Annotated in this window: 243 protein-coding genes and 3 pseudogenes (1 of these 246 running past the window's edge); 101 read left to right on the top strand and 145 right to left on the bottom strand. The window is 71.7% G+C overall.

All coding sequences use genetic code 11. The features are described from left to right. On the bottom strand, positions 1-365 hold the beginning of the coding sequence (gene mobF / locus QQZ14_RS21475; RefSeq protein WP_284536462.1) for a MobF family relaxase. Its footprint begins 5,536 nt before the window's first position; 365 of the gene's 5,901 nt are visible here — the first part of the coding sequence; the start codon lies at positions 363-365; its stop codon lies beyond the left edge, outside the window. A 299-nt stretch (positions 366-664) separates the two neighbouring features. On the opposite strand from mobF, the gene QQZ14_RS21470 reads away from it, so the two are divergent. Both QQZ14_RS21470 and QQZ14_RS21465 read left to right on the top strand, forming a co-directional pair. After that, on the top strand, positions 665-961 hold the full coding sequence (locus tag QQZ14_RS21470; RefSeq protein WP_284536461.1) for a hypothetical protein: 297 nt from the start codon (positions 665-667) through the stop codon (positions 959-961). Between the two features lie 149 nt (positions 962-1,110). Further along, positions 1,111-2,276: pseudogene (locus QQZ14_RS21465) on the top strand (IS3 family transposase). A gap of 441 nt (positions 2,277-2,717) precedes the next feature. Here QQZ14_RS21465 and QQZ14_RS21460 read toward each other — a convergent pair. Then, positions 2,718-3,533, bottom strand: a complete 816-nt coding sequence (locus QQZ14_RS21460; RefSeq protein ID WP_284536460.1) for a prolipoprotein diacylglyceryl transferase — start codon at positions 3,531-3,533, stop codon at positions 2,718-2,720. A 606-nt stretch (positions 3,534-4,139) separates the two neighbouring features. Continuing rightward, complete coding sequence (locus tag QQZ14_RS21455) at positions 4,140-4,889, bottom strand: DUF305 domain-containing protein (RefSeq protein ID WP_342395250.1); 750 nt, start codon at positions 4,887-4,889, stop codon at positions 4,140-4,142. Between QQZ14_RS21455 and QQZ14_RS21450 the strand changes: the two are divergent. From QQZ14_RS21450 to QQZ14_RS21440, 3 genes and pseudogenes are all read left to right on the top strand, one after another. Then, positions 4,839-5,264 (top strand): annotated as a pseudogene (locus tag QQZ14_RS21450) (thiamine pyrophosphate-dependent enzyme); the annotation flags it as partial. The gene QQZ14_RS21455 and the pseudogene QQZ14_RS21450 overlap by 51 nt on opposite strands. Positions 5,265-5,878: 614 nt before the next feature. After that, complete coding sequence (locus QQZ14_RS21445; protein WP_446740511.1) at positions 5,879-6,274, top strand: BlaI/MecI/CopY family transcriptional regulator; 396 nt, start codon at positions 5,879-5,881, stop codon at positions 6,272-6,274. Continuing rightward, positions 6,271-7,215, top strand: a complete 945-nt coding sequence (locus QQZ14_RS21440; protein WP_284536458.1) for a M56 family metallopeptidase — start codon at positions 6,271-6,273, stop codon at positions 7,213-7,215. The genes QQZ14_RS21445 and QQZ14_RS21440 overlap by 4 nt, the downstream gene beginning before the upstream one ends. Here QQZ14_RS21440 and lnt read toward each other — a convergent pair. Together lnt and QQZ14_RS25455 are read right to left on the bottom strand one after the other, a co-directional pair. Then, complete coding sequence (gene lnt, locus QQZ14_RS21435) at positions 7,123-8,703, bottom strand: apolipoprotein N-acyltransferase (RefSeq protein WP_284536457.1); 1,581 nt, start codon at positions 8,701-8,703, stop codon at positions 7,123-7,125. The genes QQZ14_RS21440 and lnt overlap by 93 nt on opposite strands. 479 nt (positions 8,704-9,182) lie before the next feature. After that, complete coding sequence (locus QQZ14_RS25455) at positions 9,183-9,458, bottom strand: DUF2752 domain-containing protein (RefSeq protein WP_446740514.1); 276 nt, start codon at positions 9,456-9,458, stop codon at positions 9,183-9,185. A 658-nt stretch (positions 9,459-10,116) separates the two neighbouring features. On the opposite strand from QQZ14_RS25455, the pseudogene QQZ14_RS21430 reads away from it, so the two are divergent. The 3 genes and pseudogenes from QQZ14_RS21430 (at position 10,117) to QQZ14_RS21420 (ending at position 13,311) form a co-directional block, all read left to right on the top strand. After that, a pseudogene (locus QQZ14_RS21430) lies at positions 10,117-11,307 on the top strand (IS3 family transposase). 346 nt (positions 11,308-11,653) lie between these two features. Then, a complete protein-coding gene (locus QQZ14_RS21425) occupies positions 11,654-12,082 on the top strand; it encodes a hypothetical protein (RefSeq protein WP_284536456.1) in 429 nt (142 codons plus the stop codon). Next, positions 12,079-13,311 carry a hypothetical protein gene (locus QQZ14_RS21420; protein ID WP_284536455.1) on the top strand — a complete coding sequence of 411 codons (1,233 nt, stop codon included), beginning with the start codon at positions 12,079-12,081 and terminating at the stop codon, positions 13,309-13,311. Before QQZ14_RS21425 ends, QQZ14_RS21420 begins: the two co-directional genes overlap by 4 nt. A 43-nt stretch (positions 13,312-13,354) precedes the next feature. On the opposite strand, the gene QQZ14_RS21415 is transcribed toward QQZ14_RS21420, so the two are convergent. Continuing rightward, the gene (locus QQZ14_RS21415; protein ID WP_284536454.1) at positions 13,355-14,380 is read right to left on the bottom strand and encodes a hypothetical protein; all 1,026 of its coding nucleotides are present in this window, start codon (positions 14,378-14,380) and stop codon (positions 13,355-13,357) included. A 128-nt stretch (positions 14,381-14,508) separates the two neighbouring features. Between QQZ14_RS21415 and QQZ14_RS21410 the strand changes: the two genes are divergently transcribed. Beyond that, entirely contained in the window at positions 14,509-15,387 is an 879-nt protein-coding gene (locus QQZ14_RS21410; protein WP_284536453.1) for a DUF4062 domain-containing protein, read from the top strand. A 465-nt stretch (positions 15,388-15,852) separates the two neighbouring features. On the opposite strand, the gene QQZ14_RS21405 is transcribed toward QQZ14_RS21410, so the two are convergent. From QQZ14_RS21405 to QQZ14_RS21355, 11 genes are all read right to left on the bottom strand, one after another. Continuing rightward, positions 15,853-17,076, bottom strand: coding sequence for a YVTN family beta-propeller repeat protein (locus QQZ14_RS21405; protein WP_284536451.1), 1,224 nt, complete (start codon positions 17,074-17,076; stop codon positions 15,853-15,855). A gap of 406 nt (positions 17,077-17,482) precedes the next feature. Further along, a complete protein-coding gene (locus QQZ14_RS21400) occupies positions 17,483-18,427 on the bottom strand; it encodes an ATP-binding cassette domain-containing protein (RefSeq protein ID WP_284536450.1) in 945 nt (314 codons plus the stop codon). Next, on the bottom strand, positions 18,424-19,521 hold the full coding sequence (locus tag QQZ14_RS21395) for an ABC transporter permease (protein WP_284536449.1): 1,098 nt from the start codon (positions 19,519-19,521) through the stop codon (positions 18,424-18,426). The genes QQZ14_RS21400 and QQZ14_RS21395 overlap by 4 nt, the downstream gene beginning before the upstream one ends. 71 nt (positions 19,522-19,592) lie before the next feature. Then, positions 19,593-20,714: an ABC transporter permease gene (locus QQZ14_RS21390; protein WP_284536448.1), complete on the bottom strand. Its 1,122-nt coding sequence runs from the start codon at positions 20,712-20,714 to the stop codon at positions 19,593-19,595. Between the two features lie 41 nt (positions 20,715-20,755). Further along, positions 20,756-21,070: a hypothetical protein gene (locus tag QQZ14_RS21385; RefSeq protein WP_284536447.1), complete on the bottom strand. Its 315-nt coding sequence runs from the start codon at positions 21,068-21,070 to the stop codon at positions 20,756-20,758. Then, positions 21,067-21,312: a YgaP-like transmembrane domain gene (locus tag QQZ14_RS21380; protein WP_030485949.1), complete on the bottom strand. Its 246-nt coding sequence runs from the start codon at positions 21,310-21,312 to the stop codon at positions 21,067-21,069. Before QQZ14_RS21380 ends, QQZ14_RS21385 begins: the two co-directional genes overlap by 4 nt. 167 nt (positions 21,313-21,479) lie before the next feature. Then, a complete protein-coding gene (locus QQZ14_RS21375) occupies positions 21,480-22,124 on the bottom strand; it encodes an ATP/GTP-binding protein (protein WP_284536446.1) in 645 nt (214 codons plus the stop codon). 11 nt (positions 22,125-22,135) lie between these two features. Beyond that, positions 22,136-22,780, bottom strand: a complete 645-nt coding sequence (locus QQZ14_RS21370) for a hypothetical protein (RefSeq protein WP_284536445.1) — start codon at positions 22,778-22,780, stop codon at positions 22,136-22,138. A 42-nt stretch (positions 22,781-22,822) separates the two neighbouring features. Further along, positions 22,823-23,281 carry a hypothetical protein gene (locus QQZ14_RS21365; RefSeq protein ID WP_121258940.1) on the bottom strand — a complete coding sequence of 153 codons (459 nt, stop codon included), beginning with the start codon at positions 23,279-23,281 and terminating at the stop codon, positions 22,823-22,825. Between the two features lie 2 nt (positions 23,282-23,283). Beyond that, on the bottom strand, positions 23,284-24,822 hold the full coding sequence (locus tag QQZ14_RS21360; protein ID WP_284536444.1) for a multicopper oxidase family protein: 1,539 nt from the start codon (positions 24,820-24,822) through the stop codon (positions 23,284-23,286). A gap of 63 nt (positions 24,823-24,885) precedes the next feature. Further along, a complete protein-coding gene (locus QQZ14_RS21355; RefSeq protein ID WP_206051916.1) occupies positions 24,886-25,131 on the bottom strand; it encodes an SHOCT domain-containing protein in 246 nt (81 codons plus the stop codon). 237 nt (positions 25,132-25,368) lie between these two features. Here QQZ14_RS21355 and QQZ14_RS21350 point away from each other — a divergent pair, with 237 nt between their 5' ends. From QQZ14_RS21350 to QQZ14_RS21310, 9 genes are all read left to right on the top strand, one after another. Continuing rightward, on the top strand, positions 25,369-26,052 hold the full coding sequence (locus tag QQZ14_RS21350; RefSeq protein WP_284536443.1) for a response regulator transcription factor: 684 nt from the start codon (positions 25,369-25,371) through the stop codon (positions 26,050-26,052). After that, positions 26,049-27,173, top strand: coding sequence for a sensor histidine kinase (locus QQZ14_RS21345; protein ID WP_284536442.1), 1,125 nt, complete (start codon positions 26,049-26,051; stop codon positions 27,171-27,173). The genes QQZ14_RS21350 and QQZ14_RS21345 overlap by 4 nt, the downstream gene beginning before the upstream one ends. A 131-nt stretch (positions 27,174-27,304) precedes the next feature. Next, on the top strand, positions 27,305-27,631 hold the full coding sequence (locus QQZ14_RS21340; RefSeq protein ID WP_121258938.1) for a glutaredoxin: 327 nt from the start codon (positions 27,305-27,307) through the stop codon (positions 27,629-27,631). Then, the gene (locus tag QQZ14_RS21335; RefSeq protein ID WP_284536440.1) at positions 27,624-28,568 is read left to right on the top strand and encodes a cytochrome c biogenesis CcdA family protein; all 945 of its coding nucleotides are present in this window, start codon (positions 27,624-27,626) and stop codon (positions 28,566-28,568) included. Before QQZ14_RS21340 ends, QQZ14_RS21335 begins: the two co-directional genes overlap by 8 nt. A 22-nt stretch (positions 28,569-28,590) precedes the next feature. Then, positions 28,591-29,214, top strand: a complete 624-nt coding sequence (locus QQZ14_RS21330) for a peroxiredoxin family protein (protein WP_284536439.1) — start codon at positions 28,591-28,593, stop codon at positions 29,212-29,214. A 135-nt stretch (positions 29,215-29,349) separates the two neighbouring features. Beyond that, the gene (locus QQZ14_RS21325) at positions 29,350-29,634 is read left to right on the top strand and encodes a metal-sensitive transcriptional regulator (RefSeq protein ID WP_135268761.1); all 285 of its coding nucleotides are present in this window, start codon (positions 29,350-29,352) and stop codon (positions 29,632-29,634) included. Positions 29,635-29,825: 191 nt separating this feature from the next. Further along, on the top strand, positions 29,826-30,041 hold the full coding sequence (locus QQZ14_RS21320; protein ID WP_030485937.1) for a heavy-metal-associated domain-containing protein: 216 nt from the start codon (positions 29,826-29,828) through the stop codon (positions 30,039-30,041). Positions 30,042-30,094: 53 nt separating this feature from the next. Beyond that, a complete protein-coding gene (locus QQZ14_RS21315) occupies positions 30,095-32,440 on the top strand; it encodes a heavy metal translocating P-type ATPase (protein WP_284536437.1) in 2,346 nt (781 codons plus the stop codon). Beyond that, on the top strand, positions 32,437-34,920 hold the full coding sequence (locus QQZ14_RS21310) for a heavy metal translocating P-type ATPase (protein WP_284536436.1): 2,484 nt from the start codon (positions 32,437-32,439) through the stop codon (positions 34,918-34,920). Before QQZ14_RS21315 ends, QQZ14_RS21310 begins: the two co-directional genes overlap by 4 nt. Before the next feature lie 56 nt (positions 34,921-34,976). Here QQZ14_RS21310 and QQZ14_RS21305 read toward each other — a convergent pair whose 3' ends face one another. The 8 genes from QQZ14_RS21305 to QQZ14_RS21270 all read right to left on the bottom strand — a co-directional run bounded on the left by QQZ14_RS21305 (position 34,977) and on the right by QQZ14_RS21270 (position 42,018). Continuing rightward, positions 34,977-35,711 (bottom strand): DUF305 domain-containing protein, encoded by a 735-nt coding sequence (locus tag QQZ14_RS21305; RefSeq protein ID WP_284536435.1) that lies wholly within the window; start codon positions 35,709-35,711, stop codon positions 34,977-34,979. A gap of 72 nt (positions 35,712-35,783) precedes the next feature. Then, a complete protein-coding gene (locus QQZ14_RS21300; RefSeq protein WP_284536434.1) occupies positions 35,784-36,191 on the bottom strand; it encodes a four-helix bundle copper-binding protein in 408 nt (135 codons plus the stop codon). A gap of 630 nt (positions 36,192-36,821) precedes the next feature. After that, positions 36,822-37,532, bottom strand: a complete 711-nt coding sequence (locus QQZ14_RS21295; protein ID WP_284536433.1) for a DUF3152 domain-containing protein — start codon at positions 37,530-37,532, stop codon at positions 36,822-36,824. Between the two features lie 121 nt (positions 37,533-37,653). Beyond that, complete coding sequence (locus tag QQZ14_RS21290) at positions 37,654-38,493, bottom strand: F510_1955 family glycosylhydrolase (protein WP_284536432.1); 840 nt, start codon at positions 38,491-38,493, stop codon at positions 37,654-37,656. A 72-nt stretch (positions 38,494-38,565) separates the two neighbouring features. Further along, positions 38,566-39,132: a DUF305 domain-containing protein gene (locus tag QQZ14_RS21285; protein WP_284536431.1), complete on the bottom strand. Its 567-nt coding sequence runs from the start codon at positions 39,130-39,132 to the stop codon at positions 38,566-38,568. A gap of 84 nt (positions 39,133-39,216) precedes the next feature. Next, positions 39,217-39,861, bottom strand: coding sequence for a hypothetical protein (locus QQZ14_RS21280; RefSeq protein ID WP_284536430.1), 645 nt, complete (start codon positions 39,859-39,861; stop codon positions 39,217-39,219). Between the two features lie 214 nt (positions 39,862-40,075). Further along, a complete protein-coding gene (locus tag QQZ14_RS21275; RefSeq protein ID WP_224280310.1) occupies positions 40,076-41,428 on the bottom strand; it encodes a dihydrolipoyl dehydrogenase family protein in 1,353 nt (450 codons plus the stop codon). Positions 41,429-41,718: 290 nt separating this feature from the next. After that, a complete protein-coding gene (locus QQZ14_RS21270) occupies positions 41,719-42,018 on the bottom strand; it encodes a DF family (seleno)protein (RefSeq protein ID WP_224280311.1) in 300 nt (99 codons plus the stop codon). A 54-nt stretch (positions 42,019-42,072) separates the two neighbouring features. Here QQZ14_RS21270 and QQZ14_RS21265 point away from each other — a divergent pair, with 54 nt between their 5' ends. The 8 genes from QQZ14_RS21265 to QQZ14_RS21230 all read left to right on the top strand — a co-directional run bounded on the left by QQZ14_RS21265 (position 42,073) and on the right by QQZ14_RS21230 (position 47,758). Next, positions 42,073-42,474 (top strand): MerR family DNA-binding transcriptional regulator, encoded by a 402-nt coding sequence (locus QQZ14_RS21265; RefSeq protein ID WP_224280312.1) that lies wholly within the window; start codon positions 42,073-42,075, stop codon positions 42,472-42,474. 638 nt (positions 42,475-43,112) lie between these two features. Then, positions 43,113-43,340 carry a tyrosine-type recombinase/integrase gene (locus QQZ14_RS21260; RefSeq protein WP_284536429.1) on the top strand — a complete coding sequence of 76 codons (228 nt, stop codon included), beginning with the start codon at positions 43,113-43,115 and terminating at the stop codon, positions 43,338-43,340. Between the two features lie 73 nt (positions 43,341-43,413). Further along, a complete protein-coding gene (locus QQZ14_RS21255) occupies positions 43,414-43,869 on the top strand; it encodes a helix-turn-helix domain-containing protein (protein WP_284536428.1) in 456 nt (151 codons plus the stop codon). 1 nt (position 43,870) lies between these two features. Continuing rightward, positions 43,871-44,422, top strand: coding sequence for a PIN domain-containing protein (locus QQZ14_RS21250; protein WP_284536427.1), 552 nt, complete (start codon positions 43,871-43,873; stop codon positions 44,420-44,422). A 156-nt stretch (positions 44,423-44,578) separates the two neighbouring features. Further along, positions 44,579-45,346, top strand: a complete 768-nt coding sequence (locus QQZ14_RS21245) for a hypothetical protein (protein WP_284536426.1) — start codon at positions 44,579-44,581, stop codon at positions 45,344-45,346. Positions 45,347-45,459: 113 nt separating this feature from the next. Next, entirely contained in the window at positions 45,460-45,849 is a 390-nt protein-coding gene (locus QQZ14_RS21240) for a hypothetical protein (RefSeq protein WP_284536425.1), read from the top strand. A gap of 23 nt (positions 45,850-45,872) precedes the next feature. Beyond that, on the top strand, positions 45,873-46,442 hold the full coding sequence (locus QQZ14_RS21235; protein ID WP_284536424.1) for a dihydrofolate reductase family protein: 570 nt from the start codon (positions 45,873-45,875) through the stop codon (positions 46,440-46,442). A 371-nt stretch (positions 46,443-46,813) separates the two neighbouring features. Beyond that, entirely contained in the window at positions 46,814-47,758 is a 945-nt protein-coding gene (locus QQZ14_RS21230; RefSeq protein WP_284536423.1) for a hypothetical protein, read from the top strand. 213 nt (positions 47,759-47,971) lie between these two features. Here the strand turns inward: QQZ14_RS21230 and QQZ14_RS21225 are convergent, their stop codons facing one another. Both QQZ14_RS21225 and QQZ14_RS21220 read right to left on the bottom strand, forming a co-directional pair. Beyond that, entirely contained in the window at positions 47,972-48,619 is a 648-nt protein-coding gene (locus QQZ14_RS21225; RefSeq protein WP_284536422.1) for a response regulator, read from the bottom strand. Continuing rightward, complete coding sequence (locus QQZ14_RS21220; protein WP_284536421.1) at positions 48,616-49,755, bottom strand: sensor histidine kinase; 1,140 nt, start codon at positions 49,753-49,755, stop codon at positions 48,616-48,618. The genes QQZ14_RS21225 and QQZ14_RS21220 overlap by 4 nt, the downstream gene beginning before the upstream one ends. Positions 49,756-49,930: 175 nt before the next feature. On the opposite strand from QQZ14_RS21220, the gene QQZ14_RS21215 reads away from it, so the two are divergent. Beyond that, positions 49,931-52,153 carry an MMPL family transporter gene (locus QQZ14_RS21215; protein ID WP_284536420.1) on the top strand — a complete coding sequence of 741 codons (2,223 nt, stop codon included), beginning with the start codon at positions 49,931-49,933 and terminating at the stop codon, positions 52,151-52,153. 36 nt (positions 52,154-52,189) lie between these two features. Here QQZ14_RS21215 and QQZ14_RS21210 read toward each other — a convergent pair whose 3' ends face one another. Further along, on the bottom strand, positions 52,190-53,053 hold the full coding sequence (locus QQZ14_RS21210; protein WP_284536419.1) for an alpha/beta fold hydrolase: 864 nt from the start codon (positions 53,051-53,053) through the stop codon (positions 52,190-52,192). Positions 53,054-53,221: 168 nt separating this feature from the next. On the opposite strand from QQZ14_RS21210, the gene QQZ14_RS21205 reads away from it, so the two are divergent. Beyond that, positions 53,222-53,953, top strand: coding sequence for a hypothetical protein (locus QQZ14_RS21205; RefSeq protein WP_284536418.1), 732 nt, complete (start codon positions 53,222-53,224; stop codon positions 53,951-53,953). A gap of 74 nt (positions 53,954-54,027) precedes the next feature. On the opposite strand, the gene QQZ14_RS21200 is transcribed toward QQZ14_RS21205, so the two are convergent. Continuing rightward, entirely contained in the window at positions 54,028-54,471 is a 444-nt protein-coding gene (locus QQZ14_RS21200; protein WP_284536417.1) for a MarR family winged helix-turn-helix transcriptional regulator, read from the bottom strand. 115 nt (positions 54,472-54,586) lie between these two features. Here QQZ14_RS21200 and QQZ14_RS21195 point away from each other — a divergent pair, with 115 nt between their 5' ends. Together QQZ14_RS21195 and QQZ14_RS21190 are read left to right on the top strand one after the other, a co-directional pair. Further along, positions 54,587-54,772: a DUF6767 domain-containing protein gene (locus QQZ14_RS21195; protein WP_284536416.1), complete on the top strand. Its 186-nt coding sequence runs from the start codon at positions 54,587-54,589 to the stop codon at positions 54,770-54,772. Between the two features lie 160 nt (positions 54,773-54,932). Beyond that, complete coding sequence (locus QQZ14_RS21190; RefSeq protein WP_284536415.1) at positions 54,933-55,856, top strand: F510_1955 family glycosylhydrolase; 924 nt, start codon at positions 54,933-54,935, stop codon at positions 55,854-55,856. Positions 55,857-55,863: 7 nt separating this feature from the next. On the opposite strand, the gene QQZ14_RS21185 is transcribed toward QQZ14_RS21190, so the two are convergent. After that, complete coding sequence (locus tag QQZ14_RS21185; protein ID WP_284536414.1) at positions 55,864-56,574, bottom strand: ABC transporter ATP-binding protein; 711 nt, start codon at positions 56,572-56,574, stop codon at positions 55,864-55,866. After that, complete coding sequence (locus QQZ14_RS21180) at positions 56,571-57,635, bottom strand: ABC transporter permease (protein WP_284536413.1); 1,065 nt, start codon at positions 57,633-57,635, stop codon at positions 56,571-56,573. Before QQZ14_RS21180 ends, QQZ14_RS21185 begins: the two co-directional genes overlap by 4 nt. A 191-nt stretch (positions 57,636-57,826) precedes the next feature. Here QQZ14_RS21180 and QQZ14_RS21175 point away from each other — a divergent pair, with 191 nt between their 5' ends. Together QQZ14_RS21175 and QQZ14_RS21170 are read left to right on the top strand one after the other, a co-directional pair. Continuing rightward, complete coding sequence (locus QQZ14_RS21175) at positions 57,827-59,017, top strand: sensor histidine kinase (protein ID WP_284536412.1); 1,191 nt, start codon at positions 57,827-57,829, stop codon at positions 59,015-59,017. Beyond that, positions 59,014-59,643: a response regulator gene (locus tag QQZ14_RS21170; protein WP_284536411.1), complete on the top strand. Its 630-nt coding sequence runs from the start codon at positions 59,014-59,016 to the stop codon at positions 59,641-59,643. The genes QQZ14_RS21175 and QQZ14_RS21170 overlap by 4 nt, the downstream gene beginning before the upstream one ends. Here QQZ14_RS21170 and QQZ14_RS21165 read toward each other — a convergent pair. Beyond that, positions 59,627-60,652 carry a GlxA family transcriptional regulator gene (locus QQZ14_RS21165; protein ID WP_284536410.1) on the bottom strand — a complete coding sequence of 342 codons (1,026 nt, stop codon included), beginning with the start codon at positions 60,650-60,652 and terminating at the stop codon, positions 59,627-59,629. The genes QQZ14_RS21170 and QQZ14_RS21165 overlap by 17 nt on opposite strands. A 124-nt stretch (positions 60,653-60,776) precedes the next feature. Here QQZ14_RS21165 and QQZ14_RS21160 point away from each other — a divergent pair, with 124 nt between their 5' ends. The 8 genes from QQZ14_RS21160 to QQZ14_RS21125 all read left to right on the top strand — a co-directional run bounded on the left by QQZ14_RS21160 (position 60,777) and on the right by QQZ14_RS21125 (position 67,015). After that, complete coding sequence (locus QQZ14_RS21160; RefSeq protein ID WP_284536409.1) at positions 60,777-61,238, top strand: hypothetical protein; 462 nt, start codon at positions 60,777-60,779, stop codon at positions 61,236-61,238. 10 nt (positions 61,239-61,248) lie between these two features. Next, a complete protein-coding gene (locus tag QQZ14_RS21155; RefSeq protein WP_284536408.1) occupies positions 61,249-61,713 on the top strand; it encodes a nitroreductase/quinone reductase family protein in 465 nt (154 codons plus the stop codon). Positions 61,714-61,798: 85 nt separating this feature from the next. Further along, positions 61,799-63,253 carry an MFS transporter gene (locus QQZ14_RS21150; protein WP_284536407.1) on the top strand — a complete coding sequence of 485 codons (1,455 nt, stop codon included), beginning with the start codon at positions 61,799-61,801 and terminating at the stop codon, positions 63,251-63,253. Further along, positions 63,250-63,663: a VOC family protein gene (locus QQZ14_RS21145; RefSeq protein ID WP_284536406.1), complete on the top strand. Its 414-nt coding sequence runs from the start codon at positions 63,250-63,252 to the stop codon at positions 63,661-63,663. The genes QQZ14_RS21150 and QQZ14_RS21145 overlap by 4 nt, the downstream gene beginning before the upstream one ends. Then, entirely contained in the window at positions 63,660-64,157 is a 498-nt protein-coding gene (locus QQZ14_RS21140; protein WP_284536405.1) for a cupin domain-containing protein, read from the top strand. The genes QQZ14_RS21145 and QQZ14_RS21140 overlap by 4 nt, the downstream gene beginning before the upstream one ends. Positions 64,158-64,197: 40 nt before the next feature. Further along, positions 64,198-64,584, top strand: a complete 387-nt coding sequence (locus QQZ14_RS21135) for a hypothetical protein (protein ID WP_284536404.1) — start codon at positions 64,198-64,200, stop codon at positions 64,582-64,584. A 25-nt stretch (positions 64,585-64,609) separates the two neighbouring features. Continuing rightward, positions 64,610-65,263, top strand: a complete 654-nt coding sequence (locus tag QQZ14_RS21130) for a TetR/AcrR family transcriptional regulator (RefSeq protein WP_284536403.1) — start codon at positions 64,610-64,612, stop codon at positions 65,261-65,263. A 42-nt stretch (positions 65,264-65,305) separates the two neighbouring features. Further along, a complete protein-coding gene (locus QQZ14_RS21125; protein WP_284536402.1) occupies positions 65,306-67,015 on the top strand; it encodes a phytoene desaturase family protein in 1,710 nt (569 codons plus the stop codon). Positions 67,016-67,018: 3 nt separating this feature from the next. Here the strand turns inward: QQZ14_RS21125 and QQZ14_RS21120 are convergent, their stop codons facing one another. Together QQZ14_RS21120 and QQZ14_RS21115 are read right to left on the bottom strand one after the other, a co-directional pair. After that, positions 67,019-68,173 carry a luciferase domain-containing protein gene (locus QQZ14_RS21120; protein ID WP_284536400.1) on the bottom strand — a complete coding sequence of 385 codons (1,155 nt, stop codon included), beginning with the start codon at positions 68,171-68,173 and terminating at the stop codon, positions 67,019-67,021. A gap of 38 nt (positions 68,174-68,211) precedes the next feature. Then, on the bottom strand, positions 68,212-68,787 hold the full coding sequence (locus QQZ14_RS21115) for an NADPH-dependent F420 reductase (protein WP_284536399.1): 576 nt from the start codon (positions 68,785-68,787) through the stop codon (positions 68,212-68,214). 105 nt (positions 68,788-68,892) lie between these two features. Between QQZ14_RS21115 and QQZ14_RS21110 the strand changes: the two genes are divergently transcribed. After that, positions 68,893-69,387 (top strand): MarR family winged helix-turn-helix transcriptional regulator, encoded by a 495-nt coding sequence (locus QQZ14_RS21110; protein ID WP_284536398.1) that lies wholly within the window; start codon positions 68,893-68,895, stop codon positions 69,385-69,387. A gap of 6 nt (positions 69,388-69,393) precedes the next feature. On the opposite strand, the gene QQZ14_RS21105 is transcribed toward QQZ14_RS21110, so the two are convergent. Continuing rightward, complete coding sequence (locus QQZ14_RS21105) at positions 69,394-69,846, bottom strand: hypothetical protein (RefSeq protein ID WP_284536397.1); 453 nt, start codon at positions 69,844-69,846, stop codon at positions 69,394-69,396. Further along, positions 69,843-70,709, bottom strand: a complete 867-nt coding sequence (locus QQZ14_RS21100; RefSeq protein WP_284536395.1) for an alpha/beta fold hydrolase — start codon at positions 70,707-70,709, stop codon at positions 69,843-69,845. The genes QQZ14_RS21105 and QQZ14_RS21100 overlap by 4 nt, the downstream gene beginning before the upstream one ends. 186 nt (positions 70,710-70,895) lie before the next feature. Here QQZ14_RS21100 and QQZ14_RS21095 point away from each other — a divergent pair, with 186 nt between their 5' ends. The 4 genes from QQZ14_RS21095 to QQZ14_RS21080 all read left to right on the top strand — a co-directional run bounded on the left by QQZ14_RS21095 (position 70,896) and on the right by QQZ14_RS21080 (position 74,209). Next, positions 70,896-71,258 (top strand): YciI family protein, encoded by a 363-nt coding sequence (locus QQZ14_RS21095; RefSeq protein ID WP_284536394.1) that lies wholly within the window; start codon positions 70,896-70,898, stop codon positions 71,256-71,258. A gap of 75 nt (positions 71,259-71,333) precedes the next feature. Then, positions 71,334-72,074: an SDR family oxidoreductase gene (locus QQZ14_RS21090; RefSeq protein ID WP_284536393.1), complete on the top strand. Its 741-nt coding sequence runs from the start codon at positions 71,334-71,336 to the stop codon at positions 72,072-72,074. Positions 72,075-72,118: 44 nt separating this feature from the next. Further along, the gene (locus QQZ14_RS21085) at positions 72,119-73,765 is read left to right on the top strand and encodes a GMC family oxidoreductase (protein ID WP_284536392.1); all 1,647 of its coding nucleotides are present in this window, start codon (positions 72,119-72,121) and stop codon (positions 73,763-73,765) included. A gap of 288 nt (positions 73,766-74,053) precedes the next feature. Continuing rightward, a complete protein-coding gene (locus tag QQZ14_RS21080; protein ID WP_284536391.1) occupies positions 74,054-74,209 on the top strand; it encodes a hypothetical protein in 156 nt (51 codons plus the stop codon). On the opposite strand, the gene QQZ14_RS21075 is transcribed toward QQZ14_RS21080, so the two are convergent. Both QQZ14_RS21075 and QQZ14_RS21070 read right to left on the bottom strand, forming a co-directional pair. Then, entirely contained in the window at positions 74,210-74,878 is a 669-nt protein-coding gene (locus QQZ14_RS21075) for a response regulator transcription factor (protein WP_284536390.1), read from the bottom strand. It abuts the gene before it with no gap. An 89-nt stretch (positions 74,879-74,967) separates the two neighbouring features. Continuing rightward, positions 74,968-75,507 carry a hypothetical protein gene (locus QQZ14_RS21070; RefSeq protein ID WP_284536389.1) on the bottom strand — a complete coding sequence of 180 codons (540 nt, stop codon included), beginning with the start codon at positions 75,505-75,507 and terminating at the stop codon, positions 74,968-74,970. Between the two features lie 187 nt (positions 75,508-75,694). Between QQZ14_RS21070 and QQZ14_RS21065 the strand changes: the two genes are divergently transcribed. The 13 genes from QQZ14_RS21065 to xdhC all read left to right on the top strand — a co-directional run bounded on the left by QQZ14_RS21065 (position 75,695) and on the right by xdhC (position 94,220). Beyond that, entirely contained in the window at positions 75,695-77,065 is a 1,371-nt protein-coding gene (locus QQZ14_RS21065) for an 8-oxoguanine deaminase (RefSeq protein WP_284536388.1), read from the top strand. Between the two features lie 26 nt (positions 77,066-77,091). Further along, entirely contained in the window at positions 77,092-78,600 is a 1,509-nt protein-coding gene (locus tag QQZ14_RS21060) for a pyridoxal-5'-phosphate-dependent protein subunit beta (protein ID WP_284536387.1), read from the top strand. Continuing rightward, the gene (locus QQZ14_RS21055) at positions 78,597-79,997 is read left to right on the top strand and encodes a pyridoxal-phosphate dependent enzyme (protein WP_284536386.1); all 1,401 of its coding nucleotides are present in this window, start codon (positions 78,597-78,599) and stop codon (positions 79,995-79,997) included. The genes QQZ14_RS21060 and QQZ14_RS21055 overlap by 4 nt, the downstream gene beginning before the upstream one ends. A 30-nt stretch (positions 79,998-80,027) precedes the next feature. After that, positions 80,028-81,395, top strand: a complete 1,368-nt coding sequence (locus QQZ14_RS21050; RefSeq protein WP_284536385.1) for an amidohydrolase family protein — start codon at positions 80,028-80,030, stop codon at positions 81,393-81,395. After that, positions 81,392-82,381, top strand: coding sequence for an LLM class flavin-dependent oxidoreductase (locus QQZ14_RS21045; protein WP_284536384.1), 990 nt, complete (start codon positions 81,392-81,394; stop codon positions 82,379-82,381). Before QQZ14_RS21050 ends, QQZ14_RS21045 begins: the two co-directional genes overlap by 4 nt. Before the next feature lie 180 nt (positions 82,382-82,561). After that, a complete protein-coding gene (gene pyrB, locus QQZ14_RS21040) occupies positions 82,562-83,515 on the top strand; it encodes an aspartate carbamoyltransferase (protein ID WP_284536383.1) in 954 nt (317 codons plus the stop codon). Positions 83,516-83,531: 16 nt separating this feature from the next. Beyond that, the gene (locus tag QQZ14_RS21035; RefSeq protein ID WP_284536382.1) at positions 83,532-84,509 is read left to right on the top strand and encodes an ornithine carbamoyltransferase; all 978 of its coding nucleotides are present in this window, start codon (positions 83,532-83,534) and stop codon (positions 84,507-84,509) included. Between the two features lie 22 nt (positions 84,510-84,531). Further along, positions 84,532-85,257, top strand: coding sequence for an FAD binding domain-containing protein (locus QQZ14_RS21030; RefSeq protein ID WP_284536381.1), 726 nt, complete (start codon positions 84,532-84,534; stop codon positions 85,255-85,257). Next, positions 85,254-88,181, top strand: a complete 2,928-nt coding sequence (locus QQZ14_RS21025; protein WP_284536380.1) for a molybdopterin-dependent oxidoreductase — start codon at positions 85,254-85,256, stop codon at positions 88,179-88,181. The genes QQZ14_RS21030 and QQZ14_RS21025 overlap by 4 nt, the downstream gene beginning before the upstream one ends. Positions 88,182-88,187: 6 nt before the next feature. After that, positions 88,188-89,597, top strand: a complete 1,410-nt coding sequence (gene hydA, locus QQZ14_RS21020; RefSeq protein ID WP_284536379.1) for a dihydropyrimidinase — start codon at positions 88,188-88,190, stop codon at positions 89,595-89,597. A gap of 36 nt (positions 89,598-89,633) precedes the next feature. Beyond that, entirely contained in the window at positions 89,634-91,079 is a 1,446-nt protein-coding gene (locus tag QQZ14_RS21015; RefSeq protein ID WP_284536378.1) for a xanthine dehydrogenase small subunit, read from the top strand. Next, on the top strand, positions 91,076-93,379 hold the full coding sequence (gene xdhB, locus QQZ14_RS21010) for a xanthine dehydrogenase molybdopterin binding subunit (RefSeq protein ID WP_284536377.1): 2,304 nt from the start codon (positions 91,076-91,078) through the stop codon (positions 93,377-93,379). The genes QQZ14_RS21015 and xdhB overlap by 4 nt, the downstream gene beginning before the upstream one ends. A 1-nt stretch (position 93,380) precedes the next feature. Beyond that, a complete protein-coding gene (xdhC, locus tag QQZ14_RS21005) occupies positions 93,381-94,220 on the top strand; it encodes a xanthine dehydrogenase accessory protein XdhC (RefSeq protein ID WP_284536376.1) in 840 nt (279 codons plus the stop codon). 3 nt (positions 94,221-94,223) lie between these two features. Here xdhC and QQZ14_RS21000 read toward each other — a convergent pair whose 3' ends face one another. Genes QQZ14_RS21000 through QQZ14_RS20990 form a run of 3 tightly spaced genes read right to left on the bottom strand, consistent with a single transcriptional unit; the run spans position 94,224 to position 98,544 of the window. Then, positions 94,224-97,241, bottom strand: coding sequence for an SEC-C domain-containing protein (locus QQZ14_RS21000; protein ID WP_284536375.1), 3,018 nt, complete (start codon positions 97,239-97,241; stop codon positions 94,224-94,226). Between the two features lie 48 nt (positions 97,242-97,289). Further along, positions 97,290-97,967, bottom strand: coding sequence for a TetR/AcrR family transcriptional regulator (locus QQZ14_RS20995; protein ID WP_284536374.1), 678 nt, complete (start codon positions 97,965-97,967; stop codon positions 97,290-97,292). Continuing rightward, positions 97,960-98,544 (bottom strand): TetR/AcrR family transcriptional regulator, encoded by a 585-nt coding sequence (locus QQZ14_RS20990; RefSeq protein ID WP_284536373.1) that lies wholly within the window; start codon positions 98,542-98,544, stop codon positions 97,960-97,962. The genes QQZ14_RS20995 and QQZ14_RS20990 overlap by 8 nt, the downstream gene beginning before the upstream one ends. A 126-nt stretch (positions 98,545-98,670) precedes the next feature. On the opposite strand from QQZ14_RS20990, the gene QQZ14_RS20985 reads away from it, so the two are divergent. The 4 genes from QQZ14_RS20985 (at position 98,671) to QQZ14_RS20970 (ending at position 105,674) form a co-directional block, all read left to right on the top strand. Then, positions 98,671-100,860, top strand: a complete 2,190-nt coding sequence (locus QQZ14_RS20985) for an MMPL family transporter (RefSeq protein WP_284536372.1) — start codon at positions 98,671-98,673, stop codon at positions 100,858-100,860. 84 nt (positions 100,861-100,944) lie between these two features. After that, a complete protein-coding gene (locus QQZ14_RS20980; protein ID WP_284536371.1) occupies positions 100,945-102,033 on the top strand; it encodes an SDR family oxidoreductase in 1,089 nt (362 codons plus the stop codon). Between the two features lie 12 nt (positions 102,034-102,045). After that, positions 102,046-104,130 carry a dehydrogenase gene (locus tag QQZ14_RS20975; RefSeq protein ID WP_284536370.1) on the top strand — a complete coding sequence of 695 codons (2,085 nt, stop codon included), beginning with the start codon at positions 102,046-102,048 and terminating at the stop codon, positions 104,128-104,130. Between the two features lie 98 nt (positions 104,131-104,228). Then, positions 104,229-105,674 (top strand): WS/DGAT domain-containing protein, encoded by a 1,446-nt coding sequence (locus tag QQZ14_RS20970; protein WP_284536369.1) that lies wholly within the window; start codon positions 104,229-104,231, stop codon positions 105,672-105,674. A 9-nt stretch (positions 105,675-105,683) separates the two neighbouring features. Here QQZ14_RS20970 and QQZ14_RS20965 read toward each other — a convergent pair whose 3' ends face one another. From QQZ14_RS20965 to QQZ14_RS20940, 6 genes are all read right to left on the bottom strand, one after another. After that, the gene (locus tag QQZ14_RS20965) at positions 105,684-107,888 is read right to left on the bottom strand and encodes a hybrid sensor histidine kinase/response regulator (protein WP_284536368.1); all 2,205 of its coding nucleotides are present in this window, start codon (positions 107,886-107,888) and stop codon (positions 105,684-105,686) included. After that, a complete protein-coding gene (locus QQZ14_RS20960; RefSeq protein ID WP_284536366.1) occupies positions 107,885-108,250 on the bottom strand; it encodes an STAS/SEC14 domain-containing protein in 366 nt (121 codons plus the stop codon). The genes QQZ14_RS20965 and QQZ14_RS20960 overlap by 4 nt, the downstream gene beginning before the upstream one ends. Positions 108,251-108,347: 97 nt before the next feature. Beyond that, positions 108,348-109,682, bottom strand: coding sequence for an FtsX-like permease family protein (locus tag QQZ14_RS20955; protein ID WP_284536365.1), 1,335 nt, complete (start codon positions 109,680-109,682; stop codon positions 108,348-108,350). Next, entirely contained in the window at positions 109,679-110,371 is a 693-nt protein-coding gene (locus QQZ14_RS20950; protein ID WP_284536364.1) for an ABC transporter ATP-binding protein, read from the bottom strand. Before QQZ14_RS20950 ends, QQZ14_RS20955 begins: the two co-directional genes overlap by 4 nt. Beyond that, the gene (locus tag QQZ14_RS20945; protein ID WP_284536363.1) at positions 110,368-110,889 is read right to left on the bottom strand and encodes a PadR family transcriptional regulator; all 522 of its coding nucleotides are present in this window, start codon (positions 110,887-110,889) and stop codon (positions 110,368-110,370) included. The genes QQZ14_RS20950 and QQZ14_RS20945 overlap by 4 nt, the downstream gene beginning before the upstream one ends. A gap of 105 nt (positions 110,890-110,994) precedes the next feature. Next, positions 110,995-111,237: a YgaP family membrane protein gene (locus QQZ14_RS20940; protein WP_284536362.1), complete on the bottom strand. Its 243-nt coding sequence runs from the start codon at positions 111,235-111,237 to the stop codon at positions 110,995-110,997. A gap of 144 nt (positions 111,238-111,381) precedes the next feature. Here QQZ14_RS20940 and QQZ14_RS20935 point away from each other — a divergent pair, with 144 nt between their 5' ends. Further along, positions 111,382-112,602: an NAD(P)/FAD-dependent oxidoreductase gene (locus tag QQZ14_RS20935; RefSeq protein WP_284536361.1), complete on the top strand. Its 1,221-nt coding sequence runs from the start codon at positions 111,382-111,384 to the stop codon at positions 112,600-112,602. A gap of 45 nt (positions 112,603-112,647) precedes the next feature. Here the strand turns inward: QQZ14_RS20935 and QQZ14_RS20930 are convergent, their stop codons facing one another. After that, entirely contained in the window at positions 112,648-113,463 is an 816-nt protein-coding gene (locus QQZ14_RS20930; protein ID WP_284536359.1) for a YwiC-like family protein, read from the bottom strand. Between the two features lie 270 nt (positions 113,464-113,733). On the opposite strand from QQZ14_RS20930, the gene QQZ14_RS20925 reads away from it, so the two are divergent. The 3 genes from QQZ14_RS20925 (at position 113,734) to QQZ14_RS20915 (ending at position 117,175) form a co-directional block, all read left to right on the top strand. Beyond that, positions 113,734-115,887, top strand: coding sequence for a DEAD/DEAH box helicase (locus QQZ14_RS20925; protein WP_284536357.1), 2,154 nt, complete (start codon positions 113,734-113,736; stop codon positions 115,885-115,887). Between the two features lie 62 nt (positions 115,888-115,949). After that, entirely contained in the window at positions 115,950-116,474 is a 525-nt protein-coding gene (locus tag QQZ14_RS20920; RefSeq protein ID WP_284536355.1) for a sigma-70 family RNA polymerase sigma factor, read from the top strand. Continuing rightward, the gene (locus tag QQZ14_RS20915) at positions 116,471-117,175 is read left to right on the top strand and encodes an anti-sigma factor family protein (protein WP_284536354.1); all 705 of its coding nucleotides are present in this window, start codon (positions 116,471-116,473) and stop codon (positions 117,173-117,175) included. Before QQZ14_RS20920 ends, QQZ14_RS20915 begins: the two co-directional genes overlap by 4 nt. On the opposite strand, the gene QQZ14_RS20910 is transcribed toward QQZ14_RS20915, so the two are convergent. Further along, on the bottom strand, positions 117,165-119,222 hold the full coding sequence (locus tag QQZ14_RS20910; protein ID WP_284536353.1) for a CDP-alcohol phosphatidyltransferase family protein: 2,058 nt from the start codon (positions 119,220-119,222) through the stop codon (positions 117,165-117,167). The genes QQZ14_RS20915 and QQZ14_RS20910 overlap by 11 nt on opposite strands. Before the next feature lie 21 nt (positions 119,223-119,243). Here QQZ14_RS20910 and QQZ14_RS20905 point away from each other — a divergent pair, with 21 nt between their 5' ends. From QQZ14_RS20905 to QQZ14_RS20870, 8 genes are read left to right on the top strand one after another with little or no spacing between them, the layout of a single operon-like run. Continuing rightward, the gene (locus QQZ14_RS20905; protein ID WP_284536352.1) at positions 119,244-120,290 is read left to right on the top strand and encodes a zinc-dependent alcohol dehydrogenase; all 1,047 of its coding nucleotides are present in this window, start codon (positions 119,244-119,246) and stop codon (positions 120,288-120,290) included. Beyond that, entirely contained in the window at positions 120,278-120,661 is a 384-nt protein-coding gene (locus QQZ14_RS20900) for a 6-pyruvoyl trahydropterin synthase family protein (RefSeq protein ID WP_284536351.1), read from the top strand. Before QQZ14_RS20905 ends, QQZ14_RS20900 begins: the two co-directional genes overlap by 13 nt. After that, positions 120,658-121,578, top strand: coding sequence for a glycosyltransferase family 4 protein (locus tag QQZ14_RS20895; protein ID WP_284536350.1), 921 nt, complete (start codon positions 120,658-120,660; stop codon positions 121,576-121,578). The genes QQZ14_RS20900 and QQZ14_RS20895 overlap by 4 nt, the downstream gene beginning before the upstream one ends. Then, the gene (locus QQZ14_RS20890; RefSeq protein ID WP_284536349.1) at positions 121,575-122,357 is read left to right on the top strand and encodes a lysylphosphatidylglycerol synthase domain-containing protein; all 783 of its coding nucleotides are present in this window, start codon (positions 121,575-121,577) and stop codon (positions 122,355-122,357) included. Before QQZ14_RS20895 ends, QQZ14_RS20890 begins: the two co-directional genes overlap by 4 nt. After that, entirely contained in the window at positions 122,350-123,045 is a 696-nt protein-coding gene (locus tag QQZ14_RS20885) for a RibD family protein (RefSeq protein WP_284536348.1), read from the top strand. Before QQZ14_RS20890 ends, QQZ14_RS20885 begins: the two co-directional genes overlap by 8 nt. Beyond that, positions 123,042-123,644 carry a GTP cyclohydrolase II gene (locus QQZ14_RS20880; protein ID WP_284536347.1) on the top strand — a complete coding sequence of 201 codons (603 nt, stop codon included), beginning with the start codon at positions 123,042-123,044 and terminating at the stop codon, positions 123,642-123,644. The genes QQZ14_RS20885 and QQZ14_RS20880 overlap by 4 nt, the downstream gene beginning before the upstream one ends. Positions 123,645-123,690: 46 nt before the next feature. Then, on the top strand, positions 123,691-124,266 hold the full coding sequence (locus QQZ14_RS20875; protein ID WP_284536346.1) for a GNAT family N-acetyltransferase: 576 nt from the start codon (positions 123,691-123,693) through the stop codon (positions 124,264-124,266). Positions 124,267-124,296: 30 nt separating this feature from the next. Continuing rightward, entirely contained in the window at positions 124,297-124,707 is a 411-nt protein-coding gene (locus QQZ14_RS20870) for a hypothetical protein (protein WP_284536345.1), read from the top strand. Positions 124,708-124,929: 222 nt separating this feature from the next. Here QQZ14_RS20870 and QQZ14_RS20865 read toward each other — a convergent pair whose 3' ends face one another. Next, entirely contained in the window at positions 124,930-126,180 is a 1,251-nt protein-coding gene (locus QQZ14_RS20865; RefSeq protein WP_284536344.1) for an HNH endonuclease signature motif containing protein, read from the bottom strand. 514 nt (positions 126,181-126,694) lie between these two features. Between QQZ14_RS20865 and QQZ14_RS20860 the strand changes: the two genes are divergently transcribed. Further along, positions 126,695-128,206 (top strand): LLM class flavin-dependent oxidoreductase, encoded by a 1,512-nt coding sequence (locus tag QQZ14_RS20860; RefSeq protein WP_284536343.1) that lies wholly within the window; start codon positions 126,695-126,697, stop codon positions 128,204-128,206. 4 nt (positions 128,207-128,210) lie between these two features. Here the strand turns inward: QQZ14_RS20860 and QQZ14_RS20855 are convergent, their stop codons facing one another. After that, the gene (locus QQZ14_RS20855) at positions 128,211-128,993 is read right to left on the bottom strand and encodes a ceramidase domain-containing protein (RefSeq protein ID WP_284536342.1); all 783 of its coding nucleotides are present in this window, start codon (positions 128,991-128,993) and stop codon (positions 128,211-128,213) included. Between the two features lie 17 nt (positions 128,994-129,010). On the opposite strand from QQZ14_RS20855, the gene pdxR reads away from it, so the two are divergent. Beyond that, positions 129,011-130,420, top strand: coding sequence for a MocR-like pyridoxine biosynthesis transcription factor PdxR (gene pdxR, locus QQZ14_RS20850; protein ID WP_284536341.1), 1,410 nt, complete (start codon positions 129,011-129,013; stop codon positions 130,418-130,420). Here the strand turns inward: pdxR and QQZ14_RS20845 are convergent. Both QQZ14_RS20845 and QQZ14_RS20840 read right to left on the bottom strand, forming a co-directional pair. Beyond that, entirely contained in the window at positions 130,383-131,723 is a 1,341-nt protein-coding gene (locus QQZ14_RS20845; protein ID WP_284536340.1) for an APC family permease, read from the bottom strand. The two genes, pdxR and QQZ14_RS20845, sit on opposite strands and share 38 nt — an antisense overlap. 87 nt (positions 131,724-131,810) lie before the next feature. Continuing rightward, positions 131,811-133,385: an MXAN_6640 family putative metalloprotease gene (locus tag QQZ14_RS20840; protein WP_284536339.1), complete on the bottom strand. Its 1,575-nt coding sequence runs from the start codon at positions 133,383-133,385 to the stop codon at positions 131,811-131,813. A gap of 192 nt (positions 133,386-133,577) precedes the next feature. Between QQZ14_RS20840 and QQZ14_RS20835 the strand changes: the two genes are divergently transcribed. Together QQZ14_RS20835 and QQZ14_RS20830 are read left to right on the top strand one after the other, a co-directional pair. Continuing rightward, positions 133,578-134,861, top strand: coding sequence for a DUF445 domain-containing protein (locus tag QQZ14_RS20835; protein WP_284536338.1), 1,284 nt, complete (start codon positions 133,578-133,580; stop codon positions 134,859-134,861). A gap of 4 nt (positions 134,862-134,865) precedes the next feature. After that, a complete protein-coding gene (locus QQZ14_RS20830; protein WP_284536337.1) occupies positions 134,866-135,111 on the top strand; it encodes an RNA-binding S4 domain-containing protein in 246 nt (81 codons plus the stop codon). A gap of 43 nt (positions 135,112-135,154) precedes the next feature. Here QQZ14_RS20830 and QQZ14_RS20825 read toward each other — a convergent pair whose 3' ends face one another. After that, positions 135,155-135,523 carry an FKBP-type peptidyl-prolyl cis-trans isomerase gene (locus QQZ14_RS20825; protein ID WP_284536336.1) on the bottom strand — a complete coding sequence of 123 codons (369 nt, stop codon included), beginning with the start codon at positions 135,521-135,523 and terminating at the stop codon, positions 135,155-135,157. Positions 135,524-135,566: 43 nt separating this feature from the next. Between QQZ14_RS20825 and QQZ14_RS20820 the strand changes: the two genes are divergently transcribed. Then, entirely contained in the window at positions 135,567-136,607 is a 1,041-nt protein-coding gene (locus tag QQZ14_RS20820; RefSeq protein ID WP_284536335.1) for a PP2C family protein-serine/threonine phosphatase, read from the top strand. A gap of 17 nt (positions 136,608-136,624) precedes the next feature. Here the strand turns inward: QQZ14_RS20820 and QQZ14_RS20815 are convergent, their stop codons facing one another. Further along, positions 136,625-137,056: a CBS domain-containing protein gene (locus QQZ14_RS20815; protein WP_284536334.1), complete on the bottom strand. Its 432-nt coding sequence runs from the start codon at positions 137,054-137,056 to the stop codon at positions 136,625-136,627. Positions 137,057-137,164: 108 nt separating this feature from the next. Next, complete coding sequence (locus QQZ14_RS20810; protein WP_284536333.1) at positions 137,165-138,034, bottom strand: inositol monophosphatase family protein; 870 nt, start codon at positions 138,032-138,034, stop codon at positions 137,165-137,167. Positions 138,035-138,072: 38 nt separating this feature from the next. Between QQZ14_RS20810 and QQZ14_RS20805 the strand changes: the two genes are divergently transcribed. Continuing rightward, the gene (locus QQZ14_RS20805) at positions 138,073-138,531 is read left to right on the top strand and encodes a DUF2231 domain-containing protein (RefSeq protein ID WP_284536332.1); all 459 of its coding nucleotides are present in this window, start codon (positions 138,073-138,075) and stop codon (positions 138,529-138,531) included. A gap of 86 nt (positions 138,532-138,617) precedes the next feature. Here QQZ14_RS20805 and rsgA read toward each other — a convergent pair whose 3' ends face one another. Genes rsgA through QQZ14_RS20785 form a run of 4 tightly spaced genes read right to left on the bottom strand, consistent with a single transcriptional unit; the run spans position 138,618 to position 142,894 of the window. Beyond that, the gene (gene rsgA, locus QQZ14_RS20800; protein ID WP_284536331.1) at positions 138,618-139,619 is read right to left on the bottom strand and encodes a ribosome small subunit-dependent GTPase A; all 1,002 of its coding nucleotides are present in this window, start codon (positions 139,617-139,619) and stop codon (positions 138,618-138,620) included. Between the two features lie 19 nt (positions 139,620-139,638). Next, positions 139,639-140,922, bottom strand: coding sequence for a 3-phosphoshikimate 1-carboxyvinyltransferase (gene aroA / locus QQZ14_RS20795; RefSeq protein WP_284536330.1), 1,284 nt, complete (start codon positions 140,920-140,922; stop codon positions 139,639-139,641). 25 nt (positions 140,923-140,947) lie between these two features. Next, a complete protein-coding gene (locus QQZ14_RS20790; RefSeq protein WP_284536329.1) occupies positions 140,948-141,472 on the bottom strand; it encodes a DoxX family protein in 525 nt (174 codons plus the stop codon). Between the two features lie 51 nt (positions 141,473-141,523). Then, positions 141,524-142,894, bottom strand: coding sequence for a sigma-70 family RNA polymerase sigma factor (locus QQZ14_RS20785; protein ID WP_284536328.1), 1,371 nt, complete (start codon positions 142,892-142,894; stop codon positions 141,524-141,526). Between the two features lie 137 nt (positions 142,895-143,031). Between QQZ14_RS20785 and QQZ14_RS20780 the strand changes: the two genes are divergently transcribed. From QQZ14_RS20780 to rsrA, 5 genes are all read left to right on the top strand, one after another. Next, on the top strand, positions 143,032-143,781 hold the full coding sequence (locus QQZ14_RS20780; RefSeq protein WP_284536327.1) for a hypothetical protein: 750 nt from the start codon (positions 143,032-143,034) through the stop codon (positions 143,779-143,781). Between the two features lie 46 nt (positions 143,782-143,827). Beyond that, entirely contained in the window at positions 143,828-144,643 is an 816-nt protein-coding gene (locus QQZ14_RS20775; RefSeq protein WP_284536326.1) for an SOS response-associated peptidase, read from the top strand. Next, complete coding sequence (locus tag QQZ14_RS20770) at positions 144,640-145,314, top strand: alpha/beta hydrolase family protein (protein ID WP_284536325.1); 675 nt, start codon at positions 144,640-144,642, stop codon at positions 145,312-145,314. The genes QQZ14_RS20775 and QQZ14_RS20770 overlap by 4 nt, the downstream gene beginning before the upstream one ends. 62 nt (positions 145,315-145,376) lie before the next feature. After that, positions 145,377-146,051, top strand: coding sequence for a sigma-70 family RNA polymerase sigma factor (locus QQZ14_RS20765; protein WP_284536324.1), 675 nt, complete (start codon positions 145,377-145,379; stop codon positions 146,049-146,051). Then, positions 146,051-146,326, top strand: coding sequence for a mycothiol system anti-sigma-R factor (gene rsrA, locus QQZ14_RS20760; RefSeq protein WP_284536323.1), 276 nt, complete (start codon positions 146,051-146,053; stop codon positions 146,324-146,326). Before QQZ14_RS20765 ends, rsrA begins: the two co-directional genes overlap by 1 nt. Positions 146,327-146,391: 65 nt before the next feature. On the opposite strand, the gene QQZ14_RS25450 is transcribed toward rsrA, so the two are convergent. The 4 genes from QQZ14_RS25450 to QQZ14_RS20745 all read right to left on the bottom strand — a co-directional run bounded on the left by QQZ14_RS25450 (position 146,392) and on the right by QQZ14_RS20745 (position 149,235). Continuing rightward, complete coding sequence (locus tag QQZ14_RS25450; protein ID WP_371863162.1) at positions 146,392-146,466, bottom strand: 50S ribosomal protein bL37; 75 nt, start codon at positions 146,464-146,466, stop codon at positions 146,392-146,394. 186 nt (positions 146,467-146,652) lie between these two features. Next, a complete protein-coding gene (locus QQZ14_RS20755) occupies positions 146,653-147,033 on the bottom strand; it encodes a thioesterase family protein (protein ID WP_284536322.1) in 381 nt (126 codons plus the stop codon). Continuing rightward, on the bottom strand, positions 147,033-147,527 hold the full coding sequence (locus QQZ14_RS20750) for a GNAT family N-acetyltransferase (RefSeq protein ID WP_284536321.1): 495 nt from the start codon (positions 147,525-147,527) through the stop codon (positions 147,033-147,035). Before QQZ14_RS20750 ends, QQZ14_RS20755 begins: the two co-directional genes overlap by 1 nt. Then, entirely contained in the window at positions 147,520-149,235 is a 1,716-nt protein-coding gene (locus tag QQZ14_RS20745; protein WP_284536320.1) for an acetolactate synthase, read from the bottom strand. The genes QQZ14_RS20750 and QQZ14_RS20745 overlap by 8 nt, the downstream gene beginning before the upstream one ends. Positions 149,236-149,325: 90 nt before the next feature. Here QQZ14_RS20745 and QQZ14_RS20740 point away from each other — a divergent pair, with 90 nt between their 5' ends. Genes QQZ14_RS20740 through QQZ14_RS20730 form a run of 3 tightly spaced genes read left to right on the top strand, consistent with a single transcriptional unit; the run spans position 149,326 to position 150,702 of the window. Then, positions 149,326-150,099: a tyrosine-type recombinase/integrase gene (locus tag QQZ14_RS20740; protein ID WP_284536319.1), complete on the top strand. Its 774-nt coding sequence runs from the start codon at positions 149,326-149,328 to the stop codon at positions 150,097-150,099. Between the two features lie 8 nt (positions 150,100-150,107). Beyond that, positions 150,108-150,431: a hypothetical protein gene (locus tag QQZ14_RS20735; RefSeq protein WP_284536317.1), complete on the top strand. Its 324-nt coding sequence runs from the start codon at positions 150,108-150,110 to the stop codon at positions 150,429-150,431. Positions 150,432-150,468: 37 nt separating this feature from the next. Further along, a complete protein-coding gene (locus QQZ14_RS20730; RefSeq protein ID WP_284536316.1) occupies positions 150,469-150,702 on the top strand; it encodes a hypothetical protein in 234 nt (77 codons plus the stop codon). Here QQZ14_RS20730 and QQZ14_RS20725 read toward each other — a convergent pair. Both QQZ14_RS20725 and QQZ14_RS20720 read right to left on the bottom strand, forming a co-directional pair. After that, positions 150,693-150,824: a hypothetical protein gene (locus QQZ14_RS20725; RefSeq protein WP_284536315.1), complete on the bottom strand. Its 132-nt coding sequence runs from the start codon at positions 150,822-150,824 to the stop codon at positions 150,693-150,695. The two genes, QQZ14_RS20730 and QQZ14_RS20725, sit on opposite strands and share 10 nt — an antisense overlap. Positions 150,825-150,831: 7 nt before the next feature. Continuing rightward, complete coding sequence (locus QQZ14_RS20720) at positions 150,832-151,731, bottom strand: tyrosine-type recombinase/integrase (RefSeq protein ID WP_284536314.1); 900 nt, start codon at positions 151,729-151,731, stop codon at positions 150,832-150,834. 239 nt (positions 151,732-151,970) lie between these two features. On the opposite strand from QQZ14_RS20720, the gene QQZ14_RS20715 reads away from it, so the two are divergent. Then, complete coding sequence (locus QQZ14_RS20715; protein WP_284536313.1) at positions 151,971-152,852, top strand: Stf0 family sulfotransferase; 882 nt, start codon at positions 151,971-151,973, stop codon at positions 152,850-152,852. Here QQZ14_RS20715 and QQZ14_RS20710 read toward each other — a convergent pair. The 68 genes from QQZ14_RS20710 to QQZ14_RS20375 form a co-directional block, all read right to left on the bottom strand. After that, positions 152,849-154,843, bottom strand: coding sequence for a right-handed parallel beta-helix repeat-containing protein (locus QQZ14_RS20710; RefSeq protein ID WP_284536312.1), 1,995 nt, complete (start codon positions 154,841-154,843; stop codon positions 152,849-152,851). The genes QQZ14_RS20715 and QQZ14_RS20710 overlap by 4 nt on opposite strands. A gap of 10 nt (positions 154,844-154,853) precedes the next feature. After that, the gene (locus QQZ14_RS20705) at positions 154,854-155,090 is read right to left on the bottom strand and encodes a hypothetical protein (RefSeq protein ID WP_284536311.1); all 237 of its coding nucleotides are present in this window, start codon (positions 155,088-155,090) and stop codon (positions 154,854-154,856) included. Between the two features lie 123 nt (positions 155,091-155,213). Continuing rightward, the gene (locus tag QQZ14_RS20700) at positions 155,214-155,435 is read right to left on the bottom strand and encodes a holin (protein ID WP_284536309.1); all 222 of its coding nucleotides are present in this window, start codon (positions 155,433-155,435) and stop codon (positions 155,214-155,216) included. After that, positions 155,435-156,199: a hypothetical protein gene (locus QQZ14_RS20695; RefSeq protein WP_284536308.1), complete on the bottom strand. Its 765-nt coding sequence runs from the start codon at positions 156,197-156,199 to the stop codon at positions 155,435-155,437. Before QQZ14_RS20695 ends, QQZ14_RS20700 begins: the two co-directional genes overlap by 1 nt. Before the next feature lie 3 nt (positions 156,200-156,202). Further along, positions 156,203-156,973, bottom strand: a complete 771-nt coding sequence (locus QQZ14_RS20690; RefSeq protein ID WP_284536307.1) for a peptidoglycan recognition protein family protein — start codon at positions 156,971-156,973, stop codon at positions 156,203-156,205. Then, on the bottom strand, positions 156,973-157,320 hold the full coding sequence (locus QQZ14_RS20685) for a hypothetical protein (RefSeq protein ID WP_284536306.1): 348 nt from the start codon (positions 157,318-157,320) through the stop codon (positions 156,973-156,975). The genes QQZ14_RS20690 and QQZ14_RS20685 overlap by 1 nt, the downstream gene beginning before the upstream one ends. 134 nt (positions 157,321-157,454) lie before the next feature. Beyond that, positions 157,455-158,129 (bottom strand): hypothetical protein, encoded by a 675-nt coding sequence (locus QQZ14_RS20680; protein ID WP_284536305.1) that lies wholly within the window; start codon positions 158,127-158,129, stop codon positions 157,455-157,457. An 8-nt stretch (positions 158,130-158,137) separates the two neighbouring features. Further along, a complete protein-coding gene (locus QQZ14_RS20675) occupies positions 158,138-158,494 on the bottom strand; it encodes a hypothetical protein (protein ID WP_284536304.1) in 357 nt (118 codons plus the stop codon). 146 nt (positions 158,495-158,640) lie between these two features. Next, positions 158,641-160,437, bottom strand: coding sequence for a Kelch repeat-containing protein (locus QQZ14_RS20670; RefSeq protein ID WP_284536303.1), 1,797 nt, complete (start codon positions 160,435-160,437; stop codon positions 158,641-158,643). A gap of 1 nt (position 160,438) precedes the next feature. Beyond that, positions 160,439-160,744, bottom strand: coding sequence for a hypothetical protein (locus QQZ14_RS20665; protein WP_284536302.1), 306 nt, complete (start codon positions 160,742-160,744; stop codon positions 160,439-160,441). 19 nt (positions 160,745-160,763) lie between these two features. Continuing rightward, positions 160,764-160,934, bottom strand: a complete 171-nt coding sequence (locus tag QQZ14_RS20660; protein ID WP_284536301.1) for a hypothetical protein — start codon at positions 160,932-160,934, stop codon at positions 160,764-160,766. 40 nt (positions 160,935-160,974) lie between these two features. Then, on the bottom strand, positions 160,975-162,540 hold the full coding sequence (locus QQZ14_RS20655; protein WP_284536300.1) for a hypothetical protein: 1,566 nt from the start codon (positions 162,538-162,540) through the stop codon (positions 160,975-160,977). A gap of 4 nt (positions 162,541-162,544) precedes the next feature. Further along, positions 162,545-162,976 (bottom strand): hypothetical protein, encoded by a 432-nt coding sequence (locus QQZ14_RS20650; RefSeq protein WP_284536299.1) that lies wholly within the window; start codon positions 162,974-162,976, stop codon positions 162,545-162,547. Between the two features lie 4 nt (positions 162,977-162,980). Then, positions 162,981-167,165, bottom strand: coding sequence for a phage tail tape measure protein (locus QQZ14_RS20645; RefSeq protein ID WP_284536298.1), 4,185 nt, complete (start codon positions 167,163-167,165; stop codon positions 162,981-162,983). 69 nt (positions 167,166-167,234) lie between these two features. Then, complete coding sequence (locus QQZ14_RS20640; protein WP_284536297.1) at positions 167,235-167,585, bottom strand: hypothetical protein; 351 nt, start codon at positions 167,583-167,585, stop codon at positions 167,235-167,237. Positions 167,586-167,653: 68 nt separating this feature from the next. Beyond that, on the bottom strand, positions 167,654-168,346 hold the full coding sequence (locus QQZ14_RS20635) for a hypothetical protein (protein WP_284536296.1): 693 nt from the start codon (positions 168,344-168,346) through the stop codon (positions 167,654-167,656). A gap of 118 nt (positions 168,347-168,464) precedes the next feature. Further along, on the bottom strand, positions 168,465-168,977 hold the full coding sequence (locus QQZ14_RS20630) for a phage tail tube protein (protein ID WP_284536295.1): 513 nt from the start codon (positions 168,975-168,977) through the stop codon (positions 168,465-168,467). A 6-nt stretch (positions 168,978-168,983) separates the two neighbouring features. Further along, positions 168,984-169,253, bottom strand: a complete 270-nt coding sequence (locus QQZ14_RS20625; protein WP_284536294.1) for a hypothetical protein — start codon at positions 169,251-169,253, stop codon at positions 168,984-168,986. A 47-nt stretch (positions 169,254-169,300) separates the two neighbouring features. Further along, the gene (locus tag QQZ14_RS20620) at positions 169,301-169,792 is read right to left on the bottom strand and encodes a hypothetical protein (RefSeq protein ID WP_284536293.1); all 492 of its coding nucleotides are present in this window, start codon (positions 169,790-169,792) and stop codon (positions 169,301-169,303) included. Continuing rightward, on the bottom strand, positions 169,792-170,139 hold the full coding sequence (locus QQZ14_RS20615) for an HK97-gp10 family putative phage morphogenesis protein (protein WP_284536292.1): 348 nt from the start codon (positions 170,137-170,139) through the stop codon (positions 169,792-169,794). Before QQZ14_RS20615 ends, QQZ14_RS20620 begins: the two co-directional genes overlap by 1 nt. A gap of 32 nt (positions 170,140-170,171) precedes the next feature. After that, complete coding sequence (locus QQZ14_RS20610) at positions 170,172-170,606, bottom strand: DUF6093 family protein (RefSeq protein WP_284536291.1); 435 nt, start codon at positions 170,604-170,606, stop codon at positions 170,172-170,174. 6 nt (positions 170,607-170,612) lie between these two features. Then, a complete protein-coding gene (locus tag QQZ14_RS20605) occupies positions 170,613-170,945 on the bottom strand; it encodes a hypothetical protein (protein WP_284536290.1) in 333 nt (110 codons plus the stop codon). 36 nt (positions 170,946-170,981) lie between these two features. After that, positions 170,982-171,383: a hypothetical protein gene (locus QQZ14_RS20600; RefSeq protein ID WP_284536289.1), complete on the bottom strand. Its 402-nt coding sequence runs from the start codon at positions 171,381-171,383 to the stop codon at positions 170,982-170,984. 75 nt (positions 171,384-171,458) lie between these two features. Continuing rightward, complete coding sequence (locus QQZ14_RS20595) at positions 171,459-171,815, bottom strand: hypothetical protein (protein WP_284536288.1); 357 nt, start codon at positions 171,813-171,815, stop codon at positions 171,459-171,461. Between the two features lie 10 nt (positions 171,816-171,825). Next, positions 171,826-172,956 carry a phage major capsid protein gene (locus QQZ14_RS20590; RefSeq protein ID WP_284536287.1) on the bottom strand — a complete coding sequence of 377 codons (1,131 nt, stop codon included), beginning with the start codon at positions 172,954-172,956 and terminating at the stop codon, positions 171,826-171,828. Between the two features lie 11 nt (positions 172,957-172,967). Then, entirely contained in the window at positions 172,968-173,375 is a 408-nt protein-coding gene (locus QQZ14_RS20585; RefSeq protein ID WP_284536286.1) for a capsid cement protein, read from the bottom strand. Between the two features lie 2 nt (positions 173,376-173,377). Next, positions 173,378-174,673, bottom strand: a complete 1,296-nt coding sequence (locus QQZ14_RS20580) for a hypothetical protein (protein WP_284536285.1) — start codon at positions 174,671-174,673, stop codon at positions 173,378-173,380. 166 nt (positions 174,674-174,839) lie between these two features. Next, positions 174,840-175,916, bottom strand: coding sequence for a phage minor head protein (locus tag QQZ14_RS20575; RefSeq protein ID WP_284536284.1), 1,077 nt, complete (start codon positions 175,914-175,916; stop codon positions 174,840-174,842). Next, positions 175,913-176,113 carry a hypothetical protein gene (locus QQZ14_RS20570; RefSeq protein WP_284536283.1) on the bottom strand — a complete coding sequence of 67 codons (201 nt, stop codon included), beginning with the start codon at positions 176,111-176,113 and terminating at the stop codon, positions 175,913-175,915. Before QQZ14_RS20570 ends, QQZ14_RS20575 begins: the two co-directional genes overlap by 4 nt. Before the next feature lie 3 nt (positions 176,114-176,116). Next, entirely contained in the window at positions 176,117-177,775 is a 1,659-nt protein-coding gene (locus QQZ14_RS20565) for a hypothetical protein (RefSeq protein WP_284536282.1), read from the bottom strand. 17 nt (positions 177,776-177,792) lie between these two features. Continuing rightward, positions 177,793-179,412, bottom strand: a complete 1,620-nt coding sequence (gene terL, locus QQZ14_RS20560) for a phage terminase large subunit (protein WP_284536281.1) — start codon at positions 179,410-179,412, stop codon at positions 177,793-177,795. 140 nt (positions 179,413-179,552) lie between these two features. Beyond that, positions 179,553-179,822, bottom strand: coding sequence for a hypothetical protein (locus tag QQZ14_RS20555; protein WP_284536280.1), 270 nt, complete (start codon positions 179,820-179,822; stop codon positions 179,553-179,555). Next, positions 179,819-180,145 (bottom strand): DUF6221 family protein, encoded by a 327-nt coding sequence (locus tag QQZ14_RS20550; protein ID WP_284536279.1) that lies wholly within the window; start codon positions 180,143-180,145, stop codon positions 179,819-179,821. The genes QQZ14_RS20555 and QQZ14_RS20550 overlap by 4 nt, the downstream gene beginning before the upstream one ends. Further along, positions 180,142-181,356, bottom strand: a complete 1,215-nt coding sequence (locus QQZ14_RS20545) for a hypothetical protein (protein ID WP_284536278.1) — start codon at positions 181,354-181,356, stop codon at positions 180,142-180,144. Before QQZ14_RS20545 ends, QQZ14_RS20550 begins: the two co-directional genes overlap by 4 nt. A gap of 370 nt (positions 181,357-181,726) precedes the next feature. After that, the gene (locus tag QQZ14_RS20540; protein WP_284536277.1) at positions 181,727-181,951 is read right to left on the bottom strand and encodes a hypothetical protein; all 225 of its coding nucleotides are present in this window, start codon (positions 181,949-181,951) and stop codon (positions 181,727-181,729) included. After that, positions 181,948-182,169 (bottom strand): hypothetical protein, encoded by a 222-nt coding sequence (locus tag QQZ14_RS20535; RefSeq protein ID WP_284536276.1) that lies wholly within the window; start codon positions 182,167-182,169, stop codon positions 181,948-181,950. The genes QQZ14_RS20540 and QQZ14_RS20535 overlap by 4 nt, the downstream gene beginning before the upstream one ends. Next, positions 182,166-182,414, bottom strand: coding sequence for a hypothetical protein (locus QQZ14_RS20530; protein WP_284536275.1), 249 nt, complete (start codon positions 182,412-182,414; stop codon positions 182,166-182,168). Before QQZ14_RS20530 ends, QQZ14_RS20535 begins: the two co-directional genes overlap by 4 nt. Beyond that, on the bottom strand, positions 182,411-182,686 hold the full coding sequence (locus tag QQZ14_RS20525; RefSeq protein ID WP_284536274.1) for a hypothetical protein: 276 nt from the start codon (positions 182,684-182,686) through the stop codon (positions 182,411-182,413). Before QQZ14_RS20525 ends, QQZ14_RS20530 begins: the two co-directional genes overlap by 4 nt. Continuing rightward, positions 182,683-182,949, bottom strand: a complete 267-nt coding sequence (locus tag QQZ14_RS20520; protein ID WP_284536273.1) for a phage tail tube protein — start codon at positions 182,947-182,949, stop codon at positions 182,683-182,685. The genes QQZ14_RS20525 and QQZ14_RS20520 overlap by 4 nt, the downstream gene beginning before the upstream one ends. Continuing rightward, entirely contained in the window at positions 182,946-183,242 is a 297-nt protein-coding gene (locus QQZ14_RS20515) for a hypothetical protein (RefSeq protein WP_284536272.1), read from the bottom strand. Before QQZ14_RS20515 ends, QQZ14_RS20520 begins: the two co-directional genes overlap by 4 nt. After that, positions 183,239-183,517, bottom strand: coding sequence for a hypothetical protein (locus QQZ14_RS20510; protein WP_284536271.1), 279 nt, complete (start codon positions 183,515-183,517; stop codon positions 183,239-183,241). The genes QQZ14_RS20515 and QQZ14_RS20510 overlap by 4 nt, the downstream gene beginning before the upstream one ends. A 106-nt stretch (positions 183,518-183,623) precedes the next feature. Further along, on the bottom strand, positions 183,624-183,971 hold the full coding sequence (locus QQZ14_RS20505) for a hypothetical protein (RefSeq protein WP_284536270.1): 348 nt from the start codon (positions 183,969-183,971) through the stop codon (positions 183,624-183,626). Continuing rightward, a complete protein-coding gene (locus QQZ14_RS20500) occupies positions 183,968-184,138 on the bottom strand; it encodes a hypothetical protein (RefSeq protein WP_284536269.1) in 171 nt (56 codons plus the stop codon). The genes QQZ14_RS20505 and QQZ14_RS20500 overlap by 4 nt, the downstream gene beginning before the upstream one ends. Beyond that, entirely contained in the window at positions 184,135-184,452 is a 318-nt protein-coding gene (locus tag QQZ14_RS20495) for a DUF4326 domain-containing protein (protein ID WP_284536268.1), read from the bottom strand. The genes QQZ14_RS20500 and QQZ14_RS20495 overlap by 4 nt, the downstream gene beginning before the upstream one ends. Further along, the gene (locus tag QQZ14_RS20490; RefSeq protein WP_284536267.1) at positions 184,449-184,937 is read right to left on the bottom strand and encodes a hypothetical protein; all 489 of its coding nucleotides are present in this window, start codon (positions 184,935-184,937) and stop codon (positions 184,449-184,451) included. Before QQZ14_RS20490 ends, QQZ14_RS20495 begins: the two co-directional genes overlap by 4 nt. A 480-nt stretch (positions 184,938-185,417) precedes the next feature. Beyond that, positions 185,418-186,977: a DnaB-like helicase N-terminal domain-containing protein gene (locus tag QQZ14_RS20485; RefSeq protein WP_284536266.1), complete on the bottom strand. Its 1,560-nt coding sequence runs from the start codon at positions 186,975-186,977 to the stop codon at positions 185,418-185,420. A gap of 151 nt (positions 186,978-187,128) precedes the next feature. Beyond that, the gene (locus QQZ14_RS20480) at positions 187,129-187,770 is read right to left on the bottom strand and encodes a hypothetical protein (RefSeq protein WP_284536265.1); all 642 of its coding nucleotides are present in this window, start codon (positions 187,768-187,770) and stop codon (positions 187,129-187,131) included. Next, positions 187,767-189,056, bottom strand: a complete 1,290-nt coding sequence (locus QQZ14_RS20475) for a hypothetical protein (protein ID WP_284536264.1) — start codon at positions 189,054-189,056, stop codon at positions 187,767-187,769. Before QQZ14_RS20475 ends, QQZ14_RS20480 begins: the two co-directional genes overlap by 4 nt. Continuing rightward, the gene (locus tag QQZ14_RS20470; protein ID WP_284536263.1) at positions 189,056-189,271 is read right to left on the bottom strand and encodes a hypothetical protein; all 216 of its coding nucleotides are present in this window, start codon (positions 189,269-189,271) and stop codon (positions 189,056-189,058) included. Before QQZ14_RS20470 ends, QQZ14_RS20475 begins: the two co-directional genes overlap by 1 nt. Then, positions 189,271-189,474, bottom strand: coding sequence for a hypothetical protein (locus tag QQZ14_RS20465; RefSeq protein WP_284536262.1), 204 nt, complete (start codon positions 189,472-189,474; stop codon positions 189,271-189,273). Before QQZ14_RS20465 ends, QQZ14_RS20470 begins: the two co-directional genes overlap by 1 nt. After that, entirely contained in the window at positions 189,474-189,941 is a 468-nt protein-coding gene (locus QQZ14_RS20460; RefSeq protein WP_284536261.1) for a RusA family crossover junction endodeoxyribonuclease, read from the bottom strand. Before QQZ14_RS20460 ends, QQZ14_RS20465 begins: the two co-directional genes overlap by 1 nt. Positions 189,942-190,032: 91 nt before the next feature. Then, entirely contained in the window at positions 190,033-190,272 is a 240-nt protein-coding gene (locus tag QQZ14_RS20455) for a hypothetical protein (protein WP_284536260.1), read from the bottom strand. Further along, positions 190,269-190,907 (bottom strand): hypothetical protein, encoded by a 639-nt coding sequence (locus tag QQZ14_RS20450; protein WP_284536259.1) that lies wholly within the window; start codon positions 190,905-190,907, stop codon positions 190,269-190,271. The genes QQZ14_RS20455 and QQZ14_RS20450 overlap by 4 nt, the downstream gene beginning before the upstream one ends. Beyond that, positions 190,900-191,055, bottom strand: a complete 156-nt coding sequence (locus QQZ14_RS20445; RefSeq protein WP_284536258.1) for a hypothetical protein — start codon at positions 191,053-191,055, stop codon at positions 190,900-190,902. Before QQZ14_RS20445 ends, QQZ14_RS20450 begins: the two co-directional genes overlap by 8 nt. After that, the gene (locus QQZ14_RS20440; RefSeq protein WP_284536257.1) at positions 191,040-191,348 is read right to left on the bottom strand and encodes a hypothetical protein; all 309 of its coding nucleotides are present in this window, start codon (positions 191,346-191,348) and stop codon (positions 191,040-191,042) included. Before QQZ14_RS20440 ends, QQZ14_RS20445 begins: the two co-directional genes overlap by 16 nt. Next, positions 191,345-191,602: a hypothetical protein gene (locus QQZ14_RS20435; protein WP_284536256.1), complete on the bottom strand. Its 258-nt coding sequence runs from the start codon at positions 191,600-191,602 to the stop codon at positions 191,345-191,347. Before QQZ14_RS20435 ends, QQZ14_RS20440 begins: the two co-directional genes overlap by 4 nt. After that, positions 191,599-191,892, bottom strand: a complete 294-nt coding sequence (locus QQZ14_RS20430) for a hypothetical protein (RefSeq protein ID WP_284536255.1) — start codon at positions 191,890-191,892, stop codon at positions 191,599-191,601. Before QQZ14_RS20430 ends, QQZ14_RS20435 begins: the two co-directional genes overlap by 4 nt. After that, positions 191,889-192,794 (bottom strand): hypothetical protein, encoded by a 906-nt coding sequence (locus QQZ14_RS20425; RefSeq protein WP_284536254.1) that lies wholly within the window; start codon positions 192,792-192,794, stop codon positions 191,889-191,891. The genes QQZ14_RS20430 and QQZ14_RS20425 overlap by 4 nt, the downstream gene beginning before the upstream one ends. Further along, positions 192,791-193,681 (bottom strand): hypothetical protein, encoded by an 891-nt coding sequence (locus QQZ14_RS20420; RefSeq protein WP_284536253.1) that lies wholly within the window; start codon positions 193,679-193,681, stop codon positions 192,791-192,793. The genes QQZ14_RS20425 and QQZ14_RS20420 overlap by 4 nt, the downstream gene beginning before the upstream one ends. Next, positions 193,678-194,853 (bottom strand): recombination directionality factor, encoded by a 1,176-nt coding sequence (locus QQZ14_RS20415; protein ID WP_284536252.1) that lies wholly within the window; start codon positions 194,851-194,853, stop codon positions 193,678-193,680. The genes QQZ14_RS20420 and QQZ14_RS20415 overlap by 4 nt, the downstream gene beginning before the upstream one ends. A gap of 1 nt (position 194,854) precedes the next feature. Next, the gene (locus QQZ14_RS20410) at positions 194,855-195,049 is read right to left on the bottom strand and encodes a hypothetical protein (protein ID WP_284536251.1); all 195 of its coding nucleotides are present in this window, start codon (positions 195,047-195,049) and stop codon (positions 194,855-194,857) included. After that, positions 195,049-195,990 carry a hypothetical protein gene (locus tag QQZ14_RS20405; RefSeq protein ID WP_284536250.1) on the bottom strand — a complete coding sequence of 314 codons (942 nt, stop codon included), beginning with the start codon at positions 195,988-195,990 and terminating at the stop codon, positions 195,049-195,051. The genes QQZ14_RS20410 and QQZ14_RS20405 overlap by 1 nt, the downstream gene beginning before the upstream one ends. After that, complete coding sequence (locus tag QQZ14_RS20400) at positions 195,987-196,328, bottom strand: hypothetical protein (RefSeq protein WP_284536249.1); 342 nt, start codon at positions 196,326-196,328, stop codon at positions 195,987-195,989. Before QQZ14_RS20400 ends, QQZ14_RS20405 begins: the two co-directional genes overlap by 4 nt. Further along, on the bottom strand, positions 196,325-196,900 hold the full coding sequence (locus tag QQZ14_RS20395; RefSeq protein ID WP_284536248.1) for a hypothetical protein: 576 nt from the start codon (positions 196,898-196,900) through the stop codon (positions 196,325-196,327). Before QQZ14_RS20395 ends, QQZ14_RS20400 begins: the two co-directional genes overlap by 4 nt. Beyond that, on the bottom strand, positions 196,897-197,250 hold the full coding sequence (locus QQZ14_RS20390) for a hypothetical protein (RefSeq protein ID WP_284536247.1): 354 nt from the start codon (positions 197,248-197,250) through the stop codon (positions 196,897-196,899). The genes QQZ14_RS20395 and QQZ14_RS20390 overlap by 4 nt, the downstream gene beginning before the upstream one ends. Beyond that, the gene (locus QQZ14_RS20385; RefSeq protein WP_284536246.1) at positions 197,247-197,678 is read right to left on the bottom strand and encodes a hypothetical protein; all 432 of its coding nucleotides are present in this window, start codon (positions 197,676-197,678) and stop codon (positions 197,247-197,249) included. Before QQZ14_RS20385 ends, QQZ14_RS20390 begins: the two co-directional genes overlap by 4 nt. Next, entirely contained in the window at positions 197,675-198,022 is a 348-nt protein-coding gene (locus tag QQZ14_RS20380; RefSeq protein WP_284536245.1) for a hypothetical protein, read from the bottom strand. Before QQZ14_RS20380 ends, QQZ14_RS20385 begins: the two co-directional genes overlap by 4 nt. 76 nt (positions 198,023-198,098) lie before the next feature. Beyond that, complete coding sequence (locus QQZ14_RS20375) at positions 198,099-198,329, bottom strand: hypothetical protein (RefSeq protein WP_284536244.1); 231 nt, start codon at positions 198,327-198,329, stop codon at positions 198,099-198,101. A gap of 113 nt (positions 198,330-198,442) precedes the next feature. Between QQZ14_RS20375 and QQZ14_RS20370 the strand changes: the two genes are divergently transcribed. Then, positions 198,443-198,760, top strand: coding sequence for a helix-turn-helix domain-containing protein (locus QQZ14_RS20370; protein WP_284536243.1), 318 nt, complete (start codon positions 198,443-198,445; stop codon positions 198,758-198,760). Here QQZ14_RS20370 and QQZ14_RS20365 read toward each other — a convergent pair. Next, positions 198,747-199,598 carry a DUF2785 domain-containing protein gene (locus tag QQZ14_RS20365; protein WP_284536242.1) on the bottom strand — a complete coding sequence of 284 codons (852 nt, stop codon included), beginning with the start codon at positions 199,596-199,598 and terminating at the stop codon, positions 198,747-198,749. The genes QQZ14_RS20370 and QQZ14_RS20365 overlap by 14 nt on opposite strands. Positions 199,599-199,681: 83 nt before the next feature. Here QQZ14_RS20365 and QQZ14_RS20360 point away from each other — a divergent pair, with 83 nt between their 5' ends. Continuing rightward, positions 199,682-201,157, top strand: coding sequence for a sensor histidine kinase (locus tag QQZ14_RS20360; protein ID WP_284536241.1), 1,476 nt, complete (start codon positions 199,682-199,684; stop codon positions 201,155-201,157). 28 nt (positions 201,158-201,185) lie between these two features. On the opposite strand, the gene QQZ14_RS20355 is transcribed toward QQZ14_RS20360, so the two are convergent. After that, on the bottom strand, positions 201,186-201,437 hold the full coding sequence (locus QQZ14_RS20355; RefSeq protein ID WP_011755173.1) for a WhiB family transcriptional regulator: 252 nt from the start codon (positions 201,435-201,437) through the stop codon (positions 201,186-201,188). A gap of 226 nt (positions 201,438-201,663) precedes the next feature. Here QQZ14_RS20355 and QQZ14_RS20350 point away from each other — a divergent pair, with 226 nt between their 5' ends. Further along, positions 201,664-202,050 (top strand): hypothetical protein, encoded by a 387-nt coding sequence (locus tag QQZ14_RS20350; RefSeq protein ID WP_284536240.1) that lies wholly within the window; start codon positions 201,664-201,666, stop codon positions 202,048-202,050. A gap of 112 nt (positions 202,051-202,162) precedes the next feature. On the opposite strand, the gene QQZ14_RS20345 is transcribed toward QQZ14_RS20350, so the two are convergent. The 3 genes from QQZ14_RS20345 to sodN all read right to left on the bottom strand — a co-directional run bounded on the left by QQZ14_RS20345 (position 202,163) and on the right by sodN (position 203,967). Continuing rightward, positions 202,163-202,972 carry an RNA polymerase sigma factor SigF gene (locus QQZ14_RS20345; protein ID WP_284536239.1) on the bottom strand — a complete coding sequence of 270 codons (810 nt, stop codon included), beginning with the start codon at positions 202,970-202,972 and terminating at the stop codon, positions 202,163-202,165. Position 202,973: 1 nt separating this feature from the next. After that, complete coding sequence (locus QQZ14_RS20340) at positions 202,974-203,402, bottom strand: anti-sigma factor (RefSeq protein WP_284536238.1); 429 nt, start codon at positions 203,400-203,402, stop codon at positions 202,974-202,976. Between the two features lie 163 nt (positions 203,403-203,565). Continuing rightward, entirely contained in the window at positions 203,566-203,967 is a 402-nt protein-coding gene (gene sodN / locus QQZ14_RS20335; RefSeq protein WP_284536237.1) for a superoxide dismutase, Ni, read from the bottom strand. Positions 203,968-204,061: 94 nt separating this feature from the next. On the opposite strand from sodN, the gene QQZ14_RS20330 reads away from it, so the two are divergent. The 4 genes from QQZ14_RS20330 (at position 204,062) to QQZ14_RS20315 (ending at position 207,366) form a co-directional block, all read left to right on the top strand. After that, positions 204,062-204,397: a S24 family peptidase gene (locus QQZ14_RS20330; RefSeq protein ID WP_284536236.1), complete on the top strand. Its 336-nt coding sequence runs from the start codon at positions 204,062-204,064 to the stop codon at positions 204,395-204,397. Positions 204,398-204,513: 116 nt separating this feature from the next. Further along, on the top strand, positions 204,514-205,704 hold the full coding sequence (locus tag QQZ14_RS20325; RefSeq protein ID WP_284536235.1) for an NAD(P)-dependent malic enzyme: 1,191 nt from the start codon (positions 204,514-204,516) through the stop codon (positions 205,702-205,704). Positions 205,705-205,714: 10 nt separating this feature from the next. Beyond that, entirely contained in the window at positions 205,715-206,692 is a 978-nt protein-coding gene (locus QQZ14_RS20320; RefSeq protein ID WP_284536234.1) for a zinc-binding dehydrogenase, read from the top strand. Between the two features lie 2 nt (positions 206,693-206,694). Beyond that, positions 206,695-207,366, top strand: a complete 672-nt coding sequence (locus QQZ14_RS20315) for an SDR family oxidoreductase (RefSeq protein WP_284536539.1) — start codon at positions 206,695-206,697, stop codon at positions 207,364-207,366. On the opposite strand, the gene QQZ14_RS20310 is transcribed toward QQZ14_RS20315, so the two are convergent. Then, positions 207,363-208,013, bottom strand: a complete 651-nt coding sequence (locus tag QQZ14_RS20310) for a TetR family transcriptional regulator (protein ID WP_284536233.1) — start codon at positions 208,011-208,013, stop codon at positions 207,363-207,365. The genes QQZ14_RS20315 and QQZ14_RS20310 overlap by 4 nt on opposite strands. Positions 208,014-208,059: 46 nt before the next feature. Between QQZ14_RS20310 and QQZ14_RS20305 the strand changes: the two genes are divergently transcribed. After that, positions 208,060-208,278, top strand: coding sequence for a hypothetical protein (locus QQZ14_RS20305; RefSeq protein WP_284536232.1), 219 nt, complete (start codon positions 208,060-208,062; stop codon positions 208,276-208,278). Positions 208,279-208,408: 130 nt separating this feature from the next. Here QQZ14_RS20305 and QQZ14_RS20300 read toward each other — a convergent pair whose 3' ends face one another. Continuing rightward, positions 208,409-208,822, bottom strand: coding sequence for an MmcQ/YjbR family DNA-binding protein (locus QQZ14_RS20300; RefSeq protein ID WP_284536231.1), 414 nt, complete (start codon positions 208,820-208,822; stop codon positions 208,409-208,411). A gap of 14 nt (positions 208,823-208,836) precedes the next feature. Next, positions 208,837-209,487: an acetoacetate decarboxylase family protein gene (locus tag QQZ14_RS20295; RefSeq protein ID WP_284536230.1), complete on the bottom strand. Its 651-nt coding sequence runs from the start codon at positions 209,485-209,487 to the stop codon at positions 208,837-208,839. 62 nt (positions 209,488-209,549) lie between these two features. Between QQZ14_RS20295 and QQZ14_RS20290 the strand changes: the two genes are divergently transcribed. Together QQZ14_RS20290 and QQZ14_RS20285 are read left to right on the top strand one after the other, a co-directional pair. Continuing rightward, positions 209,550-211,823, top strand: coding sequence for an arylsulfatase (locus QQZ14_RS20290; RefSeq protein WP_284536229.1), 2,274 nt, complete (start codon positions 209,550-209,552; stop codon positions 211,821-211,823). Then, on the top strand, positions 211,816-212,370 hold the full coding sequence (locus tag QQZ14_RS20285) for a TetR family transcriptional regulator (RefSeq protein ID WP_284536228.1): 555 nt from the start codon (positions 211,816-211,818) through the stop codon (positions 212,368-212,370). Before QQZ14_RS20290 ends, QQZ14_RS20285 begins: the two co-directional genes overlap by 8 nt. Before the next feature lie 6 nt (positions 212,371-212,376). Here the strand turns inward: QQZ14_RS20285 and QQZ14_RS20280 are convergent, their stop codons facing one another. Together QQZ14_RS20280 and QQZ14_RS20275 are read right to left on the bottom strand one after the other, a co-directional pair. Further along, positions 212,377-212,553 carry a DUF6104 family protein gene (locus tag QQZ14_RS20280; RefSeq protein WP_284536227.1) on the bottom strand — a complete coding sequence of 59 codons (177 nt, stop codon included), beginning with the start codon at positions 212,551-212,553 and terminating at the stop codon, positions 212,377-212,379. A 14-nt stretch (positions 212,554-212,567) separates the two neighbouring features. Next, on the bottom strand, positions 212,568-216,326 hold the full coding sequence (locus QQZ14_RS20275; RefSeq protein ID WP_284536226.1) for a multifunctional oxoglutarate decarboxylase/oxoglutarate dehydrogenase thiamine pyrophosphate-binding subunit/dihydrolipoyllysine-residue succinyltransferase subunit: 3,759 nt from the start codon (positions 216,324-216,326) through the stop codon (positions 212,568-212,570). Between the two features lie 174 nt (positions 216,327-216,500). On the opposite strand from QQZ14_RS20275, the gene QQZ14_RS20270 reads away from it, so the two are divergent. Both QQZ14_RS20270 and QQZ14_RS20265 read left to right on the top strand, forming a co-directional pair. Then, positions 216,501-217,094, top strand: a complete 594-nt coding sequence (locus QQZ14_RS20270; RefSeq protein WP_284536225.1) for a hypothetical protein — start codon at positions 216,501-216,503, stop codon at positions 217,092-217,094. Next, a complete protein-coding gene (locus QQZ14_RS20265) occupies positions 217,094-218,047 on the top strand; it encodes an LCP family protein (RefSeq protein WP_284536224.1) in 954 nt (317 codons plus the stop codon). Before QQZ14_RS20270 ends, QQZ14_RS20265 begins: the two co-directional genes overlap by 1 nt. Positions 218,048-218,114: 67 nt before the next feature. Here the strand turns inward: QQZ14_RS20265 and QQZ14_RS20260 are convergent, their stop codons facing one another. Then, positions 218,115-219,500: a choice-of-anchor P family protein gene (locus tag QQZ14_RS20260; protein ID WP_284536223.1), complete on the bottom strand. Its 1,386-nt coding sequence runs from the start codon at positions 219,498-219,500 to the stop codon at positions 218,115-218,117. Positions 219,501-220,022: the final 522 nt, after the last annotated feature.

The following is a 220,022-nucleotide window of genomic DNA, read 5'->3' as shown; positions in this document are numbered from 1 at the left end:
CTGATGTCGTTGTCGTAGACCTTGTACGGGGTGCCGAGGCGGACCGCGGTCTTGTAGTCGGCCGCGGTCGGGCGGCCGGCTTCGTCGCGGCCGATGCGCAGGTCCAGCTCCTTGGTCCGCTGGGTGGCCAGCGGGTGGTGTCCGGAGCCGAACAGGCTCTGCATGTGGTCGGCGGTGACGATGTCGCCGGCGTCGAGTCCCTCGATCCCCTCCATGCCCGATCCGAGCCACACGCCGGGGGTCTCGCCCTTCTCGGTGTAGTAGCTCGCCAGCCCGGTGTGGCCCTTGTCGGTGGCGTCCATCGCTGCGACCTGGCGGGTCAGGTAGTCGTACCCCGACCCGGCCGTCAGCTTGTGGAGGCTCATCGTCACGGTCACCTACGTGCGTGCGCGCGTGGCAGGCGATCACTTTCGGCCGGATTTCTGGTGTGTTCTTTCTATTCGGCGAACCGAGAATGCAAGAGGTGTGTGGCACTTCGTCAGTCGAGAAAGCTTGGGGGGACGCCGAGCGCCTCAGGGGCGGCTGGGGCGTCGGATCCGTTCGGGTGGGGTGGACGGGTCGAGGGGGCGGGTTCTCGAATCTTCTCGCGATTCTGTGATCGCTCGGGGTCCGGGAAATGTCGTAGGTGACTGTCAGAGTCCATGTCGACACGAGTGAGGACCGGATGAGTCAGCAGACGATCAAGCAGCAGGCGCGGCGTACGGCGCGGGAGATGGCCGACAGGCGGCGCAAGGAGCGGGAGGAGCGGGAGCGCCGGGTGATCGAGCTGGCCGAGCGGGTGATGGTCGCGATCGGTGAGCGCGGCGCGGCGGTGGCCGAGACCGAGAAGCGTGCCGGGGAGGCGTTGCGGGGGCTGACGGAGCATGAGGGCCTGTCGCTAAGGGAGGCCGTGGAGTGGTGCGACGAGAGGATCACTGTGCGCGAGGCAACACGGTTGCGGAGGATCGCCGGGGGTGGCTGATAGCGGCAAACTCTGACGTGGACGACCGTACCGCTGTGCGGTTCGCTTCGTGCGGGCTATGCCGCCAGCACCGGCGTGGAGGGACTGCTGCACAGATAGGTGACATCCGATCTGTGACGCTATGAGGCGTCGCTGGAAGGATGTGCACCGTGCCGAAGCCATTTCCCAGGGAGTTCCGTGAGGACGTCGTCCGGGTGGCCCGCAACCGCGAGCCCGGGCAGTCGCTGAAGCAGATCGCCACTGACTTCGGGATCGCGGAGTCGTGTCTACGCAACTGGTTGCGTCGGGCCGACGTCGAGGACGGCGTCAGGCCCGGAACCACCGCGGCGGACAACGCTGAGCTGCGTGAGGCCAAGAAGCGGATCCGGCTGCTGGAGCAGGAGAACGAGGTCCTCCGCCGTGCCGCGGCCTACCTGTCGCAGGCGAACCTGCCGGGAAAATGATGTACCCGCTCGTCCGCGAGCTGGCCGTCGACGGGATCCCCGTGACGGTGACGTGCCGGGTGCTCGATCTCGCCCGTCAGCCCTACTACCGGTGGCTCGCGAACCCGGTCACCAACGCGGAGCTGGCCGAGGCGTACCTGGCCAACGCGCTGTTCGACGCCCACCGCGACGACCCCGAGTTCGGCTACCGGTACCTCGCCGACGAGGCCCGCGACGCCGGCCACACCGCCTGTGACCGGACGATGTGGCGGGTCTGCTCAAGCAACGGCTGGTGGTCCGCGTTCGGCAAGAAGCGTGGGAAGAACGGCAAGAAGCCCGGCCCACCCGTCCACGACGACCTCGTGCAACGCGGCTTCACCGCCGACGCGCCGAACCAGCTGTGGCTGGCCGACATCACCGAGCACAAGACCGGCGAGGGCAAGCTCTACCTGTGTGCGATCAAGGACGTGTTCTCCAACCGGATCGTGGGCTACTCGATCAGCGACCGGATGAAGTCACGCCTTGCCGTCGACGCCCTCAACAGCGCCGTCGCTCGCCGCGGTGCGGTGGCCGGCTGCATCCTGCACACCGACCGCGGGTCGCAGTTCCGGTTTAGGAAGTTCGTCCGGGCCCTGGGCCGCCACGACATGGTCGGGTCGATGGGCAAGGTCGGCGCGGCCGGAGACAACGCCGCGATGGAGTCGTTCTTCGCCCTGCTGCAGAAGAACGTCCTCGACCGCCGCAACTGGGCCACTCGCCAGGAGCTCCGGATCGCGATCGTGACCTAGATAGAACGGACCTACCGCCGCCGCCGCAGGCAAGCAGCCCTCGGCCGATTGACCCCCATCGAGTACGAGACGATCATGACCACACCTGCCGTTCAGGCAGCCTGACCGACCTGTCACCCGTTCGTGCAGCAGTCCCACCTGTCGGCGGTCGAGATCACGACTCCATTGCTGTGAGGTCCGGGCAGGGAGCTCAAGTGGCGTCCGGTTTGGACTGTCGATTCTCGGCGGCGCTGCCGCCTCGAGCTGGGGTGTTGCGGCGCTACCGCCTAGCGTCGATGCCCCCGCCACGGCGAGCCCGGTGGCCATCACGCCGAGGGCGATGAGAGGCGATGGTCGCCATGTCGATCCTGGCTTCCTCGGGTGCTCCCGGGATAAGCGACGTTCCCCGCGGTGTGCTCCCTTCCGCGAGGGGGCGAGGGAGCGGGGGCTGTCGGCCCGGTGGTTGCTCATGTACTCCTCAGACGTCAGTCGAACTAGTTATGCCGGGTATGCAGTTCGGCGGCATCCGGCCTGGCCGCGCAACGCCGGCGGGTTCGATCGCGTTAGCTATGCGTTCAAGTCGGCAGTGCCCTTTGGAGCGGGGGCGTCCGCTAGGGGCTCGACCCGTCGCTGGCGGATGAGGAGCCCAGTCCCGACGATCATGAGCGCGAGCGACCACCACTGCGGCTGGGTGAGGCCTAACCAGCCCTCGGTGTTCACACGGAGCTCCTCGATGAGCAGGCGGGTGGCGCCGCTCCCCACGGCGTACAGGCCGAAGACTGCCATCGGCGCGACCGTTCGCCGGATCCTCCACAGCAGGATGGCCAGCAAGAGGGCCCCCACGGCTTCATACAGGGCCGTTGGGTGAACCGGCACCTGGGTAGGGACGGTGCCGTTCGGGAATGACATCGCCCATGGTAGGTCGCTGGGTTGACCGTATGTGCCGTCGCCGGACAGGAAGCACCCGAGTCGCCCGACGCCATAGGCCGCGGCAAGAGGCGCTGCAAGCGCCCCAGCTAGTGCTCGCCACGGCAGTCCCCAGCGGCGCGCGAGCAGGAGGACCGTGAGTGTGCCGGCCAGGAATCCCCCGTACCAAGTGAATCCTGCGGAACCGAGATCATGAGGGCTGACGCGCCCTCCCTGTTCGGCCAGGTAGTACAACTTGGCGCCGGCGAACCCGAGGAACGTCGCAGCCCAAACGAGGGTCCAGGCGCGGTCTTCATCCCAGCCGAGTCGGCGGAACTCCCTTGTCAAGAGGATCCCTGCGAGCATGGCAGCTAGGGCCTTACTCACGCCGTAGCTGTTGATCTCCAGACCGAACAGTTCGAACAGGACAGGTCTCACATCGCACGCTCCGATGTCGCTGACAACGAGCGCTGCCACTGCTGCCGTGGGGTCAGAGTCTGGGGCTCATCTGGTGTTCCGGGGGAGTGTTGCCACGGACGGCCCGCATGGTTGTCTCGCATGGTTAGAGCATCGACTTCTCTGATGAAGATCTCTTGAGGTTCCGGTTCAGGCTCAATGAGGTTGCGACCGCTTCGTCACGGGGATGCCGTCACCAGCAAGACGGACGGCTCCCGCCTGCTGAACGATGGACATGAGACAGTCGCGTGCGCACCTGCATGCGTGCTGGCGAGGGACAAACCGGCTCCTCCGTGCCACTGCTGCGATGGCGGGGCAGGCTGACATCTTCGTGGGGGCCGCGCTTACGCAGGCCGGAAAGCGAGTGGCGCTCCCTGCGATGTAGTCAGCTCCCCTTACACATCGTCCTCAGGGCAAGATGCGCGACGCGGAGTGCGCATGCGTGGCTCTTCGAGAAGCTGGTGCAGATCCTCCACGGTGGCAACCCGAGCGGACCCCTTGTGGTGCCCCAGGTTCAGCACTGCCCGCGGATGCCGCCGGCAGCGCGGGGAGCGACGACTTGGCCGGCGACACCCGGGCCGGGTGTTGCGAGAGGGTGGAACATCGTTCCTCGGGGGTGACTGTTAATCAGGCGTCGAGGAGGTCCTGCATGAGGGCGATTTCGGCCTGCTGGTCGGTGATGATCTTCTCGGCCAAGGCGACTGCCTCGGGGCTCTCTCCCTCGTCGACCTCAGTCTCAGCCATCTCGATGGCGCCTTCGTGGTGCTCGATCATCATCTCAAGGAACATTTGGTCCCAGGACCCGCCCATGGCGTCTTCGAGGTCACTCATCTGCTCGTCGTCCATCATCCCGGCCATGTCGCCGCCGCCGTGCCCCATGTCGCCGTGCTCCATGTCGCCTGACGGCACCTCCTGACCCCACTCCTCGAGCCAGTTGGTCATGGTCTCGATCTCGGGGCCTTGCGCGGCCTCGATGTTCTCGGCGAGCTCCTTCACCTCAGCGCTGGTGGCGCGGCCATCTGCCATCTGAGCCATCTCCACCGCCTGCTGGTGGTGGGGGATCATCTGCTGAGCGAAGGTCACGTCGGCATCGTTGAAGCTTGTCGCGGTGTCGCTGCTCTGTGCCTGCCCGTCGCTGTCGCCGCTGGTGTCGTCGCCGCAGGCGGTGAGAGTGAGGCCGCTGGCGGCGAGAAGGGCAACTGCGGCAAGCGTTTTCTTGGTCAAGGCGTGGTCTCCGTCTGTGAAGAGGACCGTCGGTTGATGGCCGGCGGTGCAGGTTGAGGATCTCTCTTCGAGCCTCCCTGACGCAGGTCGAGGGACAAGGGGGTCGGTGGTGACGGCTGGGCCTACGACATCGGCTACGGCGGCCTCGACCACGTCCTCGCCTCGGGACGCAACGTCAACATCCTGGTCCTCGACACCGAGGTGTACTCCAACACCGGCGGACAAGCGTCCAAGGCCACCCCGTGGGGCGCGGTCGCCCGGTTCGCCTCCGGCGGCAAGCAGGCCGCGAAGAAGGACCTCGGCTACCTCGCCCGCGGCTACCCCGACGTCTACGTCGCCACGGTGGCCCTCGGCGCGAACCAGATGCAGACCCTGCGTGCCCTCCGGGAGGCACAAGCGTGGTCGGGAGTGTCGCTGGTCATCGCGTATGCCTCATGCGTGGAACACGGCATCGACATGGCCGATGGCCTGGCCCATCAGCAAGCCGCGGTCACCTCCGGCTATTGGCCGCTCTACAGACATCAACCGACCCTCGACCGGCAGGGGCGACTGACGCTGGACTCCAAGCCCCCGTCAATTGAAGGCAGCGCTCTACTAGCCACCCAGGGTCGATTCCAGTCACTTCGGCCCCACGACCCGGACAGTGCCGCCGACGTCGCGGCTCAGTTGGACGAAGACAATCGGGCCCGGTGGGCCAATCTCGTCGAGAATTCAGGGCGCACCGAGCGATGAGACCTTCGTGAGATGTCCGGGCTTTCACGCGCTTCAACAGGCGAGCTTGAACGCAGACGTCGACTTAGGCAACCGTCGCGTCACCGGGAGAACCAATGAGCAAGGCAACCGACCGCGAGGCGCACCCGTCCGCGAGGCAAGCCCGCCTTAACGTGCCCGCCTTCATCGGCGTCGTAACGGCACTTCTTGTGGTCACCACAGCGGCAGGGTTTCTGACGCTTCGCGGTGAAGGCGGGGCACATCTGCCACAGCTGTCGCAAGGGGGCATGAAGGACTGACCGTTACCGCTCGCTCAGGACGGGTGTGCTGTTCTGACTCCAGGTCGCGCGAAGCCGTGAGGTCGTGCTGCGAAGATAGGATCGCGAGACGCGGGGAGTGGCCCGCCGCACCTGAACGCAGGGGAGAGGCCGATGGAGGGTCTAGGGCAGCTGGAAGCAGCTGTCATGGAGCGGTTGTGGGAGTGGGACCGCCCGGCCTCGGTGCGGGACGTGCTGTCCGATCTGGAGCGCGAACGGGTCATCGCATACACCACCGTGATGACGGTGCTCGACAACCTCCATCGCAAAGGCATGGTGGCTCGCGAGAAGCGCGGTCGGGCCTTTGTGTACCGGTGCGTGCAAGCCAAGGCGAACTACATCGCCGAGCTCATGGATCGGGCCCTGTCCGAGGCCCCCGACCGAGACCAGGCGCTGCTGCACTTTGTTAGGAGACGGCCACCGGAGGAACTGCGGGAGTTGCGGCGGCTACTTGAGGGGATGTCGACCAGGGGCGTCGTCGACGACGCGAGGCGGCATTCGGAGCGATGAGTGCCGCGCTGTTGTTTCTCGGCGTCGCCGCCGTCCTCGCGGGGCCGATGGCGCGAGGATTATCGCGGGCTTCCTGGCCAAGCCGTGCGCCAAGCCTTGGCATGGCCGCCTGGTTGTCGCTCCAGTTCACCACGTTGCTGTCGATCGTGTTGGTCGGCCTTTCGCTGTTGGTCGGCGACCTGCCGCACGAATGGACGCCAATCGCCTTCTTCCACGCTTGCGCCGACGCTGTCCAGCACCACTCCTGGCAGGGCAACACGCCGCTCGCCTGGATGGGTGGCACGCTTGCTCTAGCGATGTCAGCGCGCGTGGTCGGCGTGCTCCTATTTCGCGGCGCCCGCCGGCGAAGGGAACTAGGCAAGCATCATGCTCTACTCCGGTTGGTCGGCTCTCCAACCATTCAATCCGATCTCGTGATTCTCGACCACCCGATGCCGGCGGCCTACTGCATCCCAGGTCGGCGTGGCGTTGTTGTGATCAGTGAAGGGGCGCTGGGGCTTCTCAGCCCAAGTCAGATCGCTCAGGTCCTGGCGCACGAGCGGGCGCATCTCCGGGCTCGTCACCATCGGGTGCTGTTCCTTGCGGATGTCTTGGCGTCGGCGTTCTTTGGACGGTTCGGGTTGGCCAACGCCCGTATGCACGTGGCTCAGCTTGCCGAGTTGCATGCTGACGACGCGGTGCCGGCGCCGGAGCGACCGGCGCTCGCGGAGGCAGTTGTCGCTATGGCGTCGCGGGATCACCACCCTCTGGGAGCGCTTGCTGCGACCGGTGGCGCCACAGCCGCGCGAGTGCTGAGATTGACGGCGGGGACCCGGCCCCTCAGTGGTGTGCAGCGAGCAGCCGCGCGATCACTGGTCGCCGCCACGCTGGCCATGCCTGCCGTGGTCGGTTTCATCCCCATGGCGACTCGGGCCCTGCTCGACTACTGCTTCCCGTATTAATCGCGCGTCCGATTTTCGACCTTTGCGGTAGGTCAGCAGCCTGTTTGCGGTTCGCCAATATATGGCAGCCAACGCTACCAAGACCATCACGAATGGGAGAGTCCTACTCATCCGAACAGCAGGTGTCTCCTCGGAGTGCGTCGACGCGCTCACCACCATGGCACCGCTGGTGCGGGATGGAAGCTGGTTCTTCACTGCTCCGGACGAGGAGATATGCGCGCTTATGCCGTTGACAGAGGACACAATCACATCGCGCCCGGTCTCAACGGCACGGGCCCTCGTGATCTCCAGCTGCTGTGCGGGTTGGGCGGTGTTGAGGAACATGGCGTTGCTGGTTTGCACGACGACCAGGTCCGCCCCGTTCCTAATCTGGCTGCTGAGCGGTTCGGCGTACGCGATATCGAAGCAGATCGCCGTTCCGATTTGGAGGCTGTTCAACTCCATCGGTTGCTTCGACTCGCTGCCAGGCACCATATCTCGGGATATCGCGTCCAGGCGTTCGTTGAGGTTACCCAATACCTTGCGGAAGGGAATCCACTCGCCGAACGGCACCGGATGCGCCTTCGTGTAGACCTGGGATGTCCTTTCGCTGCGGAGCCAGATGCTCGCCTGGTTGTACGCTGTGGCGGCGGTTGGTCCGTCCTCAACGGACCCGAGCAGCAAGGGCGCATCGATTGCTGCCATCGCGCGGCGGAGTTGGTCCTGGGCCGTCCGGTCAGTGTCGATGTCGACGGCAGTGGAGTTCTCCGGCCACAAGATGAGATCGGGTGGCGACACTGATCCCTGACCGATCTCCTCGGCGAGTGCTTCGGTGGCGCGTGCCAAGGACCGCGTGACGGCGCGGTGATTCGCCGCAACCTGTGTGCCGTCACCGGGTACCTCCCCCTGCACGACAGCAACAGACAGCGAGCCGGTCGCCTCGAGGCGAATAGGAAAGACGGCCGGCGTCGCGCCGAGTGTGAAGGCGATTAGTGACCATACCCAGCTCTTCGGGTCGCGTCCTCCTCTTTCGGTCGCTTGGACGAGGAGGCAGCCGATGAGCACCGTTAGGAACGAGACGCCGACGACAGAGAGATAGGGAAGTGCCGACGACCAGATGGAGTCAACGGCAGCGAACCCCAGTTGCCCCCACGGCATCCCGCCGAACGGCCAGCGGGTGCGGACGATCTCAATCGATGCCCAGTTGGCGGCGATCCAGAGGGGCCATCCGCGCATTGAGCGCAGGCGCCGCGCACATGCCGCGAAGAGCGCGAACCACCAGCCCTGGGCTGCCGCAAGGAGCAGCCAGGCGGCTGCACCCATGGAGGAGTAGAGCCACCAAGTGTGAACACTGAGGAAGGCAAACCCGAAGAGATAACCCGCTGCCCAGGCGTGCAGTCGTGGCTGAGCAGGGCAACTCGACGCCCAAACCAGGAGTGCCACCGATACCGGTGCGAGGTAGGACCACCCCACGGGCTGAAAAGCCGAGCTCAGGAGCGCGCCGGCCACGGCACTGGTGAGGAGCAGGAGTAGGTGGCGAGCGCGCGTCGCGTGTTGCCGGACATGACGGGGGGTCTCGCCACACAGGGATCGACGGTCGAGTGCCCGGGATGCGTGGACACCTGCGCACTCATTCGGGTAGCCCGCGCCTGCGAGGCGGGATCCGAGCGCTCTCCGACGCAGTGGTCGACTTGAGCTGCCTGACGTCACGTACCAGACCTCCCGCCCGTGCCTGTCTGATCGGCCCACACGGGGGCTCGTGCAGGGGTGGCCGCCTGTGGTCCTGACTACTAATCGGACCCGAAGGTGCGCGGCATTGGCCCCCGCCACCAGAAGTACTACGCAGTGTAGTAGTATGGCGGTGCACCGAGGCTGAGTGCCCGGGCTTCCCCCCTCCGGGCACTCAGCCGGGTGAGCGAGGTCCAGCTCAGAGGGCCCCAGCAGGTGGACTGCCGCTCCGACTTCCTGAAAGCGTCGCTTCGAGCGAACTAGTCGAGGAGCAAGTCGGCGCGTCCCTGTTGACGGATCTGCAAAAGGACCATGGAGCAGACGATGGCCAGCAGGAGGAGCCGTCTTGCCGGTGACGACAAGGATAGGGACACCGTCAGCCAATGCCTCGTTGTCAGGCCGACTAATGCGCGGATCGTAGCGATCGACGCCCCCGCCACGGCGATGATGCCTAACGGGTTATACTCCCAAGCTGCTCGAAACTCACCCGAGGCCGTCAGTCGGGCCGCGCGAGTACCCCCGCAGAACGGGCTCATGATGCCCATGCGATGCAGCGGCCCTTGCAAATCAACTGGGGGCAACCCAAACATGGCCATGCCCGCTGCTGCGGAGAGCCCGAGCGCTCCCAGCATGGTGACCGCCAAGTATGTGTCTCGGTCACGCCACGTTAGATGCAGCGTCGTCTGACGTGCGCCTGCTTTCGGCGACGTCGCATCCATGGGGATCAACTGCAGCCTTCCCTTCGACCGTTTAGGATGGGCGCCCCATCGTCATGCCTACGACCCGTAATCGTAGTTCAGCAGCTGGCTGTGCATCGGTGGAACTCGCGGTGGTCGCGGGGAAGATCGAGTCGCCCGGTGGCGACCGCTTCTCCCGGATGCTGGCACGCCGGACGCTGCTTGCAAGGCTGGGCAGGGCGCGCAAGGGTGAAACCGAACTTGATCTGCTCTCGACGACGCCGCAGACGCGGTCCGCGATGACCTGTGAGTCGGGTCCCGGCGCTTGGTCGCCCAGCGGCGGCGCTGCCTCGACGTTCCCGCATCTACCTGCCGTCGGAGCCTGACAGCGTGAGACACGGCCTTTGGGCTCAGTGGCACACCAGGTCAACCGAGGTCGGGTAAGGATTGGGGCGTGATGCAGCGGTAGGTGACAACTGACTTCTGGTGCCCGGCGCCGGAAGAGAGGATGTCTGCCATGCCCGCTCCCTACCCGCAAGAGTTCCGTGACGATGTCGTCGCGGTGGCCCGTGGCCGTGAGCCAGGGGTGAAGCTGAAGCAGATCGCCGAGGACTTCGGGATCAGCGAAAGCACGTTGTCGAACTGGCTGAAGACCGCTGACGTCGAGGAAGGCTCCCGGCCCGGGGTGAGTCAGGACGCGGCCGAGGAGCTGCGGCAGCTGCGTCGTCGCGCCAAGCTGCTCGAGCAGGAGAACGAGGTGCTGCGCCGTGCTGCCGCGTACTTGTCGCAGGCGAACCTGAAGCTTGGTGGCTCGGCAAAATGATGTACCCGCTCGTCAGTGAGCTGGCCGCCGACGGGGTGCCCGTCACGGTCGCGTGCCGGGTCTTGAAGCTCGCCCGCCAGCCCTACTACCGCTGGCGCGAGGATCCGATCACCGACGCTGAGTGGGTCCAGGCGCACCGCATCAATGCCCTGTACGACGCCCACCGCGATGACCCGACCTTCGGGTACAGGTTCCTGGCCCATGAGGCCCGCAAGGCCGGCTGGCGGATGAGCCGACGAACCGCGTGGTCGCTGTGCTCGACCTCGGGGATCACCTCCGCCGCGCAGCGACGTCGCCGCGGAAAGGGCAAGAAGACCGGCCCGCCGGTCTTCGACGACCACGTGCAGCGGATGTTCACCGCCGACGCTCCGAACCGAGTCTGGCTCACCGACATCACCGAACACGCAACGAGCGAAGGCAAGCTCTACTGCTGCGCGATCAAGGACGTCTACGCGAACCGGATCGTCGGCTACTCCATCAGCCACCGGATGACCGCCCAGCTGGCGGTCGACGCCCTCAAACAGTGCCGTCGCACGACGCCGGCTCGAGGACCAGGACGTGGCCGGCTGCATCCTGCACGCCGACAGGGGCAGCCAGTTTCGTGCACGGAAGATGGCCCACGCGCTGAACCGCCACGGCATGGTCGGATCCATGGGCCGGGTCGGCACCGCCGGCGACAACGCCGCCATGGAGAGCTTCTGGTCGCTCCTGCAGACCAACGTGCTCAACCAGCAGCGCTGGACTTCGCGGCAAGACCTGCGCCTGGCGATCGTGGTGTGGATCGAGCGGAAGTACCACCGCCAGCGCCCCCAGGACTCACTCGGCGGGTTGACCCCCATCGAGTACGAGAACAAGATCACCGCGAAGGCCGTGACCGCGGCCTAGCCCAACCTGTCACCAACGGCTGCATCACGCCCATCCGACCCGTCCAGGCACTCGAGAACACCTCCAGCAAGGACCTCGGGTTGTGATGCCCGCCAAGCGATGCTGAGGGCGGCCGTTGGGCAGGCCGTGGCCATCGCAGGTGACCCGCGACCGGACTTGCGCTTTTGAATCCGGTCACCGGCTCGCGGGCCATCGCGAGTGTGCGACCTCGACGTGGTTCCTGCGGCTCGCATGGAGATGAAGCAGGGAAGCATAGCGTCACGACGCGCTGGCGCACGGCTTCGATCCCTTGACCAGGCGGAGTCGACCAGCGTCAGAGAAGTCGAGTCTTCGGTACGCTTGACCAGTGAGGACGCCAAAGCGCAAGCGGCAATTGCCGCGCAAGCCTGCCCTTGGCGTTCCTCCGGAAAGCTTGGAGCGGTGCGCGCTCGCCGTGACCTACGTCGGTTCGCCCGAGCACAAGTCGATGCCGTCCTTCGCGGGGCCGCCGAAGCTGCGTTCTGACGCGAGCCGCTGCCCGACTGACCTCAAGGATGCCGCTGAGATCACGAGCTGGCTGGCGGCGGCGATTCGTGCTGGCCTTGTTAGCGATGACCCCGGAAGCGACGGGTTTCCCAAGTACGTGTGGACCTTTAAGAGGGGTACTTGGTTCGAAGCCCGTCTCGTCAACGCGACTCAGGGCACCTATAAGGGCTACCCGTTGGCGGACGATGAAGTCACTGGTGGTCTGCGCGCCCGTGAGAGTGACTTACGAGAGTCCGAGGACGCCTCATGACACTGCGTTTCAAATGGGAGTGGGAGCCGGAACCGAATGTCCGTCTTCCGGAACTGGCCGCCACCTGGTCTCGGCTCAGCATCGACCTCGGCGACACCCCCGTCACGTTGGTAGAACGCCGAGACGGTTCGGGCGGGCCTCGTCATGGCTTGGATGTCCCGCTGTATCCGCTGGCGGAGTTCTTGGCGATCAACTGGTGGGGCCTGAGCGCGACGTCGCATCTTCCTTCGGATCCGGGGGTCAGATTCACGAAGGCGGGTGCAGGGTTTGCGTGGCCAGACTTGACCCTGCGCGGCGACCGCGGGCTTGTGTGGGCAAGTCTGCGGCAACGTGACAAGGCGCCGGAGCACATTCGATTCCTAACTCAGGCAGAGACTGTTCTTGATGCGGACTCCGTACTCACCGGCATTGCTGATCTGATCGACAGCACGGTCCGGCGTCTGGATGATCGGGGGGTCCACGGCACGCTGCTCCAGGACGAGTGGGCATCGATACAGCACGCGGATCAGGAGGAGCGCGACTACTGCCTCGTGGCGGCCGCCTGGGGGCAAGACCCATATGACACCGCGCCTGAAATGGAACGTCTGTTGCTTGGGGCAGGCGCAGAGATTGGTGATGCCGCGCTCGTCGCGGACCTGGCACGAGCGGTACCGCGCGAAAGACTCGCCGACTCGACGGGTTGGCTCCGGGAGGCGACCCGCTCGCTCGATCTGAAGTCGCTTCGATTGCCCTCGCTGGGCTCCCTCGACTGGTCCGCGACGGCCGGCGTGGCACCTTGGAGAATCGGTTACGAACGCGCACGAAGGCTTCGGGTCCTTCTTGATCTGCATCCGTCACAGCCCGTCCCGATTGAGGACCTAGTAGAGGTTCGCCAAACGCAGTCACTCGCGCCCGTCAACGTTGACGGGTTGGTTGGCTCAGAAGGGATGTCCTTGGCGGTGGTGGTCGGTGCGACAGCCAGTGTGAACGCCAAGCGCTTTGCTGCGGCACGGGCAATCGGCCGACACGCTTTGGCTCGCCCCCACACACGTTCCTTGCTTACTCGATCGACGCAGTACACCGAGCGGACCGAGCGCGCCTTCGCCGCCGAGCTTCTTGCGCCAGCAGAGGGCATTGCAGAGATTCTTGGCGGGGATTTTTCCGATGAGGCCCTGCAGCGCGCAGCTGAGTACTTCCGCGTGAACACGATCCTGGTTCAGCATCAGGTCGAGAATCAGGTTGTTGCCTGACGGAGGCGCTGTCGGCAAGACCACGCGTCGTCTAGCAAGTCGCTCAGTTCGTAGCCGGCGAGCCCTTTCGGTCATCGTCAGTTCCGGAGCGAGCGACCGTCTCGGTCGCAACCTGTCGACGCCACGTCTGTACCGGGCCGCCGCGCTTGATCTTGCTGAGGGCCTCGAATACGTCGGGGTTGATCCATCGCATCCGATCGGGTGCCGCGTGATTCAGGTAGCGGACCTTAGCGACCGTCCACAACGCGTCCATGAGGATCAATGCCGTGTGCGTGAGGAGCGCGGCTTCCTCGGGACTGAACCAGCGGGTGACGTGGTGCCACGTATACCCCGTTCTCGCCTTGCCTTCCCGCTCCAGGTAGACGGCGCTGATGCCATTGGCGCCCACGACCCCGCGCTCGTTGATGATTCGGGCGGAGGGCGCTGCCGGATCGAAATCCGGCTCATCGGAACCGTGTGCCGCGGGGACGATGTGTAGCGCGGCAGACCCGCCGATCATCGTCAGACCATGCTTTGCGGCGTTATAGAGGGCGCTCTGCTCGTTGAGCCGAGCCGCGAGTATGCGGATGAGACGAATCGCGTCGTCGCGATGCTCGATCCATTCTGGTGCCGGCTCATCCGGCACGCCGCCCATGAAGACCTGAGCAACTCGATCGATCCGTTCTTCTGGCCAAGCCGACTTCGCGAGTTCGGCGACGGCGTCCCGGAAGGTGCCGGGGTCCTTCTGTGCGGCTATCCGCAGCCACGGGCACTCCGGCCAGCCTTCGTGGGCCAGCATCATCCGCAGCAGCGCCTCGACCGTGTGATGAAACAAGACCTGGGACTCAGTGGCGACGAACCGCATATGAGCGGCGTCCTCGTAGTCTTCCGGGCTGTCCGCGTCGGCCTCGTCGTCGCTCGCAATCCAGAGTTGGCCCCAGAGGATCCCTTCCCCGGCCGCAGCCGCCAGGGCATCAGACCTGGCCGCTCGGAGAGCCAACAACGTTAGCCGGTCGCGGAAGTAGGTGCTCGGGGCGTGGCCCGAGTAGAACTCCTCATTCAGTCGATAAATGGGCCGCTCCTCGTGCATGGGGGGACAGTAGGCCAGGGGTTCGACAGTTACGGGGCGACGCTCCCGGGTTGCTACGCAATCTGGTGGCGCAGGACCGAGGCGGATTGCGCCACCTCCTGCGGGAGTGTCCCGGTAGCGTCGGGCATGTGACCTTCGCAGCCAACGTCGTTCGCGTCCTGATCGCCTCACCGTCCGATACGGCTGAGCTCCGCGATGCCGTCGAGGTAGCTCTTCACGAGTGGAACGGGGACCGGGCTGCTGCGGCCGGGGTGGTGCTGCTTCCTCGACGTTGGGAGACCAACGCCGTTCCCGAGTTGACGGGGGAGGACGGTCAATCGGTGATCAATCGCCAACTGGTCGATCAGGCTGACGTTGTCATTGGGATCTTCCACGCCAAACTTGGCCGAGCGACTCCTCGTTACGCATCCGGAACCGCCGAGGAGCTTCATCGCGCCAAAGATGCTGGCAAACGCGTCCACGTCTACTTCTCAACGATGCCAATCAACCGGGAGCATGTGAACCCCGAGGCGCTCGCGACGCTCGAGGAATTCAAGCGGGAGATCGAGAAGCTCGGCCTGTACGGATCGTTCGACACGCCCGGCTCGCTGAAGGACCAGGTTCGCCGCGCTATCGAGTCGGACATTGAGCAGCTCGACATCACTCCGCCGGCCGGGGGGCCGAACTCCTCACGACGTGGCGCTGCCCTACGAGCCACCTACGAGTACACGCGGGAGCCGAATAAGCAGGGGCGGATGCAAACCCGGCGCCAGCGCCTAGTCGTCACCAACACCGGCGATACCGAGGCCGCCGACGTCACCTTCACACTCGAGCCGGCTGGGGACGAAGGTCTGGAGGCGCCTCAACTGCTCCACGACTTGGGGCCGATCACCCTTGCCGCCGACGGCGGCCAGATCGCGATTCCGGTACTCACGCACATGGGGACATCGAATATCGCGACCATCACGTTTGACTGGAGCGAAGGCGGCGAGCCGAGATCGTCCTCGCACACGATCTCGTTCGTCTGATCCGCCAGCGGGCGCCAATGCAGTAGGACCAATGCGAGGGCCCCAGTCGATCGTAGTGGGGCGGGATTCGGCCGGTCATCAGAAGGTCATCGGGAACGGCGGGCAGTTGTTCCGAGACGTTCCGATACTCTGGAAGCCGTCCGATGAGGAACCTCCTCAACAACCCGAGGTTTCCCAGAGGGACCCGAAGTCTCATGTAGTCCGGGACGGGCCTCCGATCTTGCCCAGAGGTCGCAGGTTCAAATCCTGCCCCCGCTACAACAAAGTGGCCCTCTGACCTGCGGAAACGCAGGTCAGAGGGCGCTCGCATTTTGAACCGTTTTTGCTTATGTCGCGGATTGATGACCCAAAAACTCGGGGGAATGCTCGCCCAGAGTGGCGAACGGTGCGGTGATGGCGGGCGATGTCCACCCCGATGCCTGGCTCTGAGTCAGCCGCACTGAGGCGCCGTCGCCTTCCAGAAGATCAGTGACCGTCCTCGTGACCGTCTCCGTGATCGATTTCGATCTCGTCGGCGGGCGCTTCGGGATCCGCGGGAAGGTCGAGCGTGACGCTGCCGTCTTCGGCGTCGTTCGGGAGCGGGGAGAAGCTCACGCCGTTGGGCTTGTCACCGACAGGGATCCGGGTCACGACCTTGAGCTCCTGAAGGTCCAGGACGGCGACGTCGTCCCCGTAGATGTTGGTGACGTAGGCGTGCTGGCTCGAGGGGTCGACGACGACGCCGTGGGAGCCCTGCCCGGTCTCGACGGTTGCGGTCACGGTGAACGTCTTGGTGTCGATCACCGAGACCGTGGTCCCGGGCGAGTCTTCCGTGCCCTGGTTGGCGACGAGGAGGTAGCGGTTGTCGCCGCTAACGTACGTCTGAATGGGGCCGTCTCCGACTGCGACCGTGCCGACCAGCTTGCGCGTCGTCATGTCGACCTTCGCAACGGCGTCCTCGCCGTTCAGGGAGGCGTAGACGAACCGGCCGTCGGGGGAGAAGGCGACTTGCGCGGGGGCCTTCCCGACTTCGATGTCTGTGACGAGCTGGTTGGTCCGAGTGTCGATGACGCTGAGCGTGGTGTCGGCGACGTTCGCCACGACAAGCCAGCGGCCGTCCGGGCTGGGTCGGAGGCCGTGCGGGCCCTGGCCCACCTTGATGGTCTCGGTGGCCTTCATCGTGGACGCGTCAATGACGGAGACAGTGTCGTCTGCGCCGTTGGTGGTGTACGCGGTGGCCCCGTCCGGGGAGACCACGACATGGGCTGGCGCCGAGCCGGTCGGAACCACGCCGTGCAGGTCCAGGCTTTCGGCGGACAGCATGGCGGCGTATCCGTCGTGGCCACTCACCGTCCACACCGAAGCGCCGTCGGGAGACACTTGGACGTTGTGTGGCCCTTCGACGCCGGCGACTGTGGTCACGATCCGGTTGGTGGCGGCGTCGATCGCCGTGAGCGATCCGCCGCCCTCGTTGGCGATCCAGACGGTGCCCTCCACCATGCCGCGGTGGCCGGCGAGAGTGGCCGCCGTCGGGTCCTCGTCGGCGCGATCGTCATTGCCGTTGAGGACCGCCAGGCCACCCGCCACGGCGAGCACGGCCAACGCACCGGCAGAGAGAGCAACGACGCGCATGCGCCGGCTCCACTCGTGCCGATCCTTCGGGAGCTGCGCAGAAGCCGCATCGGGACCGGTGTCGGATGTTGAGCTCATGGGCGAGCCTTTCGTATAGACGAAGTCGGCCCGGTGGGGACCGCGCCATCACGTTCGCCGCTTGACCCGGACGGATCGCCGGTGGTTTCGGTGAAGAACCGATGAAGGCCGATCACGTGGCTGGACAGTGGCCGATCCGGATAGTCAGATCGAGGTGGGACGCCACCCGCATGCATGAAGGAAGGACTCGACGGTGGACCTCATCCATCGCCTCTTGCCGATCCCGGCCTTGGCGCGCTCATGTGAGAGCGCTGCTGCCGTGGGCGTTGGACGGCATCTCCCTCGAGCGGGCGGCTGTCCTGGAGCTGGGGCCGGGTCCGGGACTGACCACAGACTGGCTGGTGTCGCGCGTGGGATCGCTGACGTGCCTGGAGTACGACGACTGCCGACCCTGTGGCAGCACTGCCTAGTTGGAGGCCGGCCGTGGGGTGAATCGGTCGGGCTGGGTGACAAATTCCCGTCGGCAGGCGTCAGAGCAGAACCACCACTGCTCGCCGCGCCAGCTCGCGTGGGGTCCGTTAGGCTCGACCTGCATGCGGCAGACGGGATCGACGGCAAGCGCGGCGACGTGGCGGAATTGCCCGTCCTCCAACCAGAGCACGCGGTCGGCGATCTCTCGGAGTCGATCGTCGTGGCTCACGATGACGATCGAGCGGGCGTCCTCGTCGGCGAGCTGACGCAGCAGCCGGGCGAGGTCTCGACCCCGGGAGGCGTCGAGGTTGGCGGTGGGTTCGTCCGCGAGCAGAACGGGTGGATCGTTGGCGAGCGCGCGTGCGACTGAGACGCGCTGTTGTTCACCGCCGGACATCTGGGAGGGCCGCGCCGCTGCGCGCTGGGCAAGGCCAACGCGCTCGAGCAGATCACTGGCTCTCTGGAGTGCAGGGGCGCCGGTGGTGCCGGCGAAATTGGCGGCAACGGCGATGTTCTCGGTGGCGGTGAGGGCGTCGAGCAGGGCGTAGTCCTGGAAGATGAACCCGAAGGTGCGCGACCGCAGCACAGGGAGCTCCTTCTCACGCGCCGCGGCGATGTCCACGTCGACGCCGTCACGGCTGGTGACGGTGATGAAGCCTGCGCTCGGACGCAGCAGTGCGCCGAGCATCAGCAGCAAGGTGGTCTTGCCCGATCCGGACGGTCCCATCACGAGGAGCACTTCGCCGGCGGCGAGGTCGAGGTCGACTGCTCGCACGGCATCCACGGTTGTGTCGCCTGCCCCGTACGTCTTCGTGAGCCCTCGAACGGTCAGCACCCCGGGCCTGGTCGATTCACCGTGGTGCGTGTTGTCGCCCGGTGACCGGAGCACTGGGTCGGGGACCGGGGCGGTACCGGAGGTGGTGTGGGCGTTGGTATTCATCGTGTCTCCCGGAAGGCGGTTGCCGCGTCGAGCGCGGCAATGCGGCGCAGCGGCCACAGGGCGGCGATGAGGCCGACCAGGAGCGCTGTGGTGGCGGTCTGTGCGACGGCGGTGGTGGTGATGGAGATCTGGAATGCTGGAGCGGCGAGTGGTAGCAACCACGCCAGTGTCAGCGCGGCTGTGGTGGCGACGCTGGAGGCGAGTACGACGGTGAGCAGGACCTGCATGGCCACGGCCGCGGCGAGCCGAGGTGTGCGGGCGCCGAGGGCCTTAAGGACGGCGAAGTCCCGCAGCCTGTTCAAGGTGGCCGTCATCAGTCCCAGGGCGATGACGGCGAGCGCGATGACGAGCCCGATGGAGGACATCAGCCGGAGCAGGTCAGCGCTCATATCGGTGACGATGCGGGCTTCGGAGTCGGCGAACTGCTCGCGGGTCTGGGCCGTGACGCCACCGACTTCGGCCTCGATCCGGTCCGTGACCGCTTCTGGGTCGGCGCCTGGGTCCAGCCCGGTGAGGACGTACGAAACGAGGCCGTCGTGGATCCGGCCGAACTCGCTGAGCTCGACGAAGACGGTGGTGTTGGTGATGCTGCTGCCACCGGTGGAGAAGCCGACAGCGCGCAGGGACGTGCCCATGACCGTGAACTGGTCGCCGACCTGGACTCCGAGCTGTTTGGCTGCCTGCTCGTCCAGGACGGCCTCGCCGGCGGCCGGTGTGCGGCCGGCCACGAGGCGTGTGGGGCCGCCCCGGCCGGTGCGGGTGTCGTAGCCGATGAGGTAGGACAGCTGCCGGCCCTGTGGTCCGGCTACCGAGCCGGAGGCGAACGCGATCGGTGCGGCCCAGGCAACTCCCGGTATGTCGGCGACGCGCTCGGGGGTGTCCGCGGGGAGCGTCGAGGCGGACATGTGCATGGTGCGGACCCCGGCCTGGGAGACGAACACGTCGGCCGGGGAGGTGCGGATGTAGTAGGTGACGCGGTCGACGGCTCCGGCGAAGATGCCGCCGAGGACGAGGACCAGTAGCAGGGAGGCGGCCACGCCGAGGACGGTCAGCGTGGCGCGGCGGCGGTCGGCGAACAGGAAGCGGCGCCCCACGGGCACGGCTCCTGTCGCGAGGGCGCGTCGTGGGTGATCGGATCGCGGCGGAGTTGGTTGCGTGGTGGTGGTCATCGTCCGCTCCGGAATGCGGAAGCTGCGTCGAGCCGGTTGAGTCGGCGTGCCGGTAGCCATGCGGCGAGTAGTGCCATCGTGACCGCTGCGGCGGCGGTCTGGGCGATGGTGCCGGGGGTGAGCAGCACCGGGAATGCGGGTCGCCACCAGGCGAGGACTTCCCGGGTGATGATCAGCAGGACGATCGCGGCCAGTGTGCCGAGCACCGTCAGTGCCACGGTCTCGGTCACCGCGATTCGGCGAAGCCGGCCGGGCGTGGCGCCGAGGGCCTTGAGGATGCCCAGGTCCCGCTGTTGTTCGGTGACTCGGGTGTAGGCCACGAGCGCGACGATCAGGGTGCCGGCTGCGAAGGCCACGCCCACCATGAGCCGTACCGGCGAGCCGTAGATGTCGGTCGCCAGTCGCAGGGACGCCTCCCGCAGTTCGGCAGGAGTGCGCACGGTGTACCCCTCGTCACGCAGCTGCGCTGCTACGGCATCGGGGTCCGCGGTCGTGACCAGCACCGCTCCGGTGGTGCCGGTAGCCCGCAGCATCTGGTCCATCCCGGCCGTGGTGGTGAACAGCAGCGGGGTCATGAACAGTGCGGTGTCGTCGGTGAGGCCGACCACCCGCATCGGGTGTCCGAGAATGGGCAGCCGATCGCCGATGGCGAAGTCGTGTTGTTCGGCCCACAAGGCATCGATGGCCACCTCGTCGGGGGCTTCGGGGGCACGGCCATCGGTGAAGGCCCAGGGGCCACCCAGCCCGCTGCCGGGTTCGTAGGCGACCGCGGCCACGGCAGCCTTGCCGTGCGACAGCTCGAGGATCTGATACATGGTGCGCAGCGGCGCGGCTCGTGTCACGCCAGGGGCCTGGGCGATGGCGTCCACGGCCGGCGCCGGCAGAGCGCCGGGGTCGGCGAAGAGGTTGCGCGTTCCGGCCGGGACGACGACCAGGTCGGCACCGAGGTGGTCGTCGTAGGTGGTGACGCGGTCCTGGACGCCGACCCAGAGTCCGGCCAGCAGCAGCATGAGCATCAGGGCGAGCCCGATCCCGGCGGCTCCGGCGGCGGTGCGGAACGGACGCGTCGTGAGAAACCGGCGGGTGACCGGGACCGAGGCTTCAAGCCTGGCCTTCATGTGGCTCACTTCCGTTTGCCGAGCGTGGCTCGACGTTCGTGCTACTTGTGGCCGTGACCGCCGTGCCCGCCGGGCATGGCGAACATCATGGCCGCCATCATCGCGGTGCACAGCAGGGCGGTGACGATGATGCCGGAACCTGCTACGCCGGTGAGGAAGAGCAGGCCGGCGATGGCGAGCATGGGGATGCAGCAGACGATCATCATCAGCCCATGACCACCGTGCGCTCCGTGGGCGCCGCCGTCGGGCTCCTGTCCGGCGTGGTGGGGCTCGGTGGGTGTCGAGGACTCTGGCTGGTAGGGCCATTGCTGGGAGTCGCGGAGGGATTCGCGGTCCATGCCGTTCGGGGTGCTCATGACGTCCTACCCTTCAGGGATGCGGGCACGTGGCCGAGCTTGGCGTAGAGCGGGCAGTGTCCGAGCGCTCCGGTGACGACCAGGTCGAGGCCTGCCAGTACGAGTAGCAGCTCGAGGACGACCGCCAAGGTGGAGGCGGCGCCGCCCAGCAGGAACGCGCCGGCGATCGCGGCGAGACCGCCGATGGCGACGCGAGCGACGCGTTCGGCGGGGGTGATGTTGATGCTCCAACGGTTACTCATGACTTCCTCCAACTTCGGTGGACCGCTGGTCTCCTCGGTCCACTTCGAGGGTCTCGCCGCGCGGTGAAGGTGACCGGCGCCGTCTTGTGAAGGTTCGCTGAAGAACCACGTGGCGTCGAAGTGCTCGGAGGGGCTGAAGGGCGGCGAGTCACCGCGGCGGCCACATGTCAGGTGGGAGGGAGGGTGGGTGCGGCGTTGAGGTCCAGGTGGCTGGCGCAGCAGGCAGGGAGCTCTTCTCGCAGCAGGTCCAGGGTTCGGGTCGCCTTCTCGAGGAAGTCGCCGGTGGATGGGATGACGTGGCGATGGGGGTGGCGCTGCCAGGCCTCCAGGATGCGGGCGTCGACATCAGCCGCACGGAGGGCCGTCTCGGTCCGCAGCGGGTTCTGGTGGTTGTAGCCCTGGTCCGCGGTGGGCGTGCGTAGATGCAGCACTGTGTCGTACCGATGCAGCTCGGTGTCCATCGTGGTGGCCGTCGAGGTCCAGAAGTCGCCCGGTGGCCCGGGCCAGTACGCGAGCCCGTCGACTGTGCCGCGGTCGCACAGCACGAATGCCGGATTGTGGGCGTCCCCGGTCGCCTCGAGTTCCTTCTGAACGTGGAGGATCGCCCGTTGCGCCGCGCGTCGACATTCCGCGTCGTCGTCGCGCGGGAACCCGCCACCGAAGACGATTCCTGCCGATTCCGGCAGGATCTTGACGTGTCGGCACAGCGAGCGGCGTACGAGTTCTAGGACGGCCGTCTTGCCCGCACCCGGCCCGCCGGTGAGCACAACCCGGCGGGGTACATGTGGGTGGTCGCACTCGCACTCGGCCATGACGCGCCTCCTTACGGGACGGGGAGGCGATCCGCAGCGTTGTGGCCGAGCCCCCACTTCTCCATCAGCGCGAGGACAGCGAGTCCCTCGTCGTGGATCTGCGCGTGGCGCAGCACCTGCCAGTGTGCGTGGAGATAGGCCTGGAGGTACTCCACGACGTGGTTCATGGGCACGGTTGTCCACGGATTGTGAGGTTCTACCTGGCCCGGTGTGCCGCCGAAGGCCACCACCCGGATCTCATGGCCGGCCCTGGTGGCTGCGCGGCCATGGTCGAGCAACCGACGCGAGACTTCTCGGGCCTCCTGGGCGGGGCAGCACCCGAACCGCGCGAGCGCGACCTCTAGTGTCGCCGGGTCGCGCAGAGCCGGGTTCAGTCGCGCACGACCTTCTTTGACCTCGCCGACGATCATGTCGGCTCGGCCAGTCGGCGCGCCGAGGGCCGGGTCGACCTCGGAGCTCAGGCGCTGGGGCACGGTTCCTGAGCGCCGGTGGATCAGGTCGTGGCCGGCACCGGGAAGGCGATAGGCCAGGACGTCGAGATCGGTGACGGTGCGCACCTGGCCGGCACGCAGACTCTCCAGGACCGGGTGCTCGACGACGGTGAAGTAGCCATTGACGTGCAGATAGGCCTGCACCAGGGCCACTGCGGTGTCCATGGGGACCTCCTCGGTGACTCGTGCCGTTGTCGTGAGGGCTCGTCAGTCGTGGTGGCCCTCGTGCTCGTCAGGGTCGGGGGTCTGCACGGGGGTGCGGTCCCGGTCCGGACTCGGATCGTCGTTGCTGATGGCCGGGCCGATGACGAACGCCGAGAGCGAGAACATCAGCGCGAACACGCCCAGAGCGAGGGCGGGGGCCTTCCAGGAGCCGAAGCGCCGGTAGAGGCGCCGAAGCAGGGGCAGAGAGAACACCAATCCCAGTACGGCGAACAGGACGTTGCCGGTGGCGCCGGTCACCAGTACCGCTCCTCCGAGGAGCCCGACGTGGTGCAGCAGGTGGGGAAGCAGGCCCATGATGCCGCCCACCACAGCGGTCACCGCACTCCAAGCGGTGGCCAGGACGCCCCGCCTCTGCGAAGTCTGGTTGGGGGTGCTTTCGGCGCGGGACTCGTCGAGGCGGTCGTCCGCTACCTCCCCGGCGGCAGCGTGGTGGTCGGACATCGTCACTCCTGTGCCTGGTAGGAAAGCGTGGTCATCATGCCGGTCTCGGCGTGGTAGATGTTGTGGCAGTGGGTCGCCCACTGTCCTGGGTTGTCGGCTTCGAGGTCGACGTCGAGGGTCGCCATGGGGCGCACGATGACCGTGTCCTTGCGGGCTCCGCCGCTCCTCAGCGCGAAGGTGTGGCCGTGCACGTGCATGGGGTGGAACATCATCGACTGGTTGACGAAGCGCAGCCGGACCCGCTCACCCTGAATCAACCGCAACGGGTCGGTGTCGGGGAAGGTCTTGCCGTTGATGGTCCAGCGGTAGGGCGCCATGGTGCCGCCCAGGACCAGGTCGTGGGTTCGGTCGGCCGACCGTCGGTCCAGGCGGGCCGACTCGACCGCCGACAGCGCCGTGCCGAGTAGTACCTTGCCCGACAGTTCGCGGACCTTGACGTCAGCCGTGGGCGGGCGACCGGCGCCGGTGCGGATCACGGCCAGCGCCTGGCCCTGTTTGCCCTCGGCCGAGGCAACCAGCGCGAACACGCCGTCGCCGATGGTGACGGTGGCGTCGAAGCGCTCGCCCATCCCGATCAGTAGCGCGTCGATGGGCACCGGCACGACGGGGAAGCCGTCGCTGTGCGTGACGGTCATGCGGTGCCCACCGACGGCGACCCGGAACGCCGTGTCCGAGCCGGCGTTGACGAAGCGGATCCGAACGCGTTGACCCGGCTTCGCCGACAGCGTCGCCGGATCGGCGGCTGTCCGGCCGTTGAGCAGGTAGTACGGGTAGGTGATATCCCCGGCACCACCGAGCAGGGGCGACCGCATGGCCTCCATCCCACCCATAGAGCCCATCGAGCCGTGGTCCATCCCCTCCATGCCCATACCGCCCATGTCGTGCATGCCGCCCATGGAGTCGTCGCCGCCGGCTTGCTGCAGGTCGGAAAGGACCTGGTCCGGGGTGCGACCCGTTCCGTCGACCCAGTCGTCCAGGACGACGATCCACTCGGCGTCGTACTCACCGGGCTCCTGAGGGTCGTCGACGATCAGGATGCCGTACAGGCCGCGGTCCAGCTGAACTCCGGAGTGCGGGTGGTAGAAGTACGTGCCCGGGTGGGGTGCGGTGAACTCGTATCGGAACGTCTCTCCCGCGGCGATCGGATCTTGGGTGAGTCCGGGCACGCCGTCCATGTCGTTGCGCAGTGCGAGGCCGTGCCAGTGCACGCTCGTGGCGTCCGGGAGCTGGTTGGCGACGTCGACCCGGAGCACGTCTCCGGCGTCGACGCGGAGCAGCGGTCCCGGCGCGGTGTCGCCGTACGCCCACGTGCTCACGGTCTGGCCACCCAGGTCGAGGGTCACCGGCTGGGCCGTGAGGCGCGCGGTGACCACCCGAGCTCCGGGCTTCCGGCGCGCCGCCTCCGCCGCTGCTACCGCGTCGGCGGCGGGCCCGACCGCTGTGCCAGTGGACCGATTGCAAGCGGCGAGGCCGCCGAGGGCGGCCACGCCTGCGAGCCCGGCGGCCCCGCGAAGGACGGCGCGACGAGTGATCTCGGACAAGTGGGGGCTCCTGACTCAGGTTCGGCGAGAGGCGAGATGTGCGAGGCGGGAAGGGGCGAGCGGCTAGTGCACCGAGGCACGCAGCACACTGCTGCGGGCGTGGTACTCGTCTTCGTCGATCTCGCCTCGGGCGAACCGCTCGTCGAGGATCTGCATCGGGTCGCGGCGGTCCGGGGTGGACCCACCGGGGCGCTGCGTGCGGAACAGGGCGAGAACGGCAAAGACCACCAACGCCCAGAACGCGACCATGGCCACGGTCATGATGATCCAACCGCCCCAACCCATGCCGTCGTGGTACCAGCCCATCATCGTCCTCAGCTCCTTCGCTTGGCTTGGTGACTCCCACGATTGCCCGGGCACCACTGTGTCCCGGTCGCGTTCATGTGAAGGTTCGCTGAAGAACCCGCCCTCGCCGGTGCTGACCTACGGCTGGCCGGGCAGCGGACTGAGACCATGGCGGGTATGGGCGAGGACGTCATGGACGAGAAGGCCGGCTCACCGGCAGGGGGTACCGCGGGTGGCCGCCCCCGAACCGGTCTCCGGGCGATGGTGGTCGAAGACGAGACGCAGCTGGCCGGACTCATCGGCAGCTACCTCGAGCGCGACGGCTTCGAGGTGGCGGTGGTTCATGACGGGCTCGAGGCGGTGGAGGCCGCCCGCGCCGTCGACCCGGACGTCGTCGTGCTGGACCTGGGCCTGCCCAGCCTGGACGGGGTGGAGGTCTGTCGGCAGCTGCGCACCTTCTCCGACGCCTACGTGGTGATGCTGACCGCACGCAGCGAAGAGATCGACACGCTCATCGGGCTCTCGGTGGGAGCCGACGACTACCTGACCAAACCGTTCAGCCCCCGAATCCTGATGGCCCGGATCCAGGCCATGCTCCGCAGGCCCCGTCCACTGGGAACGGCGTCCGATGCCCTCGAAGGCGCTCGCACCTTCGGTGCCCTGGTCATCGACCCGCTGGGACGCGACGTATGGCTCGACGGCGAACCAGTGGCGCTCACGCGCACCGAGTTCGACCTCCTCGCCGCCCTGTCCGAGCGACCCAGGATGGCGTTCAGCCGCCGCCAGCTCATCGACGCCGTCTGGGGACCCTCGTGGGTCGGTGACGAGCACCTGGTCGACGTCCACGTCGGCCACCTGCGCCGCAAGCTGGACGACGACGCCACTCAGGCCCGATTCATCCGGACCGTCCGCGGTGTCGGCTACCGGATGGGCACAGGGCAGTGACCAGCCCCCCACTCCTGGCGGACACGGTCCGTGCCCGGCCACGGTTCGCCACTCGGCTCCTGGTCGCCCAGGCCCTGGTGCTGGTGGCCGGGGCCCTGACCACCTGGCTGGTCGCCTCCGTCGTCGGACCCAGCATCTTCAGCGACCACCTCCAGCAGGCCGGCGACACCCACACCGCCGAGGAGACTCGTCACGTGGAGGAGGCCTTCGCCTCGGCGCTGGTCCTTTCGGTCTCTCTGGCGCTGCTCGCCTCGGTCCTCGCGGCGTTGGCGGTCTCGTGGTACTTCAGCCGCCGGGTGCAGCGCTCGATCGGCAACGTGGCCGCCGCCGCAGCGGACATCGCCGCCGGACGGTACGACGCCCGGGTGCCCGACCCGGGACTGGGCGGCGAGTTCGCCTCCCTCGCACTGACCTACAACCGCCTCGCGGAGAGGCTCGAAGCGACCGAGTCGACTCGACGCAGCATGCTGGCCGACCTGGCCCACGAGATGCGCACGCCCCTGGCCACGATCGACGCGCACCTCGAGGCCGTCGAGGACGGCATCCGAGCCCTGGACGACGACACGCTCGGGGTGATCCGCGGCTCGACGGGCCGCCTGCGGCGCCTCGCCGAGGACATGTCCGCAGTCTCCCAGGCAGAGGAGGGGATCGACGTGACGCTGCGACCGATGGCCGCCGCTGACGTGGCTGCCGCGGCCGCCGACGTCGCCCGCGACCGGTACGCCGCCAAGGGGGTAGACCTGCGCACCGAGCTCGCCGATGCCGGCCAGGTCCGCGTCGACGCCGACCGGTTCGGACAGGTGCTCGGCAACCTGCTCGACAACGCCCTGCGCCACACTCCGGCGGGCGGGACCGTGACCCTGGGCTGCCGCCGGATCGACCAGTGGGTGGAGTACCGCGTCGCCGACACCGGCCAGGGGGTGGCGCCCGAGCACCTGCCGCACCTGTTCGACCGGTTCTACCGTGCCGACTCCGCCCGCGACCGTGGCCATGGCGGCTCAGGCATCGGGCTGGCCATCGCCCGCGCCCTCGTCGAGGCACATGGCGGCGGCATCTCGGTGACCAGCGCCGGACCCGGGCATGGGGCCACGTTCACGGTACGGCTACCCGGCCTCCGGTAGGGCCTTCGGGCCCGGACATCCGGGGCCAACCGCCGGGCATCTTCAGCGAACCTTCACACAACCTCGCCACTTTTCCCCGAGCACCCCGTCGACGCTGGACCGTGTCGAACCAGCGCGCACGAGGGGAAGCCATGTCATCACCCACGCCGGCATTCAAGCCGCTCCGGATCACCGTCGTGGACAGCGAGGCCTGCCACTTCTGCGAGGACGCGCACCGGGCGCTTGCGACGCTGGCAGCCAGCTACCCGCTCGCGGTCGACACCCTAGCTGTGCGCAGCGAGGCCGGGCAGGCGCTGATGGCACGCCACCGCGCGCCGATGAGCCCCCTGGTCCTCCTCGACGGCACCTTCTTCAGCAGCGGACGCCTGCCACGACGCAAGCTGGAGAAGCTCCTCAAGAGCAGGTACGGCGACGCACCGAGCACCGCCTCCGCGACGAGGGGGGCCAACCATGGGTGACCTGCTGACAACCGGCTCGGTCCTCGCCGCGTTCTTCGCCGGAGGCGTCGCCCTGTTCGCACCGTGTTGCATCGTCTTCCTCGCCCCGTCCTATCTGGCGGTGGCCGTGAAGAACCGGCGGTGGCGACTGCTGCCGCTGACCTTCGTGTTCGCCGCCGGCCTCGCGCTCGTGCTCGTGCCGATCACGCTCGGCATGAGCCTGGTGGCCTCGACCATCGCGAACTACCACGCACCGCTGTACTACGCCGGCGGAGCATTGATGCTCGCGTTGGCGGGGCTCAGCCTGTCCGGTCGGATGGTCAGCCTGCCGTCCTTCCTGCGAGCCCCCGACACCACTCGCGGGGACTCGGCCAGCTTCTTCGCCCTCGGCGTCTTCTCCGGAATCGCCAGCTCCTGCTGCGCCCCGGTGCTCGCCGGGGTGATGACCCTGTCCGCCCTGTCCGGTTCCGCCGTCGGCGGAGTGACGCTGGGACTGGCCTACACCTTCGGCATGGTGTTCCCGCTGTTCGTGATGGCCCTGCTCTGGGACCGCTTCCGGCTCGGCGAGCGGCGCTTCCTGCAGGCCAGGCCGGTCCGGCTGCGGCTGGCCGGCAAGGTGCTGGCCACCAACACCATCAACATCGCGGTCGCCGTCGCGTTCGCTGTGATGGGTGGCTTCGTCATCTACCTGGCCAACACCGGCCAGATGACCGGTGGCCCCGGATTCCAGGTCTCCATCGGCAAGGGGCTGTCCGAGGTCTTCGCCCGCATCGAGACCTGGACCGACCCGGTCCCCGAGCCCGTGCTCGGACTCGCCGTGCTGGCCCTCGCCGCAGTCTTCGTCATCGCCACCCTCCGAGACCGACACCGACCGGACGCATCGACCGACGCGGACCCCGACGAGCATCCCGCCTGCCACGGCCCGGGCGTCGGCGCCCACCCCGACAACCACAGCTGACCCGGACCCTGGAGGAAACATCATGTCGCACAAGGCCGCCGAGCAATCCCGTAACGAACGCCGTCAGCGCGCGGAACAGGCCGCGCGGGCATCCGGTCGTCGTCGCCGCCTGCGCATCATGATCGGCACGGCCAGTGCATTGGCTCTGGTCGCCGCGGTGACAGCCATGATGCTCACCTCGCGCCCCGAGTCCTCCGACGCGATCCGCACCGCCCCCGAATTCACCCTCACCGACACCGGCGGCTCCGAACACACCCTGGCTCAACACCGCGGCGAGAACGTGCTCCTGTACTTCTCCGAGGGCGCCGGGTGTCAGTCCTGCATCGTCCAGATGGGCGAGATCGAGAAGCAAGCGGCAGCCTTCGAGAAGCTCGAGGTCACCGTGCTGCCGATCGTGATGAACACCCGCGAGCAGATCACCGCCGACATGACCGCCAACGGAGTCACCACACCGTTCCTGCTCGACGACGGCACGGTCTCCGAGGCCTACGGAACCCTCGGCAAAGGCATGCATGCCGGACTGCCCGGGCACAGCTTCGTGCTCATCGACAGGCAGGGCCGACAGCGCTGGTACGGCGAATACCCCTCCATGTGGCTGGCGCCCCAGGACCTGCTCGACGAGGTCCGCAGCAACCTCAGCGCCTGACCACCGAGGCAGAGTACCGACCTCGATGAAGGTTCGATGAAGGCCTCTCCGACCACCTTGTGGTGGTACCCCATGGGGGTATAGTCAAGTCCGAAGCCAGACACCCCGTTCGGGTACAGGCAGAGGAGGGTCGCGATGGCAGTCGAACCGGGATACATCACCGAGAAGCAGGCAGTGCTGACCCGGCTGCGCCGCATCGAGGGCCAGATTCGCGGCCTGCAGCGCCTGGTGGACGAGGAGCAGTACTGCATCGACATCCTCACCCAGGTCTCGGCGGCGACGAAGGCCCTCGAAGGCGTGGCGCTCGTTCTCCTCGACCAGCACCTCGAGCACTGCCTGACCCACGCCACCGACCCCGCCGAGGCCCAACAGAAGCTCAACGAGGCCTCCGCAGCGATCCGACGACTCGTCCGCTCATGACCGACCCGACCAACCAAGGAGCACCCATGCCCGCCCCACACACCAGCCACGAACTCCAGTTGGCCGACAGCCCCCCGAACGGCGGTGGCTGCGGCTGCGGAGGATGCGGCTGCGGCGCCAACACCGAGACCGGTAGTTCCACCGGCACCACCATCGAATCGACCGCCACCGCCGCAACGAAGGGAAACGAAATGACCACGACCAGCTACGACGTGACGGGGATGACCTGCGGCCACTGCGCCAGCGCCGTCACCAGCGAGCTCAAGAGCCTGGACGGCGTCAGCGACGTCTCCGTCGACCTCGTCGCCGGCGGGACCTCGTCGGTCACCGTGACCAGCGCCCAGCCCCTCGATCGGGCGCAGGTCGCCGCAGCCCTCGACGAGGCCGGCGACTACCACCTCGCCTGACGGGCCAGGCCCCTCACGTCCGAAGCGCGATCCATCCCCCAGGAGGCACAGTCATGACCCAGCAGACCACCGCGTCCGACACCGTCAACGACATCGAGCTCGCCATCGTTGGGATGACGTGCGCCTCCTGCGCCGCGCGGATCGAGAAGAAGCTGAACAAGCTCGACGGCGTCACCGCCACGGTCAACTACGCCACCGAGAAGGCCAAGGTCAGCTACCCGACAAACCTCAGCCCCGACGACCTCGTCACGGTGGTGGAGGCCACCGGCTACACCGCGACTGTGCCGGCCCGGGCGCCCAGCGGTGACGAGGGCGTGGCCACCACCGAGCCGGACGATCGGGACCGCGAGGCCGCGGGGTGGTGGCAGCGCCTGGTGGTATCGGCCGTGCTGACGGTGCCGGTGCTGGCCATGTCGATGATCCCGGCGCTGCAGTTCGACAACTGGCAGTGGATCTCGCTGACCCTGGCCTCACCCGTCGTTGTCTGGGGTGCCTGGCCGTTCCACCGAGCCGCGGTGACCAACGCCCGCCACGGCGCCGCCACCATGGACACCCTGATCTCGGTCGGCGTCACCGCCGCCTGGCTGTGGTCGCTGTGGGCACTGCTGTTCACCCACGCCGGGATGACCGGGATGCGGATGCCGTTCGACCTCTTCCCAGACGGCGAGGCGGACGTCCACATCTACCTCGAAGTGGCGGCCGCGGTCACCACCTTCATCATCGCGGGCCGCTACTTCGAGGCCCGCGCCAAGCGCCAGTCCGGTGCGGCGTTGCGCGCCCTGCTCGACATGGGCGCCAAGGACGTCGCCGTCCTCCGTGACGGCGCAGAGGTGCGCGTGCCCGTGAGCCAGCTGGCGGTCGGGGACCGGTTCATCGTGCGTCCGGGGGAGAAGGTCGCCACCGACGGTGTCGTCGAGGACGGCACGTCGGCCGTCGACGCCTCCATGCTCACCGGAGAGCCGGTGCCCGTCGAGGTCGGGCCCGGCGACTCCGTCGTCGGTGCCACCGTCAACGCCGGCGGTCGCCTCGTCGTCCGGGCCACCCGCGTCGGAGCCGACACCCAGCTGGCCCAGATGGCCCGCCTGGTCGAGGACGCCCAGAACGGCAAGGCCGAAGTCCAACGCCTCGCCGACCGAGTCTCGGCAGTCTTCGTCCCCATCGTCATCGCCCTCTCCCTGGCCACGCTCGCCGGGTGGCTGCTGAGCGGCCACAGTGTCACCGCGGCGTTCACCGCCGCAGTGGCGGTCCTGATCATCGCCTGCCCCTGCGCCCTCGGGCTGGCCACGCCCACCGCCCTGCTCGTCGGCACCGGCCGCGGCGCCCAGCTCGGCGTACTCATCAAGGGCCCCGAGGTGCTCGAGTCCACCCGGGTGGTCGACACCATCGTCCTGGACAAGACCGGCACCGTGACCACCGGGCGCATGGAGCTGGTCGAGGTCGTCCCCGCCGACGGCGTCGACCCTGCTGACCTGCTCCGACTGGTCGGGGCCCTCGAGAACGCCTCGGAACATCCGATCGGTCAGGCCATCGCCACCGGGGCCAGCCAACGAGTAGACAGGCAGCTGCCCGACGTCGAGGGGTTCACCTCGACGCAAGGCCTCGGGGTCGCCGGGGTGGTCGACGGCCACGCGGTCGTGGCGGGTCGACCCTCCTGGCTCGCCGGAGAGTGGAGCCAGCCACTGGACGCGCACCTGACGCAGGTGATCGACACCGCCGAGCAGCAAGGCCGGACCGTGATCGCCGCCGGCTGGGACGGATCGGCGCGCGGTGTGGTCGTGGTCTCGGATGCGATCAAGCCCACCAGCGCCCAGGCCGTGGCCGAGCTGAAGGAGCTGGGGCTGGAGCCGGTGCTGCTCACCGGCGACAACGAACGCGCCGCCCGGGCCGTCGCCGCAGAGGTCGGCATCGCGGAAGTCATCGCCGAGGTCCTCCCGGCCGACAAGGTGGCCGTCGTCGAACGCCTGCAACGCGAGGGCCGCACCGTCGCCATGGTGGGAGACGGCGTGAACGACGCCGCCGCCCTGGCCACCTCGCACCTGGGGATCGCTATGGGCACCGGCACCGACGTCGCCATCGAGGCCTCCGACCTCACCCTGGTCCGCGGCGATCTCCGCGCCGCCGTCGACGCGATCCGGCTGTCCCGGCGCACCTTGCGCACGATCAAGGGCAACCTGTTCTGGGCCTTCGCCTACAACGTCGCGGCACTGCCCCTGGCCGCGCTCGGCTTGCTCAACCCGCTGATCGCCGGCGCCGCGATGGCGTTCTCCTCGGTGTTCGTGGTGTCCAACAGCCTGCGGCTTCGCCGGTTCCAGGCGGTCTCCACGCAATCAACCGAGACACCGCACCTGGATCACGACTCGACCAGGACCAACCCTTCCAAGGTGGAGGCAGGACGATGACCACGCACCAGCACCCCAGCGGCCGCCACGACCACGACGCGGACGCGCACCGTGACGGCGCCGCCACCGCTGTCCTCGAGGTCTCCGGCGTTCAATGGGCGACCAGCAAGAACGTCGCCGAGGCCGTGCTGTCCCGTCAGCCGGGCGTGATCTCCGTGGACGCCAACCCGGTCGCGCAGACCGCCACCGTCACCTACGACCCGAAGCGCACCAGCATCAGTGAGCTGCGGGACTGGGTCCGCGAGTGCGGCTTCCACTGCGCGGGACAGTCCGTTCCCAGCCACGTGTGCGACCCCATGCTCGAACCAGGTCATGACCACCCCGTCGACCACGCTCGGCGGGGCACGGACGGCGCACATGACGCGCACGCCGGGCATCACGGTCACGCCGGAGCTACCGGTCCGGAGTCGCCCGTCTCGTCACCGCACGACGCGATGGGTCACGGCGGTCACGGGGAGATGTCGATGGCCGACATGGTCCGCGACATGCGCAACCGGTTCCTGGTCGCCGTGCTGCTTGCCGTACCCGTCTCGCTGTACTCGCCGATGGGGCGCGACATGCTCGGCTTCGACGCCGCCGCCCCGTTCGGCATGCGCGACGACATCTTCACCCTGATCCTGTCGCTGCCTGTCATCTTCTACTCCGCGTGGATCTTCTTCGACGGCGCCTGGCGGGCCCTGCGGGCCCGGACCCTGGACATGATGGTGCTGGTGGCCGTGGCCGTCGGCGCCGGTTGGCTCTATTCCCTCGGGGTCACTATCACCGGCGGCGGCGAGGTCTTCTACGAGGCCGCGGTGATGCTCACCGCATTCGTGCTGCTCGGCCACTGGTTCGAGATGCGGGCCCGAGGCGGTGCCAACGACGCCATCCGCACCTTGTTGGACCTGGCCCCGCCGATGGCGGTCGTGCTCCGCGCGGGTGAACCCGTCGAGGTCCCCACCTCTGAGGTCCAGGTCGACGACCTGCTCCTGGTTCGCCCCGGCGCGAAGATCGCCACCGACGGCACCGTGGAAGAAGGCGAGTCCGAAGTCGACGAGTCCATGGTCACCGGCGAGAGCCTCCCGGTGCACAAGGCGCCGGGCGACCAGGTCATCGGCGCCACCGTCAACGCCAGCGGCACGCTTCGAGTGCGCGCCACCAAGGTGGGCTCCGACACCGCCCTGGCCCAGATCGTCGCCCTGGTGCAGCAGGCGCAGAACTCCAAGGCCCCCGGACAGCGGCTCGCCGACAAGGCCGCGTTCTGGCTGGTCCTCGTCGCCCTCGTCGGAGGAGTCGGCACCTTCCTGGTCTGGCTCGCGGCAGGCGCCAGCGTGCAGACCGCCCTGCTGTTCGCCATCACCGTCGTCGTCATCACCTGCCCCGACGCCCTCGGTCTGGCCACGCCGACAGCGATCATGGTCGGCTCCGGTCTCGGGGCGAAGCGCGGAATCCTGTTCAAGAACGCCACCGCGATCGAGTCCTCCGCCCGCATCGACACCGTCGTGTTCGACAAGACCGGCACCCTCACCAAGGGAGAGCCCGAGGTCACCGAGGTGGTGGTCGACGACTTCGATCACGACCGGGTGCTGGCCCTCGCCGGCGCACTCGAACGCGAGTCCGAGCACCCGCTCGCAGACGCCGTCGTGCGATACGTCGACGCCACCGACGTCCCGCGGCTGCGCGCCACCCGCTTCCGCAACGTCACCGGCATCGGCGCCCTCGCCGAGGTCGACGGCCACCAGGTCGCCATCGGCAACCGACGCCTGATGGAGTCCGAAGGCGTCACGATCGGCGAACTAGGCGCGCGGCGCGACGAGATCGCCTCCGGAGGCCGCACAGCGGTGTTCGTCGCCGTCGACGGCCGAGCCGTCGCCGTGATCGGCATTGCCGACGCGGTCCGTGAGACCTCCGCCGCGGCTATCGCCGCGCTCCACCAGGCGGGCATCAGGGTGGCCATGCTGACCGGTGACAACCGGGCAACGGCCGAGCGGATCGCCGAGGAGCTGGGGATCGACGACGTCATCGCCGAGGTGCTGCCCGAGGACAAGGCGCACCAGGTCCAGCAGCTGCAGGCTCAGGGACGCACCGTCGCGATGGTGGGCGACGGCGTCAATGACTCTCCCTCGCTGGTACAGGCCGATGTCGGCATCGCCGTGGGCGCGGGCACTGACGTCGCGATCGAGGCTGCAGACGTCGTGCTCATGCGGTCCGACCCGCTGGACGTCCCAGTGGCGCTGACGATCGGCCGGGGCACGCTGCGCAAGATGCGCCAGAACCTCGGCTGGGCGGTGGGCTACAACGCGATCGCCCTACCGATCGCGGCGGGCGTGTTCGAGCCCGCCTTCGGGCTGGTGCTCCGACCGGAGGTTGCCGCCTTGTCGATGTCCGGGTCCAGCTTCCTGGTCGCGGTCAACGCGCTCCTGCTCAAGCGCCTGCGGTTGCCTGCACAGCCCGCGGATGCTGAGCCGGTAAGAGACGAACGCCTTCAGCCCGTGGGCTGACACTCATCCCCTGCGAGGGCTTGTCGAACTGTGTGCCGGCAAGCCCTCGCATGTAGTCACTGCTGACCCAGCTCCTTTGGCAGTGGCAGGGCCAAGAGCGCCCGCAGGAACTCTCGGGCACTCCATTGAGCATCCTGGAGGCTCGAGGCCGAGCCTTGGAAATCGGGGACGGGTCGTGCGTCGGCTTCTTCCTTCGTCGTAGCCGGTCCGTTCTCCTCGATGTCCTGGACCAGCCAGTCCATCTCCTTGATCTCCTTGCGCTGCGTCGCCGCGATGCCGTCCGCTAGCTCGCGGACCCGGACGTCCTCGATTCCGGCTCTCTCGCTGGTCAAGATGGCGATCGAGTGGTGGGGGATCATCGCCTTCATGTAGCTCTCGTCATCGACGAGGACCTGCGAGCGCGACAGGTACAAAGCTGTACCGCCAAGCACGATCGCGCCCAGGACGATGCCGACGTTCACCACACGGTTCCGGTACATCATCCCCCACATGAACGCCAGCATGATGAGGGCCATCGCCGCGCCCATGAGGAGTGCCATGTACACGCGCTCCTCGCTGAAGCGGACATGATCGGCGCTGAACGCGTTGGTGTAGGTGAGCCCGAACATGACGACAGTCGACGTCGCGATCATCAGTCCGAAACGCAGATACATCTTCGCCTCGTGGTGTCCGCTGGAGTTGCCGTCGTGAGCTCCGTTGTCGCTGTTGTGCTCGGAATGTTCGTCCGGCTCGGGGTGGGTGGCATGCTGCTGTTCGTTCTGCTGACGCTGGTTCATCTCGTTGTCCTTCAAGGTCGAAGTCGGTGCGTGCAGGCGGCATGGGATGACCGAACCTCTCGGATCCGGTCATCCCAAGCGGCCGCGTTAACCGATGGCGCTCAGGACGCGGTTGCAGGCGTCCTCGCACCGGCGGCACGCCTCGGCACAGATGCGGCAGTGCTCATGCATCTCGGCGTGCTTCTCGCACTCCTCCGCGCAGGACCTGCAGGCTTGAGCGCACGCCTGCAGCACTGCGCGGGTGATGTTGGCGTCGTAGCCCGTGTGGCGTGACAGCACCCGGCCAGTGGCCTCGCAGATGTCGGCGCAGTCTGAGTTCGTGCGGATGCACTTGGTCAGTTCGGCGACCATTTCCTCGCTCAGGCACGCGTCGGCGCACGCCGTGCACGCCTGAGCGCACTCCACGCATGCTTCTACGCATTGCGCCAAGAGCTCGCGGTCCGTGTTGATCTGCGCCGGGTAGGTCTTCATCATGTCGCTGATCGTGCTGGTCATGAGCTTCTCCGTATCGTCGTGATGTGGTCCTGTGGGCTATCGAGTGCGCAGCAGCGGGCACCGTGGTGGTGTCGCAGGCTGCACAGAGCCCTCAGGTCCGGATCACCGGAGACGCGCGTGGCGGCGAGAGGGGCGGGGGACTTCCGCGGGCGGTTGCCCTCCAGTGGGCGACGAGGAGCCGCCGCGAGGGCAATGCCCTGAGCAGGCGGGTCGGTTCACGCCACATTCCGCCCCGGCGTAACAGCAGAATGCCGACGGCAAGGATGGAGAGACAGGCGCCCAGCAGGTGCAGGAGCTGTGCACTTCCGTTCTCGCTACCAGGCCCGTGGTCAGAGCCGGCGTCGCGCAGACCCTCGCCGTCCCTGCCAGACCCGACGGAAGCCGCCTGCATGGCTTCTCCTGTCGCGGCGGAGGCTCCCGCCGGCGCGACCGTGGTCATGCCCACGTGTCGGGCGAACAGGTTGTCGCCTGAGGCACCGGCGAGCACGAAGAGAGCGGCCAGGACACACCCGGCGAGCGTTCGAGCTCGGCTGAAGGGCGGTCGCTGGCGGCGGTCCATCACTCCACCCGTACCCCTATGGCGCTGAGGTCATACGCAAGCTGCTGTCGGCCGTCCGAACCATGGTGCCGTCAGTGGACGAGATCTACTCGCGACGGCCACGGGTTCGGCCGACAACCGGCCAAGCCCTTGGTCTGCTGCAACATCACTGGCGCGAGCCTTCCCGGACCGGGACACCCGACGTGGGGATAGCCCAGGGCGTGGCCAGTCTCGTGGTTGACGACGTAGCGCCGGTATGCCCGCAGGTCACCGGCGTATCCGTATGCGCCGAACTGCCAGCGCCAGGCATTGAGGACGACGTCCCCGCCGTTGCGGCACGACAGCCGACCGCCCGTGTCGAGCGGTGCGCAGAGTTCATCGGCCGTCTCTGGGGTGGCCAGGACGATCCGGAGGTCGGCATGGCCATCGACGCGGACGAGCGTGTGTCGCGTCGCCCAGCCGCGCCCATCAGACAGGGTCTCTTCGACCAGCCGCGCCACATCCGCCGTGTTGAAGGGCAGGCCCTGCTCGACCTCGACCCGGTACGTCACCCCGTTCTGCGAGCCGCGCGGCGCGGCGGCGGCGACTTCAAAGGTGCCTGCGCCGCGCTCCGGAATGCGAGTGGCGGGGGAGGGGGGCCCACTCGGATCTGGGTCACGATCTCGACGGACCTCCACCTCGCCGTCGGTCCGCTCGCGCCTGACAGCCTGTTCAGCGGAAGGAGATGCGGCAATTGCAGTGCGGCCGCCCGCGTCTTCGGTGTCCGTCGGGCGGGGGATGAGAAACGCGACGGGTCCAGCCACGGCGGCAGTCGTCGCCAGCGCCGCCAGGCCGGTGAGCGCTGCCGTGGCACGCCGACGTGGCGCGCGATGGGAACCCGCTCGTCGATGCGTGGCTTTGCGCCTACTCATCGTCCCGGCACCGTCACAGCACGCGGGACCAGGTGTCGCCGCCATCAGTGGACTGGTAGACGGTGGTCTCGGTCGCGGCGAACCAGCGCTGGGCACTGATGGTGAACGCGGCCGGCTGGCCATCGATCGATCCGACCTCGCGCCAGGTTCGACCGGTGTCGGTGCTGACCCGAACGACGCCGTCGGGGTCGACACCCGCCAGGCTCCCGTCGGGAGTGGTGTCGAGGTACATCATGTTCGGGCCGCCGAGCTCACGGGTCTCGCCGGACCTGGTGTTGATGCTGACGAGCTGGCCGTTGGCGTTGGTCGCGATCAGCGAGTCGTTGTCATCGACCGCCGCAACGCTGATCAGCGGACCTCGGTATGTCTCGTCGAATGTCCTCCGGTCCTCGGTGCGCAGCAGGCTTCCGGACGTGGCGTCGTATGCGTAGAGGGCGTCGCCGGCGGGCTCGAGGATGTGGAAGTCCGCCTCACCCTGGAGGGCGAGGGGGGTCCAGGTCCGTCCGGCGTCGGTGGATTCGGTCAGGCCCAGGTGGGCGGGCAGGTCCTCGCGGAGGTCCGGGTGCCCGCTTCCCAGGAAGTGGCCAGGGCCGACGACTGTGAACGCCATCGTGTCCTGATACCGGTCTGCGACGCGGCTCGGCCGGCCGCTCTCGTCGACGTGGAAGAGGCCGAAGTGGGTGGCGACGTAGAGGCTGTCGTCGGCCGGATCGACGCCGAGACCGTGGATGTGGCCGACGCTCGTGTCCTCATCTACGGGCGGTGTTGTTGCCGGGGTGTCCTTGGCGCAGGCGCCTGAGAGCAGAGCTGTACCGAGGAGGACGGCTGTGAGGGCGACATGGGGTCGGTACATAGGGCGGCTCCGAGGTAAGGATGGCGCCGGGCTGGCGGAGTAGCTCCGTCCTGCCCGGCACCAGGGACGAGATCAGGACTTCAGCAGGTCCTGCATCGTCTGGATCTCCTCCGCCTGTGTCGTCTCGATCTCCTTGGCCATGTCGACAGCCTCGGGGAACTCGCCCTCGGACTGCTCGGTCTTCGCCATCTCGATCGCACCCTCGTGGTGCTCGATCATCATGGTGAGAAACATCTGGTCGAACTCCGCGCCGGACGCCGACTCGAGGTCGGCCATCTCGTCCTCGGTCATCATTCCGCCCATGTCGTCGGAGGACATGTCGCCGTGATCCATGCCCGACATGCCCTCATCCGGGACGTCCTCGCCCCATGACTCCAACCAGCCGGTCAGTGTCTCGATCTCGGGGCCTTGGGCTGCCTCGATGTCGGTGGCGAGGTCCTTGACCTCCTGGCTTTCAGCGCGTGATTCGGCGAGGTCGGCCATCTCGATGGCCTGCTGGTGGTGGGGGATCATCTCCTGGGCGAAGGTGACGTCGGCGTCGTTGTGCCCGCCAGCGGTGTCAGTGTCGTCTTCGTTGCCACAGGCGGTGAGGGTGAACAGCGAGGCCGTCACGACGGCGGTGATCAGCGACTTGCGCATGAGTGTTTCTCCATCTGTGTGATCAGTGTCTGGGGAGGCGAAAGCCCCGAGTCGCCCGGGTCGGGCGCTCGTGGCGGACGCCTGTCAGCAGCGGATCACACAGAGCATGCGGAGGCCTGGCGGGTCACGGTCTCGCCCGATGAGCCGCAAGGGCTGCCACGCGGGCAGCATGGTGCGGGCGATGCGGACGCCGCGACGTGCGAGCAGCAGGGCGATCCCCAGCAGTAGGAGGCCGGCCAGCACGGCTAGGCAGAGCCCAAGAAGCCCCGCACCGTTCTCGCCGACGGGCTCCTCAGAGCTCATTCCCGCTGGGTGGCCCGCGACGATCGGTTCGGGGGTATCCGGCTCATTGGCAGCCGGCCCGGAGTGGTCATGGCTGATGGCGCCGCTCGCGGCGATCATGGCGATTGCGCTCTGGGATGTGGCTCCCACGGAGTGAGCGCCGGTGTGGGAGCCCCAGCCGTGCATCGACAGAAGGCCGAACAGTGCGACGGCAACCGCGACCAGCGCGTAGCGCGGCCCGCGTGTCCCGGTCGGTGCTCGGAGATCCTGCATGAGCTCGATCTTAGGCAGCCGCTGGTGCATGGTCGTGGGGCGGTTACGGTCGAGGTCACCATTCCAATCCGAAGGCGCAGGGAGATGGATCAGCACCGGATCTGCCGGGGCGGTGTTCGGATTGGGCCGGAGGAGATCCGAATCCGGCCTCATGGTGAAGCGCGGAGTCGACACAGGTCGAGATCTCATCCGCATACCCGTGCCGGAAGCTCCCGAACGCGCCGCCCTTCGGCTCGACCTGGGAACTCCCGACCCAGGTCGTGACTCCGGTCAGCCAGCCGCCGTACCGTGCGGCCGCCAACGCGCTGAGGAATTGCGTCACAAGCCTGGACCCACCGGAACGGCGCTTGGAGGTGTGGCCCACAGGGCGGCGTGGCGTGCAAGGGAACTACAACATTGAGCCCAAGTCGGACCCTACGGTGGGGTAGGCGGCTGTCGCGGACTTCAGTTGACGGGTGGTGAGGCCGACCTTGATGGCCAGGCCGAGAGTGTTGATCAGCTCCCCGTACTCGTGTCCTAGCAGGTGGGCTCCGACGACCTGGTCGGTTGACTGGTCGATGAGGATCTTCGTCGCAGCGGTGGTTGCGCCGATCCGGTAGTTGGAGTACCAGCCGCTGGTGTCGGAGTAGCGGATGGCGAGATCGATGCCCTCCTGGCGGGCTTCGGATTCCAGCATGCCGACGCGGGTGAGTTCAGGGATGGTGAAGACCGCCGTGGGCACGCCGGCGTAGTCCGGGGTCGTGGTGGTGCCCTTGATCATGTTGGAGGCGGCGACCTTGGCCTCCGAAACCGCGACCGGTGTGAGCGGCATCCCGGCGGTGTCAGCGGAGTCGCCTGCGGCCCAGACGGCCGGGTTGGTCGTGCTTTGGAGGTAGTCGGCGACGTGGATGCCGTGCTCGCCCCATTCGACCCCGGCGGCGTCGAGGCCGAGGTCTGCCAGGTCCGCGACTCGGCCGGCGCCGTGGACGACGAGGTCGGTCTCGATGGTCTCCTGGGCGCCGTCGTGCTCGAGTGCGACTCGGTAGCCGGTGTCGGACTGGTGCAGGTTCACGACGCTGGTGCGTCGGCGCAGGTCGATGCCGACTTCCCGGCCGTGGTCGACCAGGAGCTCGACGAGGTCGGGGTCGAAGCCCTTCAATGGACGCTCGCCGCGGTCGATGATCGTTGCTGCGCTGCCGGCGCGTGCGGCTATGTGGGCGAACTCGAATGAGATGAAGCCGCCTCCGACGAACAGGATCCGAGAAGGCAGTTCCTCGAGATCCAGGAAGTCGGTGCTGTCGATCAGATGCTGGTGGCCCGGGAACTCCAGGGGACGTGGTCGCGCACCGGTGGCGACCAGGAGGCGGTCGGCGTCGTAGACGGTGCCGTCGATCTCGAGCTGGCGAGGACCGGTAAACCTCGCCCGGCCGTGCAGGGTGGTGACGCCGCTGCGGGTCAGGCCGTCCTCCATGCTCTGGGGGACCGGGTCGGTGAAGCCGTGTTTGTGCTTCATCAAGTCCGCCCAGTTGATCGACAACCCGTCGCTGTTGATGCCCTTGCCGCTCAGCAGGCGGGCACTCTCGATGACCTCGGCGCCGCGTCGCAGGATCTTCTTGGGATCGCAGCCCCGCAAGGCGCACGTGCCGCCGTAAGGGAGTGAGTCGACGATGGCCACTTCCCACCCTTGGGCTGCGCACTTGTTCGCGGCGGCGACTCCGGCCATGCCGGCGCCGATCACGATCAGGTCGAAGTGCTGGCTCATGCGGTGTTCTCCTTGACTGTCAGGTCGGTGGAGCTGTCAGCGTTCTGTGCGGGTGAGGTGTCCGTGTGCACGGTCGGTCTCGGGCTATGGCTCGGACGATTGCGTCGCCGGCCTCGGACCCACCGTGCCCATCCGGGCAGCGGCGAGCACGAGCCCAGATCAGCACCCAGTTCTGCAGGGACCAGCTGGCGATGGCGCCGGCGATCCCCAGCGACAACAGGACCGGCAGGCCGCAGCAGAGGCCGATGGCGTCGGCCGTTGCCGCGATGGGGCCGATGGTGGTGATGCGGTCACGCATCGGCCAGGACCGCCCGTAGTTGCTCGAGGGTCGGTGCGCCTTGGAATCCATCCGGCGTGCGGTAGCGGCGGCAGGTCAGGCCGACCTCGGAGTCGGGCTCGGCGAAGACGTCGACGCCGTCGACCTGGATGCTCGGGGAGCCGTGGAAGCCGGTGCGCTCGGCCTCCGCCGGAGTCTCGACAAGATGGCGAGTCAAGCGGACGTCGCCGCGCTCCGACGCAACGACGCGGAGTCGTTCGTCCGCCACCTTCCAATTCGGGCAGTCCTCGAAGTAGAGCAGCGTGATGTCCATAGCCGTCACGTTAAACCTTGATCCATGGTGCAAGGTCAAGCGTAAAGTGAGACCATGCGCATTGGAGAGGCTGCCGAGGCGGCGGGCGTAGCGGCACAGACCATCCGCTTCTACGAGCGGCGTGGCCTGCTTCCCCAGCCACCGCGGGGTCCCAACGGTTACCGGGACTACGACGCCTCGGTCCTCAACCGGCTCGCATTTATCCGCAGCGGCCAGGCGGCTGGTCTCACCCTGGTCGAGGTGGCCAGCATCCTCGAGCTGCGTCGAGACGGCGCCGTCCCGTGCTCGCACGTCCAATCCCTGCTCGTGACCAAGCGGGAAGGCATCCGGGCCCGGCAACGCGAGCTCGCCGCGCTCGAAGCGGAGATTGAGGGGCTCATCAGCCGCAGTGACCGGCTTGATCCTGCTGACTGCACCGACACCAAGATCTGTCACATCATCGTGCGAGACACGTGAGGCAAGGGTCGAGGTTGTAGGGCGGGGAGTTCGCAGGTGTCCATCATGGCGGCAGTGACGCCTGCATCCGGGGGACGTCGGTGATCGTCCCGTTGACGTCGGCGGTGGGCTGCGCGCCAGGGTGCGAGCGGCCTGGCAGCTGTAGGGGCCGCAGGCACCCAGATGAAGCACTTCGTCCACTACTGCGCCGTCGCCTCGTAATGGTGTGCGCTGCGAGGTGCCTGGACGGGCAACCACCACTTGGCCGCCGCTCGACCAACCGCCGTTCGGCCGCACCAGTGGGTCCGACTGCGATTCGAGCCACGCCGCGCTTATGTCCCGAAAACGTCAGCGCAAGCCGTCTGATCTGAGCACATAGCGTCAAGAAGATCTGGATTCGGCGCGCTGGGTTTTGCGCGTCTGCGCAGGTCAGAGCACACATCGGCAAGTGCGGTCAAAGGATCCAGCGGCGGAACGCACACACGCTGGAGGTCCAGAGGTCGCAGGTTCAAATCCTGCCCCCGCTACAAAGTTCAGGCTCGGAATCTACGGATTCCGAGCCTGAAAGCATTTGGAGATTTGATCCAGTGTCCACTTACTGTCGCGAAATCTGGACCCAGCCTGACGCCGGCCGAACTAGGTCGTTCCCGATATCGTCGATGCAGGCCCTGCGCCGCCGCGCCCAGCACGCCGGCATCGACGGATTCCACCTGCACCGGCTCCGCCACACCGCCGCCCACAGCTGGCAGGCCGCTGGTGGCACCGAATCCGGACTGATGGCCATGGCTGGCTGGTCCCGCACCGACATGCTCGTGCGCTACACCCGCGCCACCGCCGCCGAGCGCGCCGCCATCGAGGCGCTGCGCCTCGACGTCGGAAACATCTGACCACCTCGACTGTTGATCTATTGCGTTTGCTTCGAATATTGCGAATAATGGATGTCTTGAGAGAGGAGTCACCATGACCGCCTTGGCACTCGCCTCCGTCCAGCCCGACGAGTCCGACATCAACACCGCCGTCGAGGCACTGCCGCACGTCAAGGACTACCTCGCCACGCACACCGACAGCGTGATCCGCCTTGTCGTCGCCGACGACCCCGAGGAGACACTTGTAGTCCCGCGCGGGGCGGTCGAGCTCCTCGCGCGGGTGCTCGCCCACATGGCCGCAGGTCAGGGGGTCTCGGTCGTGCCGGCGCATGCCGAGCTCACCACGCAGCAGGCAGCCGAACTGCTCAATGTCAGCCGACCGTTCCTCATCGGGCTGCTCGACGCCGGAGACATCGAGTACCGCAAGGTCGGCAAGCACCGCCGGATCAAGGCCCAGTCTCTGATGGCCTACATGGCCCGCGACGACCAGGAGCGGCGTGACGCCGCAGACGAGCTCACCCGGCTCAACCAAGAGATGGGCCTGCTCTGAGGTGTCGTTCGTCGTCCTGTACGACGCCAACGTGCTCTACCCGAGCACGCTCCGCGACCTGCTCATCCGAATCGCCCAGGCCGGTCTCGTCCAGGCTAGGTGGACCGACCAGATCCTCGACGAGGTGTTTCGCAACCTCCTCGCGAACCGGCCCGATCTCGCCCCGCAGAACCTGGCCCGCACCCGCGAGCTGATGAACAAAGCAGTTCGCGACTGCCTGGTCACCGGCTACGAGCCGCTCATCGACGCGGTCGAGTTGCCCGACCCCGACGACCGGCACGTGCTCGCCGCCGCGATCAAGGCCCGCGCGCAGGTCGTCGTGACCGACAACCTCAAGGACTTCCCACCTGCCGCGCTCGAGGCTTGGGACATGGAGGCGAAGTCACCCGACGACTTTGTTCTCGACCAGATCGACATCAGCCGCGAGACGGTCTACGGCGCCGTCGAGCGGATCGCCGACTCCCGCCAGAACCCGCCGGCCACCTTCGCTGACGTGCTCGCCATGCTCGAACGCGACGGCCTCGTCGAAACGTCGGCCGCACTCCGCCCGTGAGTGCGGGTGCGTCGCGGATGTTCGTCGGTTGAGGCTGAAACAAGTGCAGGTGAGCCCTGTAGCCCCGACACGCCCCTCGGCCATCGTCTCGACGTGGTCGACCGGCCAGGGACGCGAGGCGTCCGGTGGAACGCGAGTCCGGCGGTCCCTGGGGTGGTGAGCATCCCTCCGGAGGTGTTCGCCGCCCAGCCCGGGAAGTGGGAGGGGAGCGGTTGGGCCGTGCTGGAGTGCACGTTCTGCCGGAAGGGTGATGTCTTCTACCCGGTTCTAGACGAGATCTCCGGTGCGGCCCCCGGCACCTCCAACGGACTCAAGGCGTTCACTCCCGAGCACCTGCGGCTGTTCGCGAACGGCACGGAGCTGCCGCAGGAGGAGCACTTCTTCTACGGCCCGACCTACCGGCTCCCACCGGAGGCGACCGACTACCGGCTCATCGGTGAGTCCGCGACGGCGGAAACCACCTGGACCTTCCGGTCTGCCCGGGGCAGCCAGGATCACGCCCCGCAGGGCTTCGCGTGTCCGGAATGGTGGAGCAGTCCCGACGGTGGTTGTCAGTTCGAGCCGATGCTCTTCCTGCGCTACCGGATGAACACCGACCCGCACAACGCCGTACCGGAGCGCAGCAGGCAGACCCTCGTGGTGAGCGCCTACCGCGCGCTCGGTCAGGCGCCACAGGTCCGCGACATGCAGGCGTTCGTGAGCACCGACAGCGGCACGACCTGGCAGGACGTGCGGCTGCGCGCCCTCGGCGGTGGAGAGTTCGCCGCCGGACTCAGGATCCCGGCATACGACGCGACCGACGGGACACTCGCACTCAAGGTCACCGCAACGGCCGAGGACGGCAGCACGATCCAGCAGACGATCCGAGAGGCGGTCAGCATCCAGCGAGAGAGTGGCTCCATGTCTCGCACAGCCACCGGGTAGCCCGTCCTCGTGTGGCTGCTCTTCGGGACTACGCGCAGGTCGTCCTAGACCTCCACTGTCGAGTCGGTCTGACGCTGCAACGGCAAACCGAGACGGCCACCGGCTCGGACTCAATGTTGTCACCCGAAGACCTTCGGGACACCGCGTGGCATGTTCTCAACGACTCCGGCTACGACCCATCGAACGCCGACATGGGGTTACTCGACCAGATCGTCACCGCCGCGACCCACCGCCTTGTCCTCATCACGCCCCAGCCCGGCGGCGGTGACGGCTACGACGTGAGATCTCTGCAGGAAATGATGGCCGCGCTCGCGCTGACGACCGGGACGGCCGAAGAGGCCGTCCCCACGTTGCGCAAGATTGGTGCTTCGCCCCAGGACAACGCTTCTGCGCTGTCCGGGCGATGGGGACCTTCGGTGCGGGGTCGACGGAGCTTGTCGACCGTTGACGTGTGCGACGTGCCAGGCCCTCGACCCGAGGTCCACCCGAACGCAGACTGGTGATGACGCGAAAAGGAGGAGCACTCATGCCTGAACTTGTCGTCGACTTCATCACGTCACTCGACGGGTATGCCTCCGCCGAGGGCTGGCCCGGCTGGTGGGGCCTGGAGGGTCCGGAGTACCTAGCGTGGCTGGGCGAGAACCCCGAGCGGGACTACCGGCTCCTGATGGGCGCGAACACCTACCGCCTCATGTACGGCTTCACCAAGGAGGGTGAGCCCGGGACGGATGCGCTGGGAGGCGTGTCCAAGGTCGTCTTCTCCAGGACACTGACCGAGCCACTGGAGTGGGAGAACTCGACCCTGGTCGCCGGTGACGCCGTCCAGGCCGTGCGCGAGATGAAGGAGACCGGTGACCGGTCGATGCGCACCATCGGGAGCCTCGCGCTGTGCCGCTCGCTCCTGGAGGCCGGCCTGGTCGACCGGTTCCGGGTGGTGATGTTCCCCGTGATCACGGGAGCGACAGGCAGCGAGCGCATCTACGACGGCTATCCCGACGTCGCCCTCGACATGACGGACAGCCGCACGTTCGACGGCCGGATCCAGCTGGTCGAGTACGTGCCGAGGGTGCTGGACGGCCCGCCGGGTTCGCCCTGAGCGCGATCACGGCATCCCGGTCGGCGGTCACTCGCTGCGCGCCGGCCACGTCACGACCGCCGCTGTCAACGGTGCCCCGATCGACCGGATCACCACGCAGACCCGGCTCCGCGACCTCGGCCTGTGACTGGCCTCGCTGTCCACCGGAAGGTCTCAGATGGCGGCCGGGCGCTGGTGACGGATTCGCCGGGTCGACCGCTGAAGGGCGTCTCCCGCGAGGCTCCCGGGCGTCCGCGAGGAACGCACGGCCCGCAGGTCCCAGTCTGATGGCGTGGCGCCTTCCCCCCGTCATTGGGCGTGTTCGCCCCTGGGTCCAAGGACTCTGGTGAGGCGGCCGCGGTGAGGCCTAGTCTCGTGACGAGAAGGTGAGGTTGTTGCGAACCCGGCCCATTGGCGTTGACGTCGGCAACCCGCGCTCGGAGTTCGGCGACTTCGAGGGCACGCGGTTCCTCCTGCCGTTCCACTGGCCCGACCTCGACGCCTACATGGCGGTCTTCCGGGCCTCGATGCAGGCAGCGCGGCAGATGTTGCCCTCCGACGGCTTGGTGCCGGTCAGATGGCTGGACGGGTCCGCCCTCGTTGTCGTGGAGGCCGCCCGTGCCAACCTCTTCGCGGCTCGGCTCGAGGGCGGAGAGGTCCGACAGGCCGCTCCATTCGGCATGGTGCACGCCGCACTGCTGGTCGCCCGCTCGGATCCGGGGCCTGCTCCGATGGCGTTCTCACGGAGGCGAAGTGCGAGACACCGGCTCGGGGCACTACAGCTGGCGTTCCCCATCACCTCCCCGATCGGCGCAGCCGTGGGCAAGGTCGCCTTCGGAGAGGCCAAGTTCGTGGCGGACATGTCGTTCGTCGAGGGCACTAGCGAGCGTTCCGTGACAGTGACGGAGGACGGCGAACTCGTCCTGCGTCTGGCGGTCATGCCCCGCGGGCCGGTGACGCGGTACTCGGCTGATGTGTGGCTGTACATGGCGCCGGGCGATGAGTTGCTCTCCATGGCCGCGCCCGCAAAGGGGTACCGGCAGTTTCGCCTCGGACGCCGCGCGGCCAGCCTCGACGTGGGTGATCACCCCGCCGCCGCGTCGCTGCGAGCGCTGGCGGTGGACCGGCGTCCGGTGATGTCGATGAACTTCCTTCAGTACGCATTCGACCAGTACGCGGTCGAGCCGGTCGCTCCGTGCCGACCCTTGGCTTACTACTCCAACGCCGCCGAGAGAGCCGCTTACACGGTCGAGTACGAAGGCCTCGGAGTCATCGACGTCCATACCGGCCTCAGCGACGCACTGCTCCGCGATGAGCTGATCCATACCCAACCCTGATCCAGGGCGCTGCTTGTGGCGACGCCGTCGATCCCCCATCGCTCCCGGTCACGAGAGTCCGACCGCGGGGGCATGTCCTTCGCGGATGTCGACGGGGCCCGGCTCTGCTATCGGGAGGCCGGTGCCGGCCCGGTGTTGCTGCTCATTCACGCTTCTGGTCCCGGCTCGCGGGGACGGGGTCAGACCTTCGACGACGTCGCGGGCGCGCGAACGTCACACTCGTCGCGTGTCGTAGGCCCACATGGCGATCTCGACGCGGTTGCGTGCGCCGAGCTTGGTCAGCAGCGAGGCCACGTGGGTCTTGACCGTGCTCAACCCGATGAACAGCTCGGAGGCGATCTCGGCGTTGGTCCGGCCCCGCGCCACCAGCGCCAGCACCTGTTCCTCGCGCTCGGTGAGCGGTTCGATCGGCTGGACCGGCACGGCCGGCGCCTGGTCGGCGAAGGTCGACAGGAGGCGGCGGGTGACGTTGGGAGCGATCAGCGCGTCGCCGTTGGCGGCTGCGTGGATGGCCTGCACGAGGAGGTCGGGCCCGGCGTCCTTGAGCAGGAAGCCGCGGGCGCCGGCGCGCAGGGCGCCGAGGACGTACTCGTCGAGGTCGAAGGTGGTGATCACGACGACCGCCATCGGGTCCGGCACGCCCGGCCCGGCCAGACGGCGGGTCACCTCGACACCGTCGAGCCCGGGCATCCGGATGTCGACGAGGAGGACGTCGGGCCGCAGCCGCGTCGCCAGGTCGAGCGCCGCGAGCCCGTCGCCGGCCTCGCCCACGACCTCGAGGCCGGGCTGCGCGTCGAGGATCATCACCAGCCCGGTCCGGACCAGGTCCTGGTCGTCGGCCACGACCACGCGGATGGTCATGCCGGCGCCTCCACCGGCAGCACGGCCTCGACCAGCCAGCCGCCGCCGGGCCGCGGGCCCGCGGTGAGCGAGCCGCCCAGGAGCTGGGCGCGCTCGGACATGCCCTGCAGGCCGAACCCGGGCTCGCCGACCGCGGCCGGCACGGTCCGTCCGTCGTCGACGACCCGCAGCCGGACGGCGTCGCCCTCCCGGCAGACGTCGATCCCGATCCGGGTCACGCCCGGCGCGTGCCGTACGGCGTTGGTCAGGGCCTCCTGCGCGAGCCGGTAGACCGCGGCGTCCACCGGACGCGGCAGCCGCGAGAGCGGCCCGGTCAGCGTCACGTCGACGGTCGGGGTCGCCTCCGCCCGTGCCAGGGCAGGCAGGTCCGCGACGCCCAGCTGCGGGGCGTACGCGGCCGGCCCGTCCTCCCGCAGGACCCGCACCATGGCCCGCATCTCCGCCAGGGTCAGGGACGCCTCCGACTGGATCGCGGCGAGGACCTCGGCCGCCTTCTCGGGCCGGGTGCCGGCGACCACGCCACCCGCCTGGGCCTGCACGGCGATGGCCGAGACGTGGTGGGCCACGATGTCGTGCAGCTCGCGCGCGATCGCCACCCGCTCCTGGTTGCGGACCTCCAGCTGCGTGCGGCGCCAGACGTCCGCGCGGTAGCGGAACACCGCGCCGAGGGCGACGAACAGCAGCAGGAAGACGCTCCCGCCGAAGACGTCGGCCCAGCCCGCGAAGGAGACGTACAGCCCGAGCGCGACGACGACGGCCACGAACGCCAGGCCCAGGACGACCTCCCGTCCCGAGCCCCACCGCACCAGGGAGTACAGCAGGATGACGACGACCATCATCGAGTACAGGCCGAGCTCGCCGGTGTCCGCGGCCAGCTGGAGGACCGAGAGGAGCCCGGCGGCTCCGAAGCCGACGAGCGCGGCGGCCAGGGGGCGGCTGCGCCGCCAGAGCAGCGCGGGCACCATGGCCACGGCCAGCACGGTGACGAAGAGCCGCCAGGTCACGTCCGGCCGGGCGACGGCCTCGACCAGGGCAGCGACCTCGAACCCGGCGACGAGCAACCAGTCGAGACGCCCGACGGGCGGGGCGTCGACCGGACGGGGCTCGCGCCACAGGGAACGCCGGTCGGTGACCACGGTCCCAGCCTAGGGACCCGCGAGCCCCGGCGTACCCGTCTGAAGAACGAGCCGAGAACCGGCCGAAAGGAGGACCCACACCGGCCTCGACGCCGATCCGCCCGACCGGCTTCTCGCGCGACGGTGGAGACCGCCGGGCAGGGAGCCCGCAGCAGTCCGAGCCGAGGAGCCTGCCATGTCACACATCCTGTACCGCTGGGGTCGCTGGGCGGCCGAGCACGCGTGGACGACCGTCGGGATCTGGGTGGTCGTCGCCGTCGCCGTGGCGGGCCTGGCGAGCACGGCCGGGCACGCCCTCGACACCAGCATGGAGGCGCCCGGCACCGACTCCGCTGCCGCCGCCGACCTGCTGTCGCGCGCCGACACCGGGACCGGCGGGCTCACGGCGTACGTCGTCGCGACCCCGCGCAGCGAGGACGAGACGTTCCTCGGCTCCCCCCAGGCCCGGCGCGACCTCGCCGCCGTGGAGCAGCAGCTCCGCGGCCTGAAGGACCAGCTCGGCGCCACCGACCCGGCCGGCGCACTGGCCCGCGACCCCCAGGCCGCGATGGCCGCCCAGATGGTCTCGGCCGACGGCCGGGTCGCCATCATCCGGCTGCAGTACCCCGTGATCGCGGAGACCGACAAGTCCGCGCTCGCCGCGCTCACCTCGGCGCTCGACCGGGCGCAGGCCGGATCCGACCTGCGTCTCGAGGCGGGCGGCGACCTCTACTACACCTTCGCCGAGCCGCCGATGAGCCTCTACGAGGCCGGCGGCATCCTCACCGCCCTCGTCATCCTGCTCCTCGCGTTCGGCTCGCTGGTCGCGGCCGGGCTGCCCGTCGTCATCGGACTCTTCGGCCTGCTCGTCGGGACGAGCGCGCTCTCGCTGGTGGCCTACGTGGTCGACATCCCCGAGTGGGCGCCGGTGATGGCGTCCATGGTCGGGCTGGGCGCCGGCATCGACTACGCCCTGTTCCTGGTGACCCGGCACCGGGAGTTCCTCGCCCGCGGGCTGTCCGTCCCCGAGTCGGTCGGCCGCTCGCTGGCGACCTCGGGCCAGGCGATCCTGTTCGCCGGTGGCACCGTCGTCGTCGCCATCCTCGGCCTGACCTTCGCCGGGCTCCCGTTCGTGGCCGCCGGTGGCGTGGGCATGTCGTTGGTCGTGCTCGTGATGGTGCTCGCCGCGCTGACCCTGCTGCCCGCACTGCTGGGCCTGGCCGGCCAGCGGATCACGCGGAAGCGGGCGCGTCGTACGTCGGGCGCCACGCAGCGCTGGACCCGGTGGGGCGCCCACGTGACCCGGCACCCGGTGGTCTACCTCGTCACCGGCACCGCTCTGCTGCTCGCGCTGGCCGCGCCCGTGACGGCGCTGCGGCTCGGCATGCCCGACGAGGGCAACTACCCCCAGGAGCGCACCGAGCGGCGCGCCTACGACCTGGTCGCGGACGGGTTCGGGCCCGGCGCCATCAGCCCCCTCGTGATCGCCGTCGACACTGCGGGCGACACCGGCGCGGCCGAGCGGGTCGCCGCCGCCGTGGCGCAGGACCCGGGCATCGCCACGGCCTCCGTGCTCAGCAGCGAGGAAGACCTGGGCATCGTCACCGCGCAGGCCACCTCCACCCCGCAGGACGAGCAGACGCAGACGACGCTGCAGCGGCTGCGCTCCGACGTGCTGCCCGCCGCCCTGGACGGCAGCCCGGCCACGGCGCACGTGGGCGGCTACACCGCGACGATGACCGACATGAGCACCCGGGTGCAGGACCGGCTCCCGGTCTTCCTGGTCGCCGTCGTGCTGCTGTCCTTCCTGCTGCTGGTCGTCGTGTTCCGCTCGGTCGCGGTGCCGGCCAAGGCCGCCGTGCTCAACCTGCTCAGCGTGGGTGCGGCGTACGGCGTCCTGGTGATGGTCTTCCAGTGGGGCTGGGCGAAGGACCTGATCGGCCTGCACGCGACGGTGCCGATCATCTCCTTCATCCCGCTGTTCATGTTCGCCATCCTGTTCGGCCTGTCGATGGACTACGAGGTCTTCCTGCTCTCGCGGATCCGCGAGGAGTACCTGCGCACCGGTGACAGCGACCACGCCATCGTCCACGGCATCGGCGTCACGGCCCGCACCATCTCGGCGGGCGCCGCGATCATGGTCGCCGTCTTCGCCGGGTTCGTCGCCGGCAACGACCCGGTCGTCAAGATGCTCGGCCTGGGCCTGGCGACCGCCGTGGTCGTCGACGCGACCATCGTGCGCCTGGTCCTCGTCCCGGCCGCGATGAAGCTGCTCGGCCACCTCAACTGGTGGCTCCCCGCCTGGCTCGACCGGCTGCTGCCGCGGATGGACGGCCACCGGGAGTACGGCGTGGACCACCCCGCCCAGCTCCCGCAGCCGGCCCTCGGGCCGCTGCTCGAGCCGGTCCGGAACGGCTGAGACCGGCGACGGGGGATGAGTGCCTACGGACCCTGGTCAGAGGCCGAGCATCATGGTGGCGACCTGGTCTGCTGCGGAGTCCGGCAGCACGGTGCCCATGGTGTCGATCACGAGGAGCCGTGCGTTCGGGACCTCGCTCGCGAGCACCTCGGCGTTGCCGACCGGGAAGAACGGATCTCGCCGGCCGTGGACGACCAGCGTCGGCAGTGAGAGGTCGCCGAGGCGCTCGCGCCACCGCGGTGCACAGTCCAGCCGGGCGAACATCGTGGCGAGCTGGTTCGCCTCGTGCACCGAGGCCTCGCTCGAGTGCGTGCGATCCCAGATCCGCGCCGCCGTCGCCCCTGCCTGCTCGGGGTCGTTGCCCAGCAGCTCGGCACCGTCGGCAGCGAACCGGACGACCTCCGCGCGGTCCGTCCAGTCCGGTCTCGGACGGGAGAACAGTGGCTTCATGACCGCCGGGTCGTGACCCGGGAGGTCGTCGTCGACCGGGCCGGGTGCGACCGGCCGAGTCGCGACCAGCGTCAGCGCAGCGAACGCGTCGGGGTGGTCGAGCGCGGCCACCTGGGCGACCATCCCGCCGACGCCGACTCCCGCGAGGTGAGCCCGGGCCGCACCGAGAGCCTCGACCAGTCCCGCGGCGTCCGCAGCGAGATCGCGCAGGTCGTACGCCGGGACTCGAGGGTCGACCGTCGTCGAGGCGCCGCTGTCACGCAGGTCGTAGCGAACCACGCGCCGGCGTCCCGCCCCGAGGCGCTCGCACAGGGAGTCCGGCCAGGACAGCATCGTGGGCCCTCCGACCAGCAGCACCAGGGGATCGTCCTCGCGCCCGAAGGTCTCGATGCCGAGCTCGACGCCGTTCGTGCGAATCGTCGCGCGGCGTGCCGCGGGGTGGTGGTCCATCGACGTCCTCTCCCTCACGTTCCGTCCCCCGGGCAGACCGCCCTGCCGGTCGGGACTCATCGGCGAGCGATCCGCCGATCCCGGGAGCGGAAGCCGCGCGCCGCCCCCGCTTCAGCGTGTCTTCAGCAGAAGTTGGGCACGGTTGAGGGATCTGAGAGGAGGATCCCCATGAAGGCCAGCAAGCTCTCCGTCCTCGCTGCCGCGGTGCTCACCGTCGGTGGCATCTCCGGGGTGTCCGCGTCGGCGCACGGCCCGGCGCCGAGCGCGACGGACGCGACCGTGGACCCCGGCCAGTTCGACAACCCGCGACAGAACCCGTACTTCCCCCTCCGGCCGGGCACCGTGTCGCGCTACCGCGGCACGGACGAGGGCGAGCGGTACGTCGAGCGGGTCGTCGTGACGCATCGCACCAAGGTGATCCAGGGCGTCACGACCACCGTGGTCAGCGACGTCCTCCGCCGGGCCGACGGCAGCCTGGCGGAGAAGACCCAGGACTGGTACGCCCCCGACAACGACGGGAACGTCTGGTACTTCGGGGAGGCGACCGCGACGTACGACGAGCACGGGCGTCTCGAGAGCAGGGAGGGGTCCTGGCAGGCCGGAGCCCGCGGTGCGGTCGCCGGCCTGATCATGCCGGCGGACCCGCGGCCCACCGACGCCTACCGGCAGGAGCTCTATCGGGGCCACGCCGAGGACCAGGCCTGGATCGTGCAGCGCAACGCCTCCACCACGGTGCCCTACGGCACGCTCCACCACCTGGTGCGCAGCTTCGAGTGGACCCGGCTGGAGAGGAACGTGCTCTCGCTCAAGCTCTACGCGCCCGGCCTCGGCATCGTCCGCGAGAAGGACATGTCGGGCGGCAACGAGTCCTTCGTGCTCGTCTCGGTCCACCACCGCTGACGAGTCCGAGGATCGACCTCGCCCCAGACCTGGCGTCGCGGTCTCGGCAGCCGCAGGCCGGGCGGTCGGTGGGCTCAGGACGCGTCGGGGAACACGGCCGGGACGGCGTGCTCGCTCACGATGCGGTCCGCGATCGAGGCGAACGTCGTGCACACGTCCGGGGGCATGCACGCGACCATCTCGTTCAACCGGTCGGTGGCCTGGGCCCGGAACGTCTCGGCCAGCCGGCGGCCGGAGGCGGTGAGCTCGACCGTGACGGCGCGGCCGTCCTCGGGGGAGGCGACCCGGCGTACCCAGCCCTTGCGCTCGACGCGGTCCACGAGCCCGGTCAGGCTGGACTTCTCCAGGCGCATGGTCGGGACGAGGTCGGACATCCGGCGGGGCGCGTCGGTCACCACGCACAGCAGCTGCGCCTGCGGCGGGGTCAGGCCGTGCTCGCGGCACACCTCGGCGTAGACCGACTGCACGAGGAACGTGAGCCGCACCAGGCCGGCGGCAACTCCCAGCTCCTCGGGCACGTGACGCTCCAACTTGGTATTCGTTCGCGATGCGAACTAGTATGGTTCGCACTACGAACAATACTGGGGAGAGGGTCATGGCGGCAACGTCGGCGGCGATGCCGGGGCGGGTCGGATGAGGCCCGACCCGAGGTGCCCGCTGCGGCCCGGCGAGTTCTGCACGCTGTGCGAGCCCGGCGCCACCGGCCCCGAGAACTGCCCGGCGGTCTACCTCGTGATGAGGGACCCGGAGCTCGTCGAGCGGCTCGCCGAGCTCCGTCGAGAGGCGGCCCGCGCCCTCGATGACGAGAAGGTCGGATAGGCCTGCTCGAGGACCGCCCTCCCGCGCGGGCGCGCGGTTGATGAAGGTTCGTTGAAGTTCCGGCCGAGGACCCCCGAATCGGCAGGTCGGGCCGCGTGCTGCCGTCACGATGAGGGCGACCGACGACACCCCACGACCCGCCCGCCCAGGAGATGCACGCATGACGTCCACCGGCCCCGCCCGACGTACTCGACTGGCCGCCACGGCTGCCGCGCTCACGCTGCTCGCCGCGCTCGCCGGCTGCTCCTCGAGCGACGGCTCCGGCGACGGGGAGACTGCCGCCCGGGACGAGGCGGCCTCGCACGCCGACGACTCAGGGGTGCCGGCGGTGCCGGCCGAGGCCGGGCACGTGCACGGCATGGCCCTCAACCCGGCCGACGGGCTGCTCTACCTGGGCACCCACGCCGGCACGATGGTCGTCGACGGTGGCGAGGTCACCCGGGTCGGTGACAGCACGGTCGACCTCATGGGGTTCACCGCAGCCGGGCCGGACCACTTCTACGCCAGCGGCCACCCCGGCGCGGACGACGACCTGCCAAACCCCGTGGGGCTCATCGAGAGCACCGACGGCGGGCAGACCTGGCGCAGCCTCTCGCTGGCCGGGGAGGCCGACTTCCACACGCTCGGGGCGGCCGACACCCACGTCTACGGGTTCAACGGCCGGCTGGTCTCCAGCAGCGGCGGCACGGACTGGGCGGCGGCCGCCGCGGACGTGGCGCCGGTGTCCCTGGCGGTCGACCCCGCCGAGACCAGCAGGGTCGTCGCCACCACGGAGCAGGGCCCGATGCTCTCGGAGGACGCGGGCGCGACGTTCACGGACCTCGAGGACGCGCCGCTGCTGGTGTTCGTGGCCTGGCCGGACGCCGACCGCCTGTGGGGTATCGGTGTCGACGGCGCGGTCTACCGCAGCGGGGACGCCGGCGCGACCTGGGAGCAGCTGGGCACGGTCGGCGCCGCACCCGCGGCGTTCACCGCCGCCGAGGACGGCACGATCGCGGTCGCCACCGAGAGCCAGATCGTCACCTCCGCCGACGGCGGCGAGACGTTCGCGCCGGTGGCCTCCTACTCCGCTGCCGGGCACTGACCCGGCGTCAGGAGCCAGGCGCGCCGGGCCGGTCGCTCTGCTCGCTCAGCCGGCCGTCGACCATCGAGTGGGCGGTGGTGAGCCGGGGGAGGAAGCGGGGCTCGTGGGTGACGAGGATCGTGGCGGTGCCGTGCTCCGCGGTGAGCCGGAGGAGCAGGTCGATGATCTGGGCGCCGCGCTCCTGGTCGAGGGCGCTGGTCGGCTCGTCGACGACGAGGACGGCCGGACGGCTCATCAGCGCCCGGGCGACGTTGACGCGCTGTCGCTGACCGCCGGAGAGCTGGGCGGGGCGCTTGTCCGCATCCGCCGCGAGGCCGACCTCGTCGAGCAGCTGGAGCGCGCGCCGACGCGCCGCGGCGCGCGCCGAGCGTCGCCGCCGGTCGGTGGTGAGCTCGTTCGTGACGGTGAGCTGCTCGACGGCCGTCAGCGAGGACAGCAGGTTGGACTGCTGGAACACGAGCCCGACCCTGGTACGTCGCAGCTCGGCCCGGCCGGCCAGGTCGAGGTCGGTCGCCACGACCCCGTCGATGGTGACGGTGCCGCTGTCGGGGGCGATCAGCGTCGAGGCGACGGCCAGCAGGCTGGACTTGCCCGATCCGGAGGGGCCGATGATGCCGACTGTCTCTCCCGCGCCGACGTGCAGCGACGCGTGGTCGACCGCGGTGATCCGGGAGGTCCCGTCCGGGAAGGTCAGCGTGACGTCCTGCAGGTCGATCATCGGTTGCTCCCGAGTGCGGTGAGGGGGTCGACGTGGGTGATGGAGCGGGTGGCGACCCCGGCGCCGGCGAGCCCGAGCACGGTCATCACCAGCCCGGGCAGGAGCGTGGTGACGGAGCTGAGCACGAACGGGAGCGCGGTCCCGGCGAGCGCGCCGAGCCCGGCGGTGACGGCGATGCCGGCGCCCACCCCGAGGACCAACAGGGCCGCGGCCTGACCGAGCGCGTCGAAGGTCAGCATCCGGTCGGTGGCGCCCAGCGCCTTGAGCACGGCCACGTCGGGTCGTCGCTGGATGCTCCAGACCGCGAAGAACGCGCCGACCACGAGGGCGGAGATCCCGAACAGCATCAACACCATGAGCAGCAGCGAGCCCACCTCCGACGTGAACGACCCGAGCGCGGTCAGCGACGTGAGCAGGCCCTGCGACGACGTACCGGCCGCGGCGTCCGCGGCTGCGTAGTCGGCGTCCCGAGCGCTGACGGCCAGCACGCTCGCGAACGGCGCCGGCTCGCCGGGGCGCGCGGCGAGGTGCTGCCAGTCGCCCAGGCTGACGTGTGCGACCGCCAGGTGGGAATACCACGAGTCGCCCCGGGTCGCGTCGACGACGAGGTCGCGGTCGCCCAGGTGCACCCGGTCGCCGGGCTGGACGTCGAGCGCGGCAGCGGTGCGGGCGGTGAGCGCGACGTGGCCCGAACGCGTCGCGGCGTCCCCTGCTGCGGGGCCCCCGCCGAACAGCGCGACCGTCTGCTGCCGGCCACCGGCGGTGATCCTGGTGGTGCTGATCCCCAGGGGCTCGACAGCGGTGACGCCGTCCCGGCGCGCCCAGGTGCTCGCCTGGTCCTCGGTGACCGCGGAGTCGGCGTACGTGCTCGGCTCGCCGTCGGTGACCGAGAAGACGATGCGGTCGGCGTCCAGCGAGGTGAGGGCGGAGATGTTCTGCTCGACCAGGCCGCCGGTCAGGCCGCCGAGGAAGGTGACCAGGACCGTGATGAGCGTGACGACCGCGGTGATCAGGGCGAAGCGGCCCTTGGCCGCCTTCAGGTCGCGCCAGGCGACGAACATCGGCTGTTCCTTCTCGAGGGGTGCGGGCGCCTCGGACGGCCCTCCGCGTGGTCTCCACGGTGCCGCGACACCGGCCGCCGGCCATCGTGGGCGCGGACGGTTCCGGAAGGTCGAAGGGACCGCGCCAGGTTCCAACTTTCGGATGACAACCCCGGCCGTACGCCGCCGTAGGGTGAGCGGGTGAGGCGGCCATGAGGGGCGAGGACGGCGGCGGGCTGGAGCCGATCTCGGCCTGGCTCTCGGCCTCGCTGCACCTGCTGGTCGCGGCGCTCACCGCCGTGGTCATCGTGAGCGCCGGCGGCGACGACCCGGGCGGGCGGACGGCCGTGGCCGGTCTGGCGGTGCTCTTCCTCGTCACGTACGTCGCCGGCATCCTGCCGACCTGGGCGATCCCGGGACCCGGTCGTCGGGGCTGGTGGTGGATCGGCGTGCTGAGCCTCGAATGGCTGGTGCTGCTCCGGGCGAGCGGCGAGGCGACGTACCTGGCCTTCGCGCTGTTCTTCCTCTACATGCGCCTGCTCGGCGCGGTCCGGGGCGCCATCGTGGTCGCCGCGACCACCGGGGTCGCGGTCGTCGCGTTCGGCCTGCACCGCGGCTTCGACCTCGCCGGCCTCATCGGCCCGACCCTGGGCGCCGGGGTCGCCGTCGCCATCAGCGTGGGCTACCAGGCCCTGACCCGGGAGGTGCAGACGCGTCAGCGGCTCGTCGAGGACCTCACCCGCACGCGGCGCCAGCTGGCCCTCGCGGAGCGCGCCGCCGGGGTCGTGGAGGAGCGTGAACGGCTGGCCCGCGAGATCCACGACACCGTCTCGCAGTCGCTGTCGAGCATCATCATGCTGCTGCACGCCGCCCAACGCAGCGAGCCCGGCTCGGCGAGCGGTCCCGAGCGGCTGGAGCAGGCCCGGGCCGCGGCCGAGGACGCCTTGGCCGAGACCCGCGAGTTCATCCACGCGCTGGCGCCCCCGTCGCTGCGCACGGGCGGCATCGTGGCGGCGCTGGACCGGCTGGCCCGCCAGACCGAGGAGACCACGGGCCTGCGCGTGCAGCTCGCCGTGCCCCAGGACACCGGAGTCCTGCCCACCCCGGTGGAGGCCGGGCTGCTGCGGGTCGCGCAGAGCGCGGTGGCCAACGTGGCCCAGCACGCCCACGCGAACCGCGTCGACCTGACCCTGACCCGCCTGGACGACGAGATCATCCTCGACGTGGTCGACGACGGCGCCGGGTTCGACACCAGCGAGCTCGCCACCGGGCGCCCCGACCGGACGCCGTTCGGGCTCGTCGCGATGCGGGACCGGGTCGCGAGCCTGGGCGGCACGCTCGTGGTCGAGAGCCACCACGGGCAGGGGACCAGCGTGGTGGCGAGCTTCGCCGTGACCCCATGAGCGTGCGCGTGCTGATCGTCGACGACCACCCGATGATGCGGACCGGCCTGACCGCCCTGTTCGAGACCGACCCGACGATCGAGGTCGTCGGCGCGGTCGGTACGACGCAGCGCGCTCTGGTCGAGGTGGCCCGGGCGGCCCCCGACGTCGTGCTGATGGACCTCCAGTTCAACCGGGTGTTCGAGGGAGCTCAGGCGACCCGGGACATCCGGGCGCTGCCGGATCCGCCGGCGGTGCTCGTGCTGACCAACTTCGACACCGACGCCGACATCGTGACCGCCATCGAGGCGGGCGCCGCGGGCTACCTCCTCAAGGACGCCACCCCGGACGACATCAGCGCGGCCGTGCACGCCGCCGCCGCCGGGCAGACCGCGCTGGCGCCGGCGGTCGCCACCCGGCTCGTCGCCCGGATGCGCCAGTCCCACTCCTCGCTGAGCGCCCGGGAGCTCGAGGTGCTCGACCTGGTGGCGGCGGGGCACAGCAACACCGGCATCGCGCGCCGGCTGCACCTGAGCGAGACGACGGTGAAGTCCCACCTCGCGCACATCTACCCCAAGCTCGGCGTGAACTCGCGCACCGCCGCCGTCGCCGCGGCACGGGAGGCCGGGATCATCGGGCGGGAGTGACGCCGCCGCTCGGTGCGGCCCGGCGGGCTGCGCGGGTCTGGGTGGCGCGGTAGTGCGACGGGGAGACGCCGTACGTCGCGGCGAACGCGAGCCGGAGCGTCTCGGCCGAGCCGAAGCCGCACCGGGTGGCCACGGACGCGATCGGGAGCGCGGTGCCGGTCAGCAGGTGAGCCGCCGCCTCGGTGCGGATGCGGCGCACGAACCGGCCGGGGGTGAGGCCGAGCTCCTGGACGAACAGCCGGTCCAGGTGCCGCTCGCTGACGCCGGCGCGGGCGGCCAGGGTGGCGGTGGACAGGTCGTCGGGCAGGTGGGCGGAGGCGTAGGCGACCGTGTCGTGCACCACGGAGTGCTCGACCGGGCGGGGCGCGTTGAACATGCTCATCTGGGCCTGGTTGCCGGGGCGCTGGAGGTAGGTCACCAGCTGGCGGGACACGTCGCGGGCGACCGTCGGGCCGATGTCGGCCTCGATGAACGCCAGCACGAGGTCGAGGGCCGCGGTCACCCCGGCCGAGGTGCAGACGTCGCCCTCGGCGATGAAGATCGGGCCGCTGTCGAACCGCACCCGGGGGAAGCGCCGCTGCAGGAACGACGCGTGGTCCCAGTGCGTGGCGGCCCGGCGGTCGTCGAGCAGCCCGGTGGCGGCGAGGACCCCGGCGCCGGTGCACACCGACGCCACCCGCCGGGTCTCACGCGACAGCCGGCGCACGTGCGCGACCAGGTGGTCGTCCTCCATCGCGTCCACGTAGCCGATGCCGCCCGAGACGACCAGCGTGTCGAACGGCCCGCGCACCCGCTCCAGGCTGACCTCGGCGTTGAGCACCAGCCCGGTGCTGGTGCGCACCGGCGCGCCGCCGGGGGAGGCGAGCAGCGTCTCGTAGGCCGCGCGGCCGTGCAGCCAGTTGGCGAGCTGGAACGCCGACACCACGCAGGCGATGTCCAGGAGCTCCGCCGCCGGGTAGGCGACGACCAGCACCCGGCGGGACTGGGGGTCGGTGGTGACGGTCGGCACCCGGTCACGGTACGGCGGCCCCCGCCTGCAGCTCCAGGGGTCTGGCGGACAGGGATCCCACGATTCCGGACACCCTCGCTCCTCGGTCTGGCGCGGCCGCCGCCGGGCGGCGAACCCTCGTGCCATGACCTCGACAGCCGATCCCTTCCTGCCAGCTCCTCCGTCCCTCGTGGGCCGCCGCGGTGCCCGCCGGGTCGACTGGCCGCTCGTCCGCCACGGCGCGGAGATGCTCCTCGCCATGGCCCTCGGGATGGCCGTGCTCGGCACCGTGCGGGCCATGGCCGGCCTCGCCCCCGGGTTCGCCGAGCACCCCGGCGGCTCCTACGCCCTGATGGCGACCGACATGGCGGTGCCCATGGCCGCCTGGATGCGGATCCGGGGGCACGCCTGGACGCCGACGCTCGAGATGTCCGCGGCGATGTACGTGCCGGTGGTCCTGGTGCCGTTGGTGTGGGCCGGCGCCCTGTCCACGATGGCGTTCATGGTGCTCGCCCACACCCTGATGGTGGTCGCCATGGTCGCGGTGCTGTGCCGGACGATCGACGGGCGCACCCAGGAGCTCACCTGCCGGCCGACCCCCCACTGAGGCGGGCGCGATGGCAGCGTTCGGGCACTCGCCCCTCACCCGTGCGGCCAACCGGATGCTCACCCGGATGGTGAGCCGGGGACGGGGCCCCGGCTTCATCAGGCTGCTCACCGTCCGGGGACGCCGTACCGGGCGCGACCACACCACCCCCGTCGTGCCGCTGGTGACCGCCCGGGGCCGCTGGCTCGTCTCGCCGTACGGCGAGGTCGGGTGGGTCCGCAACGCGCGCGCGGCCGGCGAGGTCACGCTGAGCCGCGGCCGCACCGCGGAGGTGCTGCGCGCGGTCGAGGTCGACCCGGCCGACGCGGTGCCGGTCCTGCGGGCCTACCGAGCGAAGAGGCCGGTCGGCTGGATCGTGCGCTCCCACGTCGGGTTCGGGCCGCGCGCCTCCGACGCCGAGATCGCCGCGCAGGCGGCGCGGTACCCGGTGTTCGAGCTGCTGGCCGTCACCGACGCCGACGAAGCGGAGAAATGACCTCCAGTTCTCTTGACAGGCGCGCTGTGGCGGGCACATGCTGAAGCGGAGATCAAGCCTCCAGTTAGTGCAAAGGGACCCGACCATGACCATCCCCCTCTCGACCGACCGGGCGGGCACCGCCGCCCCCGCACGCGACCGCCGCTGGGCGGCCCTCGGCGTCATCGCGCTGGCCCAGCTGATGGTCGCCCTCGACGCGACCATCGTGAATGTCGCGCTGCCGACCGCCCAGGCGTCGCTGGGCTTCGACGACGCGCACCGCTCCTACGTGGTGACGGCGTACACCTTGTCCTTCGCCGGGCTGCTGCTGCTCGGCGGCAAGGCCTCGGACCGGCTCGGTCGCCGGCGGGTGCTCACCGCCGGCCTGGCCGGGTTCGCGGCCGCCTCGGCGCTGGCCGGTGCGGCCCCGACGTTCGAGGTGCTGGTGCTCGGGCGCGCCCTGCAGGGCGCGTGCGCGGCGTTCACCGCGCCGGCCGCGCTGGCGCTGATCGCGGCCACGTTCACCGAGCCGCGCGAGCGCGGCAAGGCGTTCGGCGTCTTCGGCGCCGTCGCCAGCAGCGGTGCCGTGGTCGGGCTGCTGCTCGGCGGCGTGCTGACCGAGTACGCCGGGTGGCTCTGGTGCCTCTACGTCAACGTCCTGGTGGCTGCCGTGGTCATCGTCGCGGGCCGGCGGGTGCTGCCCACCGACGACGGCTACCCGGTGCCGGTCGACGTGCTCTCCGGGGTGCTCGCGACCGGCGGGCTGGCCGGGCTGGTGCTCGGCGCCAGCGAGGCGGCCTCGAACGGGTGGGGATCGGCGCAGGTGCTCGTCCCGGGCCTGGTCGGCCTGGGGCTGCTGGCCGGGTTCCTGGCCCGTCAGCGCGGGCTCGCCGCACCCCTGCTGCCGCTGACCATCCTGCGGGACCGCGGCCGGGCCACCGCGTACGCCGCCACCGCGGTCAGCGTTGTCGGCACGTTCGGGATGTTCCTGATGCTGACCTACCACTTCCAGGTGGTGCTCGGGTACAGCCCGGTCCGCACCGGCCTGGCGTTCCTGCCGATGAGCCTGGCCGTCGCGGGCAGCTCCTACGGCATCGCCAGCCGGCTGATGCACACCGTGGCGCCGCGCGCGCTCGTCGCGCCGGGGCTGATCGTGGCCGCCGGCGGCCTGGCCGTGCTGACCCAGCTCACCCCGTCGAGCGGGTTCCTGACCACGATCCTGCCCGCCGAGGTGCTGGTCGGGCTCGGCATCGGCTGCGTGTTCACACCGTCGATCGCGGTCGCCACCAGCGGGGTCGACCCGCGCCAGGCCGGCGTGGCCGCCGCCACCGCCAACACCGCGATGCAGATCGGCAGCAGCGTCGGGACCGCCGTACTCAACACGATCGCGGTCGCCGCGACCCGCGACTACGCCGGCACCCCGACCCAGGCCCTGGTCCACGGCTTCGCCACCGCCACCGGCGTCGCCGCGGTCGCCCTGCTCGCCGGCGCCCTGCTGGTGCTGGCCTTCCTCCGCCCGGCCGCGACCGCACAACCCCAGCCCACGGGAGGCACCCGATGAGCGTCGAGCTCAACCACACCCTGGTCCACGTCCGCGACATCTGGGCCGCCGCCCGCGAGGTCGGCACCGTGCTCGGGCGGCCCGAGCCCACGCCGTACGGCCCCTTCGCGGTGCTGCACCTCGACAACGGCGCGTCCCTCGACTTCCTCGAGGACACCGGCGAGATCCAGGCCCAGCACTACGCGTTCCTGGTCGGCGAGGACGACTTCGACGCGATCTGGCGACGGATCCGCGAGCAGGGCCGCACGTTCTGGGCCGACCCGTTCAAGCAGCAGCCCGACCGGATCAACCACAACGACGGCGGCCGGGGCCTCTACTGGGACGGACCCGACGGGCACTGGCTCGAGATCATCACCCGTCCCTACGGTGGCGGCGTCCCCATCGGCACCACAGAGAGCGAGACGCCATGACCGGCCCGCTGCACCGCCCCTACCCGCCCGACCTCTATCGCGGCACGACCGGCGAGGTCTCCGGCTGGATCCGGCCGACCGACACCGAGGCGGAGATCCGGTACCGCTCCGGCGGCACCTGCGAGTACCTCGCCACCGGCGACCGGACCGGCGGCACGTTCGGGCTGTACCGGTGGACGTTCGGTCCCGACGAGTCCGGGCCCGAGCCGCACTTCCACCGCGCGATCACCGAGTCGTTCTACGTCCTCACCGGCGAGGTCCAGCTCTACGACGGCACCGGCTGGACGACCGCGCGGCCCGGCGACTTCTTCCACGTGCCGTACGGCGGGCTGCACGGGTTCCGCGGCGGCGACCGCGCCTCGATGCTGCTGATGTTCAGCCCCGGCGCGCCCCGGGAGGACTACTTCGAGACGCTCGCCGGGCTCGCGGACCACCCGATGACCGAAGAGGAGCGCGTCGAGTTCATGCTCCGCCACGACACGTACTGGACCTGAGCCGGGCCACGCCCCAGTCGCCCGTTCCGAGGAGGAACCCATGGTCAAGCCCCTGCTGACCCTCGCGTCGCTCTACCTCGCGGCCATCGGGCTGGCGTTGCTGCTCGTGCCGGCGCAGTTCGGCGTGGACGCGGTGCCGGACGACCCCTCGTCCGAGCTGCTCGCGCTGCTCCGACTGCTCGGCGGGCCGATGGTCGGCATCGCCGTCTTGAACTGGGTCTCGCGCGCGACCGAGCTGCCGGAGGCGCTCCGCCCAGTGCTGCTGGCGAACCTTGTCGGCTTCACCCTGGTCGCCGCCAACGACGTCGTCGGGGTGATCACCGGCGACGCGCGTGACGCCGCGCGGGTGTTCGTGGTCGTCCACCTGGCCTTCGCCGTCGCCTTCGCGGTCGCGTGGCGGCGCGCCACCGCGACCCGCACCGGCTGACCGCGTCGGTCCTAGGGTGGCGGGCGTGACCGACGCGCCCGACTCCGCCACCGAGACCGACGCGGCCGCCCGCGGGTCCCGCCGGCGCGAGCGCACGCGGGGACTCCTCCTCGACGCGACCGAGCGGCTGATGTCGCAGCGCGCGCCGGAGGAGATCAGGATCGAGGACGTCGCCGCCGAGGCCGGTGTCTCGCCCGCGTCGGTCTACGTGCACTTCGGCACCAAGGACGCGCTGCTGGCGGCGGCCACCGAGCGGGTGCTCGGCGTGGCCACCGAGACGCTCCGGGCGGCGTACGCCGCGGAGACCTCGCCGCTCGAGCGGTTCGCCGGCGTGGGTGCGGCGTACCTGCGGCTGGTGCTCGACCACCCGGTGGTGGTGCGGTACCTGACCGTCACGGGGGAGCGCGGCCCCCGCGCGCCGGTCGAGGGCGAGGTGGTCGCGCGGTTCAGCGAGCTGCGGGGGGAGTTCGAGCAGAGCATCCGCGAGGCCGTGGAGTCGGGGGCGATCCGGTCCGTCGACCCGGAGCTGATGTCGTACTTCCTCTTCGGCGCCTGGAACGGCGTCGCCGCGCTGGGGCTGCGCCGCGACGACCTGGCGCTGGCGCCCGAGCGGGTCGAGCTCGCCGTGATCGAGGCCGGTCTGGTGCTGCTCGAGGGCCTGGTCCCGGAAGTGTTCTAGAGTCAGACTCCAGAAACGTCTCTTCTTCCGAAAGCGACCGCCATGACGCAGACCGCGACGCCCCCGACGCCCAGCACCGACGGCGGTCACGACACCTGGGACGTCGTGGTGGTGGGCGCCGGTCCGGGTGGCCTCACCTGCGGGGCCTACCTCGCGGCCAACGGCCGGAAGGTGCTGGTGCTCGAGGCCAACCAGGTGGTCGGCGGCAGCACCCAGGTGTTCCGCCGTGCGGGCAACAAGTTCGAGTTCGACGTCGGCACCCACTACGTCGGCGAGTGCGGCCCGGGCGGCCGGATGCAGACCGCGCTCACCGGCCTGGCGCTGACCGAGCGGATCAAGTGGCTCCGCCAGCGCCCGGAGGGCCACTGCCAGATCATGGTGCCGGGCACGACGTTCCAGACCCCGACCGGCTGGGACACCTACCTCGACCGCCTGATCGCGGCGTTCCCCGACGAGGAGGGCGGGCTGCGCCGCTGCGTCACGATCATGCGGACCGTCGCCTCGGGCGACCGGCGGCTCCGGCGCTCCTACGCGCTGCTGCGCTGGGGGATCCGGCCGATCACGACGCTGATGGCCGCGTGCGGCCTCAGCGCCGACGCCCAGGCGGTGATCCTCGCGGAGAACGGCGACTACACCTGGCCGCCGCACCGCACGCCGACCGCGATGCACGCGGGCTTCCTGCACCACTACCTCCAGGCCGGCGCCTACTACCCGCGCGGCGGCGGCCAGGTCATCGGCGCCCACCTCACCGACGTGATCTCGACCCACGGCGGCCGGGTCCGCACCAAGGCCCGCGTCGAGCGGATCCTGATCGAGGACGGCCGAGCGGTCGGCGTACGCCTGCGTGGTGGGGAGGAGATCCGGGCCGGTGCCGTGGTCTCGGCGGCGGACTTCAAGAAGACGTGGGCCGAGCTGGTCGGCGACGAGCACCTGACCCGTCGGCTGCGGCGCCGGCTGCAGGGCCTGGAGATGACGCTGCCGATGTTCGCGGTGTACGTCGCGCTCGACGTCGACCTCCGCGAGCGGGACACCCCGCCGCTGGCGTGGGTGTGGCCGACCAACGACGTCGACGGCTACTACCGCGAGGTCGCGGCCGGTCGCTGTCCGGAGAAGATGCCGGTCGGCATCAGCTGCCCGACGGCCAAGGACCCCGAGGGGACGCACTCGGCGCCCCCGGGCTACTCGACGCTCGAGCTCGTGAGCTGGGCGCCGGCGGAGCACGGGTTCTGGAACGTCGCGACCGATCCCCGGGAGGGCGACGGCTACGGCCACGACGAGCGCTACCGCCGGCTCAAGGAGGAGCTCGCCCAGCGGGTGCTCGACACCGCTTCGCTGATGATCCCGGACCTCCGGGAGCGGATGGTGTTCTGCGAGGCGTCCACCCCGATCACCCAGGAGCGGTTCACGCTGAGCACCGGCGGCTCCTGCTACGGCATCGCCCCCCTGCTGAAGAACCTCGGCCCGTTCCGGCCGCGGGTCACCACGCACATCCCGGGCCTGTTCCTCGCCGGCGGGAGCACCGAGCACATGTTCGGCATCAACGCCACGATCTGGGGCGGCATGGGCACCGCCGGTGCGGTGCTCGGCCGGGACCTGGTCCAGGAGGTGCGCGACGGCGCGGTGTTCGTCGACGAGGCCAGCCTGACGCCGATCACCGACGACTTCGACCCGCTGCTGGCGTCCAAGCCCGGATCCGTCATCCGGCGTCCGGCGCGCCGGCGACCGCGGACCGCGGTGCCGACGAGCGGCTGAGCGTCAGCGGCCGCTGGCGTAGGCGTGGCTGGCGGCGACGATGCCGAGGACGACCGCGAGCTCGGCCTCGTCCCGAGGGCCGTGCACCATCACGAAGCCGGGGGAGAGGCGGGTGCCGGCCCACATGTGGGGCCGTCCCCAGCCCTTGGCCGACACGTCGGCGGCCAGGTCCGGCGGCAGCACCAGGTGCAGCGAGCCGTCGTACGCCGGGTGCAGGTGGGCGAACTCCCCGACCTGCGGCACGAGCCACGCCTGCTCGTCGTCAGAGCCGTCGCGCAGGGTGAAGCCCCGCGCGCCGGGCACCGAGATGCGCGAGGGGCCGACGTCCACGCCCGCCAGCCCGCGGACCTCCTCGAAGAGCCGCTCCTGCAGGTCGGCCGGGGCGTTCTGCGACTCCTGCTGCTGGGGGATCGTCCAGCTCACCTGCGGCCGGGGCCCGGCGCGTCCGGGCAGCTCGCCGGACGGGAGGGTCGGCCAGGCCGGCCGCGACGGCGGTCCGGCCGGCGTGGCGCCGAGGTGGTCGACGAACGCGAGGCGGTGGGCGATCCACTCGCCGAGGTCGTGGACGGTGCGGGCGGTGAGCTGGTGGCCGCCGGGCTGGCGCTGGGCGACCGTGGGCGCGCCCGACTCCGAGAGCAGGTAGTCCCACGTGCGGTCCAGCAGCTCGCGGGGGATCACGTGGTCGCCCTCGCCCTGGGCGACGAACACCGGCAGGTGGGCGAGCCGGCCGGGCTCGGTGGCGAGCCCGGCGTCGAACGGCAGGGTGCCGTAGAGGACGGCCGCGCCGGCGTACCGCCCGGGCTCGTCGAGGACGAGGCCGCCGGCGAACGCGGCACCGCCGCTGAAGCCGACCAGGACCACGGGGCGTCCGGCCGGGGCCGCCGCGTCGAGCCAGCCGCGGAACCAGTCCATCGTGGCGCGCAGCGAGTCGGCCTGCGGCCGCCCGATGCCGTGGTTGGCGAACCAGGCGTAGCCGCCACCCTCGGCGATCGGCGCCCGGACCGCGGCGTACGCCGGTCCCGCCGGGAGGTGCGGGGCCAGGCCGAGGATCTCGGTCTCGTCGGATCCTCGGCCGTGCAGCAGCACGACCAGCGGAGCCGCCGGGTCGGTGCTGCCGTACGTCGCGACCGTGGGCGGGGCGAACGTCTCGACTGTCATAGGGCTTCTTCCGGGGTCATGGCGGTCGGGTCGAGGGCTCAGGCGACGACGCCGAAGCCGCCGGTCCAGGAGACCTTCTCGTTGGCGGCGAGCGTGAGCTGCAGGAAGCCGACGGCCTCGAGCTCGCGGGCGCGCTTGAGCGAGCCGGCGTCGACGGCGTGGAGACCGCCCGAGGTGACGACCCCCGCCAGCGCGGACTTGGCGTCGGCGTCGTCGCCAGCGATCAGCACGGTGGTGGTCAGCGGGCCGACCGTCCCGGCCGCGAGGGTGCCGGCGAAGTTGGTGTTGAACGCCTTGAGCACCCGCGAGCCGGGCAGGGCCTCGGCGATCACGGCGGCCGCGGAGCCGTCGGCGGGCACGACGAGCGAGTCGAAGGTCTCGAAGTTCAGGGGGTTGGTGATGTCGACGACGATCTTGCCGGCGAGCTCCTCGCCGCGCTGGGCGATGACGTCGCTCACGGCCGGGTAGGGGACGGCGAGGACGACGATGTCGCCGGTCACCGCGGTGCCGAGGTCGCTCGCGCCGAGCTGCTGCACGCTGTGCCCGCCCTTGGCCGCGATCGCCGCGATCGCCTGGCCCATGTTGCCGGTGCCGAGGATGGAGAGGTTCGCCATGGGGTGCTCCTGGAGGTCGTGGTTCGACAACCCATTTGGTTGTCGCTTCAATTAACACTCTACAGGCTTTGGTTGTTCCGTCAACTAATCGGCTAGGCTGGGCACATGGAGACAGGGCCCGCGGAGACCAGGTGGCTCGACCCGGCCGAGCGCGACGCGTGGCTGCGCCTGGTGGCGGTGGTCGAGCTGCTGCCCGGCATACTCGACGCGCAGCTGCGCGGCTCGTCCGGCCTGACGCACTTCGAGTACTTCGTGCTCGCGATGCTGTCCGAGGCGCCCGATCGGACCCTGCGGATGACGACGCTGGCGCAGCGCACCAACGCCACGCTCCCGCGGCTCTCGCACGTCGTCCGGCGGCTGGAGGACCGGGGCCTGGTGGTCCGGGTGCCGTGCCCCGAGGACGGCCGCGCCACCAACGCCCACCTCACCGACGCCGGCTGGGACGCCGTGGTGGCCGCTGCTCCCGGACATGTCGAGACCGTGCGCTCCCACGTGCTCGACCCCCTGACCCGCGAGCAGCTCGACCAGCTGCGCGACATCGGGGACGCGCTGCTGACCACACTCGACCCCGAGGGCCGGATGACCGCCCTCTTCGAGTAGGCCGCGTCAGGCGATGTGCCAGATGCCGGCGTCGTCCTGCCGGATCCGCCACTGGGCCACCGGGTCGTCGGGCAGGGCCACGACCCAGCCGCGGTCGTCCTGGCTGGGCCGGTAGTCCTCGAGCTCGTACGCCGCGAGCCGGGTCCAGGTCGACGCGGGCCGGCGGGCGTCGCGGGCCGGCTGCTCGTCGGCGAGCACGCAGGGTGCGTCGTCGAAGTCCGAGGTGCCGCGGTACTGGAACTCGCACGCCCGCTCCGCGTCGCCGGCCGCCATCGCCTGGACGTAGCCGTACACGGTCCCGACCGGGTCCTCCGACGGGACGGTCGTGTCGATGTCGGCCCACGGGTCCGACGACGCGGGCGGCGTCGGGTCGGGCGCGGCGTCGTTGCTGGTGCTGCCGCACCCGACGCCGGCGGCCAGTACTGCGACGGTCAGCGCGGCGGCGGCCAGCCGCCTCATCGGCGCCGTCCCTCGTCGCCCCCGGCCGCGATGAAGTCGCGGAGCAGGTCCGCGAAGCGGTCCGGGTCCTCGAGGTGGGGGAAGTGGCCCGCGCCCTCGAACAGCTCGACGCGACAGTCGGGGACCGCCCGCTGTGCGCTGAGGGCGTGCCAGGCCGGGATCATCCGGTCCTTGGAGCCCCAGACGATCAGGGTCGGGATCGGCAGCACGCCCTCGAGGTGGTCGTGGGCGCTGATGCTCTGGCCGCCGATGTCGATCACGGCCCGGGTCGTGGCGAGGAAGGCGCGCCGGCTCTCCCGGTCCGCGAGCGAGCGGAACCCGCGCCAGATCGCGCCGACGTCCGCGCCGGGCCGCCAGCCGACCTTGGACGCGCCCCGCCCCAGGGTCTCGACCCGCGACAGCACGGGGGTGGAGGCGACGAGGCCGAGGACCTGCTCGGCGCCGGGCAGCGTGGCGGCGCGCAGGATCAGGTTGACCTCGCGGCCCAGGCCGCCGCTGGAGACCAGCACCAGGCGGTCGACCCGCTCGGGGAAGAGGTAGAAGAACTGCATCGCGATGCCGCCGCCCAGCGAGTGCCCGACGAGCGTGACCCGCTCGATGTCGAGGTGGTCGAGCAGGTCGCGCAGGGTGGCCGCGTGCGCGCTCAGGGAGTAGTCCCCGAGCGGCTTCGCCGACTCGCCGTGGCCGAACAGGTCGGGCACGAGCACCCGGTGCTCGTCGTCCATCCGGTCGACGAGGTGGGCCCACTGCCGCTGGGAGCCGAGGATCCCGTGGATGAACAGCACCACCGGGCCGGCGCCGCTGTCGACGTACGACAGCTCGTGGCCGTGGAGCACGACCTTGTGTGGAGCCATGCGCACCATGACGGGCATCCTCCAGAAGGCCGTGGACCGGGCAGGGCCAAGGTAGCGCTGCCGGAGCCCGCGAGCCGCACCGCGGGACCCGTCGTCCATCGGTCGGGGTGCCCACGATGTCGGATCGGAGCGATGCTGTTCGTCGGCAAGGTGTACGGCGGTCACCGGGACCGCCGCGAGTCGAGGAGGAGTGGGATGGCGCACTACCTGTTGTCGGTGCACGGCCCGGCGGAGATGGACGAGTTCGGCAACTACGGCTCGCGTGAGGAGATGGAGGCGGCGTTCGAGGCCACCGGCGCCTTCAACGACCGTCTCCGTGCCGACGGCTACTGGGTGTTCGCGGGTGGGCTGGCCCCCGCGTCGACGGCCACGGTCGTCGACGGCCAGGGTGAGACGCCGATGGTGACCGACGGTCCCTACCTCGAGACCAAGGAGGTCATCGGCGGGTTCTGGGTCATCGACGCCCCGGACCTGGACGTGGCGCTCCGCCTCGCGGCCGAGGGGTCGAAGGCGTGCCGCGGCAAGGTCGAGGTCCGCCCGTTCGACGGGCTCGCCTGAGCCACCGGCTCGATCCGTGGCCCGCCCGTCACTCGCGGGCGGGCCCGGCGGTGCGGATGAGTGAGGAGGAGGGTCATGAGAGTCGCGGTTCTCGGTGGCAGCGGCGTTGCCGGGAGGTACACGGTGGACGCCCTGCGGGCCGACGGGCACGACCCGGTCGGGCTCTCCCGCGCGACGGGAGTCGACCTGCTCACCGGGGATGGACTGGTTCCTGCCCTGGCCGGTGCCGAGGCGGTGGTGGACGCCACCAACCTCGCCACCATGAGGGCCACGAAGTCCGAGGCGTTCTTCGAGACCACGACGAGGAACCTGCTCTCGGCGGCCGGCGAGGTGGGGGTCGGGCACATCGTCGCGCTGTCGATCATCGGCATCGACCGGGTCCCGTTCGGCTACTACCAGGGCAAGGTGCGTCAGGAGCAGGTGCTGGCCGGATCGGACATCCCGGTCACCGTCCTGCGCTCGGCGCAGTTCCACGAGTTCGCGAGCCAGTACCTCGAGCGCATGACGGGACGGCTCGTCCTCGTCCCCACGTGGCGGGTGCAGCCGGTGGCGGCCCGCGAGGTCGGCTCCGCCCTGGCGAGGCTGGCGGTGCGCTCGCCGGTCGGCCACCAGGAGCTGGCGGGCCCGCGCGAGGAGGTGATGGCCGACCTGGTCCGCCAGGTCGCGCGGCGTCGCGGCGGTGCGCGCCGTCGGATCGTCGAGCTGCGCCTCCCGGGCGCCGCCGGCAAGGCGATGGCCCGGGGCGGCAGTCTCCCCACGGTGGACGGGATGCGCGGCACGCAGACCTTCGCCGACTGGCTGGCCGGCCAGGCCTGATCCCCGGGTGACTGGCCGATCGTGACAGCACTACTGTTACGGTCATGCCGGGATTCGACGCTGACGTGGTCGTGGTGGGGAGCGGCTTCGGTGGCGCGGTCACGGCGCTGCGGCTGACCGAGGCCGGCCATCGCGTGCTGGTCCTCGAGAAGGGCCGCCGGCTCGCCGACGCGGACCTGCTGCGGGCCCGCCGGGACCCGCGCGCCTACCTCTGGCAGCCGGGCCTGGGCCTGCGCGGGTTCTTCTGGCAGCGGGTGTTCCGCCACGTCGCGATCATCGGCGCGAGCGGGGTCGGCGGCGGGTCCACCGTGTGGGCCGGGGTGCTGCTCGAGCCGCGCGAGGGCTTCTACGCCGATCCCGCCTGGTCGCAGCTGAACCCCGACTGGCGCGCCGAGCTCGCGCCGCACCTCCACCGGGCCGCCGGCATGCTGGGCCGGGTCGTCACCTCGCACCGCGGTCCGATGGACGACCACCTCGCCGCCGCGGCCGCGAGTGTCGGCGCGGGGGCGACGTACGGTCCGGTGCCGCTGGCGATCCACTTCGGCCGCGAGGGGGTCACCGAGCCCGACCCGTTCTTCGGGGGCGAGGGGCCCGACCGCACCGGGTGCCGCCTGTGCGGCGAGTGCCTGCTGGGCTGCCCGTACGGCGCGAAGAACCAGCTCACCCGCAACTACCTGCCGCTGGCCGAACGGTACGGCGCCGAGGTGCGCGCCGAGCACGAGGTGGCCGGCATCCGGCCGCTGCCCGACGGCGGCTACGAGCTCAGCGTCGCCCACCCGTGGCGGCGTACGCCGATCGCGCCGATCCGGGCGCGCCGCGTGGTGCTCGCGGCCGGGGTGCTCGGGACGCTCGACCTGCTGTTCCGGTGCCGCGACGAGCTGGGCACGCTGCCGCACGTCTCACCGATGCTCGGCCGGCGGGTGCGCACCAACAGCGAGGCGCTGACCGCGATCCTGCAGCCGCCGGGCGAGGACCTGTCGCGCGGACCGACGATCTCCAGCGACTTCTACCCCGACGCGGACACCCACGTCACCCAGAACCGGTTCGTGGGCGGCTGGCACCTGCGCCTGCAGGTCGGGCCGATCGTGGACGGTGACCGCAGGCTCGGCCGTGCGGTCCGGACCCTGGGTCGGCTGGCCGCCTCGCCCGTCGCGCAGCTGCGCGCCATGGCCGCTCGTGGCTTCGAGCGCCGGCTGACGGTGCTCACCGTCATGCAGCACCTGGACAACGAGCTGGCCTTCGAGCGCCGCCGGTCACCGGTCCGGCCGTGGCGCCGCGTGCTCCGGTCGCGGGCGGTCCCCGGGCGGCAGGCGCCGAGCTACCTGCCGGTGGCCAACCGGGTGACGCGCGCCTTCGCCGAGTCCTCGTGCGGCACGCCGCTGAACCTGCTCGGCGAGACCCTCGGCGGGCTCTCGGTCACCGCCCACGTCCTGGGCGGTGCGGTCATGGGGGCCTCGCCCGACGAGGGTGTGGTGGACGCCTCGCACGAGGTCTTCGGGCACCCCGGCCTGTACGTCGCCGACGCGAGCATCATCCCGGCGAACCTCGGGGTGAACCCGTCGCTGACGATCACCGCGCTCGCCGAGCGGTTCGCGTCGCTGTTCCCGCTCGCCCCCGAGGGCGCCGTACGCCGGGAGCCGGTCACGGCCCGCCCGGCCGCCGTTCCGACCGGCACGGAGGGTGGCCGGTGACCGGCGTGGTCGGGCTGCTGCGGGCGTGGTCGAGCCTGCCCGCTCCCGCGCTCGACGACGTGACCGGCACCCTCCGGGCCGAGTTCGTCGCGCCGCTGCGCCAGGTGGCGCCCGCCGGCCTCGGCCTGGTCGGTCTCCCGCGCTGGCACGGCAAGCGGTTCACCCGCTCCGGCCCGGACGAGCTGACCGGGGTCAACCTGGTGCGGCCGCGGGACGGCTCGGGGCCTCTGGAGGAGCGGCTCACGATGCGGGCGGTGCCAGGCACGGGGCTCGCCGACGGGCCGGCCTGTGGTGGTGGTGACCTACGCCCCGGACGCGCCACGGCCGTGGCGGTGGGTCCGCGACGAGCTCCGGGTCGGACCCGAGGGCGTGCTGGTGGGGATGTCGTACGTCGACCGCCCGCTGCTGCGCCGCGGCGGACTGCCGTTCCTGCTCCGACGCTAGTCAGGGCGTGCGGCGCGGCCGGCGGGCCAGCAGGCCGGCGTCGACGGTGCGCAGGACGTCGGGCTTGAAGCCGTTCGCCACGCCCCAGAGCACGGCCTGCGAGCGCCGGGTGACGCCGATCTTGCGGTAGGCGGACCGGATGTAGGTCTTGACCGAGTTGATGCTGAGGTAGGCCCGGTTCGCGATCTCCTGGTTGGACAGGCCCTGGGTGATCAGCGCGAGGATCTCGGCCTCGCGCGGCGAGAGGCCGGTCGACCGGCCGGGCCAGTCGCCGACGCCGCCGACGCTGGTCTCGTGGTCGCCGGTGAGCACGACGACCTCGCCGGCCATGACCCGCTGGAGGGCGGCGACGATCTCCGGGCCGGTCAGCACCTTGGAGAGGTAGCCCCGGGCGCCTCGGGCCACCGCGTCCGCGACCATCTCCGGCTGCAGGTTCCAGCTGTAGACGACCACCTTCGCGCCGCTGTCGCGGATGAAGTCGTCGAGGTCGATGCCGTCGCCGTCGAGCTGGCCGAAGGTGTCGAAAAGGACGATGTCGACGTCGGAGACCACCGGCAGCGAGGCGTCCGTCTCGACGACGTCGATGTGCTCGGGGGCGAGGAACGACGCGACCCCGGCGACAACCACGGCGTGGTCGTCGACGATCGCCAGCCGGATGGGTCGTGTCATCGCCGTTCCATGCCCGGAGCCTACGCGCCGGACGCCGGCCGGCGGCGTCGATCCGGCACACCTGCCCGGATGGGCAGTCGGGCGCGCGGTCAGTAGCTGTCCGCGACGACGACGCGGTCGTACTCGAGCGGCAGGCGCGCCGCCGTGGGGAGGCACCGCATCGGCACGGTCTCGCCGGGCTCCACCGACGGGCAGAAGCAGTCCACCTCCGTGACCCACCGGCCGTCCAGCCGGAACGTGAACGCGTAGCGCAGGTTGACGGCCCGGACGCCGACGTTGGTGACCCGCAGGCCGGCGATCGTCGACCCGCCGAGCGAGGTCTCCGCGAGCGCCCATCCCGAGGCGGCCCGGAACCCGGAGAGCACGAAGGGCATCCCGGTCTCGACCGGCATCGAGGTCGCCGAGGTCACCGGCGCCGGGTCGACCTCGAACACGGTGCGGAACTGCTGGGCCATCGCCCCCACGGTGACCAGGCAGCCGCCGACGACGAGGACGAGCGTCAGCACGGCGCCGAGAGCGACCATGCGGAACGGGTCCCGCGCGGGCTTCTCCGGCCGCACGGCGTAGAACCCCCACGGCGTCAGCTGCGGCCCGGGGTCGGGCCGGTCGTGGTGGTGGAGGCGGAACATGCGGCGCCGGCTTCCTCAGGGCGTACGCCCTGCTGGATTCCACGCTATTCCGGGACCCCGACTTTCGCCGCAAAAGTGCAGAACTTGGTCCGTGATGTGCGCCATGGCGGAGCCGGTGCGACCAGTCTCACGCGTCCGCCACCCCATTACGGCAACACCCGAGCCACCGGATGGCTAGCGTCACACTGTGACCGTCGAGCTGTTGATCGACGGGGCCGAGCATGTGGTGACACTCGACGCCGAAGACCGCGAGATCGCCGGGGGCTGGATCGCCCTCGACCACGGCTTGGTCGCGGCCGTGGGCGGTCCGGGTGACGAGCGGCCGCCGGCCGCACGGGTGCTGCCGGCGGACGGCTGCCTGGTCACCCCGGGCCTGATCAACACCCACCACCACATCTACCAGAACCTCACCCGAGCCCACCGGCCGTCGGTCAACACCTCGCTGTTCACGTGGCTGACCACGCTGTACCCCCTGTGGGCCGGGCTCGACGAGGAGGCGGCGTACCTCTCGGCCTGGGTCGGCCTGGCCGAGCTCGCGCTCGGTGGCTGCACCACCACCACCGACCACCTCTACGTGCACCCGCGCGGTGGCGGTGACCTCATCTCCGCCGAGATCACCGCGGCGACCGAGCTCGGGATGCGCTTCCACCCCACGCGCGGCTCGATGAGCCTGTCGGAGAAGGACGGCGGCCTGCCGCCGGACTCGGTGGTGCAGGACGACGACGAGATCCTCGCCGACAGCGAGCGGCTCGTGGCCCGCCACCACGACCGCTCGTGGGGCGCGATGGTGCGGATCGCGCTGGCGCCGTGCTCGCCGTTCTCGGTCTCCTCCGACCTGATGCGGCGTACGGCGGAGCTGGCCGAGCGGCTCGACGTGCGGCTGCACACCCACCTCGCCGAGGACCCCGACGAGGACCGCTTCGCGGCGCGCGCCTTCGGCCGCCGCACGATCGACCACTTCGAGGACGTCGGCTGGCTCTCGGACCGCAGCTGGGTGGCGCACTGCATCTACCCCAACGACGACGAGGTGCGCCGGCTCGGCGCCGCCGGCGTCGGCGTCGCGCACTGCCCCTCCTCGAACATGCTGATCGGCGGCGGCGGCATGGCCCCGGTCGCCGAGCTGCGGGCGGCGGGAGTCCCGGTGGGGCTCGGCTGCGACGGCTCGGCGTCCACCGACCACGCGTCGCTGTGGCTCGAGGCCCGGACCGCACTGCTCCTCGGCCACCAGCGGAAGGGGCCGACGGGCATGACCGCCCGCGACGTGCTCGACATCGCCACCCGCGGCTCCGCCGCCTGCCTGGGCCGGACCGGGGAGCTCGGCACGCTCACCCCGGGCGCGGCCGGCGACCTCGTCTGCTGGCCGCTGACCGGGATCGCCTTCGCCGGGGCGCTCACCGACCCCGTGGAGGCCTGGCTGCGGTGCGGTCCGGTCGCGGCCCGGCACACGGTGGTCGCGGGCCGGCCGGTGGTCGAGGACGCCGCGCTCGTGCACCCCGGGCTCGAGGACATCCTGCGCCGCCACCACGCCGCCGCCAGCCGCCTCCAGCGACTGGCCTGAAGGACCCAGGAGAGAACGGAGTTCCCATGTCGTCACTCGGTGTCGAGACCCACCTCGTCGACGCGGCCGTCCGAGACCGCGCCGTCGCGCACTTCCGGGACGCCGGCATCATGCTGCCGACCCTCGCGGAGCTGGCCGACCCCGCCCGGATCCCGGACTCGACGACCGACGCGCTGGCAGGGGTGGGGCCCGACGAGGCCGACCCGCGCAACCTGTTCCGGATCCACTGGTACAACGACGTCGACCGCACGTCGCGCGCGGCCCTGCCGGCCCATGTCGTGCTGCCGCGCGAGCTCACCGGCGTCGACGCCACGATCGTGGTCGCCCTCGGCGACCGGTTCCCGATGATCCGCGCCCACAAGGTGCTGGCCGCCTACGGGTGCCTGGCCCCGCGGATCGTCACCGGCACGTTCGACCCGGCCCACCAGCGCGCGGTGTGGCCCTCGACCGGCAACTACTGCCGGGGCGGCGTGGCCATCTCGCGGATCCTCGGCTGCCGCGGCGTCGCCGTACTGCCCGAGGGGATGAGCCAGGAGCGCTTCGACTGGCTGCGGGGCTGGGTGGTCTCGCCGGAGGACATCATCACCACGCCCGGCACCGAGAGCAACGTCCGCGAGATCTACGAGGCCTGCGACGAGCTCGCCGGCGACCCCGGGAACGTGATCCTCAACCAGTTCGCGGAGTTCGGCAACCACCTGGTGCACTGGCTGTGCACGGGTCGGGCGCTGGGTGCGGTCTTCGAGCATCTGCGGGAGGCCGGCGCCGAGGCCGGTCGCGAGCTGCGGCTGCGCGCGTTCGTCTCGGCGTCCGGCTCGGCGGGGACGCTCGGCGCCGGCGACCACCTCAAGAGCGAGTACGGCGCCGCGATCGTCGCCGTCGAGGCGCTGGAGTGCCCCACGCTGCTGCGCAACGGCTTCGGCGAGCACAACATCCAGGGCATCGGCGACAAGCACGTCCCGCTGATCCACCACGTGCACAACACCGACATCGTCACCGCGGTCACCGACCGGGCGACCGACCAGCTCGCGGTGCTCTTCAGCGACCCGGCCGGCCTGGCCTACCTCGCGGACCGGTGCGGCGTGCCGGAGGCGACCCTCGCCGCGCTGCCGTCGTTCGGCCTGTCGAGCATCTGCAACATCCTCGCCGCGGTGAAGGTCGCCAAGCACCTCGACCTCGGCCCCGAGGACGTGATCGTCACCGTGGCCACCGACGGTGCGCCGATGTACCAGAGCGAGCGCGACCGGATCACCGCCCGCGACTTCGCCGACGGCTTCGACGAGGCGGCGGCGGCCGGCGTGTTCGGCCGGTGGATGCTCGGCGCGGACACCAGCGACCTCCTCGAGACCACGAGCCGGGACCGGGACCGGATCTTCGACCTCGGCTACTACACGTGGGTCGAGCAGCGCGGCACCGCGATCGAGGACTTCGTCGTCCGGCGGGACCCGGGGTTCTGGACCGGCCTGCACGACAGCATCGAGGCCTGGGACGAGATGATCGTCGACTTCAACGCGCGCACCGGCGTCGGCGCCCCGTGAGCTCGCCGGCCAGCCGACTCGTCTGCTGGGGCTGCGGCGGCGTACCCGACCCGCGCGACCCCTACCCGTTCCGGTGCCCTCGAGCGGGCGCCGGCGACGTCGACCACGTGCTGGTCAGGCTCCTCGACCCGGAGCGCGTCCGCTTCCCGGAGGGGACCGCGGGGGCGACGTCGCCGTTCGTCCACTACCGCCGGCTCCTGCACAGCCATCACCGCGCGACCGCGGGCGGCGTGAGCGACGACGAGTTCGCGGAGCTCGCGGGCCGCCTCGACGACGCCGTGGCGAGGGTCGCCGGCAGCGGCTTCCGGGCGACGCCGTTCGGCCGCGACGACATGCTCTCGGACCGGCTCGGGTTCAGTGCCGCCGGGGGAGTGTGGCTCAAGGACGAGACCGGCAACGTGGCGGGGTCGCACAAGGGGCGCCACCTCATGGGGGTGCTCCTCCACCTGGAGGTCGCCGAACGCCTCGGGCTCGTCGATCCCGGGCACCGGCCGGACCTGGCGATCGCGAGCTGCGGGAACGCCGCGCTCGCCGCGGCCGTGGTCGCCCGTGCCGCCGGCCGGCGGCTCCGGGTGTTCGTGCCGGTCGACGCCGACCCGGTGGTGCTCGACGGGCTGCGCGACCTGGGCGCCGACGTCGTCACCTGCGTGCGCACGCCGGACACCGACGGCGACCCGGCCTACCTCCGGCTGCGCGCGGCGCTCGCCGCGGGCGCGCTCCCGTTCACCTGCCAGGGCAGCGAGAACGGTCTCGTCATCGAGGGTGGGCAGACCCTCGGCTACGAGATGGCGTCCGACCTGCGGGCCGCGGGCACCGACCTGGACCACCTCGTCGTCCAGGTCGGTGGCGGCGCCCTGGCGAGCGCCTGCATCCAGGCGTTCGACGAGGCGGTCGGTCTCGGGGACCTCGACCACGGGCCGCGGGTGCACACCGTGCAGACCACCGGCGGACACCCGCTCGAGAGGGCCTACGCCCGGGTGCGCGCGGGCCTGTCCGCGTCCGCCGGCCGTCCCGAGATCGACGACGCCCTGCATGCGGCCGCGCGGCACCGGTCCGCGTTCATGTGGCCCTGGGAGGGCGAGCCCCGGAGCATCGCCACCGGCATCCTCGACGACGAGACCTACGACTGGCGGGCCGTCGTCGGCGGCATGCTCGCCACCGGCGGGCGGCCGCTGGTCGTGACCGAGGAGCGGCTGTCGGAGGCCCACGAGCTCGGCCGCGCCGCGGGCTACCCCGTCGACCCGACCGGTGCCTCGGGGCTGGCCGGTCTCCTCGACCTGATCGCCGACGGGGACGTCGATCCCGACGCCCGCGTGGGCGTCCTGTTCACCGGGCTCGACCGCTCCGCCGCAGGGTCCATGGACCCTAGCGGGCGGTCCTGCCCCGGAGCACGCTGAAGAGCAAATCGGAGCAGAGGAGCCCACGCCGTGGCTACCGACATTCTGGACGTCGCGCCCTCCCTGGCGCTGTGTGGGGCCACGGTCGTGGTCGCGCTCGACCCGCCCGAGGTCGTGGCCGCCGACGTCGTGCTCGCAGGTGGGCGGATCGCCGCGGTGGGCACCGCGCCGCCCGGCGTACCGCGCCGGGACTGCTCCGGGACTCTGATCGTGCCCGGCAACGTCTGCGCCCACCACCACCTCTACTCGGCGCTCAGCCGCGGGATGCCGTACCGCCTGGCCCCGCCGGTCACGTTCACCGAGATCCTCCAGCGGGTCTGGTGGCGCCTCGACCGGGCGCTCGACGAGCGGTCGATCCGCGCCTCGGCGCTGCGCGGGGGCCTCGACGCCCTGCGCGCCGGCACCACCACGATCGTGGACCACCACGCCTCGCCCAACGCGATCGACGGGTCGCTGGACATCATCGCCGACACCCTGGCGCAGCTGGGGGTGCGCAGCGTCCTGTGCTACGAGGTCAGCGACCGCGACGGCCCCGAGCGCGCGGCCGCCGGCATCGCCGAGAACCGCCGCTTCCTCACCCGGGCCGGCGGGCTCTCCCGCGGCATGATGGGCGCCCACGCGTCGTTCACGCTGTCCGACGAGACCCTGGCCGAGGTCGTCGACGTCGCCCGGTCGGGTGGCGTGGGCGTGCACATCCACGTCGCGGAGGACGCCGCCGACCAGGCCGACGCGCGCGCCCGGTGCGGCCACGGGGTCGTCGAACGCCTCGACCGGGCCGGGCTGCTCACCGACCAGGCGCTGCTGGCGCACTGCGTGCACGTCGCCCCGGCCGAGATCCACGCCGTCGCCGACACCGGTGCGACCGTGGTCTGCAACCCGCGCAGCAACATGAACAACTCCGTGGGGCACTCGCCGTTCCACCACCTCGCGCCCGGCCTGGGCGGCGGCGTCGCCCTGGGCACCGACGGCATCGGCGGCGACCTCTTCGCCGAGTCGCAGGTCGGCTACTTCCGCACGCGCGAGGCCGAGGTGGCGACCCCGGGGAACTGGCCGCTCGCCCGGCTCGCCGACGGTGCCCGGTTCGCCGGCGGCGTCCACGGGGAGCCGCTGCTCGGCAGCATCCGGCCCGGCGCCCCCGCCGACCTGGTCGTGCTCGACTACCCGACGCCCACCCCGGTGACCGCCGACAACCTGGTCGGCCACTGGGTCTTCGGGCTCACCTCGGGCCAGGTGCGCGACGTGCTCGTCGCCGGTGAGCTCGTGGTCGCGGACCGCCGCTCGACCCGGGTCGACGAGACGGAGGTCGCTGCCGAGGGCTCGGGCGAGGCCCAGCGCCTCTGGGGCCGGATGGACGAGATCGCGGCGCACGGCTTCACACCCGAGAGGAGCAGACGATGAGAGTGGCGCTCTACCTCCAGGACCTCCACCCCCTGCGTGAGGGGATGGAGTACGCCCGCTACGCAGAGCAGCGCGGCTTCGACGCCGTCTGGCAGGCGGAGAGCCGGCTGGTCCGCGAGGCCACGGTCCCGATGGCGGCGTACGCCGCCGTCACGAGCCGGATCAAGGTGGCCTCGGGCATCGTGCCGATCTGGACCCGCAACGTCGGGCTGCTGGCGGCGACGTTCGCCACGCTCGACGAGCTCGCCCCCGGCCGGGTGGTGCTCGGCCTCGGGGCCTGGTGGGAGCCGCTCGCCAGCAAGGTCGGCGTCGACCGGCGCAAGCCGCTGCGCGCGATGCGGGAGACCGTGGAGGCCACCCGCCGCCTGCTCGCGATGGAGCGGGTCACCTACCACGGGGAGTTCGTGCACCTGGACGACGTCGAGATCGACATCGTCCACGGCGACCGCTCGCCGAAGCACGTGCCGATCTACATCGGCGCCACCGGCATGCAGATGATGGCGCTGGCCGGGGAGATCGGCGACGGCGTGCTGCTCAATTACATGGTCTCGCCGGCGTACAACGCGCAGGCCCTCGAGGCGCTGGCCACCGGTGCGGCGAAGGCCGGCCGCTCGCTCGACGACATCGACCGCCCCCAGCTCGTCGTCTGCTCGGTCGACCGCGACCGGGACCTCGCCCTCGACCGGGCCCGCGAGCTGCTCACGCAGTACCTCGGCCAGCAGCCGCACATCATGAAGGCCAGCGGCGTCGACCCCGCCCTGATCGAGGAGATCGGCAAGGTCCTGACCTGGCCGGCCTCGCACGACGAGATCCTCCGCGCGATGCGCCTGGTCCCCGATGACGTGGTGCAGCAGATCACCGCCTCCGGCACCCCCGAGGAGTGCCGCGCCAAGGTCGCCGAGTACGTCGAGGCGGGCGCGACCTGCCCGGTCCTCTACCCGCTCGGCGACGACGTCCAACTGATGATCGACACCTTCGGTGTGTAGTGGCGTGTCTCAGGAATATCTGTGCGCTTCGCGCACCCATGACACGCACCTCGCGGCGTTGCCGTCGCTTGCTAGACGAACGGGGTATGGCGGCGCCCCGGCGCCTTGCGATGCACGCACCCTGAGCACGCCAACCGGACAGCTGTTCCTGAGACACACCACTGAAGAGGAGAACGCACGATGAGGAGCTTCCTGGGCCGCGACATCCTGTCCCTGAAGGACGTCGAGCGGGACGACTACTTCCGGATCTTCCAGGTCGCCGAGGAGCTGCGCCCTCACGCCGAGAACCGGCGCAACGGGAACCTCCTCCAGCACAAGACGCTGCTCACCGCGTTCTACCAGCCGAGCACCCGCACCCGGCTCTCGACGGAGGCCGCCATGCACCGCCTCGGCGGCCACGTCCTCGGCTTCTCCGACGCCAAGATGACCCGCGCCGGCGACTTCTACCAGGAGTCGATGAAGGACACCGTGAAGATGCTCGAGTACTACGGCGACGTCATCGCGATGCGCTCCCACGTCCAGGGCGCGCCCCACGAGGCCGCCCGGTGGGCGTCGGTGCCGGTGATCAACTGCGGGGACGGGTGGGGCGAGCACCCGACCCAGGTCCTCACCGACCTCTACACGATCTGGCGCGACAAGGGCACGCTCGACGGTCTCAAGGTGCTGTGCGTCGGCGACATGCGGATGCGGACGATGCACTCGATCCTCTACGCCTCCTCGCAGTTCGACATGGAGGCGTTCGTGGTCTCACCGCCCGAGCTCTCCCTGCTCGACGAGTTCAAGGACGAGCTGGCCGAGCGGAGCGTGAACTACCGCGAGGTCGAGTCCGTCGAGGAGTGCATCTCCGACGCCGACGTCATCTACATGGAGCCGGTCGTCCAGGCCGACTACACCCAGTCCCGCGTCGACCCGACCGCCGAGAAGGGCACCACGCCGGCGGCGTACCAGGTCACCCGGCGGCTGCTGCACGAGAAGGCCAAGCAGGACTCGATCGTGCTGCACTCGCTGCCCCGGATGGACGAGCTGACGACCGACGTGGACAGCACCCGGCACGCCCGCTACTGGGCCGAGGCCGCCAACGGCGTCTCGTTGAGGATGGCGCTGCTGGCGCTGGTCCTCGGGGCGATCGAGTAGCGGGGGGAGGGCCTCGATGCAGACGAACCTCCGCGGCCGCGACGTCATCGACTTCCAGGAGTGGACCCGCGACGAGCTCGACACCGTGCTCGACGTGGCGTTCGCGCTCAAGCGGGACCGCGCGCTCGGGCAGCCGCACCCCTACCTGCGGGACAAGGTGCTGGCGATGCTGTTCTTCTTCGCCAGCACCCGCACCCGGGCGTCGTTCGAGGCGGGGATGGCCCAGCTCGGCGGGCACGCCCAGTTCATCGAGAGCCGCTCGACCCAGATCGCGCACGGCGACACCGCCAAGGAGATCGGCGAGATCCTCGGCCGCTACAACGACGGCATCGCGATCCGCAACGTCGACTGGGGCGTCGGCAACGCCTACATCCGGGAGGTCGCCGCCGCGAGCCGGGTGCCGGTCCTCAACATGCAGTGCGACCACTTCCACCCCCACCAGGCGCTCGCGGACCTGATGACGATCATCGAGCGGTTCGGCGACCCGCGTGGGCGGACGGCCACGGTCAGCTGGGCCTGCGCGAAGACGTACTCCAAGCCGCTGAGCGTGCCGCAGAGCCTGATCATGCTGCTGCCGCGGTTCGGGATGAACGTGCGCCTCGTGCACCCGCCGGAGTTCGCACTGATGCCGGACTACGTCGACCAGGCGCGGGAGAACGCCCGGCTCGGGCGCGCGTCGTTCGAGGTCCTCGACGACTTCGACGAGGGCATCCGCGGCACCGACGTCGTGTACGCCAAGAGCTGGGGAGCGGTGATGACGACCACCGACGAGGCCGAGGAGGCGAAGCTCGTCGACTCCTACCGGGACTGGATCGCCGACGAGCGCCGGATGGCGACCGCCGCCGACGACGCGATCTACATGCACCCGCTGCCGGGGGAGCGCGGGATCGAGGTCACCGACGAGGTGATCGACGGGCCGCAGAGCGCGGTCTACGACCAGGCAGAGAACCGCCTGCACGGCCAGAAGGCCGTCATGGCATTGACGATGGGCTGAGGCCCGGGAGGACGGTGGCACGATGGTCATGGTTTCCGCCTATGCGCGTCCCTCGACGATGGACGAGGCCCTCGAGCTGCTGTCCTGGTCCGGCGCGGTCGCGCTCGCCGGTGGCACGCGACTCGGCGGCGACAGCTCGGCGCGCGAGGTCGAGGTGGTGGACCTGCAGGCGCTGCGCCTCGACGGCATCCGAGCCGACGGCGAGCACCTGCTGCGGGTCGGCGCGATGACGAGGCTGCAGCAGCTCGTCGACAGCGACCGGGTGCCCGCGCTCGTCCGCGAGGCGGCCCGCCGGGAACGGCCGAGCACGCTGCGTGCCCAGGGCACGCTCGGTGGCTGCGTCGCGACCGGCGACGGCGAGAGCGAGCTGCTGGCGGCGCTGCTCGTCCACGAGGCGCTCGTGCACGTGGAGACGAGCCGGGGGGCCGATTCGGTCCCGCTGGAGTCGTTCCTCGCCGGGCTGCCGCTCGGAGCCGGAAGCGTGGTGACCGCCGTGACGCTCTGCACCGACGGCGCCGCCGCGGCCTGCCACACCGCCCGCACGCCTGCCGACCGGGCCATCGTGGCGGCCTTCGCCCGGCAGACCGAGGACGGGCGACGGGTCGCACTCACCGGGGTGGCCCGGACACCGATCCTCGTACGGCTCGGCGACGCGCTCGATCCGGTCGGGGACTTCCGGGGGTCGAGCGAGTACCGCCGGGCCCTGGCCGACGTGCTGACCCAGCGAGTGGTGGAGGCGATCTCATGACCGGGCGGACGATGGACCTCGAGCTGACCCTCAACGGAGCCCCGCAGCGCATCACCTGCGCGCCCGGTGACTCGCTGCTGGCCGTGCTGCGCCGGCTGGGCTGCTTCAGCGTGAAGTTCGGCTCCGAGACCGGCGAGACCGGGGCGGCCGCGGTGCTGCTCGACGCCCGGCTGGTCTCCGCCGACGTGCTGCTCGCGGCCCAGGCCGGCGGCCACGACGTCACGACCGTCGAGTCGCTGAACGTCGCCACCGGCGAGCTGCACCCCATCCAGGCGGCCTTCGTCGAGTCCGGTGCGCTGCAGTCCGGCTACTCGGCCGGGGCGATGGTGCTGGCGACCAAGGCCCTCCTCGAGAGCAACCCCGAGCCGACCGAGTGGGAGATCCGCGATGCGCTCTCCGGCATCCTCGACCGCGAGACCGGCTACGTGAAGGTGGTCGACGCCGTCCAGCGGGCGGCCGCGCTGCTCCGCGGGGAGAAGCCCGAGCCGATGGCGCCGGTGCTCGTCGAGCGGCTCACCGACGGCGGCGCCGGCGGGCCGGTCCCGGACGCCCCGGCGGCGATGCCCCGGCTGGTGCCGTCGGCCGACGTGCCGGTCACCACCGTGGTCGGCACGGGTGCGGCGAAGGTCGACGCGCTCAAGCTGGTCAAGGGCAACCCGGCGTTCGTGGACGACATCGAGCTGCGCGGGATGCTCTACGCGAAGGTGCTGCGCAGCCCGCACGCCCACGCCCGCATCGTGGCGATCGACGACTCCGAGGCGCGCGCGCTGCCCGGCGTGCACGCCGTACTGCACACGTTCAACACCGCCCGGGTGAAGTACGCCTCCGGCGGCCAGAGCTGGCCGAACCCCCGGCCCTGGGACCAGGTCAGCTTCGACGACAAGGTGCGCCACGTCGGCGACAGGGTGGCCGCGGTGGCGGCCGAGAGCGTCGAGATCGCCGAGGAGGCGTGCCGGCGGATCAAGGTGACCTACGACGTGCTGCCGGCCGTGTTCGACGAGGTCGAGGCGATCCGGCCCGGCGCCCCCGTGATCCACGACGAGACCGACACCGAGGGCATCCTCGACGCGGCACGCAACATCCCCCGCGAGGTGAACGGGCAGACCGTGACCGACGAGGAGATGGAGGCGGCGTTCGCCCAGGCACCGCACGTCTTCGAGCAGACCTTCCACGTCCAGCAACAGCACACCTGCCCGATCGAGCCGGCCATCACCATCGGCTGGCTGGACGAGGACGAGCGTCTGGTGCTGCGCAGCTCCACCCAGGTGCCGTTCCATGCGCGCCGCATGGTCGCGCCGCTGCTGGGGCTGCCGGTCAAGCAGATCCGGGTGATCAAGCCGCGCATCGGCGGTGGGTTCGGCGGCAAGCAGGAGATGCTGCTCGAGGATCTCGTCGGGCACCTGGTGCTCGCGACCCGCCGTCCGGTCCGTCTCGAGCTGACCCGCGAGGAGGAGTTCGTCTCCGCCCGCATCCGGCACGCGCAGACCATCACGTTCCGCGCCGGCGTCGACGACGACGGCCGGCTGCTCGCGCTGGACCACCGGGTGGTCGGCAACACCGGCCCCTACGCGACGCACGGCTTCACCGTGCAGTCGGTCTCCGGGCAGCGCGGGCTCTCGCAGTACAACTGCCCGGCCAAGCGCTACCACGCGGACGTCGCCTACACGAACCGTCCGGTGGCCGGTGCCTTCCGCGGGTACGGCGCCCCGCAGGCGCTGTTCGCGCTCGAGTCGCACCTGGACGACATCGCACACGCCCTCGGCATGGACCCCGTCGAGCTGCGCCGCAAGAACTGGGTGCGCGAGGGCGACCCGCTCGACATCCTCCCCGCGCTGGGCGAGCGCGGTGCCGCGGAGATCGCGGGCGAGATGCCGCGGGTGACCAGCTGCGCGACCGACGAGTGCGTCGCGCAGGTCCTGCGGGCGATCGGCTGGGAGCGGCGGCTCGACCCCGCGTGGAAGCAGCCCGCGGACCGGCCGAGCATCCGCCGCGGGATCGGGTTCGCCCTGTGCATGCAGGCGACGGCGATCCCGAACCTCGACATGGGCGGCGCGTCGATCAAGATGAACGACGACGGGTCGTTCAACCTGCTCTTCGGCGCGACCGACCTCGGCACCGGGGCCGACACCGTGCTCGCCCAGATCGCCGCCGAGGTGCTCGGCGTCGACTCGGACGACATCATCGTGTACGCCGCGGACACCGACATGACGCCGTTCGACGTGGGCGCCTACGCCGACAGCACGACGTACATCTCGGGCATGGCGGTGAAGAAGGCGTCGGAGGCGGTGCGGGAGCGGATCGTGCTGCGGGCCGCCCGGCTGCTCGGGCTCGACGACCCGGGCCAGGTCGAGCTGCGCAACAAGCAGGCGTGGGCGCCCGACGGCCGGTCGGTCACGCTCGAGGAGGTGGCGCTGCACGCGCTGCACCTGGAGGACCAGGAGCAGATCATGGCGACCGCCTCGCACGTCTCCGGTGAGTCGCCACCGCCGTTCGCCGCCCAGGTCGCCGAGATCGAGGTGGACGTCGACACCGGCCAGGTCACGGTCACCAAGCTCGTCATGGCCGTCGACGCGGGCGTCGTCATCAACCCCACGACGGCCAGCGGCCAGGTCGAGGGCGCCATGGTGCAGGCCCTCGGCTACGCGCTCACCGAGGACCTGGTCCTCGACGAGGCGGGCCGGGCGGTGAACGCACGGTTCGGGCCGTACTGGATCTTCCGGCCCGACGACACGCCCCCGATGGAGGTGTTCCTCGTCCAGACCATGGAGCCCAGTGGCCCGTTCGGCGCCAAGTCGATCGGCGAGATCGCGATCGACGGGGTGGCGCCCGCCGTCCGCAACGCGATCCTCGACGCGACGGGGGTCACCGTCAACGAGCTCCCGCTCACGCCCGAGCGGGTGTGGCGGGCGCTGCACCCGCAGTAGCCCGTGATGACCAGCGACCTCCTGGTGCGGGGCGGCACCGTCGTGGGACCGGCCGGCGCCCGGCGGGCCGACGTGCTCGTGCGCGCCGGGGCGATCGTGGCCGTCGAGCCCGACCTGGCCGTCGACGGCGGCTCGGACCTCGAGGTCGTCGACGCGGGCGGGGCGTACGTCGTCCCCGGCGGCGTCGACGTCCACACCCACTTCGCGCTCCCGGTCGGGGCGGTCACCTCGGCCGACGACTTCGAGTCCGGGACCCTGGCCGCCGCCTGCGGCGGCACCACCTGCGTGGTCGACTTCGCCGGCGCCGGCCGCGAGCCGTGGCGGGAGGCGCTGGCCACCTGGCACGACCGGGCCCGGGGCCGGGCGGTCGTCGACTACGGCTTCCACCTGACGGTCACCGAGCTCCCCGACGACCTGGAGGTCGCGACCGCCCGGTTCGCCGAGCTCGCCGAGCGCGGCGTGACGAGCGTGAAGCTGTACCTCGCCTACCCCGACCGGCTGATGGTCGACGACGACACGCTCGGCCGGGCGCTGGCCGCGTCCCGGCGTACCGGGGTGCGGGTCTGCGTGCACGCGGAGGACGGCGCGCGGGTCGAGGCGCTGGTCGGCGAGGCGATCGCGGCCGGCCGGACCGGCCCGGAGGCGATCCCCGCGGCGCGGCCGCCGACGGTGGAGGCCGAGTCGATCCGCCGGGCGGCGGCACTGGCGGGCGCCGCGGGAGCGGGGCTGTACGTCGTCCACCTCTCCAGTGCGGAGGGGCTGGAGGCCGTCCGCGCCGCACGTGCCGCCGGCGTCGACGTCCACGCCGAGACCTGCCCGCACTACCTCTACCTCGACCAGTCGCACCTCGAGGCCGGTGAGCAGGACTTCGTGTGCGCCCCACCGCTGCGGGGCGCCGACGACCGCGAGGCCCTGTGGGGTGCGCTGGCCCCCGGCGACGTCGAGGTCGTCGCCACCGACCACTGCCCGTTCACGATCGAGGACCGGCGCCGCGGAACCGGTGGGACGGGCTGGGAGAACTTCACCCAGATCCCGGGCGGCCTGAGCGGCGTCGAGACCCGGCTGTCGCTGGTCTACCAGGGCGTCGTCTCCGGTCGGCTGTCGCTCGAGAGGTGGGTCGACGCGACGGCCGGCGCACCCGCGCGGCTCTTCGGCCTGGACGGCGCCAAGGGCGCGATCCGGCCCGGGCTCGACGCCGACCTCGTGGTGTTCGACCCGGGCGCCACCCGCAGCCTCGACGCCTCCGGCCTCCACTCGCGCTGCGACCACAGCCCGTACGCCGGCCGGGTCGTCACCGGGTGGCCGGCCCTCACCCTCAGCCGGGGCGAGGTCGTCGCCGCGGACGGGGAGCCGGTCGACCCGCGGCCCGGTCGCGGTCGCTTCGTACGGCGGTCGCGCGGGCCGACCGCCGCGTAAAGTCTGTTGTGCGTTGCGTGCGTGATGGGAGAGGGCATGGCGACACCCGGCGTCACCGTCAACGGCCGGTCGCGGTCCCTCGCCGGGGTGCCGCCGCACACCACGGCGCTGGACTGGCTGCGCGGCCTCGGGCTCACCGGGGCCAAGGAGGGCTGCGCGGAGGGGGAGTGCGGCACCTGCTCGGTGCTGGTCGCCCGGCCGGACGGCGAGGGCACCCGGTGGACGGCGCTCAACGCGTGCCTGGTCCCGGCGGTCGCGCTCGACGGCCAGGAGGTCGTCACGGCCGAGGGCCTCGGGACCCCCGCCGACCTGCACCCCGTGCAGCGCGAGCTGGCCACGCGAGGCGGGTCGCAGTGCGGCTACTGCACGCCCGGCTTCGTGTGCAGCATGGCCGCGGAGTTCTACCGGCGTGACCGCGTGGACACCCCGCCGGACGACGAGCACGGGCCCAACGGCTTCGACCTGCACGCGCTCGGCGGCAACCTGTGCCGCTGCACCGGCTACCGCCCGATCCGGGACGCGGCGTACGCCCTGGGAGCACCCTCGCCGGAGGACCCGCTGGCGGCGCGCCTCCACCGGCCCGCGCCCGCCCCGGCCCCCACCCGGGTCGATGACCCGACGGGTGGCTTCGCCCGGCCGCGGGACCTCGCCGAGGCGCTGGACCTGCTCCGTGAGCACCCGGACGCGCGGGCGGTCGCCGGCTGCACCGACTGGGGCGTCGAGGTCAACCTGCGCGGCGCCCGAGCGCCGTACGTCGTCGCCCTCGACCACCTCCCCGAGCTGCGCGGGCTCTCGGTGCCCGCCGCACCCGGAGCCGGCTTCGAGATCGGCGCCGCGCTGTCCCTCTCCGAGGTCGAGTCGGCCCTCGCCGGCCGGATCCCGCTGCTGGCCGAGGTGTTCCCGCTGTTCGCCTCGCGGCTGATCCGCAACGCCGCCACGATCGGCGGCAACCTTGCGACCGCCTCGCCGATCGGCGACCTCGCACCGGCGCTGCTCGCCCTGGAGGCGACCGTGGTGCTCGTCTCCGCCGAGGGCGACCGCGAGGTGCCGCTCGACGGGTTCTTCACCGGCTACCGCGAGTCGCAGCTGCGCCCGGGCGAGCTGATCCGTGCGGTGCGGCTCCCGCAGCCCCTGGCCGGGCTCACGGCCTTCCACAAGATCGCCAAGCGCCGCTACGACGACATCTCCAGCGTCGCGGTCGCTTTCGCCCTCGACGTCGTCGACGGCGAGATCGCGCGGGCCCGGGTCGGCCTCGGCGGGGTCGCGGCCGTGCCGATCCGCGCGCGGGCCACCGAGGCGGCGCTCGAGGGCCGGCCGTGGTCGGCCGACACCGTGCGCACGGCCGCGGGCGTCCTGCGTGGCGAGGGCACCCCGATGGACGACCACCGGGCGAGCGCCGCCTACCGGTCCGCGATGCTCGAGCAGGCGCTGCTCAGGCTCCGGGCGGATCACGCGGACGACGAGGGCGAGGTGCCGGCGTGAGCGACCTGTCCAGGCGTCCCCCGGACGCCGCTGTCGGCATCGAGATGCCCCACGAGAGCGCCGCCCTCCACGTCACCGGCGCGGCGATGTACACCGACGACCTGGTCGTCCGCACGCGCGACTGCCTGCACGCCCATCCGGTCCAGGCCCCGCACGCCCACGCCCGGGTGACCGCGCTGCGGGCCGCCCCGGCTCTGGACGTCCCCGGTGTGGTGCACGTGCTCACCGCCGCGGACGTGCCCGGCCGCAACGACGCCGGGGTGCGGGACGACGAGCCGCTGTTCCCGACCGAGGTCATGTTCCACGGCCACGCCGTGTGCTGGGTGCTGGCGGAGTCGCCGGAGGCGGCCCGGCTCGGTGCCGCCGCCGTCGAGGTCGACTACGAGCCGCTGCCGGCCGTGCTCCGCGTGACCGAGGCGATCGCCGCCGAGAGCTTCCAGGGAGCCCGGCCCACGGTCGAGCGCGGCGACGTGGAGCGCGGCCTCGCGTCGTCCGCCCACGTCTTCAGCGGGGTCACCGAGACCGCCGGCCAGGAGCACTTCTACCTCGAGACGCAGTGCTCGCTGGCGCACGTCGACGAGGCCGGGCAGGTGTTCGTCCAGAGCAGCACCCAGCACCCGACCGAGACCCAGGAGGTCGTCGCGCACGTGCTCGGCCTCCGCGACCACCACGTCACGGTGCAGTCGCTGCGGATGGGCGGTGCGTTCGGGGGCAAGGAGATGCAGCCGCACGGGTACGCCGCGATCGCGGCGCTCGGCGCCGTCGTCACCGGCCGGCCGGTGCGGGTCCGGCTCACCCGCACCCAGGACCTCACGATGACCGGCAAGCGCCACGGGTTCCACACCGCGTGGCGGGTCGGCTTCGACACCGACGGGCGGCTGCGGGCGCTGGACGCGACGCTCACCTCCGACGGCGGCTGGAGCCTGGACCTGTCCGAGCCGGTGCTCGCGCGGGCGCTGTGTCACGTCGACAACGCCTACTGGATCCCGGACGTGCGCCTGCACGGGCGGATCGCCCGCACCCACAAGGCCTCGTCCACCGCGTTCCGCGGGTTCGGCGGACCCCAGGGGATGATGGTGATCGAGGACATCCTCGGTCGCTGTGCGCCGCTGCTCGGCGTCGACCCGACGGAGTTGCGCCGCCGCAACTTCTACACCGAGGGGCAGGCGACGCCGTACGGCCAGGTCGTGCGGCACCCCGAGCGGCTCGGCCTGGTCTGGGACCAGGTACTCGCGAACGGGCGGGTCGCCGAGCGGCGGGCGGAGATCACCGCGTTCAACGCCGCGCACCCGCACGCGAAGCGGGGGTTGGCGGTGACGCCGGTGAAGTTCGGCATCGCCTTCAACTTCAAGGCGTTCAACCAGGCGGGCGCGCTGGTCCACGTCTACAAGGACGGCTCGGTGCTGATCAACCACGGCGGCACCGAGATGGGGCAGGGGCTGCACACCAAGATGCTCCAGGCCGCGGCGACCACCCTGGGGGTGCCGCTGGCGCGGGTCCGGCTCGCACCCACCCGCACCGACAAGGTGCCGAACACGTCCGCCACGGCCGCGAGCTCCGGTGCCGACCTCAACGGTGCGGCGGTCAAGCACGCGTGCGAGCAGATCCGGGCCCGTCTCGACGAGCTCGCCGCCCGCCGGGAGCTGGGCTGGGAGGACCTCGTGCGCGAGGCCTACCTCGGCCGGGTCCAGCTGTGGGCGGCCGGCTTCTACCGGACCGAGGGCCTGGAGTGGGACCCGGCCCGCATGCAGGGTCATCCGTTCAAGTACTTCGCGTACGGCGCGGCCGCGGCCGAGGTCGAGGTCGACGGGTTCACCGGGGCCTACCGCACGAGGCGGGTCGACATCGTCCACGACGTCGGTGACAGCCTGTCGCCGCTGGTCGACCTCGGGCAGATCGAGGGCGGCTTCGTGCAGGGCGCCGGCTGGCTGACCCTCGAGGACCTGCGGTGGGACGAGTCCGACGGGCCGGCCCGCGGCCGGCTGGCCACCCAGGCCGCGAGCACCTACAAGCTGCCGAGCCTCGGCGAGCTGCCCGAGGCCTTCCACGTGTCCCTGCTGCGGGGCGCCCACGAGGACGGCGTGGTCTACGGCTCCAAGGCCGTGGGGGAGCCGCCCCTCATGCTGGCGCTCTCGGTGCGCGAGGCGATCCGTGCCGCGGTGGCCGCGTTCGGCCACGAGGGTGGTGTCGTCGAGCTGCCGTCGCCGGCGACCCCGGAGGCGGTGTTCTGGGCGATCGAGCGCGCCCGGCTCGGCTCGGCCACGGGGCAGGCCGTCCCGGCAGGGACGGGGGTCGACTGACATGCACTGGCCGACGGTGGTGGAGCGGCTCCGGCGCGAGCGCCGGGCCGGTGTCCTGGTGACCGTGACGGAGGTCCGCGGCCACGCGCCGCGCGAGGCGGGGGCCAAGATGGTCGTCGCCCTGCCGGCGCCCGGCACCGAAGGCGGCGCGCCGGTGCAGGCCTGGGGGACGATCGGGGGCGGCAACCTCGAGGAGACCGCGCTGGCCCGCGCCGCCGAGCTGCTCGCCGGGCCGCCCGGGCCACCCGAGTCCCTCACCCTGCAGCTCAGCGACCGGGCCCGCACCGAGCACGGCCGTCAGTGCTGCGGCGGCGAGGTCACGCTGCTCCTGGAGCAGCTCCCGGTGCCGGCCGCGATCGCGATCTTCGGGATGGGTCACGTCGGCCTCGAGCTGGCCCGGATCCTCTCGCGCCAGGACGTCGAGCTGCACCTGGTCGACTCCCGGGCGGACCGGGTGGACGGCGGGCTGCTCGCCTCCCTCGACGACGGCCCGGCCTCGATCCACCCGCACCACGCGCCGCTGCCCGAGCTCGTCCTCGCCGAGGTGCCCCCGGGGACGCACGTGCTGGTGATGACCCACGACCACGCCGAGGACTTCGCCCTCTGCGACGCCGCGCTGCGCTGCGAGCACCTGGCCTCGGTCGGGCTGATCGGGTCGGCGGCGAAGTGGCGCAGGTTCCAGCAGGGGCTGGCCGTCGAGGGCCACCCGGCGGCCGCGATCGCGCGCATCCAGTGCCCGATCGGGCGCCCGGAGCTGGTGGGCAAGGACCCGGCCACGATCGCGGTCGGGGTCGCCGCAGACCTGCTGTCCCGGCTCGCGTCGGTGCGGACCGGCTCCTGACCGTCAGAGGCCCAGCTCGGCCCGCAGCCGGTCGGCATCCATCGCGACGTCGGACCCGCGCTGCGAGATCTCGATGTCGTCGAGCAGCGCGACCAGGTCGGGGCGCAGGCGGGCATCGGCCGCGGCCTCCCGCGGCGTGTGTCCGCCTAGGGCTGGGATCGCCGCATCCAGCCAGCGGTCCTCGAAGGTGCGGACGATCCCTGCCAGGTCCTCCGGCGAGAGGTGGACCGGCTCGGATCGGGCGTCCGGCGCAGGGCCGTCGGCGAGCAGGTCGCCCGGTGCCCTGGAGGACTCGTCGACCAGGAGGGCATCCGGTGCGGCCGCGAGCAGGATCTCCTGGAGGGCCCGGAGCCGCTGGAGCGACATCGCCTGGAGCTCGAGCATGTCGCGCACCCGGGTGACCGTGCCCCGGATCGGGGCCCCCTCGCCACTGCCCAGGTGCAGGACGTCGGCATCGCCGGACAGCGTCTCCGACAGCGCCACCCAGACCGCCTCCAGGTCGTCGACCCGGTAGTGGGCGGTGCAGAACAACAGCTCCTCAGCGTCCGTGGTCACCATCTCCGGAGGACCGGACGGCGCCAGTATCACGGCGAGGTCGGCGGCGTCGATCCCGTCGCGCAGCGCGGCCAGGATCCGCGGTCGCCACGTGCGGGGGATGCCCAATGGGTCGTCCCAGGGTCGCAACGTGCCGTCGCCCGGGTCGAGGAACCGCCCGAGGAGCAGTGCCTTCGCCTCGAGGCCCCGCGGGAGGGTGCGGTCGCGCACCTCGACCGTCTCGTCGGTGAGCAGGTCGCGTGCGGTGAGTCCGGTCAGATGGGTGGAGGTGACCTCCAGCAGACGGCGCTCCGACTCCTGCCACGCCCGGACCAGGGCGGCCTCGTCGGCGGGGAGCAGGTCGCCGTACAGCGTCAGGAATCGCGCCAGGATGTCGCCGTCGAACACGGCGAAGTCCCAGGTGGTGGGGTCGCTCATCGCGCGGACCACGGCGGCGTGGTCGTCGCGGCCCGCGCCGGACAGGAGTTCGGCCCAATCGAGGAGCTCGTCGCGGTTGATGCTCCGCTGCGCGAAGCTCTTGAGCTTCACCCACAGCCACTGGGCCCGATCGGGCAGCGGGTGCCGTTCGTCGCGGCCGTGGCAGAGCTTGTACTTCTTCCCCGACCCGCAGGGGCAGGGCCGGTTGCGGCCGGTCTCGCCCTCGGGTGCCCTGAGGAAGGGGCCAAGAGCCGCACGGTCGGGGTACGACGGGTCGATGCCGGCCAGTCCGAACAGTCGGTGTGCGGCGGTGGCGTCACCCTGGACCGCGCGGACCTCGGCCAGGTCGGCGACCGCGTCGTCGAGTGTGGGGTTGGCGGCCACGGCCTGCTCGAGCAGGGTGAGGTAGGCGGCTCCGTCCAGCCGGGCCTCCGCCTCCCGGGCCATCAGGTAGAGCGGGCCGGCGGTTGCGGCGCCGGACGCTCGCTGCAGCAGCTGCTCGAGCAGCGGGGTGCACGGTGCGTGCTGGGCCGAGTCGATCGCGGCCAGGTCGAGGGTGAGGCCGCTCAGACCGACGGCGGCCGCCAGGTCGTCCTCTCGCGGCTTGGCTCCGTGCTCGTGCGCGCGCAGGGCGTCCCGCCACGCGTAGTACGCCGTGCGCTGGTCGGCGGTGAGCGGCGGCTCGCCGTACCACCGGGTGCCCGGCACGCCGTACTTGCCGAGGTGCTCCTCAAGGCCCGTCTGTGCCAGCACCTCGCGCAGCGGCGGAGCGGGCTGTGAGAGGACCTTGGGATGCTCGACCCGGGCCATCATCACGACGTCGTCGCTGGTCACACCCTCGAAGCCGTGCTGGTTCACCGGGTCCGCCAGTCGCGCCACTGCGCGGGCGACGTCCACCAGCACCGGCACGTCGGCGTCGGAGGTCTGGTCGACCGGCTCCAGGCTCACCGCCCCGTCGGTGAAGCGGAGCCCGATGAGGTCACCGGCGGCGTGGCCGGACAGCCAGCCCTCCGGTCCGGTCATCGTGGAGAGCCAGCCCGCCGGCAGCTGCTCCGGGCCGTCGCCGAGGACGGCCACGAGCGTGCCACCCTCCCGGAGGGGGAGACCGTCCTCGGCGATGAGGGAGAACAGCTCGAGGTCGACGCTCGGCTCCAGGATGCCGAGCTCGAGCTCCTGTGCCGTGAGCCGGTGGGTGAGGACCAGCCCGTCGGCGACCGTGGGCAGGTGGGCGAGACGATCGTCCTCGAGGGGCCACACCTTGGCCCGGCTGATGATCGAGCGGTAGAGGGTGTCCTCGTCGGTGAAGACCCCGTTGTCCGCACACGCCGACCGGAGCTGCGCCAACGTCATCGGGCCGGCCCGGAGCAGGTCGACGGCGGTCTCGGCGGCCTCGTGGTCCAGGCGCGGCCCGCGCGGCTCGGACCGCTCGAGCTCGTCGCCGGACCAGACGAGGTGCAGGGCCCGCGGCAGCCCCCACCACCCGAGTGCGGTGAGCCGCCGGTCGGCGTCCACGGCGCCGAGCGCCTGCCACAGCGGGGCGAGGACCTCGACAACCAGGCGGAAGTCGCCCTCCTCGGGGAGCTCGTCGGTCTCGATCTCGGGCATCGCCGCGAGATCGTCGACCACCTGCCCGGCGTCCAGCTCGGATCCGACTCCCCGGCGGACGAGACCGACGATCATCGCCAGCCAGTCGGCGTGCTCCATCGCGAGGACGCTGGCCTGCAGCTCGGGGTCGGTGCCGGGGTCGTCCCACGGCGATATCGTCGACCCGGCGGCCTGCAGCCATAGCGCCAGGTCGAGATCGGGAGGGGTGTCCCAACCGCAGGCGTTGCTGAAGTAGCGGCCCTCGTCGGTCTGCGTCGCGACCGCGGCGCGGATCCGCTCGGCCGCGCGAGCCACGTCCTCCATCGGCGGCTCGCCGGCGAACACGTCGGGAACCGCTGACTGCAGGACGTCGGCCGCTTGGCGGTCCACCTCCTCCCACTCGGCGAGGAAGGCATCCTCGTCGAAGCCCGCGAAGAGGTCCTCAGCGTCGGTGTCGTCAGCCACGGGACGACGCTAGCGGCCGTGGCGACCGGCGTCGCGGGGTGAGCGGTGTCAGTGCGCGGACGGGTGGTTCGCCGACAGCGTCGACGGCTGTTCGCTCCCGAGCCCGGCCGGACCGGTCAGGTAGCCCTGGATCGCGGGGGCGACCGCGGCGACCAGCTCGTCCAGGGAGGGCGTGACCAGCGCGGGGACCCGGATCACGTGGCGGCCCATCGCGACGCCGAGGAGGTGGCTCATCGCGAGCGCGACCCGCAGCTCGCGGTCGGCCCGGTCCTCGGCGGGCACCGCCTCGCTGAGCACCTCGGACAGCAGCAGACCGCGCAGCCGGTCCATCGCCTCGCCGAGGACGAGCGCCGACCGCGCGGTGGCCAGGAGCGGCGCGGCCGTCTCGGGGTCCTCCCACCAGGTCAGGTAGACCGACGCGAGCCGCGCCCCGGCTCCCTCGGGCGGCGACAGTGCATCCAGGAGGTCGCCGGGCACCCGCGCCGGGAGGCCCGCGACGGCGGCGAACAGCCCGCCCTTGTCGCCGAAGAAGTGGGCGATCAGCGCGGCGTCGACGCCGGCGCGGTCGGCGATCGCCCGGACGGTCGTGCCGGCGTACCCCCGCTCGGCGAACAGCTCCCGGGCTGCCGCCAGGATCGACTCGCGGGACTCGCTGTGACCGGAGCGCCGTCCTCGGCGTCGCGCGCCGGTGCCGCCGGCGTCGGGGTGGTCGCCGGACTCAGGCAACCGGACCACCCCGGCCGAAGCCGTCGAGGAACGAGCTCGCCACCAGCTCGCCGGCCTCCCCGGGGTCGACCAGGCCGGCGCCGGCGGCGCGGGCGGCGGTCATCAGGAGCCCGGCGAGCACGGCGCGCAACCAGGCGGGGTTCGCCGTCGCGGGGAGCTCGCCGGCCTCGACGCCGCGGTCCAGGACCGCCCACAGGGGGGCGAGGACCTGCTCCCGGGCGGCCAGGAAGGCGGGGTCCCCGGAGGCGCCTCCGGCGAGCAGGATCCGGAACCGCAGGCCCAGTGGCACCAGCTCGGCAGCGGCGCGCCGGATGCCCTCGCGGGTGTCGCACCCGGCCAGGTCGAGGCCGACCAGCACCTCCGAGGCGCGGCGCAGCACCTCCTCCTGGATCGCGGACAGCAGGGCGTCGCGGCTCTCGAAGTGGCGGTAGAGGGTCGCCCGGGTCAGCCCGGCCCGGGTGGCGACCTCCGCGAGGGAGGCCTCGGGCGCCGAGGCGAGCACGTCGGCGGCCGCGTCGAGCAGCGCCGCTCGGTTGCGGAGCACGTCCGCCCGGGTGTGCTCCTCCTGGACCGCCACACCTCGCAGGCTACCGAGTTGGTTCTGCGGGGGAGCGGCGTATAGTCGAGAAAACGAGACAAATGTGTCTCACTTCTCGAAGGGAACGACCATGACCCCGCCGCCTACCCACCACCGGGAGTCCTGATGCTGCGCGCGCTCGGCTCACTGTCCGTCCGCCACCGGTGGCTGGTGATCGTGGTGTGGCTGCTGCTCGTCGGCGGCGTCCTGGTCACGGGGCGGAGCATCGGCGGGTCGTTCAGCAACGACCTGTCGGTCGAGGGCACCGACTCCCAGGCGGCGTACGACGCCCTGGTGACCACGTTCCCGGAGATGTCGGGCGACGGCATGCAGGTCGCGATCCACGACGACCGCGGCGTCGCGTCGGCCCCGGTCCGCGGCGCGGTCGAGGACGCACTGGCCGAGGTGTCGTCGCAGGACGGCGTCGCGGTGGTGCAGTCGCCGTACGGCCCCCAGCAGCAGATGGTCTCCCCGGACGGCACGACCGCCGTGGCGACGGTGCGGTTCACCGACCGGGCCGTCGACATCGACACGGGCGAGATCGCCGCCGCCCAGACCGCGTTCGACGAGGTCGAGGGCCTCGGCACCCAGGTCGAGTTCGGTGGCGCCGCCCTCAGCGGGGAGTCCGGCCCGTCCGGCAGCGAGGTGATCGGCCTGGCCGCCGCGGTCCTGGTGCTGCTGATCGCGTTCGGGTCGGTGTTCGCGACCGTGGTGCCGCTGCTCACCGCCGTGCTGGCGCTGGGCCTCGGGATGGGGACCGTCGAGCTGCTGGCCGAGCTCACGCCGATCGGCACGGCCGGTCCGGTCGTGGCCGCGATGATCGGGCTCGGCGTCGGGATCGACTACGCCCTGCTGATCGTCACCCGGCACCGTGAGGGGCTGGCCGCCGGCCTCCCCGCGGCGGAGTCCATCCCGCTCGCCATGGCCACCGCCGGCCGGTCGGTGCTGGTCGCCGGCACCACCGTGGTGATCGCGATCCTGTCGCTGTACCTGATCGGCATCCCGTTCGTGGCCACCCTCGGTCTCGCGAGCGCGATCACCGTGGCGACGACGCTGCTCGCCTCGATCACCCTGCTGCCGGCGCTCCTCGGCGTCTTCGGCGACCGCCTGGACCGGTTCCGGGTGCGCCGCGCGCGCCTGGACCACGACGGCGGCGCCCGGGTCAGCGGCTGGCACCGCTGGACGCGGCACGTGCAGCGCCGGCCGTGGCCGTACCTGGTCGGGGCGCTCACGCTGCTCGCGGTCATGGCGATCCCGCTGCTCAGCCTGCGGCTCGGCACCGCCGACGACGGGTCGGCGCCCGAGGGCAGCACCGAGCGTGCCGCCTACGACCTGGTCGCGGACGGATTCGGCGCCGGCTGGACCGGCCCGCTGCTGGTCACCGCGGAGTACGCCGGCGACGGACCGGAGCAGACCCAGCGCTCGGCTGCCGCACTGGCGTCCGCGATCGCCGATGTGGACGGGGTCGCGCAGGTGTCGCCCCCGGTGCTCAACGACACGGGCGACACGGCGGTGCTCACCGTCGTGCCCACCGGGGCGCCCGACGACCAGGCGACCGAGGACCTCGTCCACCGGCTCCGCGACGGCGTGCTGCGCGACCAGCCCGCGTCCGCGGAGCTGCACGTGGGCGGCCCGACGGCCACGTCGATCGACCTCGCGGACCGGCTCGGGGACCGGATGGGGTGGTTCATGGGCTTCGTCGTCGGTCTGAGCTTCCTGCTCCTGCTCGTCGAGTTCCGCTCGATCTTCGTGCCGATCAAGGCCGCGCTGATGAACCTGCTGTCGGTGGGCGCCGCGTACGGCGCGGTGGTGGCGGTGTTCCAGTGGGGCTGGCTCTCGGGCCTGATCGGCGCCGAGCCGGGGCCGGTCGAGTCGTTCGCGCCGATGATGCTGTTCGCCGTCCTGTTCGGGCTCTCGATGGACTACGAGGTCTTCCTGCTCAGCCGGGTCCGCGAGGAGTACCTCCGCACCGACGACGCCGGGGGAGCGGTGGCCGACGGCATCGCCGCGACCGCGCGGGTGATCACCGCCGCGGCATCGGTGATGGTCGTGGTGTTCGCGAGCTTCCTGCTCAACGACGAGCGTGTGGTCAACCTGTTCGGGTTCGGCCTGGCCGTCGCGATCGGGATCGACGCGACCGTCGTGCGTCTCGTCCTGGTGCCCGCGCTGATGGCGGTCGCCGGACGGCGCGCGTGGTACCTGCCCCGGTGGCTGGATCGCCTGCTGCCCCGGCTCCGGCCGGTGCAGGTCGACCTCGAGCGGCCAAAGGTCCCCGAACAAGCGGCACAAGGCCCTGGGAGCCGAACTCGCCGGTAACTAGTCTCCGAGACGTACCCAGCCCGACGTGTCGCGGAGCCGAGCCGCCCCGGGCCGGGACATGGGTGGAGAAGGTGGTCCGTCGTGGCTGAGCTGCTGATGACCGGGTTCCCGGGGTTCCTCGGGTCGGCCCTGCTGCCGCGGGTGCTGGCCCGGCGCGAGGGGGTGCGGGCGGTCTGCCTCGTGCAGCCGCAGCACCTGGACGAGGCGCGCGAGCGCCTCGCCCGGATCGAGTTCGAGCATCCGCACGTGGTCGGCCGGGTGGACCTGGTGGAGGGCGACATCACCGCGCCCGACCTGGGGCTGGCCGCCGAGGTCCTGGACGAGCTGACCGACGTCACCGAGGTGTGGCACCTGGCCGCGGTCTACGACCTCACGGTCCCCGAGGCCGTCGCCCATCGCGTCAACGTCGACGGGACCGCCCGGGTGCTGGACTTCTGCCGGTCGCGGGAGCGCTTCGACCGGCTGCAGTACGTCAGCACCTGCTACGTCAGCGGCCGGCACGAGGGGCGCTTCACCGAGGACGACCTCGACACCGGGCAGGAGTTCCGCAACCACTACGAGTCCACGAAGTTCGAGGCCGAGGTGCTCGTCCGGCGGGCCATCGGCCAGGGCCTGCCGGCCACCGTCTACCGGCCCGGCATCGTCGTCGGCGACTCCCGCACCGGCGTGACCCAGAAGTACGACGGCCCCTACTTCCTCGCCTCGTTCCTGCGCCGCCAGCCGAAGCTGGCGGTCGTGCCCGCCGTCGGCGACGCCGACGCGGTGCGGTTCTGCCTGGTGCCCCGTGACTTCGTCATCGGCGCCATGGACGCGCTGTCGGTGCTCGACCGCTCGATCGGACGCACCTACGCGCTCACCGACCCCCGCCCCCCGACGGTGCGCGAGCTGGTGACCACGTTCGCCCGCCACCTGGGCCGCAAGGTCGTCTGGGTCCCGCTGCCGCTCGGCCCGACCCGGGCGCTGGTGTCGCTGCCGGGCGTCGAGCGGCTGCTCGGCATCCCCGCCGAGTCGCTGGACTACTTCGCCTCGCCGACCACCTACGACACCTCGCACACCACGGCCGACCTCGAGGGCACCGGCGTCGCCTGCCCGGCGTTCGAGACCTACGCCGACCGGCTCCTGGACTACATGGTCGAGCACCCGGAGATCGACGCAGCGGCGATGGTCTGAGGAGTGAGCGCCATGAGCAGGACCGCCGTCCCCCTGGTCGTCAACGTCAGCCTCACCGGGCGCGAGCGCGACTACGACGAGACCGTCACGTTCCTCAACCGCCGGTTCCGGATCCGCCGGATGGGCACCGACGGAGACGTCGCGGCCGCCGAGGAGCTGGTGCGTACGATGGCCCCGCACGCCGCCGCGATCGCGGTCTCCGGCCTGCGCGAGGCCAAGGCCAGCGGCATGTACGACGGCGACCTCGCCGCGATCGAGAAGGTCGTCCGGGCCACGGACGAGGTGCCCGTCACCCTCGGCCGGGCGCTGCTCGGCGTGCTCCAGGAGTGGGCCGTCCGGCGGGTGCAGACCGAGATGCCCGGCTACTTCGACAACGCGCGCACGGTCGTGCTCGGCGGCACCAACCACGACCCGACGGTCCGGATCCTGCGCGAGTACACCGCGAACCTGGAGTTCGCGGACCCGCTGCTGCGCGTGGATCTCCCGGCACGCCTCGACGCCAACCCGCTGCTCGCGCTCGCCGCGGACGTCGGCCGGGCGTCGCTGGGGCTGCTGCCGGGCCTGGTGCAGTCCCAGCTCCAGACCCAGCTGCAGGCGCCGGGCCAGGCCGTCAGCCACGCGCTCGCGCGTCGGGCCGCGCGGGACTGCGACGTGGTGGTCGCGACGTACGAGGAGCTCACCGGCTTCGGCCTCGAGGACCTCGCCGGCAAGACCGTGATCACCATGTCGATCTCCGAGGAGCGGCTCGCCGACCTCGGCGACCGCGGCGTGGACATGGTGGTCGACGTGACGCCGCAGCCGTTCGCGGTCACGGTGAGCGCCGCGGTGCTCGAGGCGCTGATGCTCGCGACCGTGCACTCGTCAGGCCGGCTGACCAACGACGACCTGCTCGAGATGATCGTCGCCGCGGGCTTCGAGCCGCGGGTGCTCTACCCCAACGGGTTCAAGCGCAAGAGCCGGTTCGCGTTCGTCATCCACCCGCTGTCCCAGCAGTACCTCTCGAACGTCGAGCCGCTGCGCACGATCTCCAAGGTCGCGCCGGGCGTGGTGATGGACGCCGTGGAGAAGGCGGTCGCGTACGCGCCGCCGTTCACCTACAGCCACGTCACCGGCATCGTCTCGCCGACCGGCGCCGAGGCGGAGGGGTGGCTGATCTCGGTCGGCGGCACCCCCAAGGAGCTGATGGCGCACAGCCCCGAGTTCACCTACGCCCGGCTGCTCGCGGCCGCGGAGACCGCACGCAAGCTGGGCGCCCAGATCATGGGGCTGGGCGCCTTCACCAAGGTCGTCGGCGACGCCGGCGTCACCGTCGCCAAGAAGGCCCCGCTGCCGGTCACCACCGGCAACAGCTACAGCGCCGCGGGCGCCCTCTGGGCCGCCCACGAGGCGCTGGTCCAGCTGGGCCTCGCGCCCGTCGACGACGAGGGGCACATCAAGGGCAAGGCGATGGTCGTCGGCGCCACCGGGGCGATCGGCTCGGTGTGCGCCCGGCTGCTCGCGCTGGCCAGCGCCGAGCTGTGGCTGGTCTCCCCGGAGTCGGCCAAGCTGCTCGCGCTCAAGCAGGACATCCAGCGCGAGAACCCGCGGGCCAAGGTCCACGTCGCCGCGACCCCCGACGAGCACCTGGCCGCGATGGACCTGATCGTCACCGCGACCTCCGGCGCCGGCAAACGGGTGCTCGACATCATGGCGGTCAAGCCCGGCTGCGTGATCACCGACGTGGCCCGGCCGCTGGACCTCTCCGCCGAGGACGTGGCCCGGCGCCCGGACGTCCTCGTGGTCGAGTCCGGCGAGATCGAGCTGCCCGGCGACGTCCGCATGAAGAACATCGGGCTGCCCCCGAACGTCGCCTACGCCTGCCTGGCCGAGACCGTCGTGCTCGCGCTGGAGGGCCGCTACGAGACGTTCACCGTCGGGCGCAACATCGAGTGGGCCAAGGTCAAGGAGATCTACAAGCTCGGGCTCAAGCACGGGATGAGGCTGGCGACGATCTCGGGCGTGAACGGTGTCTACACCGCCGAGGACATCGCCGAGATCCGGGAGCGCGCGCTGGCGGCCCGGGCCGCGGTCGGCGGCGGCCGGCGTACCGCCAGGTGACGGTCGGCGACCCGCAGGTGACGTTCGTCCCTGCCCGGGTGGCCGGTGCGGGACTCACGATGTCACTACCGGCGGGTAGCACGAGGGCGAGGGTGGTCATGGATGGACGACAGCGGCTGAGCGGCCAGGACGCGCTCTGGCTGGAGATGGACAGGCCCGGCAACCTCATGGTCGTCGACAGCCTGTTCTGGACCGAGGGGCCGATCGACTGGGACCGCTTCCGCGACCTGATGCGCGAGCGGTTCTGGGACCGGTACGCCGTGGTCCGCAGCGTCGTCGTCCGCGACGAGTCGGGTGCGCTGTGGTGGGAGGAGGCCCCCGACGCCGACATCGACGACCGCTTCGAGCACGTGGTGCTGCCGGCCCCCGGCGGCGACGCCGAGCTGCAGCAGCTGATCTCCGAGCAGCGGGTGCTCCCGCTCGACCGTGGCGAGCCGCTGTGGCGTGCGCTGCTCGTCGACGGCTTCCACGACGGCAGCGCCGTGATCTTCCGGGGACACCACTCGATCGCCGACGGCATCCGCATGGTGCAGCTGGTGCTCCGGATCTTCGACACCAGCCCCGACGGTCCCGCCCGGCGGCGCAAGCCGAAGGCCGGCGCCGAGGTGGCGGTGACCCGGTCCGCGCCGGAGGAGACCACGCTGACCGAGCGCGCCATGTCCGCGGCTGCCACGTCCCTGCAGGTCGCCCGGAGTGCGGTGACCAACCCGGTCGGCGCCGCGCACAGCGCACTGGCCCTGTCGGAGTCGCTGCTCGGCCGGATCGGTGCGATGCCGCTGGTCTCGGCGCTGCCCGGCGACGTCGACACCGCCCGCAAGCTGGTGTTCGGCACCCGCAACGACACGACGGCGTGGACCGGGACCGTGGGTGACCGCAAGGCGATCAGCTGGTCGGCGCCGCTGATGCTGACCGACGTCAAGAACGTCGCCCATGCCCATGGCGCCACGGCCAACGACGTACTGGTCAGCTGTGTCGCGCAGTCGCTGCGGGCCTACCTGGCGGCGCACCAGGCGGTCTGCAACAGCGTGACCTGGGACGTGCCGGTGAACCTCAAGCCGTTCGACCCCTCGCTGCCGGTCGAGCTCGGCAACGGGTTCGCGCTCGTGCAGCTCGAGCTCCCGACGAACATCGAGGACCCGGTGCGCGCTCTCGACGTCGTACGCCGCCGGATGACGCGCATCAAGAACGGCCACGAGGCGGTCGTCGACTTCGGCATCCAGGCCGCGATCGGCCGGATGAGCACGGTCCTCTACCGGGCCACCATCGACCTGCTCGCCAACCGTGCCATCGGCGTCCTCACCAACGTGCCCGGCCCGCAGGTGCCGCTGTACGTCGGCGGCCAGAAGGTCGAGGCGATGATGGGCTGGGCGCCGCTCACCGCCGACCAGGTGATGAGCCTGACGATCTACAGCTACGACGGCAAGGTGTTCGTCGGCCTCGCGGCGGACGCCGGGCTGGTGCCCGACCACCAGCAGATCGTCGGCGGGTTCAGCGAGGCGTTCGCGCGGCTGGTCGAGCACACCGAGCGCACCCCCCGCAGGTAGGCCGCCGGGTCAGCTCGGGGCCGTCACCGCCCGGGTCAGCTCGTCGACGGCCCGGCGGACCTCGGTGTCGAGCCGGTCCCAGGGGACGCCGTGCTCACTCGCGCCGTCGGCGGCGGACCGCTCGATGAGCCGGGCCAGCGCGGCCGCAGGCGCGGCCCCGATGTTGTCGGCGGCGCCGGCGAGCTGGTGGGCCTGGGCCCGGAGCCGGGACGGGTCGCCCTCCTCCGCGGCGGTCCGGATCGCGAGGACGAGCTCGGGGGCGCTGGTCGCGAACGCGTCGGCCAGCGCGGGCAGCAGCCCGCCGCGGGCGGGGTCCCCGAGGCCACGCAGCAACGCGAGCCGCTCGGGGTCGATCGCCGGGCCGGACGCGACGGGAGCCGGGGGCGTCGCCGGCGCCGGTGCCGCGGCCGCGACCGGCACCCAGCGTGAGAGCACCCGCTCGAGCGCCGCCGCGTCGACCGGCTTGGGGACGAAGCCGTCCATCCCCGCGGCCGCGCAACGCAGGCGGTCGTCCTCGGTCGCGGACGCGGTCATCGCGATGATCGGCAGCCGCGACCCCGTCTCGCGGGCGCGGATCCTGGCCGTCGCCTCGAACCCGTCCATCACGGGCATCCGGCAGTCCATGAGCACGGCCGCGTAGGACTGGGCCGCGACGGCCTCGACCGCCGCCGCGCCGGTCTCGGCCAGGTCGACCTCGAACCCCAGCCGGGACAGCAGGCCCTCGGCGACGAGCTGGTTGATGCGGTTGTCCTCGGCGACCAGGATGCGGCCTCGTCGCGGCGCCGTCGTGCTCGGTGCCGGGGACCCCGCCGGTCGGGGCGGGGTGTCGACGGAGTGGGCCAGCAGCTCGGCGAGCCGGGTCTCGAGCTCGCCGGTCCGGACCGGCTTGGTCAGCACGGCGCGCACCCCCGCTCGCTGCAGGGTGTCCCGGTCGACCTCGGCCGAGACCGCGAGGATGACCACCACGCTGTCGCGCAGGACGGGGTCGGAGGTGATGGAGGCGGCCAGCTCGAGACCGTCCGCGTCCGCCGCCCCCGCGTCGACGACGACGGCCGGGTAGGGGTCGTGGGCGGCGACTGCGGCCCGCAGGCGCTCGACGACCCCCTCGGCATGGGCGATGGCGTCCGGCCGCATCCCGGCCCGGGCGAGCTGGGAGGTGAGCGCGTCGCGCTGCGCCGGGTGGTCCTCCACGACCAGGACCCGGACCCCCGACAGCGCGGTGGGCCTCGGATCCGGGGTGCGGCTGGCGGGCTCGGTGGTCAGGGGGACGACGAACCAGAAGGTGCTCCCGCGGCGCACCTGGCTCTCGAACCCGATGGTGCCGCCCATGAGCTCGACCAGTCGCCGCGAGATCGCGAGCCCGAGCCCGGTGCCGCCGTACCGCCGGGTGGTCGACGCGTCGGCCTGCGTGAACGACTCGAACAGCGTCTCCCGGGCTGCCGCGGAGACGCCGATGCCGGTGTCGGCGACCTCGAACCGCACGGGCACCTGGCCGGGGCCTGTGGGATGCGCGGCCGCGCGGCTCAGCGAGGCACGGATGACCACCTCGCCGGTGTCGGTGAACTTCACGGCGTTCGCGGCGAGGTTGAGCAGCACCTGACGCAGCCGTGCCTCGTCGCCGACGACCCCGACGGGCACCTCGGGGGAGCAGTGGACGACGAGCTCGACCTCCTTGCGGGCCGCGGCGGGTGCCACCATGCCGGCGACGGCGTCCACGACCTGGCGCGGGTCGAACGGCGCCTGCTCGAGCTGCAGCATGCCGGCCTCGATCTTGGAGAGGTCCAGGATGTCGTCGATCAGCGTCAGCAGCGTGGTGCCGGCCTCGTGCAGCCCGTCGACGTAGCGCCGCTGGGACCGGTCGAGCTCGGTGTGGAGCAGCAGGCTGGTCAGGCCGATGACGCCGTTCATCGGAGTGCGGATCTCGTGGCTCATCGTGGCCAGGAACGCCGACTTCGCCTGGTTGGCGGCCTCGGCCTCCCGGCGGGCCTCGACCGCCTCGCGCCGCGCGTCCTCGAGGGCCGCGGTGCGCTTGCGGATGCGCCGTTCCAGGTGCGAGCGGCTGGCGCTCAGCTCCTCGGCGAGCATGTTGATCCCGAAGATCACCGCGTCGAGGTCCTCGTCGTCGTGGACCCGGTCGCCCCGAGCGTCGAGGTCGCCCGACGCGAGTCGACTGAGGAGCTCGATGACGGGATCGATGCGCCCCTGACCCGTCATGGCTGCGACCGGAGCCACGCGACGGCGTCGGCCTCCGCTGCGAACATGCGCAGCGGGATGTCGCCGCGCCGCAGGCCGAGGAAGAAGTTCGCGAGCATCCGGGCCGGAGCGTTCTGCGCCAGCAGGGCCACGGCCCGGTAGTGGGGGTTCTGGTTCATGAGGAACTCGCGGGCGTCCCGGTCGAACTGCACCCCGTCGCGCAGGTCGACCAGCAGGCACACCTTCCCGCTGGCGAAGCCCCGGATCTCGGCGTTGATGGCCTTCGCCCGGGCGAGGTCGCAGTGGGCTCCGGGGCTCCAGGTCGTGCGGGCGATGGCGGCGTCCTCGTCCCACGAGACCTGGTACTGGTCGTCCGCCGACACGCCGATCACCTCCCCACGTCCCAGCCGTCGGCTGAGTCAGCCCCCTGCGCTGCTCATCGGCAGCTCGGACGCCATCCTGAGGGGCTGAGGCCGAGCGTCACTCGGTCCGGAGGTTGGCCGGGTCGACGGCGGCGTCGAGCCACGGGCGGACCAGCGCGGTCGCCGCGACGACGGAGACGCCGACCACCAGCGCGACCAGGACGAGGGCCGCCAGCCCCCCGGCGTAGGCGACCGGCGACGCACCGACCAGCCAGCCGTAGCCGAGCGAGCCGGCCACCGACCCGGCCAGGGTCAGCGGCAGCGTCGTGAGCAGGCACTCGGTGCGCTGCGCGGCCCGCAGTGCGGACACCGGGACCCCGGTCGCGAGCAGGGCGGCGGTCTCGCGACGGTGCTCACCGGTGGTCTCGACCGAGTGCACCGCGATCGACGTGGCGATGAGGGCGACCGCGAGCAGCGCGCACACGCCGACCACCGACGCCGGGACGAGGTAGTCGTCCCGGTCGTACGACGAGGTGCTCTGCACCACGTCGGCGACGAACACCCCGAGCACCCCGGTGGTCAACCCGACGGCGCCGACCGCGGCCGCCGCCCGGCCGGCGGGGCGCGGGTTGGCGTGCAGCCGCCGCGCGGCCAGCAGCGTGGGCGCCCGCTGCGCGCGCCGGGCCGCCACCGCGCCCGCGGCGTGCGCCGCCCACGGTGCGAGCCCGACCGAGCCGAGGGTGACCAGCACCACGGCGGAGATCAACCAGGTCAGGCCCAGGGGGCTCGACGACCCGCCGCGTCCGCTGATCACGACGAGGACGCCGACCCCGACCAGCACGAGCAGAGCGGACCAGGGCCGGGGTGCGCTCCGTTGCCCGCCGCGTGCCACCAGCGCCGTGGCCCGCGAGCCGCGGCGCCTGCCGACGAGGGCGCCGTACGCCGCCACCACCAGCACGACGGGCAGCGTCCAGGGCCCCGGACCCACCGTCGTGGGCACGAGTGCGGCGCCGTGCTCGGCCAGGCGGTGGCCGAGCACCTCGCGCAGCAGCCACCAGCCGGGCACCCCGAGCAGCGCCCCCGCCAGGGCCGGGAGCCCGACCTCCACCGCCGCCCACCGTCTGAGGTCGCGGCGGGTGGCGCCGGCCACCGACAGCGCGGCGTACCGCCGATGCTGGCCGGTCGAGCCCAGGCGCACCGCCTGGTCGAGGAGGAGCAGGACGGGGACGGTCAGCAGCACCACGGTGAGGACCGCCCCCGGCCGGGTGCCCGGGTCGCGGATCGGGGCCAGCAGCGGCTCCTGCGCGGGCCCGTTCCAGCTGTCGCTCCCGTCGACCCGGGAGATGGCGGCGGCCACGAGCAGCAGCGCGGCCGTGGCCGCGGTGGTGACCACCACGAGCGCGGCGCGCCCGCGCCCGGCGGCGAGCACGACCGTCACCGCGAGCGGCCTCATGCGGGATCGCCCGGACCCGGCTCGACGGCGCCGTCGCGCAGCACGACCTCGCGGTCGGCCACGGCCGCCACCCGGTTGTCGTGGGTGACCAGCACCAGCGCGGCCTCGGTCTCGCGGGTCGCCTTGACCAGCACGTCGAGCGCGAGCTCGCCGGTGACGGTGTCGAGGGCGCCGGTCGGCTCGTCGGCGAAGACGATGTCGGGCGAGGTGACCAGTGCTCGGGCGATCGCCACCCGCTGCGCCTCGCCTCCGGACATCGCCGTCGGCCGGGTGGTCGCGAGCTGGCCGACCTCGAGCCGCTCCAGCCACTGGGCGGCGACCGCGGCGGCGTCGGGCCGGCGGCGGCCCTCGAGCAGGAGGGGGAGCGCGACGTTCTCCAGCGCGGTGAGCTCGGGCACCAGCTGGCCGAACTGCAGCACCAGCCCGAAGCTGATCCGCCGCAGCCGGGTGCGCTCGTCGACGCCGAGCCCGTCGAGGCGGGCGCCTCGGAAGGTCACCACGCCGCTGTCGGGGAGGAGCACGCCGGCCAGGCAGTGCAGCAGGGTGGACTTGCCGCTGCCCGACGGACCGGTGATGGCCACGCACTCGCCGGGCCGCAGCTCGAGGGCGGCGCCGCGCAGCGCGACCGTCCGCCCGAAGGACTTGTGGATGCCGTGCGCCGACAGGATCGGCTCCGGTGCGTCGATCATCGTGTCGTCCCGTCCTGCGCGATCCGCTCGCGCGTCTCCTCCAGCCACCGCAGGTCAGCGTCCAGGTGGGCCAGTGTGTGGTCGAGCGCGATCCGGGTGCCTGGCTCTGCGGCCGCGGCCCGCTCCCGGGTGAGCGCCCGCATCGCCTCGAGGTGGACCGCGCGCTGCCGGCGCAGGAAGTCGACGCTGTCCGCGCCCGTGTGCAGCGCGGTGATCGTCTTGCGGACCAGCTCGTCGGCGGCGTACGGCCCCGGCTGCTCGGTCTCGGCGAGCCAGCGGCGCAGCTCGTCGCGCCCGGACGCGGTCAGCGCGTAGACGGTGCGCTCGGGCCCGGCGTGCTGCCGGGTCTCGACCTGCTCGACCAGGCCGTCCCGCTCGAGGCGGGCCAAGGTGGCGTAGACCTGCCCGTAGGCGAGGGGTCGCGCAGCGGGGAACCGGCCGTCGTGCGCCCGCTTGAGGTCGTACCCGTGCGCCGGACCTGCGGCGAGGACGCCGAGGAGCACGGATCCGAGAGACATGGTGCATGTATACACCATGTGTATACATCGGATGAATAGGTGGTTTTGTCGGGCGCGGGTCGGGTGCCGGAGCACCGCGCGGGTCGCGCGGGTGGTGCCGCCCTCTCAGGCCTGGACGGTCTCGCTGGTCTGAGCGGGCCGGGTGTCGGTGAAGGCGCACCCGCCGGGGACGCCGAGCCGGCGCAGGATGATCGCCGCCGGGCAGAAGCCGGTGAAGCTCGACTGCAGCAGGTTGAGCCCGACGAAGGCGGTGAGCAGCAGCCACCACGGCGAGACCACGGCGGCGAGCAGGGCGCTGACGAGCGTGACGGTGCCGGCGACGGTGAGGACGGCGCGGTCGAGGTTCATGACGTGGGGGTTCCTTTGCTGTGGACATGCGGATGTGCCGCGACTGGGGTCCAAAGACCCGATCGCCGGGTCACTGGACCCTCGCCCACTATATACCCCGGGGGGTATACCTGAAGGCACGGAACCACCCACAGGAGGAACGAGATGCGTGCGAAGGTCCTGGTGCTCGGCGCCAACTTCGGAGGGATGACGGCGGCGCTCGCCGTACGGCACGAGCTGCACGGCGACGTGGACGTCACGGTCGTGTCGGCCAGCGACCACTTCCTCTTCAATCCCAGCCTGATCTGGCTGCCGTTCGGCAAGCGCGACCGTGAGGACATCACGTTCCCGGTGGCGCCCACTCTCGAGTCGCACGGCATCGAGTTCGTGCACGCCGCCGCGACCGGGATCGACCCGGTGGCCAAGAAGGTCACCACCGACGGTGGTCACGAGCTCGACTACGACTACCTCGTGATCGCGACCGGCTACCGCAACAAGGACGACGTGGTCCCCGGGTTCTCCGAGAACGCCAACACGATCACCACCCTGGTCGAGGCCGAGCGCACGGGCGCGGCCTGGCAGCGCTACCTCGACGACGCCCGCGGGTCCCGCGGCCCCCAGGACGTGGTGATCGCCGCCAGCCAGAGCGCGGGCTGCTTCGGTGCGGCGTACGAGTTCCTGTTCAACACCTCCTACCAGCTCAAGAAGGCCGGCCTGCGCAAGCAGGTCAAGCTGACCTACGTGACCTCCGAGCCGTTCCTCGGGCACTTCGGGATCGGCGGGCTCCCGCACGGCGAGCAGCTGCTCGGGATGTTCCTGAAGAAGGAGGGGATCGAGACGCGCCTCAGCGTCGGCATCGACCACGTCGACCAGGGGTCGATGGTCCTCGCCGACGGCGAGCGGCTGCCGTTCGGCTTCGGCATGGTGGTGCCGCCGTTCCTCGGGCAGGACTTCCTCAAGACCTCCGACGGCCTGGCCGACGAGAAGGGCTACGTGCGGGTGCGCGACACCTACCAGAGCGACAAGTACGACGACATCTACGCGGTCGGCGTGGCCGCCGCCGTCGACGTCCCGTGGCAGACCCCGACCCCGGTCGGCCTCCCCAAGACCGGCTTCCCGACCGAGGTGATGGCGCACACGGCCGCGGCCAACATCGCCGCCCAGATCAAGGGCGAGCAGCCGACCCAGGTGAAGAGCTTCGGCGACATCAAGGCGGTCTGCGTGATGGACGCCGGGAACAACGGCGTGATCATCCTGGCCGACAAGATGCTGCCGCCGCGCAAGCACGGCGTGCTGATCCCCGGCCCGCAGGCGCACCTGATGAAGCTCGGCTTCGAGAAGTACTTCCTCTGGAAGATGCGCAACGGCCACGTCCAGCTGCCCTGACTCCTGCAGCGGGACGTGGTGAGGGGGGAGTGTCGTGGCGGTCGGTCAGCCGGCCGCCACGGCCACTGCCCCGGCCGCCAGGACCACGATGAAGCCGGCCAGCTCGACCATGCCGATCGCGCCCGGCCGCATCCCCGACCAGTCGCGCCGCAGCGCCCGGCCCGCGAGCAGCGCGAACGGCACCACGAACGCCCAGCCCTCCGGGAGCCCCCAGGCGAGGGCCAGCGCCGGTGACGCGACCAGGCAGGCCACGGCGTACCACCGCGACGCGCTCGCGTAGCGCGGGTCACGGCGTTCGCGCAGCAGCGACTTCACGTGCAGCGTCGAGCCCAGCAGGACCATCGCACACACCCCGCTCAGCAGCCAGGCGTGCGCCGAGACCGCGCCCAGCAGCGCCCCGGGCGACCAGGTGTCCGGGTCGTCCCCGACCAGTGCCGTGACCACGACCATGACCGAGCACTGGGCGACGAACACCGCGTCGTTGACCAGGTCGCGCTCGCGGTTGCGCCGTGCGTAGGCGAGGTTGACCGCGAACGACGCGAGGTAGACCGCGGCGACCCAGAGCAGCCACGGGCGCAGGGCGACCGCCGCGAGGCCCGCCGGCGCGAACACCGCGACCCAGATCGCGAGCGGCCGGCGGAACCGCTCGGGCCGGCGGGCCCGGACGTAGCTGAGCAAGAAGTACGACGCCGGGTAGGCCGCCACCCACGCCCAGGCCAGCGGCAGCCACGTCCACGCCGGGTCGGCCACCAGGAACCCGAGGGCCAGCGGCAGGCCGAGGAACGCCCAGGCGCCGTGCTGGGGCGGGACCAGCGACGTGCGCTGGACGGCTCGGGCCGGGGGAGGGGCGGCGGCGGTCACGGACCGAGCCTACGAACGTGCGGACCGTCCCGCATCCCGGGGAATGCCGACCGCGCGCCGGATGCTGTGTACGATGTCAACTGGAACCGGCCGCACGTCGTGGGCCGGTGCTCCGCGCCGAGTCCCGGCCGTCTCGCCGGCACTCATCGATCTCGTAGATCCGTGGACCAGCACGTCGAGTGGCGCGTCGCCCGGGCGCACCTCTCGCCGTACCGAACAGTCGTTTCGCACCGTCGTATCGCAACCGGGCACACTCCGGAGGAGGGGTCCTTGGCTCGACAGGGCCAGCGCCAGTCGGCGGGTCGTCGTGCACCGGCACGCAACCAGCGCCGCGGCGGCCGCGCGCTCGACAACGAGGGCATCATCCCGGTACTCGCCCGCGCCGTGCGCGAGGTCGAGACCGCCGTCCAGCGCGGCGCGGTCGCACCGTCGACGCGCACCAAGTTCCAGGTGGTCGCGCTCCTGGTCCGCGAGGAGCGGGCCCGGGTCAAGGCCGACCCGGAGAGCACCGAGGCGCAGCGCGCCGAGCAGCTCAAGCGGCTCGACGGGATCGCCACCATCCTCGCCAAGAGCGCCGCCCGGGAGACCTCCCTCCTCGCGCTGCTGGCCGAGCAGGCCGAGGTCTCCGACGCCGCCCGCGAGCTGCGCCGCCGGATGATCGAGGCCGCCGGCCTCGATGCGGAGGAGGAGCCCGAGCCCGAGGCGCCCGAGACGCTCGCCGTGGTCTCCGGGCCGAGCCGGCGGGTGGTGCCCCAGTCGGTCATCCAGCGCCAGCTCTCCAACCCGTTCCTGGTCCCCGACTTCTCCCACGTCCAGCCCGGCAGCGGCCACGCCCGCCGGCTGGCCGGCTGGGAGCTGCTCGGCCCGCTGTTCCGCTCGTTCGAGTACGCGTCGAACGGCATCTCGTGCATGCCGCTGCCCGAGCCGATCTCGGCGGTCAAGCTCCCCGACGGCCGCGAGCTCATGCACCACCAGGCACAGCTCGTGGCCGGGGCCGGCAGCGGCCACCGCACGTTCCTGCTCGCCGACGAGCCCGGCCTCGGCAAGACCGCCCAGGCGCTGCTCGCGGCCCAGGCCGCCGACGCCTACCCGCTGCTGGTCGTCGTGCCCAACGTCGTCAAGACCAACTGGGCGCGCGAGGTCGGGCTCTGGACCCCCAACCGCTCGGTGACCGTGATCCACGGCGACGGCGAGGACGTCGACGGGTTCGCCGACATCGTGGTGGTCAACTACGAGGTGCTCGACCGGCACGTGGGCTGGCTCGGCCAGCACGGCTTCCGCGGCATGGTCGTCGACGAGGCGCACTTCATCAAGAACAAGTCCTCGCAGCGCTCCCAGCACGTGCTGCAGCTCTCGGACAAGATCCGCAGCCGCTACGCCCGGCCGCTGCTGATGGCCCTGACCGGCACCCCGCTGATCAACGATATCGAGGACTTCCAGGCGATCTGGGAGTTCCTCGGCTGGATCGACGAGAAGAAGCCGCTCGGCGCGCTGATGGACGCCCTCGAGGACACCGGTCTCACGCCGGCCGACCCGGGCTTCTACCCCAACGCCCGCCGCGCGGTCGTCGAGATGGGCATCGTCCGGCGCCGCAAGATCGACGTCGCCGCCGACATCCCCGCCCGCCGGATCGCCGACCTGCCGGTCGAGCTCGACGACGAGGCCGGCCGCTCGATCCGCGAGGCCGAGCGCGAGCTGGCCCGCCGGCTGGTCGAGCGCTACGAGATGGCGCTGGCCACCCGCAAGGAGGGCCGCACGGTCGAGGGCATCGACCACGAGCTGGTCCGCCGCGTCGCCACGTGGGAGCGCGAGGACATGGACACCTCGAGCGGCGAGAACGTGTTCAGCATGATGCGCCGCATCGGCCGCGCCAAGGCCGGCCTCGCGGCCGACTACGCCGCCCAGCTGGCCCGCAGCGTCGGCAAGGTCGTGTTCTTCGCCAAGCACATCGAGGTGATGGACATCGCCGAGGAGACGTTCGCCGCGCGCGGCATCCGCTACTCCTCGATCCGCGGCGACCAGACCACCCCGGTGCGCCAGCGCAACATCGACGCGTTCGTCGACGACCCCGAGGTCGCGGTGGTCGTCTGCTCGCTGACCGCGGCCGGCGTCGGCGTCAACCTGCAGGTCGCCTCCAACGTCGTGCTCGCCGAGCTGTCCTGGACCGACGCCGAGCAGACCCAGGCGATCGACCGGGTGCACCGCATCGGCCAGGAGGAGCCGGTCACCGCCTGGCGGATCATCGCCTCGCAGACCATCGACACCCGGGTCGCCGAGCTCATCGACAGCAAGGCCGGCCTCGCCGCGGTCGCGCTGGACGGCTCCGACGAGGAGATCGGGTCGTCGGTCGACATCCAGCTCGAGGCGCTGGTCGCGCTGCTCACCCGGGCGCTCACCGAGGCGCAGGAGGCCGCCGCCTCCTGACGTGTCCTGCGCCACACTGAACCGCACAGGCGGTTGCTGCGTGTGACCGGGTGGGAGGTGAGATGGCGACCGACAGCCAGGGGAGCCCCGAGGCGCTGATGCAGCAGCTGCACGACGAGCATGCCGCCGCGCTCTGGGGCTACTGCCTGCGGCTGACCGGGCAGGACCGCGCCCGTGCCGAGGATGTCGTGCAGGAGACGCTGCTGCGCGCCTGGCGCAACTTCCCGGCGCTCGACGAGGCCCACGGGTCCGTCCGCGCCTGGCTGTTCCGGGTCGCCAAGAACATCGTGATCGACGAGTGGCGCACCAAGCGCTCGCAGAGTGAGTTCGCAGTCGCGGAGGTGCCCGAGGGGGCCGGGGAGCCGGACCGCACCGACCAGCTGCTGCTGTCGTGGGTGGTTGCGGACGCGCTCACCCGGCTCTCGGCGGAGCACCGGGCGGTGCTGCTCGAGTGCTACTACCGCGGCCAGTCCGTCGCCGAGGCCTCGCGCCGCCTCGGCGTGCCCGAGGGCACGGTCAAGTCGCGCACCCACTACGCGCTGCGGGCGCTCCGGCTCGCGCTCGAGGAGAGCGGGGTGGTGGCATGAACAGCGTGGGCAGCTGCGAGCTGAGCCACCTCGACGGCGCCTACGTGCTCGGTGCGCTGTCGCCCGAGGAGCGCCTGGAGTTCGAGCGGCACCTCCCCGGGTGTCCCACGTGCGCCCGCGCGGTGCAGCAGCTCGCCGGCCTGCCCGGCCTGCTCTCGCAGGTCTCGGCCGAGGTCCTCGAGTCCGCGCCGGTCGACGAGCCCGTGCCCGACACGCTGCTCCCCGCGCTGGTGCGGGAGGTACGACGCGGCCGCCGGCGCCGCCACTGGGCGACCGGCCTCGCCGCGGCCGCCGCGGTGGTCGCGGTCGCCGGGGTGTCCGTCGCGGTCGTGACCGCGGGTGACGACGGCACGCCGAGTGCGACGCCCCCGATCTCGGCCGCGCCGTCCCAGCAGATGACCCCGGTCGGCACCAGTGGCACCACCGGCTGGCTGACGCTGACCTCGGTGGCGTGGGGCACCCGCCTCGAGCTGACCTGCAGCTACCCGCTGCCGGAGGGCTACCACGGGGGCGGCCCGCCGACGTACGAGATGGTCGTGCACACCCGTGAGGGCGCCACCGAACGGGTCGCGAGCTGGCGCGGTGTCGCGGACCGCCCGATCACGATCACCGGCGCCACGGCACTCGAGGCCGCGGACATCGTCTCGGTCGAGGTGCAGATCTCCGGCGGCCCCCGCGTCCTGCGCCTGACTACCGGCTGAACGACTCCAGGAACCGGTCGCGGAAGGAGTCCATCCGCCAGACCGTCGCGTCCGGGCCCGGGTGCAGGCCCGGCTGCCAGCCCCACCCGGCGACCCGGTCCGCGACCCGCGGGTCCTGGGCGATGACCGAGATCGGAACGTCGTGTCCAGGGCCGGGCCCGCTCACGTAGGAGTGCGGCTGGTGGTCGCCGAGGACCACCAGCACGAGGTCGGGGTCGGGATAGGTCTCCAGGAACGAGATCAGGGTGCCCATCGTGTACTCGACCGACTGGCCGTAGAGCTTGCGCACGTCGGAGGAGGCGGGCTGGGTGGGCGTGTCGGTGAACACCGAGCCGTCGCCGACCCGGTCCCACGGCACCAGGTCGGGCGACGGCGCCCACGGGTGGTGGCTGGAGACCAGATCGATCTCGGCCATCACCGGGCGCCGGTCCGCCGGGGCGAGCTCGAGGTCGCGGAACCGCGCCAGCGTGTACTGGTCCGGCATCGTGGCGTAGCCGTACCGCGGGCCGCGGTAGCCGACGTTGCGGGAGTCGTAGAGCTGGTCGAACCCGTAGAACCCGGCGCCCTCCGGCCAGTCGCGGGTGTTCGCGGGCACGTCGAAGACCGTGCGCCAGCCCGCGCCCGCGAACGCCGAGGCGAGCGTCAGCCGGTCGGCGCCGAGCAGCTGGTCGTAGCGCTGCTGGCTGTCGACCCACAGCCCAGACTGGAACGTGGAGTGGGCGAGCCAGCTGGCCGCGCCGAACGTGGGCGAGGTGAGGAACGCGCTGCGCGACGACCAGCCCGCGGCGCGCAGCCGGCGGGTGCCGTCGTCGAGCACGGCGTCCACGCCCGGTGAGAACGTCGTGCCCTGCACCGCGACCCGGCCGTAGGACTCGACGAACACCACGAGCACGTCCATGCCCCGCAGCCCACGCAGCAGCCGGCCCGGAGGTGTCGCGGCGTAGCGGTCGGTCGCGATCTCGCGGTCGAACGTACGCCGGTCGGCGAGGTCCGCACGCACCTGGCGCACCTCGTCGAAGGCGAGCACCGCGGCTCCGCTCGAGCCCCCCTCGGTCAGCGGCGCCAGGACGACCGACGGCAGCGCAAGCACGAGCCCCGCCGCCACCGCCGACCGGCGGTGGGCCGCGGCGATGCCGGCGACCCGGGCCGCGGCCAGGGCGAGGAGCACGAGCAGGCCGAGGCCGAGCGCGACCGCGGCGATCGCCGTCGCCCGCGCGGCGGTGACGCCGATCGAGTCGCCGAGCACCCCGACGCCCGGGCCGAGGTAGACCCAGTCGGCCACCGGGTCGAACGGCCGGTCCAGGATCCGTTCGAACCCGACGTCGAGCACCTTCACGACCACGGCGGCCCCGACGAGCACCCCGAGACCCGCCGCCAGCACCCGGCGGGTCCGATGCCACGGCAGCAGCGCCAGCGCCACGACCAGCAGGGCCTCGGGCGGGGGACGCAGCAGGTCGGCGGGCCGGTCCGGCAGCGCGAGGGCGGCCCACACGACGGCGAGCGACGCAAGCGTGAGCCAGCCGCCCCGCGGGTAGGCCGCAGGCTCGCGCCGCGTCCGCGCCAGCCACCACACGTCGCGCCCGAACGACTCCGCCAGCAGCGCCAGCGCGGCCACGAGGGCCGCCTCGGTCACGGTCGGCGGCAGCACGTCCGCCGCGGCGACCGCGAGCGTGACCCCCTGGATCCCGGCCACGACCTTGCGCCACCGGCGCGGCGGCACCGGGCGGCGCAGCCACGACCACACCCGCTCGGCGAGCCACAGCAGGTAGCGGGCCGCGCCGATCAGCAGGACCCACCACCCGGCCGCGGGGGCGACGTACACGCTCAGGACCGCGATCAGGAACGCGTCGGTCTCCATGTCGAAGCGGGCGCCGAACGCCGACACGGTGCCGGTGCGGCGGGCGACCTGGCCGTCGACCAGGTCCAGCGTGAGCGCGATCGCGACCAGCACCAGCCCGGGGCCGGTCGGGCCGACCACGGCGACCACGACGGCCAGCGCCGCACGGGTGGCCGTGACCAGGTCGGCCGGACGGTGAACCAGGAGCACCTTGCCTCCGTGTGTCGGGGTGTGACCAGTCGTACGGACGCGGCACCGGCCGGGTTCACCCTGACGCGGGCGGCGTGCGCGTTCTGGGTGGAGGCCCCCGGACGCGGCGCGCTGCGCCCGGTCGGGCTCACGGCGCCCGGCCCCGGCGAGGTGCTGGTCCGCGCCCTACACTCCGGGGTCAGCCGCGGGACCGAGACGATCGTCTTCCGCGGGCGGGTGCCGGCCGACCAGCGCGAGGCGATGCGGGCGCCGCACCAGGAGGGCGACTTCCCGGGACCGGTGAAGTACGGCTACCTCAGCGTGGGCGTCGTCGAGCAGGGCCCCGAGGACCTCGTCGGCCGCACCGTGTTCTGCCTGCACCCGCACCAGACGGCGTACGTCGTCCCCGCCGCCGCCGTTACGGTCGTGCCGGACGGAGTGCCGGCCCGGCGGGCCGTGCTCGCCGGCACGATCGAGACCGCGCTCAACGCGCTGTGGGACCTCGGTCCGCTGATCGGCGACCGGGTCGCCGTCGTCGGCGCCGGCATGGTCGGGTGCAGCGTGGCCCGGCTGCTGGCGCGGATCCCGGCCACCGAGGTCACGCTCGTGGACGTCGACACGGAACGGGCCCGGGTGGCCGCCGCGCTCGGGGTCGGCTTCGCGCTGCCCGCCGACGCACCGCCCGGTCGTGACGCGGTCGTGCACTGCAGCGCCACGTCCGAGGGCCTCCAGGTCTCGCTCGACCTGCTCGGCGCCGAAGGTACCGTGCTCGACCTCAGCTGGTACGGCGACCGGCCGGTCCAGGTCGCGCTGGGCGGGTCCTTCCACTCCGGCCGGCTCGGCATCCGGGCCAGCCAGGTCGGCACCGTGGCCGCCGCCCGCCGCGGCACCCGCAGCCACGCCGACCGGCTGGCGCTCGCGCTGGGGCTGCTGCGCGACCCGGCCTTCGACGAGCTGCTCACCGGCGAGTCCGGCTTCGCCGAGCTCCCCGAGGTGATGGACGCGCTCGCGGCCGGCCGCTTCCCCGGGCTGTGCCACACGATCCGCTACGACGCCGATCCGGCAGGGGAGCCCTCATGTACACCGTGACCGTCCGCGACCACATGATGATCGCCCACAGCTTCACCGGTGAGGTGTTCGGGCCGGCGCAGCGCCTGCACGGTGCGACGTACGTCGTGGACGCGGCGTTCTCGGGCCCCGAGCTCGGCCCGGACGGCATCCTGCTCGACATCGGCCGCGCCACCGAGCTCCTGCGGAAGGTGCTCGGCGGGCTGACCTACCGCAACCTCGACGACGAGCCGGAGTTCGCCGGCGTCAACACCTCGACCGAGGTGCTGGCCCGCGCGGTCGCCGACCGGCTGGCCGGGGGCGTGGCCGGGCTGGGTCCGGTGACCGGGCTCCGGGTCACGCTGCACGAGTCGCACGTCGCGTCGGCGAGCTACGAGAGGCCTGTGTCGTGAGGCAGGCGACCGTCCACCTGGTGCGTCCCGTGGGCGTCGACGACCCGGCCCGGCCGAGCGGCGGCAACGTCTACGACCGGCGGGTCGCCGACGGGCTCGGCGCCGTCGAGCACACCTCGACCGGCACGGTCCCGGACGGGTCGCTCACGCTCGTCGACGGGCTGCTCACGACGCCCGCGCTCGTGGCCGAGGCGGACCGGCTGCGGCTGGTCGTGCTGGTGCACATGCCGCTCGGGCCGGACGCCCCCTGGGAGCGGGACGTGCTCTGCGCGGCTGCCGGCGTGGTCGCCACCAGCCGGTGGACCCGGTCGCGGCTGGTGGCGGCGTACGGGCTCGACCCCGCGCGGGTGCTCGTCGCCGAGCCGGGCACCGACCCGGCGCCGGTCGCCCCCGGCTCGCCGGACGGCGGCGCGCTGCTGTGCGTGGGCGCGGTGACGCCGCTCAAGGGGTACGACGTGCTGGCCGCTGCGCTCGCCCGGTTGGACGACCTGCCGTGGACCTGCCGGGGCGTCGGTGCGCTCGACGTCGAGCCGGCCTTCGCCGCCGGCCTCGGGGACACCGTCCGGCTCACCGGGCCGATGACCCGGGCCGAGCTGGACGCGACGTACGCCGAGGCCGACCTGCTCGTGCTCGCGTCGCGGGCGGAGACCTACGGCATGGTGGTGACCGAGGCGCTGGCCCGCGGGCTGCCGGTCGTCGCGGCCGACGTGGGCGGGGTGCGCGAGGCGCTCGGCGGCGGGGGAGTGCTGGTGCCGCCCGAGGACCCGGTGGCGCTGGCCGGCGAGCTGCGGCGCTGGCTCACCGACCGCGGGCACCGCACCCGGCTGCGCGAGGCGGCCCGCCGGCGCCGGGACACGCTGACCGGCTGGGACCGCACGACCGCACTCGTCGCGGCGGCGCTGGATGTGCTGCGATGACCGGGACGACGAGGTGGCTGCGAGTCGCCGGGGGCGTGCTGGTGCTGGCCGTCGTCGTGGAGCGGGTCGGCGGCGGGCCGTTCGTCGACGCCGTGCGCCTGACCTCGCCGGTGGCGTTGCTCGCGGCGCTGATGATCACGGCCGGGACGACGCTGTGCTGCGCCTGGCGCTGGCGGGTGGTGGCCGCGCGGCTCGGGGTCGACGTACCGCTGCGTCCCGCGGTCGGCGCCTACTACCGCTCCCAGTTCCTCAACGCCACGCTGCCGGGCGGGGTCGTCGGCGACGTGCACCGGGCGGTGCGGCACGGCCTCAAGCCGGTCGCGCTCGAGCGGGTCGTCGGCCAGGTGGTGCAGGTGGTCGCCACCGGCGGGGTGCTGCTGCTCGTCTCGCCGTGGCCGGCCGCCGCGGCCGCCGTCGGCGTCGTGCTGACCGCCGGGCTGGTGCGCTGGCCCCAGGTGGTCGCGGCGTCCGTGCTCGCCGCGGCCGGGCACGTCGTGGTGTTCCTGGTCGCGGCGCGGGCCGCCGGCACCGACGCCTCGCTCGTCGAGCTGCTGCCGCTTGCCCTCGTCGTCCTGCTCGCCGCGGCGATCCCGCTCAGCGTCGCGGGTTGGGGGCCGCGCGAGGGTGCGGCCGCGTGGGCTTTCGCGGGTGCCGGGCTCGGGGCGGCGCAGGGCGCGACGGTCGCGGTGGTCTACGGCCTGCTGGCCCTGGTCGCCACCCTGCCCGGTGCCGTGCTGGTCACCCGCGGCCTGGCGAGGGAGGCGGTGGCCCGTGGCTGAGCGTCCCTACACGCTGCTGAGCTGCGGCATGTCGCTCGACGGCTACCTCGACAGCGCGGCCGACGAGCGGCTGATCCTCTCCAACGACGCCGACCTCGACCGGGTCGACGCGGTCCGCGCGGAGTGCGACGCGATCCTGGTCGGCGCCGCGACCGTCCGCAACGACAACCCCCGGCTCTTGGTGCGCAAGCAGGAGCGGCGCGACGAGCGGGTGGCCCGCGGCCTGGCGCCGACGCCGGTGAAGGTCACCGTCACCTGCCGCGGCCGGCTCGACCCACGGGGCCGGTTCTTCACCACCGGCGACGCCGAGAAGCTGGTCTACAGCCCCACCGGCGCCGCCGGCGACCTGCGCTCGCGCCTCGGCTCGGCGGCGACCGTCGTCGACGGTGGGCCACGGGTCACGATGCGCCGGATGAGCGAGGACCTCCACGACCGCGGGGTGCGCCGGCTGATGGTCGAGGGCGGCGGCACCATGCACACCCAGTTCCTCACCGAGGACCTCGCAGACGAGCTGCACCTCGTGGTGGCGCCCTTCTTCGTCGGCGACTCGCGGGCGCGGCGGTTCGTCGACGACGGCCCGTTCCCGTTCCAGCCCGACCGGCCGGCCCGGCTCGTCGACGTACGCCGCATCGGCGAGGTGGTGCTGCTGCGCTACGCGCTGTCGCCGCGGTTCGAGGACGCCTCGTGACCGCCGTGGTCCGCACCGAGCTGCTGGTGCCGCTGCGGCTGGCGGACGGCTGGTCGACCGTCGCGCGGGTGTTCACGTTCGACGGCCTCACCGACCCGCGCGAGCACCTCGCGCTGCGGCTCGGGTCGCCCGGCGACGTACCCCTCGTGCGGGTGCACAGCGAGTGCCTGACCGGCGACGTGTTCGGCAGCCAGCGCTGCGACTGCGGCCCACAGCTGCACGAGTCCTTCCGGCGGGTCGACGCCGTCGGCGGGTACGTGCTCTACCTGCGCCAGGAGGGCCGCGGCATCGGGCTCTACCCCAAGCTCGACGCGTACGCGCTGCAGGACGCCGGGCTCGACACGTTCGAGGCCAACGTCGCGCTCGGGTACGCCGAGGACGAGCGCGACTACTCCGTCGCCGCCCAGATGCTGGCCGCGCTCGGCGTGTCCCGCGTCGCGCTGCTCAGCAACAACCCCGACAAGGCCGAGCAGCTCACGCTCGGCGGCGTCACGGTCGCGGCGCGGGTGCCCACCGCCGTACACCGCTCCGACGCCAACGCCCGCTACCTCGCGGCCAAGGCGCAGCACGCCGACCACACGCTCGATCTCGGCGCCTAGGCAGGGCTCGGGGAATGCGCGGCGGGCTCCGAGCGCTGTCCCCGGCATGGGACATCAGGTGGTCGTGTCGGGGGACCGCATCGAGACGGCGCGGCTCGTGCTCCGGCCGTGGACCGTGGAGGACGCCCCGGCGGCGCTGGAGATCTACGGCGCCGAGGACGTGACGCGGTGGCTGAGCCCCGCCATGGAGCGGGTCGCCGACCTCGCGCACATGGAGGAGCTGCTCTCCCGGTGGAGCTCCGAGGAGCTCGAGCCACCGCAGCGTCGGTGGGCCGTCGAGCTCCGTGACGGCGGCACGCTCGTCGGCAGCGCCACCTTGCGCGCGCTCCCGCCCGGCCACGAGGACCTCGAGGTCGGCTGGCAGCTCGCCCCGGCGTACTGGCACCGGGGCCTGGCCACCGAGGCCGCGCACGCCGTCGCGCACTTCGCCTTCGAGTGCGGTGCCGAGGAGCTGTTCTCCGTCGTCCGGCCGCGCAACGTGCGCGGCATCGCCACCGCCCGCCGGATCGGCATGGAGTGGGTGGGGGAGACCGACAAGTACTACGACCTCCGGCTGCAGGTCTACCGGCTCCGCAAGGCCGACCTCGACCTCCCGGTCCCCGGCGAGCGGCCGATCGCCTGACGGCGGTCTCGCCGTGGGACGATGGCGGCGATGAGTGACGGGGCCGATCGCCAGGACCGGGCCGCGCGGGCCCGTGAGCTCGGCGCGGCCCAGGACCGCCGCAGGCGCCGAGAGTCGGAGCAGGCACAGGCGCTCGTCGACCGGTTCGTCGAGGACGCGGTCCGCGCTGGGCTGCCCACCGAGGAGCTGACCGCCCGGCCGTGGTCGGGTGGCGGTCGCTACCGCACCGGGCTCGTCGGCTGGTACCTCCGCCGCGACCGGTCGGTGGGGATCAGCCGCGAGGGCGGCTACCACGTGCTCGTCGTGGCGCCGCGGCGTTGGGGCCGCTGGCGCACCCTCCGCCTCGACCCGGTCCCGCCACCGCTCGTGGTCGGAGAGGGAGCGCGCGACGGAGAGTCGGTCGCGCTCGAGAACCTGCTGCGGATCCGGCTGGAGTCCTGAACGGGCGGTGAGCCACGGGCGCGCGAGGACCCGGTCCTTGGTTGTCGAAGGAGTGTGGTTGCGGTCCGCCGTGGTCGCCGTGGGACCTCGTCGCCCGCTCTCGGCTGAGGGTGGTCGGTGGTCGCCGTGCTGTGGTGAAGGCCGAAGCCCGAGAATCCGCGCCGACATCAGGTCGTGGGCATGGATGTGGCCCCGCCGGCCGTGGTCGGCGGGGTCGGGTGGTCAGGTATGTCGTGTGTAGGTGCGTCCGTGGGGGCTGGTCCAGGTGAAGATCCGGTGGCCGGTGCGTTGGAGGATCCAGCCGCCGTGGGTCTTGAGGCGATGGTGGAAGCGGCAGAGGGGGACGAGGTTGCATGAGCAGGTCGGGCCGCCGTCGGCCCAGGCGATCGCATGGTCGAGGTCGCAGCCCCGGGATGGCCGGCAACAGCCGGGGAACACGCACGTCGGATGGGTGAGCAGGACCTGCTCACGCAGCCGTGGTGAAGTGGTGTAGCCGGGGACCTCGAGGTGCTCGGTCAGGTCCAGCACCGGTCGGAGGGTGACGGGCCCGGTGGCGGTGGCGCACCAGCCGGCCACCTGGGCGACCAGGACCTGGCTGCGGGTGTTCTCCACGCCGGCGAGGGCGCCCTCGGAGAGGTGGGTGTAGATCACCAGCTCCCGACCCCGCCGGGCCGGCTTCTGCCGCGGCCGCTCGGGCTCGGTGGTGGTCTCCGGCTGGAGCATGAGGTCGCCGCGGGCCAGGGCACCGGCGGCCATCGCGCGGCGCACGTCGAGGGGCTCGGTGCAGCCCAGGTCGGCCAACTGCTGGGCGCCGGTGGTCAGGGCGTGGTCGAGGTCGAGGGCGTCGGCCAGGTCGAGCTCACCGCGCACCGCCATGGTGCCGTCGAGGGAGACCTGGGTGGTGTCGACGTCGCAGAACCGGCCGTCGGCGGCCAGCAGGCGGCGGTGCTCGGCCTCGATCGGGTCGAACGTGGCCCGAGCGGCTTCCACCGTCCGCTCCAGCTGGGCCCAGGACAGCCGGTGCGCGAGGGGGGCCAGGTGCCGGTCGACGTGGTCTGCGCCCTCGGCCGGCAGGGACCGGGTGTGGGCGGCGATGCGGCGGGCCCGCCAGACCGGCACCGCGCCGGCGACCACGCGGGCCCACAACCGGGGGAGGCGGTGGCGGACCTCGACCGCGTCGCCGAGGTAGCTGCGGCCGGCGTCGGTGGACATCCCGACCGCGAGCGCGAAGTCCGCGACGCAGAACTCCGCGACCAGGGGTGCGCCGGGTCCTGCGATCGCGAGCTCACCCTCGGTCCCCTCGACGGTCGCGGCGTCGTCGAGCCCGTCGGCGGGGTGGGCGGTGGCCCACTCGACGGCCAGCTGGAACTGCGCGACCTCGTGCTGGGTCAACGCGGTGTGGGTGGTCTCGAGGGCAGCCAGCAGCGCCCGGGGACCGTCGAGGTCCGGGTGCACGAGCGGGGTGGCTGCCATGTGTCCATCCCAGCAGAGGCCACCGACAATCAGAGCCCCAGAACCCCTTGAATCCACAGGGGTTGGGAAACCCGAAGGTAAAATCTCGGCGCTCTTGGTGGTGGCCGCGCTGCCCTTGGGTGTGGTGGTCTCGACAGGCTCGACCACCGGTGGCAAGTGGCGGCCGGAGAGCCGGGAGGCGACCTGGGCCCGAGGCCGCCGTACCGGTTCTTCTCTGGCAACCACGGCAGCCGCTCACGGCCGGCGGGCCGAGCGCACCAGCCGGTCGTCTTGACAGGCTCGACCACCGAACGCGGGGTGGTTTCGAGACGGTTGCTGCGCAACCTCCTCAACCACCGTGACCCGCCGCGGCGGCGGCCGGGGAGCCGGGAGGCGACCTGGGCCCGAGGCCGCCGTACCCGCCTGGCTGCCAACCACGGCAACCACCCACGGCCGGCGGGCCGAGCACACCAGCCGGTGGTCTCGACAGGCTCGACCAACGACGAGGACACCGCCCACCCAGCAAGATGGGCGCATGCCCGACTACGGCCAGGACCTGCAGTTCGGAACCTTCCTCACGCCCGACGCGAGCGACCCGGACCGGGTGGTGCAGCTCGCGCTGCTCACCGAGGCGAGCGGGTTGGAGCTGGCGACGTTCCAGGACCACCCCTACCAGGCGCGGTTCCTCGACGCGTGGGCGCTCGCGGCGACCGTGCTGGCGCGTACGTCGACGCTGCGGGTGACCACCAACGTCAGCAACCTGCCGCTGCGTCCGCCGTTCGTGCTGGCGAAGACCGTCGCCAGCCTCGACGTGCTGAGCCGGGGTCGGGCGGAGCTGGGGCTGGGCGCCGGCGGCTTCTGGGACGCGATCGAGGCGGCCGGCGGGCCGCGGCGCAGCCCGGGGGAGGCGCTGCGGGCGCTCGAGGAGGGCATCGCGGTGATCCGCGGTGCGTGGGACACGTCGCAGCGGTCGGTGCGAGTGGACGGCGAGCACTACCGGGTGGCCGGGGTGCACCCCGGGCCCGCGCCCGCCCACGACGTCGAGATCTGGGTCGGCGCGATCGGCCCGCGCATGCTGGCGCTCACCGGCCGGGTCGGCGACGGCTGGCTGCCCAGCCAGGCCTTCGTCCCGCCCGAGACGCTGGCCGAGCGCAGCGCCCGCATCGACGAGGCCGCCGTGGCGGCCGGCCGCGACCCGTCGCGGGTACGCCGGCTCTACAACGTCAACCTCTCCGACGACCCGGCGTGGGCGGAGTGGCTGGCGGCGCTCACTCTCGAGCACGGCACGAGCACGTTCGTCCTCGGCACCGACGACCCCGCGCAGATCCAGCGGTTCGGCACCGAGGTCGCGCCCGCGGTCCGCGAGCTCGTGCTCGCCGAGCGGTCGCGAGGACGTGAGTCGGCGCCGGAGCCGGAGCCAACCCCCGACCCCACCGTGCAGGTGCGCGGCGGGGAGCCCGTGCGGCCGACACCCGACGACGGCGTACGACGCAGCGGCCGGACGCCGTGGGACGAGTCGACCCGCCCGGCGTACGACCCCGGCCTGCCGCCGCTGGCGTGGACGGCGCACGAGCGCGCCACCGGCCAGCACCTCGTCGACGTCCACGACCACCTGCGCTCCGAGCTGGCGCAGCTCTTCGACCTGATCGACCAGGTCGAGGCGGGCAGCATCGACGCCGGGCGGGCGCGGTCGCTGATCAACACGATGACGATGCGGCAGAACGACTGGGCGCTCGGCGCCTACTGCCAGTCCTACTGCCGGCTGGTGACCACGCACCACACGATCGAGGACACCAGCATGTTCCCGCACCTGCGCGGCCGCGACACCGCGCTGGCGCCGGTGATCGACCGGCTCGAGGAGGAGCACCACGTGATCGCGGGGGTGCTCGACGACGTCGACCGGGCCCTGGTGGCGGTGGTCGCCGAGCCCGGCAGCATGCCCCAGCTGCGCGAGGCCGTCGACCTGCTCGCGGACACGATGGCCTCGCACCTCTCCTACGAGGAGCGGATGCTGGTCGAGCCGCTGGCCCGCTACGGCTTCTACTGACGCCTCAGCCCTCGCTCGCCCAGAGCCGGAACAGGAAGTAGGCCGCGACGGCGTCGAGCAGGTGCCACGCGGCGTGGCCCTGCAGCAGCGAGTGCGGGTCGCACCAGTCCGCCTTGGTGACGTTCCAGATCGCGAACGCCACGAGGATGCTGGCCAGCGCAGCGGCGCCCCAGCGCAGGTCGGTCCGGGGCCGACCGGCCGCCCGCGCCCGCCGCCACAGCACCACCTCGACCACGACCGCGGTGATCAGCAGGGCGGCGAACGCCACGTTGCCTGCGTAGCGCACCAAGGGCACCTCGTGCGGCCACAGCCCGACCAGCTCGCAGCCCGCGACGAACCCGACGAACACCCGGCCGAAGAGCCGGGTCCCGCCGCCGGTGAGCCGCATCAGCGCGTACGCCGCCGCGAACGACGCGACGAGGTACATGCTCAGCAGGTCGAGCTGCCCGCCCGCGGCCGACTGGGTCGCGTGCATCGCCGCGCTGGCGGGGCCCAGCACGACGACCAGACAGGCGTACGCCGTGGCCAGGCCGGCCGGCCTCACCCCGCCCGGCGCCACCCGGCCGGCCTGCCAGGCCACGGCCAGGCCGGCGACCACGAACCCGAGGTTGGAGAGCGTGTTCGCGGGCTGCTTGACCCAGCCACCCCGGGCCGCCTCGCAGAAGTCGTCGCCGCGCCCGACGTCCGGCCCCAGCCAGCCCAGGCCGACGGCCACCACCAGCAGCCCCGTGGTGGCCGCCGCGACCGCGGCGGTCACCGCGAGCGGTCGCAGCGAGCGGGGGTGCACGCCCCTAGTGTGTGGCCATGGACCTGTCGGTCGACCTGGACGCGCGGGGCGACCGGGTGAGTGCGATCTACCGGGCGCTGCTCGACGCGATCCGCGCCGGGCGGCTCGGTGTCGGTGATCGCCTGCCCCCGAGCCGGGCGCTGGCGCGCGACCTCGGCGTGGCGCGCAACACCGTGGCGACGGCGTACGAGCGCCTGGTCGCCGAGGGGCTCCTCGAGGCGCGGGTGGGCGCCGGCACCTACGTCGCCGACCTGGCCGCGCCCGTGCCCGCGCCCCGCCGCGCCGGGTCGCTGCACCCCCGGGAGGGCTGGACGTTCCGGCCGGTGCCGGTCAGCGGTGAGCGGCCGGTCCCGCCGCACGACTTCCGGGTCGGCATCCCCGACGCCTCGCTGTTCCCCTTCGACACCTGGCGGCGGTTGGTCGCGGCCGAGCTGCGCGGGGGAGCGCACAGCCCCGGCACCTACGCCCACCCGGCCGGACTGCCCCTGCTGCGCGAGGCGATCGTGCGCTCCCTCGCCCGCTCGCGCGGCGTCGCGGCGGCCGCCGACGACGTCGTGGTCACCCACGGCACCCAGCAGGCCCTCGACCTGGTCGCGCGGGTGCTGATCGAGCGGGGCGACGTCGTCGCGGTCGAGGACCCCGGCTACCCGTTCGCGCGCGAGCTGTTCGCCTCGTACGGCGCCCGGGTGGTGCCGGTGCGCGTCGACGCCGAGGGCATCGTGGTCGAGGAGATCCCCGACAACGCCCGGCTGGTGTTCACGACGCCGTCCCACCAGTTCCCGCTCGGCCCGCCGCTGTCGCTGTCGCGCCGCCAGGCGCTGCTCGAGCTCGCCAACCGGCACCGGATCGCGATCATCGAGGACGACTACGACAGCGAGTTCCGGTTCACCGAGCGCCCCCTCGAGACGCTGCAGGCGATGGACCGGCACGGCCGGGTCGTCTACGTCGGCACGTTCTCCAAGTCCCTCCTGCCGGCGCTCCGGGCCGGCTACCTCGTGGCCCCGCCGTCGCTGCGGGAGGCGCTGCTCGGCGCCCGGCAGCTCGCGGACGGCCACGGTGCGCCGGCCGAACAGGCCGCGCTGGCGCGCTTCGTGGCCGACGGGATGCTGGCCCGGCACCTGCGGCGAGCACGCGCGACGTACACCGAGCGGCGCGAGCTCGTGCTCGGCGGCCTTGACCGGCTGCTCGGCGACCGGCTCGAGGTGGTCCCGTCGGCGGCCGGGCTGCACGTCACGGCGACGTTCCGCGACGCCGGGGTCGACGACGTCGGGGTCGCGACGGCCGCGCTCCGCGCCGGGGTCGCGGTCGAGGCGCTCTCGGCGTACGCCCACGGTCCCGGAGTGCCGCCCGGCCTGGTGCTCGGCTACGGCGCGGCCGTCACCGCGTCGATCACGCCAGGTCTGCGGCGGCTGGCGCGGCTGGCGTGACCGATCGGCCCGTCCGCCGGCCGGTCCAGGTCATCCAGGCGACCGAGGCGAGGCCCACCACGAGCTGGGGGAGCAGGTAGCGGCCGGTCAGGCCGAGCAGCGCGAGCGTCGACACGAACGACACCGCCGCGCCACGGCGCACCCAGGTGCCGTGCGGCAGCAGCCGGAGCGCGGCGGCGGTGCCCACGACGTACACCAGGCTGAACGCGCCGGTCACGAGCAGCATGGTCCGCTCGAGCGGCACGCCGGTCAGCGCCACGGCGCCGAGCGTGCCCAGCGCGCCGACCGTGACGACCATGAGGGAGCGTCGGGGGACCTCGCCGGCCGTCGACCCCCGGGCGAACCACGCCGGCAGCGACCCGTCCCGGCCGAGCGCCGCGCCGAGGCGCGCGCTCCCCGCGAAGTAGGCGTTCATCGCGCCGAGCGACAGCAGCACGGCCACGACGGTCGTCACGCCGCGGGCCGGCTCGCCGAAGCCGAGGACGAGCAGGTCGGAGAGCGGCGCCTTGCCGCTGTGCTCGCCCAGCACGGCGACGGTGGCGAACGCGACGCCGAGGTACATCACGCCCATGACCACCAGCGCGATCGCGGTGGCCCGGCCGATGTCGCGGGCCGGGTTGCGGTACTCCGACGACAGCGAGGTGACGACCTCCCAGCCGGCGAACGCCCAGATCAGCAGCGCCGCCGCGGAGCCTGCCGCGGCCCAGCCGTGCGGCGCGAACGGCGTCAGGTTGTCCATCCGTGCGTGGGGGAGCGAGACCGCGGTGGCGACCAGCAGCAGCACCGCGAGGGTGCCGGCGATCGCGAGCTGCACCCGGCCCGACACCCGGATCCCGTGCCAGTTCATCAGCGCCACGGTGCCGATCAGCAGGCCCGCGGCGAGCAGCTGAGTCTGCCGGCCGCCGCCGACGCTGTCGGCGACGTACGCCCCGGCGAATCCTGCTGCCACCGGCGCGCCGAGCGGGATCGCGAAGTAGAAGCACCAGCCCACGAGCGTCGCCACCTGGGCGCCGAAGGCGCGCCGGGCGTACGTCGCCACCCCACCGCCGTCGGGGTGCCGGGCGCCGAGCGCGGCGAACGTCGCCGCCAGCGGCACGGAGAGCAGCACGAGCGCGAGCCACGCCACCAGCGAGGCCGGCCCGGCCTCGTGCGCGGCGAGCGCCGGGAGGGAGATCACGCCGGTGCCCAGCACGGCACCCAGGGTGAGCGCGGCCCCCTGTGGCACGCCGAGCCCGTGCTCCCCGGCGCCGGAGCCGGGGAGCGGGTCGGGAGTCAGGGACTGAGCGGGAGCTGCCTGGGTCATGCGGTCAATCTAGGAGCCGCGATTGTCCTTCGGCAGCGCCAATCCGGACACCCTTGTCCGGGCCAATCCTCCCCTGGCGAGAGCCGGTCAGCGCCGGTGCGCCCGGCTCGCGACCGCCCGCACCAGGAACGGCGCGTCGTTGTCGCGCGCACGGCCCTGGCAGGACCAGGTGGTGCGGTGCCAGCAGGAGAACCGGGTCGAGGCGTTGACGAGCACCACCGTCGCCGACCGGACGTTGCGGGCGGTGAAGCTGGTCGAGGTGCTCCCGCGGCCGTCGTCGTTGAGCCGGATGGGCAGCTTGTTCACGCCGTGCTTGGTGCGCACCACGAGGTAGGCGCCCGGAGACATGCGCTTGCCGGGGCCGTCGACGAGCACCCGCAGCTTCCACCGCTTGTCCTTGAGCTCGGGGTGGGGCCTGATCACGATGTTGCGCGAGGCCATGTGGTCGATCCGCACGGTCGCCCCGTGCCGTGGGCTGCCCTGCGAGAGCGTCCAGCCCGCGGCCGGAGCGGGACCGGGCCAGGTGCTGCCCTCGGCGTAGGTGCGGCCGGGGAACACGTTCGCGGCGGCGAAGGACCGGTAGATCCCGGCGAAGCCGCCGTGCTTCTCCAGCACCCCCTTGACCGCGCTGGTGGAGTACTGGTGGCCGGAGCCCGGGTAGGCCCCGGCCCGGGTCCAGATCGCGCGGACCACGCCGGTGCCGAAGCGGTGGGAGAGGTACTCGAAGAACGGCCAGTTGCCGTACTGGTTGAAGCCGCCCTGGTTGAACACGTCCAGCGGCTGCTCCGACGCGCCCAGCTGGCCGTAGGGGAGGTACTGCCGGTTGTCGTTCACGTCGTCGGCGACCTGCTCCTCCATCCAGGTCGCGGTGGCCTCCATCAGCCACGGGTCCTCGCCGTAGTCGTAGGCGAACTGCACGGCGTGGAAGAACTCGTGCGCCGCCGTGACCCGCAGGCTGTCGCGCGGCGGCGCGTGGAACTGCGCCTCGGCGAAGTCGTTGTCGAGCACGCAGTAGCCCGAGGCGAGCCACTTCTGGCCGGGAGCTCGTCGCTCGGGCACGCAGTAGCCGTAGAGGCCACGGGAGCCGAGCTCCTTGAGGTAGACGTCGAACTGGCTGTTGCCGCCGCGGTGCCGGTCGCTGACCGGCGGGCGGTAGCCGAGCTTGCGCACCTCCGTGCGCCACACCCTGTTCATGACGGTCAGCGTGGTGTCGACCCACGCCTGGTCCGGCGGTGCATCCGCGGTGCTGCCCACCCAGTGCACGCAGAGGTGGTTGCGGCACCTCCGCTCGGCCGGGACGGTGTAGCCGTCGCCCTGCGGGTCGGCCCCGCCGTCGGTCGGACGGGCGAGCAGACCGCGCGCCTCGCGTCGCCCGGCGAGGTCGAGACCCGGCAGGGCGCGGAACAGGTCACGCAGCGCGAGCGTGGCGTCGGGCCGCCCGGCGGTCCCGGCGGCTCCGGTGGTACGCCGGGCGTGGGGCTGCTCGCCCACCCCGAGGGCGGTCCGGGCCGCGGCGAGGGCCTGGCCGGCCGTCCCGCCCGGTGCGCTCGCGGACGCCGGGAGCGTGCGGTCCTGGGCCAGGGTGGGGGAGGCGGCCCCCGCCGTGAGCACGGATCCGACCAGGGCCGCCGCCGCGGTGGCGGCGAGGATCGAGCGACGCATCTGACTCCCTCGAGAAGTGGCGCGGACGGTCGCCCCCGTCCGGGACGCCCCCGCCTCGAGAGTGCCCGCCGACCGGGCGCTCCCAAACCGGCGTTGCTGTCGGGCCGGTCAGGTGCGGGCCGGGAGTGCGGTCGCCCAGCGAGGCATGCGGTGCATTCTGGCATGCACACCCGTGGGGGAGGATGGCGGGCGATGACCACAGCGACGCCGACCCCAGCCAGCATCTCGATGATCACGCCCAACCCGGCGGCCGACGAGGAGCGCCGCCGCGGACTCCGGCAGATGCGCACCCTGGCGGTCTCGCTGCTGCTGTTCGCGGCCGCGGTGTACGTCGTGACCCTCGACGAGGACGGGTTCCTCGGCTTCGTGAACGCCGGGGCGGAGGCGTCGATGGTGGGCGCGATCGCCGACTGGTTCGCGGTGACCGCGCTCTTCAAGCACCCGCTCGGGCTGCCGATCCCGCACACCGCGCTGATCCCGCGGCGCAAGGACGAGCTCGGCAAGGGGCTGGAGGAGTTCGTCGGTGAGAACTTCCTCCAGGAGGGGATCATCCGCGACCGGGTGGCCGCGGCGACGATCTCGCTGCGGGTCGGCCGCTGGCTCGCCAAGCCCGAGCACGCCCGCCGCGCGGTCGACGAGGCCGCCGACGTCGCCGTGATCGTGCTGAACCGGGTCCGCGACGAGCACATCGAGGGGCTGATCCGCGACGCGCTCGTGCCGCGCTTCCACGACGAGCCGATCTCGCCACTGCTCGGCAGCCTGCTGGAGGAGACGGTCCGCGACGACCTGCACCACGGCCTGGTCGACCTCGGGCTCGCCGAGCTGCACCGCTGGCTCCTGGACAACCCCGACACGGTCACCGAGGTGTTGGGGGAGCGGGCCCCGTGGTGGGCGCCGACCCGGCTCAACGACGCCGTGACCTCCCGGGTGCACCGCGAGCTCGTGCACTGGGTCGAGGACATCCGCGACGACCCGCGTCACCACGCCCGGCAGGCGCTCGACTCGATGCTGTCCCAGCTGGCCCACGACCTGCTGCACGACCCCGACACCCAGGAGCGCACCGAGCGGCTCAAGGAGCGGCTCCTCGACCACCCGCAGGTGCTCGCGTCCAGCGTGTCGCTCTGGAACGCGCTGCGACGTACCCTCCAGTCCTCGCTCACCGACCCCGAGGGGGCGCTCCGGCAGCGGCTGCTCGCGGAGGTGTCGAGGTTCGCCGACCGGCTGCTGGCCGACGAGACCCTGCGCGAGCGGCTCGACGGGCTGGCGGCCGACGCCACGGTCTTCGGGGTCGAGCGGTACGGCGCCGAGGTGACCACGGTGATCACGCACACCATCGAGCGCTGGGACGGCAAGGAGGCCGCCCGGCGCATCGAGCTGCACGTGGGCCGGGACCTGCAGTTCATCCGGATCAACGGCACGATCGTCGGCGGCCTGGTGGGGGTGCTGATCCACACCGTGAGCGTGCTGGTTCACTGAGCACATGCCCGAGCCCGTCGATGTCGCGATCCGCGACCAGTCCATCCGTCTGGGGCAGTTCCTCAAGCTCGCGAACCTGGTCGAGTCCGGTGCCGAGGCCAAGCCGGTGATCGCCGATGGTCAGGTCCTGGTCAACGGCGAGGTCGAGACCCGCCGCGGCCGTCAGCTGGTGCTCGGCGACGTGGTCACCCTCGGCCCGGCGTCCGCCCGCGTCGCCGACGAGTCCGCCACCGACAACCTCCCCTGGTGAGGTGGTTGCGGGGTTCGGCTGCCAGCAGCCGAAACCCTCAGGCTCAGCTGACCGCGAGCAGGTCGACGACGAAGATCAGGGTCTCGCCGGGCTTGATGACGCCGCCGGCGCCGCGGTCGCCGTACCCGAGGTGCGGCGGGATCACGAGCTGGCGGCGACCGCCGACCTTCATGCCCTGCACGCCCTGGTCCCAGCCGGCGATGACCTGGCCGACGCCGAGGCGGAAGCTCAGGGGTTGGCCGCGGTTGTACGACGCGTCGAACTCCTCGCCGGTCGAGTGGGCGACGCCCACGTAGTGCACCGAGACGGTGGCACCGGCGGCGGCCTCCGGGCCGTCGCCCTCGGTGATCTCGGTGACCACCAGGTCGGCGGGCGGGTCGAAGTCGGGGAAGTCGATCTCGGGTTTGTCCATGGTTCTCACCCTATGCACCCGGTGGTCCTGACAGGATCTGCGGGTGACTCCGTTCTCGGCCGGCCGCCGGCACCTCGACCTCGGGGTGGTGTCGGGGCTCGCCGTACTTGCCGTGCTCGTGATCCTGTCGCTGACCACCGACGTGCAGCTGATCGCGGTGTTCGCGGCGGGCACGATCGTCGCGAGCCTGCTGACGACGCCGCGACGCACCACGGACGTCGCGATCGCTGCTCTCCTCGCCGCGGTGGGCGCCGGGGTGTGGCACGGCAGCCTCGGGACGCTCGACTGGGCGGTGCGCGTGCTGCTCTGCGCGCTGCTGTCGCTGGTGGGCATCCAGGGAGCGGCTCTCCGTGAGCGCCGTGAGGGCCGCCTGGAGCGGATGACGGTGATCGCCGAGACCGCCCAGCGGGCGGTGCTGCGGGCGATGCCGACCGCGATCGGCTCGGTCGGGCTCGCCGCCCGCTACGTGTCCGCGACCGCCGAGGCGCTCGTGGGCGGCGACCTCTACGAGGTCGCGGCGACGCCGTTCGGGGTCCGGGTGATCGTCGGCGACGTCCGCGGCAAGGGGCTCGAGGCCGTGCAGACCGCGGCCGCGGTGCTCGGCGCGTTCCGCGCGGCGGCGTTCACCGCGCCCGACATCGCCGTACTGGCCCGCACGATCGACGAGACGCTGGCCCGGATGATCGGCGACGAGGAGTTCGTGACGGCGATCGTGGGGGAGTTCCACGGCGACCGCGTCACGCTCGCCAACTGCGGCCACCACCCGCCGCTGCTGGTCGTCGGGGCCGAGGTCGAGACCGCCGACACCGGGGAGCCGGCGCTGCCGCTCGGCCTCGGTGCCGAGCCGATGCTGACCGAGCACCCGTGGCCCGTGGGCGCTCGGGTGCTGTTCTACACCGACGGGCTGGTCGAGGCGCGCGACGGGCACGGGGAGTTCTTCCCGCTCGACGAGTACGCCGCCGAGCTGGGCGAGGGCTCGGTCGAGGAGGCGCTCGACCGGCTTGTGGAGCGGCTGCTGGCCTGGGGCGGGCACCGGATGTCCGACGACCTCGCGCTCGTGCTCGCCGAGAGCGAGCAGCGCTAGCCCGGTCCCTGACCGGCTCAGGTCTGGTGGACGTAGCTGTCGAGCTGGTCGCGCTCGAACTCCAGCTGGTCGATGCGGTGCTTGACCACGTCGCCGATGCTGATGATGCCGACCAGCCGGTCGTCCTCGACCACCGGCACGTGCCGGATCCGTCGCTCGGTCATCGTCTTCATCAGCTCGTCGACCTGGGTGTCCTGGTCGCAGGTCTGCACGACGGCGGTCATGATCGCCTGCACGGTGTTGTTGATCACCGTGCCGTCGCTGTGCAGGTGGCGCACCACGTCACGCTCGCTGACGATGCCCTCGATCGTGGCGCCGTCGGAGCTGACGATGAGCGCGCCCACGTTGTGCTCGGACAGCTTCGCGAGCAGCTCGCGTACGCCGGCGTCCGGGCCGATCGTGACCACCTCGTGACTGGGCTTGGCCTTGAGCACGTCGCCGATCCGCATCGCTGCACCTCCGTGGGTCCGTCAGGTGGTCCGTGGCCGACCTATGGGGCGACCGTACTGGCCGCGGGGGCCGTCGTACACCCCTGCGCCCGCCCCTGGGACGGCCGGTCAGTCCCGGGGCCGGTGCATCCGCAGGTCGGACACGGAGCCCGGGCCGGAGCGCCGGGAGTCGGGGTCGTCCTCGTCGTCGGGGAGCGAGCCGAGGAAGGAGAGCGCGGCCTCGTGGAGGTGCCCGTTGGTGGCCAGCACGTTGCCCCCGAACGGCCCGTCGGTGCCGTCGAGGGAGGTGAACCGGCCCCCGGCCTCGCGCACGATCACGTCGAGCGCGGCCATGTCGTAGACCTCGAGCTCGGGCTCCGCGGCGATGTCGACCGCGCCCTCGGCGAGCAGCATGTAGGACCAGAAGTCGCCGTACGCCCGGGTCCGCCAGCACCGGCGCATCAGCGACATGAAGTCGTCGAGCCGGCCGCGCTCCTCCCAGCCGTGCAGCGAGGCGTAGGACAGCGAGGCGTCTTCGAGGCGGCGTACGTCGGAGACCTGGCAGCGGGTGGCCTTGAGCAGCGATCGGCCGGTCCACGCGCCGTGCCCGGTCGAGGCCCACCAGCGGCGCTGGAGCAGCGGGGCGGAGACGACGCCGAGGACGACCTCCTCGTCGACGACCAGCGAGATCAGCGTCGCCCAGACCGGCACGCCACGGACGAAGTTCTTGGTGCCGTCGATCGGGTCGATGATCCAGCGGCGCTGGCTGTGGCCGGTGGAGCCCTGCTCCTCGCCGGTGACCGCGTCGCGGGAGCGCACCCGTGACAGCGTGCGCCGGATCGCCTCCTCGACAGCCTGGTCGGCGTCGGTGACCGGCGTCAGGTCGGGCTTGCTCATCACGTGCAGGTCGAGCGACTTGTAGCGGGCCTCCGTCAGGGAGTCGGCGTCGTCGGCGAGGAGGTGGGCGAGCCGCAGGTCGTCCGTGTAGTCGGTCGGCACGCCCTCAGCCTAGTGCCGCCCGCGCTGAACGATCCGCGGTGGCGGCACGTGTACCCGACATGGAGATCAACGGGCTTCCCCTGCATCCCCTCGTCGTCCACGCCGCGGTCGTGTTCGGCTCGCTCGCCGCCGTCGGCGCCCTGGCGTACGTCGCGGTCCCGGGCCGCCGGGCGACGCTGCGCTGGCCGATGGTCGGTCTCGCGCTGGTCGGCGTCGCCTCGCTCGTCGCGGCGTACTACACCGGCCGCAGCTTCTTCGACTCGCGGCCGCCCGAGATCCAGGCCAACCCACAGGTGCTGACCCATGAGCGACTGGCCCGGCAGCTGTTCTGGATCGCGCTCGGCTTCGGGCTCGTGGCGCTCGCCGCCGGCTGGCTCTCGCGGCGCACCGGCGCGGTCCGGGTCGTACTGGACGTGGTGCTCGCGGCCGGCGCGGTGGCGGTCCTGGTGTGGGTGGTCCGCACCGGTGACGCCGGTGCCCGGGCCGTCTGGGGGTGACGGCGCGCGCACTGTGACGCCGGGCTAACCGCTCTTCCCATGATGCTGCGACACCGTGGGAAGGTTCGGCGTTACGGCTAGCGGGGTCAGTACAACGGCTCGCTGCGGGCGGCGAGCAGCCGCCGGAACGACGAGACCCGCTCGGGGTCGGCCTGGCCGTCGGCGACCGCCTCGTCGAGCCCGCACTCGGGCTCGTCGTCGCCGTGGGTGCAGCCGCGCGGGCAGTCCTCGGTCATCTCGTCGAGGTCGGGGAACGCCTCGATCAGGTGCTCGGGCTGCACGTGCGCCAGCCCGAACGAGCGGATGCCGGGGGTGTCGACGATCCAGCCGTCCCCCTCGGGCAGCGGCAGCATGTAGGCGGAGGTCGAGGTGTGCCGGCCACGGCCGGTGACCGCGTTGACCACGCCGACCTCGCGCCTCGCGTCCGGCACCAGCGCGTTGACCAGCGTCGACTTCCCGACGCCGCTCGACCCGACCAGCACGCTGGTGCGCCCGCGCAACCGCTCGCGCAGGGCTCCGATGTCGCCGCCCCGCTGGGTGACCACCCACGGCACGCCCAGGGACCGGTAGGTCACCAGCAGCGTCTCGGGGTCGGCCAGGTCGGACTTCGTCATGCAGAGCAGCGGCTGCATGCCGGCGTCGTACGCCGCGACCAGCGCGCGGTCGATCAGTCGGGGCTGCGGTTCGGGGTCGGCGAGCGCGGTGACGACCACGAGCTGCTCGGCGTTGGAGACGATCACCCGCTCGACCGGGTCGTCGTCGTCGGCGGTGCGCCGCAGCGTGGTCACCCGCTCCCGCACCTCGACGATCCGCGCGAGGGTCCCGGTCTCACCGGAGGTGTCGCCGACGACGCGGACCCGGTCGCCGACCACCACGCCCTTGCGGCCGAGCGGCCGGGCCTTCATGGCCATCACCCGGTGGTCCCCGACCAGCAGCGTGAACCGCCCGCGGTCGACGGTGATCACGACGCCGTCGACCGCGTCGTCGTACGTCGGGCGCTCCTTGGTGCGTGGGCGGGTGTGGCGGCGCGGGCGGTCGTAGTGCTCGACGTCGTGCTCGGAGTAGCGTCCCCGCGCCTTCGGGCTCATGCCGTGGTCACCCCGGGGCTCACGCCGGGATCAGCCCGGACCAGAAGCCACCGAAGTCGGGGAAGGTCTTGCCGGTGGTCGCGATGTTCTCGACCAGCACGTCCTCGACGGCCGCGCCGATGATCACGCCGGCGTGGGCCATCCGGTGGTCGGCGTAGGTGTGGAAGACGCCCCCGTGGAGCGGGGCGGGCCGGATGCTGAGCCCGTCGTCGTGCTCGGTGACGTCGGCGCCGAGCCCGGTGAGCTCGGTGGCGAGGGCGGCGAGCCGGTCGGTCTCGTGGCCGCGGATGTGCGCCACCCCGCGCAGGTGCGACGGCGCCTCGGCGAGCGCACAGAGGGCGGCGATCGCGGGCGTCAGCTCGCCGACGTCGTGCAGGTCGACGTCGATGCCCAGCAGCGTGCCGCTGCCGGTCACCCTCAGGCCGGTGGCGTCCGGGCCGTCGACGAACGCCACCTCGCAGCCCATCGCGGTGAGGATGTCGCGCAGGGCGTCGCCGGCCTGGGTGGTCTCGTGCGGCCAGTCGCGGACCACGACGGTGCCGCCCGAGACCGCCGCCAGTGCGAGGAACGGCGCCGCGTTGGAGAGGTCCGGCTCGATCAGGTGGTCGACCGCGCGCACCGGACCGGGTGCGACCCGCCAGCGGTTGGCATCGCCGCTGGAGGCAGGGTCGTCGACCTCGACCCCGTGCTCGCGCAGCATCGCCACGGTCATGTCGATGTGGGGGAGCGAGGGCACCGGCTTGCCGTCGTGGCGGACGTCGACGCCCTCGTCGTAGCGCGCGCCCGCGAGCAGCAGGGCCGAGACGAACTGGGACGACGAGGAGGCGTCCACGACCACGGTGCCGCCGCGCACGGCGCCGGAGCCGTGCACCGCGAACGGCAGCGCGTCACCCGGGACGTCGACGCCCAGCCCGCGCAGGGCGGCCAGCACCTCGCCGATCGGGCGGGTGCGCATGTGCGGGTCGCCGTCGAACGACACCGTGCCGGTCGACAGACCCGCGATCGGCGGCACGAAGCGCATCACGGTGCCCGCCAGGCCGCAGTCGACGGCCGCGTCCCGGTCGAACGGCCCAGGCGTGACGACCCAGTCCTCACCGGACGTGTCGACGTGCGAGCCCAGCGCGGTGAGCGCGCCGGCCATCAGCAACGAGTCGCGGGAGCGCAGAGCCCGGCTGACGACGGACGGGCCCTCGGCGATCGCGGCGAGCACCAGCGCGCGGTTGGTGAGCGACTTGCTGCCCGGCAGCGTCACGATGGCGTCGACCGGACGACGGGCGCGGGGCGCGGGCCAGGGCTCTGTCACGCGCGCAGCCTATCGGCGCGCGCGCTCAGGTCACCTTCGCCTTCGCCAGCTTGGCCTCCTGGCGCGCGGCAGCGGCGAGGTGCTTGGCCTGGCGGCGGGCATCCTTGCCGGCCCGGCGTGCCCGCCAGGCGACGCCCGGCTTGCCGTCGGTGTCGCCCGCGGCGATGACCAGCCCGCCGAGGACCGAGAGGTTCTTGACGAAGTGCAGCTTCTGCTGGGTCCGCTGGGTCGGGTCCTGCACCTCCCAGAACCGGTGGCCCGCGGCGGTCGTCGGCACCAGCGATGCGGCGAGCACCGCAGCCGAGATCCGTGGGGCGCGCCCCGTCGCGAGGGCCAGGCCGGCGCCGAGCTGGACCCCGGCGTTGAGCTTCACCAGCGTCTCGGGGTCCTCGGGCAGCGGGATCCCCAGGCGCTTCGCGAGCGGGACGATGCGGCTCGTGACGGGCTCGGCCTTGGCGGCGGGCACCGAGGTGTTCTTCAGGGCGTTGACCGCGCCGACGAGGAAGACCGAGGCGAGCATGGGGCGGGCGATGACTCTGCTGATGCTCATGTGTCCTTCTTACCCGCCCGGGCCAGCGGCCAGTCCTCGGGCGCTCCGCGCCTACGGCGTCGTGATGGGCACACCGACCGAGATCGGCGGCAGCGGTACGCCGGCCACCCCGGCCGAGACCTGCGCCGAGATCCCGCCCGGACCGGCCGAGGCCTGCACACCCAGCTGGACCAACGGCGACTGCGGCGGCGCCGAGGGCGGAGCGGTCGGGGCGCCCGACGGCTCGGTGCCCGGGCCGCGGGTCGGACCGGCGTCGGGGCCCTCGGTCGGGCCGGTGCCGGGGCCTGCGGTGGGCCCCGCCGTCGGCCCGGCCGCGTCATCGGCCGTGGGCGAGGCGGAGGCGGACCGGGTCGGGGTCGCGGCGTCCGGCCCGCTGCGGCCGGTCACCGCGCGCCGGTCGCGGGTCGCCTCCGGGCCCGCGGAGGCGGTGCGGGCGGGCGGCAGCGTCAGCACCGGGGTGTCCTCGGCCGCCGGACGCCCGGCCGGGTCCTGCTGCAGCAGCGCGACCACCACGCCCGCGGCGACCACGGAGGCGGCCGCGCCGGCGACGGCGGCGGTCGGGGCGTGGGTGGCGACCGCGTCGCGAGCCCGGCCGAGCAGCACCGTGACCCCGCCGGTGGCGGTGGTCAGCCCGCCGGTCGCGGAGCCGACGTACGCCGCCGCCGCCGAGCCCAGCAGCAGCGGTGCGAGGAGGGCGCCGAGACCGGAGTTGACCTCGCTGAGCTCGAGGAAGATCGCCGTGCAGCGCCGGCACTCCTGCAGGTGGTGCTCGACCCGCGCCGTGTCGCGACGGGACAGCCCCCCGCGGACGTAGGCGCCGAGCTGCGCGCGGGTGCGGGCGCAGGCGTCGTCCTCGACGTCCTGGGAGTGCATCGACAGGTAGGCCTGACGCAGGCCCTCGCGGGCGCGGTAGGCGAGCGCGGACACCGAGTTGGCGCTCATGCCGAGGAGCACGGCGACCTCGGCGGGCTTCTGCTGCTCGACCTCGGTGTGCCACAGCACCAGCTGCCAGCGCTCGGGGAGCGAGGCGAACGCGCGCGCGGCGGTGCGGCTCTCGAAGCCCTCGAGCGCGGTGTCGCGGAACGGGACGCCGGGGTCGAACGGTGTCAGGTCGCCCGTGGTCTGCAGCCGGGCCGTGGACCTGATCCGGTCGACCTGGAGACGGCGTACGGCGGTGAGCAGGTAGGCCCGGAACGCGAGGTCCGGCCCCCCACCACGCTGGAGGACGGCAAGGACCTTCGCGAACGCCTCGGAGACGAGGTCGTCGACGTCGCCGGCCGAGACCAGCTGCCGCGCCAGGCGGCGAGCGGACTCGACGTGCCGTGCGAAGAGCTCGCCGTAGGCGTCGGTGTCGCCGCCCCGGACGGCGGAGATCAGCTCCCCGTCGCTGGGACCCTCGAGGGTGGAGACATGACTGGCCACATCCCACCCAACGCGCCACCGGGGAAAAGATCACGGCACCGGGGCCCAGAAAAAAAGTGACGAAGTTCGCGTCAACCGCGTCATGGACCCCGTGCCGGTCCGTTTCCTCGGGGCAGACCAACCGAGGGGGAGCAACCGTGGGCCGGTTCACGACGCGCAGGCGGCGTGCCACCACGGCCGACCCCGGAGCAAGGGGGGAGCTGTCCTCGCAGCTGCGCGCGGCCCTGCCGCCGCGGTTCGAGGCAGTCGGGGAGGCCCTTGCTTCGGGGTCGGGCACCATCGCCGCGTGCGAGGTGGCCGGCGCCCTGCTCGCCCGCGACGGGCTCTCGCTCGACGAGGCGCTCGACGGTCTCGCCGCCACGGCCGGGCTGGTGCTGGGCACCGATCCGGAGTTCGCCGCCACCCGCGCGCTCACGGTCGCGTGGAGCGAGGCCGTCCTCGGCTACCTGCACGGACTCTCGTGCGACGACCCGCTGACCGGGCTCTCGAGCCTCGCGCACCTGCGCAGCCGGGTGTCGGACGCCTACCGCGGCGAGCACCGGGCCGGGGCGCCCGTCTCGGAGTCGCACGCTCTCGTGGTCGTCGCCGCCCCGCCGTGGCCCGACGCCGCCTCGGGACGTGACGACGTGCTCACCCGCGCGATGCGCACCGCACAACTGGGCGACACCGCCCGCACCGTGTTCGCCGGGCCCGAGACCATCGGCCACGTCGCGCCCGGCCGGGTCGTGGTGCTCGCCGGCCGGGACGAGCGGATCGGGCGCCGGGTCGGCCTGCTGCGCCGGATGCTCGACGGGGGAGCGGTGCCGCACACCCGGGTCTGGATCGAGGGCCTGCCCGACTCCGACGAGGCCGCCGGGCGGCTGCTCGACGAGCTGACCCGCGTCTAGCGCCGCCTGCGAGCGCCACCCTGTCACGCCCGGATAGGGTCGCCGTATGTGTGGCCGCTACGCCTCCAGCCGGCGTCCCGAGGACCTGGTCGAGGAGTTCGACATCGCGGACGTCCGCATCCCGGCGCCGCTCGAGCCCGACTACAACGTGGCCCCCACCAAGGAGGTCTACGCGGTCGTCGAGCGCACCCCCAAGAGTTCGACACAGTCCAAGGAGAGCTCGGCTCGTGCTGAGGAGGGCGCCTCGCGCCCGTCTCGAGGTGAGCCGCCCGAGCGCCAGCTGCGGGTGCTCACCTGGGGCCTGGTGCCGTCCTGGGCGAAGGACCCCTCGATCGGCAACCGGATGATCAACGCCCGCATGGAGACCGTGGCCGAGAAGCCGGCGTACAAGCGGGCCTTCGCGAAGCGCCGGTGCCTGCTGCCGGCGGACGGCTACTTCGAGTGGTACCCGACCCAGGAGCTGACCTCGAGCGGCAAGCCGCGCAAGCAGCCGTTCTTCATCCGGCCCCGCGACCACGGCGTGCTCGCGATGGCCGGCCTGTACGAGATCTGGCGCGACCCGACCAAGACCGACGAGGACCCCGACCGGTTCCGCTGGACCTGCACGGTGATCACCACCGAGGCCGAGGACGCCGTCGGCCACATCCACGACCGGATGCCGCTGATGGTCGAGCGGGAGCGCTGGTCCGCGTGGCTGGACCCGACCGCGCCGCAGGACCACCTGCTCGACCTCCTGGTGCCGGCCGCCCCGGGGACGCTCGAGGCCTACCCCGTCTCCACGCTGGTCAACAACGTGCGCAACAACGGCGCGGAGCTCCTCGAGCCGCTGCCGCTCGACGAGCCCGAAGGAGCCGGCGGATGACCAGCATCGAGCGGCGCATCGACACCCCGCACGGCGAGGCCCGCCTGGTCGTCGACCAGGCGCGGCGCCCGGTCGCGACCGTGCTGCTCAGCCACGGGGCCGGCAACGGCGTCGACACCGCCGACCTCGAGGCGCTCGCCCACCACCTGCCCCGCAACGGGGTCACGGTCGTGCGGCTCGAGCAGCCGTGGAAGGTGGCCGGCCGCCGGGTCGCGACCGCGCCGCCCACGCTCGACGACGCGCTGGTCGCCGCCGCCAACAAGCTGCGCACCCGCACCCCGCTGGTCGTCGGCGGCCGGTCCGCCGGAGCCCGCTCGGCCGCGCGCTGCGCCCGCCGGCTGGGGGCGAGCGGGTGCCTGGCGCTGTCGTTCCCGCTGCACCCGCCCGGCCGCCCGGAGAAGTCGCGGCTCGAGGAGCTCGAGCGCGCCGGCGTACCGACCCTGGTGATCCAGGGCGAGCGCGACACGATGGGCCGGCCCGAGGAGTTCCCCGACGGCCTCGACCTGTGCGTGGTGCCCGGCGCCGACCACGGCCTCAAGGTGCCCGCACGCGGGGCTGTCTCCCAGGCCGACGCACTGGAGATCGTGGTCGAGGGCGCACTGGAGTGGATCGTCCGGGAGATCACCGGCGGCGGGCGCGGGAACGACCGTGGGAATGGCGGCCGGGCCTGAGGCGTTCACCCACCATGCTGGCCGTGCTCGATCCACCCGTCACGGGGCTAGTCTGGGATGCGATGACTGACCCCACACCGACGCCTGAGGGCGTCCTCGACCCCACCGGCCTCGGCGAGCTCGCCGAGATCGACGTCGACACCGAGACCGAGACGGACCGGTCCGCGCGCTTCGAGCGCGATGCGCTGCCGTTCCTCGACCAGCTCTACTCCGCCGCGATGCGGATGACGCGCAACCCCGCCGACGCCGAGGACCTGGTCCAGGAGACGTTCGCCAAGGCCTACTCCTCCTTCCACCAGTTCCGGCCCGGCACCAACCTCAAGGCCTGGCTCTACCGGATCCTGACCAACACCTTCATCAACACCTACCGCAAGAAGCAGCGCCAGCCGCAGCAGTCGATGTCCGAGGACGTCGAGGACTGGCAGCTGCACCGCGCCGAGTCGCACACCTCGACCGGCCTGCGCTCGGCCGAGATGGAGGCGCTGGAGCACCTGCCCGACTCCCAGGTCAAGGACGCCCTCCAGCGGCTCCCCGAGGAGTTCCGGCTCGCGGTCTACCTCGCCGACGTCGAGGGATTCGCCTACAAGGAGATCGCCGAGATCATGGACACCCCGATCGGCACCGTGATGTCCCGCCTGCACCGGGGCCGGCGCCAGCTGCGCGACATGCTGTCGGACTACGTCCGCGACAACGACCTGCTCACCGTCGGCCGCGGCACCCCCGAGGGTGGTGCGTGATGAGCCACGAGCACGGGGCCGACCCCTCTCCGGGGGACTGCGCGGACTTCCTCGAGCGGATCGTGTACTTCCTCGACAACGAGCTCGACGAGAGCGACTGCTCCGCGGTCCGCCTCCACCTCGACAGCTGCAACCCCTGCCTGCAGAAGTACGACCTCGAGCGCACGGTCAAGGCCGTCGTCGCCCGGTCCTGCTCGGAGCCCGCGCCCGCAGACCTGCGCCAGCGGGTGATGCTGCGGCTTCGCGAGGTCCAGGTGCAGATCCGCGAGACCTGACGAGACGCTCCACACAGCAGAGAACCCCCGGGCCGTCAGGTCCGGGGGTTCGTTGCTTGTGGCGCTCAGGCGTTGGGACGCTTGCCGTGGTTGGCAGCTTTCTTCTTGCGAGCGCGGCGCTTGCGGCCGGTCTTGCCCATGGGGTTTCCTCCTGATCGGGACGTGTCTGGCCCGTCAGGGCCAACGGGCAGTCTCTCAAACTCCGGGGCGGAGCGGAAATCAGGGGGTTCGGCCGTCTCCCGTCGAAACACCTGGAATGGCTGCTCCGCGGCGCGGCCGGCAGCCATTTCTGGTGCCTCGACGGCAGACAACCAGCCCCGGACGGCTCAGAGGCGGGACAGGAACCGCTCGGCGTCGACGACCACCCGGGTGATCTCCCCGGTGGCGACGACCTTGCCGGACCCGCCGCCGCCCCCGGGAGCGACGTTGCGGGCGGCGACCGTGAAGCGGTGCAGCCGCCCGTCGACGTACGACGCCGACGCGGTCACCTCGACCTGCTGCCCGACCGCGCTGGCGCCGACGTGCTCGAGCTCGACGCGGGTGCCGACGCTCGTCGACCCCTCGGGGAGCGCCGGGTCGATCGCGGCGCAGGTGGCCGCCTCGAGCCAGGCCAGCAGCCGCGGGGTGCCGAGCACCGGCAGGCTGCCGGAGCCGACGGCCAGGGCGGTGTCGTCGTCGGTCACCGTGAACCGCAGGGTCGCGTCCATCAGAGCTCGAGCCGGAACGCGACCAGGTCGACACCGAGCACCGGCGACCAGTCCCGCTCGGGGATCCGCCGGAAGCCCAGCCGCTCGTAGATGCGGTGGGCGGCCGTCATCTCCGCCAGGCTGGAGAGCACGATCGCGTGCGCGCCCAGGTCGCGGAACCGGTCGAGGACCAGCTGGCTGAGCGCCTCGCCGACGCCCTGCCGCCGCGCCCCGGGCGCGACCGCGAGCATCCGGAACTCGCCCTCGCCGGGCTCGCCGATCTCGCGCCACGGAGACCCCTCGAGCGCGAGCGTGACCGTCCCGAGGACCTCGCCGGCCCGCTCGGCCACCCAGAGCTCGGCCTCCCGGTCGCGCCGGGCCGCGTCGCGCAGCAGCGCGACGTAGTGGTCGTCGGGACCGTTCACGAACTCCGCGTACGCCGCGACGGTGACCGCCCCGACCGCCTCGTGGTCGGCGGCGGTCGCCCGGCGCACGACGAGGCGCGGCTCAGACACCGAAGCTGTTCCGGGGGTAGGTCGCGGTGACGTCGGTGATGACGTTGACCAGGTAGGGCACGCCCGAGGCGAAGGCCCGGTCGAGCGCCGGCCCGACCTGGCGGGGGTCGGTCACGGTCTCGCCGGCGCCGCCCAGGGCGCGGACCACCTCGTCGTACGCCGTGCGGGGCGCGAGGTCCGCGATCACGTCGTAGCCGTAGAGCATCTGCATCGGGCCCTTCTCCAGGCCCCAGGCGGAGTTGTTGCCCATCACCATGACCACCGGCAGGTGGTGGCGCACCAGGGTGTCGACGTCCATCAGCGAGAAGCCCGCGGCGCCGTCGCCGAGGAGCAGCACCACCTGGGCGGACGGCCGGGCCAGCCGGGCCGCGATGGCGGCGCCCAGCCCGGCGCCGAGGCAGCCATAGGGGCCGGGGTCGAGCCAGCCACCGGGGCGCTTCGGCTCGACGAACTTGCCGGCGAAGCTGACGAAGTCGCCACCGTCGCCGATCACGACCGCGTCCTCGGCCAGCCGCGGCACCAGCTCGCCGTAGATCCGGGCCGGGTGGATCGGGTCGGCCTCGGCGCCCAGCAGCGCCGCGTCGCGCTCGACCGCGGACCGGACGCCCGCCTGGAGGTCCGCGACCCACGCCGACCAGTCCGGGCGGCGCACGACCTGCTCCATGCCGGCCTGCAGCCCGTCGAAGACCGCGGTGAGGTCACCGGAGATCGACGCGGCGAGGTCGGCGTGGCCCGAGAGCTGGCCGGGGGAGTCGGCGACGTGCACGACCTGGGCCGCCGGAGCGCTCGCCCCAGAATCCGACACGGCGCCGCCGAACACGCCGTAGCCGAGCCGGAAGTCGAGCGGGGTGCCGACGACGACCACGAGGTCGCTGCCGCCGAGGGCCTGGCTGCGGGCCTTGGTGACCAGCAGCGGGTGCCCGCCCGGCACCACGCCGCGGCCCATGCCGTTGGTGATCGTGGGCACGCCGACCGCCTCGACGAAGCGGAGCGCGGCCTCCTCGGCGTGGTCGGCCCACACGTCGGTGCCCAGGATCAGCACCGGGTGCCGGGCGGCCGCGAGCAGCTCGGCGACCTCGGTGAGCGCATCGGGGTCGGGGTCGGCGCCGCGCGCCCGGCCGACCTGCGGCAGTGCGCCCGAGGCGTTGTTGAAGAGCTCGTCCATCGGCACGTCGACGAACACCGGGCCGCGGTGCGGGGACCGCGCGGTCACGAACGCCTCGTGCATGCCCTCGAGCACCGCTCCGGCCGTCGGGATCGTCCGCGCCAGCTTGGAGACCGGCGCGAAGATCGGCGGCTGGTCGAGCTCCTGGAGCGCACCGGTGCCCCAGCGGCCCTGCGGTGCCCGGCCGCCCACCACGACCATCGGCGAGCCGGCGAACTGGGCCTGGGCCACCGCGCTGAGCCCGTTCGTGACGCCCGGGCCGGCGGTCAGGACGGCGAGGCCCGGCACCCGGGTGAGCTTGCCGGTCGCCTCGGCGGCGAACGCGGCGGTCTGCTCGTGGCGCACGTCGAGCAGCCGCAGCGGCGTCGCCGCCTTGACGGCGCCGTCGTACAGCGGAAACACGTGCGCTCCCGAGAGGGTGAACATCGTCTCGACCCCGTGGGCCTGCGCGACGGCGACGGCGAGCTCGCCGGCGTGACCGCTCAGCTCCGCGTCGTTCACTTCCGCGTCGTTCGTGTCGGGGCCGTTCACTTCGGTGGACATGGCGGAAGGTTACTCACCCGTATCCGCCTTTGCTCACGCTGGCCGCGTGACCCTTTACCGGACCCCCTGGGTCCCGATAGAAGAACGTGGATGGACTACACGACATGGATGAAGGTCAATGGGGCCCGTGAGCGCACGATCCACCAGCGCGAGAAGTTCCGCTGCTCCCGGCTCCGAGAGTGGGGCACCCTCGACGTGCCGGCAGACCAGATCAAGCGATGGCTCTCTCAGTACGACGGCTGGACGCGCTGCACCTACTACGGACATCTCGTGTCTCTCTACGACTGGGCCGTCGAAGTCGGGGAGATCCCCACCAACCTCGCCCGCACCATCACGCGGCCGAGGTCCCCGAAGCCTCGGCCGCGGCCGTTGACCCGCGACGAGATCAACCTCGCGCTCGGCTCCGCAACCGGCGACCTTCGCACCCACCTGCAGCTTGGCCTCCTCGCCGGCCTCCGCGCCCACGAGATCGCGAAGTTCGCTGGCGCCGACATCACTGAGTCGGGCATCTACGTCATTGGTAAGGGTGGGCAGGGCGCGATGCTCCCGACCCACCCCGACCTATGGGCTGTCGCGCAGAACTACCCTCGCCACGGCTACTGGTTCCCCTCCGAGCGAACCGAGACCGGGCACATCCTGCCGAACACCGTGTCGCGTCGTGTCACTGCGCACTTCCGCGAGCTGGGGATCGCTGGGTCGAGCCACCGCAACCGGCACGGGTACGGGACGCTGCTGCTCCGCGGCGGTGCGAACCTCCGGGTCGTGCAGGAGCTGATGCGACACGCCACACTGAACACCACCGCGCTGTACCTCGGCGTCGACGAGGACGAGAAGGTCGCCGCGATCCGGGGGCTGGTGGCATGATCGCGCCCATGAGGACGCTCGTGCCCATGCTGGTGGCGGTCACCCTGCTCGGGGCGACTGGCTGTAGCGCGGGGTCTGACGATGGTGGTGGCGAGGCCGGCGCCAAGGACGTCTGCCAGCAGTTCGTCGGCAAGCGGCTCAAGTCGCCCGGATCAGCCGACTTCTCCGGTGAGACTGTCACCGAGAACACGGACGGGTCATGGACGGTGAGTGGCGACGTGGACTCGCAGAACAGTTTCGGCGGGCTGGTCCGGAACAGCTACACGTGCAAGGTCCGGCACACGAGTGGCGCGGACTGGCGGCTGGTCGATCTGCAGTCGACAGGCAACTAGCCCGGCCGCGTCGGCGGCCGATCGTAGGGTTCTGGGCATGGTGAGGGCGACTGACGGGACGGGGCAGGCTGGTCACGCGACCCCGCGGCACGTCTGGGTGGTCACTCCCGAGGGTCGTCGCTGCCCGGGTGTGCTCATGGAGTGGCGGCAGGGTGGGGGCCGGTGGGAGGCGCTGGTGACGTATGCCGATGGTGGTGGGGTGGCGCCGGTCAACGCGCAGATCGCGTGGGTGCCTGCCGAGCACGTCGAGCTGCATGAGCCTCAGGTCTGACCCTGGAGGTCCGGGTGAGTGCCGAAGGCCAGGAGGTACGCCAGGTCGAGGTCGGTCCAGTGCTCGAGGTCCATGGGAGCCAGCGTGCCCGACCGGGTGCCGGGCACGCTGACGTCATCCACAGGGGTCCTAGGCGGTGAGTCGCGCGGCCATGATGTGCGCCGGGTGGGTGTCGTGGTTGTGGGCGCCCAGGTCGTAGATCGAAGTGGTGCGGGGGTCGAGGTGCCCGGCGAGGCGCTGCACCTGCCGTCCCGGGAGGCCCTGCTCGAACGCGTCCGTGATCACGGACGCCCGGACGAGGTGCGGGTTGACGTGGCGGCCGATCTTCGCGCGCCGGACGATCGTCTCGAACACCCCCGTAGCGGTGTGGCGGTTCAGACGGCGCCCGTCCAGGGTCGTGAGCAGCGGGCCCGACGTGCGGCCTGCAGCGGCGTCGTCAAGCGCCAGGAGCAGGGCCACCGGCACAGGCACGGTGGAGGTCCGGCCGCCCTTCCTGGTGAAGTGCAGCACTCGGCGGCCTTTCTCGACGTCCTGGTAGTCCTCGATGTCGATCGAGCACGTCTCGCTGATCCGGAGCGCGTGGACGGTGAAGAGCTCGATCATCGCCCAGTGGCGGCCGCCGAGCTCCTTGCCGGCGTTGATGAGGCGGCGGAGTTCCTCGCGCTCGAGGGGGTGCTTCTTCTCGTAGTGGATCTTGGGGAGCCGGACGTAGGCGGCGGGGTCGCGGTCGATGAGGCCCTCGACCATGGCGTACCGGTAGAACCCCTTGATCGGGGCCATGGTGGTGCCGACGGTGGAGGCCTTGTTGCCGCGGACCTCGGAGAGGTACCGGACGTACATCGCGACGTGGGGACGGTCGACGGTGAGGGGGTCGAGGTTGTGGTCGCGGCACCACTGGAACCAGTTGGTGAGGTGGTAGTCGTAGAGGTCGCGGGTGAGGGCTTCGTAGTTGGCGAGGTAGCCGAAGTACGCCTTCTGGAGTGGGGTGAGGTCTGCCAGGGCGGGCAGGGCGCGGGTAGCGTGCAGCATGGTCGTTCCTCCGAGTCGGATTCGGTTGGACGGCTAGGCCTCCGCACGGTGTTGGCGCACCGGCGGGGGCCGCTTGTCGAGTTGGGCTATCGACTGTACGTCGGGGTCTGGGAAGACGGAAGTGGCCCCGCCCTTCCGCCGTGGTGGCGGAGGGGCGGGGCTTGTGTGCGAGGGGGCGGTGGGCTTACGGGCTATCCCTGCCGTATGCGGGGTTCGGGTGCCGGCTCTATGCTGCAACGATGGATCACAAGGACCGACTCGTCGCGGTGACCGGCGGGGGACGCCTCGACGCGATGGACTGGGGCGACGTGCAGCCCTACGTCATGTTCATGACCGGCCGGTGCGGGTCGACGTGGCTGACCGAGCTGCTGGCTGCGACCGGTCTGGCTGGCAATCCCGATGAGTGGCTGAACCCCGACCGGGCGACTCACTCCCGAGCGTTGGCCGGTTCGCTGCCGGGATACTTCGCGAACCTCGTAGGGCAGCAGTCCTCAGGCGGCCGGTTCGGGATGCAGGTTGACGCGGTGCGTCTGCGGGACACCCTGCCTGTCGTGGAATGGGACCGGGTCTTCCCGAGCGTGAGCACCCCGACGTTCTTCCTGTACCGGCGTGACATCGCGGCGCAGGCGTGGTCGTGGGTCCACGCGAGGAAGTCTGGGATCTGGCACTCGACCAGTCCGGCGCGTGAGGACCGGCCGGAGTACGCCCCCACGATGCGCGAGCTGGCGGACGAGGTGGTGTTGCTGCGTCGCCAGGAGGAGTACCTGGCGTCGTTCTGGGCCGAGCACGGCTACGAACCCATGTTCATCGAGTACGAGACCCTAGCCGCGGACCCCGCAGTCACGGTGGCCGGCATCCTGCGACACCTCGGTGTAGCCGAGGATGAGATCGCCGGGCATCTCGCCGTGGCAGAGACGAAGGTCGAGCGGTTGACCTACGACGCGTCCCGGGAGCGGGAGTTGCGGACGTTCCGGTACGGCAACATGACTGTCTTGGCTGCCCTGGAGCGTGACAGGTTCGGGGTGGGGTCGGGGGTTCTTGATGAGTGGCTGGCGAGGGTGGAGCCGATCGCGGCGCACCTTGTCGGCGCTGACTCGGTGGTGCCGTCTCCGCTTGGCTAGAGCACCTTGTAGGTGAAGCTGTAGTAGAAGATGTACGCCGCCGTCCCCGGAGCCGGAAACTGAACCTGTGCCCAGTCGTTGGTGGTGTCGGCGCTAATTGCGGCGACTGTGCCGAACTGGGTGGCTGCGGTGCCGAACAGGTCGGTGGACGCGGAGGCCAGGTTCGATGCGACCGGGAGGCTGATCGACGCCTGGGTGGTGGTGTTGGCGCCTGCCGTGGGGGTGATCGTCATGCGGCCTCGGACGGTCACGAGGTCGCCGTCGCGGGACCAGATCGCCGCCGATGCGGTGACAGTGGCGACGTTGGCGACGGCGGTCACGGTGGGGGTGTAGCTGCCGCCGGCCGGGTTGTTGTTGACCGTCCCGAGCGTCCCCGCAGCGAGCACGCCGTCGACGTGCTTGGAGGTGAGTGCAGCGGTGGTGCTGAAGTGCACCGCGTAGGTGTGGGTCGTGCCGGTGACGACGTTGGGTCCCTCGACGATGCCGCCGGAGATGTCGTTGATGCAGATGGCCGCCCCCGTGTCACTGGCGGCGGAGAGCAGCACGTTGGCGTTGTGCACGATGTTGTGGGCGATGATGCCGTCCTGGGCGCCGGTGATGCCGCCGGCCCCTCCGGCGGTCTCCTGGTAGGCCCGGATGCCGTTGCTGCCGGTGTTGAGGGTGTGGTTGCCGATGACGGTGAAGCGGCGCACGTCGGAGACTGCGATGCCGAAGTAGTCGGTGACGCCGTCAACGGTGTTGCCGGTGACCTTGAAGTCGGTGTTAACTCCCTCGCGGCCGTTGACCCAGATGCCGACCCACCGAGCGTTGTAGATCCGGTTCTTGTCGATGTCGAAGTGATGGCAGGCTGCGGCGACGGCGGCAGTGTCCTCGCCCGTGACGAGGATCGGGTACTTCGCGATCCCGTTGCCCTCGATGGTGTTGCGCAGCACCTCGAAGTGGTGGCAGCCACCCCACTGGTCGATCACGCCGTCGTGGTGCGCGACCCCGTCCGAGGAGATGGCCTCGGCGTGGTTGTCGGTGATGCTGTAGTAGCTGGAGCCGATCGAGGCGACGGCCGCGCCGGGGGTCTTGAACCCGCAGAACTGGACGGCGTACTGGCTCGCGTCGGCTGCGTGGATGCACCGGACGCCGGAGGTGAAGACCGTCATCGCGGACATGTCGAGGGTCAGGTGGGTGATCTGCCAGTCGGTCAACCCAGCCATGTCGATCAGGCGGTGGCCGATACCTGCGCCGCCGCTGGGGATTGAGGTGCCGCACTCGATGAAGGTCGCGTCCTTGCCGGCGCCCTTGAGCCAGAGGCCCGATACGCCGATCAGTGCGTCGGTCAGGACGTGGTGACCGGCGGGGACGTAGGCGGTGGTCCGGCCTAGTGTCACGGCGTCGTCGATGGCGTCCTGGGGGGTGGCGTAGTCGGTGACGATGACCCACCCGAGCGCGCGCGCCACGACCGTCGATGGGGTGGTCCATGCGACGCCCTTGGTCACGTCGGAGGTGTCGCGCCGCAGGAGCGTCCAGTCCCCGAGGTCGGCGGTGGGCTTCTGGACATACGAGGCCGAAAGAGCACCTGCCGTTGCAGACGCCGGGTCGTTGATCCGGCCCGCGATGATCGTGTCGTTCGTGGTCCCCACAGCCTCGACTGCGGCACGGTCAGCCGCCACCGCCTCACGGTCGGCTGCAGCCTGGACCGCGATGTCCGCGCCGGCATCGATCATCCGGCGGGTGGTGGACTCCCCGGCCTGCACCCACATCGCCACGACCATCGGGTCGGTGTCCGGGCCCTGGAACGCGGGGGGCTGCCCGGTGTGCGGGACCGTGATCGAGTCGACCGGGGTCGTCCCGGCCAGGAGGAGGCCGGTGTACCGGTTGCCGCCGGTCTCGGCGTCCCAGAACGTCCATACGGCGGCGGCCGGCCGGTAGGGGTCGCCGGGGGCGATCGGGCCGGCGACGTTGAAGTCCTCCGATCCTCGGCAGAACCAGGCACGTGGCATCAGGGTCTCCTCAGTGGGGCGTGGGGGTGTCGGTGGGTGGGAGCTCGCGGAGGTGGTGCGCGAGCCACGCGGACCCGGCGCCGACGAGGACCGTGGTCGCAGCGGCACCCGGACGGGTGTGGGATCGCAGCGCCCACCGGAGCTGGGGGGAGAGGGTCCAGTGGGTGCGGCCGGTGGCGACGGCCCAGAGTTCGACGGTGATGGGTGCGCCGACGAGCGCGGCCCAGGTGATGCGTTGGCGGCGCATCAGCGGGTCCGGCGGATGTCGTGGCGCCACCACAGCCAGGCGGCGTACGCCGCGGCGAGCTGGGCGGTTGGGATGGCGAGGCCTGCCCCGAGGAGTAGGCCGGTGGTCCGGCCCACGACAGGCCTACTCGACGACGGAGGGGTCGTTCTCCGGGCCGGCGCCGGAGGTGATCAGCGAGGTCAGGTACGACAGGACCGCCCCGCCGAGCGCGACGGACCCGAGGTAGGGCCAGTCGGCGTGGACGGCGTCGAAGGACGCGGCGGTACCGATGCCGAGGGCGAGGGCCTGGGCGGCGGACTTCACGGCACGCTCGGTGGCGCGCCTCCAGAACAGGCGAGTGAACATCAGCGGGTCTCCTTGATCTCGAGGTCAACGACCACCGGTCGGTGGTCGCTGGAGTAGCCGTCGAGGGCCTGGGCAGGGCTGACCTTGAGCCAGCGGCGCCAGGCGACGCGGATCTTGTCGATGGGCCGGTGTCCGTGGGAGGCAGCGGTGCGGAGCACCACACGCGCGCCGCGCCGGCCGGCGCGGCCGATGACACGGAGCGCGCGGAGGAGCGGGAACGCCGTCGTGGCGTTGTCGTCCGTGCCGAGGACCTTCCCGCCGCGCCGCGTCGTCCACCAGGCCCGCACCGCGACGACCTGCCGAGCGAACAGGGCCCGCCGACGCGCCCGGCCCGGCGTGGCCTTCTTGCGCTGCACCGACGGAGGAAAGTGCGTCGACCCGAACCACAGGACCCGCCCGGCGACCTCGATCTCCACCCACGCGATCCACTTCGCGGCGAGCACCCGGGGGCCGGCGCCCCAGTCGCCCACCTCGGTGCGGTCGGTGCAGCGCCAGTAGCCGGCGGACTTGATCGGGTAGTCGTCGTGCACGAGGACCGCGACGTGACCCTGGTCGTTGGAGTCGCCCTGGTGCAGCTGGAACCCAGCAGCCTCCGCGAACCGTGCGAGCATGTGGTGCCGGTCGGCGACCTCTTGGAGGAGGAACACCCGCACGCCGAGGTCGGCGAGCCGGCGGAGGTCGTCGAGGACGTGCGCGTCGGAGCGGCTCCCGACGTTGTACGTCGCGACCAGCAGGTGGATGACGCGGCGCAGGCGGTGGCGCATCGGTCAGTCCTTGGCCAGTGAGTCCACGAGCTCGGCGAGGTCGGTGTGGAGCTGCTCGTGGTCGGCCTCGGTCGCGGCGTGGCCCTTCTCGATGATCGCGCGGATCCGCTTCGCCTGGGCGAGCTGCCGGCCGCGTTGCCGGGCGAGCATCCGGGTGGCCTGCTCGGCGGCGGCCTGGGCGGCCTCGGCGGCCTTCTGGATCTTGTCGAGCTGGTCGGCGTACTGAGCCATGTCGTCCTCCTGGGCGAGGTTGAGAATCGTGGGGATCTGGGCGATGCGGTTCCGGCCGGGGCAGACCTTCCCGGGGCTGGTGGTCCACGTCTCGCCGCCGGGCACGCGGCCGGGGTAGCCGTCGGTGAAGGCGCCGTCGATGCCCTGCCGGTGGTATGCGAGCCCACGAGAGGCCGGCCGGGAGTTGGGGCACAGCTGCAGCGGGACGCCGTGCTCCTCGTGGGCCCAGCGGAGGATGCGGGCGTTCGCGGCGACCTGCGCGTCGGTGAGGGCCGGCACGTTGGAGCCGGTCCAGGTGGGGAACGGGTCGCCGTGGTCCTCGTTCTCGATCGCGATGACGCGGTGGTTGCCGTCGAGGTTCGCGGCCGACCGGTAGGCGGTGTCGCGGGACTGGAAGATGTGGCCGTCGCGGCGTACGGAGAAGTGCGCGGCGTGCGCGGGGGCGTAGCCGACGATGGTGTGGACGCACACGATGTCGTAGCGCTCCATCGGGACGCGGGGGGACTGCTCACCGACCCACTCGGTGCCGGGCATCCTGGCCATCAGCAGGCCCTCCAGACGCCGTGCTCGACGTAGCCGTGCCAGCTCTTGCCACCGGCCCCTTCGATCAGCACCGAGTTGCTGGAGCCGTCCCCGGGGCGGATCGAGATCGTGCTGTCCTCGTGCTCGCGCACGGTGTGCAGGCTGAGCCCGCCGAGCAGACCGTTCGGCGTGACGACGAACCACACCGTGCCGGTGAGGTTGCCGCTGTAGTCGCGACCCGCTCCGCTGTACTCCTCGGGCGTGACCGGACGCGCGCCGTCGGCGGTGAGGACCTTCCAGAAGTCGCCCGGCTCCCAGGCGTCCGGGAGTCGGCCGGCCGGGGTGTCCGGGAGTCGGCGTCCTTGCATGGGGATCTCCTTCACGACGCGGTGGTGCGCGGGCAGGCCATTCACCGGCTCGGCGTGGGGCATGGCGGGGCGGCTCCCGAGACGGTCGAGCAGGACCGCGAGGCGGACCCGGAGTCGGCGGGCCGGTGGGCGGGTCAGGACTCGGTGACGGTGCAGCCGTCGGCGGTGCAGGTCACGGTGTAGGTCGTCGTCTGCACGGGGTTGGTCTGGACGGTGAAGGTGAACGTGAACGGCCACGGGTTCTCCCCGGCCGGCCCCTGGTCGCCCTTCGGGCCGGGTTCGCCGCGTTCACCCTGGGGGCCAGCAGGCCCCTGGGGGCCCTGGGGGCCTGCAGGGCCGGTCTCCCCGTCCGCGCCGGGTGTCCCCGGTGTGCCAGCCGGGCCGGCTGGTCCACGGGCCCCAGCGGGGCCTCTGGGTCCTGCTGGGCCGGTGTCCCCGGTGTCCCCGGTCTCGCCCTGTTCGCCTGCAGGCCCGGCCGCACCGGGCTCACCTGTCGCCCCTGGCTCACCCGCGGGGCCGGCGATGACCTCCGGGGCGGGAGGTTCCGTCACGGGCTGCCGGCCGGCGTCGACGAGCCGCTCGTTCGCCTTCGCCAGGGCGCCGGCGAGGTCGTCGACCGCGGCGTGCAGCTGGGCGCGGTCGGTCTGGGATTCGCGGCTGTCCTCGGTGGCGGCGTCGAGCTGCCGTTGGGTGGAGAACACGACCGCGACCAGGAAGACCAGCAGGGCGACGGCGAACATGCCGATGAACACCCACACGATCCCGAGCGCCCGCCGCGAGGGCACGTAGCCGGAGAGTCGACTGAACATGGGCACCCCTACTTGATGAAGGCGATGATGACGGTGGTGAGCAGGCTCAGGAATCCGAGGGTGAGGCCGCCGATGGTGGCCCACATCTGGCGGCGCTTGTCGTCGTCCGCACGATGCCGCTTCTCGATCGTGCTGAACTGGGTGTCGGTCGTCGAGGCCAGGTGTGCGAGGTCAGCGCGGACGTCGGAGAGGTTGGCCTCGATAGCCTGCCGCTCGACGAGGTAGACGTCCTGCCGCATGTAGGTCTTCGCGGCCGCGAGGCGGTCTTCCTTCAGCTCGGCGACGAGGTTGGTGACCTGCACGGTGAGGCTGTCGATGCGTCTGAGCACTTCGCCCAGGGTGGGTTCCTCGATCGGTGGTGGCACCCGCGTCTCCCTCGCGTCGGTGACCCGGGCCTCTGGTATCTGGGGGCTGGGTCGTGGTCTCCTCGTGTGCAAGCGCGGGCGGCCGGTAGGGTCGGCTGCCTTCGCCCAGGGGGCCCGGTCTCCCCGGGCCCCCGCCTCCTTCTGGTTCAGATGGACGACGAGGTGGTGCCGTTCGCCGCTACGGCGACCACCCGGATCCGGGCCCCGGAGTAGTCCCAGGAGCCGACGGGCACCCGGTACCGCCATGGCGTGTTAGCGGGATGCTCGGTAACCCGCCGCTCCTCGGTCACGACCCCGGACGGCAGCGGCTCGGTGATGTAGATGTCGTTGTAGGCCGCGGCGGGCTCGGCACCGGTGGGGTCGGGGTTCGCGATCATGACCAGCAGCGACCCGTCGGTCGGGTCGGGGTAGGCGGTGAACGTCGGGGCCGGCGGGGGCGTGTAGGACACATCTCCGGACACGGAGACCCAGTCGGACCAGAGGCCACCGTCCTTGACCCGGACCTGCACGTGCTCGGTGCGGCCGTTGACGGCGAAGTTCAGCGGCAGCGACCGGGTGAGGGTGTCGACGACCTCGAGCGTGTCGTAGTAGATGACCGCCGGGTTGGGTGCGCCGGCGCCGTCGTCGGCGACGCGGCGCACCTGGTAGGAGTCCTGGGCGGGGATGGACCAGTCGACCCGTTCGGCCTGGTCGAGGGTCTGTCCGTTGATCGGGTAGGTGATCGACGGCCCGGCCGGTGGGGTGGCGGCGGTGAAGAACCCGGATGCCGTGAAGGCGGGTGCGGGTTCGCCGGCGGCGTCGTAGGTGAGGATCTGGCGTTCGTAGTTCCCGGGGGTGAGGGTGCCGGCGGGGATGTCGTGCCAGGGGTTGGGGGAGATGACGGTGCCGGTGGTCCAGGTGGGGTCGCCGACCTTGCGGTAGCGCCAGTCGAACTTGGACTGGGAGTCCCCGGCGTTGGGGTCGTTGAACTGGTGCCGGGCGCGGTTGGTGGAGGCGGTGGAGACCAGGGCCCCGCTGGTCATGGTGAGGAGGGTGGCGACGGTGGGGGGTTCGTTCTGCTTGTACGCCCACGCCTGCGCGGTGGATTCGGTGGTGGTGGCGCTGTCGACCGTCCCGCCGAGGAGGTAGATCTGCCCGCCTGGCTCCGCGGTGATGGACATGTCGGAGATCGATGCAGGGAAGTCGGGGGTCACGCCCGCGGTCCATGTTCCGGTGGCGGGGTTGTACCCGTCGACCCGGGACAGCAGCCCGCTGTAGGTACGGCGCCCCACGGAGAGCACGATCCCGGACGGCAGCCGCGACACCTGCCCGGCAGATGTCCCGAACCCGCCGGTGGGTGGTGCCGTGGTCGTGGACCACGTGTCGGTGGCGGGGTCGTAGACCGCGAGCCCTGCGGTTGACCCGCCGAGGTACACCTTGTTGTCGCCGCCGAGGACGCCCTCGGAGGTGGTCGAGCCGGTGTCGAAGTTGGCGGGCAGGTCTGCTCGGGCGGTCCACCCGTTGGTGGTGGGGTCGTACCGGTTCACCTTCAACGAGGATCCGCTACCGACGAGGGTGCCGCCTGCGAGGTAGAACCGGCCCGACGCGTCGGTGAAGTGCGCCGCCCGGAGGAGGGTGGGGGCCGGCGCTGACGTGCGGACAGCCCACACCGGCACGGGGTCTGCCGGGTCGATCGCGTAGTGCGCGCCCGTGACCGGGAACACGAGGTGGATGCCGTCGGCGGCGGTCGAGAACGCGTAGGCCGGACCCGTCGCGGGCAGTGGCGGCCCGGCCGTCCACGTGTTCCCGGCCGGGTCGTAGATGAACATGGTGTTCTGGTAGCTACTACTGCCACCGGAGAAGAACCGCTGCCCGCCGAGGAGGTACACCTTCCCGCCGTGGAACACCGCGGCGGCCTCCCACCTGGTCTCCGGGAGCGCGGCGAGTTGACGCCAGGACCCCATGTCAGGCCCCCGCCTCGGCGGCCAGGATCAGACCCAACGCCGTCAGGGACGCGACATCACCACGGTGGGTCCAGTCCCCGGGCTGCCCGACCACGCGGGTGACCCGCGTCGGGTTGCCCTGGTCGTAGACCGCGAGGAACAGGCCAGCACCGTCACCGAACACCACCAGCCGCGGGTCGGTGTCCACGACCGTCAGGCCGTCGACCGGGGCCGGGTCCAGCCGCGCCGCCAGGACCCCCCGGGCGGCCGCCTCCCGCTGCTCCTTCGCCGCGTCCGCAGCCGCCAACGCCTCTTCACGTAGACCCATTCCGGTGCCCCCTTCCCTCTCAGCTCTCGACGCCCTGGACAACCGGGATCTGCGGGTTCCGGACGGTGACACGGACCCGCTGGCCCACGCTGTACGCGGCCACGTCGAGCACGTAGGCGGGACAGGAGGCGGTGGCGCCGTCGATGAGGATCCACAGGTCCGGGGAGGCGGTGGTGACGGTCGCGGTCATCTGGACCTCGTTGACCTCACTGGCCATCACGCACCCCCGCTCACAGGACGACCTCGAGGACCCAACGGCCCTGGGACCCATCGAGCGGCTCCTCCCACGACACGACCTCAGCGACCGCGGCGTCGTCCCCGTCGACGTACCGGACGACGTCGAGGTGCCCGGCGATCGGCAGCGGGTCCACCGACAGAGTCACGGTCCGGGTCGCGGCGGTGTCCTCGGCCACGACCCGATCACCCCGCGCGACGAGCGCCGCCTGGTCGACGGCGTCGAGGTACACCGTCTTCCGGCGGACCTTCCCGAGAGATGCCTGTGAGGCGGGGCCGCGGGCGAGGTTGTTCACCGTGTAGATCCCGTCGCCCTCGACCGGCTGCACAGCCATCCCGCGGCGCACGAACGTCCACCGGTTCGGGGCGTCCCACACGTCCTGTTCGCTGGTGCGGTCCCCGCCGACGAGGTTGGTCCGCTCGTCGGCGAGGTCGAAGGTCCACGACACCGGCCGCTGCTCGGGGGGCACGAACGGCTCGGACCGGTAGGTGCCGTCCTGGTCGACCCACAGGGCCCCGTACCCGATGGCGTCGAGGAGGTCGTTGCAGATGTCGAGCCACGTCGTGGGCTGGGACTCGGTGAGCCCCCACACCATCGGGCCGGGCAACACGGCGACCTGCTGGGTGCCGTCCACGGAGAACGGGGCGCCGCCGCCGGCGAACTCGATCACGGTGCGGACCGCGTCGAGACAGGTCGTGGACTGGCCGGTGGCGTGGAACCCGTCGATCCAGGTCTTCGTGCCGGCGACCGGGTCCTGGGCCGTGAGCCCGATGAAGACATCGGACTTCGTGGCAGTCCACAGCCACTCGAAGTGGTTCATGGCTCCCTTGGTCGGCGCCATCCACGGCGAACCGGCCAGGAAGATGACCTCGAACCGGAAGAAGCTGGGCCCATCGAGCGGCACCCACACGTCGGCCTCGAACAGGTAGGTCTTCCCGACCACGAAGTCGCCGGAGTGAGTGTTCGCCCATGAGCGGGAAGCGGTCGGCCACGTGATCTCCAGCGAGCCCGTACCCGCGGAGGCGTGCAGTGTCGAAGACGCGAGCGTGGCCGGCGTCATCGCCCCGAACGCCGGATTCGACTCCCATCCGGTGATCCCTCCCTCGAACCCGGAGTTCGTGACCAGGTCGACGCCGGCCTCGGGCATCACCACGTAGGTGTCCCCGACGGGGTCGAGGAGCGGCTGCAGCAGGTCGTAGCCCTGCACGTCGAACGTCTGCGGTGTCTCCCCGCGCTGGTCCTTCGGGGTGGTCAGCACGTACACGCCACGGTTGAACCGCGCCGTCACCGCCCCATTCGACAGGGTCCGGTACACCCGCACCCGGTCCCGACCCCACGCCAACGGCCGCTGGATCTGCAACGAACACGTCCCATGCACGGTCCCGCGGCCCTCGTGGCCGACCGTCCCGCCGACCATGTCGTCGGAGATGTCCTCGATGAACCGGTTCTGGGAGTCCAGCAACTCCAGGCCCGACGACACGGTGACCTCGTCACCGGTGATGAGGTCCCGGACCTGCTCCTCGGTGAGATGCTCGCGGGGGGCCGCGGTCAACGGCTGCACGACGTCAGACCGCCTCGGGGTGCGTTACCTGGTCGACGGAGAGCTTCACGTCGATCCAGTCCCGGAACTGGGGCTGCACCTCACGCGGTGTCTCCGACCATGCGCCGTAGAACTTCGTCCCGACGTGGTCCCGGAAGCACATCAGCACCCCGGTGCGGGCCCGCAACCAGGCGACGTCGTCGCGGTCGAGGTGCACGAGGGGCACACTCTGCGACTCGGCCAGATCCACGGCACCAGTAACGCTGCCCTGCCGGATCAGCCGGACCCGGTTCGCGAGCTGCCGGATGTCGACCCGGGCCTTGGTGTTCGCCGACAGCGGGCCACCGACCTTCCGGAAGGACCGGACGTCGGAGAGGTCGGTGGCAGTGTTCAACCAGATCGCCGTGAGGTCCAGGCCGGTACCCGGCTCGGCGGCGAGGTCGACGATGATCGGCATCTACCTACCCCTTCGTCCGCATCAACTGCTGCAGCTTCCGCGGCAGCTCGTCGACCGCGCCCTTGATCGCCCGCAGGTCCGGATGCAGCTGCGCCGCACCGGCCTCCGCACCGGCCCGGACCTGCTCCCCGAGGACCGCCTGCGTGGCCTCCAGGACCGTGATCGTCGCGTCGAGCGCACGGACCGCCGCCGTCGACTGGTCCACCACGGCCACCATCTGCGCGAACTGCTCCCCGTACATCGCCTGCGTGGCCTGCGCAGCCACCACCGCGGCCACGTCCTCCCGAGCCGCGAACAACTTCTCGTACTCGTCGATCTGCGCCGCCGACAGGTCAGCGAGGTCCTCCGCGGTCACCACGTCCCCGGACGCCGCGAGCTGCGCGTACAGGACGCCGAGCGGACCCGTGGTGTCCAGACCCTTCGACGCCAGCTCGGCCAACGCCGCGGTGAACGCCTCCGCGTCCGCGATGTCACCCTCCACCGACGCCCGCAACGCCTCGAGCCCCGTCGCCCCAGAGGCCTGCGCGAGCGCGATCTGCTGCATCAACCGCGACGCCGCCGCCGCGTCCCCGGCAGCCTGCGCCCCGGCGAGTTGCTGCTCGAGCACAGTCTGGCCCGGCGCCGGCCGGTCGAGGCTGGAGCGGGTGAACGGGTTGCCGGTGAAGTTCCCGGCCACCGACGACCCGAACGACTCCATCGTCGAGGTCAGCTGCTCGAGCTGCGACTTCTGCTCGTCGAGAGTCTGCGCGAGCTCGTCACGCTTCGTCTGCTCGGCCTCGATCGCGGCCGCGTTCGCGTCGTACTGCGCCGCAGCGGCCTCCGCCTGGTGCGCCCAGTCGCGCAGGTCCTGAGTCCACTGCCCGCCGGCCGCGAGCCACTGGTCCTGGAAGTCCGCGATCGCGGCGGTGACCTGCTGGAGCCGGGTCTGCTCGGCGGGAGGGAAGATCGAGTCGAACAGGCCACCGAGGCCAGCGGACAGCTCGGCACGCTGCTGCCGCTGCTCCTGGGCCTTCTCCCGGGCTGCCTGGGCGGCCTCCCGCTCATCAGCGTGCTTCGCGCGACGCAGGTCCCGCTCAGCGGCCTCGAGCTGCAGCTCCGCGATCCTGCGCGCGATGCCGCTGAGATGGTCCTTCCCGCCGGCGGCGAGGTCGTGCCGGTAGCCGCGGATCGTCTGCAGCAGCTGCGCGATCTCGAGCCGCTCGTCCAGGGACCGTGCCCCGCCGGCGCCCGCGAACCCGCCGTCGGCCAACATGCCCTTGACCTGGGCGCGGGTCATGCCGGCGTTGATCCCGGAGATGACGTCACGGAACCGGTCGGTCTCCCCGCGGCGGTTCGTGGTGACGCCCTCACCGTCGGCCAACAGGTAGGGGTGCCGGTCGGCGTACGGGAGGCCGGTCTTCGGGACGAACCCGCCGCCCGCCTGCGGGGTTGACGGGTCGCCGTCCATGCCGCCGCCCTGCGTGGACTTCCCGATGTGCTGGTACACGGTCCGCACGTAGGTGGTGGCGGTGTCCCCGTCCATCGACCGCAGCAACCTGGCGACCTTGTCCATCGCGGACATCGCCTGCCCGGTGTCCGCCTGGATCACCGTCTTGATCAGCTTCGGGGTGAGGCCCAGGACCTTCAGGTACGCCCGCATGTCCTCCCGCGAGATCCCCGCGGCCTTGCCGGCGTCGATGAGGGCGTCGCGCTGCGAGAGGAGCGACTTCCGCAGCTTCCCCGACGACGCCCCCGCGTCCGCCTCCGCGACGAGGAGGTCCTTGATCTGCCCGACCCGGTCGCGGATCGCGGCACGGTTCTTAATCGCCGCGTCGCTGTTGCCCTTCAGGGTCCGGTTGTTCTTGTCGAGGTCGTCGTTGAGGTGCCGCAGCGCCGTGGTCCACTCGTCGGTGGCCGCCGACAGGCTGATGTTGGGGTCGAGGAGGTCGTCGAGCGCGGAGGAGAGCGCATCGGCCCGGTCCGCGGTGGTCTCCATCTGGTTCCCGAGACCATCCAGCGCGCTGTCGACGGCCTCCACCCGGCCGGCGTTGGAGTCGGCGTGCGCGAGGGCGTCGTTGATCGCCTGCACCGCCGCCACAGCCTCGTCCGACCCGGGCTTCATCGACATCAGGTCCTGCAGCGAATACCCGAGCTCGTCGAGGACCGGCTGGACCTTCGACCCGACCCGGGCGAGGTCCTCGAGGTTGCCGTACGGCAGGTTCATCAGCCCGTCGGTCGCCGAGGCGATGAAGTCGTTGTTCGCCAGGGCGACCCCGTTGAGGACCCCGGTGAGGTTCGTCAGCTTGTCGACCGACTTGTCGCTGGCCTGGTTGAGTTCGTCGGCGCCGGTGCCGAAGAGGTCCACGATCCCGGACCAGGTGTCGGACAGGCCGTCCTTCCACCCTCGGCTGAGGATGAACGAGGTGTCCTCGAGGTCGGCGTTGAGGTCGGTGGTCTTGGACTGCAGGGCCTCGAACCCGGCGAGCATCCGGGTGACGTCGGTGTCGTCGAGGCTGTCGTTGAACCCGTCGATCGCGCCGGCCGCGTCCTTCGAGGTGTCGCGGAAGTCCTTGATGAGGCCGACACCGCCGCCGATCGCGGCACCCCAGGGGCCGGCGATGAGGCCCATGAGGGCGTAGGACGCGGTGTTGGTGAGCGCGAGGCCGTCGGCGGCGTCGGAGGAGGCGAGGGCGATCCCGGCGAGGAGGCCGGCGCCCTTGAGGCCGGAGGAGAACAGGCTGGAGCGGACGCGCTGGGAGGCGGCCTGGACGCGGGCGAGTTCGCGGGTGGTGGTCGCCCCGGCGGTGCGGGAGGTGGTGGCCATGATGCCGAGGTCGGCGATGAACGGGCGGACCCCGGACCGGGTGGCCAGGGTGGTGCCGACGCGGGAGATCTCGGGGCGCAGCGTCGCGAGGGATGCGCGGGTGGAGGTGATGCCGTTGACGACCTTCGCGCCGAACCACAGGCCCCCGCCGAGGATCGCGGTGAGGGCGAGCGCGCCGGTGGTGATGTCCTGGATCGGGCCCGGCAGCGACCCGTAGGCGTCCGCGACGGTGCCGATACCGGTCGCGATGTCCGCGACCACGGGGAGGACCGCGGCCCCGCCTTCGATCGCGGCGTCCTTGATCTGGTTCCACGCGACCTGGACCTGGGAGGCGGTGGTCTCCGCACGCTTCCCGTACTCGTCGGTCAGCGCCGTGTTCTGCTCCCACGCTGCGTTCGACTGGTCCAGCGACCGGGACAGCATGTCCCCGGACCCGGCGAGCCGGAGCATGACCTGTAGGTTCTGGGTGCCCTTGATCCCCATGTCCCCGAGGACCGAGGCGACGTCACCGCCGGAGTCCTGGATCCGCCCCAGACCCTGGACGAGCATGTCGAACGCCCGGACCGGGTCGCTCCCCCACGCCCGCGCGAACTCGTCCGCGCTGGTGCCGGCCACGTCGGCGTAGTCCTGCAGCTTCTCGCCACCGGACGCGACCTGGGTGTTGATCCCCAACAGCACCCGCTGCACCGCGCCGCCACCGAGCTCGGACTGGATCCCCAGGTTCGCCATCGCCGCCGACAGGCCGAGGACGTCCGCCTCGGTCGCGCCGATGGTGGTGCCGGCGCCGGCGACCCGCTGCGCCATCTCGGTGATCTGCGCCTCGGTGGAGGCGCCCTTGTTGCCGAGGTCGACGATCGTGTTGCCGATCTCGTCGACGTCACCGGCCGCGGTCTGCATCACGTTCATGAACTGCGCGATGCTGGTCGCCGCGGCGTCCGCGGTGAGGTTGGTGGTCTCCCCCATCTCCACCATGACCTTGGTGAAGTCGGTGATGTCCCCGGTCGCGACACCCAGCTGGCCGGCTGCCTCCGCGGTGGCCGCGATCTCCTGGTGGGTGGCGGGCATCTCTCGGGCGAGACCACGCAGGTCGTCCTCGAGGGCGTTCAGCTGGCCGCTGGTGCCGTCGACGGTCTTCGCGACCCCGGCCCACTGGGACTCCCAGTCGATCGCGGCCTTCCCCATGCCCGCGAGGCCCGCGGCGGCGGCGAGGCCGAGCTTCCCGGCCTTCCCGCCGAGGTCGTCGATCGCCGCGGACTGCCGCATGACCGCGGCCTCGGCCGGCTTCATCGCTGTCGCGGAGATCCGGCCGGCGGCCTGCATCTGGGCGATGTACTGGGCGGTCTCGGCGGTGAGCCGTACGACGACGGAGCGTGCCTCAACAGCCATCAGGGGGACCTCCAGGTTCTGGGGGTCAGCCCGGGATCGGCCCGGGAGGGATACAGCAGCAGGGGTGGTTCAGTCGCGCTCGGTGGTGGTCTTGCCGAACTCGAACGGCGGCAGCTCCGGGTGCCCCGGTGGGCGGGTGTCGCGCACGATGGTGTGCCAGACCTCTTCGCCCTTGCGGACCGTGCAGACCTCGCACAGGTAGTCCTTGGTCTCGAGCCACCCGTTCATCTCCGAGTGCCACGCGATCTCGATGGGCCATCCGCACGCGCACGTGCCCCGACCGTGGGTCTGCTGCTGCCGCTCCCACATGTCCAGCGCCATCAACAGCAGCTGGTCCGACGAGGTGTACGCCGCCGTGGTGGTCGACCCCGTCTGCCGGTCCGGGTGCTCCGGGTCGTCGTAGAGGAACGTCGTGACCACCTGCCGCAACCCCGCGAACACCGTCGGGGCGACCCCCAGCGACCGGGCGGTGGTGACGATCTGGCGGGCTACTGCTCCTTCAGGCGAGCCCAGCCGGGCGGCAACTGAGGAAAATCCGTGCCACCCTGAGTGGACGCCTCCCGCGCCGCCTTCGCCAGGGCACCGACCGCGCGGGCGCCGAGCTTGGCCCGGAGGCTACGGACGTCGTCCACCGACAGCTTCGGGCCGTGCTTCGACGCGACCGAGCACTCTGCGATGAGGAGCGTGTGGTACTCGGTGAGGTCGGAGTCCTCGCCGTTGGGCTTGGGCTTCGGGAGGTGTAGCCCGTTGAACTCCGACAACTGGTCGGAGGTGAGGCCCTTGAACAGCGGGTACCACATCGCGCCGGCCATCTCCCGGCGTACGACGTCGTCGCGGGCGGCCAGCTCGCGGGCACGCGCGGCCCGAGACGGGGTCGCGGCGTCGCGCTCCTCGTCGTCCTCGATGACCTTCCCGCGCGCGTCAACGAGGATCGCGAGCTCGGCGAGGATCATGTCGTGCTCGGCCTCGAGGTCGCCGCGGAGGCAGACGCGGGCATGGCGCTCGGGAGGCCTAGCGGTGCCGAGGATCTCCTCGATGGTCCACTGCCGTACGACGGGCGGGGGAGTGATGATCTCCTCGGCCTGCGGGGTGGGGGTGCCGAACGGGGTCGCGGCGCCGGCGTCCACAGCCGAGGGCGTGGGGCCGGCGGTGGTGCCGGTGAGGGACTGGTCGTCGTTCATGGGTGTGCTCCTGTCGAGGCGGTCGAGGTTGGTGTCGAGGTGGTGGGGTGGTGCAGGGGTGGCGGGCGACCTCGACAAGCGCCCGCCACCCCGTACTGGGGGCCCGGCCGGGGAGGGGTCAGGCCGCGGCGACCGTCGCCTCGCCACCGTCCTGCGGCTCCAACGGGATCCGCCGCTTGATGTAGCCGCCCGCGTTCTGCGGACGCTGCGGGTTGTCCGTCAGGACCTCCAGGTACGTCGCCTCGTCGGCGGCCGCCCACGCGTCGGCCGAGAGCTTCCCGTCCTCACGGAGGTACCCGTAGACGGTCGTGCCCTTGGCCTTCAGGGTCTGGAACGCCACGTCCGCGGTCACGTCGACCGCGCCGGTGGTGTCGTCGAAGTACCGGAAGATCGTCAGACCGGCCTGGAAGTTGCTGGCGCCGATCGCGTTGGCGTTGTTCGTGGTGCACAGCGCCTTCTCGTTGACCTTGTCCGAGTCGGCCGCACTCCAGGTGAAGTCGGAGGCGAGGACGGCGCAGGAGATGTCGGTGCCGGCGATGAGCTCGGCGAGGGTCGGGGCCAGCGGGTTGGCCGGCTTCACGGTGAGGATGGTGAGCTTGAGGTGGCCGTCGGCCAGGGACTTCACAGCCATGATGAGTTACTCCTTCGCCCCGGCGGCCGGGGTCTCGGTGGGCTGGGCGGTGGTGGTGCGTCCGGGCCGGGTGGTCCGGGTGCTGGTGGTGCTGTCGAGGTCCGGCACCGGGTCCGCGGGTGCGGGGGTGTCGGGGCTGGTGGCCGCGGTGTCGCGGCTGGAGGGGGTGCGCTGGAACGGGGCAGCGAGGGTGGGGTTGTCCATCCAGTGCGGAGGGATCCGGACCTTCTCGCCGGTGTCGGTGCGGTAGACGGTGATGAGTCCGTCGATGGACATGGGTGCCTCCTCAGGCAGACGGGCCCGAGGGGGATGGCGCCTCGGGGTCAGGTGTGGGCGATGAGCCGGTACTGCAGGGGCGTGAAGAACCGCGGCGGCGCCACGCCGTTGTCGGACAGCAGCGGCGGCCGGTAACCGGGCTGCGGCACCAGGGGCCCAGCGATCACGCCGGCCACGCCCGGGTCGGGCGTCCAGCCGTTCAGCGCGGCGTCGATGCGATCCACGAGGGCGAGGAGGTCGCTGACGTCCCCGGCGGCCGCGCGGACGGTCCAGGGGGCGTCGTCGTCGCGGAAGGCGTCGACCGGGCCACCGGCCGATGCCTCGCCCGCGAGGGGGGCGCCGATGCCGGGCTCGAGGATGAAGTAGGGCTTGACCCGCAGGTCCGTAGCGGACTTGGTGGGCGGGTCGGCGGGCGCCGCGACCGTCGGGTCGAGGCCGTTCTTCGCGCCGATCTGCCCCACATAGCCGGTCGCGTTCGTCACCGACTGGAGTCGGGTGGCGAGGGAGACCAGCAGCAGCCGGCGGGAGATCGCGGGCATCAGAACGCGCCCGAAGCGATCTGCGCGAGCGCCGCCTGATACTCGGGGACACGACGCTCGAACGCGGGCGCCATGTACGGCTGGCCCGCCATGCGCGAAGTCCCGAGCTCGACCCAGATCCCGTAGTCGGCGGTGGGGCCGATCTCGGCGGTCATGCCGTCGATGTCGGTGGAGATGGAGTTGACGAGGTTCCCGGTGTCGACCGGGGCGATGAGCTGTGCGTCGCCCTGGATGGCGTAGGCGGTGTGTCCGAGCGCGGCCTGTGCCTGTGCGTGTGCGGCGGGGCCGGCGGCGGTGATGCGGACACCGAGGCTGGTGAGCTGGGAGACGTCGAGCTTCGCGCCCATCAGGCACCTCCTCGCAAGCGGTGGGGGTGGGGTCAGTCGTTGAGGGAGCAGGAGAAGACCCGCTCGAACCGCAGCGACCCACCCGAGACCTGCGCGACCCGCAGGGTCCGGCCGGCCAGGAACGCGTCGTCGACCTCGGTCACCGTGACCAGGTCGTCAACGGACGGGACGACACCGGCGTCGACGGCGACGTCGTAGCGGACCACGACCTCCCGGTCCCCGGCGGTGACCTTCACCTGGTCACGGGTCGCGAGCTCGGTGACCCGCGCCGGCCCGGTCCAGTACGGGTCGAGGGGCACCTCGATGTTCTGCTGCTCCGTCTCAGACCATGCCTGCCGGGTGCCGGGGTGCCGCAGCGACACGGTCGCGGCACGGTGGGTCTTCTCCGCCACGACCCGGTGGTCGGCCTCCCAACCGTCCGGGATCACCGCGGTGCCCGGCCGGCCGTACGCACGCCGCGGACGCATCAGGGGTCAGATCTTCAGCGCGGCGACGGTGACCGTGGTCGTCGCACTGTAGGAGATCGCGACCAGCGAGTCCGTCGCCCGGTCCTCGAGGAACTCCGCGAGCGGCCCGATGAGCTTCGAGGCGCCGGCGGGGACCGCGATGACGACGTCGGGTTCGGGCTGTCCGGCGCGGGTGTTGCCGGGGACGGCGATGGTGACGTCGACCGGAGCGGCGCTGCCGTTGGTGACGAGGACCGCGACGTCGCTGCCGCCGTCGACCTTGTCGCCGCCGGCGGACGCGGGAGCCATGGTGACGGTGGTGCCGGCGAGGGCGGCCTGGACGGGGGTGAGCGTGGCCATGACAGCCTCCTAGGCAGGGGTGGGGGGACCCGGGGGTCAGAAGTACGGGTAGCTAGTGCGCTCGACGTGCGTGTCGCTCGGGTCGAGGCTGATGACGTCGAAGAAGAACCCGTCCTCGGAGTCCGCGAGCTCGACGTCAGCCTGAGCGCGGAGGTTCGCGGCGTGCTTCCGCATCGCGTCCGCGAGCTTCGCGCCGTCGGTCTGCACACCCGAGTCGGTGCGGAGGACCTTCGATGCGAGGGCCTCGTTCGTGGCGTTCGTGTCGATGACCTGGGCGGCCGCGCGCTTCACGGATCCGCCCTCCAGCGCGAGGACCGCTGTGAGCTCCTCGTCGGAGAACACCGCGGTCGCCGGGGCGCCGTCGGGGATGTCGTTCAGGAGGAACCGCACCATCCCGGCCGGTGTCGACACGTCGTACGTGTAGGTCGGGCCAGCCACGGCTACCTCCTCGAGTCGTCGTTGGTGGCCGGTGGGCGGGACAGGCGCGTGGCCATCCCGCCCACCGGTGTCAGGTCAGGACCCGGGGGTCCCGAACTTCGCCTTGATCTCGTCGCGGCCGAGGTCCTTGCCGTCGGTGTCGACGAGGTCGGCGTCGGTCGCGCCCTTGACACGCTTGGCCCAGTCGGCCCAGGCGTCGCGGGACGCGTTCCCGGCCGGCTCGGCGTCCGGGTCCGGCGGCGGGGTCGGGGTGCTCGAGCTGCTCGAGGAGGAGCTGCTCGCGCGGCCCTTCTTTGACGCACCCGCGGGGAGCTGGTCCTCGCCCCAGTGCTTCGGCACCGCCGGCAGGTCGTTGCCGTCGGCGTCGACCACCTTGACGAAGTCCTTCTCCTTGAGCAGGAACTGGCCCTTGGTGCTCTGGTTCTCAGCCATGCCGTCCTCCTCAGACGCCGGTGTTGTCGGAGCCGTAGGTCAGGGTCGGGTCACCGTGCGCGACGCCCATGATGTGGCGCCCGCGGTACCAGATGGTGTCGTCGTCGAACGACCCCTCGTTGACCACGATGTCCCCGCCGCCGATCGCCCGGCCCTGGTCGGCCTTGTACCGGAAGTCGGGACGCTCGTAGCCGCGGACCCGGGCGAACCAGAACGGCGCCCGGCGCGCGGTGCCCGGCTTGGGCATCACGACCCACGACTCGCCGAGCTGCTTCTCGTTGACGACGAGGTCGACCTTGCCCTTGAGCGGGTTCGGCTCGTAGGTGAACCCGCCGGCGCCGTCGGAGACCTGGACACGGTCCACGTTCAGGATCCGCTCGGCCTCCGCCTCCAGGGCGTACCCGACGACCAGCTGCAGCCGACCGGAGGGGATGATCGCACCGCTCTTCGGGTCCCGCTTGGTGCGCAGGGAGACCAGCACGGTCTGCAGGTTCGTCGCGTTCAGCACGAGGGTGCCGATGTTGCCGTTGCCGGCGTTGAAGAACCCGGTGTTCAGGGCGCCGGTCTCGAGGTTGACGAGCAGCCGCAGGCCGCGGTCGTCCTCGGTGTCGACGGCCATCTGCGGCATCTGCCGGGGCACCAGCATGAGCTGGTCGAGGTCGTCGTTGACGCCGGCCTCGAAGGAGAATCCCCACAGGAGACCCGTCTTCTTGCCCTGGATCGGGTACTCGCCGAGCTCGGGGCCCTCGGCCATCGGGTACGCGGTCCGCTCGGGGACGTCCTTGAAGACCTGCGCACCGAGCTCCAGGGTGCTCATGTACTTCGGCTTGAAGTCCTTGAGCGTGGTCTCGGTGAGGAACTTCGGCCACTGCGTGGGCAGCGAGTCGTAGTTCTGCAGCATCTCCCGGTCGATCAGCATCCCGGACGCGAACTGCGCCAGGTCGCTGGTCGTGAGGGCCTCGGTGAGCTCGAGCGCAGCACGCTTGGAGCCCTCCCGGTAGTGGGTGATGAGGCGCGCCATGCCGAGCGCGGCCTCCATCACGGCGGGGTTCGCGGCGAGCCGGCGACGGTGCGCCGACGGCGAGGTGCCGCGGGTCTCGGCCTCGATCGCCTCAGCGATCTCGAGAAGGTTCATGGTCATGGTGGTCCTCCTCAGACCTTGACGGGACGGACGTAGACGGTGCCCTCGACGCCGCCGGAGTCGACGGCCTTGGTGGCCCCGACCGCGACACCGCGCTGGATGATGGGCTCGGTGTGGCCGAACAGCGTGTTGCCGGTGGCCGTGGTGGTGAGCGTGTTGTCGGCGGCCACGATGTAGATCGGGGTGCCCGCAGCGGTGACGGCCTCGGGAACCTTGAGCTCCCACAGGCCAGTGACCTCGACGGGCGCGTACCCGTCGGGGCAACCGACGGCGCCCTTCTTGGTCGCGGCGTCGGCGCGGTCAGCGGCCGCGACTCCGACGAACCCGCCCACCAGGACGGGGCCCCCGGACACGGTCCCGGCCGGGACGGGAAGAACCCGGGCCGGCTCGGTGGGTGCGAGGATGCAGTTCTTGGCCATGATCAGGCCCCCTTCTTGAGGCCGAGGGCCTCGTCGATCTGCTCGAGCGTCGGGGCCTTCCCGGCCTCGACGACGGTGCCGCCGCCGTGGCCGATGACCTTGCCGGTGCCGGCGTCGGCCTTGCGGGACGCGGCGTCCTCGTCGACGGTCTTCGTGAACGCCGCCTCGTCGAGGCCGCCGTCCTCCTTGACGGGGAGGTCGACGCAGAGGCCCTTGACCTCCAGCGGCGTGTAGGAGACACCGGCCTCCTTGGCGCGGGCCTCGATGATGTCGGCCGCGCGGGTGACGCGGCCGGTGCGGGCCTTCTCCTCGCGGAGCTCGTCACGCTCACGCTCGGCGGTGGTGGCGCGCTCCTCGAGCGCGGTCACCCGGCCGGCGTCCTCGCGGAGGCGCGAGAGCTCGGCCTCCTCGATCTGCTTCATGCCCATGGGGATCTCCTTGGACTCCGTGGTGGTGGTGGTGCTGCCCGGCCGGGTGACCGGGACGAAGGTGGTCTGGACGCGCACCTCGGTGCGGTCGCCCGTCAGCGCGAGTGCGCCGTTGTCGGCCGTGGAGTACTCCTGGCCGTAGATCCCGGCGTCGTCGCCGGGGGAGTCGATCTCGAACCAGACGGTCGAGTCGTCGAAGTCGCGGACGTACACCCAGGTGTGGTCGCCGCCGCCGTAGGCGTCGCGGAGGATGGTCTGCAGGGCCTCGCGGGTGTCGTTGACGGTGGACTCGTCGATGCCGCGTTCGATGGCGCGGGCGTTCGCGCGGGCCGACTCGACGAGGGAGAGGACCTTCCCGCCGCGGCCGGCGCGGGTGACCCAGTCGGTGGACTGGATGTGGATGAGGGACTCGACGATCTTCCCTGTGCGGCCGTCGGCCTCACCCTCGACCAGTTCGCCGTCCCCACGGATGGAGAGTCCGATCGCCGCTGAGAAGCTCTCGTTGAGGGCAAGGTCGCGCCACGCGGGGAGGACGTCGGCCTCGGTGACGACGGCGCCCAGCTCTGCGCCCCAGCTGGCGACGTCCTCGTCGGTCGCGATCCGGGCCTCGGCCACGCTGACGGAGACGAGGTCCTTGATGGAGCGGACCGGGCGGGCCCTCGCCTCCTCAGCGGTCGGGTGGTCGGCGTACATGTGCATCCCGGCCGGGAAGAGGCCGTCGCTGACGGCCTGCTCGAGGACCTCGGCGGAGTAGTAGCCGGATGACCCCCATCCGGGGGAGACGAGCTGCACCGGCAGGCGGCCGGTCTCCTTGGCCTTGGCGACCGCCGCCTCGGTGATGCGGCCGGTCTCCTGGAGGAGCTTGGACATGGGACCTCCCGGGTCGCGGTATGGCGGGGTACGGTGCGGTGGTGGGCATGGACGACGACGAGGACTGCACGCACGTCTTCGATCTGGAGGAGGTCGTAGCCACGCCCCGTGGCGCGGACCAGGTGTTGGTATGCCAGCTCTGCGGGACCCCGGTGTACGAGCCGGGTCAGGCGGCGGTGCGGGACACACGACCGCCGCTGTGAGGCGCCGGCGCGGGCTGGTAGGAGTCCCGCCACCCCGGGTTGCTGCGCCGCACGGCCCAGGCGCTCATCGGGAAGTCACCCATCTGGTAGGCCTCGAGCCGTGCCGGGCCGAGGATCCCGCGCTGCTCCTCGACCGTTAGCCGATCGAACCAGAGCTGCGGGTCGGGGTAGATACCAGCCGGCTCCGTGATGTCGGTGAACCCGAGGTCTCGCCAGGGCTTCGGGACCGGGACCGCGGTGCACCGACAGTTTGGGTGCCCGAGCGGGCCAGGTTCCTCGACGGGGTGGATGGTGCCGGCCATCCCGACGCAGGCGGGGCATGTGTTCGTGTCGAGGTGGGTGACCCACCGCCATCCGGTGAGCACGTCGGCGTGCTGGGTGCGGGCGATCCGTGCGCCTTCGCGGTGTGCGTCGAGGGTCTCGGTGCGGGCGATGGTGAGGGCCCGGTTGAGGCCGCCGTTGAACCGTTCCCCGGCGGCGTCGACACGGGCGACGATGCGGCGGGCGGTCACGCGGGGGCTGGACCCGGCCGCTACACCACGGAGGAGCTCGCGGCGGACCGCGGTGTAGGCCGTGCGGGACAGCGGGCGGGTGCGGGCAGTGATCCGCTTCGTGGAGCGGGCGACGATCGCGGCGATCTGCCGCTCATCGACCCTCGACCAGGTGTCGAGCCCGTCGAGCAGGCCGGAGCGGGGCGGGAGCTGGGAGTCGATCACGGATGCCTGGGCGCCGCCGGCCTGGTCGATCACGGTGCGGAGGTCCCCGATGATCAGGACCCCTGCGTCAGCGGCGAGGGTGTCGAGCCGGTCGGCGATCACGGTCAGCGCCTTCCGGAGCCGCTCGGAGCGGAGCAGCTGCGCACGGGTGATCTTGTCCCCGGCGGTGAGCATGTCGAGGAGCGTGGCGGTCAGATCCGGGGCGACCTCGTCCCAGGCGTCGGCCCAGGCCGCGACGAGCGTCCGGGTCTGGCGGTCGGTGATCTTCCTCAGGTCCCGCTCGATGCGCCGCTGCAGCCGCAGGGTCCGGTCGGTGACGCTCACGACGGGTCCCGTACGACGCCGCGGGAGCCCTCGTGCTCGACACACCAGAGCCGTTCCTGCAGGTGCATCCGGTCACCGAGGCTGATCGCGACCGTGACGGAGACACCGGTCGACAACATGCACCGGTTGCACCACAGCCCCATCGTCTGGTCGACGACCTCGACGTGGACCTGCACGACCCGCACCCGCCCAGCCATGGGTCAGCCCCCAGCGGGGTCGTCAGGGGGGTCGAGGACCGCGGCCGGGTCCTCGCCGGCACGGAACCGGCGCACGGCCTCGTTCCCAGCCGACGTCGCGGACCCGGACGGCTCCATGCCGTCCTTCCACTGCCCGTCCTCATCGAACAGCTCGTCGAGGAGCTCGTCGACGTCGTCGACACGCAGCGCCTGCATCAGGAGCTTGCAGGTCAGCTTGTCGGGCAGCTTCCCCGTCCCGTCGGCGTCGACGATCGCGGCGACGAGCTTGACCGGGTCGAGCTCGTTGAGGTCGGGGAACTTCACCTCGACCGTCCGCTCGACGTCGCCGGCGAGGGTGATGGTCTCCCGGCCGGTGCGGGGGTCACGCAGGACGGTCCCGGCCAGCGGGCCGCGGGGTGCGCGGACGGCCTGGTCGATGACGTAGCTGAGGATGGTCTGCAGGACCGACGTCCAGAGGCCGCGGCGGAGGTTCATCTCCCCGACGATGGCCTTGTCCATGGTCTCGGCGACCGCCCGGGCACCGGTGACGCCGGGGTCAGCGAGGAGGTCCACGACGGACACGCCGAGCGCGGCGGCGACCATCGCGGCCAGCGGCCGGCCCGACCCGGAGTCGATGGTGGCGCCGGACTTCGGGATCGCTTCGAGGTTCACCCCGGGCCCCATCCCGGCGACGTTCCCTACATCCCCGGACCCCTGCCCGGCGAGCGCGGCCTCGGTGTCGAGGCGGCCGGGGAACGCGGCGGTGAGGCGCTCGGCGGCGCGGCGGGCCTTCGTGGAGCGGTCGCCGGTCAACCGCCACGCGAACTTGCTCAGGGCCTTCACGAGCTTCGCCCAGTCGGTGAGGAACCCGTCGTACGCCTTCGCCCACGGGACTGCGGCGTACACGTCGGGGATGCCCCACTTCCAGTGCGCCGGCCGGTTCACCGACACGTGGAGGATCGGCTGGTCCCACACGACGGGGATCCCGTCGATCGACTTCGGCCGCTGGGCCGGCCAGAACCCGAGCGCGGGGTGGAGGACGCGGCGGGTCTCGTTGCGGCGGCGCGTGGTGCCGGCGTACCCGGGCTCGACGACGGTGGCGGTGTACTGGCGGAAGTAGAACCAGACGTCGGCGCGGTCGTCGGGGTTGGTGATCTTGTCCTGGATCTCCTCGAACGGGGTGGTGCGGACCTGCACCCGCCCGGTGAGGGGGTCGGGGAACAGCACGAAGCAGAGGTTTCCGTCGGTGCCGAGGGTCCGCTCGTTGGTCTCCCGGGCCTCACTCGAGGTGAGCGCGACCTGGTTGGAGGGGTCGTCCCAGAAGGCCTGCACGACGGCGTTGACGTCCTGCCCGCCGTCGGCGGCGTCAGCCTCGGCGGCGCGGCCCTGGATGGACACGCCCTGCCCCCACACGTACCCGAGGCGCAGCTGCACGCCGCGCTTGACCAGCGGGGACGCGATCGACATGAGCCTGCAGTTGTCGACCACGGCGGCCAGGCCCTGGCGGGAGAACTCCTGCTCGAGCCGCATCGACGCGACCCGCCAGCCGCGGTCCTCGGCGGCGATCTCGAGGTCGGAGACGGCCTCGACGAGGAGTTCGTTCATCTCGCGTTCGGCGCCGAGCTCGACGAGGAGGTCGGCGTACGTCGGACCGGTGGGCTGTTCGGTGAGCTCGAGGGTCATCGGGTCACCGCCTCACGTCAGTAGTTCACGATCCGGAACTCGGCCAGCTCGTCGTCGAGGTCGTCCTCGTCCCACGCTTCGCCGGTCAGCAGCGGTTGCAGGAGGAGCCGGTTCAGGGCCTGGGAGCCGGAGTCGACCTGGTCGTCGTGGCTGCCGGTGGGGAACGCGGCGTGCTCCTCGACGAACCCCTCGACCCACGGCGCCCATGGCATGTCCGGGTCCATCGGGTGCGGCATCGACGGGTCGGGGAGCAGCACGTTCCCGGCCTCGATGAACGGCGACACGGCCTGCAACCTGGCGGTCTTCGACTTCGGGCCCGGGTCCTCGGGGATGATCCCGCCGACCGTGAGCTCGAGGCTGTTGATCACCGCGGTGCCGTTCGCCTTGTCCTCGACGAGCTTCGCGACTGCCTGGGGCCACTTGGCCGCGAACGACTTGAACCGGCGGCGGGTCTCCACGAACGACATCCGGCCGCGGACCTGGTCGAGGAGGAACGCCCGCGCGCCGCGGCGCATCCACACCTGCCCGACGACGTAGTCGGAGGAGTCGGTGTCCTTGAACGCCATGTCCCACGACATCAGCATCAGGTCGTACTCGGTGACGATGTGCGCCCCGTCGTCGCGGACCACCCACAGCGGGGTCGTGTAGTACTTCCACCAGTCGCGGTGGATCAGGTTCCCCTCAGGCGGGGCCGGGTTGCCCTGGTAGAGGGCCTCCCAGTCGCGGGACCCGACCTGGACCTTGATCTGCTCCCAGTCCTCGCCGGTGCGGGGTTGCCCGGTGTGTTCGTCGGTCCGCGCGGAGATCATGTACTCCCCGGGCTCGCGGCCGAGGATGTCGGTCTCACCCTTGGCGGGGTCGTGGTCGGCCTGGGCGGGGATGTTCAGGACCCGCCACCGGTGCCCGTCGGGCTGCTTGAGGAGCCACCCCGCGAGGTCTTCCTCGTGCCAACGGGTGGTGATCATGATGACCGGTGCGCGGGGCGACAGGCGGGTGGAGAGCACCGAGCGCCAGTAGTTCTGGGCCTTCTCGCGGTAGGTCTCGGAGTCGGCCTCGTCGCGGTTCTTGATGGGGTCGTCGATGATCAGGACGTCGGCGGGGCGGCCTGCGATACCTCCGCCAAGGCCGACGCAGCGGAGCCCGCCGCGCTGACCTTGGAGGGTCCAGTTCGAGACCGAGCCGTTGTCGCGCGCTACCCGCAGACCGAGGTCGAGGATCCCGTCGGTGCCGTTGTACCCGGTGATCCAGCCCCGGACGTCGCGGCCGAACTCGTTGGCGAGGTCCTGGCCGTAGGAGACCTCAATGATGCGGCGACGCTTGTTGCGGTGCAGGAGCCACAGGGCGGCGACCTTCGCCCTGGTCGACTTCCCCTCTTGGGGGGGCATGGTGATGATGAGCCGGTCGCAGGTCCCGTTGTCGACGTCGACGAGCGCTTGGTCGATGGCGTCGAGGGCGGGGGTCTGGACGGTGAGGGGGTCGAGGTCGCGGGCGAGGTCGCCGGGTGTCGCCCAGCTGCGGGTGGCGTCGGCGGTGGTGGGGTCGGGGTCGCGGCCGCGGAGGCCGACGAGGCCGTCCTCGATGAAGTCGATCCAGAGGTCGTCGCGGGCGGCGGCGGCCCGGTGCTGGGTGGCGGTCATCGTCACCCCCTGGACGTGCGAAGACCTCCGCTCCACCGGGTTCTGGGGTCGCGAAGGTCTGATGGGATGAGAACATCCAGGGTTGGCGCGTGTCAACTGCCGAAGGTCCTGGGCACTTCGTGTCGCGACGCTGGTCTAGGTCAGCGCCGCCAGCGTTCGTCGTACTCGTCGCTGAACTTGGTGTCCGTCGCGGCCAGGGCGGACACCGGAGCGCACCAGAACCCGCCGTCGCTCTGCTGGATGAACGAGCCGCCGTCGGGATGCGCGAACCACTGCTCGGTCGCGCGGTGCCCTGTGGCGGCACGCGCTGCCTCTTCGGATGGGTAGATCCCGCGGGGCATCGCGAGCGGCGTCACCCCGCATTCGGCGCAGCCGACCTCGATCAGGAACCAGCGGCTGTCGCTGTTCATGGCCGCCACTCCTGCCGGTAGTCCGGGTGGTCGGCGTAGACCGCAGCGAGGGCGCGCAGTGTTGGGCATGGCCAGTTCTGCTCGTCGGTGTAGGCGTCGTCTGCCGGGTACTCGCCAGACGCCGTGCACCGGGAGCAGAACTCGGTGCCGCGGTAGGACACCCCGTCGCCTTGCTCGTGGAGCGCGATGATCTGCCGCTTGGCCCCGCACTCGGCGCGCCACCGGTCATCGCAGATGTCGCGGTCCTCGTCTACGAACCGGCACGGGCAGCCATCGCGCTCGTCCTCGGCGATCCGCGCCAGCAGGAACTCCACGATGGTCATGCCGACTCCTTCTCCCGTGCCGCCTCGAGCTCGTCCAGGAACGCCCGCACCCGGTTCGGATGCAGCCCCATCGACTTCCCCACCTTGAGCGCGGCTGCGCGCTTCGTGATCTTCCGCGAGTCCAGGACAGCGTAGAACCGCCGCGCCTGCTCCGCCCGGACCCGCCGCTCCTCCTCGACCCGCAGGTGTCGCTCGACCAGCGCCGCGGACCGCTCCGCGACGTCGGGCCAGAACACCAGGATCTGCCCCCAGCCCACGCCCCGAGACCAGCGGCAGCACGACGTCACCTTCCCGGTGTCGACCCACTTCCGCACCGTCGCCGGCCCCACCGGGTAGCCCGTCTGCGTGGACGCGGCCTCGGCAGCCATCGCGATGAACGTCCACCCGTCACCGTCCGGGCCACCCTGCTGCAGGTCGGCGCGCACCGCCTGGGCGTACTCCCCGGGGGTGTACTTCTTCCGGCAGCCGATGCACTCCCAGGACTGCCCGACCGACGGGTCGTCGATCCCGCCCTGCCCGCGGCGGACGCAGTCGTCGCAGGGGACGCGCGCGGCGGACTCCTCCGCGCTGGTCGGCTGTCGGCGGGCGGCGCGGAGGTCGGCGTACGTCGGCGGGCCGAGCTCGGGGTAGGTGGACATGACCGCGATCCGGTCGGCCGCCGCAGCAGCCTCGCGGCGGACATCGGCGAGGTGCCGGCGCCCCGGGGTCGGATGCTTGCACGGCGCCGGGCGCCCGAACTTCCGCACCAGCCGCTGCCCGCACTCGAAGCAGGAGATCCCCTGCTCGGGCTCGGTCTCGTCGTGCAGGACGCCCTCGAGCTGGCGGAGCAGCGCGCCCATGTCCCACGCGAACGCAGTCCAGTCCGGGCCGTCGACGCACTGGGCCATGGTGTTGAGGCGGTCGCCGTCGGTGAGGTACCGGATGATCCCGGACACGCTCGCCTTGGCGGCGAGGTCGTGGCCGAAGTAGCGGCGCCAGGCGATGGCCCAGGAGGCGAGGGGGAGGAGGACGGGGACGACGTCGGCCTCGTGGTGGTCGTCGTCGAGGTGGGGACTCCACTTGAGGTTCTCGAGGAACCGGCCGGCGCGGGCGTAGAGCACGAGGGCGTCACCGCCGGGGATGCGGGCGGCGGCGGCGAGGTGGCCGTCGTGGCCGGCGCGGGTGGCTTGCCAGCGGAGGTGGCGGCAGTGCCAGAGGATGTCGTGGAGCACCGTGCGGATGTTCCCGACGCAGGACGCACAAGTCACCGGGTGGTCGTTGTCGCAGTGCGCCTTCCTGCAAATCACGCAGTGCGGGGCCGTGCACGGCGCACACCCACGGTGGTCAGTCCCAGGACACCGCTCGGGGTGGTTCTCGTGGATCGGGCAGTCGTCCCGGTGCTCACCAGTGACGACACGCGTGTCGAGACCGCGGTCGCGGTGGCATGGCTTCGGCCTGCTCATCGGCGCCCCCTGTCGTAGGACTCCTGCACGTTCTCCGACTGAGTACCCCACCGGACGTGGCCGGGGTTGCAGCACGGCGGGTTGTCTGTCCCACGGGCGCGGTGGTCTCGGCGGCAGGTGGGCGGGCGGCGGGTGTCGGTCACGAGTCCTCCGAGGTGACGGGCTGGGCGGGATCGGGGACGGCAGTCAGCAGTGGTGGCGGAAGGCAGACCCGGCACGGCGTGAGGCCTCGGCGTACGACGTCGGCGCGGGTGATCGACGGGACGCCTGTCATGCACTGAGCCATCTCGGTGGAGTTCAGGCCGTTGCAGCACGGGTTTCCGTGGTAGCGCCGGCCGCCGTACGGGGAGGCGTAGAACGTCATGCGTGCTCCTGGCAGGGTCGGGCGAGGAGGAGTTGCGGGACGGGGTCGCACAGCGCGCGGGTCTCGGACCACTCGCAGGCGGGGCAGCCCCACGCGGCCGGGAGCTGGGCGAGGCAGGTCGTGCAGATCCGGGCGACGGTCACCAGGCCGCCGGTCGTGTGGTCGCGGACCTCGACGGGCTCGCTCGTCTCGTGGGGGCAGGTCCGCTCGTCGGTCATCGGGCGCTCCGTCGTGGGCGGAGCGTCCCGCCCGTCTGCTCGACGATCTCCGCGAGCATCTCGTCGGGGTAGCCGCGGACCACGATCCGGCCGCCGCTGGGGAGGTCGATCACGTCCGTCGTACGCCGTTCGATCCACCGGTCGAGACGGTCACCGATCCAGCGCGACCAGTAGACGACCCCGAACAGCCCGAGCGGAGTGAGGGGGAGGTGGGCGAAGAGCAGCCAGTCGACGAGGCCCCTCATGCCTGGTCTCCGTCCCACAGCAGCGGCGCACCGCGCGGGCCCGTCCGGACCGACAGCAACGTCGCCGCCGACACCGCAGCCCCGAGCGCCTCGGCCTGGGCCTGCCGTGCCAGGTGGAGGCGGCTGACCTGGACCAGGGCCGCATCGGTCGCGTCCTCGAGCTCGCAGAGGAGGACGGTGTTGACGGTCTGGGCGAGGTCGTAGGCGCAGGCGAGGGAGAGGCCGCGGCGGGTGAGGGCGGCGCAGCGGGTGGCGTAGTCGACGGGGTTCATGCGTACCTCCCGGGGTAGGTGTGGGTCTCGGTGTCGGTGCCGCGCCACGTGGCCTTGACGTCGAGGAGCGCGGCGGTGAGGTCGACGCCGGCCTCGATCTCGACCCTGGTCGGGCGGAGCGGGTCGGCGACGTCGGCCAGCAGGGTGAGCCGGACGACGCCGCGGTGGTGGGAGTGGCCCGCGCGGCGGCAGGCCGCGCAGACCTGGTCGTCGTGGCGGGTGTGGCCGGCGCAGGTGAGGCAGGCGTGGGTGCGGCGGCTCATGCTGTGCGCTCCCATCCGGCCTCGTGCAGCAACCGCGCGGCGAGCGCCTCGTGGATCCGGACCCGGCCCTCATGGTCGACGTCGAGGTGGATCCGGACTTCGGCGATGTCGGTGCCGGCCACACGCCGCTCCCACGTCTGACGCTCGGCCGGGGCAGTGGGGAACGGCTCGACCATGTCGAGGAGCCGGAGCACGTTCTGCGCGCACGACCGGCAGCCGGTGTCGTCGCGGAGGTGACGCTCGGTGTCGGCTCGCATGGCGGCCATGTCGATCGCGTCGAGGTGGTCGCTCATCGCCGTCCCTCCGTGAGCCGCACAAGGATCGCCGCGAGACCGAACCACGCGCCAACCACCAGGCCGGCCGCGGCGGCGAGGAACACCTCGACGAACAGCGCGAGCGCAGCGGCCTGGCCTGCCACCTCGACGGTGGACGAGCGGGTGACCGGCTCGTGGCCGCGGTCGAGGCCGACGATCACGACCGAGAGCACGAACAGCACGACGTAGACGATCACCGCGGCGAGCACACAGCCCGCCGTGGCGAGCGCGAGGTCCTTGAGCCGGGTCTTCATCGGGTGGCCTCCTCGGCGGTGGGTCGGGTCGGGACATACGCGGCCGGGCGTTCGTGGCAGCCACAGCCCTGCTGGTTGCACTGGCACGCACAGTCGGGGCGGCAGGTCACGACGTCACCGCCGACCGCGCGGCCTCGACCTCGGCCTTGTGCGCCTCCACCCGGCACCACCCGCAGGTCACGGCCTCAAGGGCGACAGCGGTGCTGATGACGTCGGTCTCTCTGCAGGCGGCGAGCGTGTCGTCGTGCGGCGCGAACAGGTGCACGAGGTCATCGGGGTTCGCGTCCTCACCGACGCCGACGGCGTGCTGGTGCAGCCACGCAGCAGCGGACTCGTAGGAGTAGCGGCTGGACATGGCGAAGCCGCTGTCGGTGCGCCAGAACACGTCGTGGGCGTGGTCGACGAGCGCGTCGGCGGCAGCGTGGATCGCCGGGGCGGAGGGGTGGTTGGTCATCGGGTCTCCTGGGTGTCGAGGTCGGGGTCTTCGTCGTCGAGCCGGACCAGCACGCCCGGCATCCGGTCGACGCCGTGGCCGTGCGCCGCGCGCATCACGTCGCCCGGGGTGTGCCACTCCGGGTCGGTGATGAGCCGCCCGTCGTCGAGGCGGATCGCGTACGTCACGAGTTCGCCACCTCCAGCAGCACGTCGGCGTGGCACGGCTGGCCGAGCGGGCACCAACACGCGAGGTCACGGCCGGCCAGCTCGCGGCGGACCTTCGCGACCGAGAACTGCAGACGGCCGTCGAGGAGCGCACGGCGGAAGTTGTCAACCGCCTGCTGCCGGGTCTGGTGCTCGGAGACGATGAACGGGTTGCCCCAGCCGCCGAGGCCGTTCGGGAGCCGCCCGACGTAGACCGCACCGTCCGGCATCCGCCACCCGCGAGCACGACGGCGCTGGATCCGCTGCGGGAGCACGAGCTGTTGCTGGCCGGTCACGACGGCCCACCTGCCTCGAGTTCCCCAACCACCACGCCCGCCCGCGACCGCCGCATCGCCTCCAAGAACCCACCCATCACCGCGTCCAACTGCACCCGCGACATCCCCACAGCCGCACCAGCCTCGAACCCCGCCCGCAACCACCCGAGCATCTGATCCGCCTGCCCCTGCTGCACCTCCACCGCACGACTGGCGATCCCCAGACGAGCCATGTCCACCAGCAACGCCCGCAGATGCCCGAGCGCCCGCTCGAACAGCACCACCTCGGCACGGAGCTGGGTGAGCTGCGCACCGCCGGCCAGGTGCTCCATCTCCGAGACCTTCCGACCCGTCTCGTCCACCAGCTGCTCCAGAGCACCCGCCAGCCGCTCAAGCGACCCAACCGGGTCCTTCACCGGCTCCGCCTTGTCCAGCCCAGACCAGAGCTGCCGCACGACGGTCTCCGCCGCGGCCTCGGCCTGCCGATGCTCGGCCGCCGCCTTCACCTGCGGAGCTGACCCGCCGTGGTACCGACACACCGCGGCGCCCTTGGCCGGCCAGTTCCCGCACGGGATCGTCTTCGCCGGGTCCTTGTGCGCCCGGCAGCCACGTGGATGGGTGCTCCCGCACGTCGAGCAGTCGAAGGGTCCGCTCGTCATCGTGGCGCTCCGACGAGGACGGGGCACTGGCAGGTCGGGTCGGTGCAGCCGGTGCAGCAGGTGCCTTCGCGGGGGCAGTGCATGCAGCAGTCGCAGGTGGGGCAGCGGGTGCCGGTGCAGTCGCCTCGGTGGGGGTTGGCGCGGTCGCCTTGTCGACGGTCGTGAGCGGTGCTCGGGACATACTCGTGGGACACACTCGGTGAGGGCTCGTTCGAGTGTGTCCCCCCGAAGGGAGGGGGACACGGGGACACACTCGTCTCGCGGTGGCCCTGGACCCCTTGCGGGACACACTCGGGACACACTGGGGACACACTCGTTTGGTGGGTGTCAGGCACGGTCGTCCTCGGTCTCTCGGTAGGGGGCGATGGAGTGGTGGAGCTTGGCTCTGCGGGCTCCGTCGATGCGGGCGACGAAGCCGTCGACGACGAGGACCTGGATGGCGTCGCGGAGCCACTTGTCCTTCGCGGTGATGGCTTCCTTGATGTCGGTGAAGGTGCACTGGTCGTTGTCTTCGATGAACCGGGAGACGCGTTCCATGAGGCCGGTCGGGCGGAAGCTGCCGTCGGGGTTGGTCGGCATGTCTTCACGGGTGATCTCGTAGGTGGTGACGTGGGGTTGGGTGGAGTCGAGGACGAAGGTGCCGGCGTAGCCGCCGGGGGTGACCTTGCGGAGCTCGCCGGTGGTGTCCTTCTCGATGCGGAGGGTGATGCGGCCGATCTGGCCGGGGGCGGGCTGGGTGCGGGCCTCGGCGCGGATGTAGGAGCCGCGCATGATGCGTTTCTTGGCGGTGCCGCCGATGGCGTAGCCGGTGACGCGGGCTTCGGCTGACTTGGGGAGGTGGTCGATGGTGATGACGCAGGATCCGGCGACGGCGATGGGTGTGCAGACGAGGCGGAGGGCGTCGGTGATCTCGTCGTTGTCGACGGACTTGACGTTGAGCATGGGGAGGACTTCGCCGAGGGAGTCGATGACGACGACGTCGGGTGCGCGGGTGGTGATGTCGGTGACGGCGGCGCGGAGCTGGTCGGCGTCCTCGGGCTCGTAGTAGCGGAACTTCTCGGGGTTGGCGAGGTCGTCGATGTGGGCGCCGAGGAGGAGCATGCGGGCGGCGGTGTGGTCGGCGCCGTTGTGGTCGACGTCGATCATGGCGAAGGTGCCGCCGGCGTTGAGGGCTTGGACGCCGGCGGTTTGCGCGACCCAGGTCTTGCCGCACTCGGGGTCTCCGAAGATGCCGTTGACCTTGCCGGAGTAGAAGAGGGCGTGGCCGTCGGTGCGGACGCAGTAGACGGGTGGGGCGGCGGTGGGTGCTTGGCCGGTGAGGATCCAGGAGAGGTCGTGGAGACCGGTGCTGGTGGTGCCGCTCGTCGTGCCGAACCGCATGGCGGTCTCGGTGATGTGGTCGACGGCGTCGCCGAGGAACTTCTCGGCCTTGTCGATGTCGCCGGCGTAGCCGAGGTTGGTGAGCTTGGTGCCGTCGTCGACGAGGGTGCGGAGGCGGGCCTTGTCGCGGACGATCGCGGCGTAGTAGGAGGCGTTGGCGGCGATCGGTACGCCGGAGGCGAGGGTGTGGAGGTAGGGGGCGCCTCCGATGCGCTGGAGCTCGCCGCGGCGCTCGAGCTCGGCGCCGACGGTGACCATGTCGACGGGGTCGCCGCGGTGGTGGAGGGCGACGATGGCGTCGTGGATCTGTTCGTGGGAGGGGCGGTAGTAGTCGGAGGGGTAGAGGACGGCGGTGACCTGGGTGATGGCGTCGGTGTTGATGAGCATCGCGCCGAGGCAGGATTGTTCGGCCGCGAGGTCTTGGGGTGGCTGGCGGCCGTAGGGCTGCCCGTCGTCGGGTGGTGGTTCGACGGGGTGTAGGTGACGGGGTGGTGGTCCGTCGGTCACGTGGGGGTCCCTCCCGACCTTCGTGGTGGCGTGGGTGGTGGTGCTGGGTGGCGCCCGGGGAGCAGGTGCTCCACCGCCTGGAAAGGAACGGGCGGCTTGGTGGGAGTCCTTCGACCGTGGTCGTGGGTCGTTGACTCCCCGGGCGCTGGTCTCAGCCGGCCGGGTCGGGCTCGGGCTCGGTGTGGATGGCGGAGGTCTCGGGCTGGTCGCACTCGAGGCAGGTGCCGTTGCCGTCGTCGATGAAGTCGTGGGGCTCGTAGGCGCTGTCGTCGGGGTCCGGTCCGTCACCACCGTGGGTGGGATCGTCGCCGTCGTCGTCGGGGATGGTGAAGGGGTCGGGGAGGGTGCCCTGGGTGGAGTGGATGGGGGCGGTCTGGAGGAGACCGCAGATGTCGCAGATGGCGTCGTCATCGGTCGAGAGGGTCGAGGCGATGTAGCCGTGTGGGCGGTGGCGGGCGCCGGCGGCGAGGACGTCCTCGACCTTCGGCTCGGGGGAATCGCCGTCGAGGGGGAGGGTGGGGCCGTTCTCGGCGAGCTTGCGGTTGTAGGTGACGACGTGGGCGATCTCGCGGACGTGTTCGGCGGCGCCCTGGTCGTCGGGGATCACGACGAGGTCGGTGATGGCGAGGCTGACGGTCTCGTCGCCGTTGAGCTTCTCGCCGCGTGACTCGGAGCGCAGCGAGACGACGGCGGTGATGGTCTTGCCGAGCTGGTCGTGGAGGGTTCTGGCGAGGTCTGGGGCGATGCCGGATCCGGATCCGGTGGCGGCGTTGATCTTGGCGGTGGTGGTCACTGGGTGTCTCCTGTCGAGGTGGTGTTGTGCTGGAGGTCGGTGGGGTGGGCTGCGGCATAGGCCTCGACGAGGCCGAGGTGGGGGAGGCCGCGGGCGATGGCGGGGATGAGGCCCTGGGAGAGGGCCCAGTCCTTGATCTGCCGGGGTGTGGCTCCGGTGGCGTTGATGGCGTCGCGGAGTCGGCCGAGGGTGTTGGTCCGGTGGCTGGTGCCGGCCTGGGAGCGTTCGACCGCGGTGGCGCGGGTGGGGATGTGGGCAGCGCGCATGACGTTCTGCACGACCTTGATTCCGATGCCGAGATGGTTGGCGACCTCGGCCTGGTTGAGGTGCTCGTCGGTGTAGAGGCGGCGTACGTCGGCGATCAGGGTGGGGTCGTAGTTCTTGTGCTTGTCGCCGGGCTTGGGGCCGCGGGGGCGGATCTGGACGCCGGCGTCGATGAGGACGCGCTTGATGGTGGAGACGGCGTTCCCGGTCTCGGACTGGATCTCGTTCATGTACTTGCCGGCGGTGTAGAGGGCGACGATTCGGTCGGCGTCGACGCGGCGGTGGGTGGCCGGCCGCGCGACGGCTTCCCCTTCCGTGCGCGCGGCCGGTCGTCCTCCACCGAGCCCCTGGGAAGCGCTGAGGGGTTCGGGTGAGGTCTGGCCCGCGCCGACCGGGGTGGGGGTGGGGTGGGTCGGCGCGGGGGCATAGGTGTGGTTGAGCTGGTGGAAGAGGTGGAGGGCTTCGAGGGCGGCGATCGCGTTGAGGCGCAGCAGCCGGGTGGCGGGGTGTTGGGCGTCGGCGGTGTCGCGGAGCACACGGGCGGCGTGTTCGATCTGGGCGGCGAGGTTCGCCTCGGGGGAGTAGGTGGGCAGTTGTGCCGCGCGCTGGACGTGCTGGACCTCGTCCTCCAGCTCTGCGCGGGCCGGGTGCCCAGCCGGCTCCTCTTCATGGGTGGGCTCGGGGTCGACCTCGAGGTGTCCGAGCGGGGTGTCGTCGGGGCCGGTGAACCTGCGGAGGAGCTCGTCCTCGGGGAGCTGGGCGGCGGCGTACCCCTGCTTGCGGGTCTTCTTCCCGGTGGTGGGTTGGACGCCGCGGCAGGTGGGACAGAGGCCACCGGGACCGAGCTGGCCGGACCTCTGGCTGCAGCTGGTGCAGGTGGGGGTGATGGCGTCCCAGTCGAGGCCGGTGGGCTTCGGTGTGGGCTCGGTGTGGGTGGTGCGCCGTACGCCGCTGTCGGTGGCCATCGGGATGGGGCGGTGGCTGGTGCCGGCGACGTAGGCGAGTGGGGTACCGGTGACCATCACCGCTCCTTCCGTGGTGGGACGAGCGCGAGCGGCTCCTGGCGGTGCAGCCGGTTCGCGAGCTCGGGTTGTCCGTGGCGGCGGAGCCACTTGTCGAGGTTCTTCGCGGTGCGCATCCCGGTGCGACGGGCTGCCTCGCTGGCGCCGACGCCGTGTGCGGCGAGGAACTCGAGGTCCTCGAGCAGGTGGTCGATCTCTTGGGCGAGCGCGGCCATCACTCCTCCTCGTCTTCGCGGGAGGGGCGTGCGTGGGTGCGTGCGTGGCCGGTGGCGGCGAGGTCCGCGTCGATCCGCATCACCCGCATGAGCCGCAGCTGGGGGCAGGCCGTGCAGGTCACGAGGAACCCGCCGTGGCCCTCGTCGTGGCCGCCTTCGACGGCAGTGACCTTGACGCGCGGGACGGTGCTGGTGGTGGCCATCAGAACTCCTCGAGGATGATGTCGACGCCGGCGCGGTCGAGGGCGAGCTCGTCCTCGCCGGCGTAGAACTTGCGGGCGCGGACGTCGACGACGAGGCCGTCGTCGGCCCACACCTGGGCGTCGGTGATGGCGTCGAAGCAGGCGCGCTGCAGCTTGTCGACGTCGTTCTTGTGGGTGGGGAACCGCGGGGCGTCGGCCTTGAGGAGGTGGGCGTTGCGGCCGGTCCGGTAGTGCGACGGTGGGCGGTCGAAGGTGAAGCGGATCCAGACGCGGACGGGGCCGGTGATGGTGTCGTGGTAGCGGCCGGCGTCTTCGGCGGCGGCGCGTACGGCGGCTCGCCAGGGCTTGAGGACCTTGGCGTTGTCGTCGTGCATGCCGTAGCGGTTCTTGGTTTTGGAGCCTTGGGTGATGGGCCGGCCGTGGACGCGGATGGCGATGCGGCCGCCGAGGCTGGGGAGCGTGGTCATGGCGTGGCCCAGATGGGGCCGGTGAGGGCGATGGCGGTGGCCCAGACGAGGAGGGTGTTGAGGAGGGCGCAGTAGAGGGTGCGGGCGGTGCTCACGACGCACCGCCGGTGGTCCTACCGGGCGTAGAGAGGTGTCGGCGCACCACACGTGAGTCGCCGTAGATCATGTGTCCGCGCATCACCTGCTCGCGGCGGTCGCTGTACGCGTCGACCTCGCTGCGGCGCGGCTCAACCCACCGCGCCGTCTCCCACTCCTGGGTCCGGCGGTTGTAGACCTCCAGGCCGTACAGCGGCTCGATCTCGGGCTTGAGTGGTGTCTGCTCAGTGCTCATGCCCGGCTCGCTGCCTGCTCGGCGACCGGCCAGCCGGCCTCGGTAAGCGCGACGCACTCCCACCCGATCGGCGTGACCAGCCCACGGGTGGCGAGCGCCCGGACGGTGCCCCAGTGCGCGCCGATCTCCCTGGCGTTGAGCACCGCGGCGTCCTGAGCCTCGGTCTCCCGACGGATCGTGGCGAGCAGCTCCTGCATCCGCGCTGAGAGGGCATCGAGATCGTGGTGCACGAACTCGGGGTGCTTGGTGGCCACGTGCGATGCAAGCGCGCGGAACGTGCGCTGGCAGCAGGGACAGACCCCGTTGCCGACCCGCCACCGGAGCCTGACCTCGCTGGCCTTCGCCTCGGCTGCTTCGCGCCGGGCGGCCTCTGCCTGGTCCCGCTGGGCGCCGAGAGCGGCGCTCAGCCGGTCGGCCCGCTCCCTCGCGGCCCTGGCCTCCTTCTCGGCCTGGGTGAGGCCGGAGAACACCATGCTGTGGCCGTTGGGGCAGTAGAACGAGCCGTGGTCCTCGCGGCGCCGGGCCTCGAGGTCCTTGGGAATTCCGAAGACCACGCCGCAGCGCGCGCAGTCGGAGACGTAGAGCTCGAGGACGCCGCCCTCGACGGTGAACGTGCGGATCCGCTTGCTAGTCATCGTGTGCCTCCGTGAGGTCGTGTCGGTCCGGCGCGGTGCTGCCGGTGTGGGTGCAGCCGCGGCCCTTGCCGGGGTGCTCGTCCTTGTTGTCGCAGGGGAGGCCGCCGGGGCCGCCGAGCTCGTGGCCGCACATCAGCGGGTCACCCACCAGCGCGGCAGCGGGTTGAACTCCAACGTCCCGTCCGACGCTCGGCCGCTCTTCATCAGCGGCGGGTCGACCCACTGGCCGTCGAAGTTGACGCGGCCGCCGGCGCCCGGGCAGTCGTCGAGGTGCTCGACGTGCGCCTGCGCCATGGCCATCAGCGCGGGCTGGGCGCCGCCGAGGTCGGAGACGGCGCCCGGCCGTACGTCGATCTGCCAGTGGCGGCAGGTCATGCAGACCCCGACGTACCGGCGGATGTCCGGGGTCCGGGGGGCGTCCTTGATCTTGAGGCGGCTCATCGGACACCGCCGTCGTGCTCAAGGCGACGGCCGGTCCTGCCACAGCGAGGGCAGATCGGCAGCTGGACGGTCCCGCCGCCGGCGATGCGGTTCTGCCGCTCCACCGACCGCGCCAACAGGAACAGGGCGAACCCGGGCCGGCCCTCGCGGAGCGCCGCGGTGGCCTTGCGGACCCCGTCGTGGCGCTCCTGGTCGATGTAGGACTCGGGCCGCGAGGTGAACGCCGCGGCGTTGGCCTGCCACACGGTGGTCATGCGGTCACCTCTTCGATGTGGTCGGCGAACTCGCGGAGCAGCTCGATGACGGCGCGGCCGAGGCCCGGGGTTGCCTTGAACTCGTCGGAGACGTAGGCGATCTGCTTGCCTCGCGCCGTTCCATCGTCGAAGCGGGAGAACCCCTCTACGAGGCCGGCCAGGAAGTTGGCCTGCTGGTCGCTGGTCAGCTCGGAGACGACGGTCCCGAGGCCTTCGTAGTCGACGAGCTCGACGGTGGTCTCGACCTTGAGCGCGGCCATGAGGTCGGGCTTGGGCAGGGTGGACGTCATGCCGCCACCACCTGACGGTGGGCGTCGGCGCACGCTGTGGTGTGGAGTGGCCACGCTCCGCAGCAGCCATCGTTCGGCTTCCCGACCTTGTCGAAGAACTCCCGCAACCCGGCCTGCTGCTGGGCCCGCCAGGTCTCCTGGTGCGCGTGGAGCGTGCCGAGCTTCCACGTCGCGAGCTGGGGCCACCCGGACAGCAGCTTCCCGAGGAGCCGAACAGAGGCGATGGCGTCGACGGCGGCGTCATGGGCGCCGGGGAGCGGGACGCCGTAGTGGGCGCACAGGGAGGTGAGGGTCCGGTCGGTGGACCCGCAGCCGCCACAGGTCCACTTCCCGCCGCGGCAGCCGCCGCACACGTGGATCCGGTTCTCGACGTCGCACGCCTCGCCGGTCTCGGGGTGCTTCTTGTAGCAGGACTTCCGGTAGGGGTCGTACTGCTTCTCGATCACCATCGGGTCGACGACACCGGTCACGCCGTGGGGGCGGGTGGTGAGGGGGTCGACGTCGTGCCGGGCGGCCTCGTGCTCGAGGAGGGTGAGGTCGTAGGCGGCGTTGTGCACGACGAGGGCCTGCTCGCGGCCGATGGTGGCGGCGACTTGGGCGGTGATCTCGAAGATCGCGGCGTCGCGGGGGATGACCCTGGTGACGCCGTTGAGGATCCGGATCGCGTGGTCGGGTCGGCCGACGAGCTGGAGGATGCGGTCGCGGGTGTAGCCGTGGATGTCGGAGGCTTCGGTGGGGATGTCGATGCCGGGGTCGATGATCCAGCGGAGTGCCTTGGGGCGTTCGCCGGGTTGCATGTGGACGACGGCGGCGGTGACGATGCGGGCCTGAGCGGGGTCCGGGGACGTGGTCTCGGTGTCGCAGGCGGCGACGGGCAGCTCGTGCCACTTCGAGGCACTCATGCCGCACCGCCGTGGCTCGGGTTGTCGAGCAGTGCGCGGACGCGCTGCAGGTCGATGACCTCGACGTCGCGCACCTCGTCACTGCCGTCGGAGGCGGGCCACTGGGTGTCGTCGGGCTGCAGGTAGCCGATGGCGCGGCGCAGGAGGGCGAGCGCCTGGGTGGCGCGCTGGGCCTTCTCGTTGGCCGCGGAGGTGCGCCGTGACCGTGCGAGCAGGATCCGGTCGATCGCCTCGGCAAGGTTGGGCCGACCCCAAGGACTGCCATCCTCGGAGCGGTAGCCGGCCTCGCCGTAGAGCTTGCGGTGCAGGGCATCGAACTCGGTCGCGTGGGCCTGGGCGTCCTTGATGACACGGTCGAACTCGTAGCCGTCGCGCCAGGCGATGAAGGGCCCCGCATCGGGGATCGGCCACTGGTAGTGGGTGGCGGCATGGGGGTCGTGGTGAGCCTTCTGCCAGTCGCCGGACCACTTGTTGCGGCGGTAGACGGCGCCGGTGGTCAGGCAGAGCACGGCGTGCACGTCGTCCTCGTCGGGCTCGGGGCCGGTCTGGTCCCACACCGTGCCGTACTGCGGGTCCTCCTGGACCATGCGCAGCTGCGACTCGGCCTGGCTGCGGTAGTACTCGTGCTGGCGCACCAGCTCGGTGAGTGCCGCGATCCGCTCGTCCGCGACCACCGAGGCGGCCAGAACGGACGCGTAGCGGTCGGCGCGGAGGAACAGCGCCTCGTCGAGTGGCCCGACCGGAGCCTGGGGAACTGCCTTGTGGTCGGCGTCCAGCTCGTACTTGCGGTGCTTCCACTCGCTGGACCACCGCTCGATCGGCGCGCCGCAGGGCCGGGCGTCGGGCTCGTCGGCGGTGTGCCCGCACCAGTCGTAGTCGTAGCTCATGCCGCTGCTCCCTTCTGGAGCAGCCCGAGGTAGAGCGACAGCTCGGCCGCGGACGCCGTGTTCGGGTCGAGCCCGCCCATCTGCTGCTGGAAGTCCTCCCGCAGGTCGCCCTCGGTCCACTGCTGGCCGCCGGCGGCCGCGAGGATCTGCTGCCAGATCCCGGCCGCGTCATCCCCGGCACCAGCGGGCGCGTCGGGGACGAGCTCGGCGTCGACGACACCTTCCGTGTCCGGCTCCCCGGCCTTCGCCTGGGACTCGGCGTCCTTGAGCTCGTGCGCGCGGGCCCGCCAGGCCTCGACGAACGCCCGCGCCTGCGGAGTGTCCGCCGCGCCGACCCCGACCAGACCCGCGGCCTTCGCGGCATCCCAGACACCGGCCAGGTCGTCGAGGACCGCAGCGTCGGTGACCTGCTCGACGAACGGCGCGAACGGGTCTTCGGCGGGAGGCGGTGCCGCTGCCTCGAGTGCCGGGCGGTCCGCGCCGGCACCCTCGAGGGCGGGCGCTCCGCCGGGGCCGCCGACGATCTCGACGAGCCGCTGCTTCGTGACATGCAGGTCAAGCACGGGGACCACGAACCGCGAGGTCTGCGGGCCCTTGTCGGTCTGGACGATCGAGGACCGCTCAGCCAGCGACAGCGTCGCGGGCACCAGGTCACCGACGTGCATGGCGAGCTCCGCCATGGACGGGAGCTCGGCGGCCGCGTTCCAGCCCTTCGACTCCATCCGCCACACGCCGAGGTCCTCGATCTCGGAGAGCATCACCGAGAGCCGCGTCGTGGGCTTCTCGATCGCCTCGATGTGCAGCGGGTCGTCAGGGTCGCAGTAGGTGCCGGCGGCGTCCTTCTCCCCGTCGCAGCGGTGCTGACAACCGGCCTTGGTCCATGCCTCGTGCCATTGAGAGAAGCCGCCCTTGACGACGATGACGGGGATGCTCGTGGCGTCGGAGAGGACCTCCCACTCTGCCTTGCCTGCGTTGTCCCAGGGGCGGGCGGTGCCGCCGTACTTCTCGGCGATCTGCTCGATGAGCCGCTGGGAGGGGCTGGTGAAGCGGAAGGCGGAGAGCTTGGCGGGGCGGGTGTACTCACGGCCGTCGCGGGTGGTGCCGGTGATTTTCTCGCCGAGGCGAATCCGGCCCTTCTCGGTCATGCGGCGCTGGGTGGTGATGATGGGCATGTCAGGAGTCCTTCTCGTCGATGGCGCGGACGGCCTCGCGAGGCGGGCGCCCGTAGCGGGTCTGGTCGGGGGCCGGCAGCACGCGGTGCCGGAGCGTGGCGAGGTCGGTGGGGACCGACCAGTCGTGGTCGTGCCAGGGGTCGGCGTCGTTGGAGAAGCCGCCCTGGCCGCGCTGCTCCTTGGTGATGTAAGGCATCAGGCCACCGCCGGCTTCGGCTCGTCGACGACCGGGGCGTCGACCTGCTCCCACGCCTTCACGTTCTGGGAGTGGAAGAGACGCTGCAGCTCGACCGCACCGAGGAACGCCTTGAACACGTCCCGGCCGGCAGGCTGGGGGATCAACGCGTGCGCGGTCGCCCGCCAGTTGAGGATCGCGGCGCCCTCGAACCGTGGGACCTTCACCACCGACTCGTCCGGCAGCACCGCCTCTTCGGCGAACCGGAGTCCGGCGAGCTGGAGAGGCTGGTCGGCGTAGACGACGTTCGCGGGCTTCTTCAACGACGACTTGCCGTCGATGAGCCACAGCTTCCGCCGGGTCCAGCTGGTGAACGACGTGCGGCCGGTGGCCTCGTCGTACGCCAGCGGCAGGTGCAACCACAGGTCACCGGTGCCGGCGTACCCGTGCTTGCGGGACACGACGGTGAGCTCGGCGGCCTCGACGTGCTTGTCGAGGTCGATGCGCCAGGCGTCGAGGAACCGGATGTGCTGGAAGATGAACGGCTCGACGTCCGGGTCGTAGGGGAGTGGCTGCCCGAGGACGTGGCCGTGGGCGTGGGCGTGGACCAGGCTGCCGAAGTCGGCGGCCTTCTCCCACTCGTTCTTGTGCTCGGCCTTGATCGCGGCGGTGACGCAGAACCGGCACCGGCCGCACCGGTCGGCGACCCGCGCTCGGGCGCACGGTCCCTCGGGAGACTGGCGGCTGGTGGCGACCATCTGGGGGAGCCGGTCCCACGCGGCCTGGGCGGTGGCCTTCGCTGCGGCGGGCACGAGAGCGGGCTTCGCGATCACGCCCTGGGCGTTGGTGACGGAGATCAGGCCGGGGGGTGCGACGTCGCGGAGAGGGCAGAAGTCCTCGCCGCAGGAGCCGTAGTAGCGGCCGATGCCCTTGATGTCGCGGGCGTGCTTGGGGGCGGTCATGTCCGAACCTCGAGGATCCGGTCGAGAGGGATCCGGTCGTCCCAGGAGTGCCCGGTCTTCACGGTGACCGACTTCGCGTTGACGCGGACGACGCGGTGCCACCCGATGTGGTCCCGGATCAGGACAGCGTCGACGAGATCCTCCGCGGTGAACTTCACTCGGGCGGCCTCGGCGGCGCGTACGGCCTTACGTTCCTGGGCCATCGCTCGGCGCTGGCGGCGGGCATCGCGGCGTTCGGCGGCGAGGGCCTTGTCGATCTGGGCGTCGAGCGATCCGCGTCCACGCTTGGAGATCGGGACGTTGAGGATGCCGTGGTCGAGGGGGTCGGGGGCGATCACGGCTGGTCACCACCCGTCGAGCCGGGCGAAGTGAGGTGCGCGTAGTCCCAGAGCCAGAGCGACTTGGGGCCGCGCGCCGGGTGGTCGGAGTCGCGCGAGGTCGAGTAGCTCCCGGCGCCTGGCGTCGTGCCGCGGACCTCGCGGACCTTCGTCCACCCGTCGAAGCGGTAGATCCGCCCGTCGTGGCGGTCGTTCTGGCTGTAGGCAACCGCGGCGAGCGGCGACCAGTACGGCCACCGCTGAGCGTGGACCTCGCGCCAGAGCCGCAGCATGACCCGGGTAGCCCAACGCTCACCGGGAGCAGAGCAGAGCCGCGCCAGCTCGACCAGCTCCTGACGCCGGAGCGTCCGGTCGTCGGTGATCCGCACTGTGCTGCTGACGGTCGAAGCGGACACGGCGACGCTGACCGGTCGGCCGTCGATGTGCAGCGCGAACGACTGCCGTCCGAACGGCCGATCGCACGGGCCGAGGTAGTGGCCCCAGGCCGTCAGCAGTCGGTCGGCCTCCGCGTTGGCGAGCTGCTCGACGCCGACGACTGGCAGGAGCGACAGGCCCACACTCTCGGGCTTCATCGGCAGAACCCCCAGACGGTCAGGCCGTGCTCGGCACCGCCGATGACCTGGTCGAGAGCCCGGCCGGTGAGCCAGGGGCCGCCGTACGTCGGCCGGTCCTCGCCCGGGAGGGTCACAACCACGTGGCCGGGGATCCGGTCCCGCATGTCCGCGGGCGCGTCCCCCGTCCAGCAGTGGTGCACCGCAAGCAGCGCGGCGGCCGGGTGGGCAGTCGTGGGAGTGTTCGTCTCGCTCCACGTGGCGTCAGGCTGCGACGACGTGACCACGACACCGGCCGCGGCGACAGCGAGGAACCCCGCCGGGGCTGCGACACCGAGGAGCAGGCTGCGGCGGAGCGTGGGGCCAGTCATGCCGCACCGCCCGACCGCGAGCGTTCACGCAGCACCCGGAGCCGCTCGACCGCCGGCAGACCCCACACGGGGTCGACGGTGTCGAGGACGTTCGGCTCGTCGGCGGCGACCGCGAGGAACGGGTCGACGGTCCCGGCGCCCTCGCAGACCGTGCAGGTCGCCCACATCGGGGTGTGGAGGGAGTCGGTGTCGTCGTTCTCCACGACACCCCGTCCGTCACACGGCAGGCACTCCACCGGCCCGCCGACAGGGGCAGGGGGGATCACGCCGGCCGTCACGGCGTCGTCGACGAACCGTGCGACACGACGGGCCGAGACCCGGTCGATCGCCTTGACGAGCCGGGCGAACCCGGCCGGCCCGTACACCCGGGCCAGCACGAGACCAGAGCCCGCGGCCAGGACGGTGCCGGTGGCGACGTCGGCGTTCACGACGACACCGCCGACAGGACGCGGCCAGCGAGGTAGACCAGGTCGACGCGGACACCGCTGTCCGGGAGCCGGCCGAGGACATGGAAGGTGTCCATCGTCAGGCCAGCGGGGCGGGGGTCAATCGTGACGTCGGCGACCTCGATCGACGCCATCCACGGGTCGATCGTGTGAGCGTTGAGCTGGATGACCATCCGGTCGGTCCGGCGGACCGTGGTCGGGGTCTCGAGCTCGATGTAGGGCGGGAGGCCGCGCTCGGCCATGTGCAGTCCGAGGGCCATGAGGCCGTGGGCGACGACGGCGCCGGTGACCTGCGGCGCGTAGGTGGTGGTGCTGGTCTCCGGCATGGGAGACTCCTTCCAGTTCGTGCGCCTCGGTCTCGCTTCGCTGGTGGGCCGGGGCGCCGGCTATTTCGGGTGGTGGTCAGGCGCTCTTGGCGGCGATGGGCCCGGACTCGAGGTCCTTCTCCATCTCGTAGAACCAGAGGCGGACCGTCTCGCTGGTGACAGCGACCTGGGTCTTCTCGTGCAGCTCGCGAGCGATCGCGTTCCACGACCTCTTGGGGGTCTGTCGTCGAGCCGCGGTGACGTAGCGACTCAAGGACTTCCCCAGGCGCTCCTCCACGAGGAGGTAGGTGCGGGTCTTGTTGGCCATGCCTAAGACCTTGCCATAACCAAGAATCTAGCGCAAGGACCTTGGCAAAAGACACGCCTGTTTTTCTGCCAGGATCTTTGGCAGACGCCCGCGTCTTGCGCCATGCTGAAGGCATGACGACACAGCCGCAGGACGAACGTCGGATCCCCGCCGACACGTTCGAGATCAGGCTCGCCATCGCTCGAGCCCACGCCGGGGGCATCTCGGCCAAGGAAGCCGCCATGCGCGTCGGCGTGTCCGGCCAGACGTGGCGCAACTGGGAGGACGGCGCGAGCGGGCCGGCGCAGAAGCCGGCGATGCTGCGCTACATCGCCGAGCAGCTCGACGTCGACGAGGACTGGCTACGAGATGGGGGGCCACTCCGGGGCGCTGGCCACCCGTCTCCCGACGGGACCGCAGCCGCCGTTCCTGAGCCTGCTACTCACCCGTAAGAGTGAGGTACGCCGCGTTGGTCGACTTCAGCGCGTCGAGGACGACCAGGAGCAGGTCGGAGCGCATCTGCGGCGGCCGGCTGCCGAGCGAGAGCTGGAGGTAGAGCGCCCGCAGGAACGCCTCGGCGTTGCCGCCGGCGAGGTACGGGTCGCGGTCGTTGTACGACGAGCGGGTGCCGGCCGCGCCGGCCAGCCGGGCGATCCACGGCTCGAGCACGCGCAGCGGCACCACGTTGCGGCGCAGCACGTTCATCGTCGCGAACGCGAGCCGGTCCGGCTCGCCGGAGGTGAACAGCCGGTCGACCGGCAGCAGCACGCGGTCGGCGATCACGTCGATCAGCACGGTCAGCTCGGGCGTGGCCAGGTGCGGTGAGCTGGCGAGGATCGCGAGGGCGTCCGCACCGTGGGCGATCCCGTGCGCCCACCCCTTGCCGGGCACCCAGCCGCGCAGGTCCCGCTCGCGCAGCAGCCAGGTCGCCAGCCGGTCGCCCCACTCGAGGATCTTCCCACCGGGCAGCAGCGGGCGCCGGTTGTCGCGGGCGATGCACTCGCCGAGGACCAGCGCCGAGAAGCTGCGCCGGAACACCGTGTCGGTGCCCTGCTCGCCGAGGCCCACCAGGAGCCCCATCGCCATGCCGTCGCCGAGGCCGGCCAGCAGGTCGTCGTACACCCCGCGATCGATCCACGTCGTGAGCGTCGGATAGGCGGTCCCGTCCCGCAGTGCGGGGTCGGGATCGCCGAGCATGCGTGTGAGCTCAGCGGTCAGGTCGTCGAGCGGCCGGTCCGACGGGACCGCGAGCCCGTCTGCGTGCACCTGTCGCCAGTATGACCCGGACATAGACCCCATCCTGCCAAAGGCCGGCGAGACGTCCACCGCCGGTCCACGGGTGATCGACCCGGCGGGCCCCCTACGCTTGCGAGGTGCCGACCCTCACCGAGCTGGTGCGCAGCCACACCGACCTCGACGACCAGGATGTCGCCTGGCTGCAGCTGCTCCAGGCGGACTGGCAGATCATCGCGGACCTGTCCTTCGCCGACCTGGTCCTGTGGCTGCCCGACCGCGAGGAGAAGGGCTACTGGGCGGCCGGCCAGATGCGCCCGACCACCGGCCCGACGGCGTACGTCGACGACGTGATCGGCACCTTCGTGCCGGTCGGCCGCCGGCCCCTGATCGACGCGGCGTACGCGCAGGGCCGCCTGGTCCGCGAGGGCGACCCCGAGTGGCGCGACGACGTGCCGGTGCGGGTCGAGACGATCCCGGTGCGCCGCGGGGGCCGGGTGATCGCGGTGGTCGCCCGCAACACCAACCTGCTCGGGGTGCGCACGCCCAGCCGGCTCGAGCTGTCGTACCTGCAGAGTGCCGCCGACCTCACCCAGATGATCGCCCACGGCTACTTCCCGGCGACCGGGCAGCGCAGCGACCACGCGGACTCGCCGCGGGTGGGGGACGGCTTCCTCCGCGTCGACGCCACCGGGCGGGTGGAGTACGCCAGCCCGAACGCGCTGTCGGTCTACCGCCGGCTCGGCCTCGCGGGCGACCTGGCCGGAGTGTCGCTGGCCGACCTCACCCGCGACCTGGTCCCGCCGCGCCGCCGCCCGGACGAGGAGACGCTGAGCGCCGTGCTCGGCGGGCGCGCCTACCGCGACACCGAGATCGGCACCGACACGGTCTCGTTGATCGTGCGCTCGATCCCGCTGCGCCCGCAGGGCGACCACATCGGGGCGCTGATCCTGGTGCGTGACGTCACCGACCTCCGGCGCCGGGACCGCGAGCTGGTCACCAAGGACGCCACGATCCGCGAGATCCACCACCGGGTGAAGAACAACCTCCAGACGGTCGCGGCGCTGCTACGGCTCCAGGCCCGGCGGATGGACTCGGAGTCGGCCCGCCTGGCGCTCGAGGAGGCGGTGCGCCGGGTCGGCTCGATCGCGATCGTGCACGAGACGCTGAGCCAGTCGGTCGAGGAGCACGTGGACTTCGACGACATCATGGACCCGCTCGGCCGGATGGTCACCGACGTGAGCGCCCTGGGCAGCCGGGTGCGGGTGGTCCGCGACGGGTCGTTCGGCGTGCTGTCCTCCGACATGGCCACCGCGCTGGCGATGGTCCTGACCGAGGTGATGCAGAACGCCGTCGAGCACGGGTATGACGGCCACGACCCCGACGTGGCCGGTGAGATCCGGATCACCGTGCGCCGGCTGGTGGGCCGCCTGCACGTGAGTGTCGACGACGACGGTCGCGGCCTGCCCCCGGGCTTCGACCTGGACTCGTCGACGAACCTGGGCCTCTCGATCGTCCGGACGCTCGTGGAGTCCGAGCTCGACGGTCAGCTGGAGCTCGGCCCGGGCCCGTCGGGCGTGGGCACGCGGGCCGCGCTGGACATCCCCCTGGAGTGAACCCCCTGGAACAGCCGGAGCAGCCGGATCAGGCGGTGCGGACCCGGGCGCGAGCGTTGCGGCGCTTCAGCGCGCGACGCTCGTCCTCGCTGAGTCCACCCCAGACGCCGTGGTCCTGACCGGCCTCGAGGGCCCAGGCCAGGCACTGCTCGCGCACCTCGCAGCGGCGACACACCTGCTTGGCCTCCTCGATCTGGAGGATGGCCGGACCGGTGTTGCCGATCGGGAAGAACAGCTCAGGGTCCTCGTCGAGGCAGGCCGAACGGTGGCGCCAATCCATGGCTGGGGAATCCCTCTTTCCTACGACTGATCGTGCAGGTCAGGGGCAGACAAGACCTGCGGTGCCCCATCGGGGCACAGCGAAGTGAACGCATTCACGAGCGCCCACCAAGGGTGGCAACCTTTGGACCGTTAAACAAGCCCTGCCAGCGGTCGGTTTCGTCACAGCAGTCACGCACGTGCCGGCCGCGACCAGGGCGGTCGCCGGGCTCTTCTAGGCTCCACCCGTGACTCTACGCCGTCCACCCAACCCGGCGCCGCTGGTCGCTGCCGCCTCCCTGGTCGCCGTGGAGGCGGTGCTGCTGCTCGGCTACGCCGTCCTCGAGCTGGTCAACGTCTCCTCGGACCGGGTGGCGGTCGCGGTCACCACCGGCGCGTTCTTCGCGGTGTACGGCGGGCTGCTGCTCGTCTGTGCCCGCGCGATCACCCGGGGCCACTCCTGGGCCCGCAGCCCGATCGTGCTGGCCCAGCTGATCCAGCTGGGGGTGGCGTGGAGCTTCCGCGGTGCCGACACCACGCTGGTGGCGATCGCGCTGGCGGTGGCGGCCCTGGTGGTGCTCGCCGGTCTCCTCGCGCCGTCCAGCATCGAGGCGCTCTCCGACGAGGAGGACTGAGCGTCGGTCGCTCCGCGTCAGCGGATGGGTCTCGACACGCTGGTCGCGACTTCGCAGGCTCAGTCGCGCCGCTCGCTCGACCACCCTCGAGCAGTCCGCTGGCGCGTCCTGCTCAGCTGGTCTCCTCCAGGGAGGCCCGCAGCTGCTCGAGGGTCCGGTTGAGCAGCCGGGACACGTGCATCTGCGAGACGCCGATCTCGTCGGCGATCTGCGACTGCGTCATGTTCCTGAAGAACCGCAGCAGCAGGATCTTCTTCTCCCGCGGCTCCAGCCGGTCCAGCAGCGGCTTGATCGACTCCCGGATCTCGACGTGCTCGAGTCCGGCGTCGTCGATCCCGATCGCGTCGAGCATGGTCGCGGTGCTGTCCTCGCCGTCGTCGGTCGCGTCGAGCGAGAGCGTCGAGTAGGCGTTGCCGGACTCGATGCCCTCGACGATCTCCTCGACCGTGCAGCCGATCGCGGAGGCCAGCTCACGGGGGGTGGGGGAGCGGCCCAGCGACTGGGTGAGCTCGGCGGTCGCCGAGCCGATCTGCATGCGCAGCTCCTGCAGCCGCCGGGGGACCCGGATCGCCCAGCCCTTGTCGCGGAAGTAGCGCTTGATCTCGCCGATGATCGTCGGGGTCGCGTACGTCGAGAACTCCACGCCACGGTCGGAGTCGAACCGGTCGACGGACTTGATCAGGCCGATCGTGCCGACCTGCACCAGGTCCTCCAGCGGCTCGCCGCGGTTGCGGAACCGGCGCGCGCAGTGCTCGACCAGCGGCAGGTGCAGGTGCACCAGGTCCTCCCGTGCGGTGTCGCGCGCGGCCGCGGAGGCCTCGTCGTCGCGGAACACCGCGAAGAGCTCGGCGCTGCGGCGCCGCGTGAGCTCGACCCCTGTCGGGGCGTCGAGATCGATGTCGTCGTCCCCCGTCGCGAACATCTCAGATGCCGGCCCCTGGCAGCCCTGACTCCATCGTCACGGAGATGGCGTAGACACCACCGGAGTTCTCGGCAACCGCCCCGCTCGCCAGGGTGGTCAGGACCTGCCAGGCGAAGCTGTCCTCGTCGGGCACGACCTCGTGGTCCACCTCCACCCCGATCCGCACCGTCAGCTCGCCGGGGTTCATGTAGAAGCGGCAGACCAGGTCGGAGTCCGGGCGTGCCTCGGGCAGCACCATGGCGCTCGCCTCGCCGACCGCGATCCGCAGGTCCTCGATGTCGTCGATGGGGAAGTCGAGCCGGGCGGCCAGTCCGGCGGTGGTGGTCCGCAGCACCGACGCGTAGGCGCTGTCGGCGGGCAATCTCAGCTCGACGTCGGCGCGCTCGTCGTCACTCGTGGCCGCGCCGGCCTGTGCGCCGATCGATGACATGTCGCCGTCCTTCGGGTGGAGAGTCTGGACTGGGCGGTGCCCGGGGGACTGGCCGAAGACTAGTAGGGACCGGCCTCCGGGTGCGGTACCCGGGGGCCGGCCCCTCCTAACAGTCGGTACGGCGTGGCGCTCAGGCCTGCTCGCCCGACGGCCTCCGCTGCGCTCAGGCCTTCTTGGTCTCCCAGAAGATCTCCGCGATCTCGTCGATCTTCGCGAGCAGCTCGTCGGCCTTGCCGGCGTCGAGCTCGCCCTTGGTGCCGGAGGCGCCGGCCAGCTTGGTGGCCTCGTTCACGAGCGTGTGCAGCTGCGGGTACTTCTCGAAGTGCGGGGGCTTGAAGTAGTCGGTCCACAGCACCCAGAGGTGGTGCTTGACCAGCTCGGAGCGCTGCTCCTTGATGAGGATCGCGCGGGTGCGGAAGTCCGGGTCGTCGTTGTCCGCGACCTTGGCGATGATGGCCTTGATCGACTCCGCCTCGATCCGGGCCTGGGCCGGGTCGTACACGCCGCAGGGGAGGTCGCAGTGGGCCGAGACCTCGAGGGTGGGGGCGAACAGTCGCGCAAACATGCGGTTCCTCTCGTCGTGGTGTCTGGGTGGTCCTGAAGGGTCGACTGCGACACTACTCCGCGTGCGAGGACGAGGACGAGACGCGTCTTCCGCCGTGGAACACCCCGACGGACGGCGTTCCCGCTGGGGGTTCGCGGTGGTGCGCGGCCGCTCGATGGCGCCGCTGCTCGCCCCCGGCGACCGGCTACTGGTGTCCTACCGGCGGGCGGTCCGGCCCGGTGCGGTGGTGATCGCCCGGCTCGCCGACGGCACCGTGGCGGTCAAGCGCGCGACCGAGCGGCGTACGACGCCCTCCGGTGAGCCCGGGTGGTGGCTGCTGAGCGAGGACCCGGACGCCGGCGTCGACTCGCGGCACCGGGGGCCGGTGCCCGACGCCGACGTGATCGCGGTCACGGTGGCCAGGATCTGGCCGCGACCGCGTCGCCTCTGACGCTGTGCGAGACTGGCCGCGGGAGAACCCCGAGGACCGTGGTTCCGCGCACCACCCCTGCGCGTCGAGCCCGGCCTCCCCCCACCGCCGTCCCCACTGGAGAGTCAGATCAGGTCATGGCCGAAACAGAGTCTGCGAGCCCCAATCCGTACGCCGGCGACCCGGTGTTCGACCTCCACGTGGGCGGCAAGATGGCGGTGCGGTCGACCGTCGCCCTCGACGGTCCCGACGACCTGTCGCTGGCCTACACCCCCGGGGTGGCCCGGGTGTGCGAGGCGATCGCCGCGGACCCCTCGCTGACCCAGTCCTACACGTGGGTGCCCAACACCGTCGCGGTCATCACCGACGGGACGGCCGTGCTCGGCCTCGGTGACATCGGCCCGGCGGCGGCGATGCCGGTGATGGAGGGCAAGGCGGTGCTGTTCAAGCAGTTCGGTGGCGTGGACGCGGTGCCGATCTGCCTCGACACCACCGACGCCGAGGAGATCATCGAGACCGTCGCCCGGCTCGCCCCGAGCTTCGGTGGCATCAACCTCGAGGACATCTCCGCGCCGCGCTGCTTCGAGATCGAGGACCGGCTCAAGGAGATGCTCGACATCCCGGTCTTCCACGACGACCAGCACGGCACCGCGGTCGTCACGCTCGCCGCGCTCACCAATGCGCTCAAGCTCACCGGGCGCAACCCCGAGTCGACGCGGGTCGTGATCTCCGGGGCCGGCGCCGCCGGCGTCGCGGTCGCCAAGATCCTGCTCGAGGCCGGCATCAAGGACCTCGCGGTCACCGACCGCAAGGGCGTCCTCAACTCCGTGCGCGGCGACCTCACCCCGGTCAAGCGCGCGCTGGCCGTGATGACCGCCGACCTCACCGGCCGCACCGGCACCCTCGCCGACGTGCTCGTCGATGCCGACGTCTACATCGGCGTCTCGGGCGGCACCGTGCCCGAGGAGTGGGTCGCGACGATGGCGCCCGACGCGATCATCTTCGGGCTCGCCAACCCGACTCCCGAGGTGCACCCCGACGTCGCCCACCGGCACGCCCGCGTGGTCGCCACCGGCCGCTCGGACTTCCCCAACCAGATCAACAACGTGCTCGCGTTCCCCGGCATCTTCCGGGGCGCGTTCGACGTGCACGCGACCGCGATCACCGAGGGCATGAAGGTCGCGGCCGCCCAGGCGCTGGCCGACCTGGTCGGCGACGCGCTCGCCGAGGACATGGTGATCCCCTCGCCGTTCGACCCGCGGGTCGGACCGGCGGTCGCGGCGGCGGTGGCGGACGCCGCTCGCCGCGACGGCGTCGCTCGACGGTAGGTTCAGGAGAATGTTCGCCGTCTACGCCGACCGGTCCGCCCCGAACGACCCGCTCTCCGCCCTGCAGGTAGGAGAGCGGCCCGAGCCGGCCGAGGTGGGAGTCCCCGACGGGTGGACGACGGTGACGGTCAAGGCCGCCTCGCTCAACCACCACGACCTGTTCTCGCTGCGCGGCGTCGGCCTGCGCGCGGAGGCGCTGCCGATGATCCTCGGCTGCGACGCCGCGGGGTACGACGAGGACGGCAACGAGGTCGTCGTGCACGCCGTGATCAGCGACCCGGCGTGGGTCGGCGACGAGACACTCGACCCGAGGCGGTCGCTGCTGTCCGAGCGCTACCAGGGCACGTTCGCCGACCAGGTCGCCGTACCCCGCAGCAACGTCGTGCCCAAGCCGCCCACGCTGTCGTTCGAGGAGGCGGCGTGCCTGCCCACCGCGTGGCTGACGGCCTACCGGATGCTGTTCACCCGCGGCGAGCTGCGGGCCGGTGAGACCGTCCTGGTGCAGGGCGCCGGCGGCGGGGTCGCGACCGCCGCGATCGTGCTCGGCCGGGCGGCGGGCCTGCGGGTGCTCGCGACCAGCCGCGACGAGGCCAAGCGCGCCCGGGCCCTCGAGATCGGCGCCCACGAGGTGTTCGAGTCGGGTGCCCGGCTGCCGGTCAAGGTCGACGCGGTCATGGAGACCGTCGGCAAGGCGACCTGGTCGCACTCGATCCGCTCGCTGCGCCCGGGTGGCCGGATCGTCACCTCCGGCACGACGTCGGGGCCCGACCTCGACGACGCCGAGCTGACCCGGATCTTCTTCCTGCAGCTGAGTGTGATCGGCTCGACCATGGGCACCCGCGGCGAGCTCGCGGACCTGGTCACGATGCTGGACGCGACCGGCGTGCGGCCGTTGATCGACCGGACCATCCCGATGACCGAGGCGCGGGAGGGGTTCGCCGCGATGCTCGGGGGCGAGCAGTTCGGCAAGATCGTCTTCACCCGGTGACCATGCGGCACCTCGTCACCGGCGCCGGGTCCGGGATCGGCGCGGCGCTCACCCGGCGGCTGCACGAGCGCGGCGACGAGCTCGTGCTGCTGGCTCGCTCGGAGGAGCGGGCGGCCGAGCTCCGCACGGCGTGCGCCGGCGCGACGGTCCTGGTCGCCGACCTCGCCCGGCCGGAGGCCGTGGAGTCGCTGGCGCTCCCCGAGCGCCTCGACTCGGTCGTCCACGCCGCCGGCATCGTCGAGCTCGGCCCGGTCGCGGAGCTCTCGGTCGACGACTGGGCCACCCAGCTGCGGGTCAACCTGGTCGCTCCGGCCGCGCTCACCCGGGTTGCCCTGCCGGCTCTGCGGGCGGCCCGCGGCACGGTCGTCTTCGTCAACTCCAGCGCCGGCCTGACCGCCCACCCCAGGTGGGCGGCGTACGCCGCCTCCAAGCACGGCCTGCGGGCCCTCGCCGACTCGCTGCGCGGCGAGGAGGCGGCGACCGGTGTCCGGGTGAGCACGGTCTTCCCCGGCCGCACCGCCACCCCGATGCAGGAGAAGGTGCACGAGCAGGAGGGCAAGGAGTACGACGCCGGGCAGTGGATCCGGCCGGAGACCGTCGCTGACACGATCCTGCACCTGCTCGACCTGCCCCGCGACGCGACGGTCCCCGAGGTGGTGGTCAGGCCGGCCTAGCCGTTCGTCTCGGAGCGCCAGCTCAGCGCGCCGATCAGCACCATCCGCAGCTGCAGCTGCGCCTGCTCGACCAGCCGCCGCTCGGCGTCCGGGTCGCCGGCCGCGCCGAGGATCGCCTCGGCGGTCGCGACCATCGCGGTCACGATCAGGTTGGACAGCACCTCGAGGTCGCGAGCCGACCACACGTCGGTGCCCGGCAGCCGGGCGAGGTCGGCGGCCAGCTCGTGCTCGAACCGCTCGATCTCGTCGTGGATCGCGCGGCGCACCGCCGGCGGGCCGGCCGCGCGCTCGCGGGCGATGAACGCGAAGTGGGCCCGGTGGTGGTGCACGTGCTCGACGAGGATCGTGATCGACCGGTCGACGATGTCGGCGAGCGCCGGGTCGCCCTGCCGGATGTCGCGCAGCATCGTCCGCAGCGACACGAACGACTCGGCGACCAGCGCGACCCCGAGCGCCTCGACCGAGTCGAAGTGGCGGTAGAACGCGGTCGGCACGATGCCGACCTCCTTGGCGACCTGGCGCAGCGACAGCGCCGCCATCGTGCTCTCGGAGGACAGGTCGAGCGCCGCGTCGAGGATGGCCCGCCGGGTGCGCTCCTTGCGCGCCACGCGCGACAGCGGCTCGCTCCCCGCCTCCTCACCAGGCATGCCCGGCACCCTAGTAGGCGCCGCCGTCCTGTGATCGACTGGTGCCATGCGCGACCGCCTCAGCAAGTCCGAGATCCGCAAGGACGCCGTCCAGGGCACCGTCGAGGCCGCCGCGTCCACCGTCGGACAGGTCGCCACGATCGTCACCGGGGCGGTCCGCGACGTCGCGTCCGCCGTGGGCGGCTTCGCCACCGAGGTCTTCGAGATCCGCGACTCGGCTCGCAAGGCGGCGGCCGAGCACGAGATCTCGCCGCCCTCCGAGTAGGCCGCGGGTCAAAGTCCACCCGATCGGGTGAGTTCGGTGGCCGGTGTGGTCGGGCACACACTCTCTGCGCGGCAAGGCCCCGGCGCCCCCCTCACGCAGCGGCGGCTCCCGGGGCCGCGCCGCGCGACCGTCACGTCGCGGGGGTGTCCAGCAGCCGCACCAGCCTCTGCGGCGCGCAGCAGCGGAAGCTCTCGGTCACCAGCTCGGCGACCTCGGTCCAGTCGGTGTCCTCGTCCAGGACGAGACCGACGATCGTGGCCGACCACGGCGGCTTGTAGAACGGCAGCCCCGCGTGGGTGAGGGCCAGCAGCTCGTCACCGGACGCGTGGAAGGTGAGCACCGTGCGCTGCTCCGGGTCGCCGGTGATGTCGCGGTACGCCGACTCGTAGCCCTCCTGGGCGACCATCACGTGCGCGAAGGTCTTCTTCCGCACCCGCCAGCGCACGCCGGTCCACGCGTCCTCCTCGTAGGCGTCGGGGAGGGCGAGGGCGATGGCGCCGATCCGGCGTACGACGTCCGGCTCGGGCTCCACGCGTCGCGGCACGGCTCGGACCGGGCTCAGCCGAAGGACATCCGGAAGTCGGCCTGCCGGAACGACGCGAGCTGCCGGGCGTCGCGCAGCCAGCCCAGCGGCCCGTCGGCGGCGAAGTCCCAGCGGCCACGGCAGGGCAGCGCCTTGGAGGAGCCCTGCAGCGTCGCGGTCCGCTCCTCGCCGCCGGTGTCCTCGATGCCGGGCTGCCAGGTGCCGCCCTTGAACGGCACCCGCAGCATCGCCTTCGAGACGTCGGTGAACGACGCGCTCGCGATCGGGCGCCGGCCCAGGCTCGCCGACCACTCGGTGGTCGAGAGGGGACCGCGGCGCACCGTCTCGAGCTCGAAGTCGCACAGCCCCTTGGGGATCGCCCACAGCTCGCGGCCACCGGCGACGGAGGCGGGGGAGTCGACCCAGATGTCGGTGATGCTGACCCGGCGGCCGTGGCGGTCGGTGCTGACCGGGCGGGCGACCAGCAGCTCGGAGTAGGTCAGCGGGCTGCCGGGCTCGTAGCTCACGAACGCGGCGCCGTAGATCCCGGCCGGGCGCAGCGCGTTGACCGGCTCGCGGAGCCGGAACAGCGAGAGCCAGAGCTGGCCCACCATCTGCCAGGGTGCGGGCGGGTACGCCGTCGAGGGGGACTGGTGCGGATCGGGCTGGGTGGTCTGCTCGGCCATGAGGGAATCCTGCCGCACCCGGGCCGCAGACAGAAGTGGCAGTCGAGTGACACAATCCGCGGGTGCCGAGCCAGCGCCTCACCACCCGTGTCGCCACCTCCGAGCCCCGCTTCGTCGGCTACCCGCGCGCGGCCGCGGGCGCGCCCAACGTCGTCGTGGTCGTGGTCGACGACGTCGGGTTCGCCCAGCTCGGCTGCTTCGGCGCTGGCTTCGCGACCCCCAACATCGACCGGGTCGCCGCCGCCGGCCTGCGCTACCAGCGCTTCCACGTCACCTCGGTGTGCTCCGCGACCCGCGCCTCCCTGCTCACCGGCCGCAACCACCACGCGGTCGGCATGGGCGTGACCCAGGAGGCCGCCCTCGGCTTCCCCGGCTACCACGGCCGGATCCCCCGGTCCGCGGCCATGCTGCCGCGGGTGCTGCGCGACCACGGCTACAACACGATGGCGGTCGGCAAGTGGCACCTGACCCCGCAGGCCGAGTACTCCGCCGCCGGCCCGTTCGAGCGCTGGCCGCTCGGCCTCGGCTTCGAGCGCTACTACGGGTTCCTCGGGGCCGAGACCAACCACTGGGCTCCCGAGCTGGTCCGCGACAACACGCACATCGACCCGCCGCGCACCCCGGACGAGGGCTACCACCTCACCGAGGACCTGGTCGACCAGGCCATCCGGATGATCCAGGACCAGCAGCAGGCGGAGGCCCGCAAGCCGTTCTTCTGCTACCTGGCCACCGGGGCCGCGCACGCGCCGCACCAGGTCACCGAGGAGTGGGTGGCGCCGTACCGCGGCGCGTTCGACGCCGGATGGGAGGTCTGGCGCGAGCGCGCGTTCGAGCGCCAGCTCGCCGAGGGCGTCGTGCCGCCGGGCACCGTGCTCACCGAGCGTCCGCCGTGGGTGCCGGAGTGGGAGGGCCTCTCGGCCGACGAGCGGCGGCTCTTCGCCCGCTACATGGAGGTCTTCGCCGGGTTCATGGCCCACACCGACCACCACCTGGGCCGGCTGTTCGACACCCTCGACGAGCTGGGCATCGCGGACGACACCCTGCTGATGATCCTCTCCGACAACGGCGCCAGCGCCGAGGGCGGACCGACGGGCACGCTCAACGAGGCCGCTGGGTGGCTCGGGCTCACCGAGACCGTCGACGACGCGCTCGAGCACCTCGACGAGATCGGCGGGCCGGCGGCCAACAACCACTACCCGTTCGGCTGGGCGTGGGCGGGCAACACCCCGTTGCGGCTCTGGAAGCGCTACGCGTGGCTCGGCGGCGTCCGCACCCCGCTGATCGTGCGCTGGGGCGACCGGCTCGCGGAGCCCGGGGGCGTACGCCCGCAGTTCTGCCACGCCGTCGACCTCTACGCGACGGTGCTCGACGCCGCGGGCATCACGCCGCCCGAGACCGTCGACGGCGTCACCCAGCAGCCGCTGGACGGCGCCTCGATGCTCGCGACCTTCGCGGATCCCGGGGCCGCCGACCCCCGGGTGCTGCAGTACTTCGAGATGATGGGCTCCCGCGGGATCTACCACGACGGCTGGAAGGCCGTGACCGACCACGTCACCAACCAGTTCGACGAGCGCACCCACCTGACCGGCAGCTTCGACTTCGCGACCGACCGCTGGTCGCTGTTCCACCTCGCCGAGGACTTCTCCGAGGCGCACGACCTCGCCGACGAGCACCCGGACCGGGTCCGGCGGCTCGAGGAGCTGTGGTGGGCGGAGGCCGGGCGCAACCAGGTGCTGCCGCTCTTCGAGTTCCCGGAGTCGATGGCGCACCTGCACCCCGGGGAGTTCCCGCGGCCGGCAGCCGCGGTCTACCGGCCGGGCGGCGGCCCGGTGCAGGAGAGCCAGCTGCCCGCCGTGCTCGGTGGGTTCACGCTGACGGCGTACGTCGAGGTCCCCGACGGCGGCGCCGATGGGGTCGTCACCGCGCTCGGCGACCGGCACGGCGGATGGGCGCTGTACCTGCTCGCGGGCCGCCCGGTCGCGACGTTCGCGCTGCTCGACGGAGCCGTCCGGGTCGCCGCTGCGGACCCGGTGCCGCCGGGAGCGCACGTCGTCGGGCTCCGCTACGAGCCGGGCGGCGATGCCCGGGTGGTGCTCGCCGTCGACGGCCACGACGTGGCCCAGGCTGCCCTGCCGGGGCTGGTGTTCTTCCCCAACCTCACGACCGCGGGCGCCGGGCTGCTGGTCGGCCGGGACCGCGGTCTGCCGGTGAGCGCCGACTACCGGCCGCCGTTCGCGTTCACGGGCCGGCTGGACCGCGTCGAGCTGCGCAGTGGCCGGCCGGGAGCCCAGCCGGACGACGACACCCGGCTGCGGGCGGCCGTGTCGAGTGACTGAGCCACCGCGGGGCCGCCGTGAGCGGCGCAAGACCGACACCCGCCGGGCCCTCGAGGACGCGGCGCTGCGCCGGTTCGCCCAGGACGGCTACGACGAGACCTCGGTGGACTCGATCGCCGCCGACGCGGGCGTCTCGCCGCGGACGTTCTTCCGCTACTTCGCCACCAAGGACGAGGTGCTCGACATGGGCCGCTCGGTGCGCGAGCAGGAGGTGCGCGCCGCGGTCGGCGTCGCCGAGGAGGCTCGCCTCGACCTGGTTCGAGCGGCGGTGCTGGCGCTCGCGGGCGGGTTCGCCGCCGATCGCGACCGGGTCGCGCTGCGCGAGCGGGCGGCGGCGCGCTCGGTGCTGGTCCGCGGCCGGTTGCTCGACGCGCTCGTGTCGTGGGAGCGCACGCTCGCGTCCGCGCTGGCGGAGCGGGGCGAGCGCGACGCCGAGGTGCTGGCCGCCGTCGGCATCGCGGTCTTCCGCGCCGCGGTCACCGCCTGGCTGCGGACCGGGGGCGACCTGGCCGACCACGTCGCGGACGGGTTCGCCGCCCTCGCCTGAGCGCCGTCAGTCGTCGGGGTCGTCCAGGCGGGCCAGCCAGGTGGCGAACCGCTCCACTGCGGTCTCGAACTCCGGGTGGGTGTCGGTGAACTCCTGGAGCCGCTCGGCGAGCCAGGCCAGGGTGACCTCCTCGTCACCCCGGCGCTTCTCGAGCTCCTCGATGCCGCGATCGGTGAAGTACAACGCTGGCTCCTCGGTCAGCTGAACGCGCGGGCGATGAGGTCCTTCTGCTCCTCGGTGTGGCGCTTGACCGTGCCGACCGCGGGAGAGGAGGACTCGGGCCGCGAGACCAGCTCGACCTGGGCGTCGACGTGCGGCCAGACGTTGAGCTGGTAGTGCGGCCACGGACCCATGTTGGCGGGCTCGTCCTGCACCCAGCGCACCGCCTTGAGCTTCGGGAAGCGGGCGATCTCCGCGCGGATCTCGGCCTCCGGGCGCGGGTAGAGCTGCTCGATCCGGGCGATCGCGAACCGCTCGCCGTCCTCGCGCTTGGCCCGCTCGACCATCAGGTCCCACGTGACGCGGCCCGAGCACAGCAGCAGCGTGTCGACCCGGTCGGCGTCCGCGCCGCCGTCGGCGACGAACGGCCGGAACGTCCCCTCGGTGAAGTCGGCCGGCTGGGAGGCCGCCTCCTTGCGCTTGAGCATCGACTTCGGCGTGAAGACGATCAGCGGCCGGTGCTCCTCGCCGAGCGAGTGTTGGCGCAGCAGGTGGAAGTACGACGCCGGCGTCGACGGCTGGGCGACCACGAACGCCTCGTCGGCGGCCATCGTCATGAACCGCTCGATCCGCGCCGAGGAGTGGTCGGCGCCCTGGCCCTCGTAGCCGTGGGGGAGCAGCAGCACGACGCCGGACTGCTGGCGCCACTTGCTCTCACCGGAGCTGATGAACTCGTCGATCACGGTCTGGGCGCCGTTGACGAAGTCGCCGAACTGCGCCTCCCACAGCACCAGCGCCTCGGGGCGGGCCACGGAGTAGCCGTACTCGAAGCCGAGCGCGGCGTACTCGGAGAGCAGCGAGTCGTAGATGTAGAACTTCGCCTGGTCCTCGGTCAGCGAGGTGAGCGGCGTCCACTCGTCGGCGTTGACCCGGTCGATGATCGTGCCGAACCGCGAGACGAACGTGCCGCGGCGCGAGTCCTGGCCGGCCAGCCGCACCGGACGACCGTCCATCAGCAGCGAGCCGAACGCGAGGACCTCGCCCGTGCCCCAGTCGATCGGGCCGTCGGCGATCGCCGCCGCCCGGCGCTGCAGCTGCGGCATCACCTTCGGGTGGACCGTGAAGCCCTCGGGCGGTGTGACGTAGGCGTCGGCGATCCGCTTCAGCACGTGCGGGCCGACCGCGGTCTGGGTCTCGCCGGCGGGCTTGTCGGGGTAGTCGGGAACCGTGGTCCATTCCGAGGGCTGCGAGCTCGCCTCGCGCACCTCGGTGAACACGCGCTCCAGCTGCTGCTGGTAGTCACGCAGGACCTGCTCGGCCTCCTCGATCGTGATGTCGCCACGACCGATGAGGGACTCGGTGTAGAGCTTGCGCACCGAGCGCTTCTGCTCGATGAGGTCGTACATCAGCGGCTGGGTGTACGACGGGTCGTCGCCCTCGTTGTGGCCGCGGCGGCGGTAGCAGACGAGGTCGATGACGACGTCCTTGTTGAACGCCTGGCGGTACTCGAACGCGAGCCGCGCCACCCGGATGCACGCCTCGGGGTCGTCGCCGTTGACGTGGAAGATCGGCGCCTGGACCATCCGCGCGACATCGGTGCAGTAGAGCGAGGAGCGCGACGAGCCGGGGGAGGTGGTGAAGCCGACCTGGTTGTTGACGACCAGATGGATCGTGCCGCCGGTGCGGTAGCCGCGCAGCTGGGAGAGGTTCAGCGTCTCCGCGACCACGCCCTGGCCCGCGAACGCCGCGTCGCCGTGCACCAGCAGCGGCAGCACGGGGTACGCCGCACCCCGGTCGAGCACGTCCTGCTTGGCGCGGGCGATGCCCTCGAGCACCGGGTCGACGGCCTCGAGGTGCGACGGGTTGGCGGCGACCGAGACCTTGATCCGGTCCTTGGAGCCGGCCTCGAACACGCCCTCGGCGCCGAGGTGGTACTTCACGTCGCCGGAGCCCTGCACGGTCCGCGGGTCGATGTTGCCCTCGAACTCGCGGAAGATCTGGGAGTACTTCTTGCCGACGATGTTGGCGAGCACGTTGAGCCGGCCACGGTGGGCCATGCCGATGCAGACCTCGTCGAGCGCGGCCTCCGCGGCCGCCTCGCAGATCTCGTCGATCACCGGGATCGTGGTCTCGCCGCCCTCGAGGGAGAAGCGCTTCTGGCCGACGAACTTCGTCTGCAGGAACGTCTCGAACGCCTCGGCCTGGTTGAGCTTGAGCAGGATGCGGAGCTGCTCCTCGCGGGGCGGCTTGGTGTGCGGCTGCTCGACCCGCTCCTGGATCCAGCGGCGCTGCTCGGGATCCATGATGTGCATGTACTCGATGCCGGTGGTGCGGCAGTAGGAGTCGCGCAGGATGCCGAGGATCGCGCGCAGCTTCATGAAGCGGCGGCCCTCGCCGCCGAACGAGCCGGTCGCGAACTCACGGTCGAGGTCCCACAGCGTCAGTCCGTGGGACTCCACCTCGAGGTCGGGGTGGCTGCGCTGGCGGTACTCCAGCGGGTCGGTGTCGGCCATCATGTGGCCGCGGACCCGGTAGGCGTGGATCAGCTCCAGGATCCGGGCCTGCTTGCTGATCTCGTCGTCGTGGCTGGTCGAGATGTCGCTGGCCCAGCGGATCGGCTCGTAGGGGATCCGCAGGGACCGGAAGATCTCGTCGTAGAACCCGTCCTGGCCGAGCAGCAGCTGGTGGACCCGCTTGAGGAACTCGCCGGACTGGGCGCCCTGGATGACGCGGTGGTCGTAGGTCGAGGTCAGCGTCATGACCTTGCTGATCGCGTTGCGCGCGATCGCGTCCGCGGACGCCCCCTGCCACTCGGGCGGGTACTCCATCGCGCCGACGCCGATGATCGCGCCCTGGCCCTTCATCAGCCGCGGGACCGAGTGGCTGGTGCCGATGCCGCCCGGGTTGGTCAGGCTGATCGTGGTGCCCTGGAAGTCCTCGACGGTCAGCTTGTTGTCACGCGCCTTGCGCACGACGTCCTCGTAGGCCGTCCAGAACGCGGCGAAGTCCATCTTCTCCGCGGCCTTGATGCTGGGCACCAGGAGCTGGCGGCTGCCGTCGGACTTCTGCACGTCGATCGCCAGGCCGAGGTTGATGTGGGCCGGGGTGATCAGGTTGGGCTTGCCGTCGACGGTGTCGAACCCGACGTTCATCGCAGGCATCGACCGGACCGCCTTGACCAGCGCGTAGCCGATCAGGTGGGTGAAGGACACCTTGCCGCCGCGGGCGCGGGCGAGGTGGTTGTTGATGACGATGCGGTTGTCCCAGAGCAGCTTGACCGGGACCGAGCGGACCGAGGTGGCCGTGGGCACGCTCAGCGAGGCGTCCATGTTCTGCGCGGTCCGGGCCGGAGCTCCCCGCAGCACGGTGTAGGTGGGCTCGTCGCTGGCCGGGGCCGGGGCGGCGGGACGCTTCTCCTTCGGCACCGGGTTGGTGGTGCCCTTGGCGGGCTCGGCGGCCTTGGCGCTCGGGCGCGGCTTGGCCACCGGCGCCGGGGCCGGCTTGTCAGCAGCGGGCGCGGCCGGGGCCGACGCGGCGGCCTGCTCCGTGCTGGTCTGCTGAGGGGCGGCCGGCTGGGCCGTGGCCTGCTTGGCGGGGGCGGTCTTGGTCGCCCCGTTGGCGCCGTTCGTGCCGCCGTTGTTGGCCTTGAAGTACGTCACCCAGGTCGCGTCGACGCTGTCCGGATCGCGTTGGTACTGGTCGTACATCTCCTCCACGAGCCACTCGTTGGCTCCGAAGTCGGACCCCTCGAACTGGGCTGGGGGAACGTCGGATTCACTGCCTTTGGACTGCGGCACGGGTACTTTCGCCTCTTCCGATGCGTGCGCGGGGGAGTAGTTCAGTCCTCAAGGCTAGTCCCCCGACCCAGCAAATGCAGACTGTCTCAGTGGCATTTCGGCGTGGTGTGCGTCGAGCCACATCGCGGTCGCGGACACTGCCGTTCGACGGCACCTCAGAGAGGGGCGGGAGCCATGACCACATCCGTACGACGAGCCTACGTGTCGACCCTGGCCGTGCTGGTGCTGACCCTCGGGGTCGGCGCCTGCAGCGGCGGGGACGACGAACCCGACGAACCGGGCGCGGCCCCGAGCGCCCCCGGGGCCTCGGGCGCGCCCGCCGTCGAGACCGCCGTGACGTTCGGCCGCGTCACCGGCACCCTGCCGAAACAAGTGCGCGGCCGGCTGGCCGACCAGATCGGCGACGTCGTCGACGGCTGGACCGCCGCGGCGTACCTCGACGGCGACTACCCGCGGCGCGACTTCTCCCGATCCTGGCCCGGCTTCACCCCCGGGGCCCAGCAGGAGGCGCACCGAGACCGGGCGCTGATGAGCAACGAGGACATCGGCGGCCGGATCGACGGGGTCGAGGCCCGTCGCAGCCGGGTGCGGCTCGACGTCCTGGCGGTGCGCAAGCGCGCCGTCGGGGTCACCGCGCACGTGGCGCTCGGGTTCAGGACCACCGGCGACCTCGAGCGCACGGTGACCGTGCAGGGCCGGCTCTACCTCACCCACACCGAGCGCGGGTGGCGCGTGTTCGGCTACGACGTCACGAAGGGAGCCCGGTGATGGGACCTGACACGAGGCCGGATCTGACGCCGGCGACCGGGTCGGCGACGACCCGCTACCGCAAGGCCGTGCGTCTCGTCACGGTCGGGCTGATGCTCGCCGTGGCGGCGCTCGTCGTGCCGGCCTCGGCCGTCAAGAGCACCGACGTCGCGCTGGTGAAGGTCAACCGCGCCGACGGTGTGGACCTGACGCCCGACGTGGTGTGGATCCTCGCGGTCGGCTCGGACGCCCGGCCGGGCGAGGACATGACCCGCACGCGCGGGGACGCGCTGCAGCTGATCGGCATGAACTCGCGCACCGGCGCGGCCACGGCGATCGGCGTGCCGCGGGACTCCTGGGTCTCGATCCCCGGCCACGGCTACAACAAGATCAACGCGGCGCTGTACTTCGGTGGCCCGCGGGTGCTCGGCCAGGCCGTGGGGAACCTGGTCGGCATCCAGCCCGACTACGTCTTCATCAGCCGGTTCAAGTTCTTCCAGGCGATGATCAAGGACATCGGCGGCATCAACGTCCAGAACCCCGTCGCGTTCGACGACCCGTACCTGAACCCCGCCGGCTTCCGGAAGGGCCGCATCCACCTCGGCGGGTACGGCGCGATGGCGTTCTCGCGGATCCGGCACAACCTGATCCGCGGCGACTTCGACCGGTCGGCCAACCAGCAGCGGGTGCTGCGCGGCATCCAGGCGAAGGTGCGCGCCCGCTCCCACGTGCCGGGCTTCATCGAGCGCGGCGTGCTGTCGGTGATGGAGCACCTGTACACCGACCTCTCGCCCGCCGAGCTGTTCCGGCTCGCGCAGGTGGTGGCGCACGTCGACCCCCACAAGATCACGACCTGCGTGGTGCAGGGCGGTATCGGGAACGTCGGCGGTGCGAGCGTGGTGATCCCATCGGTGTCGATGGCTCGCCGGCTCGGCAACGACGCGCGCAACGACGCGACGATCGGGCACTGCTGATCCGCTGGACCAGCCGTGCCCGATCGTCGGGAGTGGTGCGTCGTACGACCCGGGGTTTCCGCAGGGGTCAGTTGGGCGTGATGTGCCCGCCGGCCCAGCCGAGCTCGAGGATCGAGCCGCCCGGGATCAGACCCGGCAGGGTCAGCACGATCGCCTTGACCTCGGCGCCGGTCCAGTTCTGCTTGACCACGCGGTACTGCAGGACGTTGCCGTCACCGAGGTCGATGCTCTGGCCCGGCTTGGGCAGGGGGAGCTCCTCGCCGTTGAGCACGATCTTGGCCAGGCTGGTCGAGATCGTGCGCTTGACCTTGGTGGTGTCGGCGGGCTTGCGCATGGCGACCTTGGAGGAGATGCCGTCGATCACGAGGCCGAGCGACGGGATCTCGAGGGCGCCGATGTCGGTGGACACGAGGCCCCGCGCGGAGCCGTTGCGGCTCTGGTCGCCCATCACGGCATAGTCGATCCCGGTCAGCCTCACCAGGCCGCCGAGCACCGGCACGTCGGCGATCCGGTGGTGCCGGGTGACGCCCTTGGTGCCCGAGCACGGGATGGCCTGCTCCTGGAGCCCGCCGAGCCGGATCAGGCCGTTGTTGCCGAACAGCTCCAGCCCCATGGCGCGGGACTGGAAGACGCCGGCGGGGACGGGGGAGGTGACGGCAGTGCGGGCCCGGCCCAGGGTGATCTCGGTCGGGTGTCCGGTCGCGGTCACCCGCAGGCGCAGGGCGTAGCTCTGGGAGGTCGCGGAGTGGGCGGTCGCGTTGCCGGACTTCACCCCGGCCAGGCCGATGCTGCCCAGGCCCGGGATCTCGATGGTGCTGCCGGTGATGCTGGTCAGCAGGTCGAGGACCTGGGTGACGAGGTCGCCCGTGGCCGACCCGAGGATGTCGAGCAGGTCCTGCAGCTCGGCGGGGATCTGCTCGGGCAGGTTGCCGATCGAGAGGCCGGTGAACCTGAAGTCCTCGGCGTGGCCGAACCTCCCGTCGGCTCTGCGGAACGCGTCGGCCGTCGACGTCAGACCCTCGAGCTTCAGGGTCGGCGTCTGGACGCCCTGGAACTCGCCGCCGAGCTCGAGATCCGCGATGGTGCTGATGCCGCGGACTCCCTGGACGCCACCCTTGCGGTAGGTCTGGGTGTAGCTCTTGGTCAGGCCGCCCTGGATCAGGGGGTTATCGGGCAGCGACAGCACGGAGTTGGCGACCTCCTCGAGGCCGACCCGACGCGTACAGCGCTGCTGGGCGAAGGCGTCCTTGAGGTTGCGCACCTCGACGCCGTCGACGAGGAGCTTGGTGCCGTAGACCGTGGCCTTGTAGCCGAGGTTCGTGACTGTGGGCGCCGACCGCTCGGCCCGACCCGAGTCGGGTGAGGCCGAGGTCGCCGGCGGGACGATGACGAGGGCGCCTGCGAGGCCGGCGCCACAGACGGCGAGCGAGGCGATCGCCCTCTTGATGGACATGTTCACTGGTGTCCTGCTTTCGTTGCCCGAGCCGCTGCGTCCCTCCGTCGGCCGCGGCTTGCTGATCCCATGTCGGTGGTCCCACCGAGACGTTGTGGCGACGATTGTGCGTGCGCGCCGGGGTCCTGGGGAGAGGGTCGCACGAGAAATCGGGCGCCGGTCAAGACCAATCGCGCCGTTTTCGTACCGCCGCGTAACCCGGCGGCCGGTCGGCCGTTTTCATCGCCCGACGTCCTGGAACTGGTGTCTCTGGGGCCGATCGACGCGCATCCTCGAAGGGACGGCAGCGGATCGGCGACCACTGGTGCAGGGAGCATCGCCCCGTCGGGATCGTCGCGTCAACCCTGGGGAGCTTCCGACCTGCCGTCGGTCTATGTGCGCCGGGTGAAGGCGATCTTGCCGTTGGGGAGGTGGGTGGTCGTGTAGTGGGGGTCGTGGGCTCTGGCGTGGTGCTTTGGGCAGAGCAGTCGGCCGTGTTTGGTGTTGGTGTTGCCGCCGGTGGCCCAGGTGGGGTCGTGGTGG

Origin of the sequence: Nocardioides sp. T2.26MG-1, from assembly GCF_950101795.1 — a bacterium.
Lineage (GTDB): Bacteria > Actinomycetota > Actinomycetes > Propionibacteriales > Nocardioidaceae > Nocardioides.
This window is presented reverse-complemented; position numbering and strand designations above follow the sequence as displayed.

Bases quoted from the DNA above. Each gene is read 5' to 3' on its own strand.
- QQZ14_RS20875 (WP_284536346.1), top strand. From the start codon at position 123,691: ATGGGACATCAGGTGGTCGTGTCGGGGGACCGCATCGAGACGGCGCGG.
- QQZ14_RS20620 (WP_284536293.1), bottom strand. From the start codon at position 169,792: ATGCCCGCGATCTCCCGCCGGCTGCTGCTGGTCTCCCTCGCCACCCGA.
- QQZ14_RS21155 (WP_284536408.1), top strand. From the start codon at position 61,249: ATGGCAGCGTTCGGGCACTCGCCCCTCACCCGTGCGGCCAACCGGATG.
- QQZ14_RS20740 (WP_284536319.1), top strand. From the start codon at position 149,326: ATGGACTACACGACATGGATGAAGGTCAATGGGGCCCGTGAGCGCACG.
- QQZ14_RS21110 (WP_284536398.1), top strand. From the start codon at position 68,893: ATGGAGACAGGGCCCGCGGAGACCAGGTGGCTCGACCCGGCCGAGCGC.
- QQZ14_RS20405 (WP_284536250.1), bottom strand. From the start codon at position 195,990: ATGACCGCCCCCAAGCACGCCCGCGACATCAAGGGCATCGGCCGCTAC.
- QQZ14_RS21075 (WP_284536390.1), bottom strand. From the start codon at position 74,878: ATGACACGACCCATCCGGCTGGCGATCGTCGACGACCACGCCGTGGTT.
- QQZ14_RS20505 (WP_284536270.1), bottom strand. From the start codon at position 183,971: ATGACCAACCACCCCTCCGCCCCGGCGATCCACGCTGCCGCCGACGCG.
- QQZ14_RS21330 (WP_284536439.1), top strand. From the start codon at position 28,591: ATGTCGCACAAGGCCGCCGAGCAATCCCGTAACGAACGCCGTCAGCGC.
- QQZ14_RS20970 (WP_284536369.1), top strand. From the start codon at position 104,229: ATGGATGGACGACAGCGGCTGAGCGGCCAGGACGCGCTCTGGCTGGAG.
- QQZ14_RS20865 (WP_284536344.1), bottom strand. From the start codon at position 126,180: ATGGCAGCCACCCCGCTCGTGCACCCGGACCTCGACGGTCCCCGGGCG.
- QQZ14_RS20605 (WP_284536290.1), bottom strand. From the start codon at position 170,945: ATGGCCACGCTCACCCCCGTCCAGGCCGCCCTCGCCGGCACCACCGTC.
- QQZ14_RS20900 (WP_284536351.1), top strand. From the start codon at position 120,278: ATGTACACCGTGACCGTCCGCGACCACATGATGATCGCCCACAGCTTC.
- QQZ14_RS21390 (WP_284536448.1), bottom strand. From the start codon at position 20,714: ATGAAGGCCAGGCTTGAAGCCTCGGTCCCGGTCACCCGCCGGTTTCTC.
- QQZ14_RS20455 (WP_284536260.1), bottom strand. From the start codon at position 190,272: ATGAGCACTGAGCAGACACCACTCAAGCCCGAGATCGAGCCGCTGTAC.
- QQZ14_RS21335 (WP_284536440.1), top strand. From the start codon at position 27,624: ATGGGTGACCTGCTGACAACCGGCTCGGTCCTCGCCGCGTTCTTCGCC.
- QQZ14_RS21195 (WP_284536416.1), top strand. From the start codon at position 54,587: ATGAGGCCCGACCCGAGGTGCCCGCTGCGGCCCGGCGAGTTCTGCACG.
- QQZ14_RS20890 (WP_284536349.1), top strand. From the start codon at position 121,575: ATGACCGGGACGACGAGGTGGCTGCGAGTCGCCGGGGGCGTGCTGGTG.
- QQZ14_RS20470 (WP_284536263.1), bottom strand. From the start codon at position 189,271: ATGGCCGCGCTCGCCCAAGAGATCGACCACCTGCTCGAGGACCTCGAG.
- QQZ14_RS20375 (WP_284536244.1), bottom strand. From the start codon at position 198,329: ATGGCCAACAAGACCCGCACCTACCTCCTCGTGGAGGAGCGCCTGGGG.
- QQZ14_RS21255 (WP_284536428.1), top strand. From the start codon at position 43,414: ATGACCGCCTTGGCACTCGCCTCCGTCCAGCCCGACGAGTCCGACATC.
- QQZ14_RS20435 (WP_284536256.1), bottom strand. From the start codon at position 191,602: ATGACCACCGTGTGGCAGGCCAACGCCGCGGCGTTCACCTCGCGGCCC.
- QQZ14_RS20320 (WP_284536234.1), top strand. From the start codon at position 205,715: ATGTTCGCCGTCTACGCCGACCGGTCCGCCCCGAACGACCCGCTCTCC.
- QQZ14_RS20630 (WP_284536295.1), bottom strand. From the start codon at position 168,977: ATGGCTGTGAAGTCCCTGGCCGACGGCCACCTCAAGCTCACCATCCTC.
- QQZ14_RS21070 (WP_284536389.1), bottom strand. From the start codon at position 75,507: ATGTTCCGCCTCCACCACCACGACCGGCCCGACCCCGGGCCGCAGCTG.
- QQZ14_RS20565 (WP_284536282.1), bottom strand. From the start codon at position 177,775: ATGACCCTCGAGCTCACCGAACAGCCCACCGGTCCGACGTACGCCGAC.
- QQZ14_RS21385 (WP_284536447.1), bottom strand. From the start codon at position 21,070: ATGAGCACCCCGAACGGCATGGACCGCGAATCCCTCCGCGACTCCCAG.
- QQZ14_RS20975 (WP_284536370.1), top strand. From the start codon at position 102,046: ATGAGCAGGACCGCCGTCCCCCTGGTCGTCAACGTCAGCCTCACCGGG.
- QQZ14_RS21140 (WP_284536405.1), top strand. From the start codon at position 63,660: ATGACCGGCCCGCTGCACCGCCCCTACCCGCCCGACCTCTATCGCGGC.
- QQZ14_RS20955 (WP_284536365.1), bottom strand. From the start codon at position 109,682: ATGAGGCCGCTCGCGGTGACGGTCGTGCTCGCCGCCGGGCGCGGGCGC.
- QQZ14_RS20415 (WP_284536252.1), bottom strand. From the start codon at position 194,853: ATGCCCATCATCACCACCCAGCGCCGCATGACCGAGAAGGGCCGGATT.
- QQZ14_RS21370 (WP_284536445.1), bottom strand. From the start codon at position 22,780: ATGGACACCGCAGTGGCCCTGGTGCAGGCCTATCTGCACGTCAATGGC.
- QQZ14_RS20380 (WP_284536245.1), bottom strand. From the start codon at position 198,022: ATGCCGGAGACCAGCACCACCACCTACGCGCCGCAGGTCACCGGCGCC.
- QQZ14_RS21170 (WP_284536411.1), top strand. From the start codon at position 59,014: ATGAGCGTGCGCGTGCTGATCGTCGACGACCACCCGATGATGCGGACC.
- QQZ14_RS20755 (WP_284536322.1), bottom strand. From the start codon at position 147,033: ATGGACGCGACCCTGCGGTTCACGGTGACCGACGACGACACCGCCCTG.
- QQZ14_RS20645 (WP_284536298.1), bottom strand. From the start codon at position 167,165: ATGGCTGTTGAGGCACGCTCCGTCGTCGTACGGCTCACCGCCGAGACC.
- QQZ14_RS21355 (WP_206051916.1), bottom strand. From the start codon at position 25,131: ATGATGGGCTGGTACCACGACGGCATGGGTTGGGGCGGTTGGATCATC.
- QQZ14_RS21270 (WP_224280311.1), bottom strand. From the start codon at position 42,018: ATGGACATCACGCTGCTCTACTTCGAGGACTGCCCGAATTGGAAGGTG.
- QQZ14_RS20710 (WP_284536312.1), bottom strand. From the start codon at position 154,843: ATGCCACGTGCCTGGTTCTGCCGAGGATCGGAGGACTTCAACGTCGCC.
- QQZ14_RS21225 (WP_284536422.1), bottom strand. From the start codon at position 48,619: ATGACCATCCGCGTGGTCGTGGCCGACGACCAGGACCTGGTCCGGACC.
- QQZ14_RS21190 (WP_284536415.1), top strand. From the start codon at position 54,933: ATGACGTCCACCGGCCCCGCCCGACGTACTCGACTGGCCGCCACGGCT.
- QQZ14_RS20530 (WP_284536275.1), bottom strand. From the start codon at position 182,414: ATGAGGGGCCTCGTCGACTGGCTGCTCTTCGCCCACCTCCCCCTCACT.
- QQZ14_RS20295 (WP_284536230.1), bottom strand. From the start codon at position 209,487: ATGGCCGAGCAGACCACCCAGCCCGATCCGCACCAGTCCCCCTCGACG.
- QQZ14_RS20665 (WP_284536302.1), bottom strand. From the start codon at position 160,744: ATGGGTCTACGTGAAGAGGCGTTGGCGGCTGCGGACGCGGCGAAGGAG.
- QQZ14_RS20440 (WP_284536257.1), bottom strand. From the start codon at position 191,348: ATGAGCCGCCTCAAGATCAAGGACGCCCCCCGGACCCCGGACATCCGC.
- QQZ14_RS21015 (WP_284536378.1), top strand. From the start codon at position 89,634: ATGGCGACACCCGGCGTCACCGTCAACGGCCGGTCGCGGTCCCTCGCC.
- QQZ14_RS21415 (WP_284536454.1), bottom strand. From the start codon at position 14,380: ATGCACGAGGAGCGGCCCATTTATCGACTGAATGAGGAGTTCTACTCG.
- QQZ14_RS21470 (WP_284536461.1), top strand. From the start codon at position 665: ATGAGTCAGCAGACGATCAAGCAGCAGGCGCGGCGTACGGCGCGGGAG.
- QQZ14_RS20660 (WP_284536301.1), bottom strand. From the start codon at position 160,934: ATGACCGCGACCGTCACCACCGCCTCCCCGGACCTGTGGATCCTCATC.
- QQZ14_RS21340 (WP_121258938.1), top strand. From the start codon at position 27,305: ATGTCATCACCCACGCCGGCATTCAAGCCGCTCCGGATCACCGTCGTG.
- xdhC (WP_284536376.1), top strand. From the start codon at position 93,381: ATGCACTGGCCGACGGTGGTGGAGCGGCTCCGGCGCGAGCGCCGGGCC.
- QQZ14_RS20765 (WP_284536324.1), top strand. From the start codon at position 145,377: ATGACTGACCCCACACCGACGCCTGAGGGCGTCCTCGACCCCACCGGC.
- QQZ14_RS21125 (WP_284536402.1), top strand. From the start codon at position 65,306: ATGACGCAGACCGCGACGCCCCCGACGCCCAGCACCGACGGCGGTCAC.
- QQZ14_RS25455 (WP_446740514.1), bottom strand. From the start codon at position 9,458: ATGAGCCCGTTCTGCGGGGGTACTCGCGCGGCCCGACTGACGGCCTCG.
- QQZ14_RS21365 (WP_121258940.1), bottom strand. From the start codon at position 23,281: ATGTCCGACCACCACGCTGCCGCCGGGGAGGTAGCGGACGACCGCCTC.
- QQZ14_RS21285 (WP_284536431.1), bottom strand. From the start codon at position 39,132: ATGCGCAAGTCGCTGATCACCGCCGTCGTGACGGCCTCGCTGTTCACC.
- QQZ14_RS20680 (WP_284536305.1), bottom strand. From the start codon at position 158,129: ATGTTCAGTCGACTCTCCGGCTACGTGCCCTCGCGGCGGGCGCTCGGG.
- QQZ14_RS20840 (WP_284536339.1), bottom strand. From the start codon at position 133,385: ATGCGTCGCTCGATCCTCGCCGCCACCGCGGCGGCGGCCCTGGTCGGA.
- QQZ14_RS20475 (WP_284536264.1), bottom strand. From the start codon at position 189,056: ATGGTCACCGGTACCCCACTCGCCTACGTCGCCGGCACCAGCCACCGC.
- QQZ14_RS21160 (WP_284536409.1), top strand. From the start codon at position 60,777: ATGACCTCGACAGCCGATCCCTTCCTGCCAGCTCCTCCGTCCCTCGTG.
- rsgA (WP_284536331.1), bottom strand. From the start codon at position 139,619: ATGAGCCCGAAGGCGCGGGGACGCTACTCCGAGCACGACGTCGAGCAC.
- QQZ14_RS20670 (WP_284536303.1), bottom strand. From the start codon at position 160,437: ATGGGGTCCTGGCGTCAACTCGCCGCGCTCCCGGAGACCAGGTGGGAG.
- QQZ14_RS20940 (WP_284536362.1), bottom strand. From the start codon at position 111,237: ATGAACCTCGACCGCGCCGTCCTCACCGTCGCCGGCACCGTCACGCTC.
- QQZ14_RS21045 (WP_284536384.1), top strand. From the start codon at position 81,392: ATGAGAGTGGCGCTCTACCTCCAGGACCTCCACCCCCTGCGTGAGGGG.
- QQZ14_RS21175 (WP_284536412.1), top strand. From the start codon at position 57,827: ATGAGGGGCGAGGACGGCGGCGGGCTGGAGCCGATCTCGGCCTGGCTC.
- QQZ14_RS20365 (WP_284536242.1), bottom strand. From the start codon at position 199,598: ATGTCCGGGTCATACTGGCGACAGGTGCACGCAGACGGGCTCGCGGTC.
- QQZ14_RS20720 (WP_284536314.1), bottom strand. From the start codon at position 151,731: ATGCTGCACGCTACCCGCGCCCTGCCCGCCCTGGCAGACCTCACCCCA.
- hydA (WP_284536379.1), top strand. From the start codon at position 88,188: ATGACCAGCGACCTCCTGGTGCGGGGCGGCACCGTCGTGGGACCGGCC.
- QQZ14_RS21235 (WP_284536424.1), top strand. From the start codon at position 45,873: ATGCCTGAACTTGTCGTCGACTTCATCACGTCACTCGACGGGTATGCC.
- QQZ14_RS21325 (WP_135268761.1), top strand. From the start codon at position 29,350: ATGGCAGTCGAACCGGGATACATCACCGAGAAGCAGGCAGTGCTGACC.
- QQZ14_RS20715 (WP_284536313.1), top strand. From the start codon at position 151,971: ATGGATCACAAGGACCGACTCGTCGCGGTGACCGGCGGGGGACGCCTC.
- QQZ14_RS21310 (WP_284536436.1), top strand. From the start codon at position 32,437: ATGACCACGCACCAGCACCCCAGCGGCCGCCACGACCACGACGCGGAC.
- QQZ14_RS20525 (WP_284536274.1), bottom strand. From the start codon at position 182,686: ATGAACCCCGTCGACTACGCCACCCGCTGCGCCGCCCTCACCCGCCGC.
- QQZ14_RS21025 (WP_284536380.1), top strand. From the start codon at position 85,254: ATGACCGGGCGGACGATGGACCTCGAGCTGACCCTCAACGGAGCCCCG.
- QQZ14_RS20690 (WP_284536307.1), bottom strand. From the start codon at position 156,973: ATGGCCAGGATGCCCGGCACCGAGTGGGTCGGTGAGCAGTCCCCCCGC.
- QQZ14_RS20535 (WP_284536276.1), bottom strand. From the start codon at position 182,169: ATGACCGACGAGCGGACCTGCCCCCACGAGACGAGCGAGCCCGTCGAG.
- QQZ14_RS20325 (WP_284536235.1), top strand. From the start codon at position 204,514: ATGGCCGAAACAGAGTCTGCGAGCCCCAATCCGTACGCCGGCGACCCG.
- QQZ14_RS21445 (WP_446740511.1), top strand. From the start codon at position 5,879: ATGGAGGGTCTAGGGCAGCTGGAAGCAGCTGTCATGGAGCGGTTGTGG.
- QQZ14_RS20610 (WP_284536291.1), bottom strand. From the start codon at position 170,606: ATGCGTCCGCGGCGTGCGTACGGCCGGCCGGGCACCGCGGTGATCCCG.
- QQZ14_RS20430 (WP_284536255.1), bottom strand. From the start codon at position 191,892: ATGACGTCCACCCTGCCCAAGCCCGACCTCATGGCCGCGCTCAAGGTC.
- QQZ14_RS20685 (WP_284536306.1), bottom strand. From the start codon at position 157,320: ATGCAAGGACGCCGACTCCCGGACACCCCGGCCGGCCGACTCCCGGAC.
- QQZ14_RS20340 (WP_284536238.1), bottom strand. From the start codon at position 203,402: ATGTCATCGATCGGCGCACAGGCCGGCGCGGCCACGAGTGACGACGAG.
- QQZ14_RS21350 (WP_284536443.1), top strand. From the start codon at position 25,369: ATGGTGGTCGAAGACGAGACGCAGCTGGCCGGACTCATCGGCAGCTAC.
- QQZ14_RS20395 (WP_284536248.1), bottom strand. From the start codon at position 196,900: ATGAAGCCCGAGAGTGTGGGCCTGTCGCTCCTGCCAGTCGTCGGCGTC.
- QQZ14_RS20830 (WP_284536337.1), top strand. From the start codon at position 134,866: ATGCCCGAGCCCGTCGATGTCGCGATCCGCGACCAGTCCATCCGTCTG.
- QQZ14_RS21405 (WP_284536451.1), bottom strand. From the start codon at position 17,076: ATGAGCTCAACATCCGACACCGGTCCCGATGCGGCTTCTGCGCAGCTC.
- QQZ14_RS21265 (WP_224280312.1), top strand. From the start codon at position 42,073: ATGCGCATTGGAGAGGCTGCCGAGGCGGCGGGCGTAGCGGCACAGACC.
- QQZ14_RS20625 (WP_284536294.1), bottom strand. From the start codon at position 169,253: ATGTCCATCGACGGACTCATCACCGTCTACCGCACCGACACCGGCGAG.
- QQZ14_RS20945 (WP_284536363.1), bottom strand. From the start codon at position 110,889: ATGTCTCTCGGATCCGTGCTCCTCGGCGTCCTCGCCGCAGGTCCGGCG.
- QQZ14_RS20700 (WP_284536309.1), bottom strand. From the start codon at position 155,435: ATGTTCACTCGCCTGTTCTGGAGGCGCGCCACCGAGCGTGCCGTGAAG.
- QQZ14_RS20410 (WP_284536251.1), bottom strand. From the start codon at position 195,049: ATGCCTTACATCACCAAGGAGCAGCGCGGCCAGGGCGGCTTCTCCAAC.
- QQZ14_RS21085 (WP_284536392.1), top strand. From the start codon at position 72,119: ATGCCGGGATTCGACGCTGACGTGGTCGTGGTGGGGAGCGGCTTCGGT.
- QQZ14_RS21105 (WP_284536397.1), bottom strand. From the start codon at position 69,846: ATGAGGCGGCTGGCCGCCGCCGCGCTGACCGTCGCAGTACTGGCCGCC.
- QQZ14_RS21420 (WP_284536455.1), top strand. From the start codon at position 12,079: ATGACACTGCGTTTCAAATGGGAGTGGGAGCCGGAACCGAATGTCCGT.
- QQZ14_RS21035 (WP_284536382.1), top strand. From the start codon at position 83,532: ATGCAGACGAACCTCCGCGGCCGCGACGTCATCGACTTCCAGGAGTGG.
- QQZ14_RS20965 (WP_284536368.1), bottom strand. From the start codon at position 107,888: ATGACGGGTCAGGGGCGCATCGATCCCGTCATCGAGCTCCTCAGTCGA.
- QQZ14_RS21210 (WP_284536419.1), bottom strand. From the start codon at position 53,053: ATGGACCACCACCCCGCGGCACGCCGCGCGACGATTCGCACGAACGGC.
- QQZ14_RS21095 (WP_284536394.1), top strand. From the start codon at position 70,896: ATGGCGCACTACCTGTTGTCGGTGCACGGCCCGGCGGAGATGGACGAG.
- QQZ14_RS21090 (WP_284536393.1), top strand. From the start codon at position 71,334: ATGAGAGTCGCGGTTCTCGGTGGCAGCGGCGTTGCCGGGAGGTACACG.
- QQZ14_RS20825 (WP_284536336.1), bottom strand. From the start codon at position 135,523: ATGGACAAACCCGAGATCGACTTCCCCGACTTCGACCCGCCCGCCGAC.
- QQZ14_RS20745 (WP_284536320.1), bottom strand. From the start codon at position 149,235: ATGTCCACCGAAGTGAACGGCCCCGACACGAACGACGCGGAAGTGAAC.
- QQZ14_RS20775 (WP_284536326.1), top strand. From the start codon at position 143,828: ATGTGTGGCCGCTACGCCTCCAGCCGGCGTCCCGAGGACCTGGTCGAG.
- QQZ14_RS20460 (WP_284536261.1), bottom strand. From the start codon at position 189,941: ATGACCACGCTCCCCAGCCTCGGCGGCCGCATCGCCATCCGCGTCCAC.
- QQZ14_RS20730 (WP_284536316.1), top strand. From the start codon at position 150,469: ATGGTGAGGGCGACTGACGGGACGGGGCAGGCTGGTCACGCGACCCCG.
- QQZ14_RS20450 (WP_284536259.1), bottom strand. From the start codon at position 190,907: ATGACTAGCAAGCGGATCCGCACGTTCACCGTCGAGGGCGGCGTCCTC.
- QQZ14_RS20590 (WP_284536287.1), bottom strand. From the start codon at position 172,956: ATGACCATGAACCTTCTCGAGATCGCTGAGGCGATCGAGGCCGAGACC.
- pyrB (WP_284536383.1), top strand. From the start codon at position 82,562: ATGAGGAGCTTCCTGGGCCGCGACATCCTGTCCCTGAAGGACGTCGAG.
- QQZ14_RS21180 (WP_284536413.1), bottom strand. From the start codon at position 57,635: ATGTTCGTCGCCTGGCGCGACCTGAAGGCGGCCAAGGGCCGCTTCGCC.
- QQZ14_RS21440 (WP_284536458.1), top strand. From the start codon at position 6,271: ATGAGTGCCGCGCTGTTGTTTCTCGGCGTCGCCGCCGTCCTCGCGGGG.
- QQZ14_RS20790 (WP_284536329.1), bottom strand. From the start codon at position 141,472: ATGAGCATCAGCAGAGTCATCGCCCGCCCCATGCTCGCCTCGGTCTTC.
- QQZ14_RS21315 (WP_284536437.1), top strand. From the start codon at position 30,095: ATGACCCAGCAGACCACCGCGTCCGACACCGTCAACGACATCGAGCTC.
- QQZ14_RS21115 (WP_284536399.1), bottom strand. From the start codon at position 68,787: ATGGCGAACCTCTCCATCCTCGGCACCGGCAACATGGGCCAGGCGATC.
- QQZ14_RS20695 (WP_284536308.1), bottom strand. From the start codon at position 156,199: ATGCGCCACCGCCTGCGCCGCGTCATCCACCTGCTGGTCGCGACGTAC.
- QQZ14_RS20635 (WP_284536296.1), bottom strand. From the start codon at position 168,346: ATGAACGACGACCAGTCCCTCACCGGCACCACCGCCGGCCCCACGCCC.
- QQZ14_RS21240 (WP_284536425.1), top strand. From the start codon at position 45,460: ATGTTGTCACCCGAAGACCTTCGGGACACCGCGTGGCATGTTCTCAAC.
- QQZ14_RS20935 (WP_284536361.1), top strand. From the start codon at position 111,382: ATGCGTGCGAAGGTCCTGGTGCTCGGCGCCAACTTCGGAGGGATGACG.
- QQZ14_RS20570 (WP_284536283.1), bottom strand. From the start codon at position 176,113: ATGGCTGGGCGGGTGCGGGTCGTGCAGGTCCACGTCGAGGTCGTCGAC.
- QQZ14_RS20595 (WP_284536288.1), bottom strand. From the start codon at position 171,815: ATGGCTGAGAACCAGAGCACCAAGGGCCAGTTCCTGCTCAAGGAGAAG.
- QQZ14_RS21290 (WP_284536432.1), bottom strand. From the start codon at position 38,493: ATGTACCGACCCCATGTCGCCCTCACAGCCGTCCTCCTCGGTACAGCT.
- QQZ14_RS20260 (WP_284536223.1), bottom strand. From the start codon at position 219,500: ATGTCCATCAAGAGGGCGATCGCCTCGCTCGCCGTCTGTGGCGCCGGC.
- QQZ14_RS20950 (WP_284536364.1), bottom strand. From the start codon at position 110,371: ATGATCGACGCACCGGAGCCGATCCTGTCGGCGCACGGCATCCACAAG.
- QQZ14_RS20860 (WP_284536343.1), top strand. From the start codon at position 126,695: ATGCCCGACTACGGCCAGGACCTGCAGTTCGGAACCTTCCTCACGCCC.
- QQZ14_RS20465 (WP_284536262.1), bottom strand. From the start codon at position 189,474: ATGGCCACCACCAGCACCGTCCCGCGCGTCAAGGTCACTGCCGTCGAA.
- QQZ14_RS21150 (WP_284536407.1), top strand. From the start codon at position 61,799: ATGACCATCCCCCTCTCGACCGACCGGGCGGGCACCGCCGCCCCCGCA.
- QQZ14_RS21060 (WP_284536387.1), top strand. From the start codon at position 77,092: ATGTCGTCACTCGGTGTCGAGACCCACCTCGTCGACGCGGCCGTCCGA.
- QQZ14_RS21030 (WP_284536381.1), top strand. From the start codon at position 84,532: ATGGTCATGGTTTCCGCCTATGCGCGTCCCTCGACGATGGACGAGGCC.
- QQZ14_RS20425 (WP_284536254.1), bottom strand. From the start codon at position 192,794: ATGAGTGCCTCGAAGTGGCACGAGCTGCCCGTCGCCGCCTGCGACACC.
- QQZ14_RS21275 (WP_224280310.1), bottom strand. From the start codon at position 41,428: ATGAGCCAGCACTTCGACCTGATCGTGATCGGCGCCGGCATGGCCGGA.
- QQZ14_RS20845 (WP_284536340.1), bottom strand. From the start codon at position 131,723: ATGACCCAGGCAGCTCCCGCTCAGTCCCTGACTCCCGACCCGCTCCCC.
- QQZ14_RS20705 (WP_284536311.1), bottom strand. From the start codon at position 155,090: ATGCGCCGCCAACGCATCACCTGGGCCGCGCTCGTCGGCGCACCCATC.
- QQZ14_RS20510 (WP_284536271.1), bottom strand. From the start codon at position 183,517: ATGAAGACCCGGCTCAAGGACCTCGCGCTCGCCACGGCGGGCTGTGTG.
- QQZ14_RS20915 (WP_284536354.1), top strand. From the start codon at position 116,471: ATGAACAGCGTGGGCAGCTGCGAGCTGAGCCACCTCGACGGCGCCTAC.
- QQZ14_RS20735 (WP_284536317.1), top strand. From the start codon at position 150,108: ATGAGGACGCTCGTGCCCATGCTGGTGGCGGTCACCCTGCTCGGGGCG.
- QQZ14_RS20515 (WP_284536272.1), bottom strand. From the start codon at position 183,242: ATGAGCGACCACCTCGACGCGATCGACATGGCCGCCATGCGAGCCGAC.
- QQZ14_RS20310 (WP_284536233.1), bottom strand. From the start codon at position 208,013: ATGCCTGGTGAGGAGGCGGGGAGCGAGCCGCTGTCGCGCGTGGCGCGC.
- QQZ14_RS21185 (WP_284536414.1), bottom strand. From the start codon at position 56,574: ATGATCGACCTGCAGGACGTCACGCTGACCTTCCCGGACGGGACCTCC.
- QQZ14_RS20520 (WP_284536273.1), bottom strand. From the start codon at position 182,949: ATGAGCCGCCGCACCCACGCCTGCCTCACCTGCGCCGGCCACACCCGC.
- QQZ14_RS20355 (WP_011755173.1), bottom strand. From the start codon at position 201,437: ATGGATTGGCGCCACCGTTCGGCCTGCCTCGACGAGGACCCTGAGCTG.
- rsrA (WP_284536323.1), top strand. From the start codon at position 146,051: ATGAGCCACGAGCACGGGGCCGACCCCTCTCCGGGGGACTGCGCGGAC.
- QQZ14_RS20835 (WP_284536338.1), top strand. From the start codon at position 133,578: ATGACCACAGCGACGCCGACCCCAGCCAGCATCTCGATGATCACGCCC.
- QQZ14_RS20550 (WP_284536279.1), bottom strand. From the start codon at position 180,145: ATGACCATCGTGGAGTTCCTGCTGGCGCGGATCGCCGAGGACGAGCGC.
- QQZ14_RS20270 (WP_284536225.1), top strand. From the start codon at position 216,501: ATGACCACATCCGTACGACGAGCCTACGTGTCGACCCTGGCCGTGCTG.
- QQZ14_RS21320 (WP_030485937.1), top strand. From the start codon at position 29,826: ATGACCACGACCAGCTACGACGTGACGGGGATGACCTGCGGCCACTGC.
- QQZ14_RS20650 (WP_284536299.1), bottom strand. From the start codon at position 162,976: ATGCCGATCATCGTCGACCTCGCCGCCGAGCCGGGTACCGGCCTGGAC.
- QQZ14_RS21400 (WP_284536450.1), bottom strand. From the start codon at position 18,427: ATGAATACCAACGCCCACACCACCTCCGGTACCGCCCCGGTCCCCGAC.
- QQZ14_RS20305 (WP_284536232.1), top strand. From the start codon at position 208,060: ATGCGCGACCGCCTCAGCAAGTCCGAGATCCGCAAGGACGCCGTCCAG.
- QQZ14_RS20540 (WP_284536277.1), bottom strand. From the start codon at position 181,951: ATGACGTTCTACGCCTCCCCGTACGGCGGCCGGCGCTACCACGGAAAC.
- QQZ14_RS21260 (WP_284536429.1), top strand. From the start codon at position 43,113: ATGCAGGCCCTGCGCCGCCGCGCCCAGCACGCCGGCATCGACGGATTC.
- terL (WP_284536281.1), bottom strand. From the start codon at position 179,412: ATGACCGCCACCCAGCACCGGGCCGCCGCCGCCCGCGACGACCTCTGG.
- QQZ14_RS21375 (WP_284536446.1), bottom strand. From the start codon at position 22,124: ATGGCCGAGTGCGAGTGCGACCACCCACATGTACCCCGCCGGGTTGTG.
- QQZ14_RS21215 (WP_284536420.1), top strand. From the start codon at position 49,931: ATGTCACACATCCTGTACCGCTGGGGTCGCTGGGCGGCCGAGCACGCG.
- QQZ14_RS21300 (WP_284536434.1), bottom strand. From the start codon at position 36,191: ATGACCAGCACGATCAGCGACATGATGAAGACCTACCCGGCGCAGATC.
- QQZ14_RS20870 (WP_284536345.1), top strand. From the start codon at position 124,297: ATGAGTGACGGGGCCGATCGCCAGGACCGGGCCGCGCGGGCCCGTGAG.
- QQZ14_RS20985 (WP_284536372.1), top strand. From the start codon at position 98,671: ATGCTGCGCGCGCTCGGCTCACTGTCCGTCCGCCACCGGTGGCTGGTG.
- QQZ14_RS21380 (WP_030485949.1), bottom strand. From the start codon at position 21,312: ATGAGTAACCGTTGGAGCATCAACATCACCCCCGCCGAACGCGTCGCT.
- QQZ14_RS20315 (WP_284536539.1), top strand. From the start codon at position 206,695: ATGCGGCACCTCGTCACCGGCGCCGGGTCCGGGATCGGCGCGGCGCTC.
- QQZ14_RS20555 (WP_284536280.1), bottom strand. From the start codon at position 179,822: ATGAACAGCGACAGCCGCTGGTTCCTGATCGAGGTCGGCTGCGCCGAA.
- QQZ14_RS20370 (WP_284536243.1), top strand. From the start codon at position 198,443: ATGACGACACAGCCGCAGGACGAACGTCGGATCCCCGCCGACACGTTC.
- QQZ14_RS20580 (WP_284536285.1), bottom strand. From the start codon at position 174,673: ATGTCCAAGCTCCTCCAGGAGACCGGCCGCATCACCGAGGCGGCGGTC.
- QQZ14_RS20920 (WP_284536355.1), top strand. From the start codon at position 115,950: ATGGCGACCGACAGCCAGGGGAGCCCCGAGGCGCTGATGCAGCAGCTG.
- sodN (WP_284536237.1), bottom strand. From the start codon at position 203,967: ATGTTTGCGCGACTGTTCGCCCCCACCCTCGAGGTCTCGGCCCACTGC.
- QQZ14_RS20390 (WP_284536247.1), bottom strand. From the start codon at position 197,250: ATGACTGGCCCCACGCTCCGCCGCAGCCTGCTCCTCGGTGTCGCAGCC.
- QQZ14_RS20265 (WP_284536224.1), top strand. From the start codon at position 217,094: ATGGGACCTGACACGAGGCCGGATCTGACGCCGGCGACCGGGTCGGCG.
- QQZ14_RS21100 (WP_284536395.1), bottom strand. From the start codon at position 70,709: ATGGTGCGCATGGCTCCACACAAGGTCGTGCTCCACGGCCACGAGCTG.
- QQZ14_RS20615 (WP_284536292.1), bottom strand. From the start codon at position 170,139: ATGGGCGCGAAGCTCGACGTCTCCCAGCTCACCAGCCTCGGTGTCCGC.
- QQZ14_RS21205 (WP_284536418.1), top strand. From the start codon at position 53,222: ATGAAGGCCAGCAAGCTCTCCGTCCTCGCTGCCGCGGTGCTCACCGTC.
- QQZ14_RS20585 (WP_284536286.1), bottom strand. From the start codon at position 173,375: ATGGCCAAGAACTGCATCCTCGCACCCACCGAGCCGGCCCGGGTTCTT.
- QQZ14_RS21135 (WP_284536404.1), top strand. From the start codon at position 64,198: ATGGTCAAGCCCCTGCTGACCCTCGCGTCGCTCTACCTCGCGGCCATC.
- QQZ14_RS21120 (WP_284536400.1), bottom strand. From the start codon at position 68,173: ATGACAGTCGAGACGTTCGCCCCGCCCACGGTCGCGACGTACGGCAGC.
- QQZ14_RS20420 (WP_284536253.1), bottom strand. From the start codon at position 193,681: ATGAGCTACGACTACGACTGGTGCGGGCACACCGCCGACGAGCCCGAC.
- pdxR (WP_284536341.1), top strand. From the start codon at position 129,011: ATGGACCTGTCGGTCGACCTGGACGCGCGGGGCGACCGGGTGAGTGCG.
- QQZ14_RS21145 (WP_284536406.1), top strand. From the start codon at position 63,250: ATGAGCGTCGAGCTCAACCACACCCTGGTCCACGTCCGCGACATCTGG.
- QQZ14_RS20770 (WP_284536325.1), top strand. From the start codon at position 144,640: ATGACCAGCATCGAGCGGCGCATCGACACCCCGCACGGCGAGGCCCGC.
- QQZ14_RS20345 (WP_284536239.1), bottom strand. From the start codon at position 202,972: ATGTTCGCGACGGGGGACGACGACATCGATCTCGACGCCCCGACAGGG.
- QQZ14_RS20815 (WP_284536334.1), bottom strand. From the start codon at position 137,056: ATGCGGATCGGCGACGTGCTCAAGGCCAAGCCCAGTCACGAGGTGGTC.